Annotated in this window: 224 protein-coding genes, 2 tRNA genes, 5 pseudogenes and 1 riboswitch (2 of these 232 only partly in view); of the genes and pseudogenes, 108 read left to right on the top strand and 123 right to left on the bottom strand. The window is 62.7% G+C overall.

Annotated elements, in window-relative coordinates:
- The 4 genes from WN72_RS13665 to WN72_RS13650 form a co-directional block, all read left to right on the top strand.
- On the top strand, positions 1 to 661 hold the 3' portion of the coding sequence (locus WN72_RS13665; RefSeq protein ID WP_092214441.1) for an ABC transporter permease. The gene continues 377 nt to the left of window position 1, outside the view; 661 of the gene's 1,038 nt are visible here — the last part of the coding sequence; its start codon lies beyond the left edge, outside the window; it ends in the stop codon at positions 659 to 661.
- A 38-nt stretch (positions 662 to 699) separates the two neighbouring features.
- Entirely contained in the window at positions 700 to 1,731 is a 1,032-nt protein-coding gene (locus WN72_RS13660; protein WP_430640364.1) for a substrate-binding domain-containing protein, read from the top strand.
- A gap of 29 nt (positions 1,732 to 1,760) precedes the next feature.
- Entirely contained in the window at positions 1,761 to 2,798 is a 1,038-nt protein-coding gene (locus tag WN72_RS13655; RefSeq protein WP_092214437.1) for a substrate-binding domain-containing protein, read from the top strand.
- A 277-nt stretch (positions 2,799 to 3,075) separates the two neighbouring features.
- On the top strand, positions 3,076 to 4,590 hold the full coding sequence (locus WN72_RS13650; protein WP_092214435.1) for an ABC-F family ATP-binding cassette domain-containing protein: 1,515 nt from the start codon (positions 3,076 to 3,078) through the stop codon (positions 4,588 to 4,590).
- Between the two features lie 61 nt (positions 4,591 to 4,651).
- On the opposite strand, the gene WN72_RS13645 is transcribed toward WN72_RS13650, so the two are convergent.
- Genes WN72_RS13645 through WN72_RS13630 form a run of 4 tightly spaced genes read right to left on the bottom strand, consistent with a single transcriptional unit; the run spans position 4,652 to position 9,590 of the window.
- Positions 4,652 to 7,024 carry a PHP domain-containing protein gene (locus tag WN72_RS13645; RefSeq protein WP_092214433.1) on the bottom strand — a complete coding sequence of 791 codons (2,373 nt, stop codon included), beginning with the start codon at positions 7,022 to 7,024 and terminating at the stop codon, positions 4,652 to 4,654.
- 30 nt (positions 7,025 to 7,054) lie between these two features.
- Positions 7,055 to 7,804: an ABC transporter permease gene (locus WN72_RS13640; protein WP_092214431.1), complete on the bottom strand. Its 750-nt coding sequence runs from the start codon at positions 7,802 to 7,804 to the stop codon at positions 7,055 to 7,057.
- 8 nt (positions 7,805 to 7,812) lie between these two features.
- Positions 7,813 to 8,814 (bottom strand): ABC transporter substrate-binding protein, encoded by a 1,002-nt coding sequence (locus tag WN72_RS13635; RefSeq protein ID WP_092214429.1) that lies wholly within the window; start codon positions 8,812 to 8,814, stop codon positions 7,813 to 7,815.
- Positions 8,811 to 9,590: an ABC transporter ATP-binding protein gene (locus tag WN72_RS13630; RefSeq protein WP_092214427.1), complete on the bottom strand. Its 780-nt coding sequence runs from the start codon at positions 9,588 to 9,590 to the stop codon at positions 8,811 to 8,813. Before WN72_RS13630 ends, WN72_RS13635 begins: the two co-directional genes overlap by 4 nt.
- A 194-nt stretch (positions 9,591 to 9,784) precedes the next feature.
- Here WN72_RS13630 and WN72_RS13625 point away from each other — a divergent pair, with 194 nt between their 5' ends.
- From WN72_RS13625 to WN72_RS13605, 5 genes are all read left to right on the top strand, one after another.
- The gene (locus WN72_RS13625; RefSeq protein WP_092214425.1) at positions 9,785 to 10,519 is read left to right on the top strand and encodes a GntR family transcriptional regulator; all 735 of its coding nucleotides are present in this window, start codon (positions 9,785 to 9,787) and stop codon (positions 10,517 to 10,519) included.
- A 214-nt stretch (positions 10,520 to 10,733) separates the two neighbouring features.
- Entirely contained in the window at positions 10,734 to 11,528 is a 795-nt protein-coding gene (locus WN72_RS13620; RefSeq protein ID WP_092214423.1) for a sulfurtransferase, read from the top strand.
- The gene (locus WN72_RS13615) at positions 11,458 to 12,417 is read left to right on the top strand and encodes an HAD-IIB family hydrolase (RefSeq protein ID WP_244553702.1); all 960 of its coding nucleotides are present in this window, start codon (positions 11,458 to 11,460) and stop codon (positions 12,415 to 12,417) included. Before WN72_RS13620 ends, WN72_RS13615 begins: the two co-directional genes overlap by 71 nt.
- 220 nt (positions 12,418 to 12,637) lie before the next feature.
- Positions 12,638 to 13,579, top strand: a complete 942-nt coding sequence (epsC, locus tag WN72_RS13610; protein WP_208617485.1) for a serine O-acetyltransferase EpsC — start codon at positions 12,638 to 12,640, stop codon at positions 13,577 to 13,579.
- Between the two features lie 9 nt (positions 13,580 to 13,588).
- Positions 13,589 to 13,993 (top strand): DOPA 4,5-dioxygenase family protein, encoded by a 405-nt coding sequence (locus tag WN72_RS13605; protein WP_092214419.1) that lies wholly within the window; start codon positions 13,589 to 13,591, stop codon positions 13,991 to 13,993.
- Positions 13,994 to 14,055: 62 nt separating this feature from the next.
- Here the strand turns inward: WN72_RS13605 and WN72_RS13600 are convergent, their stop codons facing one another.
- Positions 14,056 to 14,916: a MetQ/NlpA family ABC transporter substrate-binding protein gene (locus tag WN72_RS13600; RefSeq protein WP_092214915.1), complete on the bottom strand. Its 861-nt coding sequence runs from the start codon at positions 14,914 to 14,916 to the stop codon at positions 14,056 to 14,058.
- Positions 14,917 to 15,352: 436 nt separating this feature from the next.
- Between WN72_RS13600 and WN72_RS13595 the strand changes: the two genes are divergently transcribed.
- From WN72_RS13595 to WN72_RS13560, 8 genes are all read left to right on the top strand, one after another.
- Positions 15,353 to 17,002, top strand: coding sequence for an ABC transporter substrate-binding protein (locus WN72_RS13595; RefSeq protein ID WP_208617484.1), 1,650 nt, complete (start codon positions 15,353 to 15,355; stop codon positions 17,000 to 17,002).
- 213 nt (positions 17,003 to 17,215) lie between these two features.
- Positions 17,216 to 18,811, top strand: a complete 1,596-nt coding sequence (locus tag WN72_RS13590) for an ABC transporter substrate-binding protein (protein WP_208617483.1) — start codon at positions 17,216 to 17,218, stop codon at positions 18,809 to 18,811.
- The gene (locus WN72_RS13585; protein WP_092214416.1) at positions 18,808 to 19,815 is read left to right on the top strand and encodes an ABC transporter permease; all 1,008 of its coding nucleotides are present in this window, start codon (positions 18,808 to 18,810) and stop codon (positions 19,813 to 19,815) included. The genes WN72_RS13590 and WN72_RS13585 overlap by 4 nt, the downstream gene beginning before the upstream one ends.
- Positions 19,812 to 20,648: an ABC transporter permease gene (locus WN72_RS13580; protein ID WP_092214414.1), complete on the top strand. Its 837-nt coding sequence runs from the start codon at positions 19,812 to 19,814 to the stop codon at positions 20,646 to 20,648. The genes WN72_RS13585 and WN72_RS13580 overlap by 4 nt, the downstream gene beginning before the upstream one ends.
- A complete protein-coding gene (locus tag WN72_RS13575; protein WP_244553701.1) occupies positions 20,645 to 21,688 on the top strand; it encodes an ABC transporter ATP-binding protein in 1,044 nt (347 codons plus the stop codon). The genes WN72_RS13580 and WN72_RS13575 overlap by 4 nt, the downstream gene beginning before the upstream one ends.
- Positions 21,648 to 22,625, top strand: a complete 978-nt coding sequence (locus tag WN72_RS13570) for an ABC transporter ATP-binding protein (RefSeq protein WP_092214412.1) — start codon at positions 21,648 to 21,650, stop codon at positions 22,623 to 22,625. Before WN72_RS13575 ends, WN72_RS13570 begins: the two co-directional genes overlap by 41 nt.
- Positions 22,626 to 22,864: 239 nt before the next feature.
- Positions 22,865 to 23,557 (top strand): nitroreductase family protein, encoded by a 693-nt coding sequence (locus tag WN72_RS13565; protein ID WP_283807127.1) that lies wholly within the window; start codon positions 22,865 to 22,867, stop codon positions 23,555 to 23,557.
- A 139-nt stretch (positions 23,558 to 23,696) separates the two neighbouring features.
- The gene (locus tag WN72_RS13560; protein WP_092214409.1) at positions 23,697 to 25,307 is read left to right on the top strand and encodes an ABC transporter substrate-binding protein; all 1,611 of its coding nucleotides are present in this window, start codon (positions 23,697 to 23,699) and stop codon (positions 25,305 to 25,307) included.
- A gap of 20 nt (positions 25,308 to 25,327) precedes the next feature.
- Here WN72_RS13560 and WN72_RS13555 read toward each other — a convergent pair whose 3' ends face one another.
- Positions 25,328 to 26,212 (bottom strand): alpha/beta fold hydrolase, encoded by an 885-nt coding sequence (locus WN72_RS13555; protein ID WP_092214407.1) that lies wholly within the window; start codon positions 26,210 to 26,212, stop codon positions 25,328 to 25,330.
- A 35-nt stretch (positions 26,213 to 26,247) separates the two neighbouring features.
- The gene (locus WN72_RS13550; RefSeq protein ID WP_167380729.1) at positions 26,248 to 26,385 is read right to left on the bottom strand and encodes a hypothetical protein; all 138 of its coding nucleotides are present in this window, start codon (positions 26,383 to 26,385) and stop codon (positions 26,248 to 26,250) included.
- Between the two features lie 95 nt (positions 26,386 to 26,480).
- On the opposite strand from WN72_RS13550, the gene WN72_RS13545 reads away from it, so the two are divergent.
- On the top strand, positions 26,481 to 27,431 hold the full coding sequence (locus tag WN72_RS13545; RefSeq protein WP_167380728.1) for an aliphatic sulfonate ABC transporter substrate-binding protein: 951 nt from the start codon (positions 26,481 to 26,483) through the stop codon (positions 27,429 to 27,431).
- 58 nt (positions 27,432 to 27,489) lie between these two features.
- On the opposite strand, the gene WN72_RS13540 is transcribed toward WN72_RS13545, so the two are convergent.
- Entirely contained in the window at positions 27,490 to 28,869 is a 1,380-nt protein-coding gene (locus tag WN72_RS13540; protein WP_092214403.1) for an LLM class flavin-dependent oxidoreductase, read from the bottom strand.
- On the opposite strand from WN72_RS13540, the gene WN72_RS13535 reads away from it, so the two are divergent.
- From WN72_RS13535 to WN72_RS13525, 3 genes are all read left to right on the top strand, one after another.
- Positions 28,829 to 29,443: a hypothetical protein gene (locus tag WN72_RS13535; protein ID WP_167380727.1), complete on the top strand. Its 615-nt coding sequence runs from the start codon at positions 28,829 to 28,831 to the stop codon at positions 29,441 to 29,443. The two genes, WN72_RS13540 and WN72_RS13535, sit on opposite strands and share 41 nt — an antisense overlap.
- 320 nt (positions 29,444 to 29,763) lie before the next feature.
- Positions 29,764 to 30,573, top strand: coding sequence for a MetQ/NlpA family ABC transporter substrate-binding protein (locus tag WN72_RS13530; RefSeq protein WP_092214399.1), 810 nt, complete (start codon positions 29,764 to 29,766; stop codon positions 30,571 to 30,573).
- 13 nt (positions 30,574 to 30,586) lie between these two features.
- Positions 30,587 to 31,843 carry an amidohydrolase/deacetylase family metallohydrolase gene (locus WN72_RS13525; protein WP_092214397.1) on the top strand — a complete coding sequence of 419 codons (1,257 nt, stop codon included), beginning with the start codon at positions 30,587 to 30,589 and terminating at the stop codon, positions 31,841 to 31,843.
- 97 nt (positions 31,844 to 31,940) lie between these two features.
- On the opposite strand, the gene WN72_RS13520 is transcribed toward WN72_RS13525, so the two are convergent.
- From WN72_RS13520 to WN72_RS13500, 5 genes are read right to left on the bottom strand one after another with little or no spacing between them, the layout of a single operon-like run.
- A complete protein-coding gene (locus tag WN72_RS13520; RefSeq protein ID WP_208617482.1) occupies positions 31,941 to 33,296 on the bottom strand; it encodes an LLM class flavin-dependent oxidoreductase in 1,356 nt (451 codons plus the stop codon).
- A gap of 19 nt (positions 33,297 to 33,315) precedes the next feature.
- A complete protein-coding gene (locus WN72_RS13515) occupies positions 33,316 to 34,398 on the bottom strand; it encodes an LLM class flavin-dependent oxidoreductase (RefSeq protein WP_167380726.1) in 1,083 nt (360 codons plus the stop codon).
- Between the two features lie 14 nt (positions 34,399 to 34,412).
- Positions 34,413 to 35,183, bottom strand: coding sequence for an ABC transporter ATP-binding protein (locus WN72_RS13510; protein ID WP_092214904.1), 771 nt, complete (start codon positions 35,181 to 35,183; stop codon positions 34,413 to 34,415).
- Between the two features lie 23 nt (positions 35,184 to 35,206).
- The gene (locus WN72_RS13505; protein ID WP_092214394.1) at positions 35,207 to 36,205 is read right to left on the bottom strand and encodes an ABC transporter substrate-binding protein; all 999 of its coding nucleotides are present in this window, start codon (positions 36,203 to 36,205) and stop codon (positions 35,207 to 35,209) included.
- 54 nt (positions 36,206 to 36,259) lie between these two features.
- On the bottom strand, positions 36,260 to 37,099 hold the full coding sequence (locus tag WN72_RS13500; RefSeq protein ID WP_092214392.1) for an ABC transporter permease: 840 nt from the start codon (positions 37,097 to 37,099) through the stop codon (positions 36,260 to 36,262).
- 161 nt (positions 37,100 to 37,260) lie between these two features.
- Here WN72_RS13500 and WN72_RS13495 point away from each other — a divergent pair, with 161 nt between their 5' ends.
- Positions 37,261 to 38,301: an aldo/keto reductase gene (locus WN72_RS13495; RefSeq protein WP_092214902.1), complete on the top strand. Its 1,041-nt coding sequence runs from the start codon at positions 37,261 to 37,263 to the stop codon at positions 38,299 to 38,301.
- Between the two features lie 72 nt (positions 38,302 to 38,373).
- On the opposite strand, the gene WN72_RS13490 is transcribed toward WN72_RS13495, so the two are convergent.
- Positions 38,374 to 39,129 carry a carbon-nitrogen hydrolase family protein gene (locus tag WN72_RS13490; protein WP_092214390.1) on the bottom strand — a complete coding sequence of 252 codons (756 nt, stop codon included), beginning with the start codon at positions 39,127 to 39,129 and terminating at the stop codon, positions 38,374 to 38,376.
- Between the two features lie 759 nt (positions 39,130 to 39,888).
- Between WN72_RS13490 and WN72_RS13485 the strand changes: the two are divergent.
- The 6 genes and pseudogenes from WN72_RS13485 to WN72_RS13460 form a co-directional block, all read left to right on the top strand.
- A pseudogene (locus WN72_RS13485) lies at positions 39,889 to 40,115 on the top strand (alpha/beta fold hydrolase); the annotation flags it as partial.
- A gap of 356 nt (positions 40,116 to 40,471) precedes the next feature.
- Complete coding sequence (locus WN72_RS13480; RefSeq protein ID WP_092214388.1) at positions 40,472 to 40,744, top strand: hypothetical protein; 273 nt, start codon at positions 40,472 to 40,474, stop codon at positions 40,742 to 40,744.
- Between the two features lie 233 nt (positions 40,745 to 40,977).
- Positions 40,978 to 41,907 (top strand): DUF4357 domain-containing protein, encoded by a 930-nt coding sequence (locus WN72_RS13475; protein ID WP_092214386.1) that lies wholly within the window; start codon positions 40,978 to 40,980, stop codon positions 41,905 to 41,907.
- Between the two features lie 10 nt (positions 41,908 to 41,917).
- A complete protein-coding gene (locus WN72_RS13470) occupies positions 41,918 to 42,508 on the top strand; it encodes a hypothetical protein (RefSeq protein WP_143130567.1) in 591 nt (196 codons plus the stop codon).
- Positions 42,505 to 44,178, top strand: a complete 1,674-nt coding sequence (locus tag WN72_RS13465) for an AAA family ATPase (protein ID WP_194483024.1) — start codon at positions 42,505 to 42,507, stop codon at positions 44,176 to 44,178. Before WN72_RS13470 ends, WN72_RS13465 begins: the two co-directional genes overlap by 4 nt.
- Positions 44,179 to 44,192: 14 nt before the next feature.
- Positions 44,193 to 45,179, top strand: a complete 987-nt coding sequence (locus tag WN72_RS13460) for a 3'-5' exonuclease (RefSeq protein ID WP_092214381.1) — start codon at positions 44,193 to 44,195, stop codon at positions 45,177 to 45,179.
- A gap of 230 nt (positions 45,180 to 45,409) precedes the next feature.
- Here the strand turns inward: WN72_RS13460 and WN72_RS13455 are convergent, their stop codons facing one another.
- The 6 genes from WN72_RS13455 to WN72_RS13430 form a co-directional block, all read right to left on the bottom strand.
- Positions 45,410 to 46,120: a hypothetical protein gene (locus WN72_RS13455; RefSeq protein ID WP_092214379.1), complete on the bottom strand. Its 711-nt coding sequence runs from the start codon at positions 46,118 to 46,120 to the stop codon at positions 45,410 to 45,412.
- A gap of 183 nt (positions 46,121 to 46,303) precedes the next feature.
- On the bottom strand, positions 46,304 to 47,932 hold the full coding sequence (gene tnpC, locus WN72_RS13450) for an IS66 family transposase (RefSeq protein WP_194482923.1): 1,629 nt from the start codon (positions 47,930 to 47,932) through the stop codon (positions 46,304 to 46,306).
- Positions 47,933 to 48,002: 70 nt separating this feature from the next.
- Positions 48,003 to 48,350: an IS66 family insertion sequence element accessory protein TnpB gene (tnpB, locus tag WN72_RS13445; RefSeq protein ID WP_080134400.1), complete on the bottom strand. Its 348-nt coding sequence runs from the start codon at positions 48,348 to 48,350 to the stop codon at positions 48,003 to 48,005.
- Positions 48,347 to 48,751, bottom strand: a complete 405-nt coding sequence (tnpA, locus tag WN72_RS13440) for an IS66-like element accessory protein TnpA (RefSeq protein ID WP_080134401.1) — start codon at positions 48,749 to 48,751, stop codon at positions 48,347 to 48,349. Before tnpA ends, tnpB begins: the two co-directional genes overlap by 4 nt.
- 921 nt (positions 48,752 to 49,672) lie before the next feature.
- Positions 49,673 to 55,894: an HTH domain-containing protein gene (locus tag WN72_RS13435; RefSeq protein WP_143130735.1), complete on the bottom strand. Its 6,222-nt coding sequence runs from the start codon at positions 55,892 to 55,894 to the stop codon at positions 49,673 to 49,675.
- Between the two features lie 583 nt (positions 55,895 to 56,477).
- A complete protein-coding gene (locus tag WN72_RS13430; RefSeq protein WP_092218093.1) occupies positions 56,478 to 58,478 on the bottom strand; it encodes a DUF6538 domain-containing protein in 2,001 nt (666 codons plus the stop codon).
- A 594-nt stretch (positions 58,479 to 59,072) separates the two neighbouring features.
- On the opposite strand from WN72_RS13430, the pseudogene WN72_RS13425 reads away from it, so the two are divergent.
- Positions 59,073 to 59,321, top strand: a pseudogene (locus WN72_RS13425) (LpxL/LpxP family acyltransferase); the annotation flags it as partial.
- On the opposite strand, the gene WN72_RS13420 reads toward WN72_RS13425, so the two are convergent.
- From WN72_RS13420 to WN72_RS13400, 6 genes are all read right to left on the bottom strand, one after another.
- Positions 59,301 to 60,917, bottom strand: coding sequence for a B12-binding domain-containing radical SAM protein (locus tag WN72_RS13420; RefSeq protein WP_092218092.1), 1,617 nt, complete (start codon positions 60,915 to 60,917; stop codon positions 59,301 to 59,303). The pseudogene WN72_RS13425 and the gene WN72_RS13420 sit on opposite strands and share 21 nt — an antisense overlap.
- Positions 60,918 to 61,127: 210 nt before the next feature.
- Entirely contained in the window at positions 61,128 to 61,799 is a 672-nt protein-coding gene (locus tag WN72_RS13415) for a Rap1a/Tai family immunity protein (RefSeq protein ID WP_141262951.1), read from the bottom strand.
- A 415-nt stretch (positions 61,800 to 62,214) separates the two neighbouring features.
- The gene (locus WN72_RS13410; protein ID WP_051378027.1) at positions 62,215 to 62,904 is read right to left on the bottom strand and encodes a hypothetical protein; all 690 of its coding nucleotides are present in this window, start codon (positions 62,902 to 62,904) and stop codon (positions 62,215 to 62,217) included.
- An 88-nt stretch (positions 62,905 to 62,992) separates the two neighbouring features.
- Positions 62,993 to 63,190 carry a hypothetical protein gene (locus WN72_RS46910; protein ID WP_084334208.1) on the bottom strand — a complete coding sequence of 66 codons (198 nt, stop codon included), beginning with the start codon at positions 63,188 to 63,190 and terminating at the stop codon, positions 62,993 to 62,995.
- 208 nt (positions 63,191 to 63,398) lie between these two features.
- Positions 63,399 to 63,983: a protein-S-isoprenylcysteine O-methyltransferase gene (locus WN72_RS13405; protein ID WP_027558326.1), complete on the bottom strand. Its 585-nt coding sequence runs from the start codon at positions 63,981 to 63,983 to the stop codon at positions 63,399 to 63,401.
- Between the two features lie 5 nt (positions 63,984 to 63,988).
- A complete protein-coding gene (locus tag WN72_RS13400; protein ID WP_143130734.1) occupies positions 63,989 to 65,221 on the bottom strand; it encodes a hypothetical protein in 1,233 nt (410 codons plus the stop codon).
- 185 nt (positions 65,222 to 65,406) lie between these two features.
- Here WN72_RS13400 and WN72_RS13395 point away from each other — a divergent pair, with 185 nt between their 5' ends.
- Positions 65,407 to 66,129: an SGNH/GDSL hydrolase family protein gene (locus tag WN72_RS13395; RefSeq protein WP_244553877.1), complete on the top strand. Its 723-nt coding sequence runs from the start codon at positions 65,407 to 65,409 to the stop codon at positions 66,127 to 66,129.
- Between the two features lie 174 nt (positions 66,130 to 66,303).
- Entirely contained in the window at positions 66,304 to 66,564 is a 261-nt protein-coding gene (locus WN72_RS13390) for a hypothetical protein (protein ID WP_092218090.1), read from the top strand.
- Between the two features lie 748 nt (positions 66,565 to 67,312).
- Here WN72_RS13390 and WN72_RS13385 read toward each other — a convergent pair.
- Positions 67,313 to 67,387, bottom strand: a tRNA-Gln gene (locus WN72_RS13385).
- 256 nt (positions 67,388 to 67,643) lie between these two features.
- Here WN72_RS13385 and WN72_RS13380 point away from each other — a divergent pair.
- A complete protein-coding gene (locus tag WN72_RS13380) occupies positions 67,644 to 69,419 on the top strand; it encodes an acyl-CoA dehydrogenase family protein (RefSeq protein ID WP_092218089.1) in 1,776 nt (591 codons plus the stop codon).
- Positions 69,420 to 69,641: 222 nt separating this feature from the next.
- Here the strand turns inward: WN72_RS13380 and WN72_RS13375 are convergent, their stop codons facing one another.
- Positions 69,642 to 70,880 carry an MFS transporter gene (locus tag WN72_RS13375; RefSeq protein WP_027558321.1) on the bottom strand — a complete coding sequence of 413 codons (1,239 nt, stop codon included), beginning with the start codon at positions 70,878 to 70,880 and terminating at the stop codon, positions 69,642 to 69,644.
- Positions 70,881 to 71,136: 256 nt separating this feature from the next.
- Here WN72_RS13375 and WN72_RS13370 point away from each other — a divergent pair, with 256 nt between their 5' ends.
- From WN72_RS13370 to WN72_RS13335, 8 genes are all read left to right on the top strand, one after another.
- On the top strand, positions 71,137 to 71,895 hold the full coding sequence (locus tag WN72_RS13370; protein WP_027558320.1) for an enoyl-CoA hydratase-related protein: 759 nt from the start codon (positions 71,137 to 71,139) through the stop codon (positions 71,893 to 71,895).
- 178 nt (positions 71,896 to 72,073) lie between these two features.
- Positions 72,074 to 73,729, top strand: coding sequence for a bifunctional metallophosphatase/5'-nucleotidase (locus WN72_RS13365; RefSeq protein ID WP_092218088.1), 1,656 nt, complete (start codon positions 72,074 to 72,076; stop codon positions 73,727 to 73,729).
- A 127-nt stretch (positions 73,730 to 73,856) separates the two neighbouring features.
- The gene (locus WN72_RS13360; RefSeq protein ID WP_027558318.1) at positions 73,857 to 74,786 is read left to right on the top strand and encodes a histone deacetylase family protein; all 930 of its coding nucleotides are present in this window, start codon (positions 73,857 to 73,859) and stop codon (positions 74,784 to 74,786) included.
- A 74-nt stretch (positions 74,787 to 74,860) separates the two neighbouring features.
- The gene (locus tag WN72_RS13355) at positions 74,861 to 75,112 is read left to right on the top strand and encodes an exodeoxyribonuclease VII small subunit (RefSeq protein WP_027558317.1); all 252 of its coding nucleotides are present in this window, start codon (positions 74,861 to 74,863) and stop codon (positions 75,110 to 75,112) included.
- Between the two features lie 593 nt (positions 75,113 to 75,705).
- Entirely contained in the window at positions 75,706 to 77,634 is a 1,929-nt protein-coding gene (gene dxs / locus WN72_RS13350) for a 1-deoxy-D-xylulose-5-phosphate synthase (RefSeq protein WP_027558316.1), read from the top strand.
- Positions 77,635 to 77,672: 38 nt separating this feature from the next.
- Positions 77,673 to 78,227: a nucleoside 2-deoxyribosyltransferase gene (locus WN72_RS13345; protein WP_092218086.1), complete on the top strand. Its 555-nt coding sequence runs from the start codon at positions 77,673 to 77,675 to the stop codon at positions 78,225 to 78,227.
- Positions 78,228 to 78,254: 27 nt separating this feature from the next.
- Positions 78,255 to 78,989, top strand: a complete 735-nt coding sequence (locus WN72_RS13340) for a TlyA family RNA methyltransferase (RefSeq protein ID WP_092218085.1) — start codon at positions 78,255 to 78,257, stop codon at positions 78,987 to 78,989.
- Entirely contained in the window at positions 78,982 to 80,229 is a 1,248-nt protein-coding gene (locus WN72_RS13335) for a class I SAM-dependent RNA methyltransferase (RefSeq protein ID WP_092218084.1), read from the top strand. The genes WN72_RS13340 and WN72_RS13335 overlap by 8 nt, the downstream gene beginning before the upstream one ends.
- 58 nt (positions 80,230 to 80,287) lie before the next feature.
- Here the strand turns inward: WN72_RS13335 and WN72_RS13330 are convergent, their stop codons facing one another.
- Entirely contained in the window at positions 80,288 to 80,890 is a 603-nt protein-coding gene (locus WN72_RS13330; RefSeq protein WP_027558312.1) for a hypothetical protein, read from the bottom strand.
- A 220-nt stretch (positions 80,891 to 81,110) separates the two neighbouring features.
- Between WN72_RS13330 and WN72_RS13325 the strand changes: the two genes are divergently transcribed.
- Positions 81,111 to 82,169: a class I SAM-dependent methyltransferase gene (locus WN72_RS13325; protein ID WP_027558311.1), complete on the top strand. Its 1,059-nt coding sequence runs from the start codon at positions 81,111 to 81,113 to the stop codon at positions 82,167 to 82,169.
- A 28-nt stretch (positions 82,170 to 82,197) separates the two neighbouring features.
- On the opposite strand, the gene WN72_RS13320 is transcribed toward WN72_RS13325, so the two are convergent.
- Entirely contained in the window at positions 82,198 to 82,581 is a 384-nt protein-coding gene (locus WN72_RS13320; RefSeq protein ID WP_092218082.1) for a bleomycin resistance protein, read from the bottom strand.
- Between the two features lie 134 nt (positions 82,582 to 82,715).
- Between WN72_RS13320 and WN72_RS13315 the strand changes: the two genes are divergently transcribed.
- Entirely contained in the window at positions 82,716 to 83,357 is a 642-nt protein-coding gene (locus WN72_RS13315; RefSeq protein WP_231164296.1) for a carboxymuconolactone decarboxylase family protein, read from the top strand.
- A 240-nt stretch (positions 83,358 to 83,597) separates the two neighbouring features.
- Here WN72_RS13315 and WN72_RS13310 read toward each other — a convergent pair whose 3' ends face one another.
- Positions 83,598 to 84,230 (bottom strand): hypothetical protein, encoded by a 633-nt coding sequence (locus WN72_RS13310; protein ID WP_027558308.1) that lies wholly within the window; start codon positions 84,228 to 84,230, stop codon positions 83,598 to 83,600.
- Positions 84,231 to 84,414: 184 nt separating this feature from the next.
- Positions 84,415 to 85,284, bottom strand: a complete 870-nt coding sequence (locus WN72_RS13305; protein ID WP_092218081.1) for a DUF1194 domain-containing protein — start codon at positions 85,282 to 85,284, stop codon at positions 84,415 to 84,417.
- Positions 85,285 to 85,610: 326 nt separating this feature from the next.
- Positions 85,611 to 85,698: riboswitch (Fluoride riboswitch) on the top strand.
- Positions 85,699 to 85,793: 95 nt separating this feature from the next.
- Between WN72_RS13305 and WN72_RS13300 the strand changes: the two genes are divergently transcribed.
- The 8 genes from WN72_RS13300 (at position 85,794) to WN72_RS13265 (ending at position 91,894) form a co-directional block, all read left to right on the top strand.
- Positions 85,794 to 86,999, top strand: a complete 1,206-nt coding sequence (locus tag WN72_RS13300) for an MFS transporter (protein WP_092218080.1) — start codon at positions 85,794 to 85,796, stop codon at positions 86,997 to 86,999.
- Entirely contained in the window at positions 86,999 to 87,388 is a 390-nt protein-coding gene (gene crcB / locus WN72_RS13295; protein ID WP_092218079.1) for a fluoride efflux transporter CrcB, read from the top strand. Before WN72_RS13300 ends, crcB (WN72_RS13295) begins: the two co-directional genes overlap by 1 nt.
- Positions 87,389 to 87,394: 6 nt before the next feature.
- The gene (gene crcB, locus WN72_RS13290) at positions 87,395 to 87,823 is read left to right on the top strand and encodes a fluoride efflux transporter CrcB (RefSeq protein WP_027558304.1); all 429 of its coding nucleotides are present in this window, start codon (positions 87,395 to 87,397) and stop codon (positions 87,821 to 87,823) included.
- Positions 87,824 to 87,825: 2 nt separating this feature from the next.
- Positions 87,826 to 88,167: a DUF190 domain-containing protein gene (locus WN72_RS13285; RefSeq protein WP_027558303.1), complete on the top strand. Its 342-nt coding sequence runs from the start codon at positions 87,826 to 87,828 to the stop codon at positions 88,165 to 88,167.
- 44 nt (positions 88,168 to 88,211) lie between these two features.
- Positions 88,212 to 88,517 carry an ATP-dependent Clp protease adapter ClpS gene (clpS, locus tag WN72_RS13280; protein ID WP_025034645.1) on the top strand — a complete coding sequence of 102 codons (306 nt, stop codon included), beginning with the start codon at positions 88,212 to 88,214 and terminating at the stop codon, positions 88,515 to 88,517.
- 79 nt (positions 88,518 to 88,596) lie between these two features.
- Positions 88,597 to 89,358, top strand: coding sequence for a hypothetical protein (locus WN72_RS13275; protein WP_092218078.1), 762 nt, complete (start codon positions 88,597 to 88,599; stop codon positions 89,356 to 89,358).
- A gap of 185 nt (positions 89,359 to 89,543) precedes the next feature.
- Complete coding sequence (locus WN72_RS13270) at positions 89,544 to 90,554, top strand: ABC transporter substrate-binding protein (protein WP_167381027.1); 1,011 nt, start codon at positions 89,544 to 89,546, stop codon at positions 90,552 to 90,554.
- A 35-nt stretch (positions 90,555 to 90,589) separates the two neighbouring features.
- Positions 90,590 to 91,894: an FAD-dependent oxidoreductase gene (locus WN72_RS13265; RefSeq protein WP_244553876.1), complete on the top strand. Its 1,305-nt coding sequence runs from the start codon at positions 90,590 to 90,592 to the stop codon at positions 91,892 to 91,894.
- A 189-nt stretch (positions 91,895 to 92,083) separates the two neighbouring features.
- Here WN72_RS13265 and WN72_RS13260 read toward each other — a convergent pair whose 3' ends face one another.
- From WN72_RS13260 to fabI, 5 genes are all read right to left on the bottom strand, one after another.
- Positions 92,084 to 93,265 (bottom strand): radical SAM protein, encoded by a 1,182-nt coding sequence (locus WN72_RS13260; RefSeq protein ID WP_092218075.1) that lies wholly within the window; start codon positions 93,263 to 93,265, stop codon positions 92,084 to 92,086.
- Positions 93,266 to 93,746: 481 nt separating this feature from the next.
- Complete coding sequence (locus WN72_RS13255) at positions 93,747 to 94,937, bottom strand: adenylate/guanylate cyclase domain-containing protein (protein WP_092218074.1); 1,191 nt, start codon at positions 94,935 to 94,937, stop codon at positions 93,747 to 93,749.
- A gap of 76 nt (positions 94,938 to 95,013) precedes the next feature.
- On the bottom strand, positions 95,014 to 96,102 hold the full coding sequence (gene aroC, locus WN72_RS13250) for a chorismate synthase (RefSeq protein ID WP_027558296.1): 1,089 nt from the start codon (positions 96,100 to 96,102) through the stop codon (positions 95,014 to 95,016).
- A 205-nt stretch (positions 96,103 to 96,307) separates the two neighbouring features.
- Entirely contained in the window at positions 96,308 to 96,907 is a 600-nt protein-coding gene (locus WN72_RS13245; protein ID WP_092218073.1) for a histidine phosphatase family protein, read from the bottom strand.
- Between the two features lie 12 nt (positions 96,908 to 96,919).
- Positions 96,920 to 97,735 (bottom strand): enoyl-ACP reductase FabI, encoded by an 816-nt coding sequence (fabI, locus tag WN72_RS13240; protein WP_027558294.1) that lies wholly within the window; start codon positions 97,733 to 97,735, stop codon positions 96,920 to 96,922.
- A 171-nt stretch (positions 97,736 to 97,906) separates the two neighbouring features.
- On the opposite strand from fabI, the gene WN72_RS13235 reads away from it, so the two are divergent.
- Together WN72_RS13235 and WN72_RS13230 are read left to right on the top strand one after the other, a co-directional pair.
- On the top strand, positions 97,907 to 98,395 hold the full coding sequence (locus tag WN72_RS13235) for a sigma-70 family RNA polymerase sigma factor (RefSeq protein ID WP_011085414.1): 489 nt from the start codon (positions 97,907 to 97,909) through the stop codon (positions 98,393 to 98,395).
- A 100-nt stretch (positions 98,396 to 98,495) separates the two neighbouring features.
- Positions 98,496 to 99,269: an anti-sigma factor family protein gene (locus tag WN72_RS13230; RefSeq protein ID WP_027558293.1), complete on the top strand. Its 774-nt coding sequence runs from the start codon at positions 98,496 to 98,498 to the stop codon at positions 99,267 to 99,269.
- Positions 99,270 to 99,649: 380 nt separating this feature from the next.
- Here WN72_RS13230 and WN72_RS13225 read toward each other — a convergent pair whose 3' ends face one another.
- On the bottom strand, positions 99,650 to 100,615 hold the full coding sequence (locus WN72_RS13225; protein ID WP_027558292.1) for a DnaJ C-terminal domain-containing protein: 966 nt from the start codon (positions 100,613 to 100,615) through the stop codon (positions 99,650 to 99,652).
- A 187-nt stretch (positions 100,616 to 100,802) separates the two neighbouring features.
- Positions 100,803 to 101,204 carry an RT0821/Lpp0805 family surface protein gene (locus WN72_RS13220; RefSeq protein WP_027558291.1) on the bottom strand — a complete coding sequence of 134 codons (402 nt, stop codon included), beginning with the start codon at positions 101,202 to 101,204 and terminating at the stop codon, positions 100,803 to 100,805.
- A gap of 113 nt (positions 101,205 to 101,317) precedes the next feature.
- On the opposite strand from WN72_RS13220, the gene pdxH reads away from it, so the two are divergent.
- The 3 genes from pdxH to WN72_RS13205 are packed head-to-tail and all read left to right on the top strand — an operon-like array spanning position 101,318 to position 103,525.
- Positions 101,318 to 101,959 (top strand): pyridoxamine 5'-phosphate oxidase, encoded by a 642-nt coding sequence (gene pdxH, locus WN72_RS13215; RefSeq protein ID WP_027558290.1) that lies wholly within the window; start codon positions 101,318 to 101,320, stop codon positions 101,957 to 101,959.
- A gap of 25 nt (positions 101,960 to 101,984) precedes the next feature.
- Positions 101,985 to 102,737, top strand: a complete 753-nt coding sequence (locus tag WN72_RS13210; RefSeq protein ID WP_027558289.1) for an SDR family NAD(P)-dependent oxidoreductase — start codon at positions 101,985 to 101,987, stop codon at positions 102,735 to 102,737.
- A gap of 17 nt (positions 102,738 to 102,754) precedes the next feature.
- Positions 102,755 to 103,525: a class I SAM-dependent methyltransferase gene (locus WN72_RS13205; RefSeq protein ID WP_027558288.1), complete on the top strand. Its 771-nt coding sequence runs from the start codon at positions 102,755 to 102,757 to the stop codon at positions 103,523 to 103,525.
- A gap of 76 nt (positions 103,526 to 103,601) precedes the next feature.
- On the opposite strand, the gene WN72_RS13200 is transcribed toward WN72_RS13205, so the two are convergent.
- Both WN72_RS13200 and WN72_RS13195 read right to left on the bottom strand, forming a co-directional pair.
- Entirely contained in the window at positions 103,602 to 103,820 is a 219-nt protein-coding gene (locus WN72_RS13200; protein WP_027558287.1) for a hypothetical protein, read from the bottom strand.
- A 266-nt stretch (positions 103,821 to 104,086) separates the two neighbouring features.
- A complete protein-coding gene (locus WN72_RS13195; protein WP_027558286.1) occupies positions 104,087 to 105,064 on the bottom strand; it encodes a magnesium transporter CorA family protein in 978 nt (325 codons plus the stop codon).
- A gap of 340 nt (positions 105,065 to 105,404) precedes the next feature.
- Here WN72_RS13195 and WN72_RS13190 point away from each other — a divergent pair, with 340 nt between their 5' ends.
- Positions 105,405 to 106,091 (top strand): L,D-transpeptidase, encoded by a 687-nt coding sequence (locus WN72_RS13190; RefSeq protein ID WP_027558285.1) that lies wholly within the window; start codon positions 105,405 to 105,407, stop codon positions 106,089 to 106,091.
- A gap of 36 nt (positions 106,092 to 106,127) precedes the next feature.
- Here WN72_RS13190 and WN72_RS13185 read toward each other — a convergent pair whose 3' ends face one another.
- Positions 106,128 to 107,237, bottom strand: a complete 1,110-nt coding sequence (locus WN72_RS13185; protein ID WP_092218072.1) for an extensin family protein — start codon at positions 107,235 to 107,237, stop codon at positions 106,128 to 106,130.
- A gap of 65 nt (positions 107,238 to 107,302) precedes the next feature.
- Here WN72_RS13185 and WN72_RS13180 point away from each other — a divergent pair, with 65 nt between their 5' ends.
- Positions 107,303 to 108,931: a fatty-acid--CoA ligase gene (locus WN72_RS13180; RefSeq protein ID WP_092218071.1), complete on the top strand. Its 1,629-nt coding sequence runs from the start codon at positions 107,303 to 107,305 to the stop codon at positions 108,929 to 108,931.
- Positions 108,932 to 109,249: 318 nt separating this feature from the next.
- Here the strand turns inward: WN72_RS13180 and WN72_RS13175 are convergent, their stop codons facing one another.
- Together WN72_RS13175 and WN72_RS13170 are read right to left on the bottom strand one after the other, a co-directional pair.
- Entirely contained in the window at positions 109,250 to 110,446 is a 1,197-nt protein-coding gene (locus WN72_RS13175) for a TAXI family TRAP transporter solute-binding subunit (protein ID WP_092218070.1), read from the bottom strand.
- A 57-nt stretch (positions 110,447 to 110,503) separates the two neighbouring features.
- Positions 110,504 to 111,643, bottom strand: a complete 1,140-nt coding sequence (locus WN72_RS13170) for a hypothetical protein (RefSeq protein WP_244553875.1) — start codon at positions 111,641 to 111,643, stop codon at positions 110,504 to 110,506.
- A gap of 459 nt (positions 111,644 to 112,102) precedes the next feature.
- Here WN72_RS13170 and WN72_RS13165 point away from each other — a divergent pair, with 459 nt between their 5' ends.
- Positions 112,103 to 112,957 carry a DUF1499 domain-containing protein gene (locus tag WN72_RS13165; RefSeq protein WP_027558280.1) on the top strand — a complete coding sequence of 285 codons (855 nt, stop codon included), beginning with the start codon at positions 112,103 to 112,105 and terminating at the stop codon, positions 112,955 to 112,957.
- A gap of 71 nt (positions 112,958 to 113,028) precedes the next feature.
- Here WN72_RS13165 and WN72_RS13160 read toward each other — a convergent pair whose 3' ends face one another.
- The 4 genes from WN72_RS13160 to WN72_RS13145 all read right to left on the bottom strand — a co-directional run bounded on the left by WN72_RS13160 (position 113,029) and on the right by WN72_RS13145 (position 118,468).
- Complete coding sequence (locus WN72_RS13160) at positions 113,029 to 113,946, bottom strand: MBL fold metallo-hydrolase (protein ID WP_027558279.1); 918 nt, start codon at positions 113,944 to 113,946, stop codon at positions 113,029 to 113,031.
- Between the two features lie 143 nt (positions 113,947 to 114,089).
- Positions 114,090 to 115,304 carry an acyl-CoA dehydrogenase gene (locus WN72_RS13155; RefSeq protein ID WP_027558278.1) on the bottom strand — a complete coding sequence of 405 codons (1,215 nt, stop codon included), beginning with the start codon at positions 115,302 to 115,304 and terminating at the stop codon, positions 114,090 to 114,092.
- Positions 115,305 to 115,491: 187 nt separating this feature from the next.
- Positions 115,492 to 116,568, bottom strand: a complete 1,077-nt coding sequence (gene ribB, locus WN72_RS13150; protein ID WP_027558277.1) for a 3,4-dihydroxy-2-butanone-4-phosphate synthase — start codon at positions 116,566 to 116,568, stop codon at positions 115,492 to 115,494.
- A 169-nt stretch (positions 116,569 to 116,737) separates the two neighbouring features.
- Complete coding sequence (locus WN72_RS13145) at positions 116,738 to 118,468, bottom strand: cation:proton antiporter (RefSeq protein WP_092218069.1); 1,731 nt, start codon at positions 118,466 to 118,468, stop codon at positions 116,738 to 116,740.
- Between the two features lie 67 nt (positions 118,469 to 118,535).
- On the opposite strand from WN72_RS13145, the gene WN72_RS13140 reads away from it, so the two are divergent.
- Positions 118,536 to 119,054 (top strand): DUF3124 domain-containing protein, encoded by a 519-nt coding sequence (locus tag WN72_RS13140; RefSeq protein ID WP_027558275.1) that lies wholly within the window; start codon positions 118,536 to 118,538, stop codon positions 119,052 to 119,054.
- 91 nt (positions 119,055 to 119,145) lie between these two features.
- On the top strand, positions 119,146 to 120,378 hold the full coding sequence (locus WN72_RS13135) for an aminotransferase-like domain-containing protein (protein ID WP_027558274.1): 1,233 nt from the start codon (positions 119,146 to 119,148) through the stop codon (positions 120,376 to 120,378).
- A gap of 8 nt (positions 120,379 to 120,386) precedes the next feature.
- Here WN72_RS13135 and WN72_RS13130 read toward each other — a convergent pair whose 3' ends face one another.
- On the bottom strand, positions 120,387 to 120,659 hold the full coding sequence (locus tag WN72_RS13130; protein ID WP_092218067.1) for a helix-turn-helix domain-containing protein: 273 nt from the start codon (positions 120,657 to 120,659) through the stop codon (positions 120,387 to 120,389).
- 158 nt (positions 120,660 to 120,817) lie between these two features.
- Between WN72_RS13130 and WN72_RS13125 the strand changes: the two genes are divergently transcribed.
- Together WN72_RS13125 and WN72_RS13120 are read left to right on the top strand one after the other, a co-directional pair.
- Positions 120,818 to 121,270: a hypothetical protein gene (locus tag WN72_RS13125; RefSeq protein WP_167381028.1), complete on the top strand. Its 453-nt coding sequence runs from the start codon at positions 120,818 to 120,820 to the stop codon at positions 121,268 to 121,270.
- 131 nt (positions 121,271 to 121,401) lie between these two features.
- Positions 121,402 to 121,626: a hypothetical protein gene (locus tag WN72_RS13120; protein WP_092218098.1), complete on the top strand. Its 225-nt coding sequence runs from the start codon at positions 121,402 to 121,404 to the stop codon at positions 121,624 to 121,626.
- Between the two features lie 67 nt (positions 121,627 to 121,693).
- Here WN72_RS13120 and WN72_RS13115 read toward each other — a convergent pair.
- The 9 genes and pseudogenes from WN72_RS13115 to WN72_RS13075 form a co-directional block, all read right to left on the bottom strand.
- Positions 121,694 to 122,511: pseudogene (locus WN72_RS13115) on the bottom strand (aldo/keto reductase).
- A gap of 254 nt (positions 122,512 to 122,765) precedes the next feature.
- Positions 122,766 to 124,331 carry an alkaline phosphatase D family protein gene (locus WN72_RS13110; protein WP_092218066.1) on the bottom strand — a complete coding sequence of 522 codons (1,566 nt, stop codon included), beginning with the start codon at positions 124,329 to 124,331 and terminating at the stop codon, positions 122,766 to 122,768.
- Between the two features lie 295 nt (positions 124,332 to 124,626).
- Complete coding sequence (locus WN72_RS13105; RefSeq protein WP_027558268.1) at positions 124,627 to 125,040, bottom strand: hypothetical protein; 414 nt, start codon at positions 125,038 to 125,040, stop codon at positions 124,627 to 124,629.
- 109 nt (positions 125,041 to 125,149) lie between these two features.
- A complete protein-coding gene (locus tag WN72_RS13100; RefSeq protein ID WP_092218065.1) occupies positions 125,150 to 126,151 on the bottom strand; it encodes an NAD(P)H-dependent flavin oxidoreductase in 1,002 nt (333 codons plus the stop codon).
- Between the two features lie 63 nt (positions 126,152 to 126,214).
- On the bottom strand, positions 126,215 to 126,952 hold the full coding sequence (locus tag WN72_RS13095) for an SDR family oxidoreductase (protein ID WP_092218064.1): 738 nt from the start codon (positions 126,950 to 126,952) through the stop codon (positions 126,215 to 126,217).
- A 78-nt stretch (positions 126,953 to 127,030) separates the two neighbouring features.
- The gene (locus tag WN72_RS13090; protein ID WP_027558265.1) at positions 127,031 to 128,641 is read right to left on the bottom strand and encodes a DHA2 family efflux MFS transporter permease subunit; all 1,611 of its coding nucleotides are present in this window, start codon (positions 128,639 to 128,641) and stop codon (positions 127,031 to 127,033) included.
- Entirely contained in the window at positions 128,638 to 129,792 is a 1,155-nt protein-coding gene (locus tag WN72_RS13085) for an HlyD family secretion protein (RefSeq protein WP_092218097.1), read from the bottom strand. Before WN72_RS13085 ends, WN72_RS13090 begins: the two co-directional genes overlap by 4 nt.
- A 195-nt stretch (positions 129,793 to 129,987) precedes the next feature.
- Positions 129,988 to 130,146 (bottom strand): hypothetical protein, encoded by a 159-nt coding sequence (locus WN72_RS13080; protein WP_167336523.1) that lies wholly within the window; start codon positions 130,144 to 130,146, stop codon positions 129,988 to 129,990.
- Between the two features lie 21 nt (positions 130,147 to 130,167).
- Complete coding sequence (locus WN72_RS13075; RefSeq protein ID WP_027558263.1) at positions 130,168 to 130,542, bottom strand: PRC-barrel domain-containing protein; 375 nt, start codon at positions 130,540 to 130,542, stop codon at positions 130,168 to 130,170.
- Positions 130,543 to 130,685: 143 nt separating this feature from the next.
- Between WN72_RS13075 and WN72_RS13070 the strand changes: the two genes are divergently transcribed.
- From WN72_RS13070 to WN72_RS13040, 7 genes are all read left to right on the top strand, one after another.
- Positions 130,686 to 132,473, top strand: coding sequence for a thiamine pyrophosphate-requiring protein (locus tag WN72_RS13070; protein ID WP_092218063.1), 1,788 nt, complete (start codon positions 130,686 to 130,688; stop codon positions 132,471 to 132,473).
- 3 nt (positions 132,474 to 132,476) lie between these two features.
- A complete protein-coding gene (locus tag WN72_RS13065; RefSeq protein ID WP_027558261.1) occupies positions 132,477 to 132,704 on the top strand; it encodes a hypothetical protein in 228 nt (75 codons plus the stop codon).
- A gap of 88 nt (positions 132,705 to 132,792) precedes the next feature.
- Positions 132,793 to 133,344, top strand: coding sequence for a DUF4142 domain-containing protein (locus WN72_RS13060; RefSeq protein WP_092218062.1), 552 nt, complete (start codon positions 132,793 to 132,795; stop codon positions 133,342 to 133,344).
- A gap of 202 nt (positions 133,345 to 133,546) precedes the next feature.
- Complete coding sequence (locus WN72_RS13055; protein ID WP_194483023.1) at positions 133,547 to 134,437, top strand: SDR family oxidoreductase; 891 nt, start codon at positions 133,547 to 133,549, stop codon at positions 134,435 to 134,437.
- Positions 134,438 to 134,534: 97 nt separating this feature from the next.
- Positions 134,535 to 135,122, top strand: coding sequence for a phosphatase PAP2 family protein (locus WN72_RS13050; protein ID WP_092218060.1), 588 nt, complete (start codon positions 134,535 to 134,537; stop codon positions 135,120 to 135,122).
- Positions 135,119 to 135,466, top strand: coding sequence for a DUF3147 family protein (locus WN72_RS13045; protein ID WP_027558257.1), 348 nt, complete (start codon positions 135,119 to 135,121; stop codon positions 135,464 to 135,466). Before WN72_RS13050 ends, WN72_RS13045 begins: the two co-directional genes overlap by 4 nt.
- Positions 135,466 to 135,921, top strand: a complete 456-nt coding sequence (locus tag WN72_RS13040) for a DUF3147 family protein (protein ID WP_092218059.1) — start codon at positions 135,466 to 135,468, stop codon at positions 135,919 to 135,921. The genes WN72_RS13045 and WN72_RS13040 overlap by 1 nt, the downstream gene beginning before the upstream one ends.
- On the opposite strand, the gene WN72_RS13035 is transcribed toward WN72_RS13040, so the two are convergent.
- Both WN72_RS13035 and WN72_RS13030 read right to left on the bottom strand, forming a co-directional pair.
- Positions 135,922 to 136,116 (bottom strand): hypothetical protein, encoded by a 195-nt coding sequence (locus WN72_RS13035; RefSeq protein ID WP_027558255.1) that lies wholly within the window; start codon positions 136,114 to 136,116, stop codon positions 135,922 to 135,924.
- Positions 136,100 to 136,258: a hypothetical protein gene (locus WN72_RS13030; protein ID WP_167336524.1), complete on the bottom strand. Its 159-nt coding sequence runs from the start codon at positions 136,256 to 136,258 to the stop codon at positions 136,100 to 136,102. Before WN72_RS13030 ends, WN72_RS13035 begins: the two co-directional genes overlap by 17 nt.
- 172 nt (positions 136,259 to 136,430) lie before the next feature.
- On the opposite strand from WN72_RS13030, the gene WN72_RS13025 reads away from it, so the two are divergent.
- Positions 136,431 to 136,679 (top strand): hypothetical protein, encoded by a 249-nt coding sequence (locus WN72_RS13025; protein ID WP_027558254.1) that lies wholly within the window; start codon positions 136,431 to 136,433, stop codon positions 136,677 to 136,679.
- 195 nt (positions 136,680 to 136,874) lie between these two features.
- Here the strand turns inward: WN72_RS13025 and WN72_RS13020 are convergent, their stop codons facing one another.
- The 3 genes from WN72_RS13020 to WN72_RS46905 all read right to left on the bottom strand — a co-directional run bounded on the left by WN72_RS13020 (position 136,875) and on the right by WN72_RS46905 (position 137,613).
- A complete protein-coding gene (locus WN72_RS13020; protein WP_027558253.1) occupies positions 136,875 to 137,096 on the bottom strand; it encodes a hypothetical protein in 222 nt (73 codons plus the stop codon).
- 69 nt (positions 137,097 to 137,165) lie between these two features.
- Positions 137,166 to 137,297, bottom strand: a complete 132-nt coding sequence (locus WN72_RS47510) for a hypothetical protein (RefSeq protein WP_265440642.1) — start codon at positions 137,295 to 137,297, stop codon at positions 137,166 to 137,168.
- 121 nt (positions 137,298 to 137,418) lie between these two features.
- The gene (locus WN72_RS46905; RefSeq protein ID WP_027558252.1) at positions 137,419 to 137,613 is read right to left on the bottom strand and encodes a hypothetical protein; all 195 of its coding nucleotides are present in this window, start codon (positions 137,611 to 137,613) and stop codon (positions 137,419 to 137,421) included.
- Positions 137,614 to 137,707: 94 nt separating this feature from the next.
- Here WN72_RS46905 and WN72_RS13015 point away from each other — a divergent pair, with 94 nt between their 5' ends.
- A complete protein-coding gene (locus tag WN72_RS13015) occupies positions 137,708 to 138,220 on the top strand; it encodes a DUF4142 domain-containing protein (protein WP_092218058.1) in 513 nt (170 codons plus the stop codon).
- Positions 138,221 to 138,225: 5 nt separating this feature from the next.
- Here the strand turns inward: WN72_RS13015 and WN72_RS13010 are convergent, their stop codons facing one another.
- On the bottom strand, positions 138,226 to 138,522 hold the full coding sequence (locus WN72_RS13010) for a hypothetical protein (protein ID WP_035730072.1): 297 nt from the start codon (positions 138,520 to 138,522) through the stop codon (positions 138,226 to 138,228).
- Between the two features lie 269 nt (positions 138,523 to 138,791).
- Between WN72_RS13010 and WN72_RS13005 the strand changes: the two genes are divergently transcribed.
- Complete coding sequence (locus WN72_RS13005) at positions 138,792 to 145,085, top strand: HAMP domain-containing protein (protein WP_092218057.1); 6,294 nt, start codon at positions 138,792 to 138,794, stop codon at positions 145,083 to 145,085.
- A gap of 13 nt (positions 145,086 to 145,098) precedes the next feature.
- A complete protein-coding gene (locus WN72_RS13000; protein ID WP_092218056.1) occupies positions 145,099 to 146,589 on the top strand; it encodes an HWE histidine kinase domain-containing protein in 1,491 nt (496 codons plus the stop codon).
- Here WN72_RS13000 and WN72_RS12995 read toward each other — a convergent pair.
- Entirely contained in the window at positions 146,586 to 146,807 is a 222-nt protein-coding gene (locus tag WN72_RS12995) for a hypothetical protein (protein ID WP_027558247.1), read from the bottom strand. The two genes, WN72_RS13000 and WN72_RS12995, sit on opposite strands and share 4 nt — an antisense overlap.
- A gap of 141 nt (positions 146,808 to 146,948) precedes the next feature.
- Between WN72_RS12995 and WN72_RS12990 the strand changes: the two genes are divergently transcribed.
- Positions 146,949 to 147,206 (top strand): hypothetical protein, encoded by a 258-nt coding sequence (locus tag WN72_RS12990; RefSeq protein ID WP_092218055.1) that lies wholly within the window; start codon positions 146,949 to 146,951, stop codon positions 147,204 to 147,206.
- Between the two features lie 94 nt (positions 147,207 to 147,300).
- Entirely contained in the window at positions 147,301 to 147,534 is a 234-nt protein-coding gene (locus WN72_RS12985) for a hypothetical protein (protein WP_092218054.1), read from the top strand.
- Between the two features lie 79 nt (positions 147,535 to 147,613).
- Here WN72_RS12985 and WN72_RS12980 read toward each other — a convergent pair whose 3' ends face one another.
- From WN72_RS12980 to WN72_RS12965, 4 genes are all read right to left on the bottom strand, one after another.
- Positions 147,614 to 148,174 carry a type 1 glutamine amidotransferase domain-containing protein gene (locus tag WN72_RS12980; RefSeq protein ID WP_027558244.1) on the bottom strand — a complete coding sequence of 187 codons (561 nt, stop codon included), beginning with the start codon at positions 148,172 to 148,174 and terminating at the stop codon, positions 147,614 to 147,616.
- 232 nt (positions 148,175 to 148,406) lie between these two features.
- A complete protein-coding gene (locus tag WN72_RS12975) occupies positions 148,407 to 148,613 on the bottom strand; it encodes a hypothetical protein (protein ID WP_092218053.1) in 207 nt (68 codons plus the stop codon).
- 60 nt (positions 148,614 to 148,673) lie between these two features.
- The gene (locus WN72_RS12970; protein WP_084334204.1) at positions 148,674 to 148,856 is read right to left on the bottom strand and encodes a hypothetical protein; all 183 of its coding nucleotides are present in this window, start codon (positions 148,854 to 148,856) and stop codon (positions 148,674 to 148,676) included.
- Positions 148,857 to 148,873: 17 nt separating this feature from the next.
- Positions 148,874 to 149,095 (bottom strand): hypothetical protein, encoded by a 222-nt coding sequence (locus WN72_RS12965; RefSeq protein ID WP_027558242.1) that lies wholly within the window; start codon positions 149,093 to 149,095, stop codon positions 148,874 to 148,876.
- 115 nt (positions 149,096 to 149,210) lie between these two features.
- On the opposite strand from WN72_RS12965, the gene WN72_RS12960 reads away from it, so the two are divergent.
- Together WN72_RS12960 and WN72_RS12955 are read left to right on the top strand one after the other, a co-directional pair.
- On the top strand, positions 149,211 to 149,405 hold the full coding sequence (locus tag WN72_RS12960; protein ID WP_092218052.1) for a DUF3072 domain-containing protein: 195 nt from the start codon (positions 149,211 to 149,213) through the stop codon (positions 149,403 to 149,405).
- 74 nt (positions 149,406 to 149,479) lie between these two features.
- Entirely contained in the window at positions 149,480 to 149,776 is a 297-nt protein-coding gene (locus WN72_RS12955) for a DUF6496 domain-containing protein (protein ID WP_027558240.1), read from the top strand.
- A gap of 18 nt (positions 149,777 to 149,794) precedes the next feature.
- Here WN72_RS12955 and WN72_RS12950 read toward each other — a convergent pair whose 3' ends face one another.
- The 3 genes from WN72_RS12950 to WN72_RS12940 all read right to left on the bottom strand — a co-directional run bounded on the left by WN72_RS12950 (position 149,795) and on the right by WN72_RS12940 (position 152,983).
- The gene (locus WN72_RS12950) at positions 149,795 to 150,157 is read right to left on the bottom strand and encodes a hypothetical protein (protein WP_027558239.1); all 363 of its coding nucleotides are present in this window, start codon (positions 150,155 to 150,157) and stop codon (positions 149,795 to 149,797) included.
- 273 nt (positions 150,158 to 150,430) lie between these two features.
- Positions 150,431 to 151,963, bottom strand: a complete 1,533-nt coding sequence (locus WN72_RS12945; protein WP_167381026.1) for a Do family serine endopeptidase — start codon at positions 151,961 to 151,963, stop codon at positions 150,431 to 150,433.
- Positions 151,964 to 152,095: 132 nt separating this feature from the next.
- On the bottom strand, positions 152,096 to 152,983 hold the full coding sequence (locus WN72_RS12940) for a transporter substrate-binding domain-containing protein (protein WP_092218051.1): 888 nt from the start codon (positions 152,981 to 152,983) through the stop codon (positions 152,096 to 152,098).
- Positions 152,984 to 153,094: 111 nt separating this feature from the next.
- On the opposite strand from WN72_RS12940, the gene WN72_RS12935 reads away from it, so the two are divergent.
- Positions 153,095 to 153,784, top strand: a complete 690-nt coding sequence (locus WN72_RS12935) for a GntR family transcriptional regulator (RefSeq protein ID WP_027558236.1) — start codon at positions 153,095 to 153,097, stop codon at positions 153,782 to 153,784.
- 42 nt (positions 153,785 to 153,826) lie between these two features.
- The gene (locus WN72_RS12930) at positions 153,827 to 155,194 is read left to right on the top strand and encodes an NAD(P)/FAD-dependent oxidoreductase (protein WP_092218050.1); all 1,368 of its coding nucleotides are present in this window, start codon (positions 153,827 to 153,829) and stop codon (positions 155,192 to 155,194) included.
- Positions 155,195 to 155,215: 21 nt separating this feature from the next.
- On the opposite strand, the gene WN72_RS12925 is transcribed toward WN72_RS12930, so the two are convergent.
- The 10 genes from WN72_RS12925 to WN72_RS12880 form a co-directional block, all read right to left on the bottom strand.
- The gene (locus WN72_RS12925; RefSeq protein ID WP_027558234.1) at positions 155,216 to 155,428 is read right to left on the bottom strand and encodes a hypothetical protein; all 213 of its coding nucleotides are present in this window, start codon (positions 155,426 to 155,428) and stop codon (positions 155,216 to 155,218) included.
- A 169-nt stretch (positions 155,429 to 155,597) separates the two neighbouring features.
- The gene (locus tag WN72_RS12920; RefSeq protein WP_092218049.1) at positions 155,598 to 157,451 is read right to left on the bottom strand and encodes a putative bifunctional diguanylate cyclase/phosphodiesterase; all 1,854 of its coding nucleotides are present in this window, start codon (positions 157,449 to 157,451) and stop codon (positions 155,598 to 155,600) included.
- Between the two features lie 267 nt (positions 157,452 to 157,718).
- The gene (gene rpe, locus WN72_RS12915) at positions 157,719 to 158,456 is read right to left on the bottom strand and encodes a ribulose-phosphate 3-epimerase (RefSeq protein WP_092218048.1); all 738 of its coding nucleotides are present in this window, start codon (positions 158,454 to 158,456) and stop codon (positions 157,719 to 157,721) included.
- Complete coding sequence (gene cbbX, locus WN72_RS12910; RefSeq protein ID WP_092218047.1) at positions 158,453 to 159,385, bottom strand: CbbX protein; 933 nt, start codon at positions 159,383 to 159,385, stop codon at positions 158,453 to 158,455. Before cbbX ends, rpe begins: the two co-directional genes overlap by 4 nt.
- 105 nt (positions 159,386 to 159,490) lie before the next feature.
- A complete protein-coding gene (locus WN72_RS12905; RefSeq protein ID WP_027558230.1) occupies positions 159,491 to 159,898 on the bottom strand; it encodes a ribulose bisphosphate carboxylase small subunit in 408 nt (135 codons plus the stop codon).
- Between the two features lie 11 nt (positions 159,899 to 159,909).
- Entirely contained in the window at positions 159,910 to 161,370 is a 1,461-nt protein-coding gene (locus WN72_RS12900) for a form I ribulose bisphosphate carboxylase large subunit (RefSeq protein WP_027558229.1), read from the bottom strand.
- A gap of 31 nt (positions 161,371 to 161,401) precedes the next feature.
- The gene (gene fba, locus WN72_RS12895; protein ID WP_027558228.1) at positions 161,402 to 162,487 is read right to left on the bottom strand and encodes a class II fructose-bisphosphate aldolase; all 1,086 of its coding nucleotides are present in this window, start codon (positions 162,485 to 162,487) and stop codon (positions 161,402 to 161,404) included.
- 14 nt (positions 162,488 to 162,501) lie between these two features.
- A complete protein-coding gene (tkt, locus tag WN72_RS12890) occupies positions 162,502 to 164,523 on the bottom strand; it encodes a transketolase (protein ID WP_092218046.1) in 2,022 nt (673 codons plus the stop codon).
- A gap of 16 nt (positions 164,524 to 164,539) precedes the next feature.
- Positions 164,540 to 165,415, bottom strand: coding sequence for a phosphoribulokinase (locus tag WN72_RS12885; protein WP_092218045.1), 876 nt, complete (start codon positions 165,413 to 165,415; stop codon positions 164,540 to 164,542).
- Between the two features lie 11 nt (positions 165,416 to 165,426).
- Positions 165,427 to 166,464, bottom strand: a complete 1,038-nt coding sequence (locus tag WN72_RS12880; RefSeq protein ID WP_092218044.1) for a class 1 fructose-bisphosphatase — start codon at positions 166,462 to 166,464, stop codon at positions 165,427 to 165,429.
- A 119-nt stretch (positions 166,465 to 166,583) separates the two neighbouring features.
- Between WN72_RS12880 and WN72_RS12875 the strand changes: the two genes are divergently transcribed.
- Together WN72_RS12875 and WN72_RS12870 are read left to right on the top strand one after the other, a co-directional pair.
- Positions 166,584 to 167,561 carry a LysR family transcriptional regulator gene (locus WN72_RS12875; RefSeq protein WP_027558224.1) on the top strand — a complete coding sequence of 326 codons (978 nt, stop codon included), beginning with the start codon at positions 166,584 to 166,586 and terminating at the stop codon, positions 167,559 to 167,561.
- A 382-nt stretch (positions 167,562 to 167,943) separates the two neighbouring features.
- Positions 167,944 to 170,337, top strand: a complete 2,394-nt coding sequence (locus WN72_RS12870) for a TonB-dependent siderophore receptor (protein WP_092218043.1) — start codon at positions 167,944 to 167,946, stop codon at positions 170,335 to 170,337.
- A gap of 76 nt (positions 170,338 to 170,413) precedes the next feature.
- Here WN72_RS12870 and WN72_RS12865 read toward each other — a convergent pair whose 3' ends face one another.
- The 4 genes from WN72_RS12865 to WN72_RS12850 form a co-directional block, all read right to left on the bottom strand.
- The gene (locus WN72_RS12865; protein WP_027558222.1) at positions 170,414 to 170,623 is read right to left on the bottom strand and encodes a hypothetical protein; all 210 of its coding nucleotides are present in this window, start codon (positions 170,621 to 170,623) and stop codon (positions 170,414 to 170,416) included.
- A gap of 135 nt (positions 170,624 to 170,758) precedes the next feature.
- On the bottom strand, positions 170,759 to 171,178 hold the full coding sequence (locus WN72_RS12860; protein ID WP_092218042.1) for a DUF4118 domain-containing protein: 420 nt from the start codon (positions 171,176 to 171,178) through the stop codon (positions 170,759 to 170,761).
- 126 nt (positions 171,179 to 171,304) lie between these two features.
- Positions 171,305 to 172,498, bottom strand: coding sequence for an MFS transporter (locus WN72_RS12855; RefSeq protein ID WP_027558220.1), 1,194 nt, complete (start codon positions 172,496 to 172,498; stop codon positions 171,305 to 171,307).
- A 53-nt stretch (positions 172,499 to 172,551) separates the two neighbouring features.
- Positions 172,552 to 173,172, bottom strand: a complete 621-nt coding sequence (locus WN72_RS12850; protein WP_035730079.1) for a TetR/AcrR family transcriptional regulator — start codon at positions 173,170 to 173,172, stop codon at positions 172,552 to 172,554.
- A gap of 1,128 nt (positions 173,173 to 174,300) precedes the next feature.
- On the opposite strand from WN72_RS12850, the gene WN72_RS12845 reads away from it, so the two are divergent.
- From WN72_RS12845 to WN72_RS12835, 3 genes are all read left to right on the top strand, one after another.
- Positions 174,301 to 174,741, top strand: a complete 441-nt coding sequence (locus WN72_RS12845) for a DUF6841 family protein (protein WP_092218041.1) — start codon at positions 174,301 to 174,303, stop codon at positions 174,739 to 174,741.
- A gap of 118 nt (positions 174,742 to 174,859) precedes the next feature.
- The gene (locus WN72_RS12840) at positions 174,860 to 175,084 is read left to right on the top strand and encodes a hypothetical protein (RefSeq protein WP_027558217.1); all 225 of its coding nucleotides are present in this window, start codon (positions 174,860 to 174,862) and stop codon (positions 175,082 to 175,084) included.
- Between the two features lie 205 nt (positions 175,085 to 175,289).
- Positions 175,290 to 175,616, top strand: coding sequence for a hypothetical protein (locus WN72_RS12835; protein ID WP_027558216.1), 327 nt, complete (start codon positions 175,290 to 175,292; stop codon positions 175,614 to 175,616).
- Between the two features lie 815 nt (positions 175,617 to 176,431).
- On the opposite strand, the gene WN72_RS12830 is transcribed toward WN72_RS12835, so the two are convergent.
- Entirely contained in the window at positions 176,432 to 177,349 is a 918-nt protein-coding gene (locus WN72_RS12830; RefSeq protein WP_092218039.1) for a hypothetical protein, read from the bottom strand.
- A 205-nt stretch (positions 177,350 to 177,554) separates the two neighbouring features.
- Positions 177,555 to 177,989 carry a hypothetical protein gene (locus tag WN72_RS12825; RefSeq protein ID WP_143130733.1) on the bottom strand — a complete coding sequence of 145 codons (435 nt, stop codon included), beginning with the start codon at positions 177,987 to 177,989 and terminating at the stop codon, positions 177,555 to 177,557.
- Between the two features lie 450 nt (positions 177,990 to 178,439).
- Between WN72_RS12825 and WN72_RS12820 the strand changes: the two genes are divergently transcribed.
- From WN72_RS12820 to WN72_RS46895, 5 genes and pseudogenes are all read left to right on the top strand, one after another.
- Positions 178,440 to 178,664 carry a hypothetical protein gene (locus WN72_RS12820; protein ID WP_092218036.1) on the top strand — a complete coding sequence of 75 codons (225 nt, stop codon included), beginning with the start codon at positions 178,440 to 178,442 and terminating at the stop codon, positions 178,662 to 178,664.
- Positions 178,665 to 179,209: 545 nt separating this feature from the next.
- Positions 179,210 to 179,389, top strand: a complete 180-nt coding sequence (locus WN72_RS12815) for a hypothetical protein (protein ID WP_092218034.1) — start codon at positions 179,210 to 179,212, stop codon at positions 179,387 to 179,389.
- Between the two features lie 81 nt (positions 179,390 to 179,470).
- Positions 179,471 to 179,680, top strand: coding sequence for a hypothetical protein (locus WN72_RS12810; protein WP_092218033.1), 210 nt, complete (start codon positions 179,471 to 179,473; stop codon positions 179,678 to 179,680).
- Between the two features lie 71 nt (positions 179,681 to 179,751).
- Positions 179,752 to 179,832: pseudogene (locus WN72_RS46900) on the top strand (response regulator); the annotation flags it as partial.
- Positions 179,833 to 179,976: 144 nt separating this feature from the next.
- Positions 179,977 to 180,330, top strand: a pseudogene (locus WN72_RS46895) (hypothetical protein); the annotation flags it as partial.
- Between the two features lie 309 nt (positions 180,331 to 180,639).
- Here WN72_RS46895 and WN72_RS12800 read toward each other — a convergent pair.
- Positions 180,640 to 180,822 carry a hypothetical protein gene (locus WN72_RS12800; protein ID WP_143130883.1) on the bottom strand — a complete coding sequence of 61 codons (183 nt, stop codon included), beginning with the start codon at positions 180,820 to 180,822 and terminating at the stop codon, positions 180,640 to 180,642.
- Between the two features lie 620 nt (positions 180,823 to 181,442).
- Between WN72_RS12800 and WN72_RS12795 the strand changes: the two genes are divergently transcribed.
- Together WN72_RS12795 and WN72_RS12790 are read left to right on the top strand one after the other, a co-directional pair.
- Positions 181,443 to 181,667, top strand: a complete 225-nt coding sequence (locus tag WN72_RS12795) for a hypothetical protein (RefSeq protein ID WP_092220951.1) — start codon at positions 181,443 to 181,445, stop codon at positions 181,665 to 181,667.
- Between the two features lie 142 nt (positions 181,668 to 181,809).
- The gene (locus WN72_RS12790) at positions 181,810 to 182,022 is read left to right on the top strand and encodes a hypothetical protein (protein ID WP_143130884.1); all 213 of its coding nucleotides are present in this window, start codon (positions 181,810 to 181,812) and stop codon (positions 182,020 to 182,022) included.
- 662 nt (positions 182,023 to 182,684) lie between these two features.
- Here WN72_RS12790 and WN72_RS12785 read toward each other — a convergent pair.
- The 5 genes from WN72_RS12785 to WN72_RS12765 form a co-directional block, all read right to left on the bottom strand.
- Positions 182,685 to 182,876, bottom strand: coding sequence for a CsbD family protein (locus tag WN72_RS12785; protein ID WP_092220958.1), 192 nt, complete (start codon positions 182,874 to 182,876; stop codon positions 182,685 to 182,687).
- Between the two features lie 269 nt (positions 182,877 to 183,145).
- On the bottom strand, positions 183,146 to 183,904 hold the full coding sequence (locus WN72_RS12780) for a carbonic anhydrase (RefSeq protein WP_092220962.1): 759 nt from the start codon (positions 183,902 to 183,904) through the stop codon (positions 183,146 to 183,148).
- Positions 183,905 to 184,221: 317 nt separating this feature from the next.
- Positions 184,222 to 184,581, bottom strand: coding sequence for a nuclear transport factor 2 family protein (locus WN72_RS12775; protein ID WP_092220965.1), 360 nt, complete (start codon positions 184,579 to 184,581; stop codon positions 184,222 to 184,224).
- A gap of 873 nt (positions 184,582 to 185,454) precedes the next feature.
- A complete protein-coding gene (locus WN72_RS12770; RefSeq protein ID WP_143130885.1) occupies positions 185,455 to 185,736 on the bottom strand; it encodes a hypothetical protein in 282 nt (93 codons plus the stop codon).
- A 233-nt stretch (positions 185,737 to 185,969) separates the two neighbouring features.
- Positions 185,970 to 186,170 carry a hypothetical protein gene (locus WN72_RS12765; protein ID WP_244554029.1) on the bottom strand — a complete coding sequence of 67 codons (201 nt, stop codon included), beginning with the start codon at positions 186,168 to 186,170 and terminating at the stop codon, positions 185,970 to 185,972.
- Between the two features lie 464 nt (positions 186,171 to 186,634).
- Between WN72_RS12765 and WN72_RS12760 the strand changes: the two genes are divergently transcribed.
- On the top strand, positions 186,635 to 186,850 hold the full coding sequence (locus WN72_RS12760) for a hypothetical protein (protein WP_143130886.1): 216 nt from the start codon (positions 186,635 to 186,637) through the stop codon (positions 186,848 to 186,850).
- 218 nt (positions 186,851 to 187,068) lie between these two features.
- On the opposite strand, the gene WN72_RS12755 is transcribed toward WN72_RS12760, so the two are convergent.
- The 3 genes from WN72_RS12755 to WN72_RS12745 all read right to left on the bottom strand — a co-directional run bounded on the left by WN72_RS12755 (position 187,069) and on the right by WN72_RS12745 (position 190,156).
- Positions 187,069 to 187,257 carry a hypothetical protein gene (locus WN72_RS12755; protein ID WP_194483021.1) on the bottom strand — a complete coding sequence of 63 codons (189 nt, stop codon included), beginning with the start codon at positions 187,255 to 187,257 and terminating at the stop codon, positions 187,069 to 187,071.
- Positions 187,258 to 187,319: 62 nt separating this feature from the next.
- Positions 187,320 to 188,198, bottom strand: a complete 879-nt coding sequence (ligD, locus tag WN72_RS12750; RefSeq protein WP_092217942.1) for a non-homologous end-joining DNA ligase — start codon at positions 188,196 to 188,198, stop codon at positions 187,320 to 187,322.
- A gap of 494 nt (positions 188,199 to 188,692) precedes the next feature.
- Entirely contained in the window at positions 188,693 to 190,156 is a 1,464-nt protein-coding gene (locus WN72_RS12745; protein ID WP_092217941.1) for an adenylate/guanylate cyclase domain-containing protein, read from the bottom strand.
- 288 nt (positions 190,157 to 190,444) lie between these two features.
- Between WN72_RS12745 and WN72_RS12740 the strand changes: the two genes are divergently transcribed.
- The gene (locus WN72_RS12740) at positions 190,445 to 191,410 is read left to right on the top strand and encodes an ABC transporter substrate-binding protein (protein ID WP_092217940.1); all 966 of its coding nucleotides are present in this window, start codon (positions 190,445 to 190,447) and stop codon (positions 191,408 to 191,410) included.
- Positions 191,411 to 192,033: 623 nt separating this feature from the next.
- Here WN72_RS12740 and WN72_RS12735 read toward each other — a convergent pair.
- Positions 192,034 to 192,210: a DUF2934 domain-containing protein gene (locus WN72_RS12735; protein ID WP_092217938.1), complete on the bottom strand. Its 177-nt coding sequence runs from the start codon at positions 192,208 to 192,210 to the stop codon at positions 192,034 to 192,036.
- A 266-nt stretch (positions 192,211 to 192,476) separates the two neighbouring features.
- On the opposite strand from WN72_RS12735, the gene WN72_RS12730 reads away from it, so the two are divergent.
- A complete protein-coding gene (locus WN72_RS12730) occupies positions 192,477 to 193,124 on the top strand; it encodes a hypothetical protein (RefSeq protein ID WP_092217937.1) in 648 nt (215 codons plus the stop codon).
- An 88-nt stretch (positions 193,125 to 193,212) separates the two neighbouring features.
- Here the strand turns inward: WN72_RS12730 and WN72_RS12725 are convergent, their stop codons facing one another.
- The 16 genes from WN72_RS12725 to WN72_RS12655 all read right to left on the bottom strand — a co-directional run bounded on the left by WN72_RS12725 (position 193,213) and on the right by WN72_RS12655 (position 207,683).
- Entirely contained in the window at positions 193,213 to 193,545 is a 333-nt protein-coding gene (locus WN72_RS12725; protein ID WP_092217936.1) for a hypothetical protein, read from the bottom strand.
- Between the two features lie 1,018 nt (positions 193,546 to 194,563).
- Entirely contained in the window at positions 194,564 to 195,292 is a 729-nt protein-coding gene (locus WN72_RS12720; RefSeq protein ID WP_092217935.1) for a hypothetical protein, read from the bottom strand.
- An 86-nt stretch (positions 195,293 to 195,378) separates the two neighbouring features.
- Positions 195,379 to 195,600, bottom strand: coding sequence for an HGGxSTG domain-containing protein (locus WN72_RS47830; RefSeq protein WP_092217934.1), 222 nt, complete (start codon positions 195,598 to 195,600; stop codon positions 195,379 to 195,381).
- Positions 195,542 to 196,141 (bottom strand): hypothetical protein, encoded by a 600-nt coding sequence (locus tag WN72_RS12715; protein WP_244553868.1) that lies wholly within the window; start codon positions 196,139 to 196,141, stop codon positions 195,542 to 195,544. Before WN72_RS12715 ends, WN72_RS47830 begins: the two co-directional genes overlap by 59 nt.
- 103 nt (positions 196,142 to 196,244) lie before the next feature.
- Positions 196,245 to 196,760, bottom strand: coding sequence for a hypothetical protein (locus WN72_RS12710; RefSeq protein WP_092217933.1), 516 nt, complete (start codon positions 196,758 to 196,760; stop codon positions 196,245 to 196,247).
- Between the two features lie 305 nt (positions 196,761 to 197,065).
- Positions 197,066 to 199,201 (bottom strand): hypothetical protein, encoded by a 2,136-nt coding sequence (locus tag WN72_RS12705; RefSeq protein ID WP_143130726.1) that lies wholly within the window; start codon positions 199,199 to 199,201, stop codon positions 197,066 to 197,068.
- The gene (locus WN72_RS12700) at positions 199,201 to 199,689 is read right to left on the bottom strand and encodes a hypothetical protein (RefSeq protein ID WP_143130725.1); all 489 of its coding nucleotides are present in this window, start codon (positions 199,687 to 199,689) and stop codon (positions 199,201 to 199,203) included. The genes WN72_RS12705 and WN72_RS12700 overlap by 1 nt, the downstream gene beginning before the upstream one ends.
- Before the next feature lie 25 nt (positions 199,690 to 199,714).
- Positions 199,715 to 201,904 carry a hypothetical protein gene (locus tag WN72_RS12695; RefSeq protein ID WP_167381015.1) on the bottom strand — a complete coding sequence of 730 codons (2,190 nt, stop codon included), beginning with the start codon at positions 201,902 to 201,904 and terminating at the stop codon, positions 199,715 to 199,717.
- 10 nt (positions 201,905 to 201,914) lie between these two features.
- The gene (locus WN72_RS12690; RefSeq protein ID WP_143130723.1) at positions 201,915 to 203,345 is read right to left on the bottom strand and encodes a tail fiber protein; all 1,431 of its coding nucleotides are present in this window, start codon (positions 203,343 to 203,345) and stop codon (positions 201,915 to 201,917) included.
- A complete protein-coding gene (locus WN72_RS12685) occupies positions 203,342 to 203,575 on the bottom strand; it encodes a hypothetical protein (RefSeq protein ID WP_143130722.1) in 234 nt (77 codons plus the stop codon). The genes WN72_RS12690 and WN72_RS12685 overlap by 4 nt, the downstream gene beginning before the upstream one ends.
- 139 nt (positions 203,576 to 203,714) lie before the next feature.
- The gene (locus tag WN72_RS12680; RefSeq protein ID WP_092217927.1) at positions 203,715 to 203,894 is read right to left on the bottom strand and encodes a hypothetical protein; all 180 of its coding nucleotides are present in this window, start codon (positions 203,892 to 203,894) and stop codon (positions 203,715 to 203,717) included.
- Positions 203,895 to 204,070: 176 nt separating this feature from the next.
- Positions 204,071 to 204,349 (bottom strand): hypothetical protein, encoded by a 279-nt coding sequence (locus WN72_RS12675; protein WP_143130721.1) that lies wholly within the window; start codon positions 204,347 to 204,349, stop codon positions 204,071 to 204,073.
- Positions 204,342 to 205,046, bottom strand: a complete 705-nt coding sequence (locus WN72_RS12670; RefSeq protein ID WP_092217926.1) for a ribonuclease H family protein — start codon at positions 205,044 to 205,046, stop codon at positions 204,342 to 204,344. Before WN72_RS12670 ends, WN72_RS12675 begins: the two co-directional genes overlap by 8 nt.
- Before the next feature lie 973 nt (positions 205,047 to 206,019).
- Positions 206,020 to 206,256 carry a hypothetical protein gene (locus WN72_RS12665; RefSeq protein WP_092217925.1) on the bottom strand — a complete coding sequence of 79 codons (237 nt, stop codon included), beginning with the start codon at positions 206,254 to 206,256 and terminating at the stop codon, positions 206,020 to 206,022.
- Between the two features lie 92 nt (positions 206,257 to 206,348).
- Positions 206,349 to 207,143, bottom strand: coding sequence for a hypothetical protein (locus WN72_RS12660; RefSeq protein WP_092217924.1), 795 nt, complete (start codon positions 207,141 to 207,143; stop codon positions 206,349 to 206,351).
- Positions 207,144 to 207,257: 114 nt separating this feature from the next.
- On the bottom strand, positions 207,258 to 207,683 hold the full coding sequence (locus WN72_RS12655; protein WP_092217949.1) for a hypothetical protein: 426 nt from the start codon (positions 207,681 to 207,683) through the stop codon (positions 207,258 to 207,260).
- 1,245 nt (positions 207,684 to 208,928) lie between these two features.
- Here WN72_RS12655 and WN72_RS46500 point away from each other — a divergent pair.
- The 4 genes from WN72_RS46500 (at position 208,929) to WN72_RS12640 (ending at position 211,667) form a co-directional block, all read left to right on the top strand.
- The gene (locus tag WN72_RS46500) at positions 208,929 to 209,096 is read left to right on the top strand and encodes a hypothetical protein (protein ID WP_167381014.1); all 168 of its coding nucleotides are present in this window, start codon (positions 208,929 to 208,931) and stop codon (positions 209,094 to 209,096) included.
- A 38-nt stretch (positions 209,097 to 209,134) separates the two neighbouring features.
- Positions 209,135 to 209,758, top strand: a complete 624-nt coding sequence (locus WN72_RS12650; protein WP_143130720.1) for a hypothetical protein — start codon at positions 209,135 to 209,137, stop codon at positions 209,756 to 209,758.
- 23 nt (positions 209,759 to 209,781) lie between these two features.
- Positions 209,782 to 210,120, top strand: coding sequence for a hypothetical protein (locus WN72_RS12645; protein WP_143130719.1), 339 nt, complete (start codon positions 209,782 to 209,784; stop codon positions 210,118 to 210,120).
- 296 nt (positions 210,121 to 210,416) lie between these two features.
- Positions 210,417 to 211,667 carry a site-specific integrase gene (locus WN72_RS12640; RefSeq protein ID WP_143130718.1) on the top strand — a complete coding sequence of 417 codons (1,251 nt, stop codon included), beginning with the start codon at positions 210,417 to 210,419 and terminating at the stop codon, positions 211,665 to 211,667.
- Here WN72_RS12640 and WN72_RS12635 read toward each other — a convergent pair whose 3' ends face one another.
- The 4 genes from WN72_RS12635 to WN72_RS12620 form a co-directional block, all read right to left on the bottom strand.
- Positions 211,668 to 212,168: a hypothetical protein gene (locus WN72_RS12635; RefSeq protein ID WP_143130717.1), complete on the bottom strand. Its 501-nt coding sequence runs from the start codon at positions 212,166 to 212,168 to the stop codon at positions 211,668 to 211,670. It lies immediately after the preceding gene.
- 152 nt (positions 212,169 to 212,320) lie between these two features.
- Positions 212,321 to 212,917 carry a hypothetical protein gene (locus WN72_RS12630; RefSeq protein ID WP_092217919.1) on the bottom strand — a complete coding sequence of 199 codons (597 nt, stop codon included), beginning with the start codon at positions 212,915 to 212,917 and terminating at the stop codon, positions 212,321 to 212,323.
- Complete coding sequence (locus tag WN72_RS12625; protein ID WP_092217918.1) at positions 212,914 to 213,783, bottom strand: hypothetical protein; 870 nt, start codon at positions 213,781 to 213,783, stop codon at positions 212,914 to 212,916. Before WN72_RS12625 ends, WN72_RS12630 begins: the two co-directional genes overlap by 4 nt.
- Positions 213,784 to 213,977: 194 nt before the next feature.
- Positions 213,978 to 214,054: transfer RNA gene (locus WN72_RS12620), tRNA-Pro, on the bottom strand.
- A 68-nt stretch (positions 214,055 to 214,122) separates the two neighbouring features.
- On the opposite strand from WN72_RS12620, the gene WN72_RS12615 reads away from it, so the two are divergent.
- From WN72_RS12615 to WN72_RS12590, 6 genes are all read left to right on the top strand, one after another.
- Positions 214,123 to 215,112, top strand: a complete 990-nt coding sequence (locus tag WN72_RS12615; protein WP_143130716.1) for an L-threonylcarbamoyladenylate synthase — start codon at positions 214,123 to 214,125, stop codon at positions 215,110 to 215,112.
- A gap of 23 nt (positions 215,113 to 215,135) precedes the next feature.
- On the top strand, positions 215,136 to 216,563 hold the full coding sequence (locus WN72_RS12610) for an FAD-binding oxidoreductase (protein ID WP_027558214.1): 1,428 nt from the start codon (positions 215,136 to 215,138) through the stop codon (positions 216,561 to 216,563).
- Positions 216,560 to 216,994: a GNAT family acetyltransferase gene (locus WN72_RS12605; protein WP_027558213.1), complete on the top strand. Its 435-nt coding sequence runs from the start codon at positions 216,560 to 216,562 to the stop codon at positions 216,992 to 216,994. The genes WN72_RS12610 and WN72_RS12605 overlap by 4 nt, the downstream gene beginning before the upstream one ends.
- Positions 216,995 to 217,212: 218 nt before the next feature.
- Positions 217,213 to 217,794 (top strand): NUDIX hydrolase, encoded by a 582-nt coding sequence (locus WN72_RS12600; protein ID WP_027558212.1) that lies wholly within the window; start codon positions 217,213 to 217,215, stop codon positions 217,792 to 217,794.
- A gap of 277 nt (positions 217,795 to 218,071) precedes the next feature.
- Positions 218,072 to 219,001, top strand: a complete 930-nt coding sequence (locus WN72_RS12595) for a glycine reductase (protein ID WP_027558211.1) — start codon at positions 218,072 to 218,074, stop codon at positions 218,999 to 219,001.
- 36 nt (positions 219,002 to 219,037) lie between these two features.
- Positions 219,038 to 220,231: a CaiB/BaiF CoA transferase family protein gene (locus tag WN72_RS12590; RefSeq protein ID WP_092217916.1), complete on the top strand. Its 1,194-nt coding sequence runs from the start codon at positions 219,038 to 219,040 to the stop codon at positions 220,229 to 220,231.
- Between the two features lie 112 nt (positions 220,232 to 220,343).
- Here WN72_RS12590 and WN72_RS12585 read toward each other — a convergent pair whose 3' ends face one another.
- Positions 220,344 to 221,102, bottom strand: coding sequence for an SOS response-associated peptidase (locus WN72_RS12585; RefSeq protein WP_092217915.1), 759 nt, complete (start codon positions 221,100 to 221,102; stop codon positions 220,344 to 220,346).
- A 63-nt stretch (positions 221,103 to 221,165) separates the two neighbouring features.
- On the opposite strand from WN72_RS12585, the gene WN72_RS12580 reads away from it, so the two are divergent.
- From WN72_RS12580 to WN72_RS12565, 4 genes are all read left to right on the top strand, one after another.
- Positions 221,166 to 221,666 (top strand): hypothetical protein, encoded by a 501-nt coding sequence (locus tag WN72_RS12580; RefSeq protein WP_028158159.1) that lies wholly within the window; start codon positions 221,166 to 221,168, stop codon positions 221,664 to 221,666.
- A gap of 18 nt (positions 221,667 to 221,684) precedes the next feature.
- The gene (locus WN72_RS12575) at positions 221,685 to 222,119 is read left to right on the top strand and encodes an NUDIX hydrolase (protein ID WP_092217914.1); all 435 of its coding nucleotides are present in this window, start codon (positions 221,685 to 221,687) and stop codon (positions 222,117 to 222,119) included.
- Positions 222,120 to 222,164: 45 nt separating this feature from the next.
- On the top strand, positions 222,165 to 222,542 hold the full coding sequence (locus WN72_RS12570) for a TIGR02301 family protein (RefSeq protein WP_027558206.1): 378 nt from the start codon (positions 222,165 to 222,167) through the stop codon (positions 222,540 to 222,542).
- A gap of 264 nt (positions 222,543 to 222,806) precedes the next feature.
- Positions 222,807 to 223,073 carry a hypothetical protein gene (locus WN72_RS12565; protein WP_027558205.1) on the top strand — a complete coding sequence of 89 codons (267 nt, stop codon included), beginning with the start codon at positions 222,807 to 222,809 and terminating at the stop codon, positions 223,071 to 223,073.
- Between the two features lie 3 nt (positions 223,074 to 223,076).
- Here the strand turns inward: WN72_RS12565 and WN72_RS12560 are convergent, their stop codons facing one another.
- The 4 genes from WN72_RS12560 to WN72_RS12545 all read right to left on the bottom strand — a co-directional run.
- Entirely contained in the window at positions 223,077 to 223,397 is a 321-nt protein-coding gene (locus tag WN72_RS12560; RefSeq protein ID WP_027558204.1) for a cupredoxin domain-containing protein, read from the bottom strand.
- A gap of 11 nt (positions 223,398 to 223,408) precedes the next feature.
- Entirely contained in the window at positions 223,409 to 223,942 is a 534-nt protein-coding gene (locus WN72_RS12555; RefSeq protein ID WP_027558203.1) for a DUF4142 domain-containing protein, read from the bottom strand.
- 91 nt (positions 223,943 to 224,033) lie between these two features.
- On the bottom strand, positions 224,034 to 224,738 hold the full coding sequence (locus WN72_RS12550; protein WP_167381013.1) for an RNA polymerase sigma factor: 705 nt from the start codon (positions 224,736 to 224,738) through the stop codon (positions 224,034 to 224,036).
- 100 nt (positions 224,739 to 224,838) lie between these two features.
- A protein-coding gene (locus tag WN72_RS12545) for a sulfurtransferase (protein ID WP_027558201.1) crosses the window boundary here: on the bottom strand, positions 224,839 to 225,029 show its 3' end. The gene runs 676 nt beyond the window's last position; 191 of the gene's 867 nt are visible here — the last part of the coding sequence; its start codon lies off the right edge, out of view — the gene reads right to left on this strand; the stop codon is at positions 224,839 to 224,841.

Raw genomic sequence — 225,029 nt, 5'->3', positions numbered from 1 at the left:
AACCCTGATCGTCCGCTTCAACGTGCCCGACCTGCTCGCGACACTTGCCGTCAACTTTCTCCTGACCGGGCTTCAACTGATTCCCACCGCGGGCCGCTCCATCGCCACCGGTCTCATCCTGCCCAACGGCACATCGGCCAACGGCGTGTTCGATCCGGCATTCCTGAGCCTCGGGCGCACGCGGCTGTTTGACGTGGTGCCGCTGCCGGTTCTCATCATGCTGACGGTGGCCGTGACCGCCGGCATCTTCACGGAACGAACGAGATTTGGCCGGTTGATCTTTGCCGTGGGCGGCAACGAGCTGGCAGCGCGCCTTGCCGGCGCGCGGACCGGACGATTGAAGGTGCTGGCCTATAGCCTGTCGGCAAGCCTCGCCGCGCTCGGTGGCGTCATCGTCGCAGCGCGCGTCGGCCGCGGCGACGTCTCCTCCGGCGCATCGCTGCTGCTCGATGCCGTCGCAGCCTCCCTGATCGGCTATGCCGTGCTCAACGCCCGGCGCCCGAACGTGCTCGGCACGATCGTCGGTGCGATCTTCGTCGGCATCCTGCTGAACGGCCTCACCATGCTGAACGTACCCTATTACACGCAGGATTTCGTCAAGGGCGTCGTGCTGGTCGGTGCGCTTGCACTCACCTATGGCTCCGCCCGACGCAGACACTGAATCTTCAGCTCCAAACCAAACCGGGAATTATTACGATGATGACACGCATCTTTCGATCCGCTCTCGTACTGGCAGCGAGCCTCGCCATCGCTCCCGCGATCGCGGCAGGCATCAGCGGAGCGCCCGCTCCCTTCGACCAGGGCGGCGTGAAGGTGGCGCTTGTCAGCTACATCTCCAGCGGCGATTTCTTCGAAGCCTATCAATCGGGCGCGCAGGCGCAGGCCAGAAAGATCGGCATTGATCTGCGCGTGTTTCCCGGCAAGCAGGATGCCGCGGAGCAGCGCTCTCAGATCGAGCAGGCGATCAATCTCGGCGTCAAGGCAATCGTGATCGACCACGGTCTGCCGGAATCGCTGAAGGACGTAGCGCAGAAGGCCGTCGACGCCGGCATCAAGGTCGTCGCCTTCGACGTGAACCTCGACAATGCCAAAATTCCGCAAGTGGAGCAGAGCGACCACCAGCTCGCGCGCCTTGCCCTTGAACAGGCACTGAAGGAGAACGGTGAAAGCTTCAATGCCGGCTATGTCTACGTCGCCGGTTTCGCACCGCTCGACCGCCGCCACGAGGTCTGGGAGGAATTCAAGAAGAAATATCCCGGCATCAAGGAAGCGGCCCGCTTCGGCGTCGTCAACGCCACGACGGCGGCCGGTGTCGCCGATCAGGCCAAGGCCGTGCTCCGCGCCCATCCGGAAATCTCGGTCGCATTTGCGCCCTATGACGAATTCGCACGCGGCGTGAAACTGGCTGTCAACGAATTGGGACTTCAGGACAAGGTGAAGATCTACTCCGCCGACGTTTCCACCGCCGACATCCGCGAGATCATCGAACCGAACAGCCCCTGGGTGGCGACGGTGGCGACCAACCCGGCGGTGGTCGGCGCGGTGTCGATCCGCGCGGCAGCCCTGGCGGTCGCCGGCTCTGATCCAGGCCATGCGATCACGGTGTCTCCTGTGCTGCTGACCCAAAAGGCGCTCGCCGAGAGCGGCGCGAAGACCGTCGAGGAACTCTCGGCCAAGATTCGAGCTTTCGGCGCCTCAGAGGCCGCTACCGCCGCCTGGATCTCCCAATAACTCTCGCAGCTTCCCAAAGGATACAAACAATGAGCCGACTAAAATCCATTGCCATCACCGGAGCCGCGGTCCTGGGCTTGGCGACGGCCGGCCACGCCGCCGGATTGTCGGGAGCACCTGCTCCCTTTGACAAGGGCGACGTGAAGATCGCCGTCGTCAATTTCATCGGCGGTGGCGACTGGCTCCAGGCCTTCGAGGCCGGAGCCAAGCGGCAAGCCGATGCGCTGAAGGTCGATCTGCGCATCTCGGAAGCGCGCCAGGATCCTGATGCCCAACGCCGGCTGATCGAGGATGCGATCAACCGGAAGGTCGACGGCATCATCATCAATAATGGCAAGCCCGAGGCACTGAAGGACGAGGCGCAGAAGGCGATCGACGCCGGCATCAAGGTCGTCGCCTATGACGTGAACCTGGACAACCCGAAGATCCCGCAGGTGGAGCAAAGCGATGCCGAAATGGCGCGCCTTGTCCTCGATCAGGCGATCAAGGAGCAAGGTCACGGAATCAAGGGCGGCGTCGTCTATGTCGCGGGCTTCGCTCCGCTCGATCGTCGCTACGCGGTCTGGAAGGACTTTGGCAAGACCCACGGCCTCGAGGAACGCGCCGTCTGGGGCGTCGTCAACGACTCCGTGCCGGCCTCCGTCGCCGACCAGACCAAGGCGGTGTTGCGCGCGCATCCGGAGATCACCGCCATCTTCACGCCCTGGGACGAATTCGCACGCGGCGTGAAGCTCGCGATTGACGAATTGGGCGTCGCCGAAAAGGTAAAGGTCTACGGCGTCGATATCTCGACCTCGGACATCCAAGCGATCATCGAGCCGAAGAGCCCGTGGGTGGCGACGGCGGCGACCAATGCCGCCGTGGTCGGCGAAGTCTCGGTGCGTGCGGTCGCACTGCTGATCGCCGGTCAGGATCCGGGACACTCCGTGCTGGTCAAGCCACAACTCGTCACCCGCGCCGACCTCGTCGAGAAGAACGTCAAGACCATCGAAGAGCTGGCGGACAAAATTCCAGCCTTCCGGGCGAGCGAGGCGGCGACGGCGCCGTGGATTCCGGCGGTCAAATGATCGGAAGATGACGCGGACGGCTGACCGTCCGCGTCATCACATGCATGGGCGCGCTTGGGCCATCGTCTTGCTTGCGCGAGATGGAGTTGATAAGAATCTGTATCTTCAATTTGAAAGAGAGGGGAAGCTGGTGCTCCACCATAGCTTCCAAAATCGAACCCGCGGACCTGTCTCCGCCCCGCGCTTTGTCTCGCGGGGCTGACGGGAGCGCATCGCCGTCTCGTTGTCAGCCTTTCCGGCGCGCCCAGTTGCGCCCTTCTGACATAATGAGATTGCAATGTCCCTCATCGCTATCCAAGACCTTTCCCTGGCCCGTAGTCAGGTCCTTTTCACCGGGGTCAGCTTCACAATCGCCAAGGGAGATCGTCTTGGCCTTGTCGCCGCCAATGGACGCGGCAAGTCTTCGCTGCTGCGCATCATCGCAAATGAGGAAGATGCCACGACGGGAAGCGTGACCCCCGCGCGAGGACTGGTCGTCGCGATCGCGCCGCAGGACCCGCCCGAACGGCTCCTCTCCCTGAGCTTCCATGATGCCGTGCGCGACGCTCTCACGCCCGAGGTCGCCGAGACCGAGAGCTGGCGCGTCGACATCCTGCTTGATGATCTCGCCGTGGACGAGGCGATACGAGACCGTGCCGTTCGTGGCTTGTCCGGCGGCTGGCAGCGGACAATGCTTCTTGCGAGGGCTGCAGTGGTCGAGCCTGATCTGCTGCTGCTCGATGAGCCGACCAATCATCTCGATATCGGTCGGATCGGCGTGCTGGAAAGGGTTCTCGGCGCCGTCCCTCGCGACTGCGCAGTCGTCGTTGCAAGCCACGATCGCGCCTTTCTCGATGACGTGACCAACCGCACCTTGTTTCTGCGCCCGGAGGACAGCGCGGATTTCTCCATGCCTTATTCGCGTGCCTTGCAGGCCTTGGAAGAGCGCGATGCGGCGCGCGACAGGCAGTTCGAGAACGACATGCGTAAGGTCAGAGCGCTGCGGCAGCAGGCGGCGAAGCTCAAGAACATTGGCATCAATTCCGGGTCCGACCTGCTGGTGGTGAAGACCAAGCAGCTGTCCCAGCGCGCGGACAAGCTCGAGGAGCAGGCACGGCCGGGACATCGGGAGCGATCGGCGGGGATGATCCGCCTGACCAACAGCGGTACCCACGCGAAAGCACTGGTAACCATCAAGGACACGGGGATCACGGCACCGGATGGACGCTTGTTGTTTCGTACCGGGCGCTACTGGATCGAGAACGGGGATCGGGTGGCCCTGCTTGGTGCCAACGGCACGGGCAAGACACGGCTCGTCGAGCGGCTGCGGGCGTCCCTTGCCGGGTCGGATCCGGATATAAGGCGGGCGACCAGCCTCAAGCTCGGCTACTCCGACCAGGCGCTGTCGCAACTCGATGCGTTTGCGACGCCTTGGGACGCGGTCAAGCGTTCGAGCAATCTACCAGATCATCAGGCGCGTTCCTTGCTCGCAGGGGCTGGGATCGGCATCGATGCCCAAGCTGCGCCCCTCGCACGTCTTTCGGGAGGGCAGCGAGCGCGGCTTGCGATGCTGATCCTCCGGCTGGCACAGCCAAATTTTTATCTGCTGGACGAGCCGACCAATCATCTCGACATCAATGGACAGGACATGCTCCAAAGCGAGTTGATCGAGCACGGTGCCGCCTGCCTTCTGGTCAGTCATGATCGCACCTTCGTCCGGACGGTGGCGACGCGGATCTGGGTGATCACGAACAAGCGGCTTATCGAGGTTGATGACCCGGACCCGGTCTTCGATAGGCTGATGACCGGCTGAAAACCCGCAAGTTTTTTCTGGCCGTGGTTGCAGAGCTGACCGCTCACCGTGAGGCGGCTCATCAATCAACCGGCGTCAGAAAGATCGGCGAGGTCCAGATCCGCGACTGGTCGCGCTGTCGCGCGGTGATGAACAGCGGATGTTCGACGCCCTTCGTCAGACCAAGCGGCGACAGATCGATCTTGCCGCCGGCATCGCGCGGGAGTGCGCCCTCGGTGATGCGTTCGACGGCTACCTCGAGCTCGACGCCGCTGAGCGTACCCGCGCGGCCGCCTTCGAGAAGTTCGGCGCCAGTGACCTTCAGGCCGAACCGCGGAGCGTGGACATGGGGCGGCGGATGCAGCGCGTCTCCGACTTTCACATAGCCTGTTATGGTGCCATGCACCTCGATCTCGATGCCCGCGAGGCTGGACAGCGTCAGCTCGATGGCATCCGTGTCCCCGTGGGTCGCCGTGGTGAATCCCACAGTCGTCACGTCCTTGCGCCAGGCACGCTGCTCGGGATGGTCGAAGCCGACGCCGCGAACATCCAAAATCGCAGCGCCGGTCACCGTGATCTCGCCGACCCAGTTGGCAGCGCGATAGCGGTCCTTGATGCGCGCGCCGGCAAGGCGCACCCTCACCTTCCGTTCGGAGAGCCCGACGTCCGCGTTCAGGTCGCGAGACCAGATCAAGCGATCCGCATCGAACAGCTGAATCTGTTCCCAGCCCTGATCGCCCAGCAGCCGGTAGATCAGCGGCTCGTTCAATTTGCCGGAGACGACCTCGCCCATCCAGGACGCACCGAACCTGAGACTGGCAAAACCGCGCTCGCCCGTGGTTGCGAAGGTGCGCCGTGCCCGGAGTGCGCGGGCGACGCTCGCCCGATCGAGGCTGTCGGCGAGAACACCGGTCAATCCGCCGCGCGAGCCAAACACGGCCGTGGCTGGCGCACCACCGCCGCAGCGCCCCTGATGTTCGTCACCCGCAGCCGACGCGCCGACACGATAGCCGCGTGACAGGGCGTCGGTATAGAACCAGTGGAACTGCCCCCAAGACGAGCCCACCTCGACGAGACGTTCCAGTTCAGGGTGATGCCAGTCGAGGATGCAGCGTCGCCCGCCCACATGCGGGATCATGAGATGATTTTCCGGATCGTCTGCATAGGCCGCATAGAGCTCGTCGACCGGCCAGACTCCGGGGCGGATGGCCCCGGCAGTCAACTCGTTCCATTCGAATGAGCGTACTGAACGGCCCTCCGCGTCGAAGGGAAAGCGCGGCTTGCCTTCGCCCAGAAACACGACGTTGCGATCGCCCCCGGCGCTGGAATTTCCGCACCATTCCGTCCCGGGATAGCAGACGAACCGACCCGGTTCGTTCAGTCCGGCGATGATCTCGACCGCACGCTCCCAGTCTGTCTGCTTGATGTTGAAGTCGTTGACGGTATAGCCGAGGATATCGAGAGCTGCGACATCGCGGCCATAGGCGAGATTGTAGAACGTATCGTTGGTGCCCACGGTGTCGTGGGAATGCACATGGAGATCGGCGTAGAGTGGACGCTGCGCCTGGGCGAGCGGCTCAACTTGCACAAAGCCGACCGCAGGCGTGGCGATCCCTTCGACTAGGACTTCGAACCGCCACTCGCCTTCGCGCTCCAATCGCACATTACGGACGCGCGCGACGCTCCATCCGTCGCGTGAGAACTCAAGCGGCTGCGATTGCACGCCCCCGGCGGGGTCGGTGAGGTACAACTCGCCGCGCGGCGCCTGGTCACGGCAAACATTGCCCCACACATCCTCCAAGCGGACCACGACATCGAACGGCAACACCGGCGCCACCAGCCGCGGCATCACAAGCGCCGACGCTGACGGCGCCCCGGGCACGATGTCGAGAACGCAATCGCCGGGCACTTCGGCGAATTTCGAACTGCCGAGAGGATCGATGAACATGCGGAAGCGGAAGTTCTTCTCGACAAAGCTCTGCACGCGGGTGCCACCGCCGCCCTGGCGGCGGTCGCCCAACCGGATCACGATGCGGTCGCCGGGATTGAGATAACCGTCGATGACGTCGATGACGATCGCTTTCTGGAACGGGCGCTCGTGCCCCTTCTGGTCGAAGCGCACCTTCAGCCCCTGCACCGTCGACGGGCTTTGCCCCGGCCGCAGCGGTCCGGCGTGATACTCCGCGGAGACGTAGTTGGCGCCAGTCGGATCGGATGTCTGGAACAGGGCCCAGTCGGAATAGAACTTGAAGGCGAGCTTCAGCCAGGCGCCATCGGCCAGGCCAACCGCGCCGACCTCGTAGACCAGTTCGAGCTCGGTCCATTCGCCGGCAACAAGCCTCTTGCGGTTGCAACTCACCCGTCCGAGGAACGGCAGCGCCTTGTTCTGCTCGTACAGGCCGTGCGGAGCGATATAGGTCCCGGCGCGGGCGCGCGGATCAGTTTCTGCGGTCATGCAATACTCTCAATTGAACCGGTAAGAAGGTCAGGGCGCACGCCAGGCCTGGTAGTGACGCTCTAGTCGGCGAAACACGATCGTTTCGGCCAGCCAAGCGATCAGGCCGATCAGCGCGATACCGAGCAGCACCTGGCCGGCATTGCCGACCTGTCCCCCCATGGCGACCATCCAACCGATCCCTTGCGATGCGCCGATCATCTCCGCGGCGACGAGCGCACGCCAGGCTTGACTGAAGCCGATGCGCAGGGCTGCCGTCACGAATGGAAGCGACGCCGGCAGATAGACGTGACACAACAATTGTGCGCGGCTCGCCCCGAGCGTGCGCGCCGCGCGCACCTGGCCACCGACGATGCCGAGCACCCCCTCCTGGATGGTGACGGCCATCGGAAACACGGACGCGATAAAGATGACAACCGCAATCGCAAGATAGCCGAGTCCGAAGAAGATCAGGCAGAGCGGCGCCCATGCGATCGGCGGAATGGCCATGAATAGGCTGACCAGCGGCGAGACGAAGGCTCGAAAACGCTCGGACAGTCCGCCCGCGGTCCCGATTGCCAACGCGACGACAACAGCGGCTCCAAAACCGCCGACCTCGCGCAGGAGACTTGCGCCGATCTGACGGCCGAGATCACCGCTTCGGATCCAGCGCAGCGCCTCGCTCGCCACTTCCCAGGGCTGCGGCAGCACGTAAGGCGGCAGGCGGCTCGCGGCGATACACCAGACCAGCAGCAAGGCCGGCAGCGATGCCCAACTCCACGATGGTTTCGGCAGGCTCATCGACGACGTCAGTTCTGTTCGACCGCGCGTTTCCACGGGCCATCGTCGACGATCTGCTCGACCTTCAGCGGCCGCGCAAGAAAGCCGAGGTCGCGCGAATAGTCCATTAGACGCTGGATAAAGGCGCGGTCCGACGCCGTCAGCTCATCGGCCCAGCCCAGACGCTTGCGAGCCTCGGCCACGACCTCCTCAGGCGGAAGCCTCCTGCCGTTCTGCGCCGTCACCGCTTCCAGCTTGAATTCGCGCGCGATGATCCGATCGGCCTCGGCAGGATGATCGCGAAGAAAGGCGATCGCCCGGCGATGCGCGCGCAACAGCTTCACCAGATCGTCGGAACGATCCTTGAGCGTCTTGATCGGCGCCATCACGACGTACCATGGATAGCCTGGAATGGCTGCGTTGACGTCGAACACAAGGCGGCTACTGCCACGAAGCAGCGCCTGGCTGACGAAAGGCTCCCAGGAGAACACCGCATCCACCGTGCCGGTGTCGAGCGCAGCATTCATGTTGCCGACCGGCAGCTGCGAGAGCGACAGGTCAGTTTCCGGATCGAGAGCCGCAATATCCTTCAGCACGTAACCACGCAGCAGCACGTCCATGCCGCTGCCGCGCGCGACGCCGGCAAGCCTCCGGCCGCGCAGGTCGCTCAGGCCTGCGATCGGCCCGCTTGCCTTGGCGACGATTGCAGCCTGACCGTAATTGACTTTCGCCAGGATGCGACTGTCGAGGCCACGGGAGAACCACTGATAGACCGGCGGCGCGCCGATGTAGCCAACGTCGAGATCGCCGCTCGCCATCGCCTGCTGGATCACCGGACCATCGCCGAACGGCTTCAGCTCGACCTTCAGGCCTTCCTGCGCGAAAAACCCCTTCTGGTCCGCGATCAGCGCCGGCGCGTTGGCCATCGCCGCAACCCATCCGATACGCAGCGGGGTCGGCGGGCTCTGCGCCCATGACGGACTGCCCACCGCGGACATCGCGATCATCGTCCACAACAGATATCTGATCATTGAACTGGCTCCGTTCCAGGAGCAAGGGGCCGTCTCGACCGCGACTCCATGACGCCGGCGATCCGCTGCAAGAGAACGTCGCAGAGCTCCGCAAACCGGGGCAGCGTGCGGCTCCGACGCCGCTCGCGCGGCCGCGGCAGATCGACGACGACTTCGCTGTCGATGCCATCGGGCGGAAAGCCGAGAATGATCACGCGATCAGCGAGAAAGACCGCCTCCTCCACGTCATGGGTGATGAAGAGAATGGTCTGGCCGAGCGTCGACCACAGCCGCAGCAGCTCCTCGTTCATGGCGCCGCGCGTGATCGCATCGAGCGCGGCAAACGGCTCGTCCATCAGCAGAAGCCTCGGCTCGAGCACGAGCGCACGAGCCAAAGCGACGCGCTGCTGCATGCCGCCCGAGAGCCGGTTCGGCAGTTCGTCGGCCACATCGGCGAGGTCGACTAGATCGAGATAATGGAGCGCCTTGCGTTTCTGCTCGTCGCGACCAAGCCGCCCCGCCATGCGAAGACCGAACCGGACATTCTCCTGCACGCTCAGCCACGGAAAGAGGTTCGGCGCCTGAAACACATAACCAAGTTCATCGAGCTCTGGCCGCACCGCGCGGCCATCGATGGTCACGACGCCCGCGTTGGGCGCAAGGAAGCCTGAGAGCAGGTTGAGCAAGGTGCTCTTGCCGCAGCCCGACGGACCAAGCAACGCCACGAACTCGCCGGGCGCCGCCTTCAACGAAACGTTCCGGAAGATGTCCTTACCCGGCCGATATGCGAACTGCATCCCGTCGACGACGAAGGATGCACCGCGGCTCGCTGCCGGAGCGGCGGCGTGCGGCGTTGAAGCCTCATGGGGTCTGGTCTGTAACGCGAGCATGTAATACATTATGATACAAGTTAGCACCGCCGCAACCGGGCATGCCCGCAGACCCCGAAAACAAAAGATCCGCCCCTCTTTTCATCCGGAATAAGAACAGAATGTCCCTCGTGAGAGAAAACGCGACAGCTCTCTACCAACAGATCGCGGACCGGCTGCGCCGGGAGATCGCCGATGGGCGGTTCGAGCCTTCTGGCCGCCTACCCTCCGAAGCCGAGATCGGTACGCGGTTCGACGTCAGCCGGGTCACCGTCCGTCTCGCTCTCGAGGAACTCGACAGGGACGGCCTGATCGACCGGAAGAAGGGCAAGGGCACCTTCGTCGCGGGAAAGCAGGTGCGACACGAACTGAACGTGCTGCGCAGCTTCCATGAGACGCTGCGCCGACAGGGATTGAACGCCACCATGCGCGTCACGGCTCTTCGCGTGGTCGCAACGCCCGCGGGCCTGCGGCCGCTGTTCGGGAGCGCGCGCCGGGAGTGCCTGCTGCTTCAGCGGCTGCACCTGATCGACGGCGAACCGATCGCCGTCGGCCGCAGCTATCTCCGAACGGACAAATCCGACTTGAAGCGCGCAGACGTCGAACGGACACCGACCTACTCGGTCGTCGCGGCCCTTGCCGGCATCCCAGTCATTCAGGCCAAGATGGAGCTGGGCGCGCAGATCTCTGGCAAGGAGCTTGCGAAGGCCCTGAACACGGAAGCAGGCGCGGCGCTATTGACCATGGAACGCACCTCGTATTTCAGAGACGGCACATGTGCAGAGCACTCGACCTTTTTCATCCGGCCGGAGCGCTACAAGTTCGTGTTGAACGGGATCTTCAGTGAGACGGCATGAGACATCGCTGGGCCGGCTCAACGTTCGACGGAGCGCCGGCACGTTCCACCTCTGTGCCGTTTGCTGGCAATTAAATCCCCGATTTCAGCATTTTATGGAATAGCCAGGTAGCGACGATTGTCGGCAAATGGAGCCGAGACGGCGCCGATCCGGCGGTCTTGTCGGGATCGTGCGACGGAGCATGCAACGTTGATGTATCGGCCGAAGGAGTACCATGCCGCACGATCCCATTATCGAAGCGACCGAACTATCGTCTCTTGAGGCATTCCGTCTTCTCGACGTGCGCGAGCCTGCGGCCTTCGCGGCCGGTCATCCCGCGAGAGCGGTCCGGGTGCCGATCGAGGTTTGGGAGGTCGCAGCGAGGTCGGGCGAGACCTCTTTCGAGAATGTCGCTTATTGGGAGCGCGCGATTGCGGCGCTCGGCGTCAACGCTCGCCAGCCCGCCATTGTCTACGATGATGGACGCATGACGGAGGCCGCACGCGTCTGGTTCATCCTGCAATATTTCGGAGCCGACGCACTGATCCTGAACGGCGGATGGCCCGGGATCCGGGAGCGGGAAGACCTGCTGACGCCGGCGATCGAACCGTCGGTTCCGACGACCTTTCGGGCCCGTCCAGGGTCAGGGTCGGTCGGGCTCGTCGATCGACAAGCTCTCAAAGCCCAGCTGGATGACGTCCGGATTTTGGACGCCCGAACCCCAGATGAATTCGCCGGCACGGATCTTCGCCGTAATACGCGCGGCGGCCATCTGCCCGGCGCGCAGCTCCTTTCGCATGCGAGCCTGCTCGACAACAGTCGCCTGAGGCATGCGGACGAACTTCGCGGTCTTCTGGCTGAGGCGGGCTTTCAGCCCGGTGATCATGTGGTCACCCATTGCGATGGCGGCGGCCGCGCCGCCCTCGCTGCCGCGGCCGCAGCGCGGGCCGGATATGACAATGTCCGAGCTTATTATCTCAGCTTCGCCGACTGGGCGAAGGACGAGAGTTGTCCCATCGCTCGGGATTAGACCGGATATCCGCGCTCTCGAGCCCGACCGCAAACCCGGGAGCCGCAGTGACCGACTCCGTGGTGAAACCAAAGAACTTCCTTCTCTCGTTCCGGGTTCCATGCAACTACTTTCCAAAGCAGACCTTTCAGCATTTCGCAGCGTTCGTTTTGTCCTGACCGATATGGACGAGACTCTCACCTTCGGGGGACGCCTTGCGGCCCAAACCTATTCGGCACTCGAGCGGCTGCAACAGGCCGGAGTGCGCGTCATTCCCGTCACCGCCGCTCCCGCGGGCTGGTGCGATCAAATGGCTCGGATGTGGCCCGTCGACGGCGTTATCGGCGAAAACGGAGGATTCTTCTTCCGGCGCCGCGATCGTGGCGAAGGGCTGGCGCGCAGCTTCTGGCATCCGGCGGAGCACCGGAAATCGGTTGCGGATCGGCTCACCGAAATCAGCAGGCAGGTTCGCGCAGCCGTTTCGGGCGCGGCCCTTGCGGAAGACCAGCCGTTTCGCCTGACAAGCGTTGCATTCGTCCAACCCGACAGTTCGACCATGCGCGCGGCCATCGTCACCGCCTTGCGCGACGCCGGCGCCGACGTCGCCGTGAACAATCTCTGGGTGCTCGGTTGGCTTGGAGGTTACGACAAGCTCTCGATGACCAGACGCGTGCTGGCAGAGGTCTACGGCATCGACATCACCCGTGAGCGCGATGACGTCCTCTATATCGGGGATTCCACCAACGATGCACCGATGTTCGACTTCTTCCGCCATACTGTGGGCGTCAGCACAGTGGTGCGCTACCTCAGCGACATTCCGACACCTCCCGCCTGGATCACGGACGGACCAGGTGGTGCCGGCTTCGTCGAGATGGCGAACGCGGTGATTGCATCGCGAGACGGCGTATAGGTCTACCACAGCAAGAGCTGGCACCGCCCGAGCGCAATGCGATCAGGAGGCGTCCGGCCCCAGCACTGGACGCCACTTCTGCACCAATTTAGGGCAGAGCACTGGCGTGCGCATGTCGTCCAGCACGGCATTCTTCTGGGTCGCGACTGTTTCGAATTTTTGCCTCCCGCATGTTCAAAATAGAAAATTGACCCTCAGGATGAACGCGCCATAGCGTGCATTGGATAACGCTCGCCTCTCACGATCCGGTCGCCTACAAGGCGCGGGAGGTCGGCAACTTCGCGATCAACGGGACGATCACTCCGGACCCGCCCTACACGTGAAAAGACACCTCCGGGAGGCGCAATTGCATCATCGCCTGCGTGCTGTTGACAATAACTCAGCCACGATTCACGCGATCTGGCAGTCCCTGCAGAGCGAGGCGGCCGAACTGGCTCGCACCGAGCACGCACTCTCGGTGCTCGTGGACAAGCATGTCTGCGCGCATGTCCGTTTCGAAGACGCTTTGACGGCTTGCATCGTCGGCAGCCTCGCCGATCCACTTTTGCCGCCATCCTTCCTGTCGAGCACAATTGCGCGCATTGTCGAGGAGGACGACGATATCGCTCTGGCCGCCGCGCTCGATCTCGCCGCCATTGTCGAGCGCGATCCCGCTGCCGACGGAGCGTTGAGACCGTTTCTGTTCTATCCGGGATTTCGCGCGCTCCAGATCTATCGCGCAGCGCACCATCTCTGGGCCCGCGGCAAGCGCGACATGGCGCTGCTGTTCCAGAGCATCGCATCAAGACGGTTTTCGATCGATATTCATCCGGCGGCCTCGATCGGAACGGGCATCTTCATCGACCATGGCTTCGGCGTGGTGATCGGGGAAACAGCCGTGCTCGAGAACAACATCTCGATGCTCCACGAGGTCACGATCGGCGGCACCGGCAAACGCGCCGGCCGGCGACACGCGCATATCCGCGAGGGCGTGCTCCTTGCCGCCGGCGCAACCATCCTGGGCGACATCGAAGTGGGTGCCGCCGCGAAGGTGGGGGCCGGAAGCCTGGTGATAAACTCGATCGCGGCGCGGTCCACGGTTATCGGCGTCCCTTCAATTGTAGTGGGATCGACCAGCGGCGATGCTCCAGCGTTCGCGATGGACCAGGGATTGCCGAGTTAGGCGAAGTCTATGACAGTTCAGCCACTCGATACGATCAAGAGCTACCACGCCCATATCTATTTTGATGGCCCCGAGCAGCGCCACGCCGCCGAGACCCTGCGCGAGGAGATTGCCCAGCGCTTCCGAGTCCTGCTCGGGCGCTGGCATGACCGGCTGGTCGGACCGCATACCAGGCCGATGTATCAGGTGGCGTTCGCGGTCGCCGAATTTCCGCGATTTGTGCCCTGGCTCATGATCAACCGGCGCGGCCTCGCCGTACTTATCCATCCCGACACGGGACAACCGCGATACGACCACGTGACCCATGCGATGTGGCTGGGCGAGATACTCGCGCTCAACACCGAACCTCTGCTAGAGCGGGCCGAGCCGGTGTCCGAGATTACCCCGAACACGCAGCCGACCATCGCGCCTTGATGCCCGCGGCCATGAACGAACCCGCCGCCGCATTGCTGAGCGATGCGGCGGCTTTGTCTCGATTAGCGGGTCGCTGCAGCCGAGACCGGCGCCTGCTCGTTCTCCCACGGGAACGAAATGACGTTGCCATAATACTCCTTCAGGATCTGCTTGACCTCGGGGGTCGTCTGGTAGATCCGGATGAACTGCGCGATCCGCGGATCCCCGGCGCGGTCGGGACGGGCGACGAAACGCAGCGCATAGAGATCGTTCGGCTTCTCCAGGACAATCGGGGTGTTGGGGTCGAGACCGCCCAGCTTGGCGAAGGCGGGATAGGTCACGGCCACGTCGACATCGTCCAGCGCGCGGGAGATCTGCGGACCATCGACCTGCACGATTTTCAGTTTCTTGGGGTTCTCCACGATGTCCGCGATGGTGGCGCGATAGCCGACATCAGGCTTGAGCTTGAGCTTGAGCTGACCGGCCTCCTGCAGAAGTGACAAGGCACGGCCCGTATTGATGACGTCGTTGGCGATGGCAATCGTCGCGCCATCCTTCAATTCGCCGAGGCTCTTGATCTTCTTGGAATAGATGCCGTTCGTTGTGGAGTAGCCGAGGCCGACCGGGACGAGCTTGTAGCCTGCCTTCTGAATCGAATCTTCGAGAAACGGGAGATGCTGAAAGTAGTTCAGATCGAGATCGCCATTGGAGACGGCGATGTTGGGCGTGGACCAGTCGCTGAACTCGATGATCTTGACGTCGAGCCCCTGCTCCTTCGCCTTGGCGACGACGATGTCGAGAGCCCCGTTCGTCGGCATTGTCGCGACGCCGACCGAGAGCGAAGCCGCAAGCGCCCCGGTCGCGGCGCATCCAAGAACGGCGCACGCGAGCGTCAACTTGCGAACGAGAGCGCGAGCATTGGGAACGAAGGTCGACGAATTCATGATTGAGCCTGCCGTGTATTTCTTGAAAAGAGAGAGCGGCAATCATGCGGATGAATTCGGCTCTGCACAATGAAACGCTAAACCAAAGTTGGCGGCGCCCGCAAAAAATACGTCGTCAGTAGATGCCAAGTGCGGTGGCATCCTTTCGCAGGCTTTGTCCCGCCAGAAATGGGACGATGTTCTCGCATCGCTGATCGCCGTAAACGAGCTAAGACAACGATGCGCCCTGCACTCGCCTCATCGCAGTGTAGAATTGCGAGTCTCTCATCGCGAGAAAACGAATTCATCGCGCGCAGTTGATTCTGCGAACTTAACGCTCGTCTCATTTGCATTTTGCAGCAGTGTTACTCTTATTGCAGTCGCTCCGTTGACACCGCCTTCGCTGTCCTCCACGCTTTGCGAGACTGAGTGACAATGCGAGTAACCCGTCGGAAGAATGCTGCGGGTGTCAGGAAGATGGAGAATGACGGGATCGCGGCCTTCCGGTATCGGACGCCGGCCATTCATCGGCGGCGCAGTCGCCGCGGCGGCTTTTTCCAAGGGGGCGTTCGGCGCGCCGACTGCGTTTGCTCAGGCGGAGGGGCCGCAACGTGGGGGCACGCTGAAGATCTTGCTTCGCCAGGATCCGCCCGCGGTGATATCGGCGGGTAACGCGTCCGGTCCATCGAAGCTCATCAGCGGCAAGATCATCGAAGGCCTGCTCACTTACGATTTTGCCCTCAATCCGCAGCCGCATCTGGCGACGGCCTGGCAAATCAGCCCGGACAAGCGTGAATTCACCTTCACATTGCGCCAGGGCGTGAAATGGCATGACGGACGGGACTTCACCTCCGAGGACGTCGCCTTCTCGATCCGACTGGCTGCGGAGATTCATCCGACGGGCCGTGGCAACTTCCGGAACCTGACCGAAATTCGTACGCCCGCCCCGCACACCGTGACGGTCGTACTGTCGCAGGCCAGTCCCGCGCTGCTCACGGCCTTCTCGGGGACGGAGACAGCCATCGTTCCCAAACATCTCTATGACGGCACGGACTATTTTAACAACCCGATCAATGCCAGGCCAATCGGCACCGGGCCGTTTCTCTTCAAAGAATGGGTTCACGGCAGTTTTATCCGGCTGGAGCGGAATCCCGCCTATTGGGATCAGCCCAAACCTTATCTCGACGGCATCGTCGTGCGCATCGTGCCGGACATGGCGGCGATCGCGATTGCGCTCGAGACCGGCGAAGCCGATATTGGCTACAATACCCCAATCCCGCTCGCCGACCTGGAACGCTTCAAAACGTTTCCGCAGATCGGCATCGAAACGCGCGGATACGAGGCCGCGGGCGACTGGACCACGCTCATCTTCAATCTCGACAATCAGTATCTGAAGCAGCTCCCGGTCCGCCAGGCCATTGCGCATGCGATCGATCGTGACGCGGTATTGCAGCTGGGATGGCGTGGATATGGCACGATCGCCACCAGCCCGATCACGAAGTCGCTGGGTCGCTATGCCGCACGCGACGTTCCCGTTTATCGCTTCGATCCCGCGGCGGCCGAGCGGCTGCTCGACGAAGCCGGCCTTCCGCGCACCGGCAATGGCGTGCGCTTCGGCCTGACGCTCGATCCACTGCCCTCGACTGAAAGCTTCCGCAACGTGGCCGCCTATATCCGCCAGGCGCTCGGCAAGGTCGGTATTGCCGTGACCGTCCGCGCGCAGGAATTCGGCACCTATGTCAAGCGCGTCTACACCGATCGCGACTTCGACTTTGCCTATGCATGGCTCATCAACGGGACCGACCCCTCACGCCTGCAAACCTACTATTCGTCGAAGAGCTTCAAGCCCGGCGTGCCATTCTCCAATGGAGCGCATTATCAAAACGACGAAGTTGACCGGCTGCTCGACGCCGGCGCGCTGGAAGTCGACGATGCGAAGCGAATCGAAATCTATGCCGAGGTCCAGCGCATCCTCGCCCGTGAGCTCCCGGGCCTCGATCTGGTCGCCCAGCAGGTCTTCACCGTCTACAACAAACGCGTGCACGATCACACCATCAACGCGGACGGCCTGCAGAGCACGCTTGCAAGCGCCTTTATTCGGGCTTGAGGAAAGGGTGTCGCAGCTTTGTCCAAGCTCGCGACCAGAGCGAAAAATGAAATAGCTACTGCCAGTGCTCGCGAAAGCATAGTGCAGCCAGGCTTGCACTTCATTTGAAAGACCGTTTCCTTGACGGTCTCCGATAGCGACACGTAACCTTCTCGCTATCGCGCAGTGCGCAAATCCAAGCGCGGCAGCGTAAGCAATTCGAGAGAGCGTTAGATGATCAGGATGATGAGCGTGTTGACGCTCGCCGCGGTGCTGGCGACGTCGGGTCCGACTTCAGCGGAGGAGAAGGAGACGCCAATCCGTGGCGGCACGCTCAATTCGATCGTCCATCCGGAGCCTCCGATTCTCTCGCCGCTCCTGAACACGGCCACGCCGATCGTGCTGGTCGCAACCAAGATCAACGACGGTCTCGTCGACTACGCACTGGACGGCAGCATCAAGCCCCAGCTCGCAGAAAGCTGGGACTTCTCAAAGGACGGTCTGACGCTGACCTTCAAGCTGCGCAAGGGCGTCACTTGGCACGACGGTCACCCCTTCACTTCGGCGGACGTCAAGTTTTCGATCGAGGAAGGGCTGCTGAAATACTCCTCGGCGGGAAAGCGCATTTTCCAGACCTTGTCGAAGGTGGAGACGCCGGACGAGCAAACGGTCATCCTGACTCTGTCGAAGCCGACGCCGGTGATCTACCGCAACTTCAACGCTCAGGCATTATGGCTGCTGCCCAAGCATCTTTATGAAGGAACGGATATCCGATCCAATCCATGGAATGCCAAGCCGATCGGGACGGGCCCTTTCGTGTTCAAGGAATACGTGCGCGGAAGCCATATCGCGCTGGACCGCAATCCCAACTATTGGGACGCCGGCAAACCCTATCTCGACCGTGTCGTCTTCAAGATCATCCCGGACGCTGCCGGCCGCGCCGCCGCGTTCGAGACCGGTGCCGTGCAATTCGGCCAGCAACATCCGATCACCTTCGCCGATGCCGAACGGTTGAAAAAGGACGGCCGTTTCGTCGTCGATACGCGTGGCTACGAATTTTCGCCGACCTGGTTTTGGCTCGAGCCGAATCACAAGAACCAGTATCTGCAGCATACCAAAGTGCGCCAGGCGATTGCCCATGCGATCGACCGCGGCCTGCTGCTGAAGACGGTGTGGGGCGGCTACGGCAAGGTCGCCGACAGCCCGATCCCCTCGGCGCTCAAGCCGTTCCATCTCGGCGAGGGTTTGCAGCAATACCCGTTCGATCCCAAAAGAGCCGAACAGCTTCTCGACGAGGCGGGCTTTCCGCGCAAGGAAGGCGGTTGGCGCTTCAAGTTGACGCATGATTTCATTCCATACGGCGACGACTACCGCCGTACGGGCGAGTTCGTCCGCCAGTCGCTGCGCCGCGTCGGCATCGACGTCACTCTCGGTAGCCAGGATCTGACGACCTGGCTGAAGAGCGTCTTCACCGATTACAATTTCGACCTGATCAGCTCCTGGGGCAACGCCGGTGCCGATCCGCAAATGGGAATCGAGACGCGTTTCTGGTCGAAGGCCCGCATGCCCGGCACCTCCTGGGTCGTCGTCTCCGGCTACCAGAACGACGAGCTCGACGCAGCGGTCGAAGACGCCCAGACCCAGATCGAACCGCAGAAGCGCGTCGAGGACTACAATACGCTGCAACGCATCGTGCAGCGTGATCTGCCGCTGATCCCGCTGTTCGAGATCGACTGGTTCTCGGTCTACGACAAGCGTCTGCACGGCCTGACCAACACTCCCAACCAGCGCGCCGACAATTTCGCCAACGTCTATTTCGCTCCCGAATGAGCTCTGCTGGCCAATCTCGATCGCTGTTGCGATATGTCGCGCGCCGAGTCTTGCTCGCAATCCCGCTGATTCTGGGAATCATCGCCTTCAACTTCTTCCTGCTGCAACTGGCTCCGGGCGATCTCGCCGATGTGGTCGCCAGTGAACAGGGTGGAGCTGCGGCGGATGCGGGCTATGTCCAGGAGCTGCGCAAGGCCTTTGGCCTCGACCTGCCGATTCTGCTCCAGCTCTGGACCTATCTGAAGAATGTCGCGACCCTCGATTTCGGCTTCTCACACCGCTACGGCATTGCCGTGACAGAGCTGATCACCGCCCGGCTGGGCGGCACGCTGCTGCTTGCCGCGACCAGCCTCGTCATCGCGGTCATTCTTGGAACAGTGCTCGGCCTGCTGGCGGCCCGGCGGCCGGGAGGCGTCATCGACAGCGTCGTTTCGATCCTGGCGACGCTGGCCTACTCCGCCCCGCTGTTCTGGGTCGGGCTGATGCTGATCGTGTTCTTCGGCGTCTATCTGCAATGGCTGCCGACCGGCGGTATGCAGGAGGTGACGAAGGTGCCCCTGCAAGGCTTGGCACTGCTCATCGACCGGCTGCACCATCTCATCCTGCCTGCAACGACGCTCGCGCTGTTCTTCATGGCCATCTATGCAAGGATGACCAGGGCCTCGATGATCGAAGCCATGAGCCAGGACTACATACGAACGGCTCGGGCCAAGGGCCTGCGCGACCGCCGCATCATCTTCCGTCACGGCTTCCGCAATGCGCTACTGCCGCTGGTGACGATGATCGGCCTTCAGGCCGGTACCCTGCTCGGCGGCTCCGTCGTCGTCGAAACAGTCTTCGCCTGGCCGGGCATGGGCAGGCTCGCCTTCGAAGCGGTCAGCAACCGCGACCTCAACCTCCTACTCTCGATCATGCTGCTCAGTTCCTTCGTCGTCGTCGCCGTCAATCTCGTCGTCGACATCCTCTACGCATGGCTCGATCCGCGCATCGAGGTGGGTGCATGAGCTCGACATCCGTCGTCCGTGCCGTCCTGGCCTCGCCGGCAGGCATTGCCGGAAGTCTCGTGATCATCGGTGTCCTCGCTGCCGCGACGTTGGCCCCCTTTCTCTATCCCGGCGATCCCTCGGACATGGTTGCTTCGCCCTTCATCTGGCCGGGCAACGATCCTGAGTTTCCGCTCGGCACCGATCTGATGGGCCGTGACCTGACCGCCGGCCTGTTTCACGGTGCCTCCGTCTCGCTGATGGTCGGAGCCGTCGCTGCCGCGATCGCCCTGGCGATCGGTGTCAGCCTGGGCGCTGTCGCCGGTTACTACGGCGGGTGGATGGATGACCTGATCATGCGGATCACTGAGCTGTTCCAGACCATGCCGGCTTTCCTGCTTGCCATCGTCATGGTCGCGGTTCTCAACCCGTCGATCTACACCATCATCCTGGCCCTCGGGATCACCGCCTGGCCCGGCATCGCGCGGTTGACGCGCGCGGAGGTGCTCGCCCTGCGCAACCGCGATTTCGTCCAGGCGCTGATCGGCATGGGCATGTCGGATTGGCGGATCGTGCTGTTTCACGTCGTCCCCAACGCACTGACCCCGGTCATCGTCGCGGCCTCCATCCTGGTGGCGACCGCGATCCTGTCCGAAGCCGGCCTCTCCTTCCTCGGTCTGGGCGATCCTAACCATGTGAGCTGGGGCACGATGATCGGCGCCGGACGTGATGCCTTGCGCACGGCTTGGTACCAGACCGCGATCCCGGGCCTCGCGATCATGATCACGGTGCTGGCGCTGAACCTTCTCGGCGATGCGCTCAACCATGCGCTCAACCCGAGGCTACGACGGTGACCACGCCTTCCCATCTGCTCGAGGTCGCAAATCTGGACATCACGCTGCGGCGTGGACGGACGCTCCTGCCCGCGGTCGCCGACCTTTCCTTCGCGATTGCGCGCGGCGAGACCCTGGCGATCGTCGGCGAGTCCGGTTGCGGCAAGAGCATCAGCATGCTGTCCCTGCTCGGCCTGCTGCCGAGGCGGGACTGGGAGGTTCGCGGAAGGGCACTTTTCGACGGCGCGGACCTCATCGCACTTCCCGACAAGGAGCTGCGTCGTATCCGCGGCAATCGCATCGGATTCATCTTCCAGGATGCGATGGCAGCGTTCAACCCGGTCCTGCCGATCGGATTGCAGATTGCCGAGGTGCTGACCAGCCATTCCTCCATCTCGTTCGCAGCCGCGGAGAAGCGCGCCGTCGAACTTCTGGCATTGACCCACGTGCCCGATCCGCACCGGCGCGTGCACGACTATCCGCACCAGCTCTCCGGAGGTTTGCGCCAGCGCGCCATGATCGCGATGGCGCTCGCCTGCGATCCGCGGCTGCTGATCGCAGACGAACCCACCACCGCGCTTGATGTCACCATCCAGGCCCAGATCCTCGATCTGCTGCTGGAGATCCAGCGCGAGCGGCAGATGGCGCTCATTCTCATCACCCATGATCTTGGCGTTGTCGCCAACATGGCCGACCGGGTCCTGGTGATGTATGCCGGCCGCAAGGTCGAAGAGCAGCCGGTCGATACGCTCATCACCGCGCCGACGCATCCTTACACGCGAGGCCTGCTTGCAGTCCGCCCCCGCCTCGGCCGCGAGAGCAACCGCCAAAACCGTCTTGCCGCCATTCAGGGGGCGGTGCCGGCGCTCGGCGCCTGGCCGGACGGCTGCGCGTTTGCGCCTCGTTGCCCGTCCGCCGAATCGCGGTGCCGGGTCTCACGCCCGTTACCGATCCATTTCGAATCGCTCACGCTGTCCTGTCACGTCGTTGCCGACGAGAGGCGCGGCGTGCACTCCAAGGATGTCTCCGGTGCTGCAGAAGTCGCCTACGAGAGCAACTGATCTGCTCGCGATCGAGCACCTGTCGGTTGCCTTCGCCACGCCTCGTGGTCGATTGCAGGCGGTCAACGACGTCTCGCTGACGGTTGCGCCCGGTGAAACGCTGGCGCTGGTCGGCGAATCCGGCTGCGGGAAATCGACGCTCGGCCGCGCCATCATGGGCATCGTCCCGCCGAGCAGCGGGGCGGTCAAGCTCGAGGGCGTCGATCTGGTGCCGCTTCGCCGTTCGGCGCGGTTGCCGTACCGGCGTGCCGTGCAGATGATCTTTCAGGATCCGTTCGGGTCGCTGAACCCGCGCCAGCGCGTCGGCGACATCATCGCTGATCCTCTCCGGGTTCATCGGTTCGGTGATCGCAAGGCGATCAGGGCCAGGGTCCTCGAGCTGCTCGACCTCGTCGGATTGCCGGCGGCGGCCGCGGCGCGCTATCCGCACGAATTCTCCGGCGGTCAGCGCCAGCGTATCGGCATCGCCCGCGCCCTGGCGCCCAGGCCCGATCTGATCATCTGCGACGAGCCGGTGTCCGCGCTCGACGTCTCGATCCAGGCGCAGATCCTCAATCTGCTCGCCGATTTGCGCGACGAGCTCGGCGTCTCCTACCTCTTCATCAGTCACGATCTCGCCGTGGTGGAATTTCTCGCGGACCGGGTCGCGGTGATGTATCTGGGACGCATCGTCGAGGTCGCGCCGCGCGGCGACCTGTTCGCGCGGCCCGCACATCCCTACACCCGCGCACTGCTCGACGCCGTGCCCCGCATCGAGACCCGCAAGGCGAGCCCCGAGCCGCGACCGGTGCAGGGCGACGTTCCCAGCCCCTACGCATTGCCGGCCGGCTGCGCCTTCCAGGCACGATGTCCGCTCGCGCGAGAACGTTGCCGAGGGGAAACCCCGGCCCTGGAGACTGTTGCGACAGGACACGCCGTGGCGTGCTTCTTCCCATGAAGCTCCGCTCCTAACGCAATACCGCCAACCAAGGCCGACCCTGTCGAGGCGCGCCTCAGCACGCTTGCAAGAAATTGTTCTGCATGCGGCCAAATGGAAAATGTCGTTCTGAAGAATTCGCCGTAGTCGCAGCGATCCTGCCAAATTGGACTCCTTCGTGAGTCTGATGTGTCCCGCATCGCATGGACCGTGATATTTGCGATCGTCTCCCATGCTCCAAATGTTTCGAGAAAGTTACCGTGACAGTCCAAGCATCGCTGCAAACGAGTCGTGTCGCTGACCACCCCGCCGAGCGCATCTTCATCGATCGTTGGTCCCCCAGAGGATTTTCCCAGGAGCAGATATCGGAAGGCGAGCTGCGCACATTGTTCGAAGCCGCCAGATGGGCCCCCTCTGCCTACAACTCTCAGCCATGGCACTTTCTCTACGCCCTGCGAGGCGATGCGGAATTCGATGCCTTTCTCACTCCCTTGATCGAATTCAATCGCGGATGGGCCCAGCATGCAGCGGCGTTGATCTATCTGCTGTCCCGGAGGGAATTCACGCCGCCGGGCAAGACCGAAGCGCAATTTTCGCGAACCCATTCGTTCGATGCGGGTGCCGCATGGGCCAATTTCGCCAATCAGGCCGCGATCGGCGGCTTGGCGGCTCACGGCATGAGCGGGATCGACGTCGACAAGGCGCGCGCCGTCCTCGGCGTCCCCGAGGGGTTCGATGTCGAAATCGCGATCGCGCTCGGCCGCAAGGGCGACGGGGCGCATCTGGCGCCGGCTCTCCTTCAGCGCGAGCAACCGAGCTCGCGCTCATCCGTCGGCGAGTTCGCCGCGCACGGTCTGTTCCCGAGCGTTTCGCGCCCGCGCGATGACCGGCCTGTCCAAGCTCGGGACCTTTGTCATCGAGCTTCCCCGGGGGCGTCGAGGCGTCGAGGTTGATCTTGCCTGCGATCAACCCCTCTCCGCAGAACTTCATCTCCGGACGCGAGGAAATACAAAATTGACCGGGCGTGCCGCTGCGCAATAGCTTCCTTCTGCATTGCCGAAGTTCAGCGCGCGATGACAGAAGGTTTGCCAGATGGTGACGACGACTAACGATGACGTTCGCGGGCTCATTGATCGCCGGCGCGTTCTGAAGGCCGGCGCCGGCGCGATCGCGCTGCCGTTCGCCGGTTCCCCCGCGCGCGCCGAGGCACGGCGCGGCGGAACGCTGACCGTGATCACGCAAGGAGAGCCGCGCACGCTCGTACCCTTGCTCGACACCAACACGCAGACCCGCAATATCAGCACCAAGGTCACCGAAGGCCTGCTGACTTACGACGCCGACTTCACGCCGCGCCCCCTGCTGGCGACGGCCTGGAACGCGAGCGCGGACGGGCTTGAATACTCCTTCACTCTACGTCCCGGCGTCAAATGGCACGACGGCGTCGATTTCACCTCCGCGGACGTCCAGTTCTCGCTGCAAGCCCTGCAAAAGGTCGGGCCGCGCGGCCGGATCAGCTTCGCCAATCTCGATCGTGTCGAGACGCCGGATGCCCTGACCGCCGTGGTCAAGCTGTCGAAACCGACGCCCTATTTCCTCAAGGCGCTCTCGGCGGCGGAATCCCCGATCATCCCGCGTCACGCCTATCAGGCCGACAATCTCGACGGCAGCCCCAACAACAACGCACCGATCGGGACCGGACCGTTCATTTTCGACGAGTGGAAGCGCGGCAGCCATGTCAGCCTGCGCCGCAATCCAAACTATTGGCGGCCCGACCGCCCTTATCTGGACCGCGTCGTCGTCAAATTCGTTGGCGATCCGGCCGCAGCCTCCACGGCGCTTGAAACCGGAGAGGCCGACACCAGCGCCAGCATCTCGCTCGCCGACGTGAAACGACTGACCGAGAGCGGAAAGCTCATCGTATCGTCACAGCGAGACGCCTATCTCAACAACGCCGCAGTGCTGGAGTTCAGCCTCGACAACCAGTATCTCGGTCAGCGCGCCGTGCGGCATGCAATCGCGCGATCAATCGACCGCGATTTCATCCGTCAGTGGATCTATTATGGCTATGCCAGCGAGATCCGTTCGCCGATTCCCGAGGTGCTGCCGGCCTATTTCGACCCGACCAGCTTCAACCATCCCTTTGATCTCAACGAGGCCAACCGCCTTCTCGATGACGCCGGGTTGAAACGCGGCAGCGGCGGCATCCGGTTTGCGCTGAAGCTGACTTTCATCCCCGGGGCGGCGTTCAAGGCGACTGCCGGCTATCTGCGATCTGCTCTCGGCCGCGCCGGCATCCGGGTCGATATCCTGGACGGCGATTTGGGAACCTTCATCAAGCGGGTCTATAACGACCGGGATTTCGACATCAACCTGAACGGGCTCGGCCTGCTGTTCGACCCGACGGTCGGCGTGCAACGCATCTACTGGTCCGACGGGATCAAGCACCCGCTGCCCTATGTCAACGCCGCCCATTACAACAATCCGGCCGTCGATGAGCTGTTCCGGCAAGCCAGCACCGAGCGCGACGAAGCCCGACGCGCCGATCAATTCCGCCAGATTCAGAAGATCACCAGCGACGACCTGCCGGCGTTGCCGCTGGTGGCGCTGAACACGACCGTCGTCAGCAACGCTCGTGTCCACGACCTCTACAACAGCGTCGACCTGACCGCGGGCGACTTTTCCGACGCCTGGCTCGGTGGGTGATCAGAGCTTCCTGATCTCAATTAGCCAAGCCTCTTGCGTGCGAGAAACGGACGGACCGCATCCAGCACGGCTTCAGACTGTTCTTCCGGCTGAAGATGGCCGCCGGGAATGGCCCAGCCGTCAACGTCGCTGGCCCAGTTCTTCCAGATCTGAAGCGTTGTATTGGTATCGCTCAACCGGCCCTCTTCCCACAGCACGAGCACCGGGCAATCAAGGACCCTTCCGGCAGCGCGGTCAGCGAGATCATGCTCATGGTCTATGGTCGCGCCGGCCCGATAATCCTGCATCATCGCGTGCCGCACCTCGGGTCGACGAAATGCCTCGCGATAGGCAGCACGGGCGTCGTCCGACACGGCGCCCGCATCCCTGGCCATTCTTTGCAGCGTCCAGTCCAGGAAGAAGTCGGGATCGCCGCTCAACAGCCGTTCCGGCAAGTCATAGGGCTGAGCGAACAACAGCCAGTGATAGGCCCCGAGCGCGAAATCCTTGCCGGCGCGCGCCCACATCTCGCTGGTGGGAATGACGGTCAGGGACACATAGGCTCGGACGACTTCGGGGTGATCCAACGCCATACGGTATCCGACGCGCGCACCACGGTCGTGCCCGATGACGGCGAAGCGGTCGAACCCGAACTGCTTCATCACGGCGAGCTGATCGCGCGCCATCGTGCGCTTGGAATAGGCCGATGCGTCGGCCTGCTGCGGCCCGCGACCGTCGCCATAACCTCGCAGGTCCGTCGCGACGACGGCGTAGTCGCGCGCCAGAACGGGAGCGATGTGACGCCAGGCGATGTGGGTCTGCGGATAGCCGTGGAGCAGAAGCAGTGGAGGACCGCTCCCGCCGATGAACGAAACGATCGTCGCATCTTCGGTCTGGACATCGTAGCGCTGGAAACCGTCGAGCATGGCAGCCTGTCCCGTGATCCCCCTATGGACGCCTGTTAGTCGATCTTCACGATGTCCGCCAGGGAAACCGTCGTCGACCGCGCGGCTGCCTCCGTTTCCATTCGCGCGGCACCGGTCGCGGCGGTAGAGGTTTGTTGCCCTGTGCAGCCGGATTTTGGAATGGCATCGGGCATCGGCTTGACGTCTGCTGTGGATCGCATCGTCATGCCTGCGGCGATGATCGAAATGCCGATGGCTCGGCTATCGTCTACAAGGAATGGTCCCGACCATGATCAGCCGCCGCCTCTTCGTTTCCGGATTGACCGCGTCGGGCATTGTGGTCGGCGCACAGCCAGCTCGCAGCGGATCGATCGAAACCCTGACGCTCGGATTCCAGAAGACTGGAATCCCGCTGGTCGCGCGCCTCCTCAAGATCTTCGAACGGCGTTTCGAGAAACGAGGCATCGCGGTCAACTGGGTCGAATTCACTTCGGGGCTGAATCTGCTGCAGGCCATGGATATCGGCAATGTCAGCTTCGGCAATGCCGGAAATGTCGGCTGCATCTTCGTGCAGGCCTCCGGAGGACAGATCGTCTACCTCGCAGGGCAGCCCTCGGGACCGAAGAGCGAGGGCATCTTGGTCAAGGGCAGCTCGCCGATCCGGTCCATTGCCGACCTGAAGGGCAAGAAGGTCGGCTACGCCAAGGGCTCGAGCTCGCACAACCTCATCGCCGCCGCGCTGGAGCAGAACGGGCTGTCGATTGCCGACATCACCTCCGTCAGCCTGGGTGCCGCCGACGCCGCCCTCGCCTTCGAGAATGGCAGCATCGACGCCTGGGTCGTGTGGGATCCCTATTTCGCCCTTGCGCAAGCCCGTTCGGAAACGCGGGTCCTCACTTACAGCGGCGACATCCTCCCCGACAATGCCAGCTTCCTCCTGGCAAATTCCACGTTCGCGAATAGCCATCCCGAACTCGTTCGCGATCTCATCGACGGTTCTGCCGAGGCGGGCGCATGGGCAAAGGCCCATCTCGACGAGGTGAAAGCCGCACTTTCACAGGCGACGGGGATCAATCCAAAAGTCCTCGCGGAGGTCAACGCGCGCGCCAGCTTCGACGTGGTCCCGCTCAGCGACGCGATCCTGTCTCAGCAACAGAAGACGGCCGATCGCCTGACGAGGCTCGGCGTGGTGCCGAAGCAGATATCGGTGCGCGACATCGTCTGGCGGCCGCCGGCTTGACGACGGCCGCAAACCGCTTTCATTGCCCATCCAGGCATCGTAATGGCGGCCCTCTCGCCTATTCCGCAGCGCTCTGACGCGCGCCGGGCTGGAAGGCTCCGGCCGCGTGCCGGGCGGGCAGCCGGTCTCCTTGACCGAACAGCTTATGACGCAAAGAGCCTTCCGAATACGCGGTCTTGTAGAGACCGCGGTTCTGAAGTTCGGGGACCACGATATCGATGAAGTCCTCATAGCTCTCCGGCACAACGATGCGGCTGAGATTGAAACCGTCGACATCCGTCTCATCGATCCAATTCTGAAGCTCATCGGCAATCGCCGGTCCGTCGCCCGTAATCGCGGCATGGCGCCCACCGAGGGCGAGCTCCTTGAGGAGATCGCGCTTCGTAAGGCCCCTTTGCGCGGCCGCGGCCGTCGCCGACTGGATCGCGTTGCCGGGCGCGTAAGGAATGGGTTCGTCGAGCTCGTAGCGGGCGAAATCGATGCCGGTCGAGGCGGAGAAATGTGCCAGTCCCGCCTCCGGGCTGGCGTAGCGCAGATACTCGTCGCGTTTTTCGCCGGCCTCGGCCGCGGTCCGGCCCGGCACCACGGCGATGCCGACAAAGATCTTGATGTCGCCGGGACGGCGTCCCGCGCGTTCGGCCTCAGCCCGGATCGCACGGACTGCATTCCGGGCCGTTGGCTTGTCGCGGGCAGAGATGAAGACGCATTCGGCGTGCTGACCAGCGAAAGTGCGGCCCCGCGGTGAGGTGCCGGCCTGGTAGAGCACCGGCGTACGCTGTATCGACGGCTCTGCAAGATGGTAGCCCTCGACGTCGAAAAACTCGCCGCGATGCGAGATCGGCCTGACCTTGTTGGGATCGGTGAAAACGCGCGCCGCCCGATCCCGGAGGACAGCATCGTCATCCCAGCTTCCCTCCCAGAGCTTGTAGAGGACCTCGAGATATTCGTTGGCATAGTCGTAGCGGCGGTCATGCTCGGGGAGATGTCCGTCGCCCTTGCCGCGATGCGCGCTCTCCAGATAGCCGGTGACGATGTTCCAGCCGATGCGTCCTCGCGTCAGATGATCGAGGGTCGAAAAGCGCCGGGCCAAGGTATAGGGCGCTTCATTGTGCACGTTCACGGTGATGCCGAAGCCCAGATTCGTCGTGACCGCCGCCATGGCCGAGACGAGCAGGATCGGATCGTTCACGGGAAGCTGTACGGCCTCTCGCGCCGTCAGATCGATCCCGCCGCCGTAGACGTCATAGACACCGATGATATCAGCGATGAATATTCCGTCGAAGAGGCCGCGCTCGAGCAGCTTCGCTTGATCCGTCCAGTAGGCCAGCGTGTTGTAGTCGGACGAACGGTCACGCGGATGCGTCCAGGCTCCGTGGTTGATATGGCCGACACAGTTCATGTTGAAGGCATTGAGGAGAATTTGTTTCTTCGCGGCCATCAGGGCGCTCCTTGTGATGATGAATGTCGGCCGTTGGGCCGAGCTGGCAAATGGAGCACCGATCCGCGCCCGCCTGTCGCGCCGCTGGCTTCACTTGCCAGCGGCTTCCGCGCATTGCGCGGAATTATCCAATGGCCTCGGATCTCTTCGGCTGCAACTGCCGTCGGATCGCCTTCTCTGCATCCTGGGGCGAGCGAAACGACCGCCCGTTCAAGCGACTGAGGTCATGGAGTGCCGACTGAAAGCGGTAGCGCTTCCCGTCGCGAACGACGAACCCGACGGATCGGGATTGCAGCTCAATGGCAAAGGCAAGGGACATGATTGCATGCTCGCCAATTCAGATGATTGGCGTCTCCGATCATTGATGCCGATGCCGCGCATTGTCCGGCCGATCCTGCCGCCGCTGTCGCGCCCAGAGCGGCAGGGCTCGCGGCCGATCCGTACTCTGCGAAACATCAATACAATCAATATCCGTCCGACAGCTTGTCGAAGTCAATGCATCCGTGAATATAGCACGCCGCGTGTTCTTCAGTGGCCGTATCGCAGGCGCGATATGCCAAGCCATCACGAATAATCGGAAAATTAATCGTTGCCGCGATGAGCATTTCCGCGTGCTGCCATCGCGCCCTCCCTGAATGTGCCGCAGATCGCCAGCGCTCGCGGGACGACCACGATTCTCATCGACGGTACGACGACATGACCGGCGGATAAATAATCCATCATCCAGTGACGCCACTTGAGCGGCATCCTCTCCCAGGCCGCACATTCACAATTCCATTTCATTGACGCAGTCGACCGCGCCGACCGATCATGCGCGCGGCCCGATCGGCTGCTCCATGGCGCGGCCGGCGGTCGTGTTCTCCCCTAAACCATCTGCTTCGAGACTTGCATCACATGAAATCTCTTCCACGCTTTCTGGTCATCGCTCTGTCAGGTCTTACGCTCCTTGCGCACGCCACGCCTTCCGCTGCCGCCGACAAGGTGCTCAAGGTCGGCGTTTCGGCCGGTCCTTATGGCGATATCCTTCGCGAGGCGGCCCGACTGTCCGAGAAGGAGGGCTTGAAGGCCGAAATCATCGAATTCAGCGACTGGAACCAGCCGAACGCTGCGCTACAGTCGGGCGACATCGACCTGAATAACTTCCAGCACCGGTTCTACCTGGCCAACCAGATCAAAGCGCGCGGCTACAAGCTCGTCCCACTCGATGAATCGATCCTGGTGCCGGCCGGCATCCATTCGAAGAAATACGCCAAGGCATCGGACATACCCGACGGCTCCAAGATCGCGATTCCGAACGACCCCACCAACGCGGCACGTGCGCTGCTGTTGTTCGAGAAGGCTAGTCTCCTTAGGTTGAAGCCGAACGCAGGCTTGTCCGCGAGCACTCTGGACGTGGTCGAGAATCCCAAGAAGCTGCAGATCCTCGAAATCGACGCCGCCCAATTGCCCCGGTCGCTTGACGACGTCGCCGCAGCCTTCGTCTCCTCCAACTACGCCTATCTCGCTGGCCTCGACCTCAACAAGGCTCTTGTCGCGGAAACGACCGATGCCCAGGCCAAGCCGTATTTCACGCTGGTCTTCGCCGCGCGCGAGGATCGCAAGGACGATGCGCAAATCCAGCAATTCATCGGGATCTACAGGTCGCAGCCGGTAAAGGACTTCATCGGCAAGAAGTTCAACGGCTCGATCCTGGCGGCGTGGTAAGCGGAGAAGCGACATGCGTCATCCAACACGCCGCGATTTCCTCACCGGCGCCGCGACCGTCCTCGGCGCGGCAGCAACCGGAGCCGGCACCTCCTTCGGCGATACGCCGCAGACCTTCGACCTCGTCATCCGCGGCGGTGAAGTCATTGACCCCAGTCAGGCGCTACGTGGCGTCCGCGACATCGGCATTCGCCTGGGCCGGATCGCCGCGATCGAACAGACGATCGATCCGGCTCTCGCGAAGCGCTCGATCGACGCCAAGGGCAAGATAGTCACGCCCGGTCTGGTCGATCTCCATGCGCATATCTACCCATACGGCTCGGCAATCGGCATTCCGCCGGATGAGCTTGTGCCGTTCTCCGGGACGACCACTTACGTGAGTGCCGGCGACGCAGGGGCGAACAATTTCTCCGCATTCAAGCGCGCCGTCGCCGCACAATCACGCAGCCGCGTATTCGCTTTCGTCAATATCTCGACCATCGGCCTCGCGGGCTTCCCGGTCGGCGAAACCGTCAACATCAAATACGCCGACGTCGACGCGACCGCGCTGGCCATCGCCGAGAACCAGGACATCGTCCTTGGCGCCAAGGTCCGGGAAACCCTGGCGCTGGTGGGAGACAATGGAATCGAGCCGCTCAAGCGCGCCATCCAGGCGGTCGAGCGTTCTGGAACGAATGGGCGGGTGATGTGCCATATCGGCGATGCGCCCGGAGATCTCCAGGTCCTCGTCAACGCGTTGCGCCCCGGCGACATTCTCACCCATCCGTACAGCAGTCTCGGCAACAACACGGTGCAGAACGGCAAGGTGCTGCCGGCGCTGCTGGAGGCCAAGAAGCGCGGCATCCTGATCGACGTCGGCCACGGCGCGGGCAGTTTCAACTTCGATATCGCGGAAGCCGCAATCCAGCAGGGGCTGACATTCGACACCATCTCCAGCGACGTCCACGTCGTAGCCGCCAATACGCCGAGCCAGCCCTATCTGCCCTGGGTGTTGAGCAAGTTTCTAGCGTTGGGCTTCTCGCTCGAAGACGTCATCGCGGCTGCCACCATCAGGCCGGCCACCATCATCGGCAAAATCCCGAAGCTCGGCACCTTGCAGGTGGGAGCGCCCGGAGATGTGTCCATCCTCGAGCTGATCGAGGGTCCGGTCCAGCTGCTCGACACGTCGAACAACCCCCGCACCGGAAAGGCCTATCTCAAGGCGGTGCAGACCGTGCGAGACGGCGTCCCGTTCGGGCGGCCCTACCAGTTGCCGTTCTCCGTGAACTGATCTCGATCGCGACCGCACCAGAGGACGCTCATCGCCGGCCCTGCCAGGGCCGGCGACGAGGTCCGACGGATTGGCGCAAAAGACGGCCAATCCAGGTTCAATTGCGCGATGCGTTCGAATTGATTGGAGCCGGCTTTGCCAAGCCCAGATGATCCCGAAAGGTCGAACCGGAATATTCGGTTCGGTAAAGACCGCGCCGCTGCAACTCGGGCACCACAAGGCTGGTAAAGGCCTCGACGGATTCAGGGACGTAAGGGGGGAAGATATTGAAACCGTCGGCGGCCCGTTCATCGAACCAGAGCTGGATGTGGTCGGCCACCTCGACCGGATCGCCGACGACAGTGGCGCCGATGCTGATGTGGCCGATGATGAGGTCACGATAGGTCAGGCGCCTGGCGCCCCTCACGTCGCGCCGGGTGAGGCGCGTGACATGCGCAAACAGCCGCTGGCCCTCTTCGTTGGCTTCGGCCAGCACCACGGGGTCGACGGGCGCATCCCGGTCCTGACCGGCGATGTCGACCCCGATCACGGTCGACACTGCCGTGAGGTTGCGACGTTTCCCCATTCTGCCGAGAGAGCCGTAGCGGCTCGCCTCGCCGCCGTCGCCCTCCGGGTCGAGCGCGATGAACGAGTTGAGATGGTCGTATATCTCAACAGCCTTTGCGGTCGTTTCGGCAACGACCGGGGTCAGCCCGGGCAGGATGGCGATGTCGGCATCCGTCCGACCATATTTGCCGGCCCTGGATTTGACGTCCGCATAATAGGCCTTCGCGCTTTCGATCGTGGCTTGTCCAGCGAAGATGACATCAGCATCGCGCGCGCCGAGCTCGCGCGAGCGATCGGAGGTGCCGGCATGCAGGATGACCGGGTGGCCCTGAGGCGGGCGCCTGATGTTGAGCGGTCCGGCGACATCGAAATACCGCCCCTTATGATTCAGCGGAGTATTCGCGTCGCTATCCCAAAGTCCCCGGACCACGGTGACAAATTCGTCCGCCCAGTCGTAGCGCTTCTCGGTATCCCAGTGATCCTCGCGCGAAAAATTGCCGGCCGCGATTGCGTCCGCGCCCGTCACCAGATTCCAGGACGCGCGGCCCTGGCTCAGGTGATCGAGCGAGGCGAACATCCGAGCGAGATTGTAAGGATCGTAGTAAGTCGGGTTAGCCGTGACGACGATACCAATATGGCTGGTTGCCGACGCCAGGCTCGCACCGGACACGAAGGGCTCAAGGCGAGACATCTGCGAAGGATTGGTGGTCTGCAAGCCTGGATCGCTCGCCAGCCGGTCGCCCAGAAAGAGAAAATCGAACTTGGCCGCTTCCACCAGTTGGGTCACCCGCTGCAGGAACTCGATGTCGAAGGCGGCTCCCGCATGGGAGGAAGGATACCGCCAGCCACTCGGGTGCGTACCGCCGGCCCAGAACATCAGGCCGAAATGGAGTTCTCGCTTGGACATAATGGCGCTCGCAGGATGGTCAGGCTGCCGGCCGTCGGGCCGGCTGTTCAAAGATATTGCGCGGCCGGCTCAGACCGAGCCGCTCGCGCAAGGTGGCGGCCCCTGTGCCAGCTACCAGTCGCTGCCGGCGCACAAGCTCCGGCACCACCTCCCGGGAGAAGACATCGAGCCCGCTGCGCAGCACGCGAGGTGCCAGCACCACACCGTCCAAAGCCACCGCATTTGCCAATGCCTCGATCTGATCGACGATCTCCGTCGGAGACCCGGTGACATAATTGGCGACAGGCGCTTTCGATGCGCCCGCCCCCGGCTCCCGCCCGACGAACGGAACGATTTCGGCAAACAGCCGCACCTCTCGCTGTTCGCGGCGCGCAGCCCTTGCGGCGCCAAGCACGATGTCACGCAAGGTCACGATACTCCCCGCTGTCTCTGCTCCGAGGATGGCGACGTCAGCATGTCGGCCCGCGAAGTCCGCCGACGGCTTGTCCACGACGCGATGAGCAAGGATGACCTGGCCTTGCGGAGGACGCGCGACGTTCAGCGGCCCCTTGACGCTGAAAGCCGGACCCACATGCTCGATCGGATGGATCCTGGTCCCGTCAACGAACACGCCGCTTTGCTTGTCCCGAATGAAGGCATCATCCTCCCAGCTGTCCCAGAGCCTGCGCGCGATGCCGAGGATTTCATCGGCCCGCCCGTAATGGGCCTCCGGTGCAGCAGCGCCCTGCCCGTAATTGGCGCCGGCAGGATCGACCGCGCCGGTTGACACGAGCCAGCCCGCACGCCCATGCGTGACGTGGTCGAGCGAAGCGGCGAGCCGCGTGACATTGTACGGCTCGACATAGCTCGTATTGGCCGCGGCGATCAAACCGATGTGGCGCGTCCTGGTCGCCAGGAAAGACGCGGTCGTGAATGCCTCGCTACGAGCGGGCTCCGTACGGCCGACGCTGTCGTCGACCAGCAGGAATGTGAAGCCCCCACTTTCCAGGCCCTGCGCCAAAGCTGTCAGGTGAAGAGGATTCAAGGGATCGAAGCTTTCGTCGTGCGTCTGGTGTCCGGCTTCAGGCGCGTAGAGAAAGCCGAGGTGGAGCGGTCTGGCCATCATGGTCTCCGATATCAGGCCACGGTTGCTGTCTGCGCCGGCTCCAGCGCCCGGAGCGCGTCATAGATCCGGGCTTCGCGTTGCAGGAGCTCGATCTCCCCACGCTGGCGCGGGCGCGGCAGATCGAGGGTAACGATCTCCGCAATCCGTCCGGGCCGCGGTGACAGCAGCACGATACGATCGGCAAGAAACACGGCTTCGCCGACGTCATGCGTCACGAAAACGATCGTCTTCCGGCGTTGCTGCCAGATGCGGATCAGGTCCTCCTGAAGCTTGTTGCGGGTGACGTAGTCCACCGCACCAAAAGGCTCATCCATCAGCAGAACATCGGGATCACCGACGAGCGCGCGTGCGATGCCGGCACGCTGCTTCATGCCGCCGGAGATCTGATGCGGAAACTTGTCGCCGAAGCCGTCGAGACCCACGAGGGACAGATGCTCGTCGACCAATCGCCGGCTCTGCTCCTTTTCCAATCCGCGCAATTCGAGACCCAGTCCGACATTGGCCGCAACCGTGCGCCAAGGGTAGAGCGAAGCATCCTGGAACACCACGCCGAGCTCCCCGCCCGGACCCGCAATCGGCTTGTCACGAAAACGTGCCGAGCCGGCACTTGGCTGCTGGAGACCGGCGAGGATTTCCAGGAGCGTGCTCTTGCCGCAACCGCTGGCGCCGAGAAGGACAATGAACTCACCCTCTTCGACCGAGAAGCTGATGTTGCTGAGCGCATGGACCGGGGGCGCGCCCGGATAGACCTTATCGAGAGACCTGATCGTGAAGGCAGGCATGTCTTTGCGCTCCTGCTTGCCTCTCACTGCGCCTTGCGCGCGGGATAGACGAACGGCTTCACGTAGTCCTGAGGAATGAAACGGGTATCGATGTATTGTGCGGCGTCGTAGAATTCTTTCTGGTTGCCGACGTCGATCTCCAGGTGCTGCGTGTCGTGAATCGCCTTTGGATCGACTGCCGGATTGGCGTCCCAGACATCGTCCTCCTGATAGATTGCGCGCTTCACGGCCTCCGGATTGATTTTCAATCGGGCCTGCAGCCAGGGGAGATATTCGTCGTAATGCGCCTTGGCATAAGTATAGGACTTGAAATAAGCCCGTAGCCCTCGTCGAAGCAGATCGGGATCCTTGGCGAGCACGGCATCGCCGGCGATCAGAACGCCGGTATGATAGGTCGGAAGATAGTCCCAGGCGCGCGCGAGCGTGGACGACACACCCTCGATTTCGCCGAGGGCCGCGAAAGGCTGATGAATGATGGTCGCGTCGACCTGCTTGGTTTCGAGCGCGCCATACGCTTTTTCGGTCGCGCCCGCGGCAAAAAGCGTCACGTCTCGAGCGGGATCAAGACCTTCGGCTTTCAGGAGATAACGGGCCACCGACGCGAGATTGCCGCTCGTGTCCGGTCCCACGCCGATCGTCTTGCCTTTCAGATCGGCGAAGGAATTGATGCCCTTCCTGGCGATCAGGAAGTAAGGCCCCTTCGAGCGGAAGGCTGCGGAGACGATCTTGATGGGCGCGCCCAGGGCTGCCGCACGCAGATAGACGCTGGTTGGACCGAAGGCAAAGGTCACATCGCCTCGCGACGTCGCGGTGACGGGGTCCTGCGTGCCGACGAATTCCACGTTCAGCCCCTCCTCGGCGAAAAATCCCTTCTCGACGCCGAAGACGATGGGCTGCTGCGTATAGCTCGTCGTATCCTGTAGCTTCAGGGTCTTCTTCTCTTGCGCGCTGGCCGACACGCTGAGGCCAAAGGTGAGCGCAGCTACGCCAAGAAGACGAGCCGGAAGGCTTGTTAGGAGCATGATCGTTCCTTCGAGTGCATGGGGAGCGGGAAAACGTGTGACCAGCACGGTTGGTCAGACGTATTTCCACCTGAGCAGAACACGCCTCTCGAGCAGGTCGACCAGATAGATGATCAACAATGCGATCGAGGTGACGAGAATGACGAGAGCGAAGACACCGGCCGTGTCGTAAATGCCCGAGAGCTTGTTGAGAAGATTTCCGACCCCCGCCTTGGAAGCGACGATCTCGGCAAAAAGTGTCGCGAGCAGACAGGTCGCCGCCTCGATGCGTACGGCCGCCATGATCGATGGCGTGGCCGACGGCAGCACGACCTTCCAGATGATCTGGCGGCGGCTCGCCCCGAGCGTCCGCGCGACCTTGATATGATTGTCCTGGACCTGCCTGATGCCGGCGATCGTATTGAAGACGAACAGGAAGTAGCAAAACAGAAAGATGATGAACACCTTGTGCTCGAAGCCCAGACCCAAATAGAGCGTGAGCAGAGGAATGATGGTGACCTTGGGAATAGCCATCAACCAGACCAGGAAGGGGTTCAGAAACTGATGCACCTTCGGAAACAGCCCCATTGCAATCCCCGTCGCGATGCCGAGGACCGCGCTAAGTCCCACGCCAACTCCAGCTTCCGCGAGCGTGATCGACAGGTGAAAGAGTAGATTTTCCCTGGTGAAGAGCTGAGGAAAGGCAGCGACGATCTGCGTCGGTGATGCCAGGTAGATTCGCTTTACTGCGCCGCTATCGACCGCGATCTGCACACCGAGCAGGATCACTGCGACGACCAGAATCTGAACGATGGGAATCCAGGGAAGCTTGGCGATCAGAGAGGCCGACCTCGTGCGACTGTGCTTCCGGTCAGCCTGAACATCAACAACAGTTTGAATCGACTCGACTGACATAGCCATGCCTTGATACGGAACGAGCGAACATCACGCGCGCGAATGTGTCCCTGCAGCGAAAGCAAACTAGACCAATTCGGCAGACAAAATATTCCATAGTTTGAACCCGCGCGTGATGACGCATCTCGGAACAGGCCCTGCGACAGTGAAGGAATATGCAGATGAAATACGGGACGCTCGCAAGCACCGGAATTCAGGTGTCGCGAATCGCCTTCGGGTGTTCAAGCTACGGATCGAAGGACTGGATGCCGTGGGCGCTGAGCGAGGAGGAAGCGCAGGACCATTACCGCTGTGCCTTCGAAGCCGGCTTCAATTTTTTCGACACCGCCGACTCGTATTCGTCCGGCCTCAGCGAAGAGATCCTTGGCCGGGCTGTGAAGCGCTTTGCTGGAGGGCGGGACCAGGTCGTCATCGCCACCAAGGTCTTTTTTGCAACGGGGGGCGGCACCAATCAGAAAGGACTGTCGCGCAAGCACATCCGGCATGCGATCGACGACAGCCTGCGCCGGCTTGGCACCGACTATGTCGATCTCTACCAGATCCATCGTCTCGATCCCCTGACGCCTTACGAGGAGATTCTCGAGGGGCTTGATGCCGTGGTCCGTGCCGGAAAGGCGCTCCACATCGGCTCATCGAGCATGCACGCCTTCCAATTCGCCAAGCTGCAGGCGCTTGCTCAGGCCAACGGCCTGGCAAAATTCGTCACCATGCAGAACAAGTACAATCTTCTCTATCGCGAAGAGGAGCGAGAGATGATTCCCCTCTGCCTTGATCAGGGCGTTGGAATCATTCCTTACAGCCCCCTTGCAAGGGGACTGCTCGCCGGCAGCCGACGCGGCGATACCGAGCGGTCACGCGTCGTGAAGGACTTCTCGCGGCCGGAAGATGACGCAGTGATCGACGGCGTGTTCACCGTGGCGAAGGCTCGCGGGTGTAAGCCCGCCCAGGTCGCACTCGCCTGGTTGCTGCACAACCCCGCCGTGACGGCCCCCATCCTGGGCGCGACCAAATCTCACCACGTCGATGATGCCGTGGCGGCGCTCGATATCCGATTCACCGACCAAGAGCTCGACACGCTCGAAGCGGCTTATCGGCCGCAGCAAGTTCAACATGACCGAAATGAGCAGCTTCAATCAGGCCAGACCGCGGCCGCTGACCTCAAACATCTGTTTCGCAGGTCCGCCGGCCGACAGGGAGGATAAGGCGACCTCTGAGGGCTTCAATCAAAGCGAGATATGCGAGGGCTTTCCACCGTCGCCCCCCTCCTCCGACCCTCAATCTCTCACGTTGCGTGGATAGGTCTGTTTGGCCCCATCGGCCACCGACAGATCGATATCGAGGAAGATGATCGGACTATTCTCGCTGGTGCGCGCCAGGATGTCGCCATCAGGTGCGACGATCCAGCTTCCACCAGCGAGGTCGCCACCGCGGCGGTTGGCCGTGACGACGAATGCGCCGGCTGCAATGGCCGCCATCCGCGTCGCGACCTCCCAACGGGAATGCCCGCCGGTTGCCCGCGGCGCCGCGATCACCTGCACACCGGCCTGTCCAAGACGCCGTGCTGCCCCGCTCACCATGATCTCGGTGCACACCAGCTCGGCATAACAGAGCTCGTCATCTTGAATTGAATCAACGCGCTGAGGGCCGCGATCGAACCAAGTTGCCTCCCATCCCCCTTCCTGCTCCGGAAGCCATCCCTTAGGCCGACCGCGTCGCAATCCCATCTCCGGCTTCCAGAGAAAGGTCTCATTCCAGCGCCGTCCGTCGGCCTCGACTGCGCGCGTGCCCAGAATACGCCTTGCGCCAAGGCGCCTTAATTCATCTGCAATGCCTGCGTGGGCGGTAACGGCCTCTCGCCAGGCGATGTCATCGAACGTTGGGCTTGCCCAGAAGCTGCCGACGCCGGCAAGTTCGGGAAGCACGAGAAGATCGACCGGCTCGGCGAAAAGCGCATCTTGAAGGCAGTGCCAGGCAGCCTTTGCCGCATCGGCTCGATCGGGAAACTCGCACGTCGCAATTCGGAAGCCCATCGTTCTCTCCACATTGGACCGATCTTGTGTCAGACAGGGCGACTTTGACCAGTGGCTCGAATGCCGAACTTTCTGAAGATTGTGCCACGCGGCCAGCCAGTCCCGCCTATCTCCGTCCGATGTGCCACGACAAAGGCCCGCTTCGCGGTTGGGCCGAGATAGCCAGCCGTGGCTGCAGCCAGGGATTCCGTCAACCGGCGCAACGCCGCAGCAGCTCCCGATTGCAGCCTCCTCTCCGCAGCCAGACCACAGCCAAGTACGCGTGCGCTTGCAGGTAATCGGCGCGGCGGTAGCGCAGACTTGAGCCAGACCGACGCACAAGTCTCCAACATAAACGACGTCACCGAGCAAGTGGAAGAATTTCTCTCAAGGCAACGTCAACGGTTCTTTCCAGATCGGCGAGCTTGGCGATCCGTCCAGTCACGCGCAACCCCTGCCCGAAGCGCTAGAGAAAAAGAGCTGCATCAGCCGGACCAAGGTCAGAGGCAACTTCGCCGCTGGACTGACCGTGCTTGATCGCAACGGAAAGTAGATCCGTGATCCGTCTCATGCCCGCTCGAATTTCGGCAGTTAGGTCTTTGTCCGACGGGCGAAGCTCAATCGTTGTATTGGTCACCGGGCGGCGTCGAGGCCCGGACGCGGCGGACGTCTGCGGAATCGCCGGCACAATCAGACGATGGCCGGAAGAACCAAGAGAGCAACGGCAGACGACCAGATCACGGAAGCCACGAGCTGCTCGTAGCTTGTCGCCTTCAAGACTCCTTCTCCCAGACCGACTCTACCCGTGATCTCAAGAAGCTCAGCAACCCGTGCTAGTAATGTACGGTGACGATGACCAGATCGTTCCGTACCCGGATTCCTTGCCGTTGTCGGCAAAGCTGCTGAGGAACGGCGCGCTGAAAACGTACCAGGGCTTTCCGCGCGGCGCGCCAACGACCGACGCGGCCACGATCAACGCCGACCTCTTAGCCTTCTTCCGGAGCTAGGCTGAGGGCGACGTCCGAGAGAACGGAGGCGCCGACGCCATCATGAACCACGATCGAACCACATCTGTGGACGCCTCTAGCCTCTCTGCAGGTCGCCTACGTCGGCATCATCATCTTGCAACGACGTTTACCTCGGAAGGCCCCCTCGACAGCTCACAGGAATAAGGTCGTCTTAACCATAACTGTGGCGGGAGCGTTCGCGAAAGTTGCATCCTGAACGGCGCCACCCCATATCTGTAGTACCCTTCGCAATTGGTCGCGAGGGAGGCCTTCGCAATACGTACGAAGGCGGCCGCCGCCGGTGTTGGAAGCACCAAACGACGGCCTGACCACAACCGACTTCTGAGGAGTCAGCTATGGCTAAGAGCCAGTATAGCGCCGATTCGGCGTCCCCGCCCCAGTTCCCCTCGCCGTCTCACGACAACAAGGTGGGCACCTTCAAGATCGCCTACTTTCCGGCCCCGTACCTCAAGGACACCTTGTCCATGCCCACGCCCTTCGTGCTGGCGGGCATCTCCTACGTCGGCGAGAACGTCGATCTCCGGCGCCGGATTCCGGAGCATAACTCCATCCGTCGGAAGGCCGGCCACAGCGGCACCTACACCACTACTCCCTCTTCCATCGACTAGACCGGATCTCGAAGCCGACGTAGGCGGCGCGTCCTTGCGCGGCCCAGCGGACGGTCTGAGGTAACGGTCTCGCGCGAAAGCGAGCACGCATGCTGCGTGCTCGGCGCTCGCGCCGACCGAAGCCATGGCGGCGATGCTCACCGCCCGCAGCGCGGGCGAAGGCAACGCATCCGAGATCAAGTCCCTGCAACGTCGGCGTCGCGATCTCTCACCAAACAGGAGAGAGACCACCCATGACCGTGCTTTCCGACAACCCGACGCCGCTGGCTCGGACCATTACGATCTACCGCCCGGCGGGCGGCACCGAGGGCTACCGTGAGGTTCACGACAAGACCTCGTCCATCACCGTGTCGTGCTTCCCCTGGAAGACGGCGCGCGAGGTGCGGATGCAGCCGGTGCCTGCCTGCTACATCCTCGCCGATCACGGCTCCGTCTACATTGGCGAGACCAGTGACGTCCATAGCAGGCTGGCTGCCCATATCCGCGACAGCGACAAGAACTTCGCGCGTGAGGCCTATGTCGTCACGGGCGTCGGCAGCGAGGGGAAGCGACGGTTCAATTCGACCGCGGCCGTCTACTTCCAGTATCACCTGACCCATCTCGCCTTGCAGGCAAATCTGGTCGACGTGATTAAGGGCACCAACCCGCAGCTTCCGGAGGCTGATGAGCATGAGAGCGCCTCGCTCGACGTGTTCCTCCAGCAGAGCCAGTCGCTGCTCTTCGATGCGGGTTGCCGTGCGTTCAAGTCCAACTTCGCGAGCCAGCGCCGCTCTGGCTCCGCAACCGTCGACACGGCGGGCCCGGCCGGCACCATGGAGATCGACGTCATCGGTGTCGCTCCCATCAGCGGGCAGCTCGAACTCTCCTACACCGGCCTGTGGGCGCGTGGATATGAAAGCCAGCGGGGCTTTGTGGTCCTGGCCGGCTCGGAGGTCCGTACCGACATCAATCCGACCGCCTGGGATTGGATCGACGAGGACCGCAGCAAGCTGCGGGCCGCCGGAGCGCTGATGGCCATTCCGGGTCTTGCGGACCGGGAACGCCTCTGCGTGGCCGTGCAGTTCGACTCTGCGTCGTCGGCGGCCAAGGTCGTCACCGGCTCGCGCGATGCCTACCGGTGGGTCACGCCCCGCCTCTCGCAGCCGATGCTGAGCGTGGCGTAGGAGCAGTCAGATGGCAGACGTCACAGAGCAGCCGGAGTGCCAGCTCCGGCTCGAAACGGCCCCCAAGAACAGCAACATCGTGAACACCGGCCATGGCGAGCTTGTCCCAGCCAGCAATCCGGCTAGGTCAAGGAGTTCGGTCCGCTGGCCCTTCGTGGCCGACAACTACCCGCCGCTGGCGTGGTGGCGACGGTTGCCGCCGCAAGCGTTCGGCGACACCGAGCGCCTGCTGTTGGTCAGCACCATCAGGGGGATCGCCGTGCTCCGTGGTGGCGACGATCTCGTGGCCGCAATGCGCGGCGACGCCACCGCGGCGATCGACGCCGCCTTGGGGTTGATGCCGGTCGAGGAGATCACGACGCCCGTCGACATCACGATGACGGCGCTCATGTCCATCGCGCTGGAGGGCAACGCCGCGCCGGCGTTGGTGTTGGCGCAAATCATCGGCCTCACCGACGTCGGGCACCAGCATACGAGCGACCTCGCAGCCGCCTGGCTCGCCTTCGGCGAGCGGCACTCCGACGAGCCGGACAAGTTCGGTGAAGCAGGGGTCATCTTGCTGTCTGCGTTCGAACAGTACCTGAACAAGGGCGACGCATGAGCAAGAAGCCCAAATCGATCAAGACCACCGACGCCGCGGCGCCCTCCAAGACGGAGCCGAACGAGAGCGCTTCCATCGATGGTGTCGTGGACGACGTCATCGATCTGCCGATCGTCGACGACGGCATCATCCTGACCGGGGCCGCGGCCGACGCTACCGACCTCGACGAGAGGCTTAAGGACCTGCCCCGCATCTTGCGGGTTGCGCTCCTCATCAACCATGGGAACCGGGACGTGCATGATCGTCTCGTCGCCGACGTCGAGGCGCTGCATCCTGGCTTGCCCCTGACCGCAGTGTTCGCGACCACTGACGATCCAGCCACTGCGCTGGCCTTGGCCAAGGAGCTCGACCGGTATGCCGTCGCCGACGACGCTCCCGAACTTAGGCATATCGCCGACTGCGTCCGTTTGCTTAGCCTTCCGATGCAAAAGGATCTGGCCAGCTCTGGTGACTACCGGCGCGTCACGCAGACGTTGATGAACGCCCTCGGCCGGTTGCCGGACGACATCGATGTGAAGCTTGCCGCCGAAATCGAGAGCTTCTGCATCGGCTGGGCCATGATCCCTGCTCTGCGGCATCGTCTGGGTCGCTACCAGCGATCCGGTCTGGTTGCCGCAAACCATGCAAGCACCCTTGGCGATCACACCGCGCCCCACCGGGTTGCAGCCGCCGAGGAGGCCATGCGGGCCAGGCTGGAAGCGCGAGCTGCCAACCAAAGGGACGAAGATGCAGACGCCGACGATCAGTCAGCACCACAAGCGCCTGCCCCTCTCTCGTCGGCGTCTGGACAGCATCACCGCTTGATCGTGCAGCTGAACAAGACGGAGATGAAGAACGCCAGGCTCAAGGAGTTGCTCCCTCAGTTCGAGGGCATCGTCAACAAAGCCCTGCCCTTGGTCGCGCCGCCGCCTCTCGAAGAGGTCCGCAAGATTCTGCTGTTCGAGTTTCCTCACGCTCGGAACGTGATCGACAGCGTGCTCTCTGATCTCATTGGCCGACCGACCGTCCTTGTACGCCCAACCATAATCTGGGGGCAGCCCGGCGGAGGCAAGTCCCTGATCGCACGCCGTCTCGCTGAGTGTCTGTCGGTATCGTGCTGGCGCACGGACTCTTCCCGATCTGACGCGGCGTTCGGGGGGACCGACCGCCGCTGGAGTTCTGCCGAGCCTTGCCATCCTCTCCTCGCCATCGCTCGCGCCGGCCACGCCAATCCGATGGTGCTGCTGGATGAGCTGGAGAAGGCCGGCGGCACGGGCGGAGGCAATCGTATCGACGGCATCGGTCGGCTCTGGGATTGCTTGCTCGGGATGCTCGAGACTGAGACAAGCTTCCGCTACCCTGATCCATTCTTCCAAAAAAATGTCGACCTATCCCAAATCAGTTACTTGGCCACCGCCAATAGCGTGGCGGCTCTGCCCCGCCCTTTGCTCGACCGCTTCCGCGTCCTCGAGTTGGCCCTCCCATCTCGCGACCATCTCGATGCCTTGTTGCCGGCCGTCCTCGTTGACCTCGCCCGCGACCGCGGTCTCAACGCCAGCTGGATCGCCCCCCTCGACGGCGACGAGTACGCGGCCATTGCATCCGCCTGGGTCGGCGGCTCAGTCCGCAATCTGCGCCGGCTCGTCGAGGTCATCTTGCGCGATCGCGACGCCAGTGCGATCCGCAACTGATTGAGGACAGCGCCATGTACAAGCGATCAAGCACACCGTTCGGCCTGCCTTGGAAGCAACCGACGAATCCTCTAGTCAAGGTCACTCCCGCAGTGCCGGGCTCGCAGGAGGTTGCTCTGCCCACGGATGCCAATACAACCGAGACGATGGCGCGCGCACTCGAGGCCACCGGCAACTACAAGATCCTGCGCCGCCTGGTTCCACGGACTCCTGCGCCTCGGTCCGCGACCGACCGAATCGGATTGATCATCGACCTCGAAACGACGGGCCTCGACACCACGCGCAATGAGGTCATCGAGATTGCCGCCATCAAGTTCGGCTATGCCGACGACCGGATCACCTCCATCATCGACACCTTCCAGGCATTCCAACAGCCGTCAGCACCGATCGAGCCCGCCATCACCGCCCTGACCGGCATCACGGACGAGATGGTCGGAGGCCACCAAATCGATGGCGCAGCGCTCGAGCAATTCGTGGCGGACGCGCACATCGTGATTGCTCACAATGCCGCCTTCGACCGCAAAGTCGCCGAACGGCACTGGCCGCTCTTTGCGAACTGTCACTGGGCCTGCTCGGCGACCGGGATCGACTGGAAGGCTCATGGCCTCAGCGGCGCCCGCCTCGCCTACCTGCTTGCGGAATGTGGCCTGTTTCACGATGCGCATCGTGCACTGGATGACTGCCACGCAGTCCTTGAGATTTTGGCACTTGATCTTCCCGGCACCGAGCAGTCCGGGATGACTGCCCTGCTCGATCGCGCCCGGCGCCCGCAGCACCGCATCTGGGCTGACGGCGCACCGTTCGCGCTGAAAGACACTCTCAAGCAGCGTGGCTATCGATGGAATGACGGTACCGACGGCCGTCCCAAGTCCTGGTATGTGGACGTCGACGACACCGGCGTCGAACTCGATTTCCTTCGGAAGCAAATTTTTCAGAAGGACGACATGGGCATCGTGTGCCGGGCAATCACGTCGCTCGACCGGTTTTCAATCCGGATCTAGCAAGATTAATCTATTTCACGTCATTGGCCACCATGACGTGCCTCCACGAACGGCAACGCCAAGACTAGTCCAATGACTAGTCGTAGGACTAGTCATTGGACTAGTCGTAAGCCTAGTCGCATACCGTAGGGCGACTAGTCTCAGGACTAGTCTCTCGAACCCGAAAGTTCTGCATGCTGCCAGAGGGTGGTGTCGGTCGAATTGACCGGGCGCGACGACCATATTTTCGGCTAGTGCAGACCTCCCAGTGCCCAGCCCAGAAACCGGGCACGGAGACCCCCACGCTGGCGAACCTCGATGAACCTAAGAATTTCAGGAGAGCTGGTAGCGGCGACAGCTGCTTCCAGCAAGCCCCTGGCAGAGCCACCCTTGATCTCAGCGGAATACTTGACGAGGCAGTCCAGGACAGAGACGAGCTGTGGGTTGACATCCACCGAGCCCGCGATGTCGCCAAGCAGCGTGGGAAGCGCGGCATGGAGCGCGGTGGCCTTGTGCAGGTCGCCACGCTCGATCAGCGCGATGACGGACAGAGCATCTGCCTCCGAGGCAGAGAGCAGCTTGACCAGTTCAAGCATCGTTGGGCTCGAAACGACGGACAGAACGATCGAGCGAATATTCGCCGTGTCGTCCTTGTCGTCGCGGATCGCCTTGGCTACCGCATAGACGCTGTTCTTGGCATCCTCATCTTCGGGCACCTCGACAACATATTGCCCGATGTTCTTTGCCTTCTGCGCCGCCCGGTACGTCCGCTTGGCTTTGGTGGCCGGAGACGCTTCGGCATTTGCTGGTTTGGTCGGGACATAGGCATAGGTCCCCTTAAGGCCTAATTCCTCGACCTTTTTCTTGAATTCGGAGGGACTGCAGTCTTCCGGTCCCTGGCCATGATGGGGCGTCCCATGACCACTTCCTGTATCGGTGTCACCGTCGGCACGAACTGTCATCTTCAGGACCAGTCGCGCGACTGGTCTCCCTATGCTTGCCAGCGGACGCCAATCGTATCGCGCGGACACAGGTCCGCGCGTCGATTGGCGCCACGAAGGCGTCGTTTCAGAGGATTTTGATCGGTGCGCGAGGCAATCCCGAGAAGAAGGGTAAGCATCCGGTGAGGACCGCGTAGCGGTCACTCAGGCTGCTTGGTTGACTTGCTTATTTCGGTCGCGCCAATTCCAGGGCAAAAGTTCGTCGAGCCGTTGTACGGGATGTGCAGCGATGCGTGCCAGGACGTCGGCGAGCCAAGCTTGTGGATCCACGTCGTTCATTTTGGCTGTGACGATCAGGCTGTACATCATCGCGGCACGGTCGCCGCCGCGGTCGGAGCCACAGAACAGCCAAGACTTCCGCCCCAGGGCGATGCCGCGCAGGGCTCGCTCGGCGGCGTTGTTCGACAGGCAGATGCGGCCATCGTCGAGGAAGCGGGTAAACGCATCCCAGCGCTTGAGCATGTAGTCCATCGCCTTGGCAACGTCGTTGCGCCGGGAGAGCTTGGCGCGTTGTTCACGCATCCAGACTTTCAGATCGGCCATCAGCGGCGCGCTCAGCTCCTGGCGGACGGCCCGGCGCCGTTCGGGCGTCTCGCCGTTGATGCCTCGCTCGATCTCGAACAAGGCGTCGATCCGACGGACTGCTTCCAGTGCCAGAGGCGAGATCACCGCTGGCTTTTTGCCTTGTACCTTGCGGCGCGCATTCTCCGCCAGATCAGCCATCACGAAGAACGGTCGTCGGGCATGGACCCAACACGCCGCTTCCAGGATCGGACCTACGTTGCGGCTCGGGTCGTAAAGCTTGCCATAGCCGCCATAGGCATCGGCCTGGAAGATGCCGTTGTAGCCGGCCAGATGGGCCTGGGGATGCTCGCCCGCGCGATCGCGCGAGTAATAAAACACTGCTCCCGGCGGGGCCTGCCCGCCAAAAGGCTTGTCGTCGCGTACATAGACCCAGATGCGGCCGGTGTCGGTCTTGCCTTTGGCCAGGACCGGCACCGTCGTGTCATCCCCGTGCAATCGCTCGGCACTCAGCACATGGGCCTCGAGGCGCCGGAACAAGGGCGTCAGCGCAACAGTGCAGCCACCAACCTGGTCGGCGAGGGTCGACAGGCTGATCGGCACGCCTTCCTTGCCATAGCGTTCGGCCTGACGGTTCAGCGGCTGGTGCTGGCCGAACTTCTCGAACAGCACCATCGCCAGTAAGCTGGGGCCGGCCCAACCACGGTCGATGACGTGGAACGGCGCCGGGGACTGGCTGATCTTCTCGCAATCACGGCAGCTGAACTTCTCCCGGACGTGCTGGATCACCTTCCAGGACTTCGGGATCACCTCCAGCGTCTCGGTGATGTCCTCCCCGAGCTTGGACAACCTCGCTCCGCCGCAGCAGGCGCACGCCACAGGTCCCGGCACGAGCACCCGCTCGCGAGGCAGATGGTCCGGGAACGGCTGGCGCGACGGCCTCTTGCGCGTGAACGAGGCCACCTTCGTCGTCTTGGCCGCGGCCATTTCGGCAGCGAGTTCGTCCTCAGTCGCTGAGGCCTCGAGCTCCTCCAGCGTCAGTTCGAGCTGATCCAGCAGCCTTGCGGTACGCTCCGAGCGAGGGCCATAACGATCACGGTTCAGCTTTTCGATCTGCAGCTTCAGGTGAGCGATCAGAGCATGGTCGTCGGACTGCTGGGCGCGAACGCTGGCGAGTTCGGCGCGCGTCGCCAGCAACGCCGCTTGCAGCGCCTCAATGTCTTCCGGCAGCTTCTGGGGACCGTCACCCATGCACCGATGGAATCACAAAAGCGACGATTTGGCGTGCGCTTTTTGCAATCTCACGGGACTATTGCGCAACCTATCCTGCGCTCTGCGGCCGCCAGCTGTGTTGGGGATTGCGCCAGTCGATCGCCTCCAGCAAATAGCCCATCTGAGCTGCGGTCAGCGATACCACGCCATCCACCGTCGCCGGCCAGATGAAGCGGCCACGGTCCAGTCGCTTGGCGTAGAGCGACAGCCCGATCCCGTCGTGCCAAAGGGCTTTGATCAGGGTGCCAGCACGACCACGGAACACAAAGACGTCGCCGGCAAAAGGATCCCGCCCCAGCCCCTCCTGCACCAGCAATGCCAGACCCTGCATGCCTTTGCGCATGTCAGTGTGACCGGTTGCGATCCAGATCCTCGCCCCTGCCGCGATCGGGATCATCGCCGCTCCAGCAGATCCAATACGCGAGACAACGCGGTCATATCAACGCCGGCGTCCACGATCACCCGACAGGCCTTGCCGACGACAATCTCCATGCGTCCGCTCGCTGGCCCCGCTAAAGTTACTGGCGGCGCCGGCGGTTGGTCCGGCATCACCATCGCTGGCACAAACGCTGGCTGAGGTTGTTCAGTATTGCTCGTCCGCGTCCCAAACGATCGTCGCCAAGTCAACAGGAGCGAGCGCGAGATGCCGTATCGTCGTGCTGTCGACGAGACCGCGCGCGGGGCCTGCAAACTCTCCAGAACGATCTTGAGTTTCTCATCATCGGTCCAGCGACGGCGACGGCCAGTCTCGACAACCTCGAACCGTTCAATCTGAGCACTGAACTTATTGCTGTCCATAAGGGCTGTTACACAGCACTGGTATTAACCCGACAAGGCGGCCCTCACCGGAGGGAGACGAAGAAGGCTAAGTCATCGATGGAGAAGCCTTCACCGCCTTCGCCACAGAGTGGTCTCGGGTACGGAGGTCCGGCAGCCTCTCCACAGGCTGCACTGCCGCCCTCAGGAGCGGCGGACAGGTCAAAAATAAGCTGTGGCGATCGAGACACAAGCTTCACGAGGAAACATCGTTAAATCCCGTTAACCCGCACTAAGCAGCCCGGGGCTTGCCGCACTACTCGATCGTGCACGCCGCCCTCAGCATCGCACCTGGGCTGATGGTCCGCCGTCCGGCAGAAAAAAGCAGCAACGTGGATGGCGACCGCACAGATGATCGACCGAAAGCTACATATGCAGACGCCGATGCTACGACGCCGATAGGCTAACTCCGAAAGAAAATTTGCTGGAAGACCCGGACATCGCATGGCGCACGATAACACCGCTCGATCGGATTGTTCATGTGGCAATTCTGGCATCTCAATACCTGCGCGATGCGATAGAGCAAACCAGCCAAAATCGCCCGCCGCGCCATTAGGGCGAAACCTGGTTCCGTTGATTGAAGCGAAGAACGAGGTGGTAGAGTGGACGTCCGTCACCAATCTGTGCGGCTGATAAGGCCTGCGATCAAACCTTATCGGTCCGCCAACTGGCCCAATCTTTCCCATTTCCGTGTCTGTCGCCAACTAACCCTGCTCGCGACCACACATTCCATTCTGCAGCCCGGCTCCGTTTGTGCGCTTGCCTGCTTCGCCGCTTCGCCTGCCGCTGCCTCTCAGGACACTGGAACTGCGCGCACAATCGGCGGAGGTGTCCGGGACCATTCGCCAGCGTGAGAGGACCGGACTGGATGAAGCAGCACTGCGCTCTTGAGCGCCGATTGCTTCACGCTGCGAACGAACTACCTGCGAGCAGCATCATCGCCCGACCCAAGACCGCTACCATCTTGGGATCGCGCTCGCACAGAGCCTCCATGACGGTTCGGACATCGAGGGCCTCGCTCTCTGATGTGGCATAAGCGAATCTCGCCGCCACTTTGCCGATCTCGTGATAATAGGCTGTGAGATCTTCGTGGGCGGCGCACGCCCTCATGGCGCACAACATCAGTGGAAGTATCTGCTTGGACTTAGACTCGTTTGTCACCAAGCGCAGGCATCGCGTGATGACCGCGTCCGCGAGGGTCGCACTTCTCGTCGTGGTGGCGACGTAAGCGCAGCACGTGAGGATCAATCGAGCGGACTTAGGCGAGGCGAGCTCTTCGTTCGACCCCTCTAACAGCCGCATCATCTCATCAATATGGCTGGCATCGATCCCGCCCGCGTACGCGATAATCAAAAGACCCGGGGCTTGCTTGAACGAATCGCGCTTCTTGAGTTGTTCTTGAACGGCTTGGATGTCGGCGTCTCTGCGTTGGATCGAAGAAGGCTGCCGAAATCCGTCGAGCGGACCAGGGAAAATCGCTGACAATTTTGGATCGAGTTGGTTGAGCGCGCTTTCGATAAGGCCTGTCCAAGAGGCAGGCGCCTTTCGTTTGCCGAACCGGCCAAACGCTCTAAGGCATCGGCCAACAATCGTGGCCCTGATCGAGTCTGCTCCAATCCAGTCCGAATCCCAGCGAGGCTCTTCTCGTAGATCGGGGACGGCATGCCATGTGTAGGCACCACTAAATGCCTCTACGGCCCACTCCAAGAACTTCGTTGTATCTTTGATATTAGACAGGGCATTCGTGAGCACACCGGCGTGAGCAAGCGCAGCCATGCGAAACCAGTAGAGAGGTGCGTTAAGCTCGTTTGCTAGAGATCTCAACCGCGTGCTGGTTATGACAGCGCAGGCCGAGAACATCTCACATCGCTGGTGAAGCCAAGTGGGGTCTTTGAAGAGCCTGTCCAAGAAGCGTCGCCCCATGGCCAATGCGGCCTTGTCGCCGGCGCGATATCTCTCCACGCAGATTTCAAAACCGAACAGCAGAGAAAATGGGTCAAATGCGCCAAGCAGCACCTCAGTCTGGGCCAGGGATATGCGGGGCATCTCGCTCAAAGGCATTATGTCGTCCGAGAGACTTCCAAAGGCGAGCCGGCGCAGCCCGGTATCTCCTTTGCCCAACATGAAGCTACGGAATGATGCATGCTGGTTTCGTGCATGCTCGGACAGAGTGCCACCGCTGGGGATCGGTCCGACTAGGCGCTCAAAGTAAAGCCGGTCACGTGGGACCATATTGTCGCCGTTTAAGTTCTGTGGCTTCGCGAGTGATGCAGCGAAGGCCTCAGGCGTCTCCCTGGTGGCTGCCGTCAACTTAACGAACTCGTCCTCTTTGAGTGGACCAGTTCTTAGGGCTTTCTGCCAGATCTTCTCCTCATCGCGCAGCAAAGGATGGTTCTTAAGCATGTTCGCCAAAGTGGCAGATCGCTTCCGCGGAGACGTACTGAGAACGCTCCCCTCGGAAAACCTCATATTGAGGCCGTCAAGGACTATTACCAGTACGCCGGCACGGTCGACGGATGTCTTGACTGTCGTGCGTGATCCGTCTGCGAGGTTCAATTGCGCGGAACGTTTCCCAGCCAATGCATTCCTTATGCATTTGATAAAGCTCGTCAGCTCCACTTCTTTGATGCCGTTTAACGTCAATGCGGTCCTCAGTGGAATGCCCACCGCAGCTGCAAATCCGTCAACTTCGAGGAGGTCTTGCTTAGTCTCTGGATGAGCAGCCAAAACCAGTCTTCTGACCACCGCCCGCCTGACATCGATCGGGTAGGCGTCCTTCATTTCAACAAGATCTCTTAGGAACTTAGCGATGAATTCGATCGATGAGCGATACAGGGCGGGCTGCGCTGAACGGCAGTGCTTCAGCAATCGCTGCTCTACCCAAACACCGTAGCGCTGTTCCATCTCGACTCTTGAGAACGGGCTCGTTACGAGCATCGCCAAGTGGCTTATTGCCATCTGAGTTGCTGCGTTCCATGTTCGCTCGTCCGCAGGCTGGCGTACCCATGCGAGAGGATTTGGAAGGAGAGCCAAAAGCCAGTCCGCACGGGCAACCGTCCCTACAGGAAGTCGGCGGTCACTCCAGATTTGACGAAGAACTTGGAAGATCACTTGGCGGGAGTGATTGAACCACGGGACTTCCGTGTCGACAAATGCCTGATTTTCATAAGCGATCGTAAGGCTGCGGCGTATGGCGGTAAGCTCAGGCGTCTCCACGAGATGCTCGGTCTCGATCTCCGCCCTGTTTAGCTCGCGCTTCAGCTCCTCGGGGTCGAATGGTACGGGGTGATAACCGGCGGCCCGCAGCCGATGATGGTGTTCGTAGATCTGCGGCTCCGACAGCTGTCCTCGGCTGTTGAGTGCGCGGATCAAGTCAAGGGTTGTGACGCACGGCACGGCCCGCGTTCCGTCGGACCAGCGCCCCTCATGAATCAGATAGCGGTCATCGCAGACGACGGCGTCGATCTCCGACAGGTCTGACATAATGTCGACTGAAGGGAGTTTCTCTCCAAAATTCTGTTCCTCGTCACGGGTTGCTGCCCTGGGCACCTGCCGCCGAGCTGTGAAGCCCAGACCTGAGCGCGATTCGATGGATGTGTTGAGGGCCGCGCGGATACGCTCCACGGTAGATAGAAGGTCCGCAGAGGTTTCGGAGCCGTGGATCACTGCATCGCAGTGACTTTCAACCTCCTCGCGAACGAACACATTCTTGATCTCCTGGGTGAGCGCGTCGAGTAGGCCGACGTGGTGAAGGTATACGACCGAGAGCTGGTCTAGGTACAAAACGGATCGCTTAGTCACTCGCTTTGACTTAAATGGCCAGCCCTGGTCGACGTGTGCCAGATAGACCTTCGCCCCTTCCGCGACAGAGTGCGTTACTTTCCCTTTGAGAAAGCGCAAGACCTCCAGAGTATCGGTGATGCAATCGGAAAAGGCGCTCATATCGACCTTTTCTTCGAGGAGCGACCGAAGCTTGAAGACCAGTGCGCTGCGCACGACAATGGCCTTGTTCTCCCGCGCGGTGTTTAGCAATTGATGCAGGTCTGGATCGATTTCGAGGGACGCGCTCTCTGCGACGCTTATCTGCTTTGATTTGAGAACCTTGAGCCGGTTCTTCGCAATTAGGTCCTTGATATACCGAGCTTTGGCGACCTCAGACGGCTGACGGAAGCGAATGAACTGCCTGTCGATGAAAAGAGAGCTTAGGGTAGATGGCGCAATGCGGACCTGATCGAATGCGCCGATCACCTTTCCGAGCAAGCCCAAATAGTCGAGTGTGTAGAGCGCCGTGATGTCGAGCGCGACAGTGCGTAGGCCGGCGAGGTCGTTGGGGCCTCTTGCGCCGGAGAAAGCGAGTATGGGAAATTGCTGTTTTGGATTTGTTGTCCGTTGATTTCGCTTTGCGACGCCAGCATACAGCTCGATGGGCTGGCGGTTGACGGCGCGCGCTGCCACATTGAGCGGAATCTGCGCTTGAGCTAGGAGGTCGTTGGCGTTCTCAACTCTCTCGTTCCATCCGGGCGTTCGGTTGACAATCTCCTGAAGCTTAACGTGTTGAATTGGGCCGGTTGGTCCTGAAAGCTCAACGGCCTTTTGAAACCATTCGTGCGCGCGCGATTCTTGGTATTCCTCGCCCCGGTCGACGGACAGTTGATATGCGGCAAGGTAAGGTTCGGGTTTATCCGGCGCGGCAGCTATCGCTGCATCCCTAAACTGATCCACGTAGGGGCTGCCACATTCAAAAGCCAAGCGCGCGAGCCTTACGAGCGAAGCGGGATCAAGCTGCTCGATGCGGGATACCTCGCGCGCGACGATCGACTGGATATGCCCCCAATCCCCGGTCTCCATAGCCGTGTTGACATCCAGCTCTCGATCGTTCGACTCATGACGCTTGCCGACGAGCTCGCGAGCGATAGTGCGCGCTTCTAGTACCCGACCGAGATAAAAAAGTGCCCATCCTTTGACCGAAGAGAATTCATCCTTTATCGCGTGAAGCTCCGGATATTGATCGGATAGCTCGATGATCTCTTTGTATTGCCGCTCAGCGTAAAAGGCTTTCTGAGCGAGTTCATAGTCTTCCTCCCGCTTATCCTCTTTGACAAGGAGGGGCGCATATTTAGTGAGTTCTGCGAAATTCTTGTCCCGGTACAGGCTAAGCACTAGCAGTCGAAGGTGCGTAAGCTCTTTGTCGGTCTCATACAGGTTGCGAATGCGTTCGGTCTCGTTGCCTTCTTCAACGGAGGCAATCAGCGTTTCTATGGTGGTTGCCGCTTGCTCGTTAAGAACTGTCTTGCGATGCTCTTTAACTCGTGTCTTGGCATCTTCGAACCGGCCGATGCGAGTTAGCGCTTCAGCTTCAATGTGAGCGAGGATCTCAAGGGAGAGATCTTGACGTGAGAATACTTCAGCATGATGCTTGTCGAAGTATTCGGCCAGTTTTTTGACGTCTTGGCTGAACCAAGCCAGCAGAAACAAGGTGTACTGGTCATCGGCGGTGGCTTGACCAAGCTCGTGCTTTGCAGTCAGGGAACGCTGGAGTGCATCGCGATTAAAGGGGATTTTATAGGCTAGGGCCAATCGTACCCTGCGCAGCGTCTTGTCAGGGTCTTTGATCTCTTCCTCAATCTGCCGCTTTGCATCCTGGGCGGTGGACAGATCTTCGAGGCGCAGCCACAAGAGTTGCTCGTCGAGGTAGGGGCTGTAGAGCGTTAAATTTAGCGATTTTATGCTTGATCGCGCAGCTTCAAGCTCTGCGCGTGCCTTAGCGATGTTCGTTTGCGTTTGAGGGATGCTCGCAAACTGTAGCATCCGCGGGTTGATAGGTAGGCCTTGGAACAGCACACCTCGCTGGTCGCTAGGAAGTACGGCGGCGAGCAACAGATTTGCTCGAATAGTTCTGAGCGCCGGAAAGTCCTCTAGCCAGTCGGTTGATAGGGCTTCGGCCTCGGCAAGCGCCGTTTGATGATCGCCCACCTCAGCGCGGCGCAAGAGCAGATTGATTGAGCCTGCGGCTCCAACATCGCGAATGCTGTAACCTTCTTGATGCATCCATGTGAGCGCTTCTGCCGCGCCTTGGCGGCGAGCGATCACATTGAAGCGTGCGGCGCGTGCCTCAGGTCGGTTGAGTTTACTCAACCGCTTTAGGGCTTCGTCACTATTGCCTTCGGCGTCCGGCAACAAGGCGTCATAAAGCGATGTGTCGCCTACGCTGAGCTTTATTGCCTCGGCATGGAAACGCTTCGCGTTGTCGATGGTCTCAGGTGCTAGATTTGCCCTTGCTGCACGCTCTAGTGCTTCTGCGCGGAGGGCAATCGGGGCCGCTACGAGATTCCCAGCCGTAACGCGGGCCGCTATCTCGCCAAACTCCTGCGGGATCTTGGCTTCACCAAACCCGCGTCTCTTATTTACGCGTTCTAGCTCGGCCTTAAGTTGACTCTCCGCGAAATCCGGCGGTAGGGCGTAAGCTTGAACAGATGTTTGCCGCTGAATTTGGTCTGCAATACCTTGAACCTGAGCGGCGGTCGGTTGGTCCCTTTGAGTCTGGGCTACGTTACTGAGTTGTGTTTGGAATGATTGGAGCGAGGGGCTCCATCCGGGATCGAATGCCTGTCGAGCGTTGGGATATTCGTCAATCAGCTCTTCGAGTGTTCCCCAGCCCCAGACCTCAATGCGGATGTTCCTGTTCTTCTTGGCCTGATCAAGCGTTAGTTTCTGAGCCAGCTGATCGAGCGCCGTGTCGTTCTTGGCCGTTGTAATGATGATGTATTCTTTTAGCTTCGGCGAATACTTGAGAGCCTTCCTAACCTCCGCGCGGACTTCATCTGCAGTCAGAGTGCTGGTCGGCGCTTTTTTCTTGCACTGAATGCCAACGATCTTGCTGACCTTCTCATCGCGGTAGCCAATCAGGTCCACACCAAATTGTTCCTGGCCTTCGCGCCCGAGGCGCTTCACCGAGGGGTCCTTTAAGATTTCACGGAATAAGACAACCGCTTTGCGCTCAAAGTCTGCGTGATTCTTTGGGATAGGAATGTGGGTCGGCGTAGTTCCTGCCATGATTTGCCAGACTTCCTTGACCGCATCCTCAATCGAATTTTTTCGTGAATCGGCGCGGAAGGCCGGGCTCAAACCACGGCAGGCCTGCGGCCCGCGGATCTTCCTACCACTTCGGCTTACGCCCACCGCTCATCCGGCGTTGTGGTCTGGACTGTTCCCTCACCTTGCGTTGTCCGCTGTACGTACTGCGCGTCTAGTATCTTCAACTTGTCCCTAGCGGGGGCCTTGCTCGAGATAGCCAGCTAAAATTTTCCCGACTTTCAGGTGTCCCCAAGGCGTTCGATGGCTCAAATCCCCTGCTATACAACTGACAATATCGGCAAACGGACTTTACCCTCAAGGTCGCCGAAATGCGATTGCACAACAATTCGACTAAGGGCGAGCGATAAGGAGGAGCACCTTAGCGCAACAGGCGAGCCGCTACCCGCTCGCAAGAGTAGCCCCTTCGGACTCTAAGAGCGGACCTTCGCCCGTGGAGCGGATTGAAAACTGGTTGCGGGGATGGATTCGATCCCCTACTCCCCTGACAAGCTATCGCGATCTCGCATTGCTCAGGTGCTGGGACTGGTAAGCTTTTGTTAGAAGGCTCATCAGCGCGCGACGATGACTGCTGCCCTTGCCAGCGGGGGGGGGCGGCGTTCAAAGCACGCTCTCATCAGACGCTTCCGCCAATCGTCTCAGACCTGCGTTTTGCACGGGACGGCTGCGAGAACGGCGCTACCTCCTTGTTCTCGACCCACGGGATGAGAGTGATAGCATGCGGTTTGAGATGGCCGGTGATTACTTCGAGCTTCAAGATGAATTCGAACAACGTGTCGAGTTCATGCGGTTCGCAGTAGCGCTCGCTGGTTTCGCTGTCGCCGCCGTGCCCGAGGAGATCCGCCCGGTCCTCCTTCGAGAGCAGCTTCTTTTTCAACTGCGCGCCGAAGAGGTGACGCACGGCGTGGGCGCCCAGCCCTTCTTCGGTGATCTTGGCCGCCGTGAGGATCGGCTTGAACAGCTTGTAGAAGCGATTGCCCAGCGGTGACCGGGTGCTGGGAGAGTAGAGGTCGGGGAAGAGCAGCTTGTAGCCGAGCGCCTTGATCTTGCCGACGTAGTCGAGGAAGCCCAACCTGATCAGCTCCGGATGGAGCGGGATATTGCGCTTGGACTGTGCGTTCTTGATGCGCCGCTGCTCATTGGCCGCAATGTGAATGTACGGCCTGCAGCCGTCGCGATCGAAAATGATGTCGTCCACCATCGCGCCGCAAAGCTCCTCCCGCCTCGCGCCCATGTAGTAGATGAGGATCGGGACAAAATAGAGTGCGCAGTGGATGATCCGTGCGGCGCCCTCCTCGCCCCACTTCCCGAGATCGTCCCAACCGGCGGAATTGATGAACGGCGGGGTCTGAAAAATCGCCTTGGCGCTGTCGATGGGCAACTTCGCCCTCTCGTCGCGGGCACGCTTGTTCTTGCCGCGGCTCTTTGCGCGCAACTTCGTCAGGTTGATCGCCTCCAGGCTCTTTGAACCCCGAGCAATCGCGTAATCGAAGATCTGGCCAATGAAGGTCCAATGCCGATTGAGGGTGTCGCCCCCAATACCCCGCTTGCTCCGTTCGACCGACCGCCCCTTCTCGCGGAGTTCTTCGATCGTGAGCCTCTCGTCCCGTACCGATTTGCCGTAGTGTTTGTAGATTTCGAGACGGAGGAAATCGGCGAACTTGCCGACCTCGGTCTGGCTCACGAGATTGAGATCGTGAATGTGCTGATCCTGAACCATGAACTTGATGAACAGGTTCGAGATGCTCTTGGCCTGCCGCTGCGTCTTCTCGTCCCAATGACCGTCGGCAGCGTTCTGCTGGATGACGCCATCCGCAAATCGCGAAAAGTCGGCCATGGGGACGAATTGCAGGATCGTAGCAACGCCATCTGTCTTCGGTGGATCGTTTGGACGATCCACCGCAGGAACGGCTGCCGCGACAATCGGCTTCGGTGGATCGTTCATCGCAAGCAGCAGGCGATCCACCAGTCCCTCGTCTTCGACTCGCGCCCCTCCGTACCGGCGCCCGGACTCTGCCAGCGCAAGCCTCATTCCGCGGAAGTACGTCCCCTGCGCCACGTCCATGTTCATGGCGGTCGGCACGGCCTGCACGCCTTCGATCATTTGCCGAAGGACGTGGTACTTGGTCGGCACCATGTCGTTGGCCCGAAGCATGGTCAGATGGCGCTTCACAGCCTCGATGTCCGCCTCCGAGAGACTATCGGCGATCATCCGGTCGCGATCCTCAGGACGCACGGCAGCGCCATGTCCTTGGGCATCCAGCAGCGTGTAGGTCCACAAGGCCCGCCGGTCGTCCGACCGCGCCTGGTCGACGTCAAAGCCGGGCGCGTTCTTGGCAGCGAACGCCACCCGATCGAGCTTGGCTACCTGCTTCTCGACGACGGCATGAAGCATTGTCTCAATTTGAGACCGCGACAGCCGATCGGCACCATCAGCAAGCATGGCAACATCATCCAAGAACAGGTTGACCTGGGTAGCCAGGCGACAAGCCGCTGCGCGGTTCGTCGTTTTTAGGCTCATGGAAAGATGCGGGCGGCCGAGCACGCTGGCAAGCGCCCGAGGGGTACGGCGGCGCCAATAGTAGACGGCTTGGCGGCGAAAGATGTGGAAAGCCATTGCGAGCGACACCCTGTGCAGCAGTGATGTGTCGCAGAGCTGTGCAGCAGCTCCCCAGCCAGGCCGGTTTCGTCAGCAATTTCAGGGAAAACGGAGCGTCTGGCTGGGGCGGGAGGGATCGAACCTCCGAATGGCGGAATCAAAATCCGATTGATTATTCAACGATTCCAAATCGCGTTTGGAAAAAACGGTCGAAAGGACCTGTAACAAATCCAATAGCTTAGATGCCGTTTCCAAATGAAAACACGCCCGCTGAGCTGCGGCTTGAACGGTCGATGTGAGCGGCACGAGCCTCCCAGTCTAGAGCCCAAGCAGGTTCAAATCCTGGCGCAGCCACCGACACCGCCGTCCGGTTCGGGTCGCGATCTGACTGAGGGCCCTCCCCGCGTCCCGAACGCAGTGAGTTGAGGGCCTCGCTTTCCGGGGATCTCGGGCTCGGTCCTCCCTGGAGCATTCCATCGGACCGCACGGCCACTTCGGAGTAAGGCGAGCGGCAACCCGCGCAGCCCGCGGGGTTGCTGATGGAGGCCATCACCGCGCGAGACAGCAATCGCGGTGAAACGACCCAAGCATATCGTTCCTCAGCTCCCGTGCAGGACCAGGGCCAATCCGATGCTTGCCCGGCTGCTGCGGCAGATTGAGTGCCCGATTCATGGCGTGCGCATTGTCGGTCTGCCCGGACAGCGCTTTCGTGGCCAACTGTCTGAAGAAGTGAAGCCGGTCCGCGATGCCGGAGGACAAATCGACATTCAGGGAACGATGCAGGCGGTCGCATCGGTCATCGAGGGCTGGATCCGCGAATATCCCGATCAGTGGCTGTGGCTACACCGTCGCTGGAGGTAGCACTTGACTGACTGCGGTAGCCCTTGGTGGAGGTACATCCTCCAACTCGGCAATGCGGCGGTCAATCTCGCCGATCACGCGTTCCGAGAACGGCCCGAGGTGCATGTACAACGCCATCAGCATCACGATGTAACGCAGCGCGCCCGGATTGGTCTTGGCGACTTCGACAAAGGTCTTCCAGAACGGCTCGCGAACTTTCGGCAGAGCCCGCATGATCTTGTGTAGGCTGTCGATGCCGCCAAGCCTCTTGCGCACATCGCCATCCGGCAGATCGCGGCGCCGGTCGGATCGGTCGAGCATGGCTGCGAGGCGGGACAGCCGTCCCGCATATGCCGCTGGACTGTAGACGTGCCCGAGCACTGCTTTGTAATCGGAAAGGATGTCACGAAGTGGACGCTTGGTATCGAAATTGCACCCGAGCGTGCACTGATCGCCCGCCTGCTCGACGTTCATAAGGTCATGGCCCTGGTGCAAGCGGCCTTCCATGGCCAACCGCCGTGTGAGCTGCGTGCCGGGCAGCGCATAAAGAAGCCCAACGATGGAGACTGGAATGCTCGCCTCCTCGATGAGGTCGGCCATCGCCTGTCCTATCGAGGCCTTTTCATTGTCGAACCCGACGATGAAACCAGCGGTGACGAACATGCCGTAGCCGTAAATCTTGTGAATGCACTCGGCGATGTTGCGCCTGGTGTTCTGCTTCTTCTTCATCTGCACCAGCGTCTCGGGATCCGGGCTCTCGATGCCGACGAAGATCGCGAAGAAGTTCGCATCCTTCATTGCCTGCAACAGCTCGCTGTCGTCCGCGATGTTGATCGAGGCTTCGGTTGAGAACTCGAATGGATAGTCGTGGTCTTCCAGCCAGGCTTTGAGCCGCGGCATCAAGGTGCGGAGGTTCTTCTTGTTGCCGATGAAATTATCGTCGACGAAATCGACATGCCCGCGATAACCGTGATCGTAGAGCGCCTGCAACTCTGCGAGAATCTGATCGTTGGTCTTGGTACGCGGCACGCGACCATACAGCTCGATAATATCGCAGAACTCGCAGGTGAACGGGCAGCCACGCGAATACTGCAAGCCGATGTATAGATAGTGATCGAAGTTGAGAAGATCGTAGCGAGGCATCGGACTCAGCGTGACATCTATCTTGAATTTCTCGGCGATGAACACGCCCTTGCGTTGGCCGCTTTCCCAGGCGGCGATGAACTGCTCGATGACATGCTCGGCCTCGCCGATCACCTGAAAATCCGCGTCCGCGTAAAGATGCGGGCTGGAGGAGACGTCCGGCCCACCGACACATACTGGCTTGCCGCGCAGGTGGGCGAGATCGATCAGGTAGATGGCGTCCGGCTGCTGGTTGAGCATACCGCCGATCATCACAAGATCGGCCCAATCGAGGTCCGCATCTGTCAACGCTTCAGTATTGCGGTTGACGAGCCGGATGTCCCAATGCTTCGGCAACATAGCGGCGACGGTGATCAGGCCGAGTGGCGCCGTGGGATACTTCGCGCCGACGAGTTCGCAGGCCTCCGCATAGTTCCAAAACGAATTCGGAACGAACTTCGGATAGATCATCAGGACGCGGCATGCGATTGTCATGCTGTTCCAGCCCGGGCGTTGATGGCACAATGCCCCGCTGTTTATCGGGGCTCAAGGCTTCGCTCGTCGATAAGGCGTTGAGTACTAGTTGTGGAGGTGGGCACTACGGTTCAGTTCGCGCACCTCGGCGGTAGTGCATTGCGAATCAATCAGGCCGGACGCGAACATCGCGGACCGTAAGGCTAGCATCAGTATCCGCAGATACGCGTTCTATTTGGATTTTTTTGGGGCACGCTTTTTCGGTCCAGTTCCGGCATCGTCCCCACGGCAGGGCCAAGCATCCCTGAATGCTTCAATAGCGACGGTGATCCCCGGTTCATTCACTCGATCCGGATTGCTATCAAGATACTGCAGAAAAACCTTCGCACTTTGCAAAGGGCTGCCTTGCGCGGGGGGGCATGCACGGACGTCAGCGGGCAGATTTGGTGAAAAGAGCATCGCGGTTTCGATCATCCCCTCACATACGCCTGCGGACCGAGCTTCGTCCTGATTGCGAGGCGAATTCTTGACAAGCAGCTCGCAAGACTTTTGCGCGTCGGTTCCCTTATCGACAACCGTGGCATTGGCCTTCCCGATGATCGCTAGGATAAGGCCGGCAACAATCATATGGACCCGCATCCACGTCCCCCGAATACCGGCGCGATAGCTTGCAGGCATTGAGTATGCCGCAATAGAGTGGCCGCCCGCGCCGTTCCGGCGGCTCAGACGGCTTAGCTCAAAAAAAGCGCCTGATCCATCGCGCTCGAATACGAGCGACGTGAACTCAGCTCTTCCATTTCCACAAAGCTGAAAGAGCGCTTGTCGACTTGATAACGCGCAGCTTTCCGCGCCGTGACCGCCGCAAAGGCCGGCTACACCGCGATCATGATCGCGGATCGACATAGGCGGCGACAAGCGTGCTGATGGTAGAGATCTCGATTCAGCGCGATGTTCGCGACGCGCACTGGTCGATTGATGTTGATGCTCTGCCTCGACGCAGAACCATCGCCTAAGCAGTAGTCTTCGTCTGCGACGACAAGTTCTGCGAACCCTCCTCGACTACGCCAAGGAAGACTTCGACCTCGGAACGGTTTCCAACGAGAGCTTAGCAATGTCAAAGCGGAGGTGGACCTGCCTCGCAGCGCAGCGCGACGGGCGTTCCCATGATCTCCTCGGCCTATTCATCAACCAAGCGAGGCAGCCCAAGAATGTCGGTCGTACCGAACCGCATCCTCAAAGAACAAGCTCGCTTGAATGTCTTGAAGACCTCACACCCATCCTGGCGCGCGGAAAACTGGATGAACTCAATCCGAGGATTCTAGCCTCGACCGGGTTCAAGCTGCACCGTCTTTCGCCCCCCGTTCAGCTCTCTGAGTTTGTTGACGTATTCCTCAGGCTTTAGCAGATGAAACGGAGCGTTGAGGCCCATGAACGTCGCTATGCGGCCGATAAAGGCGGTGCAGTTTGCCGTCGCTGCATTCCAGAGCGGCGAAGTCTCCTGCTGGCGCTTGATATAAGCAAAGACCTTCTTGGCGTCCGCCTCAGACAAATAGACGCGATAGCTGGCCGTTAGATATTGCTCGTCAAGATCACCGTAGGTCGCACCCGTCTCAGAAGGGACAAACACGATGTGTCCCAGGATATAGGGCACCTCGTCGCCGGCCGGAGCCAGACCAGCGACCTCGACCTGCTTTTCGCCTGTCTTTCCGTACCAGACGAAGGCATGACCGTACGTTGCCGCCGTGCGGGCACGAAAATCAACGTAATAGGGACCCGTGGCAGCAGCTCTTCGAGCTGGCTTTACATCGGATATCGCCGGCGTAGCAGCAGCCATGGTCGCTGCATGCTTCGTCGCCGAACTGGGGAGAGCGTCCCGTTGCTGCTGGTCGGTACGCGCCACGAGTGGTTGCGCGCTACTGATCCCGGCCCCCAAGCCCACAAAGGCCGCGAGCATGGCGGCCTTTGCAAGAAGCGCTAGACCCGGATGTTTCCGAATCACTCCTGCCATCTTCGAATCCTCTTGGATCCAAGATCCGATGCCATAGGTAGTCTACTACCCCAAATGAACGCCGCTGGCGTCCGAATGGATAGTCAGATCAACCCTTGGTCACCAACGGAGCCGGGGCAGCGACCGGGTATTTGCCCACGGGGCTCTTACCCACGGGATACTTGCCGATCGGAGCTTTGCCAACCGGCGCCGCGGCGGCAACCGGCTGAGGCCGTGGCAGGTCCGCAGCAGCTGCGGTTCCCACGAAGGCCAACGAAGCGATTCCAAGTACAACGAATTTCAGCATCGGTTCTCACCATTTGTTCGGAAGCGAGTGGAATTCACCTGACACGCATAGAAATAACCTGACACTCGCCACAGCACTAACGAATAGACCGGGGAACGCGCGGTTCCGACAGCTTTTTCTACCGTATGTTGCGGAAATGGCACGCAAATTGAGGTGTGTCCGGTTCCAATTCACTCTCGTGGGCACAACAGACCCGCCGGAACCTACCTCAGAGTATCCACGGGAAGACCCGACCGGTCCGCGCCATATACTCGCGATAGCTGTCGCCAAACGTCTGCAACATCATTCGCTCTTCCCTTGCGACGCGGCCAAAGAACAAGATCCCGAAGCCGGCAATGCCTGCAAAACCGGCGATCCAATTCGGCAGCAGCAATGCCTGGGCGATAGCCCACAGCCAAAATGCCGAATACATCGGGTGTCGAACTCTCCGGTAAATCCCTTCCGTCACAAGTTCGTGGTTCTCCCGCACGTCGAGACTTATCGACCAATTCCGGCCGAGTGCACGATGTGTCAGGTGAAACACGCCTAAAGCCGCGATCGCAACGAAAGACCCCAGCCAAGCCAACCAGGGATAAAAGCTGTGATCTGCGAAACGAGGCATTCCTGTCGCTACGTAGACAAGCGGCACAAGTCCAAGTCCCGAAAGAGATATGAGCAGGAGCGCAGTTTCCAGGGGGCCGCGAGCGCTCCACACAACCCTCGCACGGCGGGAACGCCGCGCGTACTTATAGCGGATGAGGTACCAGCCGATCGCCAACGCAACGAAGATGACTTTTGAAATGGTGGGCGTCATTTAAATCAGGCTGCCGCGCCCGGACTCCCCAGCAGTTCGCTTTCCGACGCCGGCGCGCCCGCAACAAGGCCTCCGTCGTCAGCGATCATCGACACAGCGCCATCCGGGGCGAGCGTCTGGGATTTGGCTGAAATAGGTCCGCATGTGAGCATGAAGTAGTCGTACGATGTTCGCCTGTCATTACCACTGACGAACTGGCAGTGCACGCGGAAGAAATTGAAGCGGATGCGTTGATACACGTCGTCGTTAAGCATTCGACTAATCTTCACGACCCTGACGGTCGCCTCGTTTTCTGTCGACAAGCCCATTTCGGCCATCGGCCGGCATTTGTAAAAATTCAACACGTCGGTGAGGGCCTGATAGTCGCCCCAGAAGATCGCGCGGGAATTGGCGACGCGCTCCACCGTCCTGCGAAAGCGTACTGCCTTCGGGTGCAGCCCGATCTTGAGTATGGATGATCCAACGCTCAAGAATGTGACGGGACTCTTTTTCCGACCGAGCGCAGGGTCCAGCTTCAAGGCGCGATCAAGTAGATCAACCGCTAGTACGGCGCCAAGGCTGTGCCCTACGACCAAAATTTCGTCTGCGGCGGAGTTGCTCGCCGCAACCACGAGCTCGGCGGCCAACCTGTCCAGCCTTTGCTCTATTTCCGAATTACCGAATCGAATGTACTCGCAAGAGAAAATCCAATCGTCGAACAAGGCGCCCAGGTGGAGCCAGTGCCACGGGCCCGCCAAAACGGCTACGATTCCGCAGAGGCCGCCACCGGCAGCGATAGGAATGGATCCGGTGACCTTGAATGCAACCACGCCAATCAAGAAGGCGGCCGCGATGAGCAATCCGAACGTGACAAATGGATAGAGAAAGAACAGTGCGTAGCGCCAGTTGGTCAGCAAGTACCGCCAAAGAGTGCCGGCCAAAACGAAATCCAGAAACGCAAGAATCCCGACGGAAATGCGTGAGCCAATGCTTCGGCGCCCGAAGGTCTCAATTACGTCGTGCCATCGGACCACACGGTAATCGGTTTCGACGAGCCAATCGGGGCCAGTTGTCGTCACATTCCATCGTATCTGGTCGGCGGTATCATGCGAACCGTCAACGGCCGCTTTCACCGACCAGGTACGTTGGAACCTGGATATTTCGCGCACAAAGCGTCGTTGCGCGCTGGCATGCGACGTGATTGGATCATAACCGCCGATATGGAATACCAACCGTTTCGCTACAGGCTTGCCGGACATTGTCTTATTCCCGGACTCATGCGTGCTGCTCGCTCCCCACGCGCCAATCGACCTGCAATCAAAACCAGACGTTTGAAGCCAAGGGTTGTCAAGAGAGAATCGACCAGTTATTGGGGAACATGGGTCGATTTGTTCTGCCATGCGTAAGCCGAACCGCTCGAACAATAGCGTCGATCGGTGCTGCCGTGATTATCGGTTTGTCCAGCACAGCGCCCTCTCAAGCGCAGGACGAGGCATCATCTGGCGAGAGATGCCTTGCTGCAAATTTGGATGTTTCGCTTGGCGCACAATTGCCCCGCACGGCGGCGCGTTTGAGATCTGGTGAGCCGCTAAAGATTGTCGCGATCGGATCATCGTCGACGGTGGGGCTCTGGGTACTTCGGTCTGCGGCCACATATCCGCAGGTGATGCGCCGAGAACTCTCGAGGCTTAGATCCAACGCAACGATCGAGGTCATCAACAGCGGTCGAGTCGGCGATACGATTCCGAACAACATCGCGCGGTTCGAGCGTGACGTTTTCGCGCACGCTCCTGATCTCGTTATCTGGCAATTAGGTACTAATGACGTCGCCTGGGGTGGCCGGCCGGACCAAGGGCTCAAAAGAAGCGTTCTTGAAGGGGTAAGGGCACTTAAGGCGGGGTCTGCCGATGTCGTGTTGATGGATCTGCAATATGCGCCACAGGTGCTCGCTTCCGCTAGCTACTCAACGATGGAGGGCATCATCGCCGATGTCGCGAAGCAGGAACGGGTCGGGCTGTTCTCTCGTTTTGCGCTGATGCGAAACTCGATCAACGCCGGAGTTGCGCAGAGCGCGCTCGTAACGTGGGACGGATTGCACAACACCGCCGATGGTTATGATTGCATTGGACGAGCCCTTGCCCGAGCCATCTCAACGAGTGCGCGTTGAGAGGCCCTAGCTTCGAAGGCCGTGGGTTCACATGAGTTTGGGCACCGGCCGTGACAGCGATGCCGAGCGTGCAGATGCCCATTAACGCGAACAAAGACCAATTGTCTTCGACAATCACCGCATCTCGCGCAGCGGTGATAGCAACTCGCGCCGACGCTGTCAGGAGGTGCGCTCATGCACCATTATGCCAGCCAACTTGTTGACCTGTTACTGGTGCTTATTGCCGCGTGGATGGTGCCGGCCACCATCTTTATTATCTACGCCTATTTCGCTCGCCTTAAGAATCCGGTCAGCGAATCGGTCTTTGGACGTGTGGTCATCGTTTCCTTGTTCATCATAACCACGTCGATTTGGCTCCCGATAATTGTGGCCGCCATAGTCCTATCACTGATCGGTCATTTGTGGTTCCGCTTCAGGGGACAACTACGCAAATAGCTAGATATTGAAAAAGATGGAGTCGAACTAGAGCGGCCCACCAGAAAGCTAAAAAAGGGAAGCGAAGTAATGTCCGCGTTTCTCCTAGCTCTGACGATAGCTACCATCAATTTTATCACAGTCGCCACGGCTGCAGAATGGCGACCGCAGTTTCTCTCCGCGTGCCGAAACGGTTGCGGGCAGCAAGGCGGCTTTTCGACGGACGCTTGCTTGCAGATTTGCATCTGCATGGCTTCAGAATTGGAAACGAAGTTTAGTACCGAGACTCTAGGCTCCATTGATCCCCCGAGTGCTGAGCAACTACACCAAACTAACGAAATCAGAATGCTTTGCGTCCGGCGAGTACTAGGACGTTAGAGCTGTTGCTATTGGCTCGAAGTCGTTTGTGGGCTTCAACTCTGACTTGGCCTCTAGGGCAGTCCGTCCGAGTGTCGTGGACTTACATATGCCGCGCGATGCTGATGTGATGTCATTCGGGGGCGCCAACCTACCTTTGAGGCGGTAGCTAAAGCGCAAGCCGCACGGATGGAGTTGACAGTCGGCGCAGCGCGCAAGGCCACACACAAAATGCGCGCAAGAGGCAAAAAATCGCGTTGGCAAGGCGCTCGCAATTAATACCGCATCTCGAGCCTCGGCGAAGGAAGAAACGAAAGCGGCACAGAATTTCCAAATGACGGGACAAACGAATTTCCAAATGCCCTCAAAAAGCACACGAGGACAAAGTCTTTTCGAATTCATGTAGTTAGGGTGGCTGGGGCGGGAGGGATCGAACCTCCGAATGGCGGAATCAAAATCCGCTGCCTTACCGCTTGGCTACGCCCCAACTGGCGACCGGGACGGGCGGAAGCACGGGCTACCGCAGATTCCCTTCGGTCGCAGCCGGTCTATAGGGAGCGGCGCGGCATTTCAACCGCCTGGAGGGGCAAAATACCGGGGGTCCGGGGGCGGCCGCGCCACACTCTATTATGGGGCATGATTAGGGATCTGGCGGCGGCCTGCTCCGCCCCCGCCTCCCGCCCATTGAGACCCCAGCCGTTTCATGGGAATACGGCGCCAAATGATGTCCACGGGAGTGAGCCATGACCTACCGCGCGCCGATTTCTGACATGCTGCTGTCGCTCAACCATGGCGCCGGCCTGAAGGCCGCCGTGGAAGCCGGCCATTACGGCGATTTCGACGCCGACATCGCCGCGGCCGTGCTGGAGGAAGCCGGCAAGTTCGCGACCGACGTGCTGGCGCCGCTGAACAAGGTCGGCGACGAGCACGGCATCAAGCTTAGTGACGGCAAGGTCACGACCGCGCCGGGCTGGCCGGACGCCTACAAGCGCTGGACCGATGGCGGCTGGAACGCTGTCTCGGGTCCGGAAGGTTTCGGCGGCCAGGGCCTGCCGCTCGCGATCAACGCCGCCTGCACCGAGATCTGGAGCGCCTCCAACGTCGCCTTCGGCCTCTGCCCGCTGCTGACGGCCTCCGCGATCGAGGCGCTGGAGGCGCATGGCAGCGACGAGCTGAAGACAATCTATCTCGAAAAGCTCGTCACCGGCGAATGGACCGGCACGATGCAGCTCACCGAGCCGCAGGCCGGCTCAGACGTCGGCGCGCTGCGCACCCGCGCGGAGAAGCAGGCCGACGGCACCTATCGCATCAAGGGGACGAAGATCTTCATCACCTATGGCGAGCACGACATGACCGACAACATCGTGCATTTCGTGCTGGCGCGCCTGCCCGACGCGCCCGCCGGCACCAAGGGGATCTCGCTGTTCCTGGTGCCGAAGTTCATGGTCAACGAAGACGGCTCGCTCGGCGCACGCAACGACATCTTCGCCAGCGGCGTCGAGCACAAGCTCGGCATGCATGCTTCGCCGACCTGCACCATGACGATGGGCGACCATGGCGGCGCGATCGGCTTTCTGATTGGCGAAGAGAACCAGGGCATGCGCTGCATGTTCACGATGATGAATCAGGCTCGCCTCGGCGTCGGCCTCGAGGGCGTCGGCGTTGCCGACCGCGCCTATCAGCAGGCCCTCGCCTATGCCCAGGAGCGCAAGCAGGGCCGCGCCGTCGGCAAGAAAGGCGACGGCTCGGACCCGATCTTCGTGCATCCCGACGTCAAGCGCATGCTGATGCGGATGCGGGCGCAGACCGCGGCCGCGCGCACCATCTGCTATGCGACCGCCGTCGCGCTCGACGTCTCCATTCGCGCCAGGGATCCCAAGGTCCGTGCCGAAGCTGCCGCGCGCGCGGCGCTGCTGACGCCGATGGCAAAGGGCTATTCCACCGACATCGGCAACGAGGTCGCCTATCTCGGCGTGCAGGTGCATGGCGGCATGGGCTTCATCGAGGAGACTGGCGCGGCGCAGCACTATCGCGATGCACGCATCACCGCGATCTATGAGGGCACCAACGGCATCCAGGCGATCGATCTCGTCACGCGAAAACTCGCGGCCAATGGCGGCGCAGCGGTGTGGGCGCTGCTCGACGAGCTTGCGGCGACCGTCAAGCAGGTGGAGGCCTCCAACGATCCCGCTTTCGGCACCACGGGCGTAAAATTGCGCGAGGCGCTGGAGGCCTTGACGCGCACCAGCAAATGGCTGCTGGAGCGCGTGACCTCCGCCCCGAACGAGGCGCTCGCCGGCGCAACGCCGTATCTCCAGCAGTTCGGCTCCACGCTCGGCGGCTGCATGCTCGCCTCCGAAGCGCTTGCCGCGAAGGCCGACGGCCTTGGCGATGTGCCGCGCTACGTCTCGCTCGCGCGCTTCTTCGCCGAGAACATCGCGGTGCAGGCCGGCGCGCTCGAGCGCACCGTGACGGAGAGCGCGGACTCGGTCGCAGCGGCGGATGCGGTGTTGTTGTAGGCGAAGTTCCGCTCTGACAGCGATGTAGCGGGAGGCATCTCCTCCTCCCCGCTGTCATTCCCCGCGAAGGCGGGGAATCCAGTACGCCGCGGCCTCTCGAAAAACGACTTGGGTCTCGGAATACTGGATCGCCCCGATCAAGTCGGGCGATGACATCGAATGTGCGGCACGCGTGTGCCACGAGCATGCAGCGGCCCCGGATTGCGCTTCGCTCCATCCGGGCTACGAAGCCACGACCTTCACGCGTCTTCCCGGCCGCCACAGCACGACACCCGCGGCCACCAGGTCCAGCATGACGCACATCGCGAACGCCGTGGTGTAATCGCCGGTAAAACTGCGCACGAGGCCGACGATGCCGGGGCCGAAGGCGCTGACGATGCCGCTGATCGAAGTGCCCAATCCCATCGCGGCGGCGAAGGCGGTAGAGCCGATCTCGCGCTGGATGATCAGCGGCGGGAACGTGATCATGTTGCCGATCGAGAAGCCGTAGACGGCGCAGCACACCAGCAGCACCGTCGGGCTGGTGGTCTGCAGGAGCACGAACAGCGCGGCGGCCTGGCTCGTCATCGACGCCGCGCAGGCAAGCCTGGGATCGAGCCGGTCGACGAACAGGCCGAGCGACAGGCGGCCGACCACCGCCATCGCCGCCATGACGGTGACCGCAAGGCCTGCGGCGTGACGGCCGATCAGCGGCTCGAGGAACGTCACCTGGTGGATGATGAATCCCATCTGTGCGAGAAGCGCGATCGCGATCGGCAGCACCATGGTCCAGAACGCCGCGTTGGCGAGCAGCGTCCTGCGCGAATGCGCCGGCACGGCCACACCACCGGCGTCCGCGTTTGCGCCGGAGCTCGGCGACATCCCTGAGGGCCAGCCGATGAAGCTCACGACCACCGGCAGCACCAGCCCCACCATCACGATCGTTGCTGTCAGCATCGCCGGACGGAAGCCGATGCTGCCCGTCAGCGACAGCAGCAGCGGCACGAGGATGATGCCGCCGCAAGTTGCGCCGTTGAACGCGAGGCTGAGCGCGAGCCCGCGGCGGCGCTCGAACCAGGCGTTCAGCACCGTCGCGATCACCACGGTGCCCATCCCGGTCCAGCCGACCGCCATCAGCGCATAGGCGAGATAGAGCTGCCACGGCGTCTGCATCAGCGCCAGCAGCGCGGTCGAAGCGCCGAGCGCCGACAGGCCGCAAAGGATCAGCGCACGCAACCCGATGCGGGCGAGCAGATCGTCGGTGAAGATGACGAGGACGGAGGTCAGCAGGAACGAGAAGGTGCTGGCGGCGGAGACCAGCGTGCCGGGCCAGCCATGGGCGCGCTGCAGCTCGGCAAGATAGACGCCCTGGCCGTAGAGGCCGAAGCCGAACATGAAGAAAGCCATCAGGAAGCAGGCCAGCACCACGCGCCAGCCGCGATAACGCAGCGAGGATTCGTCAGCCTTCGTTGCGGCAATCATCGGTCGAGCGCTCGGCCAAGATGAACGGCATGCGCAACCCTGCCCCACAACCAACGGTTTTTCAAATGAAACATTGTAGCCAATTGTTGCAATGCGCAACGGCTCATGCGACACGATGAGATGAGCGCCATGCGCAGAGACTTCACAGGGTCGTTCCCGAAAAGGTCGAGCTGCCGCATTGGCACGCCTGCAAGATCATGTAGGCTGAGCGTTGCGAGACTCGCCAGCAGCGTCGCGGCGGGTGCAGGGGGTTGTTATGGCGAATGGCAATATCGTCGTCACCGAAGAGCGCGGAACCCGCGTGATCACCCTGCGCCGCCCCGGCAAGAAGAACGCGATCACGCAGGACATGTACCGGGAGATGAGCCACGCGATCGATACCGCGCAGAACAATCCCGACATCCGCTGCATGATCATCACCGGCGGCTCCGGCGTGTTCACCGCCGGCGACGACATCGACGACTTCCTGAAGGCCGACGCCGCGCGACCGGAGACGCTGTCGAACGGCGCAAAATTTCTCTATTCGCTCGCGCTGAACGTCAAGCCGATCATCGCGGCGGTCGACGGCGCCTCGATCGGCATGGGCACGGTGATGCTGTTCCATTGCGATTACGTGCTGGCCTCCACTGCCGCGACCTTCTCGGCGCCCTACATCAATCTAGGCCTCGTGCCGGTCGGCGCGGCCAGCCTGTTGATGCCGCACACGATGGGCTATCAGCGCGCCTTTGCCATGCTGGTCATGGGCCGGACCTTCACCGCCGAGCAGGCCGAAGCCGCAGGCTTCGTCAACACCGTGGTCTCGCCGGGACATACCGAGGTCGAGGCCCGCAAGGTGGCGCGCGAGATCTGCAAGCTGCCGGCCGAGGCGGTCGCGACCTCGCGCCGATTGCTGCGCGCCGCGCCGGAAGAGCTCACCCGCCGCATCGACCAGGAAGCCCATCTGTTCGGCGAGCGGCTGAAGTCGGACGAAGCCGTCGCCGCGTTCAACGCGTTCGCGAACAGGAAGAAGCGGTGAGGCCCGTCATTCCGGGGCGCGCGTAGCGCGAGCCCGGAATCCATTCGGACGGCAGCGTCGGTGGATCAATGGATTCTCAGGTGCGCAATTGCGCACCGTAGCTCGCGACTTCGTCGCGCCCCGGAATGACAGCGAGAACTTTCGTGAAATATTCGCGCTGAACGACTAGTCTGGTTCCATGCGATACCGATCCATCCTTGCCGCACTCGCGCTCATCTCCGCCCTGCCCGCCTCTGCGCAAACCGCCGCGCCGGTCGAGCTGCGCGTTCTCGCGATCAACGATTTTCACGGCAATCTGCGGCCGCCGCCGGGCGGCATCCGCATTGGCGATCCCGAGGACAAGAGCAAGAAGGTGATGGTCGCCGCCGGCGGGGCCGAGTACATGGCGACGCTGGTCAAGCAGCTGCGCGAGGGACACAAGAACACGATCTTCGTCGCCGCCGGCGATCTGATCGGGGCGAGCCCGTTCCTGTCGGCGATGTTTCACGACGAGCCTTCGGTGGAAGCGCTCTCGATGATGGGGCTGGCGATCACATCGGTCGGCAATCACGAGTTCGACGAGGGCAAGACGGAGCTCTTGCGGATGCAGAACGGCGGCTGCCATCCGCTCGACGGCTGCCAGGGGCCGCATCCGTTCACCGGCGCCAAATTCCACTATCTCGCCGCCTCCACCGTCGAGACCGCGACCGGCAAGAGCGTGCTGCCGCCTTACGAGATCCGCGAGTTCGACGGCATCCCCGTCGCCTTCATCGGCCTCACCTTGAAGGAGACCGCGGGCATCGTCTCGCCGTCAGGCATTGCCGGGCTCGAATTCCGCGACGAGGCCGAGACGGTGAACGCGCTGGTGCCTCAACTGAAGGCGCGCGGTGTCGAGGCGATCGTGGTGCTGATCCATCAGGGCGGCGAGCCCTCGGGCGACTACAATGAATGCCCTGCGATCACGGGCCCGATCGTCGACATCGTCAAGAAATTCGACCGCGCCGTCGACGTCGTCGTCAGCGGCCACACCCACCGCGCCTATGTCTGCGACATCGACGGCCGGCTCGTCACCAGCGGCGATAAATACGGCACGCTGGTCACCGCGATCGACCTCAAGCTAGATCCCGCAACGCGCGACATCGTCGGCGCGAGAGCCGACAACGTCATCGTCGCCAATGCCTCACTGGCGAAAGACCCCGAGCAGACCGCGCTGATCGAGGCCTATGACAAGCTCGCAGCTCCCATCGCCAATCGCCCGGCCGGCTCGGTGACGCAGACGCTGTCGCGCGTGCCGAACGAAGCCGGCGAGAGCGCGCTCGGCGACGTCATCGCAGACGCGCAGCTTGCCGCAACGAAAGACGCCAAGGACGGCAGCGCCGTCATCGCGCTCACCAATCCCGGCGGCATCCGCACCGACATCGTGCCGAAAGAGAACGGCGCGATCACCTTCGGCGACGTGTTCTCCAGCCAGCCGTTCCGCAACCGTCTCGTCACCATGACGCTGACGGGGAGCCAGCTCAAGGACATGCTGGAGCAGCAATGGCTCGATCCGAAGCGGCCGCGGATCCTGCAAGTGTCGAACGGATTCAGCTACACCTGGGATGCGTCAAGACCGTTCGGCGAGCGCGTCAGCCTCGAGACGATGACGCTCAACGGCAGGCCGATCGAAGCCGGCAGCGGCTACCGCGTCACCCTCAACGATTACCTCGCCGTCGGCGGCGATGGCTTTACCGTCGCCAAGCAGGGCACCTCGCCGCAATATGGCGGCTATGACGCGGACGCGCTGTTCGCCTTCTTCCGGGCGCACGGGCCGATCGGTCCGCTACCGCCGACCCGCATCCTGCGGGTGAATTGATCCGGATCAAGCGGACTGGCCCACAGTTTGCCATTCCGCAGGGAACACCTAGATTGGGATTTGCATTGCGTTTTGGCGCCGGATGCGTCAACGACGTCGAGAGCCCGTATTCTGTGAGGCCGACCTGATGAGCACGCTTCTCCTCTCCCACAAGGCCTGCCTCGACCACGTCACGCCGCCGGGACATCCTGAACGGCCCGACCGCCTGCGGGCGGTGGAGGAAGCGCTGTCGCATGAGCGCTTCCAGTTCCTGGTGCGCGACCAGGCGCCGGAGGGCGATCTCGATCTCGTCACGCTCTGCCACAACGAGCATTACGTCACCGAGCTGCGCCACATCGCGCCGACCAGCGGCCAGGTCTATATCGACGGCGACACCTCGATGTCCCCCGGCACGTGGGAAGCGGTGATGCGCGGCGTCGGCGGCGCGGTGGCGGCGACTGAAGCTGTCATGAATGGCGAGCACCGCAACGCCTTCGTCGCGGTGCGCCCGCCCGGCCACCACGCCGAGATCGGCAAGCCGATGGGCTTCTGCTTCTTCGACAATGTCGCGATCGCCGCGCGCCATGCGCAGCGCAAATACGGCATCAAGCGCGCCGCCATCGTCGATTTCGACGTGCATCACGGCAACGGCACGCAGGACATCTTCTGGTCGGACCCGACCGTGATGTACTGCTCGACGCACCAGATGCCGCTGTTTCCGGGCACCGGCGCCAAGGGCGAGCGCGGCGATCACGACACCATCGTCAATGCACCGCTCGCGTCCGAGGACGGCGGGCCCGAATTCCGTTCCGCGTTCGAGAGCCTGATCCTGCCGCGGCTGGAAAAATTCAGCCCCGAGCTGCTGATCATCTCCGCCGGCTTCGATGCGCATTACCGCGATCCCCTGGCGTCGCTGAATCTGCGCGCCGAGGACTACACCTGGGTCACGCGTAAGCTGATGGACCTTGCCGACAAGTCCGCCGGCGGGCGCGTTGTCTCCGTGCTCGAAGGCGGCTATGACCTGCAAGGATTGAAAGAATCTGTTACGGCGCATGTCGGCGCCCTGATGGGCGCCTGACGACGCCCGCCACATTAAGCCCGCAAAACCCGCCTCCACTCCAGGGAAAGCGAATAGGGCGATCGGAAACGGATATGGCCGAAAATACCCAAGTCGACGTCTCCAGGCTCACCTTCGAGCGCGCGATCGAGGAACTCGAAACGATCGTGAAGCGGCTCGAGGACGGCAAGGTGCCGCTCGAGGAATCCGTGACGATCTACGAACGTGGCGAAGCCCTGAAGCGCCGCTGCGAGGACCTGCTGCGCCAGGCCGAGGCCCGCGTCGACAAGATCACCACCGATGCCAGCGGTCAGGCCACCGGCACCGCGCCGCTCGACGTGCAGTAAGGCCGACACGCCCAATTCCATTCTGACCGGCGCCGCCTGCATGGAAGGCTTCATGCGGAAGTTCCGTCCGTATTTTCCGTGGGGGTGGTTCCGCGGACGTTCCGGCTGCGGAACCGGCCAATGCCTTGGCCGGCCGGAACCAGGCCGCGAGCGGGCAAAAAGCACATATTTTCACCGAAAAGCACTGCGAACGAAGCAGGCGGGTAGGAACCGCCGGTCCCTGCCCAAGGTTAACCAATCTGGCCCGCCGGTTGCAGCTGCATGGCCGTAATCGGCGGGGCGGGTTGGCTTTGGCCCAAGCTTTGGTGTAAAGCTGCGCGGAGTGTGGCTTTTTGCGAGCCTTGCGTGGGCACTGATTACCGACGACAAGCGCTTCAAACTGCTGGTGAATTGGCTGGGACGGACGAAGCCGATCTAAGTGACAGGGATCACAGAGACTGAACCGGAGCGCACCTAAGCTCACCTAAGCTTGAAGACGGGGCCGTGCCCCAGGCAGGTGGCTCCGACGGTTTTAGGATTCGCGCTGCGCCGATATTGTGCAAACCCATCGCGCACCGGAACGACCTTCCGGCGCTGACAAATTGGAAATCGCCGTGAACGCATACAGTAAGACGCCGCTTCTCGACACCATCCGGACCCCGGACGACCTGCGCAAGCTCAAGATCGAGCAGGTTCGGCAGGTCGCAGACGAGCTGCGACAGGAGACCATCGATGCCGTCTCGGTGACCGGCGGTCACTTTGGCGCGGGCCTCGGCGTGGTCGAGCTCACCACCGCGATCCATTACGTCTTCGACACGCCGCGCGACCGGCTGATCTGGGACGTCGGCCATCAGGCCTATCCGCACAAGATCCTCACCGGCCGCCGCGACCGCATCCGCACGCTGCGCACCGGCGGCGGCCTCTCCGGCTTCACCAAGCGCAGCGAGAGCGATTACGATCCGTTCGGCGCCGCGCATTCCTCGACCTCGATCTCGGCCGGTCTCGGCATGGCGGTCGCGCGTGACCTCTCCGGCGGCAAGAACAACGTTATTGCAGTGATCGGTGACGGTGCGATGTCGGCGGGCATGGCCTATGAGGCCATGAACAACGCCGGCGCCATGAACTCGCGCCTGATCGTCATCCTCAACGACAACGACATGTCGATCGCGCCGCCGGTCGGCGCCATGAGCGCCTATCTGTCACGCCTCTACTCCGGCAAGACCTATCGCACGCTGCGCGATGCGGCCAAGCAGATCAACAAGCGCCTGCCCAAGATCATCGCCAACCGCGCCAACCGCGTCGAGGAATATTCGCGCGGCTTCATGATGGACGGCGGTACGCTGTTCGAGGAGCTCGGCTTCTATTACGTCGGCCCTATCGACGGCCATAACCTCGACCATCTGCTGCCCGTGCTGAAGAACGTGCGCGACATGGAGACCGGCCCGATCCTGGTCCACGTCGTCACGCAGAAGGGCAAGGGCTACGGCCCGGCGGAAGCCTCCGCCGACAAGTACCACGCCGTCGTCAAGTTCGACGTCGCGACCGGCACGCAAGCAAAGGCCAAGCCGAACGCGCCGGCCTACCAGAACGTGTTCGGCCAGAGCCTCGTCAAGGAAGCCCAGAAAGACGACAAGATCGTCGCCATCACCGCGGCAATGCCGTCCGGCACCGGCGTCGACATCTTCAACAAGGCGTTCCCGGACCGCACTTTCGACGTCGGCATCGCCGAGCAGCATGCTGTGACCTTCGCCGCCGGTCTTGCGACCGAAGGCTACAAGCCGTTCTGCGCGATCTACTCGACCTTCCTGCAGCGCGGCTACGATCAGATCGTGCATGACGTCGCGATCCAGAACCTGCCCGTGCGCTTCGCCATCGACCGCGCCGGCCTCGTCGGCGCTGACGGTGCGACCCATGCCGGCTCGTTCGACAACGCCTATCTCGGCTGTCTGCCCAACATGGTGATCATGGCGGCGGCGGACGAAGCCGAGCTCGTGCACATGGTGGCGACCCAGGTCGCGATCGACGACCGTCCGAGCTCGCTGCGCTATCCGCGCGGCGAAGGCCGCGGCATCGAGATGCCCGACGTCGGCGTTCCCCTCGAGATCGGCAAGGGCCGCATGATCCGCCAGGGCAGCAAGATCGCCCTGCTCTCCTTCGGCACCCGTCTCGCCGAATGCGAGAAGGCGGCCGACGAGCTCGCCGCCCTTGGCCTCTCCACCTCGATTGCGGACGCGCGCTTCATGAAGCCGCTCGACACCGATCTGGTGCTCAAGCTCGCCCGCGACCACGAGATCCTGATCACGATCGAGGAAGGCTCGGTCGGCGGCTTTGGCTCGCATGTCGCGCAGTTCCTGACCGACCAGGGTGTGCTCGACGGCGGCATGGTCAAGTTCCGCACGATGGTGCTGCCTGACGTGTTCCAGGACCACGACACGCCGGCGGCGATGTACGCCCGCGCCGGTCTCGACGCCAAGGGCATCGTCGCCAAGGTGTTCGAGGCGCTCGGCAAGGACGTGAAGACCGAGACGGTCAAGCTCGCCTAACGGCGAGCTTCGACCATCGGCGAAGAAGCGCGACTCTCATGAAAATCTATCTGGCAGGACCCGACGTGTTCCTGCCGGATGCGGTTGAGATCGGCCGGCAGAAAGCCGCGATCTGCGCCGCGCACGGGCTCACCGGCCTCTATCCCCTCGACAACGCGATCGACCTCGCCTCGCCCACCGCCTCCCGGCAGATCTTCTGCGCCAACGAGGCGATGATGGACGAGGCCGATGCCATCATCGCCAACCTCACGCCGTTCCGCGGCGCCGGCGCCGATCCGGGCACTGTCTACGAGCTCGGCTACATGGCCGGCCGCCGCAAATTCTGTCTGGCCTATTCCAACGATCCCGCCACCTATGCCGACCGTCTCGGCCGCTTCGCTGACGTCACCTCCGCGGACGGGCGGCTGGTCGATGCGCAGGGGCTGACGGTCGAGGACTTTGGCCTCGTCGACAACCTCATGATGATCCATGCGCTGGAGCTGCACGGCTGCCCCTTGGTGATGCCAGCGCAGATGCCGATCGACGTCTGGCACGATCTGGCTGCGTTCGAGACTTGCGCCCGGATGGCGGCCGCGCGAATGATCGCTACATAAGCGACAAGCCCAGTCCTGGAGAGTCGATTGTCCCCTGCCCGCAAGCGTTCGGATGTTCTGCTGGTCGAGCGCGGCCTGTTTGAGAGCCGGGCGCGGGCGCGCGCGGCCATCGAGGCCGGGCTCGTCACGGCCGACGACAAGCAGGTTTCAAAACCGTCGGAGACGATCGCCGAGGACGCCGTGATCCAAGCCGAGCCTGCGCACCCCTACGTCTCGCGCGGCGGCGTCAAGCTCGCCGGCGCGCTGGAGCGCTACCCGATCGACATCGAGGACCATGTCTGCCTCGACGTCGGCGCCTCCACCGGCGGCTTCACCGAGGTGCTGCTGGCAAACGGCGCGAGCCTCGTCTTTGCCGTCGATGTCGGCACCAGCCAGCTGCATCCCTCGCTGCGCGGCCATCCCAAGATCGTGTCGATGGAGGAAACCGATATTCGCAGCTATGACGGCAAGCGGCTGCCGGCGCGGCCCGATGTCGTCGTCATCGACGTCAGCTTCATCTCGCTGAAAACCGTGCTGCCCGTGGCTCTGTCGCTGGCGGCAGCGCCGATGAGCCTGCTCGCGCTGATCAAGCCGCAATTCGAGGCTGACAGGAAGCACAACAAGAAGGGCATCATCCGCGACACCGCCGTGCATCAGGAGATCTGCGACGACATCGCGGCGTTTGCGGCTTCGCTCGGCTGCACCGACATCGAAATATTCCCCTCCCCGATCGCGGGCGGCGACGGCAATATCGAATTCTTCCTGGGCGCGCGCCGTGGTTGAGCGCCTGAGGATCGATCACGTCGGCCATCGCGGCGATGGCGTCTGCCTCGACGCGGGCGAAGCGATCTATGTGCCCTACACGCTTGGCGGCGAGACCGTCGAGGTCGACCACGTCGCGGGCAACCATCCCGATCGCCGCAAGCTGCTGGCAGTGGACGTCGCCAGCCCCGAGCGGATCGAACCGTTCTGTCCGCATTTCGGCATCTGCGGCGGCTGCGCCATCCAGCACTGGGCCGCAGAGCCCTATCACGCCTGGAAGCGCGGCATCGTGGCCGAGACGCTGGCACAGGCGGGCATCGTCTGCGAGGTGGCGCCACTGGTCGATGCCCATGGCGCCGGCCGCCGGCGCGTCACGCTTCATGGAAGATTTGGCACACATGACGTGCTCAAGGTCGGTTTCTCGGCGGCGAGCTCGCACGACGTCATCCCGATCCATCGCTGCCCGATCCTCGATCCCGGCCTCGAAGGTGCACTCGACGCCGCCTGGGCGCTGGCCGAGCCGCTGACGTCGAAAATGCCGGTGACGAAACCGCTCGACATCCAGATCACCGCGACCGTCAACGGCCTCGATGTCGACGTGCGCGGCTCCGGTCCGCTGCCGACACCGATCGTCACCATGCTGTCGCGCGTCGCCGAGCAGCATCGCCTGGCGCGGCTGACGCGGCATGGCGAGCTGGTGCTGCAACGACTGGCACCGATCGTGAAGATGGGCCGCACTGAGGTGACGCTGCCGCCGGGCTCCTTCTTGCAAGCCACCGTCGCGGGCGAAGAGACGCTGGCCGCGCTCGTAGCCGAGCGCGTCGGCAAAGCCAAGGAGGTGCTCGACCTCTTCTGCGGCGTCGGCCCGTTTGCGTTGAGGCTCGCTGAGAAGGCGCGCGTCACCGCCTATGACAACGACGCCGGCGCGATCGCCGCACTCGCGAAAGCCGCGCGCACGCCCGGCCTGAAGCCGATCAGGTGCGAGCCGCGCGACCTGTTCCGCCGCCCGCTGGTGCCGCAAGAGCTGCGCGACTTCGACGCCGTGGTGTTCGATCCCCCGCGTCAGGGCGCGCAGGCGCAGGCCTTGAAGCTCGCCGCGAGCAAGGTGCCTGTGGTGATCGCCGTGTCCTGCAACACCGCGACCTTCGCACGCGATGCGCGGCTCTTGATCGATGGTGGTTACAAGATCGAGAACGTGGTGCCGGTGGACCAATTCCGCCACACGCCGCATGTGGAGCTTGTCGCGAGGTTCACGCGGTAGTCTTTTTGTTTGAGCATGACATTTCGGGAAACCGCTGCACACTTTCCCGGGTCATGCTCTAGCGCCGCAGCCCGCTCAACGCCGGCGACTCGCCAGGCAACATGTTCGATCGGATATCGCTGTCCATGCGGCTCGAATCCTGCTGGACGACACCGGCGCCGAACGACAGGCTGAGGTTGGAGGTCGGCTTGAACTCGACGCCCGCGAACGCGCTGTAGCCGGGCGACGCACCGGAGGTGAGCGGCGCCAGCGAGCTGCCGATGCCGTCGCCGTATTTCAGCGAGTTGAAACCGGCAAAGAACGTGACCGGCATGCCGCCCGCGGTCTTGGTGTTGTAGCCAAACTGCGTGCTGTCGTAGGACAGCGCGCTGAAATTGCCGGCCGGGACGGACTGGCTGAGGCCGCTCAAGCCCAGATTGCCGCGCGCGCTTCCGACAAAGAAACCGGGACGAAAATCATAGCCCCCGTTGGCATCGCCCGCATTGAAGCTCGGAAAATTGCCGTAAGCGTCGGCGCTCTGCACGGCGCTGCCGCCGAAACCGAAGGGCCCGCCCGGAATCCAATATTGTAGCGGGGCGGCCTGCGCATGGGCCGGCGCATCGCCGAGGCAGAGCACCGCGAAGAGAGTTGCAAGAGCGCAGGAACGAGCGAAGCTGGGCATTCAGGTGACCGTCAGAAACCTCGCAGATTATATGCCCAGGATCGTGCAAATGCCAGCGACGCAATACCCGCGGTTACGCGGTCCAGTTCCGGCCATCACCTTTTCCTGACGCCGTGAACCTCGCCTCTGACGGGCGGACCCATTTACAGGGCATGCAGCGCGCTCCCGACAGTGGATGTGCGCGGACCCTTGAAATGTCCGCCATCGCATGGAGGCTATCATGGACGTCGATACCGACAGGTTGAATGCCTTTATGGGCAAGATGATCACCGAGGTCGGGGCGGCGATGAACGCATCGCTGGTCCTGCTGGGCGACAAGCTCGGCCTTTACCGCGCCCTCGCCGCCAAAGGACCGATGAACTCCGCCGAACTGGCGAGCGCCACCGGAACGACGGAGCGTTATGTCCGCGAATGGCTCTCGAGCCAGGCGGCGTCCGGCTACGTCGAATATGACTCCGCATCCGGAAAATTCTCGATGCTGCCGGAGCAGGCTATGGCGCTTGCCGACCCGGACAGCCCGGTATTCCTCGGCGCCGTCGGCAACGTCATTGCCGCGGCGTTTCTCGACGAGCCGAAGATCACGGATGCGTTCAAGTCCGGCAAGGGCGTCGGCTGGAACCGGCGCAGCGAGTGCCTGTTCTGCGGCACCGCCCGCTTCTTCCGCACCGGCTACATGCATCATCTGGTGCAGGAATGGCTGCCTGCGCTGGATGGCGTCGTGGACAAGCTGAAGCGCGGTGCCAAGGTCGCCGATGTCGGCTGCGGTCACGGCGTCTCGACGCGGCTGATGGCGGAAGCCTTCCCCAATTCGCGCTTCTACGGCTTCGACTATCACGAAGGCTCGATCGAAGCGGCGCGAAAGGCTGCAGCCGAAGCAAAGCTCGGCGATCGCGTCAGCTTCGCGGTGCACTCGGCCAAGACCTATCCGGCCGAGGGCTACGATCTCGTCTGCTTCTTCGACTGCCTGCACGACATGGGCGATCCCGTCGGCGCCATCAGCCACGTGCGGCAGACCATGGCCAAGGACGGCACCTGCATGCTGGTCGAACCGTTCGCGGGCGACCGCCTCGAAGACAATCTCAACCCGGTCGGGCGCGTCTACTACGCAGCGTCCACCATGATCTGCACACCGGCCTCGCTCGATCAGGAGGTGGGGCTGGCGCTCGGCGCCCAAGCCGGCGAGGCAAGGCTGCGCAAGGTCGCGAGCGAAGGCGGCCTGTCGCGCTTCCGCCGCGCCGCCGAGACGCCGTTCAACCTGATCCTGGAGGCACGGATCTGAACGCGCGCGAGCGCCGCGGCCGACGGTGTCAGGCCGCGTCGCCGACGCCCATCCCGAACGTGATCTGGTTGCCGTCGGCATCGACGACGTCGAAATCGCGCATGCCGTAGTCGCGATCCTCCGGCCGGTTGAGCAGTCTGGCCCCGCGCCCCGAGACTTCGGCATAGATCCGATCGACGTCGCGAACGAAAACGCAGAGACCGCCATGTCCGGGCAGCCGTTTCGTTGCGGCCGCCGCGAGCAGATGCAGGCCGACCTCGTCCCGGCAGAGGCAGGCATAGGACGGGGGTTGGCCATATTCGAAGGTGACCTCGAAGCCGAGCACGTCGCGGTAATAGGCAAGGCTGGCAGCGATGTCTGAGACGGCGAAGACGGTGGCTGAGCCCGCCATCATCCGGTGTTCGTCGGTCATCGATCCCTCTCCATCGCAAGCAATCTCCTGCGCGCAGTGTAGCATGCGCGCCCAAGGCCTTGCACGGGCCAGGCTGCAACGTAAGCTGGCGATCGAACAAGGCGGCATGAGTCCGCCGGCATGGGAGGATGACGATGAAATATTCCGGCCTGGCGTTGGTTGCGCTGCTCGCCATGACGATCTCCGGCGCGGGCCGCGCAGCCGAGCCGACCCGCTTCACGCCGCTGAAAGCGGACGAGCTCACGCCGCCGCAGAAGGAATGGGCCGATGCGATCGCGGTGCCGCCGCGCAACGCCAAGTTCACCAACCCGCCCTACCGCGCCTATATCCGCAACCCCGAGCTGGCGCCAAAGCTTTCGGCGATGTCGGACTACCTGCGCTGGAATTCGTCGCTGCCGGCGCGCCTCAGCGAATTCGCCATCCTGATCACGGCACGGCAATGGACCGCCCAGTACGAATGGTTTGCGCATTATCCGCTGGCGATGAAAGCCGGCCTCGATCCGCAGGTCGCCAAGGACCTCGCCAACGGCATGCGGCCGCAGACGATGAAGGACGACGAGGCCGCGCTCTATGATCTCGCGATGGCGCTCTACCGCGACAAGAAGGTGTCCGACGCGGTCTATCGCGCCGCCCAGCAGAAGTTCGGCGAGCGCGGCATCATGGATATCATCGGCCTGATCGGCTATTACGACCTGGTCTCGATGACGCTGATCACGATGCAGGCGGAAGCGCCGAACGACAGCGTCCCGCCGCTGCCGCCGCTGGCTGCGAAGTAGTTGCGCCGCGCAGGCCCCGACGACTCTATCACCGTCACCCTGAGGTGGCCGCTTCTTTCAGCGGCCCTCGAAGGGCGACGGCCCGGCTGGTAGCCGCGCGGAAGGATCGGGGCCGTGCATCCTTCGAGGCTCCCGGCGCGATGCGTTGCATCGCGCCACTCGCACCTCAGGATGACGGATTGGATAGAGTCGTCGTTGCGGAGGAACCAACGCAATCCGCAGGCTAACAGCCGTAATCGGCTAGGCCGTCTTGTCCACCGAGGACGAGCCGTCAGCCGGCGGATATTTCGTCACCGGGACCATGAAGGACTTGGTGCCGACTTGGTAGATGATCTTGCCGTTCTTGCCGTCGTCGGTCGCGATCTGCGACTGGCCGAACATGATGACGTTCTTGTAGAGGTAGCCGGTGCCTTGGCGGGTGATGCCGTCGGTGGTGACGCTGACCGTGGCTTCCTGGCCGTTGATGGCGAGGACGCGAAAGCTTGCGCTCTTGCCATTGTCGGCCGAATAGCCGCCCCAGCTTCCCATGAGATTGTTGTCGGAACCGGGAGGCGCCTGCTTCGCGAGAGTGGCGGTCGCCTGGCCGCCGCCGGCGGAGAACACCAGCGCGAGATTCTTGCCATCCTTGGTGCCGACAGTGACGTTGCCGTAGGTGATGGTCGCCCCATTGACCTCGCCGAAACCGCGCTCTGTATGCCCATTATGGGTATACTCGATCTGGGCTCGGGCTCCCCGGATGTTCACGACCTTGAAGCCGACTTCCTGATTGTTGCCCGCCCAATTGCCTTTCCAGTCACCGACCAGGTTGCTCTGGTGATACATCCGCTCGTTGGCGGGCGAGATCTGGTTGGTGCTAGACGAGATGACGGCCATTGGATTGCTCGGCGGACGATCCTGACAAAGACGCTTTCGTTCGCATGTCGGCGCACAGTATCAGGACATGATCCTGAAACAGCTGGAAACAATCGGATTAGGACCACGCACTGGTTAACGAGCCGTTAAGTTCAACCGGGGCGCGAGTGAGGCAAACGGTCCCGTTCGAAAGGTCGCGCGCGTCTCAGCGGCCCCAGCGGTCAGACCAGATCTTCTCGCCGATCATGCAATTGACCCGCGGCTCCCTGTCCTTGTCGGCAACGGGAATCACGGGGCGCTCCGGCGTGCGGCCCGCAACCTCCATCAGGAGTTTCGTGCGGATCGCTTCCTTGAACTTCTCGCGATCCTTGATCGAGATCACGAAGGAGCCTGGACCGCCGATGACGCAGTCCTCGTAGTAGTAATCGAGATTGTCGATATCCATCGTCGAGTAGGACGGCTCCTTGACCATGATCGGCAGGCCGTTGATGACGATGCCCTTCTCGAGCGCGGCATCGCGCGCCACGGTCACGGGGCCGCCATTGTTGTTAGGACCGTCGCCCGAGATGTCGATCACGCGACGCAGGCCGCGATAGGGATCCTCCTCGAACAGCGGCATCGCGAAATTGATCGCGCCGGAGATCGAGGTGCGCGAGGCGCGCCGGATCGGCGTCTTCATGATCTCGGCCGCGACCGCATCCGCGGTCTCCGGTCCGTCGACCAGCCGCCAGGGGATGATGACCTTCTGGTCGCTGGAGGCGGCCCATTCGAAATAGGTCACCGCGATCCGGCCGTTCGGACCGAGCTTCAGTGCCTGGAGGAATTCCTTCGACTGGATCGCCTGCGCATAACCTTCGCGCTGCACCGCAAGCTCGTCCATGTCCATGGAGTAGGAGACGTCGACCGCCAGGATCAGCTCGACGTCGACCGTCTGTGCATCCTTGTCGGCTGCCAGCCGTTGCGGCTGATGTCTGGACGGCTCAAATTTGGGTCCCGGTGCCGCGATTCCCGCGACCTCCCCTCCGGCGAACATGCCGGCCACCAGCACAGCCCCGATCGAGAACAGCAAGCGCATCGCAGTCTCCCGTCGTATGACGCGATGGTGACATGCATTCGTCTTACCGCAAAGCGCGAAGATCGCTTGCGCTTCACATTCGAGTTAGGATTTTCGCGCTTTGCGCAAAGCCGCCGCCGTGTTGCCGCGCTTGCGTCATCGGAACGCGTGCCTAGTCAAAGCACAGTCATTCCGGGGCTCGCGAAGCGAGAACTCCGGCGCGCCCCTTGCGCGCCTGAGAATCTCGAGATTCCGGGTTCGATGCTGCGCATCGCCCCGGAATGACGGTGTTAGTGGAGCTACTCCCCCCGCCCACTTGTCCGGCGCGATTTCCATGCTAGGCTGGACGCACAGATGGGGATGGAGTCCCCCGACAACCGCCCGGCGGCTCAGACTGTACCTGGACCGTAATGGGCTGATGACTCCTGCTTGAGGTGGGGCAATCATTGAGCCTCCGCCTTTGGCGGGAGCATGGACAAACCCGCCGATGGCGGGTTTTTTGTTGCCTGAAGCCGGACGAAGGAGAAGGCGTGACGACGACACCGAATGCTGCGCGCAGCGCGTTGCCCAGGGGGATCTGGGTGCTCGGCTTCGTCTCGATGCTGATGGACGTCTCCTCCGAGATGATCCACGCGCTGCTGCCGGTCTATCTCGTCACCGTGCTCGGCGCCTCCACGCTCACCGTCGGCTTCATCGAGGGCGTCGCGGAGGCGACCGCCTCGATCACCAAGATCTTTTCGGGCGCGCTGTCCGACTGGCTCGGCCGCCGCAAGCTGCTCGCGGCCCTCGGCTATGGGCTGGCCGCGATGACGAAGCCGCTATTTCCCCTCGCTCCCAGCGTCGGATGGCTGGTCGCGGCGCGCTTCATCGACCGGGTCGGCAAGGGCATTCGCGGCGCGCCGCGCGATGCGCTGATCGCCGACATCGCGCCTGCGGGCCTGCGCGGCGCAAGCTTCGGCCTGCGGCAGTCGCTCGACACCATCGGCGCCTTCGTCGGGCCGCTCGCGGCGATCGGCCTGATGTGGTGGACGGCGGATAATTTTACCCTCGTGTTCTGGATGGCCGTGCTGCCGGCCTTCCTGTCCTTCGCCCTGATCTCGCTCGCGGTCCACGAGCCGGAGCCGGACCCGAGCCGGCAGCCCGCGACGAATCCGCTGAACCTCGCGGCAATGCGGCAGCTCGGACCGGTGTACTGGCGCGTCGTGGCGGTCGGCGTCGTCTTCACACTGGCGCGCTTCAGCGAGGCCTTCCTGATCCTGCGCGCGCAGAACATCGGGCTCAATGCGATGTGGGTGCCGGCGGTGCTGGTGTTGATGAACATCACCTACGCGCTGTCGGCCTATCCGGCCGGTGTGCTCTCCGACCGGATCAACCGGACCGGCCTGCTCGCGCTCGGTCTCGTCTTCCTCGCCGGCGCCGATCTCGCGCTCGCGCTGCTGCCGAGCCTTGCGGGCCTCGCGCTCGGCGTCGTGCTGTGGGGGCTGCATATGGGGCTGACGCAAGGCCTGCTCTCGGCCCAGGTCGCCGATGCCGCGCCGCCGAGCCTGCGCGGCACTGCCTTCGGCTATTTCAACCTGTTCACGGGGCTTGCCCTGCTGGCCGCAAGCGTCATCGCCGGCGCGCTGTGGGATGCCTATGGTCCGGCGGGCACGTTCCTCGCCGGGCTCGGCTTCGCGCTGGTGGCGCTCGTGGGGCTGCTCACTGTGGGCAACGGCCTCGTCGCGGAGGACAAGTGATGCTGAGCGGAGTGATCGCGATCGTGATCGGCAGCGTGCTCGGCGGCTGCGCGCGCTATTTCGTCTCCGGCGCGATCGCCCGGCGGCTGGGCGAGACGTTTCCGTGGGGCACCATGACCATCAACGTCACCGGCGCCTTCCTGATCGGCATTTTTGGCGCGCTGGCAACCCATCCCGGCTCGGTGTTCGCATCGCCCAATCCCTGGCTGTTCGCGGTGACCGGCTTCCTCGGCTGCTACACCACGGTGTCCTCGTTCAGCCTGCAAACGCTGACGCTCGCCCGCAATGGCGAGCCGCTGCACGCGCTCGGCAATATCGTGTTCTCGGTCGGGCTGTGCCTCGCCGCCGTCAGTTGCGGCTTCCTCCTTGCAGACAGTCTTGGAGGCTAGACGCCGATGAAATCCCCCTCCTCCGCCGAGCGCTGGCGCACTGCAATGCTCTATGCCTGGGTAGCCGCCGGCAGCATCATTGGCGGGCTGACGCGCTACCTGGTCGGGCTCGCGCTCGATACCGGGCCCGGCTTCCCCACCGCGACGCTGTTCATCAATGCCACGGGCTCGCTGATCATCGGCTTCTACGCGGCGCTGACCGGCCCTGATGGCCGCGTGCTGGCGCGGCCCGAGCACCGGCAATTCGTCATGACCGGGTTCTGCGGCGGCTACACCACCTTCTCCACCTTCAGCCTGGAAACCTTCCGCCTGTTCCATGGCGGCATGAAGTATACGGCACTGGCCTATATCGCTGCGTCGGTCGTCTGCTGGCTGGTGTCGGTTTGGCTCGGCCACATGATGGCGAGCCGCTATAATCGCTTGAAAAGGAGCTGACCATGCAGATTCCCAATCAGGCTGTTTCGCTCCGGATTTTCATTGGCGAAAGCGACCATTATGACGGCAAGCCGCTTTATGAAGCGATCGTGACCACGGCGCGCGAGCGACACCTCGCCGGTGCCACCGTGCTGCGCGGCCCGATGGGGTTCGGCAAGTCGAGCCGGCTGCACACCTCGAAGATCCTGCGGCTGTCGGAGGACCTGCCGCTCCTGATCGAGATCGTCGACAGTGAGGACAACATCAATGCATTCCTGCCCATCCTGGATGGCATGATGTCGAGCGGCCTGATCACCTTGGAGAAGGTGCAGGTCCTGCAATATGGTGCGAAGGCCGCGAGCTGATCGCTCCGGCTGGAACCCGAGCCCGGCCTGTCCGGGGAGGCGGAATGAACGACACCGTTACCAAGCCGAAAACCAGAACCAAGACCAAGGTCGAGCGGCCGAAGCTGCACAAGGTCATCCTGATCAACGACGACTACACGCCGCGCGAATTCGTCACCATGGTGCTGAAGGCCGAATTCCGCATGACAGAGGATCAGGCCTACAAGGTGATGATCACTGCCCACAAGCTCGGCGCCTGCGTGGTCGCCGTGTTCACCAAGGACGTCGCCGAGACCAAGGCGACGCGTGCCACCGACGCCGGCCGCGCCAAGGGCTATCCGCTGCTGTTCACCACGGAGCCGGAGGAATAAGGCGCCGCCTGGCCCCGTTCACCTCAATTTTATCGATCCGTGTGACCGCGGGTTTAATCTCCTGTGTCACGACGATGCGATGTCAGTCGCACTTCGCAAACAGCTCGAGCTCAAGCCGGCACGCCACGAGACCTCATTCGGCCCGTTCAAGCTGCTACATGCACTTCCATGGCTGATCCTCGCGGCGGCGATGCGCGTGATCGCGTTCGGCGGCGGCGCCGTAGCGCTGCCCGCGATCATCGTTGCCGACATCTCGGTGCTGCTCGCCTTCTTCGCGACAGCGCAACAATCGATCGAGGCGGCCGGCGGCCAGTCCTCGCTCGGCGAATTGACCTTCGGGGAGCAGCTCAGGCTCTCTTTCTCGATTCTGTGGCGGATCGCGCTCGTGATGATCGTCGCGGCGCTCGGCAGCGCAGCAGCCGGCTATGGGGCCGCCCTTCATCTGATGGCAGGCCTCGATGGCATGGCGTTCGACCAGTTCACGCATCCCGGACGCTTCTGGAGCGCCTGGATCGCCGCACTCGTGCTGCTCATGATCGTCCGCGCCGAGCGCGACGACGGCAAGATCGCAATATTTCCCGCGATCGGTGAATTCGCGCGGCGCGGGCTGTGGCTCGGCGCTGCGGTGATCGTGCTCGGCCTTGTCAACGTCGCGCTTGCCTACGGACAGGAAGCGGTGCGGAGCGCGATCTGGAATTTCTGGCAGACCTCGTCGGCGACCCAGTTCACCAAGAACCTGATCTATTTCTGCTTCATCTTCAGCTTCGCCATGCTGCGGCTGTGGATCACCTTGACGATCCTGACGCTTGGGCTGAAGCAATCATACGTTCGCGCTGATTAGCGCCGCCGCGCATCCACACGCTCACGCCATCACCACCGGCGTCTCCTCGCCGAGACGCGCTGCGCTTTCGAAAATCCGACTTTGCAATCCGGCCAGAGATCGCCGACAATGCCGCAAAACCGGCGCAGGCCGGTCAATAAGCAGGGCGGGAAACGACGGAAGTGGGCATATCAAGAAGAAGCTTCGTGACAAGAGGCCGACTGGTTCTGACACTGGCGGCGATCACCTTCCTCGCTAGCAGCATGGCGCAAGCGGCCGAACGGGTCCGCATCGGGCTGTTGAAGCTCTCCTCGGCCGCCCCGCTGTTCCTCGCCAAGGAGCGCGGCTATTTCGAGCAAGAAGGGATCGAGGCCGATCTGAAGTTCTTCGACGCCGCCGTGCCGATCGCGGTGGCCAGCGTCTCCGGCGATATCGATATCGGTTTCACCGGCTTCACGGCCGCTTTCTACAACCTCGCGGGCAAGGGCGGACTGAAGGTGATTGCCGGCACGGCGCGCGAGGCACCCGGCTTCCAGAATACGGCTTACGTCGCCTCCAAGCGCGCGTACGATTCGGGCCTGAAGGCGCTGAAGGACTTCCCCGGCCATTCCGTCGGCATCACGCAAGTCGGCTCGACTTTCCATTATTCGCTCGGCCAGATCGCCGACAAGCTGAAATTCGACGTGACCTCCGTCCGCGTCGTTCCGCTCCAATCGTTGCCGAATGTCGCCGCTGCCATCAAGGGCGGCCAGCTCGACGCGGCGCTTACCGCCACGACCACGATCAGCCCGGTGGTCGCCTCCGGCGACGCGATCATTCTCGGCTTCGTCGGCGACGAGACGCCCTGGATGCTCGGCTGCGTCGTGGCTTCGACGGCGACGATCGAGAAGAACCGCAAGCTGGTCGAGAAGGTGCTGGCCGCCTATCGCCGCGGCGCCGACGACTATGCGCGCGTGCTGTTGAAACGCGATGCGGACGGCAAGTTCGTCCGCAGCGAGGAAGGTGACGCGATGCTTGCGATCATCTCCAAATACACAGAGCAGAAGGTCGAGCAGCTCCGAATCGGGCTCTCGGTCGTCGATCCCGCGCTCGACAGCGCCGACATCGCCCGTCAGATCGCCTGGTTCAAGCGCCAGAAGATGATCGAACCCGATATCGACGCCGAGAAGATCATCGACAAATCCTTCGTCCCGGACCGGCCGACGGCGCCGAAATGACTGATGGCAACGACAACAAGAACACGGAGCGCCCCATGAGTACCAGCGAAGTCACCGCGGGCACCAAAATCGTCCGGCGTGCCGCAAACCAGAAGCCGTCGCGGGTCGTCGCAGACATCTGCGTGGTTGGTTCGGGTGCAGCCGGCATGTCTGCGGCGATCGAGGGCGCGCGCGCCGGACGCAAGGTGGTGCTGGTCGACAGCCTGCCCGCGCTCGGCGGCCAGGCGGTCAACTCCATCATCGGCACCTTCTGCGGCCTGTTCTCGAACGGCAGCGACGGCTACCAGTTCACCCACGGTATCGCCGACGATCTCCTGGGCGACCTCGGTGCGCAGGAGAACGCACTGTTCTACCGCCGCGGGCCGCACACCACCGTCGTCTATTACGACGAGGTCGCGCTCGGACGCTGGGTCGAGAAGGCGATGCTTGCGGCCGGCGTCACGGTGATCGTCGGCGCCGTCATGCGCAACGTCCGCGTCGCCGGCCGGCGCGTGACCGGGATCGATCTCTCCACCCGCTACGGCGACGTCGAGGTCGAGGCAAACGGCTTCGTCGACGCCTCCGGCGACGCCGCGCTGGTGTGGCAGGCGGGTTTTGCCTGCCGCGAGCCGGACGACGGCCCGATCTACGGCACGCAAATGCTGATCGTGGAGAATATCGACGAGAGCAAGGTGCCGAGCCGAGAGGAATTGCCGGCGCGCATGCGAGAGAAGGCCGGCGATTACGGCCTGTTGCGGCGCGAGGGCCTGTCCTTCGTCATTCCCGGGCGCGGCGTTGCCGCCATGAACATGACCCATGTCGAGACGCCGCTGGAGCCGCTGGAGGCGAGCCGCAAGGGCATCGAAGGCAAGGACCAGGCCGACCGCGCCTTCGCTTTCCTCAGGAACGAATTCCCCGCCTGCTTCGGCAAGGCGCGCATCCGCGCCTATGGCTTTCCCGGGATCCGCCAGACGCGCTGGATCGTCGGCCGCCAGCAATTGTCGGTCGATGACGTCCGCGCCGGCACCAAATTCGAAGACGCGATCGGCCGTACGGCGTGGCCGATCGAACTGCACGACCACGGCTCCGGCCATCACTGGCACGTCTTCGACAAGGACCACGTCCACTATGTGCCGTTCGGCAGCCTGGCGCCGCAGGAGGCCGACAACATCGTCGCGGCCGGACGCTGCATCGATGCCGACAAGGCCGCACTCTCCAGCGTTCGGGTGATGGGTCCCTGCATGGCGATGGGCGCCGCCGCGGCGCACGCGCTCGACCTCGCCGGCAGCGGCAGCGTGCATCAGATCGACATCGATGCATTGAAATGGCGCGTGCGCGACAATCTGGAGCGGACGGACTGAGGCGCGCAGCAGCCAAGAGTGGTGACTGTGGCTTTCTGCTCAGCCGACCGGCGCGATCGTCGGTCTGAACGCCCTCAGCAACGTCCCACTAAAGCGCGATGGGATTTGGATGAATCGTCATCGCGCTTTAGGTTGTTGTTTACGCATGATCTTTCCGGATAACCGCTTCGCACTTTTCCGGATCATGCTTTAGGCGCCTGCCAGCGTGTCGCGCACGTTGACACGCACGCCGTCCGGCTTGCTGACATAGAGATGGCTCTCCAATACGGATTGCATGTTCTCAAACATCGAATAGAGATCGTCGCAATAGACGGACGGATTGTCGTAGCCGTTTTTCTTGGAGAAACGATGCGGAAGATAGCCCCCCCCACAGGCGTCCATGAACTTGCATTGGCGACACTTCGCACAAAGATTGATTGAGGCATCGCGGGCGGCTTTCCAGCGCGGCTCATTCCTGACCTCATCGATCGCGTGATCGAAGATGTTGAAGCCGGTGCTGGTGAAGCCGTCGCCTGCGATCCGCAGCACATCGTGGGCCTCCACGGTGCCGTCGGTCATCACGGTGCAAAGCTCGACGGGCTTATGGCCCACGCCCTCGGTCGGTGAATTGTTGCCAAGCAGGGCGGTGATCATGTCCGAGATGATGCGGATATCGGTCGTCCGCGTCGAGCGATTTGCCTCCAGCCACAGGTCGAACAGCCCCTTGTAGAAAGCGGCAATGGATGGCGGACTCTCATCCACCGTCGCATCGGGAATCATGATGTCGTAGTTGGAGATTCCGCAGGCGGCGAAAAAATCGGCGTATTGCTGCGGCGCGTAAGCGGGATTGCAGACGGCCAGGGCAATGACGCCGATGTTGCGCGACACCAGCATGCGAACGGCACGTTCCACGGCGGCATGGGTGCCCGTCCCCTGAAACGTCCTGCGATGAAGGTCGTGAATATGTGCCGGTCCGTCCACGCTGATCGCAACCGAAATGTTGCGGGCCTCGAAGCAGGCCAGCCATTCATCATCGATCAACACACCATTGGTCGTGACCGCGATCGGTATGCCGCATCCGGTCCGCGATGAAATCGCCTCGCAGGCCTCGGCAAAGCCGTGGAAATTCTCGACGCCCCACAGCAACGGCTCGCCGCCGTGCAGAATGACGGGGAAATCGGCGAGCGAGAATCTGACAACGTGCTCCTCGATGCGCTGCAGCAGACGATGCTGCACGTCAGGGCTCATCAGCTTCGGCTTGGTGTAAACGGACGCGTCGCGAAACCAGTAACAATAGGAGCAGTCGATGTTACATCTCGTTGCGACCTTGACCAGCAATTGCGTGATCGGCTGATCCTGGAAAGCGATACAATCTGAACCGTCAGCCGACATGCCGACACCGAAACGAGCTGGAAGAAGTTTGTCTAGTACCCTCGAACGAATCCGCCTCGGCGGAACGCCCCGACACCCGGAGCGGTTGCCCCCCTGCGGAAGGCGCCTGCGTTGGCGCCCTTAGCAAAAGCGCCTCGCCTGAAAGCAGCCTGGGTCGCCACGGGGTCGTCGGAGACGACGCCCTGCTCCGCACGCTGTCCTCGCAAATCGTTCAGCAATGCGTCGATACCCTGATGGTCGCTCTGAATGGTTGCGCCAGGCCCATGCAATTGGATGAGGCTCGCAAAAACCTTCAGCGTCGTAATCGGCATAATTATGCTCCCCTTTTCGCGACGCAATGCAGGGATCGAACGAAAGGCCGGACTATCGAGCCGGCTGAGCAATGACGAACACTATACCTTTTCCATTGTTGCGGCAATGTGTCGGGACCGGCCGGTCTGCTCGACCTCGGGGAGCAGACATCGCTCCTGGAAAGACGCCCTTAGGCCATCACCACCGGCGTCTCCTCGCCGAGCCCGTAGACGCGCTGCGCTTTCGAAAACCCCGCGATCGGAAAATCGCCGAGCGCGCGCCAGTCGTGGCGGCAGACATTGGCAAAGCCTTCCGAGGCGACGACGGTGCGGCCGAGCCGGCCGGCGATCTTCTCCAGCCGCGCGGCGAGATTGACGGCGGGGCCGATGCAGGTGAAGTCGAGGCGGTTGCCGCCGCCAATGTTGCCGTAGAGGATGTTGCCGACGTGGAGCGCGACGCCGAAGCGGAAACGCTCGACGACGTCGCCGACCGGAAAGGCGAGCGCCTCGACGCTGGCGCGGGATTCGCGCGCAGCCTCGAGCACGCGAGAGCAGACATGCGGGGCATCGCCGACATATTCGTCGATCGGGAACACCGCGAGCAGGCCGTCGCCCATGAATTTCAGCACCTCGCCGCCGTGGCCGCGGATCGCGGTGACCTGGCAGTCGAAATACTGGTTGAGGATCTCGACCACGGTCTCGGCCGGTAGCCGGTCCGACAGCGCGGTGAAGCCGCGCAGATCGGAGAGCCAGATTGCGGCCTGCATGGTGTCGTTGTGGCCGCGGCGGATCTGGCCGCCGAGGATGCGCGCGCCGGCGCGATTACCGACATAGGTGTCGAGCAGCATCTCGGCGGTGCGGCGCAGGCTGATGATCTCGGCGACGCGCGCGAGCGGCGTCACGATGGAGCGGATTGCCGCGACGTGGTCGTCGCTGAAGCCACCGGGATGCCGCGTCACCCAGCTCGTCGCATGCACCGAGCCGTCGAGAAACGGCATCGGCACCGCGATATAGTCGGTCGCCCCTTCGGCCCGCATGTCGTCGAGAAACGGAAACCGCTCGTTGTCGGGATCGCCGATGCGTCCCCGCACCTCCAGCCCCTGCTCGAAAACGATCCGGAGCGGGCTTTTGGCGAATTCGGGCGTCTCCAGGATCTCGAAATCGACGGTGCCGATCTCGACCTCCTCGCCCTGCCGCCAGATGAAGTTGCGGCCGAAGATCTCCGGATGCAGCGTGCGGATGAAGATGCCGAACCGCCACAGCGGCAGGCCGGCCTCGACCAGATGCTCGCAGACCTCGGCGATCATCTCGGCCGGGGTCCCCGACGACCGCGCGCCGTCGATCAGCCAGTTGGTGATGCGCTGGAGCTCGGAGCTTTGCATGACCGCATTAGCGGATGAAGTTGTGTGGACGTCAAGCTACGCGGTGGGCTGGTACCGCGAGATGAGGACCTTTGCGCTAGCGTCCGACCTGCCCGCGATCGCGCAAGAAGTGGTCGGCCAGCACGCAAGCCATCATGGCCTCGCCGACGGGGACGGCGCGGATGCCGACGCAGGGGTCGTGGCGGCCCTTCGTAAAAATCTCGGTGTCGGCGCCCTTGCGATCGACGGTGAGACGCGGCTGAAGGATCGACGAGGTCGGCTTCACCGCGAAACGCACCACGATCGGCTGTCCAGTCGAGATGCCGCCCAGAACGCCGCCGGCATGGTTGGAGAGGAAGCGCGTGCCGTCATTGCCGGTGCGCATCTCGTCGGCGTTCTCTTCGCCGGTGAGCTCGGCGGCGCCAAAGCCGGCGCCGATCTCGACGCCCTTCACCGCGTTGATGGTCATCATTGCACCCGCGAGATCGGAATCGAGTTTTGCGTAGATCGGCGCGCCGAGGCCTGCGGGTACGCCCTCGGCGACGATCTCCAGCACCGCGCCGATCGAGGAGCCGCTCTTGCGGATGCCGTCGAGATAGGTCTCGAAGAAGGCGGCCTTGTCCTTGTCGGGACAGAAGAATGGATTCTTCGCGATCTCGTCCCAGTCCCACTTCTCGCGGTCGATCTTGTGCGGGCCGATCTGCACCAGCGCGCCGCGCACCTTCACGTCGGGCAGCACCTTTCGCGCGATGGCGCCGGCGGCAACGCGCATCGCGGTCTCGCGTGCCGAGGAACGGCCGCCGCCGCGATAATCGCGCAGGCCGTATTTCGCCTCATAGGTGAAGTCGGCATGACCGGGGCGAAACTTGTCCTTGATCTCGGAATAGTCCTTCGAGCGCTGGTCGGTGTTCTCGATCAGCAGCCCGATCGGGGTGCCCGTCGTGACCTGCACGCCGGTCTCCGGATGCGCCATCACGCCGGACAGGATTTTGACCTGGTCCGGCTCCTGGCGCTGGGTGGTGAAGCGCGACTGGCCGGGCCGGCGGCGGTCGAGATCCTTTTGAATATCGGCCTCAGTGAGCGGGATCATCGGCGGGCAGCCGTCGACCACGCAGCCGATCGCCACCCCGTGGCTCTCGCCAAAGGTGGTGACGCGGAACATGTGGCCGAAGGTGTTGAAGGACATGCCGAACTGCCGCCTAGCGTTGACTTGCAACGCCTATGGTGAATGTCAACGTGACGTAACGCGATCTGAATGGGGGGTCAAATGGTCCCCACAGGCGTCTTGGCCGGGCTTGTCCCGGCCATCCACGTTCTTGGGGGCCGGAAGCGCAAAAGTCCGTGGATGCCCGGGACAAGCCCGGGCATGACGGCGGAGGACGGGAGCGCTCTTAACTAAACTTCTCCAGCCGCCCGTCGCGGAACACGTAGACGGCGCCCTGCTCGATATAGAGCTCGGCGGCGCTCGTGGGAGTCTCCAGCCCCAAGGCCACCATCAGGGCCCGGCAGGTGCCGCCATGGGCAACCGCGACGGTGTCGTCGAGGATGGACTCGTACCAGTCGAGCATGCGCAGCTGCACCGCGGCATAGGTCTCGCCGCCGCTCGGGGCCACCGTCCATTTGTCGGCGAGGCGCCTTGCATAGACCTCCGGGTCGGCCGCCTCGCTCTCGGCGAGCGTCAGCCCTTCCCAGCTGCCATAGCCGATCTCGCGCAGGCGATCGTCGAGCGAATAGTCGGCAGGCGGCAGTTTGAGCTTGGCGCGCGCAAGTTCCATAGTCTGGCGGGCCCGGCCGAGCGGGCTCGACACGTAGGGCAGCGCCGCGCGGTCCTTGCCGTCACGCTCGAGCAGATTCGCCAGCACGCCGGCGGCGTGCACGGCCTGGCCGCGGCCGCGCGCATTGAGCGGGACGTCCTTGGTGCCCTGGAGCCGGCCGAGCGCATTCCACTCGGTCTCGCCGTGGCGAAGGAAATAGATCGTGGGCACGGGCATTGCAGCTAAAGATCAGTCCTTGCCACCGAGCGAAATATCCGGCGCGTCCGGGCGCTTCATGCCGAGCACGTGATAGCCGGAATCGACGTGATGCACCTCGCCGGTGACGCCGCGCGAGAGATCGGAGAGGAAATACAGCGCGCTGCCGCCGACGTCCTCGGTCGACACGTTGCGCCGCATCGGCGCGTTGTACTCATTCCATTTCAGGATATAGCGGAAGTCGCCGATGCCGGACGCGGCGAGCGTCTTGATCGGACCTGCCGAGATCGCGTTGACGCGGATATTCTTCTCGCCGAGATCGGCGGCGAGATAGCGCACGCTGGCTTCCAGCGCCGCCTTGGCCACGCCCATCACGTTGTAGTGCGGCATCCACTTCTCGGCGCCGTAATAGGAGAGCGTGATCAGCGAGCCGCCGTCCGTCATCAGCTTCTCGGCGCGCTGCGCCACGGCCGTGAACGAATAGCAGGAGATCAGCATCGACTTCGAGAAATTCTCCTGCGTGGTGTCGACATAGCGGCCGTCGAGCTGCTCGCCATAGGCGATCGCATGCACCAGGAAGTCGATCTTGCCCCACTTCTCCTTCAGCACCGCGAAGACGGCGTCGATGGTCGCAGCGTCGGTGACATCGCAATGGCCGAGCACGAGGCCGCCGATCTCGGCGGCGAGCGGCTCGACACGCTTCTTCAGCGCATCGCCCTGATAGGTGAAGGCGAGCTCGGCGCCGGCGGCGTGGCATGCCTTGGCAATGCCCCAGGCGATCGAGCGGTTGTTGGCGACGCCGAGGATCACTCCGCGCTTGCCTTGCATCAGACCTGAATTCTGCGCCATTTCTTCACGTCCCATCGAGCGGGTTGAGGTCTGGAGGTACACCAGCCCTCCCCTGCGGTACAGCCCTAATACGCGGCGTTAACGCTGTTTCGAGCGCCGGAATAGCCGTTCCATTCGGGTGTTATGATGATCGAGGCGCTCGCGCCTGATGTGAGGGACGACAAGACGGTAATGAGTGCGTTTCGCCAGAGTGTGGAAGCCATGATCCCGGCGTTGCGCCGCTACGCCCGCGCGCTGACGCGCGATGCGGATGCGGCCGACGATCTGGTGCAGGACACCTTGGTGCGGGCGCTGCGTTCGGAGCGCCTGTTTCTCGGAGGCGATGTCAGGAGCTGGCTCTACACGATCCTGACCAACCTCAACAAGAACCGGCGGCGCTCGCTGGCAAGGCGTCCGCAATTCATGCAACTGACGGAGAACAACCCGGATGCCAGCGGGACCGAAGCCGAAGGGCGCGACATCGAGAAGGCGCTGGCGACGCTGGTCGAGGAGCAACGCTCGGTGCTGCTCCTGGTGATGCTGGAGGGCATGAGCTACCGCGAAGTCGCCGACATCCAGGGCGTGCCGATCGGCACCGTGATGTCGCGCCTCGCACGAGCGAGAGCCCACGTCAAAGCCTCGCTGGAGGGCGAGCGCCCGGCGCTCAGGCGGGTGAAATGATGGCAGGGTTGATGCATCGCGTTTTGTCCCGCCTGTCGATGAGGCGAGCCAAGTTGAGTCACCAAGAACATTTTGGGCCGCAGAGCCAGAGACGATCGATATGAACGACCGCAATATCCCAGTGACCGAGGACGAACTGCACGCCTATGTCGACGGCGAATTGCCGGCCGAGCGCCGCGCCGATGTCGAGGCCTGGCTCGCCGCCTACCCAGAAGACGCCGAGCGCGTGCAGTCCTGGCGCGCCATGGCCGAGATGCTGCACGCCCGCTACGACGCCGTCGCCCTGGAGCCGGTGCCGGCGCGGCTGGAGCTCGAGCGCCTGGAGCGCCGGCCGCGGCAATGGCTGTATGGCGCCGCAGCGGCCGTGCTGGTGGCTTTCGTCGCCGGCGGCTCCGCCGGCTGGCTCGCGCACGGCGCCGCCAACGCCCCCTCGACCTTCCAGAGCTTCACGGCGGACGCGCTCGACGCCCACCGCCTCTATGTCGTCGAGGTCCGCCACCCGGTCGAGGTCGGCGGCAACGAGCGCGACCACCTTCAGGCCTGGCTGACCAGGCGCTGCGGCTGGACGGTGTTCGCGCCGAACCTGGAGGCGAGCGGGCTGAAGCTCGTCGGCGGCCGACTCCTGCCGGGGCCGAACGGGCCGGCCTCGTTCCTGATGTATGAGGGCGCCTCGGGCGAACGCTACACGATCTACAGCGCCAAGACCGAAAATGGTGCAACGCAGATGCGCTACGCCAAGACGGACAAGGACGGGGCACTGTTCTGGGCCGAGCGCGGCGTCGGCTACGTCGTCAGCGGCGTCGGCGCCGACCGCGACCGGCTGAACAAGGTGGCGCAAGCCGTTTACGACCAGGCAGAGAAAAGCGGCGGCTAAACAACCGCGCGAAACGCGGTGCCCAGATTCCGACATTGAAAATTTCGAATCAAGACATGCGTGCGTCTCATTATCGCACCGGGTGATCACGCGATTATGAGCGGCGTTCGATCCGCCGATCGACGCGGGCGGCCTCGATTGGGGTTTTTGGTACCGCGCTGGTCCCCCTCTCGAGGCCGCACCTTTTTATCGGCTGCCCCGCCGGACAGCCGACACGTCTCAGACGTCACCGTCGAAGCGCGGCCCGCGCTTCGGGCGTATGTTGAGCATCATCCTGTGGGGAAGAGAATGCTCCGATCGTCGACACGGTCTCGGATAGCGCCCTAATTCATGGGCATGATTTTTTCGGAAAACCGCTACGCACTTTTCCGAATCATGCCCTAGCCGAGCCCGCTACGCGGATTGTACGGATGTTGGTCGCGCCACTTCTCCATCAATGCCTCAAGCTCGGCGTCGTTCCCATCCGGTAGCATAATCCTGATGGTGACGAAGAGATCCCCGGTTCCGCCGGCCTTCGGCAGGCCTTTGCCCTTGAGGCGGAAGGTCCGGCCGCTGGAGGTGTTTTTCGGGACCGACAGCTCCACGGCATTGCCGAGGGTGGGCACGCGGACCTTGCCGCCGAGCACCGCCTCATACAGCGTGACCGGCAGATCGATTCGCAGGTCCGCGCCCTCGACCTTGAAGTAAGGATGCGGCGCGATGTTGATGGTGAGCAGGAGGTCGCCGGGCGGGTGGCCCTGTGCGGTCTCGCCCTGGCCGCGCAGCCGGATCTGCTGGCCCTCGGTGACGCCAGCCGGAATCTTGACGTTGAGCTCCTTGCCATTCGGCAGCCGGACCCGCTTCTCACCGCCCTTGACCGCTTCTTCCAGCGAGACGCTCATGGCGACATTGACGTCGAGATCGAGCCCGATCCCGCCGGTGTCGAACTCGAACTGGGCGCCGCCGCCGGCCCCGGGCCGCGCGCCACGCGTCCCGCCGCCGAACATGCTGTTGAGGATGTCCTCGAACGCACCCCCGCCCGGACCGCCACCCGCACCACCGCTCCGGAACGTGTAGCTCTCGAACCCGCCGGGACCTGCGCGGCCACGCGGACCTCCGCCGCCCGGAAAGCCCTGGAAGCGCGGCTTGCCGTCGGCGTCGATCTCGCCACGGTCGAACTGCTTGCGCTTGTCCTCATCGCCGAGGATCTCGTTGGCCGAGTTGATCTCGGCAAAGCGCTCAGCGGCCTTGGGATCGCCTTTGTTGCTGTCGGGATGGTGCTTCTTGGCAAGCTTGCGATAGGCGCTCTTGATCGCGGCAGCGTTGGCGCTCCGCGGCACCCCCAAGACCTCATAGGGGTCGCGCATCCGTCACGTCTCCTTCAAGAATTCGAAATTGTTCAAAGGGCTCCCCACCCCAGCTGTCATCCATGTGGGGGCGGAGTGGCATTTTTGCAACTAGTCGGGTGAAGCGGACCGCTTCGATTCGAGCACGATCTTATCGGAAAACCGGTTCACACTCTTTGAGAACCGCCCTTCCGGGTCAGGATCCTGCTCAGCTCCGCCATGGCTTTAGCGTATGAATCTCCCAACGGCCATGGCTGCTTTGGCAGCCGGCGCCCTGGAGCCAGCTTTCGGTGCTGCCGTTGACGTAGCTCGCCAGGAAATCGCGGCACTTGCGGCCGTCCTCGGCGGCATAAGACTGCGCGATCGGCGTCACCGAGCCGCGCGCCCCGGTCTCCGGATTCTCCCAGTGCTGGCTCGAATCCTTGTCGCCCTTGCTGAGGACGTCGGAGGCGGCGTTGCGCGCGAAAGCGAGATCGGTCTCGGTCGGCGGGGCATCCTTCCGCGCGATCGAACCGGTGAGGTCGCTATCGTCGGCCTTGGCATAGGCGGTCTTGTCATTGCGGGAAAAGCTGCAGCCGCCCGCGCCAAGCCCGATCAGGATGATCGTCACGACAAGGCCCGATCGATGGATCGCCGATAGGCCAACGCGTCCCCATGCCCTATATAGGGTGGGAGCGGACAACAGCGCGTTTTGGGCCGCGGGACGCAACTCGGACTCCGGACATGACCGACACGACCTCGATGAAACACCAGACACCCTTAACATCCGGTGATTTCACCGCCGCCGACGAGCCCTTTGCGCTGTTCGAGGCCTGGCTCAACGAGGCGATCAAAAGCGAGCCGAACGATCCGAACGCGATGGCGCTCGCGACCGTCGATCCCGACGGGCTGCCTGACGTGCGCATGGTGCTGATGAAGGGCTTCGATGCCGAGGGTTTCGTCTTCTACAGCCACATCGCCAGCCAGAAGGGCCGCGAACTCGCCGCAAACCCTAAGGCCGCTTTACTTTTTCACTGGAAGTCGCTGCGCCGTCAGGTCCGCATCCGCGGCAACGTGACGCCGGTGACCGACGCCGAAGCCGACGCCTATTTCGCGACGCGGCCGAAGCAGGCGCAGATCGGCGCCTGGGCCAGCAAGCAGTCCGAGGCGCTGGAGAGCCGCTTCGCCTTCGAACAGGCGATCGCAAAAGTCGCGGCCAGATACGTCATCGGCGAAGTGCCGCGGCCGCCGGGCTGGAGCGGCTGGCGCATCACGCCTGTTCGCATCGAGTTCTGGCACGACCGCCCATTCCGCCTGCACGACCGCATCGAATTTCGCCGTGACGCGGCCGGCCAGCCATGGTCCAAGACGCGGATGTATCCCTGAGCTTAGGCCGACCTGAAAGATGTCCATGCCGCACTCGTCCAACGCGCCGCGCCGCACACTGCTCTTGACCGGAGCAAGCCGCGGCATCGGCCACGCCACCGTGATCCGCTTCTCCTCGGCGGGCTGGCGCGTCATCACCTGCTCGCGGCATCCCTTCCCTGAGGACTGTCCGTGGGACGCAGGGCCGGAGGATCACATCCAGGTCGACCTCGGCAACCCTGAAGACACCGCGCGCGCCATCAACGAGATCCGCAATCGTCTCGAGGGCGGCACGCTGCATGCGCTGGTCAACAACGCCGCGATCTCGCCGAAGGGCCCCGGTGGCGCACGGCTCGGCTCGGTCGACACCGATCTCGACACCTGGACCCACGTCTTCCACGTCAACTTCTTCGCACCGATCATGATGGCGCGCGGATTGATCGCGGAGTTGAAGGCGGCCAAGGGCTCGGTGGTGAACGTCACCTCGATCGCGGGCTCGCGCGTGCATCCCTTCGCAGGCGCCGCCTACGCCACCTCAAAGGCTGCGCTCGCCGCGCTGACGCGCGAGATGGCCTCCGACTTCGGCCGCGTCGGCGTGCGCGTCAACGCCATCGCGCCGGGCGAGATCGACACCTCGATCCTGTCGCCGGGCACCGAGAAGATCGTCGACCAGCAGATCCCGATGCACCGGCTCGGAACGCCCGACGAGGTCGCCAAGATCATCTATGTGCTGTGTACGGACACCTCGTCTTACGTCAACGGCGCCGAGATCCACATCAACGGCGGCCAGCACGTTTAGGCCAAGACGGCGGAAGCATGGGCCGGTTCGCGAGCACAGCGTCACTCTACGAACATTTGCGGCCGCCATATCCGCGGGAATTTTTCCGCACCGTTGCACACAAGCTCGGCCTCACCAAACAGAGCAGCCTGATCGATCTCGGCACCGGGCCCGGTTTGCTCGCGCTCGGCTTCGGCCCTCATGTCGGCCGTGTCGTCGGTGTCGACCCGGAGCCCGCAATGCTCGATGCGGCGCGGCGCGCGGCTGCGGGCGCAGGGCGGCAGCTCACGCTGATCGAAGGCAAGGCAGAGACGCTTGCTGACGACATCGGCAGCTTCGATGTCGTGACGATCGGCCGCGCGCTGCACTGGATGGATCGCGACGCCACGCTTGCGCGGCTCGACCATCTGGTCGCGCACGATGGTGCGATTGCGATCTGCGCCTCGTTTTCGGTCACCGACGGCCGCAACCCATGGCTCGACGGCTACAACGAGATCCGCCGCCGCTGGTCACCCGCCAAGCTGTGGGAGGAAGCCGGCAAGGGCACGCGGACCCATCGCGATCTGCCGGCATTCTTTCGCGGCAGTGCGTTTCGGCCTGCCGAGCTCGTCGCGGTCGAGACCAGCCATAACGTGAGCGTGGAGGACCTGACACGCCGCACCCTCACCTACTCGTCGTCCTCACCGGACGCGTTGGGCGAGAATGTCGAGCCGATGCTGCGCGAAATCGGAGAACTTCTTGCATCCTTCAGCCGCGACGGCGTGATCGCCGAGAGCCTCGTCTCGACGGCGGAGATCGTGAAGCGTTAGGTGAGTTGCCGAACGATGGAAGCAGGCGATCCAGACAACGCCGCCGCAAGACCTGGATCGCCCTTCCTTCCACTCCTCAATCGAGTCGAATCCGACGCGACCTCTCGCGCGGCCGCGGAGCAGCCGTGCTGAACGCAGTCGAGCAGTCGTCGTCGTTCTCGCCGTCGAGCAGCGGAGCACCACAGTGCCGGCACATGCGCGCCGACATCGACGACGCCTTGCCGCTCGCCACCACCTGACGATAGTTCGCCAGGTCGATGACGTTGCGGGGCGACGTTATGTGTTTTTCAACCATGGCTGTTCCTCGCGGCTACACACTGCTTATCGCAGACAAGTTTCGCGCAAACGTTCAGCCCACCGCTCAAATTTTACCGGAGGAATTGGGGCGGCGCGCACACATCACGGCGCGGCCGCAATCCCGCTCTATTCTGCGACACGATACTCCGTCTCTCGGCGAACGGCGTAAGATATCGGTAGGTATCTTTGCCTGACGACGCTGGATCACTGCGAAAGTCAGGCTGACGTTTCGAGCATCCACTCAGCGCAGGCGCGTTCTGCGCTTTACAGCCACTTCTTGAACTTGAAGAGCCAGTACGGGACGATCGCGGCGATCAGCATCATCACCAGCGCCATCGGATAGCCGTGGACCCATTCGAGTTCCGGCATCACCTTGAAGTTCATGCCGTAGATCGAGGCGATCAGCGTCGGCGGCATCAGGACAACAGCCATGACCGAAAACAGCTTGATGATGTTGTTCTGCTCGAGATTGACGACGCCGAGCATGGCATCGAGCACGAAGGTGATCTTGCTGGAGAGATAAGAGGCGTGGTCGGTGAGTGACGCCACGTCGCGTTGCATGGTCTTGAGCTGCTCGCGCATGTCCTTGGACCATTTCACGCCCTCAACCACCGCCGAGAGGAAGGTGACGACGCGACCGATCGAGACCAGGCTCTCGCGAACCTTCGAGGTCAGATCGCCCTTGCGGCCGATCGAGATCAGGATCTGGGAATATTGCTTGGCGTGGCCGTGGCGCTCGCTCTCGGGCTCGAAGATGTCGTGCGAGACCTGGTCGATCTCGGCACCGCAGCGCTCCAAAATGTCGGCGCAGCGGTCGATCACGGCGTCCAGCAGCTCCATCAGCACCATCTCGCCGGTGATGGAAGGCGTGCAGGAGCGGGCGAGCTTGGCCTCGACCAGGGCGAACGGCTTGGGCAGGTCATAACGCACCGTCACCAGGCGGTGGTCGCCGAGGATGAAGGTCACCGCCGTGGTCCGGGGCATGTCGGTATCGGAGTGGCACATCAGCGTCGCCGTCATGTAGCGCGCGCTGTTCTCGATATAGAGGCGGCTGGAGATCTCGATCTCCTGCATGTCCTCGCGGGTCGGGATGGCGATGCCCAGCAGCCGCTCCACCGCCTTGTCCTCGGCCGCGGTCGGGCTGACCAGGTCGACCCACACCGCATGTTCCGGCACGGCCGCCAGATCCTCGACCACGGCTCTTTTGAGGGTGCCCTCGGAGGGAACGAAAACAGAAAACATGCACCAACTCCAGCAGGGGCCTGCGACAGAATGACAAGCCCTTAGCGCGATTCTGACAAGTTCATGATGACAAGCACATTAATGGAGCGTTTGCATTTGTGGCGGCGCCGTGGCCCAACCGTGGCACGGAATCGACAGATTCGGCATTCCCCGCCCCAAAACCAGCCCAAGACCGCAAAAATTGCGGCAAAAAAGCCACAGCTTGGGTCTCGCAGCGCGGGATAAGGTCCGAAACGCTGGAATTGTGGCAGATTTCAACGATAATAGGCTCAACGGAGTCGTGGTCTTGAGCTTGGCTCAAGCCCCACGAAAGCTTGTTGTTGTCGATTGGAACCAAATCATGTCGTCGCTGAAAGTTACGCTGGGTATTTTGGCCGCGGGCCTGATGCTGTCGGGCTGCATGCAGGCCACACATTTTGAGGCGACCGATACCAAGGCCTTCAAGCCGAAGGATAAGGAACTTCTCGCCAAGGTCCGGTACGAGAACACCCCGGTCGCCGAGCCGTTCCGCCGCGCCATCGTCGATTACCATCGCAAGGAATCGCCGGGCTCGATCGTGGTCGATTCCGACAACCATTACCTCTACTGGGTGATGGATGGCGGCAAGGCGATCCGCTACGGCATCACCGTCGGCGAAGAGGCCATGGCCTGGTCGGGCATCGCCAAGGTCGGCAGCATGACCGAGTGGCCGGCCTGGCATCCGACCCCGGGTGAGATTTCGCGCCTTGGCGTTCCGACCTATGTCGCGCCGGGTCCGGACAATCCGATGGGCTCCCGCGCGATGTATCTCTACTCGGGCGGCAAGGACACGCTGTTCCGCATCCACGGCACCAACCAGCCGGAATATATCGGCGCCTCGATCTCGTCGGGCTGCATCCGCCTGACCAACGAGGACGCGATCGACCTCTACAACCGCGTCAAGGTCGGCACCATCGTCGTGGTGCTCGAGCCGAAGCACGGCGACTCGCCATACAACTCGCGCCTCGCGCTCGGCGGAAGCCAGACTGGCCAGGCGGGCAGCTACTGATCGCTTCCGACCTTTAGACATCCAAAAGCGCCGGTTTCACCGGCGCTTTTTTGTTGCCCGCTTGTGCGGCTGGGTTTTGTCGCCGTCGGCCGCCGGCTTGTCCGCAGGCGCGGGAGATTTCTCCGCAGCCTCGTCATCAGCCCCACCCTTATCCTCCGGCTTCGCCGCGACCTCGCGCGGCGGTGCTTCCTCGGGCCGTTCCGCCGGCAGCAGCGGGGCGACCTGCGGCAGGGGATCCCAGACGTTCCACTGACAGATCCGGTAGTCGTTGCGCCGCTGCGCCAGATCGAGATGGATGTGGTCCTCGTGGTACCAGTCCGAGCCCGGGCCGAGCACGGTGGAGAACCGCGAACAGACCGAATGCAGCACGCGCTCGCGCACGTCGCGCGACATAGTGCGGTCGGTGAGGCCGATCGACTGGCCGTTGGCGAGCTTGATGGCGCGGACGTCGAGCGCGTTGGCCTTGCCGTGCTCGGACAGCATTGCGCCGACCACGCGATTACGGCCGCGGCACTCAAAACTGTCGAAATTGTCGAGATCGCTGATGGTCGAGCCGAGGCTCGCGGCCAGCGGCACCATGTCCTTACGCACCCAATCGGCGAGCGCGGAGGCCATGGTGCAGCGGAGGATCGCCGCGGGCTTGACCGAAACCTTGCGCTTGTCCGGCAGCACGATGGCTTCCAGCCGCACCAGATCCTCGCCGCCGCAGGCGCCGGGACCACGGATGTCGGGGATGGAGGGCGCGATCGCGATCTCCTCGGTCAGCGCCAGCCTGCAAGCCGAGAGCTGCTTTGCGGGCGGCGCGGCCTCGGCGGGCTTGTTGGCGCCGGGCTTGTCGGGAGAAGCCTTGTCCGGCGAAGGCTTGCCGTCGGACTCCGGCGCGGCCTCGTCCGTCGCCTTGGGGGCTTCGTCAGGGCGAGGTTTTGGTAGCGGTATCTTCGCAGGTATCCTGGCGGAATGAACCGCCGCGCGCGGCCGTGGTGTACCAAGACCAAAGATATCGAGCGGCGCAGCATATTTGCGCGCCTCTGCCCGCTCAGTCAGTACGAGCGACAATCCGGCTACAGCGGTAACCATTGCCGCGCGGGCGGACATATAGCCGCGACAAGACCATTTGCGGCGAAAGTCCGGCAGGCTAAAACTCATGACAATTCTTTGGCCCAACGCTGAGAGCTATAATCCGCCCAGCGACTTCTCGGAGGAACGACGGAATGCTTGGTTTGATGCAAGATTGGCCCCTGCTCTGCCACCGGATCATCGAACACGCCGCCAGGATTCATGGCAAGCAGGAGGTGGTCACCCGCTCGGTCGAGGGACCGATCCATCGCACCAACTATGCCGAAATCCACAAGCGCGCGCTGAAGGTCTCGCAGATGCTGGAGCGAGACGGCATCAAGCTCGGCGACCGCGTCGCAACCATCGCCTGGAACACCTGGCGCCATCTCGAAGTCTGGTACGGCATCATGGGGATCGGCGCCATCTGCCATACCGTCAATCCCCGTCTTTTCCCCGAGCAGATCGCCTGGATCATCAACCATGCGCAGGACCGCATCGTGATGACCGACATCACCTTCGTTCCGGTCCTGGAGAAGATCGCCGACAAGCTGCCAAGCGTGGAGCGCTATATCGTGCTCACCGACAAGGCGCATATGCCGCAGACCACGCTGAAGAATGTGATGGCATACGAGGACTGGATCGCGCAGGCCGACGGCAAATTCAAATGGAAGGACTTTGACGAGAACACGGCAGCGGCGATGTGCTACACGTCGGGCACCACGGGTGACCCGAAGGGCGTGCTGTACTCGCACCGCTCCAACGTGCTGCACGCGCTGATGGCCAACAATGTCGACGCGCTCGGCACCAGCGCCTCCGAGACGATGCTGCCGGTGGTGCCGCTGTTCCACGCCAACAGCTGGGGCATCGCCTTCTCCGCGCCCTCGCAGGGCACCAAGCTGGTGATGCCCGGCGCCAAGCTCGACGGCGCCTCGGTCTACGAGCTGCTCTCGACCGAGAAGGTGACGCACACCGCCGGTGTGCCCACGGTGTGGCTGATGCTGCTGCAGCACATGGCCGCCAATAACCTCAAGCTGCCGGAGCTGAAGATGGTGATCTGCGGCGGCTCGGCGATGCCGCGCTCGATGATCAAGGCCTTCCTCGACATGGGCGCGAACGTCCGCCACGCCTGGGGCATGACCGAGATGAGCCCGATCGGCAGCGTCGCGGCGCTGAAGCCTCCGTTCCAGAGCGCGACCGGCGATGCCAAGCTCGACGTGCTCCAGATGCAGGGCTATGCGCCCTTCGCCGTGCAGATGAAGATCACCGACGATGCCGGCAAGGAGCTGCCCTGGGACGGCAAGACCTTTGGCCGCCTCAAGGTCTCCGGGCCCGCAGTCGCCAAGGCCTATTACCGGGTCGATGCCAACATCCTCGACGAGGAAGGCTTCTTCGACACCGGCGACGTCTCGACCATCGACGAGGACGGTTACATGCGGATCACCGACCGCTCCAAGGACGTGATCAAGTCCGGCGGCGAATGGATCTCCTCGATTGACCTCGAAAACCTCGCCGTCGGCCATCCAGCCGTGGCGGAGGCCGCGGTGATCGGCGTGTTCCATCCGAAATGGGACGAGCGGCCGCTCCTGATCGTGCAGCTCAAGCAGGGCCAGCAGGCTACGCGCGAGGACATCCTGAAATACATGGACGACAAGATCGCCAAGTGGTGGATGCCCGATGACGTCGCCTTCGTCGACGGCATCCCGCATACCGCCACGGGCAAGATCCTGAAGACGGCGCTGCGCGACCAGTTCAAGGATTACCGCTTCCCGAACGCGACGGCGTGAGCGGACCGGAATAGCTTGCCCCGAGACCCGCTTGCCCCAGGACCTGGTCGGTCCTGCGGTTGCGAATTCGCTTCACCTCCCCCGCTTGCGGGGGAGCTCAGTTTCATCACGAACGCAAATCGATCCGATCTCGTGAGAGCCTCTGGCCCTCCGGCAAGTATCAAGGTCAGGCAGGCAGAGTGATCATGATCTGATGCGACCTTCGGCGGATCACGCTCTAAAGCGCAATGAGATTAGGATTGATCGTCATCGCGCTTTAGGTTGTTGTTTGAGCATGATCTGTTCGGAAAACCGCTGCGCACTTTTCCGGATCATGCTCTAACGCTTTGCCTCCGCCTGGCCGGTGCTCTTCTGCCATTTCAGGAATTGTTGATAGAGCGCTTCGTCCTGTTCCGGCGTTCGCGCGCCCTGCTGGCCGGTTTCGCGGGTCTGTGCGGCAAGGAACTGGTCGAATCTCGCGCGTGTGTCGGAGGCTGGACCGGAATGCTGGTCGAGCCACTCCTGCGCCGGCGGGAAGCGATTCCATCCCTTCAGTGGCGCGCTCAACACCACCTCCTTCCACTTCGGATGGAAGGGCGACCGCTGCAGGTCTTTCAGCCGGTCGAAGAAGACCTGCACGAAATGCTCCACCTTACCGTATCGCTCGGTCTTTGCGGGCCAGTTGTAAGCCGCAAGGATGGCGGGCACAGCGATCGTGTCAACGCGGCCGCCAGGTGGGATCAGTGAAGGATAGTCCTCCGCCTTGAGGACAGATGGAAGATAGTCGCTCTGCAAGGGCCCGCTATATGGGATCGGTACGAAATGCAGGTCGTCTCCCTTCACCTGGCTCACGGCCTTGGAGGGACTTCCCTGCACCGCGATCACCGCGTCGAGTTCGCCGTTCTTCAGTTTTTCATAGGCGATGCGCTGCTCGATATAGGCGTAGACCGGCTTGACGCCGAGCCTCTCGAAGATCGTGATTGCGGTGACGAAAGTGCCTCCGTTCGGCAAGTCGACGGCAACACGCCGACCGTTCAGATCGGCAAGGCTGCGGATCGACGACCGCGCGACGACGTGCATCTCCTCATTGTAGAGCTTCGTGATATAGACGAACTGGTTGCGGATGTTGCCGGTGTAGCCCTTCCTTTCCAGGTAATCGAGCGTGTCGGCGCGCACGATGCCGAGATCGACCCCCTTGAGGAAAAGGATGTCCGCGATGCTCTGGACCGAGCCCCTCCCAATGATCGGCAGCACCCGCATCCGGTCGCCGTCATCCAGCGCGGAGGCAAGGTCGGCGCCGAACTGGACATAGGTTCCGCCGATTGTGCCTGACATCAGCGTCACGGTGTTGGCGTTGAGCCTCTCGTGCGTGCTCTTGCTGGTGCTGGAATAGCTGAAAATCGCCTTCAGGCCCTCGCTCACTGCGGCCGGGTCGACCTCGCCTCCCCTGTCCTGGGAAAAGGCCGGCGTCGCCAGCAGCACCGCGACCCCGGCCGCGCAGCCGAAAGCCAGGTCGGTCAAACGTCGGATGATCATCTCGTGAAACTCCGAATGGTCGAGATTGACAGGCGCGCGCGACGCACGCTGCCGGGATCAGCGGGTGGGCGTGAGCGTATCAAGCTGTCGCTGCGCCTCGGGGTCACCCCATTCTTTTGCCCGTTGGTACCAGTTGCGGGCCTGCGCGAGGTCCGCGAGCGGGCCACTGGCGCCCAACTGCTTGAGCACGTTCGGATCGTAGGTCCTGGCCACCAGCAGCGCGGCGCGCGCGTCTCCTCCTTCGGCCGCACGCAGAAGCAGCAGCCTCGCCGCCGAGACGTCGCCGCTGGTGAGCAAATCCTGTCCACGTTTGACGAGGCCAGAAATTTCCTTCGGATCCAGGCTACGCACGGCGTCCGTCTGCGGCGTCGGGGAGGCCACCAAGGAGCGCGTGGGCGGTACGGCCGTGACGGCTGTCGACGGCTGCGGAGCGACGCTGGCGGCGGGTTTCCAGGAAAGTCGGCTCGAGCCAACCACGAGCACGGCGCCGTTGCTGTCACGCAATTCTGCCATCGCGACCATCTGGCCGACGAAACCGTCTGGCGAAATGACCGACACGGCGGAAACTTCCGAAGCCGGCACGCGCCACTCGTTGGCGACGCGCTTGCCAGACGTCAACCGTGCGTCGGCTGGCAGTCCATTGATGGCAACGATAGCGCCGGAAGGGGGAGCACCCACGCGCATCCCGAGCGGCAAGGGGGCGTTGGCAAGCCCGCTGCTGTCCTCCACCGCAAGGGTCGCGACTTGCTTGCGTTGCGGTGCCGGACCGATCGCGGCTTTCACCGATTGCCAAAGCGACGAGATCGATGTGGCGTCGTTCGATTGAACTCCAGGCCTTTGCGATGCCGGAATGACTATGACGAGAATGAGCGCGATGCCTCCCGCAACTGCTGCCGCGATCGCGAACCTGACCACTACGCTGAGCAGCGCGCTCCTCCCCGAGTTACGAAGGGCGGCCGGCACCTCCATGGGCTCCATCGCCTCGTGCATGGCTTGGGCGACGGCTTTGGAGAACACGTCCGAATGGTCACGACGTCGCCGGTTGCCGGGCGATTGCAGGGGCGGGCCATCGGCAGTCGGCTCCGTGAATCGTCTTGGCGCCGCCGTCGGCTGCACCGTCCGCTCGCGCAAGTTACGCGGCGCGTAGTACGTCGGATCTTGCGGATCGATATCGCTTTCGTGCGGTCCACCACTCATACTGAACACTCGCCCTGATGGGGCGGCCCACCAGCCGCGCTGGTCGGCACCGGCTACGCTGTTCGCGATCCTTGCAGCTCATGAGGCGCAACCGCGCACATCCGGTCAGCCTTTGCGGCACGACCGGGAGCTGAGGTCACTCTTGCAACGTTTCCGGCTGACGCCCGCCGTTGTTCCTAGCCGTTGTTCTTTTTTTGACCTTTCGCCGGGACGGTCCCTCGCCTCGGCGGTTCCGACAACCTGCAGTAGAGCCTTGGGGCGAAATTACGACCAAGTCAATCTACAACTAAAGATCATTTAGATTGAATGGTTAATCAACTAAGTTGCATAATCCCGTCTGTTCTCTGTGCCGTATCGTCCGCAAACCTTGAAATTGCCGGGCCGCCGTGGTCTCAAGCAGCCAGTTTTCAATCGGCCCCCTGGCGGCGGGCCAAGCCCCCAACCCGGCAGTTCTCATCGATGGCCCGCAGGTTTTCCGCTCCCTATCAGACGGAGCCCGTGTCCAGCCTCGCGAGCTGGGCGCGCAATCTGGCCGTGTTCGCGGTGGTGGCGGTGCTGGTGTCGATCCTCATCGTCCGCTTCGGCTTTCTGGAGCCGAAGCCGGCGCTCGCCACTTTCTTCGGGGGCCTTGCGATCGCCGGGCTCTCCATCCTGTTCGGGCTCGCCGGCTTTGCCGCGATCTGGCAGAACGGCTCGCGCGGCATGGCGCGCATCCTGCTCGCGTTCCTGATCGACGGGATGATCCTCGCCTACCCCGCCTATCTCGGCCTGCAATACCGCAAGCTGCCGGCGATCCACGACATCACCACCGACCCGATCGATCCGCCGCGCTTCGAGGCGCTGGCCCCGCTGCGCGCCGGCGAGGGTGCCAACACCGCGGTCTATGCCGGTCTCTACTCGGCCGAACAGCAGCGCCAGTTCTATCCCGATATCGAGCCGATCGAGCTCGAGATCCCCGTCGACCGCGCCTATGCGATCGCGCGCCAGCTCGTCATCAAGCGCAAATGGCTCGTCATCGACGAACGCGAGCCGAGGCCGCCGCGCCGCATCGGCCGCATCGAGGCGGTGGCGCGCACGCCGATCATGGGCTTGCGCGAAGACATCTCCATCAGGGTCGTGCCCGATGGCGACGATTCCCGCGTCGACATCCGCTCCGCCTCGCGCAATTTCGACAGCGATCTGGGCAGCAACGCCGCGCGCGTGACCAAGTTCATCGAGGATCTCAACACCGCTGCGGATGCCGATGCGCTGAAGCCGGTGAAAAAGACACCGGTGGCGCCGCCGAAGGCGCCGGCGAAGACGGTGAAGAAATGAGATTGGCGAATGGGGAGTAGCGAATAGCGAGTGCAGAGCACCTATTCGCTATTCCCAATTCGCCATTCGCCTTAGGCCATCCGATACGAACCCGTGATCACGGGATCGCCGTCCGTCGCCACCACGCCGCGGGCGACGAGATCCTCCAGATGCGCCAGCACGGAATAGCCAGCGGCCGTCGTCAGGCGCGGGTCGATGCCGATATAGATCGCGCGCACCATGGTCGGGATGTCGGTCTCGCCCTTGGCGAGGCGGTGCAGGATCGAGGCCTCGCGCGCCTTGCGGTGACGGATCAGGAAGCGCACGAAGCGCTGGCCGTCCGGAATCTCAGGGCCGTGCCCGGAGAAATAGAGATCCTCATCGCGTGCGGCGAGACGATCGAGCGATTCCATGTAGTCGATCATCGAGCCGTCGGGCGGCGCCACGATCGAGGTGGACCAGCCCATCACATGGTCGCCGACGAAGTTGAACTTCCGCTCGGGCCAGGCGAACGCGAGATGATTGGCGGTGTGGCCGGGCGTTGCCACCGCCTCGAGCCGCCAGCCATCGCCCTCGACGACGTCGCCATGGGCGATCCTGATATCGGGCGCGAAGTCGCGGTCGGCGCCCGATTCCGGGTTGTGCTTCTCGCTCTCGAAGCGCGGACGCGAGGCGCGGTGCGGGCCTTCGGCATAGACCGGCGCACCGGTCGCCTGCTTGATCCGCGCGGTGTTCGGCGAATGGTCGCGGTGGGTGTGGGTGACGAAGATATGGCTTACCGTCTCGCCGCGCACGGCATCGAGCAGCGCGGCCGCATGCGCGGCGTCATCAGGACCGGGATCGATGATCGCGACGTTGCCCTTGCCGACGATGTAGCTGACCGTGCCGGTGAAGGTGAACGGGCTCGGATTGTTACAGAGCACGCGCCGCACGCCGGGGCGGACTTCCTCGACGACGCCAGGCTTCAGTGGAAAGTTGCGGTTGAACGGGACGTCGTCGTTGTCGGACATGGCTTGCTCATACCTTGCTGACTTCGTCATGCCCGGCCTCGTGCCGGGCATCCACGTTCTTCGCGCGGGCTAAGACGTGGATGGCCGGGACAAGCCCGGCCATGACGGAGGTGGAGAGTTCTCTTGCCTCGTACCGTAAGCGCTCAGAAAAACGCCTGAATGCCCGTGATGGCGCGGCCCAGGATCAGGGCGTGGACGTCGTGGGTGCCCTCGTAGGTGTTGACCGTCTCGAGGTTATGGACGTGGCGCATGACGTGGTACTCGGCCGAGATGCCGTTGCCGCCGTGCATGTCGCGGGCGACCCGGGCGATGTCGAGGGCCTTGCCGCAATTGTTGCGCTTCATGATCGAGATCATCTCGGGCGCGAACTTGCCCTCGTCCATCAGGCGGCCGACGCGAAGCGAGCCCTGCAGGCCGAGCGCGATCTCGGTCTCCATGTCGGCGAGCTTCTTCTGCACGAGCTGGGTCGCGGCAAGCGGCTTGCCGAACTGCTTGCGGTCGAGCGTGTACTGGCGGGCACGATGCATGCAATCCTCGGCGGCGCCCATCGCGCCCCAGGAAATGCCGTAGCGGGCGCGGTTGAGGCAGCCGAACGGGCCCTTGAGGCCGGAGACGTTGGGCAGCAGCGCGTCCTCGGGAACCACGACGCCGTCCATCACGACCTCGCCGGTGATGGAAGCGCGAAGTGAGAGCTTGCCGCCGATCTTGGGCGCGGAGAGACCCTTCATGCCCTTCTCCAGCACGAAGCCGCGGATCTGGTTGTCGTGCTCGGCCGACTTGGCCCAGACCACGAACACGTCGGCGATCGGCGCGTTGGAGATCCACATCTTGCTGCCGGTCAGGCGATAGCCGTCCGAGACCTTCTCGGCGCGGGTCTTCATGCCGGCCGGGTCGGAGCCGGCGTCGGGCTCGGTCAGGCCGAAGCAGCCGACCCACTCGCCGCTGGCGAGCTTCGGCAGGTACTTCTTGCGCTGGTTCTCATCGCCATAGGCGTAGATCGGATACATCACCAGCGAGGACTGCACCGAGTTCATCGAGCGATAGCCGGAATCGACCCGCTCGATCTCGCGCGCGACGAGGCCGTAGGCGACGTAGCTCGCATTGGCGCAGCCATATTCCTCCGGCAACGTGATGCCGATCAGGCCGAGCTCGCCCATCTCGTTGAAGATCTCGCGATCGGTCTTCTCTTCGAGATAGGCCTTGGAAACGCGGGGCAGCAGCTTGTCCTGGGCGTAGGCGCGGGCGGTGTCGCGCACCATGCGCTCGTCTTCGGTGAGTTGCTCGTCGAGCAGGAACGGATCGTCCCACTGGAAGGAAGCCGCAGCCGGCTTGTCCTTGGTCTGAGGGCGCACGCTCATGAAACGTCCTTTCGCGTCTGGTTCCGTCAAATAATTGCCCGACAAATTAAAGCGCCGCGGCAACAAGTGCAATTGCATCCTGGTTTCGGTCATTCCGGGCCGTTACGAAGCGTCGAACCCGGCATCTCTTTGCCTTCGAGATTCCGGGTCTGGCGCTTTCAGCGCCATCCCGGAACGACACTGCGTGTCAGCTCTCGAGCTGCTCGTTGGCGACGATCTCGATGCCAAAGCCCGACAGGCCCTTGTAGTCGTGCACCGAGGAGGTGAGATGGCGGATCGAGGTGACGCCGAGATCGCGCAGGATCTGCGCGCCGACGCCGACCTCGCGCCACTGGCGGTTGCGGTCGGCTTCGGTCGCCGACTCGTCCGGCAGCGGCGACACGGGGACACCGGCCGCCCCGTCGCGCAAGTACACCAGCACGCCGCGGCCGGATTTCTTGAAATGCTCGAGCACGACCGCCATGCGCTTGTGGCCGGTGAAGGTGTCCTTGACGATGTTCGGCTTGTGGAAGCGCGTCAGCACGTTCTTGCCGTCGCCGACGCCGTTGTAGACGAAGGCGACGTGGGCGATGGAGTCGAACGGCGAGCGGTAGGCATAGCCCTGCAAGGGGCCGATCGGACTTTCGGTGACGAAGGTCGAGACCCGCTCGATCAGCTTCTCGCGCGCCTGACGGTAGGCGATCATGTCGGCGATGGTGACGTGCTTGAGCTTGTGCCTGGCGGCGAACTGCGAGACCTGCTCGCCCTTCATCACGCTGCCGTCGTCGTTCATCAGCTCGCTGATGACGCCGACCGGCGGCAGGCCGGAGAGCTTGCAGAGGTCGACGGCGGCCTCGGTATGGCCGGAGCGCAGCAGCACGCCGCCATCCTTGGCGATCAGCGGGAAAATGTGGCCCGGACGGGCGAAATCGTTGGCGCCGACATTGGGATTGGACAGCGCGCGGCAGCACGAGGCGCGCTCCTCGGCCGAGATGCCGGTGCCGCCGTCGGGCTTGTAGTCGATCGAGACCGTGAAGGCGGTGGTATGCGCGGAATCGTTGTGGGCGACCATCGGATCGAGCCGCAGGCGGCGGGCGTCCTCGGTGGTCACGGGCGCGCAGACGATGCCGGAGGTGTGGCGGATGATGAACGCCATCTTCTCGGCGGTGCAGAGCGAAGCGGCGACAATCAGATCGCCCTCGCCCTCGCGGTCTTCGTCGTCGGTGACGACCACGAGCTCGCCCCGGGCAAAGGCCTGCAAGACTTCCTGAACGCTATCGGGCATGTCCCAATCTCTATCGGTTATGAGCGGGAGGCTTAGCCGGACTTCGGCCGGGGCGCTAGTGTCCTGGACGCAACCGCATATTCCGGCTCGCGGGCCTGCCCGCGGCTTTCAGGCTTGCACCGCAGATACCATCGATATAGGCGCGGATGCCCCAGGGGGAAGACCGCCGTCAGGGCAGCACTTCGCGCCGCTCGCCGAGCCGCAGGTCGAGCTCGGCGCGCTTGTCGGCCAGAAGCCCCGCCTGGGCGGCCTCGATCACGGTAAATAGCTCATGAGCGTCGCTGAGCCGGGTCACCGTGACGTAGCTGGCTCCGGCCTCATAGAGTTCACCCACATCCGACAGGAGATCGGCCGTAGCGACGATCATGGCGGTCGGGTTCAGCGTGCGGACGTGGCGGACCAGCTTCTCGTTGCTGGCGCCCTTCAGGAGCGCATCCGGCACGCTGAGGATGATCATCTCGGACTTGCCGACGCCGGCATGGAGCAGCGTGTCGGCGCTGCTGATGTCGCCATAGATCACGTGCAGGCCGCGCGACAGCAGCGTCTGGTACACATTGGGGTTGAAATCAACCACCGTGATCTGCTCGAGCAGCACCGGCGCCTGTCGTTCGATCTCGGCCAGCAGCGCGCTCGCCGCACGGAAAAAGCCGAGGATGACGATGCGGCGGGCCTCGCCGTGGCCGCCCTCGTGGCCCTCCTCGCCGCGCGCCTGGCCGTCGTCGAGGTCCTTCAGGCCGATCCGCTTCAACGGGCCGATCGCCCAGCGGGTGATCTCGTCGCTGCGGCTCATCGCGAAGGTCGAGAGCACCGCCAGCACCACGAAGGCAAAGGAGGCGGCGTTCGCCGTTTCGGCCGCAATGTGGTGGTCGGCAACGCCGGTCTGGATCACCACCAGCGAGAACTCGGAGATCTGCGCGAGGTTGAGGGCCGGCAGCAGGCTGGCGCGCAGGCCCTGCTTCATCAGATAGAGCGGGGTGAAGGTGGTGACGAGCCGGCTCACCACCGTGAACGCCGCGATCATCAGCGCCAGCCCGATCACGGAAAGGCCGGGCACGGGAATCGTCATGCCGAGCGCGACGAAGAACAGCGTGATGAAGAAGTCGCGGAGCGTCGTGACCTTGGCGGTGACGTCGAGCGCATAGGGAAAGGTCGAGAGCGAGACGCCGGCGATCAGCGCGCCCATCTCGCGCGACAGCGACAGCCGCTCGGCGGTCTCGGCGACGAGAAAGCACCAGGCCAGCGCCCCGAGCAGGATCAGCTCAGGCCGGCGGGCGATCTGGTGGAACAGCCGTGGCAGCACGTAGCGGCTGACCAGGAGCGCGGCGGCGACCAGCACCGCGACGCGGCCGATCGAGAGCAGGATGACGCTGATCTGCAGATTGGCAAGGCTCGGCTGCACGGCCAGGAACAGGATGGCGAAGATGTCCTGGAGCACCAGCACGCCGAGCGTGATGCGGCCTGGCAGCGTATCGAGCTCGCGCTTCTCGTAGAGCACCTTGACGATGATGACCGTGCTCGACAGCGCGCAGGCGACGCAGAGATAGAGCGCATCGAAATGGCCGCCGCCGAGCGACAGGCCGATGCCGACGAAGAACAGCACCCCGAGCAGGCAGCCGCCCAGCAGCTGGCCCCCCGCCGCGAACAGGATCACCTTGCCCGCCCGCACGATCTTCTTCAGGTCGATCTCGAGGCCGATCATGAACAGCATGAAGATCAGGCCGAGCTCGGAGATGACGCTGATCGATTCCTGCGACTGGACCCAGCCGGCGCCGAATGGACCTATGCAGAAGCCGGCGATAAGGTAGGCCAGGATCAGCGGTTGCCGGGAGAAATGGGCCAAAAGGCCCAGCATCCAGGCAAACAGGATACAAAGAGTGATGTCGCGAATAAGCTCATGCATGCCAAATCGGTCCGTTTTGCCGCACCCTAGTGACCGAGTGCAGCGCGGCAAGCGAGCAATTCGTCACATGCGGATCGTGCTCTGGCTGATAGCCCTACTAGGTTCGTTCGCGCCTGCAATCGCTCAGCCCAAGGTCAATATCGAGCAGACCTTTGCCGATTCGCTCACCGCGCTGCCGAAGGAGGAACTGGCCGTCTCCGGCGGGTTCTACGTGCCCGCCTATTCCAGCGTTGCGATGAGCCAGGGCAAGCTGCGTGTCGACTTCTCGGTGACCTTGAGCGTTCACAACGCCTCCGAGACGCAAGCACTGGTAGTCAAACGCATCGCCTATTTCGACACCGCAGGCAAGCAGGTCGAGACCTATCTGAAGACACCGGTAGCCTTGAAGCCGCTGGCCACCGTCTCGATTTTCATTGCGACCGACGACGTGCGCGGCGGGACCGGGGCCAATTTCCTGGTCGACTGGGCCGCAACGGGCGAGATCGCCGAGCCGGTGGTCGAAGCCTTGATGGTTGGCGGCGTCGCCAATGCGCATTACGCTTTCATCAGCCAGGGACGTCCGACCAGGACGGCCGGAAAGAAGTAAGGCCGCCCTCCCAGGCGGCCGGCAAAGAAGAAACAAGGCTGGCCGGCGCAACGCCGGCTGCTCAACAAGAACAGAAACGAGGAACGCTCCCATGACGTCCAGCTTCGATTTCGCGCCCCTGTTTCCCGCAGGGCTGCCGGCCCCTTCTGCGCGCTGGACGGGCCTTGCCAAATACAGTTTTGTCGGCGGCAATAACGATTCCGAGCAGCTGCCACTCGAGGGCCTGATCGAGGCGACCAACTCGGCCCTGCAACGCGAGGGCCGCTCGCTCGCCACCTATGGGTTGGCGCATGGTCCGCAAGGCTATTTGCCCCTGCGCGAGTTCCTCGTGACGAAACTCAAGCGCGATGCCGGCATCAACTGCGCGGTCGACGATCTCCTGATCGTGTCCGGCTCGCTCCAGGCCCTCGACCTCGTCAACAACACGCTGCTGGCGCGCGGCGACACCGTGATCTTCGAGCAGGAGAGCTACCAGGGCTCGTTGACTCGCCTGGCGCGGCTCGGTGTCAACGTGGTCGGCATCCCGCTCGACAAGGACGGCATGCGCATGGACGTGCTGGCCTCGACGCTGGCCGATCTGAAAAGCCGCGGTATCCGTCCCAAATACATCTACACCATTCCCACCGTGCAGAACCCGACCGGCACCATCATGCCCGAGAGCCGCCGCGCTGAGCTGGTACGGCTCGCGACCGAGTACGGCGTGCCGATCTTCGAGGACGATTGCTATGCCGACCTCGTCTGGTCGGGACAGCGGCCGCCGGCGATCTACGCGATGAGCCCGCACGGCGGCGTGATCCATATCGGCTCGTTCTCGAAGTCGATCGCGCCGGCGCTGCGCGTCGGCTTCATCGTCGCGCCCTGGGATGTGATGTCGCGGATGCTGGCGCTGAAGACGGATGCCGGCTCCGGCGCGCTGGAGCAGATGGTGCTCGCGGCCTATTGCAAGCCGCATTTTGCGAGCCACGTGCCGGCGCTGACGAAGGCGCTTCGCACCAAGCTCGATACGCTGATGGAGGCGCTGAACGAGCAGTTCGGCACCGCGGCCGAGTTCGAGGAGCCCAAGGGCGGCATCTTCCTCTGGGTCAAGCTGCCCGACCAGGTCGATACGCTCAAGCTCTATCAGGCCGCGCTTGCCGCCGGCGTCTCGATCAATCCGGGGCCGGAATGGTCGACCAACAAGAGCCATTCCAGCTCGCGGTTGCGGCTGTGCTTTGCAAGCCCTTCGCATCAGCAGATCCGCGAGGGCGTGGCCGTGCTGGCCGAGGTCTGCCGCAAGGAATTCGGCGTGCCTGCCCGCAGCGCCAATGTGGAGAAGCGGGCCTGAAGTTCGGCTTAGGCCACCTGGGGCTGGCTGCCGTGGATCGCGGCGGCCAGTCGCAGCAGCAGCACGATCGAGACGTTGCCCTTGCCGGCCTCGATCTGGGCAATGTAGCGCTCGGAAATCCCGGAGCGGCGGGCGAGCTCCCGGCGCGACAGCTCGCAGCGCGTGCGCGAGGTTCTCAAGCGTTCGCCGAGCTCGGCCAGAAACGCGGCCTCGGAATAAGGCGGCACGGCACAGCTCCCCGGCAGCACCTCGCCCGCGAAATCCATGACTTGATTCAGCATCGCTCTCACCACGCATCGCCTTCGGGAGCGTCATCCTACGCCTGATGCGACCGGCCTCATTGACGCGGATCAAATTCGCGCGCGAATGGCAGCCAGCGTGGACGATCGCGCCCGGGATGCTAGAATTTGGAATTGTTCGAGGCGGGGTTTTTCAAGATATGACGCGTTGTGTGAGCCGCTGGACCACGGCAGCGGTGCTATGGATTGCGTTCGCGTCCACGGCCGGCGCCGAGACGCTGGCAGGAACGGTCGAGCAATGGGGCCTGCTCGGCTCATGGGCGGTCGATTGCGCAGCAAGGCCCGACCGAGAGAAAGGCGCGCGGCTCACTTACGAAATCCGGAAAGACGGCCGGGTGATGTACCGGCGCAATTTCGGCGAAGCCAAGGACGAGAACGAGGTCGTGTCCGCGACGGTCAACGCCGAGGGCCTGCTCAATGTGATGGTGTACTTCCCCTCGATGCAGCAGACGCGCGAGTTCGGCCTGCTGCTGTTGGAGGACGGCGGCTTGCGCGCGATCTCCAATCGCAGCGAGCGCGGGGTGTACACGATCAGAGACGGCAAATACGTCGGCACGGGCGAGCCGACGCCAGCACAGCAGCGCTGCGATTAACCATTGCGTCAGAGCACGATCTTTTCGAATCATGCTCTGTCTGAACATCCATTCAGAAATCTCTTCCCGTTCCTCCGGAACGTTCATGCGAATGCACGGTTTAGATTTGCACTCGATTGGAGGAGGACATCATGAAGAAGCTTGGTTATGTGGTTGCGGCCCTCGGTGCGCTCGTGATCGCGGCGCCGACGCTGGCCGGCGCCGAGACGGTGGTGGTCAAGCGCGGTCATCATCACGGCCTGTACGGCGCCCGCGCCGAATACGGCATGCATCGCGACCACGGCTGGCATCGCGGCTGGCACCATCGCGACAGGGTCGTCGTGATCAAGCACGGCCATCGTCACCACTGGGACTAATGCGCAACGCAACGTGGAAATGGCCCCTCCCCGGGGCCATTTCTTTGTGCTCGCGAGATATCTTCGTTCAATCCCACGCCGGCGCAAAACCCGGATTGACGCAGCGCCCGTCCTTGGGCAGCGCGGCGATATTCTTGCGGTCGGCATCGTCGAGCGTGATCTTGAGCGCGTCGAGATTGGCCTGCTGGCTCTCGCGTCGCGAGGCTTTCGGGATCGCCGCAACGCCGTTCTGATCGAGCAGCCATTTCAGCGCGACCTGGGCTGCGGTCGCATTGTGCTTGGCGCCGATCTCGGCCAGCACCGGATCCGAGGCGATGCGCCCCTGCGCCAGCGGGCAATAGGCGACCAGCGGGATCGATTTGGCGTTGAGATAGGCCAGCACCTTCGATTGATCGAGCATGGCGTGGTATTCGATCTGGTTGCAGGCGATCGGCGCCCTGATGTCCTCGACCGCGATCTTGAGCAGCGCCGTGGTGAAATTGGCTACACCGATCGCCCGCGTGCGCCCTTCCTCCTTCAGCTTCATCAGGGTCTCAAACACCGCGCCCCAGTTCGCTGACTTGACGGCCAGTGCACGAGGTAGAGGTCGACGTGATCGAGCCTGAGCTTGTTCAGGCTGGCGTCGAAAGCCCGGCGGATGGCGTCGGGGCTGAGATTCTCGTGCCAGACCTTGGTGGTGACATGCAGCTCGGCACGCGGCAGCTGGGCGGCGGCAAGCGCGGTGCCGATGGCTTCCTCGTTGGCGTACATCTCGGCGGTGTCGATGTGGCGATAGCCGATCGACAGTGCGCTCTCGACCGCGGCACGGCAGGCATCACCCTGCATGCGGAAGGTGCCGAGGCCGAGCTTGGGCATGCTGATGCCCTGTGTCTTCAGATGATCCATGGGTAAACTCCTGACGTCTTTCGTGCCGCCAGACACGCGGTGGGACCGCGGGGGACAGACTCTTCGGTGATGGAAAAGAGGTGGCGGGAGCGAGCAGTGTAGCGCGTGTGGCGCAAGGCTGCCAATCAAGATCGGGTTAGTTTTCCCTCGCCGTCATGCCCGGGCTTGTCCCGGGCATCCACGTTCTTCGCGCCAGGCAAGACGTGGATGGCCGGGTCAAGCCCGGCCATGACGACGGAGAGACTGCACGCCCCTCACGAATGCTGCGCCACCACGGCAGGGCGCGCCTGCGGCTGCGGCTCGATGTCGACCGACCAGAGGTCGCGGTTGTCGACGTCCTTCAATGTCACGGTCATCACGCCACTGGCGCCGTCGATGTCGACGCGGCCGAAGAACTGCAGGCCGAAGCACGGCGCGAGGTTGTCGCCCTGCGCCTCGCTGCATCCGTACTGGTACATCGCGACCGGGCCAAAGGTGTTGTCGAGCTCGCCCGGGCTCCAGGTGCCGGCATGCAGCGGGCCGGAGACGAACTCCCAGAACGGCTCGAAATCTTGGAACTGCGCCTTGTTCGGATCGTAGTAGTGCGCGGCGGTGTAGTGCATGTCGGCGGTGAGCCAGACGATGTTGCGCACGTCGGCGCGCTTGATCGCACTGAGCAGATCAGCGATCTCGTGCTCGCGCCGGTCGGGTGCGCCGTCGCCAAGCGCGACGGCATCGAGACTGACGAGGCCGATGGGTAGGTCGGCCGCGATCACCTTCCAGGTCGCGCGCGAGGCGGCGAGCTCCCGCTTCAGCCAGGCGAGCTGCTTGGCACCGAGAATCCAGCCGCGATGATCGTCGCCCTTGTTCCAGGTCTCGTCGCGATAGCTGCGCATGTCGATCATGAAGACGTCGAGCAGCGGGCCGTAGCCGATCTTGCGGTAGACCCGGCCCATGCGCGCGCCGATGTCGCGGATCGGCATGAAGTCGAAGAAGGCGCGGCGAGCGCGTGCGGCGAGGCGCGGGGTGCCGTCGTCCTCGAAGCCGGCTTCATCGTAGCTGCCGATGGGCGACCAGTCGTTCGTGACCTCGTGGTCGTCCCACTGCGCGAACATCGGCACCTGCGCATGGAAGGCGCGAAAGTGCTCGTCGAGATGGTTGTATTTGTAATTGCCGCGAAACTGCGCCAGCGTGTGGGCGACCTCGGCTTTGTCCTCCGTCACCACATTGCGCCAGGTCTCGCCGTTCGGCAGCTTCTGCTCGGAGGGAATCGCGCAATCGGCGTAGATGTGATCGCCGGAATGGATGAAGAAGTCCGGACGGTTGTCGAGCATAGTGCGATAGCTGCGATAGCCGCCGCGCGAGACGTCGATGCCCCAGCCCTGCCCCGCGACGTCGCCGGACCACACGAACGAGATCGACTGGCCGGCCGCCGGCGCGGTGCGGAAATGGCCGATACGGCTTTCGCCGGCGATGCCGGTCGCGATGTCGTCGAAGCGCACGCGATAGAAGATGTCCTGCCCCACCGGCAGATCGTCGAGCTGCAGCTTTGCGGTGAAGTCGGCGTCGGGCAGCGCATCGCGCGAGACGGATGCAATGATGGTCTTGAAGCTCTCGACGGTGGAGCACTCCAGCTGCATGCGCGCGGGCCGATCCGCGCGCGCCCAGATCACGGCGGAGCCATCGCAGACATCACCGGACTGGATGCCGCCCGCGATCTGCGGACGATCAGCGGCGCGACTGATCGAAGGCTTCGCAAGCGAGGCGATGGCGAGGCTTGAGGCGGAGCAGACCAGGAATTGCCGCCGGGTCCATGCGCGCGAGGCGCGGAGCGATGCCATTCAGGAGACCTTCGTCGAATCGCGACGGAAGGTGCCTGCGCTCCTTGACTCCGAGCTTACGGTTTCTTGACTCTGCGCCTACGGTTTTGCGACGTGGAGATGACGCATTGAGCGGGAGCCGCAGCGGCGGTCCACTCCCTCGCCCCGTTCTTAGGGGAGAGGGTTGGGGTGAGGGGCTCCATCCACACGTGCGATCGTCGCGGGACCTGTACCCCCTCACCCGGAATCCGCGCTACGCGCGAATTCCAACCTCTCCCCGCAAGCGGGGCGAGGTAAAGACACAGCGACAGCGCGCCTAGCGCTTCCAGTTGCAGATGCCGCCGGAGCGGCACGGCCAGGTCTGGATGCGGGTGTCCATCGCCTGCGCGTCGAGCGGATTGCCACGGCGATGTGCTAGCTTGGTGCGCGCTGCACCGCGCGGCTCGGCGCTCCTGGCACGCGCGACCTTCGGCTCGGGCACATGTACGCGCTCGGCGGCGACCTTCTTCGGCACATCCATCGGCTCGACACGGGCCTGCGCCTCGTTGCCGCCCTTGGCCTGGAGCGCCACCGGCGCGAACTGCGTCTCTGGCCCGAGCCGCTTCGGCGACAGCACCGCCTTGGAGAGATCGAGACCGAGATATTCGTCGGGCTTGTAGTCGTCAGCGCGTGCGAGTCCGCCCCATGCGAGCACGAGGGCAACTGCAAAACAAACGCTTTTCAGGACCACGGACGCCTCCTGAAATTGAATTATTAAAGGGGTAATTTACCCCTATTTAGGAGGCACCGCGTGCAATTCCAGCGGCCGATTGCCGCCGTGGTTAAGAAGTTTGCCGGTGTCAGGCGACTTTTCTTGCCGTTCCCGTACCCTCCAGGAACCCCAGCAGGCGGCTGCGGATGATGGTTTCCGCCTCGCTCATGATGCGATCGACGAGTTCCTTGCAGGTGGGGATGTCGTGGATGAGGCCCGCGACCATGCCGCAGCTCCAGGCGCCCGCGTCCATCTGGCCGTCCAGCATGATTTTTGGATAGACGCCCGCGACCTGGTCGTGGATGTCGTCGATGGAGAGCTTGGCGCCCTTCTCGCGCTCGATCTCGAGCAGGCGATCGACATTGGCGTTCTTGAGCACGCGCTCGGTGTTGCGCAGCGCGCGCATGATCAGGCGCGTGTCGAGCTCGGTGGCGGCGACCAGCGCATTCTTCACGTTCTGATGCACTGGCGCTTCCTTGGTGGCGATGAAGCGCGTGCCCATGTTCATGCCGGCCGCGCCGAGCGAGAGCGCCGCGACGAGGCTGCGCCCATCGGCCATGCCGCCCGAGGCGACGAACGGGATCTTCAATTCCTCCGCCGCACGCGGCAGCAGGATCATGTTCGGAATGTCGTCCTCGCCGGGATGGCCGCCGCACTCGAAACCGTCGACGCTGACGGCGTCGCAGCCGATCTTCTCGGCCTTCAGCGAGTGCCGCACCGAGGTGCATTTGTGGATCACCTTGATGCCGGCGGCCTTCAGTGCGGGCATGTATTGTTCCGGACTGCGGCCCGCGGTCTCCACCGCCTTGATGCCGCCTTCGACGATGGCCGCGATATATTCCGGATAAGGCGGCGCCGAGAACGTCGGCAGGAAGGTGAGGTTTACGCCGAACGGCTTGTCGGTCATGTCACGGCAGCGCGCGATCTCCTTCGCGAGCAGCTCCGGCGTCTTCTGTGTGAGACCGGTGATGATGCCAAGCCCGCCGGCATTGGAGACGGCGGCAGCCAGCTCGGCAAAGCCGACGAAATGCATGCCGCCCTGGATGATCGGGTGCTCGATGCCGAACAGTTCGGTAATCGCGGTCTTCACGTAGGTCCTCCTCCCGGAATTTGCTCAGGTTGATTTCAGTCTAGCCGGACTTTTGCGCCGCGGTCACCATTTCTCTCCGAACGGGCGGATCTCCATCTCGAAGGTCCAGGCACTCTTCGGCTGCTGGTAGAGCTGCCAATAGGAGTCGGCCACAGCCGACGGCGGCATCAAGAGGTCGGGATTGTCGAGCGCATTCGGGCCGAGCGCTTCGAGCCGGCGCTGCCGCACCCATTCGGTGTCGACGCCGGAATCGATGATGAGATGGGCGACGTGGATGTTCTTCGGCCCGAGCTCGCGCGCCATCGCCTGCGCCACGGCGCGGAGACCGAACTTCGCGCTGGCGAAGGCGGCAAAGCCGCTGCCGCCGCGCAAGCTCGCAGTCGCGCCGGTGAAGAAGATGTTGCCGCCGCCGCGCGGCAGCATCAGCCGCGCCGCTTCACGGCCGGCGAGGAAGCCGGAATAGCAGGCCATCTCCCAGACTTTGCGGAAAACGCGTTCGGTGGTGTCGAGGATCGGAAAGTTGACGTTGGCACCGACGTTGAAGATGCAGACTTCGAGCGGCGCATGCTTGTCGGCATCGTCGAGAAAGGAGATGACTTCCTCCTCCTTGCGCGCATCGAGCGAGCGCGCGTGGATCTCGCCGCCGGCAACTTCGATATCCTTCACCAGCGGCGCGAGCTTGTCGCCGTTGCGCCGGCCGGCGAAAATCGAAAAGCCCTCTGCGGCAAATTTCTTGGCGATCTCCGAACCGATGAAATCGCCGGCGCCGATCACGGCCGCTGTCGCGTTTCGCTTGGGCAAGGTCGCCTCCTCCGGGCAAGACACGTGATTGGGCCGGAGGCTATAATCCCAGCATAGAGCCGTCAAATACCCACGAGCTCAATGTCGCGCCGGCGCATGCAGATCGATCGGCCGCAGCACAGCCGCGGTGGGGATCATCAGCACCGCGACGATCGCAAGCGTCCAGAACACGTCGATATAGGCGAGGAAATCGACCTGCTGCTGCAAGGTGCGGCCGACCCAGGCCACCGCCTGTGACGCCGCATCGCTCGCATTCGAGCCCTGCGCCTGGAAGTAGCGCGTCATGGCGTCGATGGTCTGCTGATAGCCGAGGTCGGACGGTGCAGCGTGCTCGATCAGGCGGCTCTGATGAAATTGCTGGCGCTGCGCCAGAATGGTCTGCGCCAGCGCAACGCCCATGGATCCTCCGATGTTGCGGGCGACGTTGATCAAGGCAGAAGCCTGGTTGGTCTTGTCCGGCGGCACGCCGTCATAGGAGGCGGTCGTCACCGGCAGGAACAGGAAAGGAAGACCTATCGCGAGGAAGATGCGCGACAATGCCGCATAGCCGTAGGTGATGTCGCCGCTGAGCCCGGTGAGATGCCACATCGAGAACGCGACGACCGCAGCGCCGAACATGATGAGATATTTCGGCTGCACGGTGCTGATGAGGCGACCGACCACCGGCATCAGCACCAGCGTCGCGACGCCGCCGGGCGACAGCGCAAGTCCGGCCAGCATGGCCGTGTAGTTCAATTCGGTCTGGAGCAGTTGCGGCAGAAGCTGCGTGGTCGAGATCAGCACCGCACCGGTGCCGAGCATGACCAGGAAGCAGGCGCCGAACTGGCGCCGGCCGAGCAGTCGGAGGTCGACAATGGGATCCTCGCGCGTCAGCTCCCACGGGATCAGCGCGAGCAGCGACACCGCCGCCAGCACCGCGAAGACGATGATCATGTTCGAGCCGAACCAGTCGTTGCGCTGGCCTTCATCGAGAACGTATTCGAGCGAGCCCAGCCCGATTGCGACGAGTGCGAAACCGACATAATCGACCCGCAAGCCCTTGCTCAGCAGCTTCTGCCTCTCTTCCTCCGCGCCCGAGGGCTCCTTGACCAGCGTGCCGACCAGGAATAGCGAGAGCAGGCCCATCGGCACGTTGATCAGGAACACCCAGTGCCAGCTGTAGGTGTCGGTGATCCAGCCACCGAGCGTCGGGCCGATCACCGGCGCGACCACGACGGCGACGCCGTAGATCGCAAAGGCCTGGCCGCGCTTGTGCGGCGGGAAGGAGTCGGCGAGGATCGCCTGCTCGCTGGTCGCCATGCCGCCGCCACCGAGGCCCTGGAGAATCCGGAACAGCACCAGCGCCTCCAGATTCCAGGCAAAGCCGCACAGCAGCGATGCCACCGTGAACGTCGCCACGCACATCATGTAGAAGCGCTTGCGGCCGATCACGGTCGACAGCCAGCCCGAGATCGACAGCACGATGGCATTCGCAACGAGATAGCTGGTGATGACGTAGGTGCTCTCGTCGAGGCCCACCGCGAGCCCGCCGGCGATGTGGCGCAGCGCGACATTGGCAATGGTGGTGTCGAGCACCTCCATGAAGGTCGCGATCGAGACCACGAAGGCGATCAGATAGGGATTGTGTCCGCCGGCCGCCGAGCGCTCCGGCGACCAGCCTCCGGCGCCCTCTTGCGTGGCGTCGGTCATCGCACCCTGGTCCAGGGCACGACCGACATGCCGGGACCGACAGGCAGATCGGCCGGCCAGTTGTCGACCACGATCTTCACCGGCACGCGCTGCACCACCTTGACGTAATTGCCGGTGGCGTTCTCCGCCGGCAGCAGACTGAACGCGGTGCCGGAGCCCGGCTGCACGGAATCGACATGGCCGGTCAGCTTGCGCCCGGGATAGGCGTCGATGCGGATCTCGACCGGCTGGCCCGGACGCATGTCGTTGAGCTGCGTCTCCTTGTAGTTGGCGACGATCCAGACCTCGTCCGGCACGAACATCATCAGGCTCTGGCCTGCCGTGACGAAGGTGCCCTTGGCGCCCGACAGCTTCACCACGCGACCGGACTGCGCCGCGACGACGCTGGTGTATTGCAGATTCAGCTTGGCCTGATCGAGCTGCGCCTGCGATTGCTCCAGTTGTGCCTTGGCGCCTTCGAGCTGGGCCTGCAGCGTCTTGATGCCGACCTGTGCGGTCGTGACCGCGGTCTTGGCGCGCTCGGTGTTGGCCTGCTGCGCCTGAAGGTCGGAGCGCGTCTGCTGCTGGCGCTGCACGGTGCCGGCGCCCTTCTCGACCAGATCTTCCGCGCGCCTGAACTCCTCTTGCGCGAACTGGAGCTGGGCCTGCGCCTGATCGAGCTGGGCCTGAGCCTGCTTGATCTGCTCCTCCTGGGAGACGATCTGCGCCTCGACATTGGCGATGTTGGCCTTGGAGACTTCAACCTGAGCAGTAGCCTGATCGACCGCGATCCGGTAGTCGCGCTCGTCGATCTTCGCCAGCAGATCGCCGGCCTTGACATGCTGGTTGTCGGTGACCGGCACGTCGGTCACGTAGCCGCCGACCTTCGATGCCACGGAAAAGCTGCGCGCCGCGACGAAGGCGTCGTCGGTGGATTCGTAGTGGCGGACCTCGAGCCAATAGAGCACGCCGCCGACGAGGGCTGCGATCAGCACGACGGTCCCGACACTTGCCAGCAGCCAATGCTCACGCAGCCGGTCGCGCAGCGATGGCGTCTGCGCCGACTTCTGGCCGTCGGCGTCGCGGGTCTGATCAGGAGGGGTTTTCGGAGCCTCCTTCGCCCTCTGCGGCTGCTCCGCGGACGGATCGCGCTGCCGTGTCTGAGCATCCACGGTGAACACCTTTCTTGCGGACTAAACCGGCGGGAGAGCAGAGACGAGCAGCTCGCGCACTGCGAGCCTAACCGCAGCGCTGAGGCATGGTTCCGGCTTTAAAGAAGCTCACCGCCATTCGTGATTGCATGTCAAAAAACAAGCGCGGCACTCTCGGTACCGCGCTTGCCTGAAGTGTCGGTATGGCGAACTTGCTCAGTGCGTCTTGGTCTCATGCCACTTCTCGAGATCGGGCTTCACCTTGCCCGACCCCTGCTCCTTCTCCGGAGTGCCCTTCCAGGGCGTGTCCGTTTGACTGTGCGAGCCCCAGTCATTCTGCTGCCGGGGATCGTCGTTGGGTCGTTCCTTGCTCATCGCAGGCTCCTTCGCTGGATGCTATGCGAAGGGAACGCCGTAATAGGAGTTGATGCCGCGAACCGCGGCGTCGTCACCCCAGTTCCAGTCGCTCCGATCGCCGTATTTCGGCGCGCCTTCCAGCTCCTTGGTGGTGATGCCGGTGACATAGCCGCCGAGCTCCGTGTCGTATTTGAGCGACTGCCAGGGCAAGGGATAGTGATCATTGCCGAGCCCCAGGAAGCCGCCGAAGCCGAGCACGGCGTAGGACACCTTGCCGCTGACCTTGTCGATCATCACACGCTCGATCGAGCCGATCCGGTTGCGATCCGCGCCATAGACCGATGTTCCCTCGACCTTGTCGCTGCCGATCAACCGGCCCATCTCGCCGCGGTCCAGTTCGCCTTGATTCAACATATCAATTCTCCACTCAGCCAATGTGTGAACCAACCGCACAGGCGAGCGATCGTTCCGGCACGCAACCTGCCCAACATTCAGGAACATCGCCGGAAACGCGCGGTTCTCTAACGTCACACCGAGAGAAACCGGAAGCCGCCTCGATGTCCCAGACCGTCTCCGACTTCATCGTCCAGCGCCTGCATCAATGGGGCGTGCGGCACTTGTTCGGTTATCCCGGCGACGGCATCAACGGCGTGTTCGGCGCGCTGAACCGGGCGGACGGCAAGATCGGCTTCGTGCAGGCGCGGCACGAAGAGATGGCCGCGTTCATGGCAACCGCTTATGCGAAGTTCTCGGGCGAGCTCGGCGTCTGCATCGCGACCTCGGGCCCGGGCGCCTCGCATCTCATCACCGGCCTCTATGATGCGCTGCTCGATCACCAGCCGGTGCTGGCGATCGTCGGCCAGCAGGCACGCGATGCGCTGGGCGGGAACTACCAGCAGGAACTCGACCTCGTCTCGATGTTCAAGGACGTTGCCGGCGCCTATGTCATGCAGGCGTCCTCGCCCGCGCAGGTGCGGCACCTGATCGATCGCGCGGTGCGGACTGCATTGGCCCGGCGTGCTCCCACCGCGATCATCCTGCCCAACGATCTCCAGGAAGAGCCCTACGAAAGCCCGCCCCGTGCGCACGGCACGCTGCATTCCAGCGTCGGCTACAATGCGCCCAGCATCTTGCCGCGCGACGCCGATCTCGACCGCGCCGCGGAGGTGCTCAACGCCGGCAAGAAGGTCGCGATGCTCGTCGGCGCCGGCGCGCTCCACGCGACCGACGAGGTCATCGCGGTCGCCGACCGCTTGTCGGCTGGCTGCGCCAAGGCGCTGCTCGGCAAGGCGGCGCTGCCGGACGATCTGCCTTGGGTGACCGGCGCGATCGGGCTGCTCGGCACCGAGCCCAGCTACAACATGATGATGGGCTGCGACACGCTGCTGATGGTCGGCTCCGCCTTTCCCTATGCCGAATTCCTGCCCAAGGAAGGCGTCGCGCGCGGCGTGCAGATCGACATCGACGCCAGCATGATGTCGATCCGCTTTCCCATGGAAGTCGGCCTCGTCGGCGATGCCGCAGAGACCTTGCGCGCGCTGCTGCCGCGGCTCGCGCCGAAGGCCGATGGAGCCTGGCGCAAGGGGATCGAAGAGGACCTCGCAAAATGGTGGAAGACGCTGGACGACCGCGCGCATCAGCCAGCCGCGCCGGTCAATCCGCAACTGGTCGCCTGGGAATTGTCCCCTCGCCTGCCCGACCGCGCCATCATCACCAGCGATTCCGGATCCTGCGCCAACTGGTTCGCGCGCGATCTGAAGATACGCCGCGGCATGATCGCTTCGCTCTCGGGCGGCCTCGCCTCGATGGGCGCCGCGGTGCCTTATGCGCTTGCCGCGAAATACGCCCATCCGGATCGGCCGGTGATTGCGCTGGTCGGCGACGGCGCGATGCAGATGAACAACATGGCCGAGCTGATCACGGCCGCGAAATACTGGCGCTCCTGGCGCGACCCGCGCTTCATCGTCTGCGTCTTCAACAACGAGGACCTCAACCAGGTCACCTGGGAGCAGCGCATCATCAACGGCGATCCCAAATTCGAGGCCTCGCAGCGCATTCCCGACGTGTCCTATTCCCGCTTCGCCGAGATCATCGGCCTCACCGGCATCTTCGTGGACAGTCCGCAGCTGCTCGGCTCGGCCTGGGATCAGGCGCTGGCGAGCGAGAGGCCCGTCGTGCTGGAGGTGAAGACCGATCCCGAGGTGCCGCCGCTGCCGCCGCACATCACGCTCCAGCAGGCCAAGAACTTCTCGCTCGCGCTGATGAAGGGCGATCCGAACGAGAGCAGCGTCATCAAGGGCGCGGCACGGCAGGTGCTCGAAACCATCCTGCCCGGAAAGGAGTGAACCATGAGCGATTTCCGCGATATCCAGCATGGCGTCAACGACCCCGTCGATGGCGTCGACGTGAAGCAGCACTTCAACGACAACAAGACGCCCCACGAGCGCGCACAACACCATGCCGACGTGCGTGCAGAGCCTTCGGCCTCGCCAAGCGAACCGTTTCTGCCCGAGCGGCTGCGGCGCAAGCCGACCGATCCGATCAATCCGCGCACCGGCCGCAACCCCACCGATTAGCCGTTAGGAACCTCGGCCCCAGCGGTGTGTTGGTCGGCGCAACGTCGCGCGGCGAGAGGCTGTGCGCCCACATCGGAGAGATCGGACCATGAAACGCACCATCGTCGCCATCGCCTGCGTGCTGCTTGCAGGCCCCGCGCTCGCCCAGTCGCTGGGCGAGAAGACCGGGGTCAATTCGGCACTCGGCGTCGCGCCCGCCACAGCCGACTTCGTCAAGGAGGTGGCGATCAGCGACATGTTCGAGATCGAATCGAGCAAGCTCGCCGAGCAGAAGGGCAATGCGCAGGAGAAGGCCTTCGCCCAGCAGATGGTGACGGACCACACCAAGACCAGCGGCGAGCTGAAGGGCCTGGTCAGCGGCGGCAAGGTGCAGGCGACGCTGCCGACGGCGCTCGACAGCTCGCACCAGAGCAAGCTCGACAAGCTCAAGGGCGCGACGGGCAAGGATTTCAGCTCGGACTACAATTCCTACCAGGTCAGCGCCCACGAGGACGCCGTGTCGCTGTTCGAACGCTATGCCAAGGGCGGCGACAATTCCGCGCTGAAGGACTGGGCCGGCAAGACCCTGCCGGCACTCAAGCACCATCTCGACATGGCCAAGGAGCTCGGCAAGGCCCCGAGCGTCGGTCAGTCGGAGTAACCATCTTCTGATGGACGCCGGCCCTTGCGGTCCTCCCCGTTAGCAACGATGCCGGTCTCGGCGGATTGATCTCAAAATCGCGGAGACCATCGTGGCACAGCAAGACAAGACCTCACTCACCCGCCGGCACGTCGTTCACGCCGCGAGCACAACGCTCGCGGCGGCTTCGCTGGCGTCTTTGTCAGTGAAAGGAGAGACATCCATGGCCGAGCAGAAGCTGATCGACCCCGTCAGCCGCTATCCGAAGCCACCGTTCAAGAAGCAGTCGCAGCCCTGGCCGGGTCTTGCCGGCAAGATGGAGCCGCGCCCCGATCATGGCGAGACCAGCTACAAGGGCTCCGGCCGCCTTGCCGGCCGCAGGGCGCTGATCACCGGCGGCGACTCCGGCATGGGCCGCGCCGCCGCGATCGCCTATGCGCGCGAAGGCGCCGACGTCGCCATCAACTATTTCCCGACCGAGGAGGCGGATGCGCAGGACGTGATCGCGCTGATCAAGAAGGAAGGCCGCAGCGGCGTTGCCATCCCCGGCGATCTCCGCGACGAGGCTTTCTGCAAGACGCTGGTCGAGCAGGCCGTACAGCAGCTGGGCGGGCTCGATATCGTGGTTTGTAACGCCGCACGCCAACAGAGCCGCGAGTCGATCCTCGATGTATCGTCCGAGGATTTCGACGCGACCATGAAGACGAATATCTACGCGCCATTCTGGATCATCAAGGCGGCGCTGCCGCATCTGGGGCCCGGGTCCTGCATCATCGGCACGACCTCCGAGCAGGCTTACGATCCGTCTCCGGAGCTCTACGATTACGCGCAGACCAAGGCGGCGACGATGAACTACGTGAAGTCGCTGGCCAAGCAGCTCGGCCCGAAAGGCATCCGCGTCAACGGCGTCGCGCCGGGCCCGATCTGGACGCCCCTGCAGGTCTCCGGCGGCGCATCGATGGAGAAGCTCGAGAAGTTCGGCGGCATGACTCCGCTCGGGCGCCCCGGCCAGCCTGCCGAGCTCGCGTCCATTTACGTGCAACTGGCCGCGGCGGATGCAAGCTACGCGACCGGTCAGGTGTATGGATCCGCCGGCGGATCAGGTCAGCCATAGCCTCGGCGCCGCGGGCCGATGACAGGTAAAAGCCAGGAACGATCGCCGCCTTCCTGGTTTACATAACTGTCACAAAGGAACCACCGCCTGCGGACCGATGGCGCTCGTAACTGTCAAACCTACCCGGATCGATACAGCGATCGCGAACGAGATCGCGGACCACACCAACCCAGGGCTTGAGCACGCTGCCGAGACGTTGACGTGGGGCGCCGACGAGCACGTGCTGCTCGCACTCGCCGCGGCAGGATGGCTCTACACAAGGCTGCGGCAACCGCAGGAGCGCCGCCTTGCCGATCACGTGCTGATGGTGTCGATGGCGACAGCCGTGCTGCCGCACGTCCTGAAGTCAGTGTTCAATCAGACGAGACCGGACCGGCTGACAGTGCGCGGCCATCGGCGCGGCATTCCCTTTTCCGGACGATCCCGGGACGCATTTCCCTCAGGTCACGCCGTGCATATGGGGGCACTCGCCTCCGCCGCCGGCCTGTTGTCGCCGGCGCGGCGCCGGGTGGCGCGCGCGCTCGCCGTGGCGCTGTCGTCGACGCGGGTGGCGCTGCTTGCGCATTGGACCAGCGACGTGGTGGTAGGCTTCACGCTCGGCGTCCTCGTCGAGCGGCTGCTCAGGCCGTTCACACTCGGAAAGTCAGGGCAGCCGCGGCCTTCAGCTTTCCGGGTGCGGCCATGACGGAATATCTTGTGCGTTTCATCGCCGGCGGCCTGATCGTCTCCGTGTTCGCGATCTGCGGCGACATGCTGCGGCCGAAAAGCTTTGCCGGGCTGCTCGGCGCCGCGCCCTCGGTCGCGCTGGCGACGCTTGGCATCGCCGTGGTCCAGCATGGCCCGCAATATGCTGCGGCCGAGAGCTGGACGATGATCTACGGCGCGATTGCCCTCGCCTGCTACAGCCTCGCGGTCTGCCATTTAGTGATGAGGCTTCGTCTCGCCGCGCTGCCGGCCACCATTGCCGCCTTCGCGGTATGGCTCGTGGTCGCCTTCGGCCTGCTCGCGGGCTTCGGAGGTGCGGCGTGATGCTCGTCAAGCTGTCGTCCGCCTCGCTCAAGCAGACGCGCTGGTACGAATACGGCATTCGCTTCCTGTTCGGAGGCCTGGCCACGGTTTTCGCTGGCCTCGTCAGCGCGCGCTTCGGCGTCGCCGTTGGCGGGCTGTTCCTCGCGCTCCCCGCCGTCCTCTGCGCCAGTGCGACGCTCATCGAGAGCCATGAGCGCCGCGCCAAGGAGAAGACCGGCCTCAGTGGGCGGCGACGCGGGCAGCAGGCCGCAGCGCTGGACGCTGCGGGGGCCGCTCTTGGAAGCATTGGTCTTGTGGCGTTCGCTTCTATCTTTTACGCCCTGGTTCCGGCGAGTGCGGTCGGCGCATTCGCCGCCGCCTTTCTGGTGTGGGCTGCCGTCGCGGTGGCGGCGTGGTCGCTGAGGCGGACGCTTCGCATCACCTCCGGCCGCAGACAGTCCGAACGCCGGGCGTGATCAGCGAGGAGCCGTAGCCTCTTCTCGTAGCATCAGGAAACCGTACATCTCGGCGGCGGTCTGAAGCTGATCGAGGCGCGCGAGAACCGAGTCGCGCAGGTGTCCGTCCGGCAAGCCGGACAGCTCATGCTCGAGCCGCAGCCTGTGCGCATCGAGGCGTTGCTCGAATGTGTGCGGCTCAGATCGTCTTCGCATCGTCCGTCCTCGGCGGTTGCAGGCCGGGACTGTTGGCCCAGCGCTCGACCTGTTCGATGACCTTCTGGTGGCTCGGACGCACCGGCTTGGGGGCTTCGGGCTCCTCGGAAAGCTTGCGGGGTAACCTGACGTCCTGTGTCATGGCTTCTCTCCCTTTCAAAGAGAATGCGCCATCGCACGAGTCGTTTCAACATAACTTATTGATTTTACTGCTGTTTCTTACTAATTTGATGATTTTTCCGACTCTTATGGAACTCCAGACAAGTTCGTTCATTGAATAAACTACTCAACTTACACATTTTGCGTGATCGACCATGAACGACCTTCGCGCCGAGCGCCTTCAGGTCATGCTCTCGCCGGAAGAGTTGGCCGCCGTTGACGATTTCCGGTTCAAACACCGTATGCCCACGCGTGCAGCAGCGGTCCGCGAACTACTCAAGTTCGGACTGGCCGCCCTCGGCGTTGACGCCGTGGCTGGCGTGAAATCGAGCAGCTTCGGCGTGTTCGGCCGCGGCCCTGAGGGCCACACTCAGGGCGAGCCTGACACCGGCAAGGACGACTAATCCAACGTCCTACTCGCAAGCAAAACGGCCCCAGCACGGGAGTGCCGGGGCCGTCCTTGGAGATTGCTTCCGGCGCACCGGGGGCATGACAGCCGGAAGCAACCCGTCGACTCTTCGCGCGGGGATTCGTTCCTCGCGCTATTTTTGCAGCATGATCTTTCCGGAAAACCGCTTCACAGTTTTCCGGATCGTGCTCTAGCCGCTCGGTGCGGAGCCGGAATCATCCGGCGTCATGCCCGAGCCCGGCGTCTTGCTGTTGTCGTTAAGCTTGGGATCGCGCGTCGCTTCACGCGACGGCGAGCCCTTTGGATTCGTTTTTTGGGGATCCGTCTTGTGCACGGTCTGTGCGCGCTGCTTGTCGCTGGGCTGGTCTTCAGCGCGCTTATCCCTAACGATGCCGTGGTCGGAATGCGCCATGATGTCCTCTCGCTTCTCCGATGTCTCGAAGCGCTTACGCACCGCGGCGCCGAATGTTCCGGCGTGGCACTAACTGTGTGCGGCGTGGACCGCGACCGATGCCTTCTCCAGATGCACCTGCCGAACGGTCGTCACCGTCGCGAACGCGACCGAGACGCCGAAGGCGAGAATGAGTGAAAGCAGAGCCAGACGTGGAGCCATCGCAAAACCTCCTTCCGGAATCGGAAAAATCAACGCGATCGACTGTTGCTCAATGATCCCAAATTGGTCACTTGCATTCCGTGAGCGGTCTCACACGCAGATCCACGAAGCGGAGAGTTACTTACGCACTTCGCGTTTGAGGGGTCCGGATCGTAACGGGCGGGATTTCGCCATCAAGCCAATCCTGCTCGTTGGCGAGCGCCGTCCAGGCGTCCGCCATGCGTGAGTAACGCTTGTGGGCAGGTTGTCCCTCCGCTCGCTCGGCGAGCTGAAGACAGTTGTCCGCGTTATCCCTGAAGATGTCAGACTGTTTCATCACAAGCATCTGGGGATGGAACTCCCGCGTCGCAACCGGCCTTACTCCATCGTAAGGTTAGGGAACTTCGCACGCCGCCAGTCATTGGAGCTGCATGAGGATTCTTGTCGCGATTGTCCTGACCTTCATCAGCACCGCGGCGCCCGCCGACAATACGGGTGAGCGAACGGCCGGCGACCGCACGCCGACCGCGACCGACGTCATCAGCGGCCTCTACAGCTTCAGCCGCTTCCAGCAGGGCCTTCTGGAGAGCACCGATCTGAAGGGCAATGCGGAGGTCAAGAACCTCGCCGCCTTGCGCGCCGAAGAGGCGGCCAAGCGCGACAAGGCGCTGAAGCAAATCCAGGAGGCGATCGGCACCGAGCCGCGCGCCGGCAAGACGACGTCGGTGAGCGCAGGCCTCGTCGAACCCGAAAATTCGGACGGGCCGACTTACGTCAGAAGCTTCTATGCCGCGCAGATTCCCGAGTATGAATCCGTCATCAGCCTGCTCGAGCACTATCTGAAGGCACCCGATAATGCGCAACTCGCGGCCTTCGCGCGCGAGCAGCTCCCGGCGCTGCGCTCGCAGGTTAGAGATGCCGAGCGCACCATGGCGGATAAATAGCCGCTTTACTTGTCATTCGGATGATGTTGCTGGCTCTCCGGCCGCACGGTGCGGTCGCTGTCCGGCATCCTGTCCCGGCCCGCATCGCCATTGTCATCCTTGCCGCCCGAGGTCGAGGTGCCGCTGCCGCTCGGGTTCGACCTGGTCGAGCTCCTCCCGGTGGTTGACGAGCCGGCATGCGGGGTAGCGGAGCTGGCGGCGGGATCGCCGGTCACGGCCCCGCGGCCGCTCGGCGTACCCTGGGCGAACGCCGATCCCGCGGCGAACAATAAGACGATGATCGCGGCAATTCCTGCTCTCATATGCACACTCCCTCTCTTTCGGGCTAACCGCAGGGGCGGCGCTCCGTTCCGAGCATCGCCGGCGTGGAGGGTCACCACGCCTATGGCAATTTTTTCCGAAGCCGCATGGAACCAATCCGATTGATCACCGTTAAATCGGCCGGGCTGAGCAAAGCAGGTTCCATTTGCACGCGTCGCAACCTTGACGCTTGATTTCGAATTTGGCTGACGCTCTATTTTGACCAACCGCGTTGTGCCAGGATTCGGCCGATGCCTGCGGGGGAATCAGTATGAGCGACCTCGATCCCGGAACTGCATCACGCTCCGGTCGTCGCGTCCCAAAACCTAAAACCAACGGTATGTCAGAGCCGGATTCCCGGGCGGAACTGCTACTCGTCTTACAGGCCATGCGCAGCGGCGATTTCTCCGCGCGGATGAGCGGCGACTATCTCGGTATCGACGGCAAGATCGCCGACACTTTTAACGAAATCATCGCCGCCAATCAGCGCATGGCGCAGCAGCTCGAGCTGGTCGGCCAGGTCGTCGGCCGCGAAGGCAAGACCCGCCAGCGCGTGAAATTCGGCCTCGCCTCGGGCTCCTGGGCCGACATGGAAGGCTCGGTCAACACACTGATCGACGATTTGCTCTGGCCGACGCGCGAGGTGACCCGCGCCGTCGCCGCCGTCGCCCAAGGCGACCTGCTCCAGACCGTCAAGCTCGATGTCGACGGCCGGCCACTGCGCGGCGAATTCCTGCAGTCGGCGACCATCGTCAACACCATGATCAAGCAGCTCGGCGTATTCACCTCCGAGGTGACGCGCGTGGCGCGCGAGGTCGGCACCGAAGGCAAGCTCGGCGGCCAGGCCCAGGTGCCTGAGGTGACCGGCGTCTGGAAGGACCTGACCGAGAGCGTCAACTCGATGGCGAACAACCTGACCAACCAGGTTCGCAACATCGCCGAGGTGACGATCGCGGTGGCCAACGGCGACTTGTCGAAGAAGATCACGGTCGACGTCCGCGGCGAGATCCTTCAGCTCAAGGAAGCCATCAACACGATGGTGGACCAGCTGCGCTCCTTCGCCTCCGAAGTCACCCGCGTGGCGCGCGAGGTCGGCACCGACGGCAAGCTCGGCGGCCAGGCGATCGTGCCCGGCGTTGCCGGAACCTGGAAGGATTTGACCGATTCCGTGAACGCGATGTGCGGCAACCTCACCGCACAGGTGCGCAACATCGCCAACGTCACCACGGCCGTGGCTCGCGGCGACCTCTCGCGCAAGATCACGGTGGACGTGCGCGGCGAGATCCTGGAGCTGAAGGACACCATCAACACCATGGTGGACCAGCTCAACTCCTTTGCCTCGGAAGTGACGCGCGTCGCGCGCGAGGTCGGCACCGAAGGCAAGCTTGGCGGCCAGGCCCAGGTGCCTGGTGTGGCCGGCACCTGGAAGGATCTCACCGACAACGTCAACTTCATGGCGTCGAACCTCACCGCGCAGGTCCGCAACATCGCCGACGTCGCCACCGCCATCGCGGGCGGCGACCTGTCGAAGAAGATCACCGTGAACGTCTCGGGCGAAATCCTTCAGCTGAAGGAAACGCTCAACACCATGGTCGACCAGCTCAACGCCTTCGCCGGCGAAGTCACGCGCGTCGCCCGCGAAGTCGGCACCGAAGGACGACTGGGCGGCCAGGCCAACGTGCTCGGTGTCGCCGGCACCTGGAAGGACCTGACGGAAAGCGTCAACTCGATGGCGTCGAACCTGACTGCCCAGGTCCGCAACATCGCCGAGGTGACGACCGCGGTCGCCGGCGGCGACCTGTCGAAGAAGATCACGGTGGACGTTCGCGGCGAAATTCTCGAGCTGAAAGACACCATCAACACCATGGTGGACCAGCTCAACGCCTTCGCCGGCGAAGTCACGCGCGTGGCGCGCGAGGTCGGCACCGAAGGCAAGCTCGGTGGCCAAGCCCAAGTGCGTGGCGTCGCCGGTACGTGGAAGGACCTCACCGACTCCGTCAACTCAATGGCTTCGAACCTGACCGGCCAGGTCCGCAACATCGCCGAGGTCGCGACCGCGGTCGCCAAGGGCGATTTGTCGAAGAAGATCACCGTGAACGTGTCGGGCGAGATCCTTCAGCTGAAGGAAACGCTCAACACCATGGTCGACCAGCTCAACGCCTTCGCCGGCGAAGTCACGCGCGTCGCGCGCGAGGTCGGCACCGAAGGCAAGCTTGGCGGTCAGGCCCAGGTGACGGGCGTCGCCGGCACCTGGAAGGACCTCACCGACAACGTGAACTCGATGGCGGGCAACCTCACCGCCCAGGTCCGCAACATCGCCGAGGTCGCCACCGCGATCGCAGGCGGCGACCTGTCGCGCAAGATCACCGTGGACGTCCGCGGCGAGATCCTTCAGCTCAAGGACACGCTGAACACGATGGTCGACCAGCTCAACCGCTTCGCGGGCGAGGTGACGCGCGTGGCGCGCGAGGTCGGCACCGAAGGCCGTCTCGGCGGCCAGGCCAACGTGCCCGGCGTCGCCGGCACCTGGAAGGACCTCACCGACAGCGTGAACTCGATGGCGGGCAACCTCACCGCCCAGGTCCGCAACATCGCCGAAGTCACCACCGCCGTGGCGCGCGGCGACTTGTCCCGCAAGATCACCGTGGACGTGAAGGGCGAAATCCTCGAGCTCAAGAACACCATCAACACGATGGTGGACCAGCTCAACGGCTTCGCTGGCGAAGTCACGCGCGTCGCCCGCGAGGTCGGCACCGAAGGCAAGCTCGGCGGTCAGGCCGAGGTGCCCGGCGTCGCCGGCACCTGGAAGGACCTCACCGACAACGTCAACTTCATGGCCTCGAACCTGACGGCCCAGGTCCGCAACATCGCCGAGGTCGCGACTGCGATCGCCGGCGGCGACCTGTCGAAGAAGATCACGGTCGACGTGCGCGGCGAGATCCTGCTGCTCAAGGACACCTTGAACACCATGGTCGAGCAGCTACGCTCCTTCGCCGCCGAAGTGACGCGCGTGGCGCGCGAGGTCGGCACCGAAGGCCGGCTCGGCGGTCAGGCCGTCGTGCCCGGCGTCGGCGGCACCTGGAAGGACCTCACCGACAACGTCAACCTGCTCGCCGCGAACCTCACGACGCAAGTCCGCAACATCGCCGAAGTCACCACCGCCGTGGCGCGCGGCGACTTGTCCCGCAAGATCACCGTGGACGTGAAGGGCGAAATCCTCGAGCTGAAAAACACCATCAACACCATGGTGGACCAGCTCAACGCCTTCGCTGGCGAAGTGACGCGCGTGGCGCGCGAGGTCGGCACCGAAGGCGAGCTCGGCGGCCAAGCGCAGGTGCCCGGTGTCGCCGGCACCTGGAAGGATCTCACCGACACCGTGAACTTCATGGCGGCCAACCTGACCGAGCAGGTCCGCGGCATCGTCAAGGTGGTGACGGCGGTCGCTAATGGTGATTTGAAGCAAAATCTCACCGTGAAATCGAAGGGCGAGGTCGCTGCCCTCGCCGATACCATCAACAACATGACCGAGACGCTCGCGACCTTCGCCGACCAGGTGACGTCGGTGGCGCGCGAGGTCGGCGTCGAGGGCCGTCTCGGCGGTCAGGCCGACGTGCCCGGCGCCGCCGGCACCTGGAAGGACCTCACGGGTAACGTCAACCTTTTGGCGGCCAACCTCACCTCGCAGGTGCGCGCCATCGCGGAAGTGGCGACCGCCGTGACCAAGGGCGACCTGACGCGATCGATCCAGGTCGACGCCCGCGGCGAAGTGGCCGAGCTGAAAGACAACATCAACACGATGATCACAAACCTCCGTCTGACGACGGACGTGAACACCGAGCAGGACTGGCTGAAGACCAATCTCGCCAAATTCACCAACATGCTGCAGGGCCAGCGCGACCTCGCCACCGTCGGCCGACTGCTGCTCACCGAGCTGTCACCGCTTGTGAATGCCCATACCGGCGTGATCTATCAGGTCGAGAACGAGGACAATCCGCAGCTCTTGCTGCTCGCCTCCTATGCCAGCGACGGCGTCTATCCTTATCAGCGCGTGCTCCAGTTCGGCGAAGGCCTGATCGGCCAGTGCGCTCTCGACAAGCGGCCGCGGGTGGTGGCCGACATTCCGTCCGACGTCGTGCCGATCAACTCGGCATTGTTCCGCGTCGCGCCCAAGAACCTCGTCGTGCTGCCGGTGCTGTTCGAGGGCCAGGTCAAGGCCGTGATCGAGCTCGCCTCGCTGGTCTCGTTCACGACCTCGCAGATGACGTTCCTGGAGCAGCTCACTGACTCCATCGGCATCGTGCTCAACTCGATCGAAGCGACGATGCAGACCGAAGGCCTGCTCAAGCAGTCGCAGCAGCTGGCCGGCGAGCTCCAGACCCAGCAGCGCGAATTGCAGCAGACCAACGACCAGCTCGAGCAGAAGGCGCAGCAGCTCGCCGAGCGCAACGTCGAGGTCGAGCGGAAGAACCAGGAGATCGAGCAGGCCCGCCGTGCGCTGGAGGAAAAGGCGACCGAGCTCGCGCTGACCTCGAAGTACAAGTCCGAATTCCTTGCCAACATGAGCCACGAGCTGCGCACGCCGCTGAACTCGATCCTGATCCTGGGGCAGCAGCTCACCGACAATCCGGACGGCAACCTCACCCTCAAGCAGGTCGAATTCGCCCGCACCATCCATGGCGCCGGCACCGACCTGCTCAACCTCATCAGCGACATTCTCGATCTCTCCAAGATCGAGTCCGGCACGGTGACGGTCGACGCCGAGGAGATCCTGACCGCGAACCTGCTCGAGACCGTCGGCCGGCCGTTCCGGCACGAGGCGGAGAACCGCAACCTGTCGTTCAAGATCGACCTCGATCCGAACCTTGCGCGCAGCATCGTCACCGACTCCAAGCGGCTGCAGCAGGTCCTGAAGAACCTGCTCTCCAACGCCTTCAAGTTCACCGCCGAAGGCGAGGTGTGCCTGACGGTCGCCGGCGCCGTCGGCGGCTGGGGCACGGATCACCCGGTGCTGAACTCCGCGCCGGCCGTGATCGCATTCGAAGTCTCCGACACCGGCATCGGCATTCCCCTGGAGAAGCAGAAGCTGATCTTCGAAGCGTTCCAGCAGGCCGACGCCGGCACCAGCCGCAAATACGGCGGCACCGGCCTTGGTCTTGCCATCAGCCGCGAGCTCGCAAGCCTGCTCGGCGGAGAAATCCATCTGCGCAGCGCGCCGGGCAAGGGCTCGACCTTCACGCTCTATCTGCCGCTGAAATATTCCGGCCCGACGCTGGCGCCGCGCGCGCCCGCGCCGCAGGCCTATAGCCAACCACCCGCGCTGCAGCCGACCGCGCCGGAGCAGCAGCGCGTCATCGAGCAATTGCCCGACGACCGTCTCAACCTCGAACCCGGCGACACCATCCTGCTCATCGTCGAGGATGATCCGCATTACGCGCGCGTACTGGTGGATCTCGCCCGCGACAAGGGCTTCAAGGTCCTGGTCGCCGCGCGCGGCGCCGAAGCGCTGGAGCTTGCCAAGCAGTACCAGCCGCGGGCCGTCTCGCTCGACGTGTTCCTGCCCGACATGCTCGGCTGGACGGTGCTGAGCCAGCTCAAGCACAATCCGCTGACCCGCCACATCCCCGTGCAGATCATTACGCTCGACGAGGACCGCCAGCACGCACTGGCCCGCGGCGCCTTCTCCTTCGTCAACAAGCCGACGACGACGGAAGGCGTGGCAGCTGCGCTGACGCAGATCAAGGAATATGCGCAGCCGCGGCGCAAGCGGCTGCTGATCGTCGAGGACAACGAGGCCGAGCAGCTCTCGATCCGCGAGCTCCTGCACCATGACGACATCGAGATCGTGGCAACCGACACCGGCGCGGGCGCGCTCTCAACGCTGCGCGAGGCGCCCTGCGACTGCGTCGTGCTCGACCTCAGGCTGCCTGACATGAGCGGCTTCGAGGTGCTCGACCAGATCCGCAAGGACGATGCGCTGTCGAACATTCCCGTCGTGGTCTTCACCGGCCGCGAGCTCTCGGCGGAGGAAGACGCGGAACTCCACACCATGGCGCGCAGCATCGTGGTCAAGGGCGTGGAATCGCCGGAGCGCCTGCTCGACGAGACCGCTTTGTTCCTGCACCGCGTGATCACGGAACTGCCGGTCGAGAAGCAGCGCATGCTGGAGAAGCTGAACAGTTCCGACGAGGATCTGATCGGCAAGACCGCCCTGTTGGTCGACGACGACGCCCGCAACATCTTCGCGCTGTCGAGCGTGCTGGAACGGCGCGGCATGAAGGTGCTGACGGCGACGACCGGCAGCGAGGCGGTCACACTGGTCGAATCCAACCCGGAAATCGCCATCGTGCTGATGGACATCATGATGCCGCAGATGGATGGCTATCAGACCATCGGCGTCATTCGCGAAAATCCGGCCTTCGCCCGACTTCCGATCATCGCGCTGACCGCCAAGGCGATGAAGGGCGACCGTGAGAAATGCCTGGAAGCCGGCGCGTCCGATTACCTCGCCAAACCCGTCAACACCGATCAATTGCTGCTTGCGATCCGCATGTGGCTGCACCGTTGAGCTGGATCCGCGAATGGACCACGAAAAGGTCAATATCCTCCTCGTCGACGACCAGCCGGCCAAGCTGCTCGCCTACGAGGTGATCCTGAAGGATCTCGGCGAGAACCTCGTGATCGCTTCGTCCGGCCGCGAGGCGCTGGAGGTGCTGCTCAAGACCGAGATCGCGGTGATCCTGGTCGACGTCTGCATGCCCGAGCTCGACGGTTTCGAGCTCGCCGCGATGATCCGCGAGCATCCGCGCTTCCAGAAGACCGCGATGATCTTCATCTCGGCGATCCAGGTCAGCGACATCGACCGGCTGCGCGGCTACGAGATGGGCGCGGTCGACTACGTCCCCGTGCCTGTTGTGCCCGAGGTGCTGCGCGCCAAGGTCAAGGTGTTTGCCGAGCTCTATCGCAAGACGCGGGAGCTCGAGCGGCTGAACCAGGACCTCGAGGATCGCGTCCGCGCCCGCACGGCGGAACTGGAGAACTCCACCGCGAAGCTGCGCGAGAGCGAAGAGCGGCGCAGCATGGCGATCGCCGCCGGCAAGATGGGATCATGGGACTGGGACTGGATCAACGGCGACTGGATGTGGGACGAGGGCCAGTTCCGCATCTTCGGCGTGACGCCGGAGACCTTCAACGTCACATCGGCGAACATCCAGGCGCTGCTGCACCCGGATGACATCGATCGGTTCGGCGATGCGGTTGCGGCATTCAACACCGGCGCGCGTGCCTATGAAGGGGAATTTCGCGTCAACCGTCCCGACGGCGAGGTGCGCTGGTGCGTCGGCACGGCGGCCGCAACGCTGGACCACGCCGGCCGTGTCGTGCGGGTGAGCGGCGTCACGGTTGATATCACCGAGCGCAAGCGGGCCGAGGAACGGCAGAATCTGCTGGCGCGGGAGGTCGATCATCGCGCCAAGAACGCGCTGGCGCTGGCGCAATCGATCGTGCGCCTGACCCGGGCCGACGAGGTCAAGGCCTATGTCAACGCCGTCGAGGGCCGCATCAACGCGCTGGCGCGCGTGCATACGATCCTGTCGCTGTCGAGCTGGCAGGGCGCCGAGCTCTCCAGGCTGATCGACGAAGAGCTTGCGCCCTATTCGCTCGGCGGCCAGATCAAGCTCGCCGGTCCCGAAGTTCAGTTGCTGCCGGCCACCGCCCAGACGCTGGCGCTGGCGCTGCACGAGCTTTTCACCAATTCGGCAAAGTATGGCGCGCTCTCGACGCGGTCCGGGCGGCTCATGATCGGCTGGCAGGTCGAGGACGACCTTCTCAAGCTGACCTGGGAGGAATCCGGCGGCCCGCTTGTCAGGACGCCGAAATCGCGCGGGTTCGGCACGCGCAGCCTGCTTGCCAGCGTCGAGTCCCAGCTCGGCGGACAGGCGCAATTCGATTGGCGAGCGGAGGGCCTGTTGTGCCGCCTGGACGTGCCGCTGACACGCAAGTCTGCGGCGACGACGGCACCCGGCAAGTTCGAGGCGGCCGGCTCCGTCGAATTGCAGCGCGCATCCGGTTAGCCCGACGCCGCGCTGGTCCTGCGCTGTGCCGTCTGCGGTTCGCGAGCGATGCGCCCCTCAAGCCAGGCTTCCGTTCGGGCCAGATCGCGCAGCGCCTTCGCATAGCGGCGGGCCGCGCTTCGCTCCGCGCCGCGCGGCAACTGGCGTGCCTTGCGCAAGATGTCCGCGGCCGCGTTGCGATAGGCCAGCGAGCGGTAAAGAAAAACTACCTTACCCATATCGAATGTTCCTGTGTTGCTGGCCCATATCCTCGCAAGCCCGGCATGAACGTCGGATGAAGCGCGCGACGGAATTCCTTGATCCGGATGGAACCAAAGAACGTCTCGCGCGTTTGCCTGCTGGATTCGGGACGCAGTTCCATGCGCGCGAAAAAGTCATCGGATCTGATTTCTCCCACTGGCATCATCAAGCTGATGACGCATGCGATGATGGGCGCAGCCCTCGGCCTCGCCTTCAGCCTCGCGCTCATCCTGTCCAATCCAGCGGTCGCCAATCTCTTGAATGACGGCGGTCGCCAGGCCGTCATCGTCTTCACCCTCACACTCGTGACGACCTTCGCGATCGGCGCGACACTCACCGGCGTCGTGTTCATCCTCGCAGAGGACAAGCAATCTTGAAGCTTGCGTGAAGCGAGCGAAATCTTTGTTGGGAACTCCTGCGACGGACGGCGGTTGGCAGCCTGCGTCATTTTAACTCAGGGAGTTCCCCCGCATGAAGACGACCAAGCTCGCTCTCGCCATGATGCTGGCAACCGGCCTTGCAGCCGCCCCGTTCGCCGCGCAGGCCAAGTCGCACAAGGCCAAGCATGGATCCTCGATGTCATCGTCGCAGACCACCGGCGCCAACACCAAGCCCTCCAAAGGCCCCGACGCCTCCGGCCAAGGCGGTTCTGGCCCGGGCTCCGATCAGGGCGGCACGATGACCAAGGGCGGCATGAGCAAGTAAGCTCAAATAGCTTCGGCCGCATCTCAAACAAAAGCCCCGCGGCAACGCGGGGCTTTTCGTCGAAACAGTGCAGCAAAGGTCAGGCAGCGCTGCGCTGGACGTGACGACCTTCCTTCACCTCTTCGATGATCTTGGCGCTGAAGGCGTCGAGGTCGCCGGGGTTGCGCGAGGTGATGACGCCCTGATCGACGACGACTTGTGAGTCTTCCCATGTCGCGCCGGCGTTGATGACGTCGGTCTTGATCGACTTGTATGACGTCATCTTGCGACCCTTGGCGATGCCGGTCTCGATCAGGAGCCAAGGCGCGTGGCAAACGGCAGCGACAATCTTCTTGGCGTTGAATATCTCCTTGATGAAGGACAGCGCCTTCGGCTCGACGCGCAAGAGATCCGGATTGATCTGGCCGCCGGGCAGCACGACCGCGTCGTAGTCGTTGCTGGAAACCTGGTCGAGCGTCTTGTCGACCTTCACCGGACGTCCCCAATCTTTCTTGTCCCAGCCCTTGATCTCGCCCGCCGCGAGCGAGACGACGTGGACCGTCGCGCCAGCCTGCTTCAGGCGATCGCGCGGCACTTCCAGTTCCGATTGCTCGAAACCGTTGGTGGCGAGAATGGCAATCGTCTTGCCCTTGAGATCCATGGAACGCTCCATCGCTATGAGAGGAGCCCGGTCAATCGGTCGAACCGGCTTCCGTTCCGAGCAACCGGCGGCATCTCACGGGGATGTGCGGCTTGCCGCAGCGGCCTGATGGCGGTCAAGTCATGACCACACCGGGCGCTAAAGCGCGATGAGATTTGGATGAATCGTCATCGCGCTTTAGGTTGTTGTTTACGCATGATCTTTCCGGAAAACCGCTTCGCACTTTTCCGGATCATGCTTTAGCGCCACATCGTCGGTGCGCGGACCAGAGCATCTCGCGCAGCCTGTTTAGATCCTCGATCGAGCGGCGATCTGTTTGCGCGGCCTCACGCAGCCGCGTGGCGACACGCTCGCGCGTCGCCAGTTCGGAGAGAGGAAGCCCGGCGCAGACGTCGTCCAGCACGGCCTGTATCAAAGCGGCCATTTCGGCATCGTGCATCGGCGAGCTCCAGCGTGTCGCGTAGCGCGCTCGCTTTAGCTGCGTCGGATGTCAGGGATGTTAAACGCGCCCCACAGCATTGGCTTTCACGAGCTGGTCGAGCTGCGCGCGCTTGCGCGCAATCAGGAGCTGGGCCGCAGCATCATCCAATCCCTCGCGCTGCAATTGCCGGATCGCGGAGCCGAGCTCGAGGATTTCGGCGCGCAGTCTTAGAATCCGGTACGTGTCCGGGTCTTCCTCCACCGCGCGCCTCCGAACTCTCAGCGGCGCGCGATGGCGCGCACCGGATTGACGGCTGTCTTCACGGGACGGAGGCGCACCCGGTCGCGGACATCAGGCAGGACGTCGCCACCGCCGGCGGCCTTCCATTCGCCGATCAGCAGATTGATCCTCCGGCGCAGATCCATCTGCGCCAGAGCCTTTTCGGTGCAGTCGCGATCGCGATTGACGAGGTCGCGGACGGACGCCTCGATATCGGCCATCTCCAGCCTCAAGGCGCTGATTTTACGTCGAATTTCATTAATTCTGTTGTCCATGGCTTGTTAGAACAAAATAAGAACATATAGTCAAGTCACGAATTCAGGATGGAGCAGCGACATGCAGGTTCAGGGTAAATACGACGCAAAGGCTTTTCTCATGGAGCAGATGACCCGCGCGCAGGGGCTGAGGCTGAAGCGGCTCAGCGAGGAGGCCTACCAGCCGGCGCAATACGATCGGGATCTGTCCTCCGCTGAAGCTGCGCGCCGCATCCGCGCGCTGGAGGCGGAGATCGAGCTCGCGAATTCTTTCTAGGCAGCCGGAACGTTCCGCGCTTTGGGAACCATGCTTGTGTCCAATGGTTTTTCCCCGGCCAAGGGAGAGAATGCATGGCACGCAAGGCAAAGAAACGCCGTTACTCGCGTAGCGCCGGCAGCGATGTCGAGAGCGAGATGCGGCGCTACAAGAAGGGCACTGCGAAGAGCGGACGCGGCGGTCGTGGCGGGCGCGTGAAGAGCCGCAAGCAGGCGATCGCGATCGGACTGTCGAAGGCGCGCAAGAAGGGCAAGAAAGTCCCGAAGAAGGCATCGAAGCGCAAGACGTCCAAGAAAAAGACGTCCAGGAAGACGTCTAAGAAGTCATCCAGGAAATCATCCAAGAGGTCGTCGAAGCGCAAATCCTCCTAGCGCTCGCGCCAATCCGTGTCAGATCATGCTGCCGGGCATGAAGCAGCGGATCGAAATCCCGAACGCGGTCTTCACCGGCCACACCATGGTGCGGCCGGCCCGGTTCGGCTCGGTGATGACGGCTTCATCCGGCACCTCGACCCACTGCCCGTCGAGACGCACGCGATAATGCCCGTTGTGCGACTCCCAGTCGGGATCGGCAACGGCAAAACCATCCGCATCCGAACAGCACGGGCCAAGATGGCTGCGCAGGCTGTCGAACCATGGCTTGAGGGGGGAGTCGGCGTAACGGCCGTCATCACGCCCGAGGGCGTTTCCGCTCCACAGCACCAATGGCGCCACAAGCAACGCACGCCTCAGCGAGAGCTTCAATCGATCCATGTTCGGCACCGATCAAATGCGAACCACCGACCGGTTCCAAAAGCGGCTGGCAGTTCGAAGGTCCACGCTTGCAACTGGCTCGGCGGCTCCGTTGCCGCCAAGCAAATATACGACTCGGAACAGTGATCAGCGAACACGGCTTTTTCGGACGAACCGGGTCATCGTCCCTGCCGTTAACGAGAATGTTATCAGATATCCCGCGGTAATTCTGAAGGCGAACAGAAAAGGCGGCCCGAAGGGCCGCCTTTGGATTTGGTCCGGTCGACGTTCGCCTTACGCGAGGGGCACCGCGACGAAGCGGGTCGCCTCCGCGCTCTTGACCTGCAACAGCACGCTGCGCTTGCCGGAGGACTTCGCCTGCGCCAGCTCCGAGCGGACGTCGCCGACATTGGCAACGGCCTTGCCGCCGACATTGAGGATGACGTCGCCGGTCTGGATGCCGCGCTGCGCCGCAGGCCCTTGCGGATCGACCTCGGTGACGACGACGCCCTTCTGGCCGGCGCCCTGCACCTCGCCGGCCGGAGCCAGGCTCAGCCCGAGGCGCGGCGTGCCGGCGTCCGGCTGCACCTTGTCCTCGCCGGTCTTGCCTTGGGCCTGCCGCTCGTTCGGCAGCTCGCCGAGCGCGAGCGTCACCGTCTTGGCTGCGCCCTTATGGAAGACGTCGAGCTTCACCGAGGTGCCGGGCGCCAGCGTGGCGATGGTGCGGGCGAGATCGCGGGAGTCCTTGATCGCGGTGCCGTTGACGGCGGTGATGACGTCGCCGGCCTCGATGCCGGCCTTCGCCGCCGGGCTGCCGTCCTGCGGATTGTCGACGATCGCGCCGCGCGCTTCCTTGAGGCCGAGGCTGTCGGCAATGTCCGACGTCACCGGCTGCACCTGCACGCCGAGCCAGCCGCGCGTCACCGCACCCTTGTCCTTGAGCTGCGCGACGACGAGCTTCGCGGTCGAGGCCGGAATGTCGAAGCCGATGCCGACCGAGCCGCCGGAGGGCGAGAAGATCGCGGTGTTCACGCCGATCACGTTGCCGCTCATGTCGAAGGCCGGACCGCCGGAGTTGCCCTTGTTGATGGGCGCGTCGATCTGGATGAAGTCGTCATAGGGGCCGTTGCCGATGTCGCGGCCGCTGGCCGAGACGATGCCGGCCGTGACGGTGCCGCCGAGGCCGAAGGGATTGCCGACCGCGACCACCCAGTCGCCGATGCGCGGCTTCTGGTCGGAGAACTTGACGAACGGGAAGTCCTTCTTGCCGTCGACCTTGATCAGCGCGAGATCGGTCTTCGGATCCGTGCCGACCACCTTCGCGGTGTAGACCGTGCCGTCATCCATCGTCACCTGCACGGATTCGGCATGGTCGACGACGTGGTTGTTGGTCACGGCATAGCCGTCGGCGGAGATGAAGAAGCCGGAGCCTTCGCCGGTGATGACCTGGTGGCGCTGGCGCGGCATGCCGTTCATGCCGGGGCCGCGGAAACCGAACTGCCGCGAGAACTGGTCGAACGGCGAATCCTCGTCCGAATCCATCCGGTTCTGCTGCATCATCGCGCTCTTGTCGTTGTCCTGGTCGATCTTGACCCGCACCGAGATGACGGCGGGTTTGACCTTGGCAACGAGATCACCGAAGCCCTGCGGCGTCGCGGCGCCTTCCGCGGCCTGGGCCGGCGCGACGAAGGAGTTGACGCCGAATTGCGAGGAAACGGGAGAGGCAGCGAGCACGGCCACGCCGAGCGCGGCCACGGTGCCGAGCAGCGCGAGGCGGCGCGGCTTCAGGATTTTGCGGGGGGTGTCGGAATTGACGCGATCGTTCATGTCGAAATGTCCATGTTGGGTAAGTCGCCTTGAACCCAACATGGACATCGTCACCTTACGACGTCCCGTCCGTCCGATTAAATCTTGGCAAAGAACGGCGCAGCAGAAGAGCTGCACCATGCCGTCGAGCGATCACACGCCCTTGTCGTTCGGATTGGTGACCGCATCCTTGAGCGGCGTCGGCATCGGGAAGTTCAGGTTCACATTCTTGGGCGGAATGGGTTTTGTGAACCATTTCGCGTAGAGTTCCGCAAACTCGCCGCCCTTCATCATGGCGACCAGCGTCTTGTCGATCAATGCCTTGAACTCTGGATCGCCCTTGCGGATGATCAGCCCGTAAGGCTCGGTGCGCAGGCTGTCGTCGATGATCCGCCAATTGTCCGGCGTCTGGCTGCTGGCGATGAGTCCCGCGAGCAGGATATCGTCCATGACGAAGGCGTCGCTGCGGCCGGTCGTGAGCGCCAGGAACGACGCGGCATGGTCCGGCGACAGCACCTGCTTGAAGCCGAAATTCTTCTCCTGGCTGCGTGCCAGCAGCAGGGTGATCGAGGTCGAGCCGGTGGTGAGCGCGACCGGCTTGTCCTTGAGATCCTCGAACGTCTTGATCGGCGCATCCTTCCGGACCACGGCGCGAATGCTCGAGACGAAGATGGTGTTGCTGAAGGCCACCACCTTCTGGCGCTCCAGCGTGTTGGTGGCGGGACCGCAGACGATGTCGATGGTTCCATTCTCGATCAGCGGGATCTGCGTGCTGAGCTGGATCGGCTGCAGCCTGGTCTGAAGCGCCGGCAGCTTGAGCTCGTCCTTCACCGCATCGACGATCCGCGCGCAGAGATCCATCGCAAAGCCGACCGGCTTCTGGTTCTGGTCGAGATAGGAGAACGGGACCGAGACGTCGCGATGGCCGAGCCGGATCTCGCCGACCTCCTTGATCTTCGCCAGCGTCCCAACCGGCGTCTGAGCCTGCGCGGGCGCCGTCAGCGCGGTCAAAAACATCAGCGAATACCACAGGCCCTTCATCACGCCACTCCTAGTTTGGATACAATCTCTCAATATTTTATACGACATATTGCATAATCCGCAAACAGATTTTATACAATCTGGGTCAAGCTAACCGCGACGGGGTGCCGGATGAAATCGGGAGCAGTGGCAAAGCAGCGCAGTGGCGGCGGTCACGGCTCCACGCCTGATGCCGTGCGCGAGGCGCTGCGCCGCGCGATCAGCGCAGGCGAGCTCGCGCCCGGCATCCAGCTTCGTCAGGACGAGCTCGCGGAGAAGTTCGGGACCAGCCGCATTCCCGTCAGGGAAGCGCTGCGCCAGCTTGAAGCGGAAGGCTTCGTGACGTTCCTGCCCAACCGGGGCGCGGTCGTCTCCGATCTCTCCATCGACGAGGTCGTCGAGCTGCTCGAAATCCGCATCGCACTCGAATGCCACGCATTGCGGCTCGCCATTCCGGCGATGGGCGATATCGATCTCGACGACACCAGAAAGATCCTGCGCTCCTACGACGCGGAGCCCGATCCGGAGCAATGGGGCGCGTTCAACTGGCGCTTCCACAAGGCGCTCTACGCCCCCTGCAATCGCCCTCGCCTGCTCGCGATGATCGAGGCCAATTACGGCCATGTGAGCCGCTTCACCCGCACCCTCGTGTCGCGTGCGACCGGCAAGGAACGGCCCCAGCGCGAGCATTACCAGCTGCTCGAATATTGCCGCGACGGCGAGGTCGAGAAGGCCGTGCGCCTGCTGCGCGAGCACATCGTTCAGACGCAGAAGACGCTGCGATCGGCGCAGCGTCTCGCATCACGGGACGAGACCGACTGATCCCGGGGGATCATCTGTCCCGCGAGCCAACGGAGAGTACGCTTGAAGACGAACGACGTCGAAATCCTGGTCATTGGCGCCGGCATGGCGGGCCTTGCCACCGCTTACTACCTCGCCGTCGAGCACAAGCGCTCGCGCCTCCTGATCGTCGATGAAGGCCAGCCGATGGCGCTGACGTCGGCGCAGTCAGGCGAGAACTATCGCAACTGGTGGCCGCATCCGACCATGGCCGCGTTTACCGACCACAGCACGGACCTGATGGAGGACATCGCGCGCCGCACGGATAATCGCATCCACATGACGCGGCGCGGCTACCTCCTCGTGACCCGCGACGACAGTCCGGACGAGCTGCTCCGTCAGTTGCATGCCGGCTACGGCGCCGCGGCCTCGAAACTGATCCGCCAGCATGAGGGCACCAGTCAGACCTATTCGCCGCCGCTCTCGGCGGACTGGCAGACCGCACCCGACGGCGTCGACGTGCTGCGCGGCTGCGACCTGATCCAGCGCTATTATCCCGCCTTCGACAAGGAGGTCGCGACCGCGCTTCACATCCGCCGGGCCGGCGACATCAGCGGCCAGCAGCTCGGCCAGTACATGCTGGAGACGATGCGACCGTTGGGCGTCCAATTTCAGCAGGCGCGCGTGGTGGGCATCGCCAAGGCCGACCGGTTTCAGGTCGACGTCGTCGCCGACGGCGAGCGCCAGACCCTCAAGGCCGATATCATCGTCAATGCGGCAGGCCCGTTTGCGGCGCACATTTCCGCGATGCACGGCGAAAAGCTGCCGATGCACAACGTGCTTCAGCAGAAGATCGCCTTCGTCGACCGCCATCGCGCGGTCGATCGCAAGATGCCCTTTGCAATCGACCTCGACGGCCAGACGCTGGACTGGTCGCCGGAGGAACGTGAGGCGCTGGCGGCCGACCCGGACCTCGCCCGGTTGCTGGAGCCGATGCCGGGCAGCATTCACTGCCGCCCCGACGGCGGCGACCACGGCCAATGGATCAAGCTTGGCTGGGCCTTCAACTCGGAGCCATCAGAGCCCACGCGCGAGCCGGAGCTCAATCCTTACTTCCCGGAGATTGTGCTTCGCGCCGCAAGCAGGCTCCAGCCCGCGCTCGGCCAATATCTCGGCGCCCTGCCCCGCGACCGCGTGCATTACGGCGGCTTCTATCCGATGACGAAAGAAAACTGGCCGCTAATCGGCGCGGCCAAGACTGCAGGTGTATTCCTCACGGCCGCATTGTCGGGCTATGGAACGATGTCAGCCTGCGCCGCCGGCGATCTCTGCGCGCGCGCCGTGGTCGGCGCGCCGACGCCCGCCTTTGCCGGCGTCCTCTCGCTCGCGCGCTACGAGAACAAGGCGCTCATGGACGAACTCGAGAGTGCCGAGAGCCGCGGTCTACTCTGACCGCTCGCCGGCCGGCTGCCTTCACGCCGCGACGTGAGTCTCCCACGCTGCGGCCGCGGCGGCATCCTCGTCGCGTTGTGCATTGCAGGCGTCGAAATGCGCCTTCAGCTCGGTCTCGGCGAGATGTTCGAAATGCTCGGCCTGGCCGAGGAGTTCCCAGGTCTGGAGCGGACGGTAGGCCGCCTGCTGACGACAGAGGGACGCCAGTGCCCGGTAGCGACGTACGTTCTCCATGAGACCCTCCCTCGCATTCACTGGGCTTATTGCCTTGATTTGCGTCAGGCCGATGGCGGCCGTGCAACAGATTTGCTGCGCGCACGGCCGGCCCCATCAAAGTTAACTTTTCAGAAACCCGCAAGCGAAGATTGGTTCCTGGCGCAGAACCGGGGGAACTCGCAAGGCCTCAGGCGTAGCGGCGGCGCTCGACGGTGATGCCGATCAGATCGAGATACCGTTCGATCGGTTCGGGCCGGCCGATGAGGTAGCCCTGCATCTCGTCGCAAGCTTCCCCCGCCAGGAAGGCACGCTGTGCTTCCGTCTCCACCCCTTCGGCGACGACAGGAATGTTCAGGGCGCGCGCAAGGCTGAGGACCGCGCGGACGATCTCGGCCGATTGCGGACTCGCCTCGAGATTGGAGATGAAGCTGCGGTCGATCTTGATCTTGTCGAACGGAAACGACTGGAGATAGGACAACGAGGAATAGCCGGTGCCGAAATCGTCCATGGCGATGCGGATGCCGAGCGCCTTCAAACGCCGCAGCAGATTCAGCGCGCGGGTGAAATCGCCGATCAGCACACCCTCGGTGATCTCGACCTCGAGCCGCGTTGGCGCGAGCCCCGTCTCCAGCAGGATCTGGTGGATAGAGCGTTCGAGGTCGCCAGCCTGAAACTGGACCGGCGACAGATTGACTGCGACCGGCAGCGGCCGCGGCCACGACACCGCCTCGCGGCACGCTTCGCGCAGGACCCATTCGCCGATCTGGATGATCAGCCCGTTCTCCTCGGCGAGCGGAATGAACTGGTCTGGCGCCACGAAGCCGCGCGTCGGGTGGTTCCAGCGCAGCAGCGCCTCGAAGCCGACGACCTCGCCGTCCATCCGGGCCTGCGGCTGGAAGTGGACGAGGAGCTGGTTCTGCTCCAGCGCCTGGCGCAGATCGTGCTGCAACAGCCTGCGGTCGCGCAGCTCCTGGTCCATCTCGGATTCGAAGAAGCGGACCCGGGCCCTGCCCTCGCGCTTGGCGCGATAGAGCGCGGAATCGGCGTTGGCGAGCAGCGTCGCCGCATCCACGCCGTCATCGGGGTAGACCGCGATGCCGACGCTGAGCCCGACATGGGAGAGATAATCGTCGACCTCGAGCTCGGTGCCGATCGCCTCGACCAGACGTTCGGCGAGCGCCAGCACCGCGTCCCGGCACGCATCGTCCGGCAGCAGGATCATGAACTCGTCGCCGCCGACGCGGGCGATGAAGGCGCCGTCGGCCTCCGCCGCAAGACGGTCCGCCGCCGCCCGCATCAGCATGTCGCCAACGGGGTGGCCGAACACGTCGTTGACTTCCTTGAAGCGGTCGAGATCGAGGCTCAGCACCGCAAAGCTGGTCGAAGCGTCCTGCGCCCGTTCCAGCCGCTCCGCCAGCGCAACGTTGAATGCGCTGCGGTTGGGCAGATCGGTCAGCACGTCGTGATGTGCGAGATGGCTGATGCGTTGCTGCGTGTTGACCCGCTCGGTGACGTCCTCGATCACGCCGACCAGATATTGCGGCTCACCCGCGCCGTCCGTGATCAGCATCTTGCGCGAATTCACGACGCGGTCGTGGCCCTTGACGCCGACTTCGAGCAGGTGCTCCTCCAGGAACATCGGCATGCCGCTGGCGACCACCCGCCGGTCCTGCTCGTTGACCATGCGGGCGACGTCGGCCGGGAAGATCTCCTCGGGAGTCCTGCCCAGCATCTGCTCGCGCGGCACGCCGTAATAATTCTCGCCGGCGCGGTTGAGCAGGATGTAGCGCGAATCCTTTGCGCACTTCGCGAACACGGCGATCGGGATGTTCTCGACGATGGTGTCGAGGAATTCCTGGGTCCGCAGCAGATCCTGCTCGACCTCGTCATGGGTGTGCCCGCGCACATCCGTCATTCTCTGGCGGCCGCGATCACTGGCCTCGTAAGCCGCGCTGACGAGCTCGCCCAGCTTGACGAGATCGACCTGTCCGGCAGCATCGGTGGCGCAGCGGAGCTGCTCGGCGAACAAGCGGTGCATCATGCCATCGCTCCGCGCCGCGTGCAGGCCTCATGCCCGCAAATATCTGCGTTCCGCATCCCCGCGCTCTCATAGCGTTCCTAAACCGCAGATTGAGGCGCTTAACATTGCGCGGGCGTTAATCGAACTCGCGCCCCGGCCGCGTTGGTTACCCCGGCCTGAAAAGAACCGATCAGTTTGTGCGGCATCCTCCGTAGAACCCCGGAGAAAAGTGGCATGCCTTCGCACAAAGGGGACCACAGCAACATCGCCGCGCGTCCCGTCCGTAGTCTACCGAATGAGCGCGCCCTCTCCGGCGCGCATCGGCTGCGCGGAAATATCCTGCAACTTCGGAACCCCACCGGCTTCCGCAGCGGCGCGAATGGCCGAAATGTTGGCGGCATAATCGGCGCGGCTCTTGCCGCGGAACACCGCCGAACCCGCGACCAGCGTATCGGCGCCCGCGGCGGCGACGGCAGCAGCATTGTCGCGCGTGACGCCGCCATCGACCTCGAGCCGGATCGGCCGGTCGCCGATCATGCTGCGAATACGCCTGATCTTCCCGATCTGGGATTCGAGAAAGGATTGGCCGCCGAAACCAGGATTGACCGTCATCACCAGCACAAGGTCGAGACGATCCAGCACATATTCGATCGCACTCTCTGGCGTCGCCGGGCACAGGCTGACGCCCGCCTTCTTGCCGAGCGCGCGGATTGCCTGGAGCGAGCGGTCGAGATGCGGACCTGCCTCGGCATGGACGGTGATGACGTCAGCACCGGCCTTGGCGAACGCCTCAAGGTACGGATCAACAGGCGCGATCATCAGATGAACGTCGAAGATCTTCGACGTCACCGGCCGGATCGCCTTGATGACGTCGGCGCCAAAGCTGATGTTCGGCACGAAATGTCCGTCCATCACATCGCAATGGATCCAATCGGCACCGGCTGCGTCAATCGCCGCGATCTCCTCGCCGAGGCGGGCGAAATCCGCCGCAAGGATCGAGGGGGCGATGATGATCTCCCTGCTCATGGCTTCGCACTCCGCGCATCTGCTCCACCAGTGAACACGCGGCTTGCAAGAACATCCATGGGATCGATGGTTTCGAGATCGGCGACATCAAGCATGCGATCGAGATCGGACACCAGGCGATCGGCCTGCCGCAAGCGAATGCGGTCCACCGCATTGCGGATCGATCGCGCATTGGAGAAGAACGGCTGGGTCCGGCGCAGCGCAATGTATTTCTCGAATGCTTCCCGTGCGGCCGCCGAGAAGCGATAGCCGCGCTCCTTCAGCATCAGCTCGGCGATAACGAGCAGCTCGGATTCGGCATAATCAGGGAATTCGATGTGGTGAGCGATGCGCGAACGGAAGCCGGGATTGGAGGCGAAAAAGCTCGTCATCCGCTCGCCATAGCCGGCGAGGATCACGACGAGATCCTCGCGCTGGTTCTCCATCACCTGGAGCAGGATCTCGATCGCCTCCTGGCCGTAGTCGCGCTCGTTGTCGGGCCGGTGCAGGTAATAGGCCTCGTCGATGAAGAGCACGCCGCCCATCGCTTTCTTCAGGATCTCCTTGGTCTTCGGCGCGGTGTGGCCGATATATTGGCCGACGAGATCGTCGCGCGTCACCGAGATCACCTGCCCGCGCCGCACGAAGCCGAGCCCGTGCAGAATCTTCGCCATACGCAGCGCCACCGTGGTCTTGCCGGTGCCGGGATTGCCGGTGAACGACATGTGCAGCGTCGGCGGCGCGGCGGCGAGGCCCGCGCGCTGCCGGATGCGCTCGATCAGCAGCAGCGAGGCGATCTGGCGCACACGGTTCTTCACCGGCTTGAGCCCGATCAACTCCTGCTCGAGCTGTTGCAGCGTGTCGGTGATCCCGGCGGCTTCCGCTTCCTTGCGAAGATCGAAACTCGTCTCACCGGGCTCGGTCGTCGTGGCGTGGGGGACATCCAGCATAGCTACCCTCGAAGAAAAGAGCTTCGCCGCGGGGGGGGGGATGCGGCGAAGCAGTGGTCCGCCAAGGAAACGGAACAGGGAGTGCTCCGCGCGGAACGAGAATGGTTATTGAGAAGCGTGCGCGGCGAGCTTTCGCACGGTGGTGTAGCGGATGGCGCGTCCGCCCACCTCCTGCCGCACCAGCTCGAACTCCGCCTCTTTCGGCGGCCGATTGACGATGAACGAGATCCGCACCGACTCCCAACCGTGGCTCGAGTCGAAACCGCTGATGCGGATGTAGCGGTCGCCATACACCCGGCGGCATTCGGCGAGCTCCATCATCACGCCGGCTGCGTCCTGGAGATCGAACATCGGCAGGCCCCACATCTCCCAATAGGTGCTGCGGGGGTGCGGATCGTCGGTGAACTCGATGTTCACCGCCCAGCCGTTCGTGAGGCAATACTGCACCTGCTTGTAGATCTGGTCGTCGGTGAGATCAGGCAGGAACGAGAAGCAGCCCTGGGTCAGTTTCATGTCAAATCTCCTCAGACGGTTTCCAGCGCCGTCGGCACGAAGTCCGGCGTGTCGGTGGATTGATAATTGAAGGTGACGTCCTTCCAGACCTCGAGCGCGGACTTCAGCGGCGTGCAGGTCTGCGCCGCCTTCGCCAGGATCTCCGGGCCTTCATGGACGTAGTCGCGCCCCTCGTTACGGGCGAGGATCATCGCCTCCAGCGCCACGCGGTTGGCAATCGCGCCGGCGGCGATGCCCATGGGATGGCCGATGGTGCCGCCGCCGAATTGCAGCACGACGTCCTCGCCGAGGAGATCGAGCAGCTGATGCATCTGCCCGGCATGGATGCCGCCTGAGGCCACCGGCATCATCTTGTTGAGGCTCGCCCACGACTGGTCGAAGAACAGGCCATGCTCGAGCTTCATCGGGTTGAAGTCCTCGCGGCAGACGTCGTAATAGCCGCGCGTGGTGTTGGGATCGCCTTCGAGCTTGCCGACCACGGTGCCGGCATGGATGTGATCGACGCCGGCGAGTCGCATCCATTTGGCGATGACGCGGAACGACACACCATGGCTCTTCTGCCGCGTATAGGTCGAGTGACCGGCGCGATGCAGATGCAGGATCATGTCGTTGCGGCGTGCCCATTTCGCCATGGACTGGATCGCGGTGTAGCCGATCACGAGGTCGATCATGACGATCACCGAACCGAGCTCCTTGGCGAATTCCGCGCGCTCGTACATGTCCTCCATGGTCGCCGCGGTGACGTTGAGATAGGTGCCCTTCACCTCGCCCGTGGCCGCCTGCGCCCGGTTCACCGCCTCCATGCAATAGAGGAAGCGATCGCGCCAGTGCATGAACGGCTGCGAGTTGATGTTCTCGTCGTCCTTGGTGAAGTCGAGCCCGCCCTTCAGCGCCTCGTAGACGACGCGGCCGTAGTTGCGCCCCGAAAGCCCGAGCTTCGGCTTCACCGTCGCGCCCAGCAGCGGCCGGCCGAACTTGTCGAGCCGCTCGCGCTCGACCACGACGCCGGTCGCCGGTCCCTGGAACGTCTTCACATAGGCGACCGGGAAGCGAATGTCCTCCAGACGGAGCGCCTTGAGTGGCTTGAAGCCGAACACGTTGCCGATGATCGAGGCCGACAGATTGGCTATCGAGCCGGGCTCGAACAGGTCGAGGTCATAGGCAATGTAGGCGAAATAGGAGCCCGGAGTGCCCGGCACCGGATCGACGCGGTAGCACTTCGCGCGGTATTTCTCCGCAGCGGTCAGGCGATCCGTCCACACCACCGTCCAGGTCGCTGTTGAGGATTCGCCGGCGACAGCGGCGGATGCCTCGATCGGGTCGACGCCCTCTTGCGGCGTCACGCGGAACAGCGCGATGACGTCGGTCTCCCTCGGCATATAGTCGGGCTCCCAATAGCCCATGCGCTTGTATTCCATCACGCCCGAGCGATATCTTTCCTTGCCCCGGACGGTTCCTGCGTGTGCGTTCATGGCTCTCTCCTGCTCTTCTCTCTCTGAATGATTAGGCTGCGACCGGCTCGCGGGCGCCGATGCGCGGATCGAGCTCGCCGGCGCGGTAGCGCCGCGCCATCTCGCTCAAGGGAATGACCTTGATCCTGCTGGCATGGCCAGCGGTGCCGAACTGCTCGAAGCGATCGCGGCAGAGCTCGCGCATCGCATCCATCGCCGGCTTGAGGAACTTGCGCGGATCGAACTCGGAGCGCGCCTGCGTCGCGACCTTGCGAAACACGGCGGTCATGGCCAGACGACAGTCGGTGTCGATATTGACCTTGCGCACGCCGCTCTTGATGCCGCGGACGATCTCCTCCACCGGCACGCCCCAGGTCTGCGGCATCTCGCCGCCGAACTGGTTGAACATGTCCTGGAGCGGCTGCGGCACCGAGGAGGAGCCGTGCATGACGAGATGCGTGTTCGGCAGCCGGCGATGAATCTCCTCGACCACCCGCATCGCCAGGATGTCGCCATCCGGCTTGCGACTGAACTTGTAGGCGCCGTGCGAGGTGCCCATCGCGATCGCGAGCGCATCAACCTTGGTGGCGCGGACAAAGTCGACGGCCTGGTCGGGATCCGTCAACAACTGGTCGTGGCTGACCTTGCCCTCGACACCGTGGCCGTCCTCCTGCTCGCCGCCACCATGCTCGAGCGAGCCAAGCACGCCGAGCTCGCCTTCGACCGAGGCGCCCGTCCAATGGGCGAGATCGACGACGCGGCGCGTGATCGCGACGTTGTAGTCGTAATCCGCCGCGGTCTTGGCATCGGCCTTGAGCGAGCCGTCCATCATGACAGAGGTGAAGCCATGGGCGATCGCGGAGGCGCAGGTCGCTTCGTCATTGCCGTGGTCCTGGTGCATGCACAGCGGGATGTCCGGATAGGTCCGCTCCAGCGCGTCGATCATGTGCGACAGCATGAGATCGCCTGCATAGCTGCGCGCACCGCGCGAGGCCTGGATGATCACGGGCGCGTCGACCTCGGCCGCCGCCTGCATGATCGCGATGCCCTGCTCCATGTTGTTGATGTTGAACGCCGGCACGGCGTAGCCGTGATTGGCGGCATGATCGAGCAGTTGGCGAAGGGTGATACGGGCCACGACAGATCCTCCTGTTATTGCTTGCGAGCGCGGGCGATCGCCCGGCGGGCGGCTTCGGCAACGCTTTGCGGCGTGATGCCGAATTCGCGGTACAGCACCGGAGCCGGCGCCGAGGCGCCGAAGCCGCGCATGCCGACGAACTCGCCGTCACTGCCGATCCAGCGATGCCAATCGCCGGCGACTGCTGCCTCGACGCCGACGCGCGGTGCGGTGCCGAGCACGGCAGCGCGGTAATCGTCCGGCTGCTCCTCGAACAACGCGAAGCACGGCGCGGAGACCACGGCCGCACGCACGTGCTCGGTTGCGAGCAGTCGGGCCGCTTCCAACGCAATCGACACTTCCGAGCCGGTCGCCATCAGCGTGACGTCGCGCCCGCCATCGGGCGAGACGATGAGATAGGCGCCACGGGCGACCCGATTCCTGCCGCGGACATCGCTACGGAAGGTCGGCAACGCCTGCCGCGACAGGCAGAGCACGGAGGGACGATCCTCCTCTTCAAGTGCGCAGTCCCAGGCTTCCAGCGTCTCGACCGCGTCGGCCGGACGGAACACCAGAAGGTTCGGAATCACCCGCAGCGCGGCGAGATGCTCGACCGGCTGATGCGTCGGTCCGTCCTCGCCGAGGCCGATGGAATCGTGCGTCATGACATGGATGACGCGCAGCCGCATCAGGGCCGCAAGGCGGATCGCGGGCCGGCTGTAATCGGAGAAGGCGAGGAAGGTGCCGCCATAGGGAATGAACCCACCATGCAGCGCGAGGCCGTTCATCGCAGCCGCCATGCCGTGCTCGCGGATGCCGTAATGGATGTAATCGCCGGCGAATGCGCCGCTCTTGACGGGGACTTGGGCCTTGGCGTGCGTCAGGTTCGAATGCGTCAGGTCGGCAGAGCCTCCGATCAGCCCGGGAATCGTTCCAGCGATGGCATCAAGCACCTGTTGCGAGGCCTGCCGCGTCGCGAGCTTCGGCCGCTCGCCGGCAAAGCGCTCGCGCAATTTCGCCGAGGCCTGGGCATAGGCGTTCGGCAGGGCAACGGCTTTGCCCTCGACGAACAGATCGCGCTGCTCGGGCGTTGCGCCTTCATAACGATCGAGCCAGGCAAGACGCTCGACCTGCCCGCGCTGCCCGATCATCCGCCACGCCTTCGCGACGGGAATCGGCACGACGAAGGGCTGATAGTCCCAACCGAGGGTTCGGCGCGCTGCCGCGGTCTGTTCGGTGCCGAGCGGCGCGCCATGCGCCTTCTCGGTGCCCTGTCTATCAGGCGCGCCATAGCCGATGATGGTGCGGCAGGCGATCAGCGACGGGTTTGCGGTTTCGCGCTCTTCCGCGATCGCTTGCGCAACGGCTTCGGGATCGTGTCCGTCGACGCGGCGCACCGACCAGCCGGAGGCGGCGAAGCGTGCGAGTTGATCGTCCGAGGTCGCAAGCGACGTCGGCCCATCGATGGAGATGCCGTTGTCGTCGAACAGCACGATCAGGCGGCCGAGCTTGAGATGACCGGCCAGCGAGATCGCCTCCTGGCTGATGCCCTCCATCAGACAGCCGTCGCCGGCGATGACATAGGTGAAGTGATCGACGAGGCCGTCGCCATGCCGCGCATTGGCCATGCGTTCGGCAAGCGCCATGCCGACGGCTGTCGCAATGCCCTGCCCCAGCGGACCCGTGGTGGTCTCGACACCTGGCGTGTGGCCATATTCGGGATGGCCCGGCGTCTTCGAGCCCCATTGCCGGAAGGCCTTGATGTCGTCGAGGCTGACCGCGCCGCCGGTGAGATGCAGCAGCGCATAGAGCAGCATCGAACCATGGCCCGCCGACAGCACGAAACGGTCGCGGTCCGGCCAGTTGGGATGGGCCGAGTCGAACTTGAGGAATCGAGAGAACAGCACGGTCGCGACATCGGCCATGCCCATGGGCAGGCCGGGATGGCCGGACTGCGAGGTCTCGATGGCGTCGACCGCAAGGAAGCGGACGGCGTTGGCGAGATCGTTGTGCGTGACCGCGGTGAGGTCGGCTTCGGCGTGGACGGAGATGTTCATCGGTTTCTCTCCTCGTTCACTTCAAGCTGCGCTTGCGCTCGATCAGCTGCATGATCAGCGGCGTCAGGATCAGCTGCATCGCAAGATCGAGCTTCGCGCCCGGACACACGATCGAGTTCGCGCGGGACATCCAGCTGTGCGGCAGCATCGAGAGCAGATAAGGGAAGTCGATGCCGCGCGGATTCTTGAAGCGGATCACGACCATCGATTCGTCCGGCGTCGGGATCCAGCGCGCGATGAACGGATTGGAGGTGTCCACCGTCGGCACACGCTGGAAGTTGATGTCGGTCTCGGTGAATTGCGGGCAGATGTAGTGGATGTAGTCGGGCATCCGCCGCAGGATCGTGTCGGTGACGGCCTCGGTCGAATAGCCGCGCGCGCTGCGATCGCGGTGCAGCTTCTGGATCCATTCGAGATTGATGACGGGCACGACGCCGATCTTGAGGTCGGCATAACGTGCGACATTGACTTTGTCGGTGACGACAGCGCCGTGCAGGCCCTCGTAGAACAAGAGGTCTGAATTCTCCGGCAGCCGTTCCCATTCGGTGAAGGTGCCGGGTGCAGCGCCGTGCAGCGCGGATTCTTCTGCGTCGTGCACGTAATGCCGCGTCGTCGCCGTTCCGGTCTCGCCATAGTCGCGGAACGCGCGCTCCAGCTCCTCGAACAGATTGGTCTCGGGGCTGAAATGGCTGAAATGCTTGTTGCCGCGCTCGGCCTCGGTGGCCATCTTCGTGCGCATCTCGGCGCGGTCGTAGCGATGGAAGGCATCACCCTCGATGTAGACGGCCTTGACCTTCTCGCGGAAGAAGATCTGCTCGAAGGTCTTCTTGACCGAGGTGGTGCCGGCGCCGGAGGAGCCGGTGATGGAGATGATCGGATGCTTCCTGGACATGGGACGCCCTCCTACAGCCGGAAGAAGCCGCGTCGCGCGAACAGCGGCGCGGCGACGCTGGCAACCAAAAGCGGGTCGCAATGCAGTTCCTCAACGCGCCGCACCTCGTTGCTCGAGCCCATGATCAGCGGCACGCGCTGATGCAAGCTTTGCGCCGACAGATCGAGGATGCGCTCGCGCCCGGTCGAGGCCGAGCCGCCGGCCTGCTCGATGATCATGGCCATCGGATGCGCCTCATAAGTGAGGCGCAGGCGGCCGTCGCCATAGCCGGGACGCGCGTCTGACGGATACAGGAACACGCCTCCGCGGGTGAGGATGCGATAAGCCTCCGCCACCAGCGAGCCGATCCAGCGCATGTTGAAGTTATGGTTGGCGGGGCCTTCGACGCCGGCGAGGCATTCGTCGACGAAGGCGCGCACCGGCGGATCCCAGTGCCGGCGGTTGGAGGCGTTGATCGCGAACTCCTCGCAGGCCTCGGAGATCTGCACGGCGCTGCGGGCGAGCCGGAAGCAATTGGCCTTGCGGTCGAGCGTGAAGATGTCGACGCCGTCGCCGAGCGTCAGCACCAGCGAGGTCTGTGGACCGTAGGTGACGAACCCGGCGGCGAGTTGCGCTGACCCGCGCTGATGGAAGGCGAGCGAGACGTCGTCGGGCGCGGGCAGGATCGAGAAGATCGTGCCGACAGTCATGTTCAGGTCGATGTTGGAGGAGCCGTCGAGCGGGTCGATCGCGACGCAGATCTTTGCCTCGCGGTCACCGATCTGCGGCTCGCGCATCTCCTCCGACGCCAGCGCCGCGATCGGGAGCTTGCCAAGGCGGCGGCGCAGGATCGCATCGGCCTGCACGTCGAGGTCGCGCTGGACATCTCCGTCGCTGTTGCGGCCGGTGGTCAGGCCGGAGGCGTCGGCGAGATCGCCGGTCGCGATGAGGTCGGCGATCTCGATCGCCGCAGCTGCGATGGCATCGACTGCGGCCGCCACGGCAAGCGCATGCGGCGCCGTCTCGGAATACCGTTGAAGGTGGTCGTCCAGCCTGAGTTGCCCGGTCATCTGCGTCCATCCCCTTGCTGGCGCCGCATCCGGTTCCCTCCCCGCTGGAGGTCGGTGCGGTCAGTCCCAGCACGAGGAGATTGACAGGGGCGGTCTAATAAGGAAAATTTCTATTCATAATGAGCGCCAAAGAATTTTCTTATAATGGCCCCGGCCATGCGGCGGCCCAGCTCCGGCATCTGACGATCCGGCAGCTGCGCTCGCTCGCGGCGCTCTCGGCCAAGGGCAGCGTCACGGCGGCCTCCGGCCATCTGGGGCTGACGCAGCCGGCCGTGACCCAGCAGCTGCGGCAGCTCCAGGACCTTGCCGGCTTGCCGCTGGTGCAGCGGACCGGCGACGGCATGCTACTGACGGAGGCCGGCCGGGAAGTGCTGGCGCTCGCCGAACGCGTCGAGGCCGCGATCATGGACTGCCAGGGCGCACTCGACCTGCTCGCCGGGCGCACCGGCGGCACCGTGCATCTCGGCGCGGTCTCGACCGCGAAATATTTCGTGCCGCATGCGATCGCTGCGTTCTCGAAGCGGCATCCGAAGATCGAGATCAAGCTCACCATCGGCAATCGCGAGGAGATTCGCGAAGCCATGCACGGCTACGACCTCGATTTCGCGGTGATGGGTCGGCCACCGGCCGATGTCAGCGTCGACGTGCGTCAGCTTGGACGCAATCCGCACATCATCGTCGCGCGCAAGGGGCACTGGCTGGAGAAGGATTCGGGCCTCAGCCTGACCGACCTCGTGCACGAGACCTTCCTCACCCGCGAGCCGGGCTCCGGCACGCGCACGCTGATGGAGGGCATGTTCCAGAAGTCGGATCTCGAGCCGATCATCGGCATGGAGATGAGCAGCAACGAGACGATCAAGCAGGCGGTGATCGCCGGGCTCGGCATCGCCTTCATCTCGGCCCACACGGTCGCGCACGAGCTCGCCGAGGGCCGCCTCATCGTGCTCGACGTCGCGGGCTTGCCGATCGTGCGGCAATGGTACGTGATCCGCCGCAGCGACAAGGTGCTGCTGCCGCCTGCGCAGGCGATGTTCGATTTTCTCGGCTCGGAAGGCTCGAACTATCTGCCCGACGTGCCCGAGTTCGGCGGACGATAACTCGCAGGCGCTCAGCTCATGAGCTTCATGGCGACGGTCGCCGCCAGCACCACGATGATCTGGAGCAGACGCTCCGTCGTGAAGATGCGGTTGAAGGTGGTCATCGCTTGCCCCCGGGCCGAGTTGAAGATGATCTCGGTCGGCCGTTGCTAGCATAGGCGGGCACCGAGAAAACTCCGTAGTCGCCACGGGTTCTGCCCCATCCGGCCGATCGCCGGAATTCGAATTGTTTCGAACGATTCAAATCTCATGTCCAGGAATTGCTCGACGCCCTCAGTGTTCATGCACGCAGTGACTTCGCGTGCACGGATGCGTCTTGCCCCGCGTCCAGCCGCATCCTTGGGGAATCCGGGCGAGTTTTGCAGAGTTGAGGGAGGGCGCGATGAGTCATATCGCAGCCAACGCAGAGGTGTTGCCGTCCGCAGGCCGGATTTTCGATAACAAGGCGCCAGGCATCGCGGGCGCTATTCTCACCGCCCTGATGATTTCGGCCGCATTTCTCGTGAGCCCGCAAGCCTTCGCACAATCCGCGCCGGCACAAGGCGCGACGCTCCCGCCCGTCACCGTCACCGCACCGGAAACGCGAGGTCGCTCGAACCCGTCCCCCGCCGCGCGCCGGTCGAGCGGCCCACGGACCCGCCGGCCCCAGACCGCGCGGAGGCCGGAGACGACTGACCAGCCGAAGCCGTTCACGCCATCGCAGGACGCGCGCACCGGCACGGTCGGCTATTTCGCCAACAGCACCTCGGTTGCCACCAAGAGCAACACGCCGATCGTCAACATTCCGCAATCGCTCTCCGTCATCACCCACGAGCAGATCCGCGACCAGAACTACCAGGGCCTGACCGACGTCACCCGCTACGTCCCGAGCGTCGCTGTGCACCAGGGCGAAGGCAATCGCGACGAGCTCGTCATCCGCGGCGTCGATTCCAGCGCGAACTTCTTCGTCAACGGTTTCCGCGATGACGTCCAGTACTTCCGCGACTTGTACAACGCCCAGAGCATCGAGGTGCTGAAGGGCCCGAGCGCGCTGACCTTCGGCCGCGGCGCCGGCGGCGGCGTGCTCAACCGCACCCTCAAGGAGGCCGACGGCAGGCGCATCTACGAGGCGAGTGCGCAGACGGGATCATGGGGCGACCGCCGCGTCACGCTCGATGCAGGGCAGGCCATCAACGACAACGTGGCCGCGCGGCTGAACATGTTCTACGAGGGCAGCGATGCGTTCCGCGACTTCAACCATCTCGAGCGCTACGGCATCAACCCGACCGTCACGCTGAAGCCTGACGACTTCACCAGGGTCAAGCTGTCCTACGAATATTACCACGACGGCCGCACCGCCGATCGCGGCAATCCCTCGCAGAGCCTTCCCGGCGGGGTCACCCGCTTCAACCCGACGACGCCGTTTGCACCGAACGGGAATCTCCAGACCTTCTTCGGCAGCCCCAGCCTCAACACGGCGCAGGCGACGGTGCAGACCGGCATGGCGATCATCGAGCACGATTTCCAGAACGGGCTCTCGATGCGCAACGGCACCATCGCGGCCGACTACCAAAAATTCTACCAGAACGTCTATCCGGCCAACGGGCCGCTCGCCGGCGCCGTCAATGCGGCCGACACCGCGTTCAACCTCGGTGCCTATCAGCACACCACCAACCGCGACAATGTCTTCAACCAGACCGACTTCACCTACAAGGGCTGGACCGGCCCGATCGCGCACACCTTTGGCTTCGGCACCGAGTTCGGCCGCCAGACCGGCGTCGACATCCGCAACACCGGCATCTTCCCGAACGGCACCAACACCATCGTGCAGAACCCGTTCGCACCGACCTATTTCGGCCCGGTGACCTTCATCCATCATTTCACCGGCGTGAATGGCGACGGCGTCACGACGCCGGATTCCAACAGCAAATATGCGTTGAACGTCGAATCCGGCTACTTGCGCGACACCATCGAATTCTCGCGCGCGCTCCAGCTCATCCTGGGCACACGGTTCGACCGCTTCGAGATGTCGGCGCTGGACATGAACACCAACATCAACCGCAACCGCACCGACAATCTGGTGTCGCCGCAGGCGGCCGTGATCCTCAAGCCGATGCAGACCATGTCGGTCTACACCGCCTACAGCATCTCCTATTTGCCCGCCTCCGGCGACCAGTTCTCCTCGCTCAACGACGGCACGCTGATCCTCCAGCCGCAGAAGTTCGAGAACACCGAGGTCGGAATGAAGTGGAACATCAATCCGAAGCTGTTGTTCTCCACCGCGATCTACAATCTCAACCGCACCAACCAGCCGATCGCGGACGGCAACAATCCCGGCTTCTTCCTGCCCTCCGGCAGCACGCTGACGCGCGGCTTCGAGGCGAGCCTCGTCGGCTATGTCACCGAGCAGTGGCAGTCCTCGCTCGGCTATGCCTATACGGATGCGAAGATCACGAGCGCAACGTCGGCGACCGTGGTGCCCGGCAACCGCGTCCAGCTCGTCCCGTACAATCAGTTCGCCTGGTGGAACAAATATCAGTTCACGCCGATGTGGGCGGCCGCGCTCGGCATCATCTATTTCGGCGACTCGTTTGCGTCGTCCGACGATACGGTCCGCCTGCCGAGCTTCGTGCGCTTCGATGCCGGCGTCTACGCCACGATCGATGCCAACTGGCGCGCGCAGCTCACGGTCGAGAACATCTTCAACCGCGGCTATTGGGCGTCCGCCGACGGCAACAACAACATCTCGCCCGGTCAGGGCCGCACGGTGCGCGTTCAGGCGAGCTACAGGTTCTGACCGGTCATGGCGCGAGCGTCTGCGATCCCTCGCATCGGTTCGCGCCTTTCGACCTCCGTGCTGCGATGGTTAACGATCAGGCCGCGAGCGGGGCGGCGTAATCCACGCGCGTGGCAAAGTAGGTTTCCAGCTCCGACAGCGCCCGCGCTTCCCAGTCCCTCGCCTGCTCCAGCAGCGACCAGCTCTGGCCCGGGCGGAATGCGGCGGTCTGGCGATAGAGCGATGCGATGCCGCGATAGCGACGCACGTTCTCCAAAATGGCGTGACCGTTTATTTGGCCGTTCATCGAAAACTCCCTCGTCATTCCCGGGGCAGAAATTGCGGCCAAATCTTTTTCGAAAAGTTAGCGCCGCGCAGCAAGCTCGCGGATGGTTGCCGGACTGTTGCGCACGCGCAACGCGCGCGATCCGGCACCGCCGATTTATTGCGAATTCGTTGCCGCGCTTTCGCCCGACGGCTTCAGCCCGCCGCGGCTGATGATCGCCATCGTCTCGCGGCAGAGATCGGCAAGGCCGATCAGGAGCACGGCGAGCAGGCAGAAGAAGTTGATGGAATCCGCATTCGCGCTGGTCAGCGGCATGAACTCGAAGAAGGGCGGTATGAACGCCCACCACACCAGCGGCACGGTGAGCAGCGCCGCGAACGCCGCCGCCGGCGCGCCTGCGACGATGCCGAGCACGAACAGGCTGGGCAGGAATGCCGCGAAATAGAGCTTTGCGCCGAGCGCGACGCAGATGCCTTGAATCGCAGCCGACGCTGTGACGACGCCGAATCCGAGCAGGAATGCCTGCCACGACCATGGCCGTACTCGCGGTACGCCAAACAGTCCCGCACGCCTCATCAGCCTCCCCCTGCCGCCCGTTAACCAAGGCCGCTTGCGACCAAAGTACTACAGCGCTGCGGAAATCGCGAGATGGAAATTCGGGCGCCGGCCGAGGCTTGGTAAACGCATCGCACCATCGCAGCCCTACTCGGTGGCGGCGTAGAGCAGGCCCGCGACCGGCAGGGCAAGGCCAATGGCCGATGCCAGCGTCCAGCCGCCCTGCGCAAAGGCCCAGGCGCCGACCGCCGAGCCGGCAGCGCCGGCGGCGAAGAACGTCGCCATGTAAAGGCCGTTGAGGCGGCTGCGGTGCTCGTGCCCGAGCACGAAGATGGCGCGAAAGCCGAGCACGACGTTGCCCTGCACGCCGATGTCGATCGCGATCGCGGCCACGACGAGACAAGCGAGGTTCAGCATCGAGCCGGGCGCGCCGAGATAGGTCACCAGAAAACCGGCGGCGGCGAGCAGCATGGCGACCCGCGTCGCGATGCGGCTATGGCCGCGATCGGCGAGCCGTCCCGCGATGGGAGCTGCGAACACACCGGCGACACCGGCGAGCGCGAACAGCGCGATGCCGCGCTGGGTGAAGCCGAATTCACTGGCGAGCTGGAGCGGCGCCACCGTCCAGAACAGCGTGAAGCAGCCGAACAGGCTCGCCTGGTACAGGGCGCGGCGCCGGAGCAGCGGCGTAGTCAGGGCCAGATGCGGCATGGAGAGCAGCAGCGTTCCGTAATGCATGCGCGCGACCGGCTTGCGCTTCGGCAGCGTCATCCACAGCACCGCCGCGAGCACGATCATCAGTGCGGCCGAGCAGAAGAACACCGCGTGCCATGAGGCGGCCGCCGTGACGAAGCTCGACACCGGCCGCGCCAGCATGATGCCGAGCATCAGGCCGGTCGAGACGTTGCCGACGACGCGGCCGCGGATGGCTTCGGGCGCAAGATGCGCGGCATAGGGAATGATGATCTGCACCGCGACCGAGCCGAGCCCGACGAATAAAGCGGCGATCAGGAATGGCAGCGCGTGGGTGGCGAACGCGGCGGCGAGCAGCGCGGCCGCGCCGAGCGTGATGACCGAGCAGATCAGCGCGCGATTCTCGACGAGGTCGCCGAGCGGCACGATGAAGAGCAGCCCGACGCCGTAGCCGATCTGCGTCATGGTGACGATCAGCCCGGCCGCTTCGTGCGACAGGCCGAGCGCGGCGCTGATCGGGGCGATCAGCGGCTGGGCGTAGTAGATGTTGGCGGCGACCATGCCACAGGCCGCGGCCAGCACGAAGGTTAGTCGCTGCGACACCGCATCCGGCCTGGGCGCAGTCTCGATCGTGGCATTCATCGTCATTTCACGTGGTCTCCAAATAATCGGGAACGTTCATTCCCTAATATGACACAAATTCAGGCGAGCAGCTTCATCGCGATGCCGACGATGCGGGTGCCGTCGAGCGGCAGGCGCGCCTTGCCGACGACGCGCATGCCTTGCGTGATGCAGATCATCAGCCGCGCGGTGTCATCGGGCTCGACATGGCCGGGAATCGAGCCGTCGGCCTGGCCCTCGCGGATCAGGCCGGCGATGAAGCTTTCATTGGTCTCGAGCTGGGCGCGGACGCGGGCGGCGACGGCGGAATCGACCGCCGACAGTTCGACCGCACTGCCGACCACAAGGCAGCCGCGCCGCCCCTCGATGCCTTGCGAATGCGCGACATAGGACAGCAGCACGTTGCGCAGCCGCTCGCGGCCGTTGTCGCCCTCGGCCGCCGCGCTGCGGGTCTGCTCCTGGCGCAGCGCCGTGTAGCGCTCGAAGGCGGCGAGGAACACCGCATGCTTGTCGCGAAACGCCTTGTAGACGCTGCCGGTGGCGAGCCGCATCGCCGCTGTGAGGTCGCCGATCGAGGTGGCATGATAGCCGCGCTCCCGAAACACGCGCACGGCGCGGTCGAGCGCGGTATCCATGTCGAACTCCCGGGGCCGTCCGGGCGGACGGGCTGCGGGCTGGGATCGGCGGGCTGTCTTTTGCATTGCGGCATAATAGGGAATGATTGTTCCCGAATAAAGACACGTGGTTGTGATGGGGGATTGGCCTGTACGTCGTTGCCAGATCCGTCATTCTGAGGTGCGAGGCATGGGACGCGACGCGTCCCATGGGGAGCCTCGAAGGATGAGCGGCCGAGATGCAGCCGGGCCGTCGCCCTTCGAGGCTTGCTCCACGGCGCATTGCGCCGCGGAGCGCGCACCTCGGGGTGGCGGGATGGACAAAGAGTTCGCTGCTATGAGGCGGCATCGCAATTTTCGGAACGGCTCTTGTAGGATGGGTAGAGCGGAGCGAAACCCATCGACTCCCGTGAACGCCGAAGCATGATGGGTTTCGCTGCGCTCTACCCATCCTACGGACTACGGCGCTGCAGACACACCTTCGCATCCTCGCGGCTGATGTCACCCGAGCTTTGCTTGGTCATTCCACCCTCAAAGCCAAGAGGGCGCAGGGAAGGCCGGGTGCCAGCTAGCACCCGCGGTCCGCTGCGCGAATAGGTAGCGCAAGGAGACCGCACAGCAGCATACAGGTGAAGCCCAACACACGGCCTTCCCTGCGCGATGGTTGGACGGCTTATGCCGTGCTCTCCCGGGAGCCGAGTTCTTGCTGGCCTCCCTCGCCCTCACAGAAGTCGCCGGCAGCGCGCCGGTTGACGCGACTGCCGCATCCGCCAAGGCTTGACCGTAGCAACGACGGCCAGGACCACACGGTTTTGCCGTACGCACGGCCCGCTATTCGCCGCAGTTTTCCCAGCCCTGTCGACAAAGCCGGAAACTTACAGGCGAGACGAACCTGACAGCGCCGTTCGTCCACGCGAAGCCTCGGGCTCACGGAGAGCAATCCGCCCTGCCCTTGGCCACTGCGCCCGACGCTGCCGCGTCCACCGCAAACCCCGCTCGCGAACATGACGACCTCACGATCGCCCCTCAAGGATGAGCCGGGATGGGCGACACATACGACAAATCCGAATTTCGGTAAAGTGGAATATTTTTGCGAAATCGGATTGACAGCCTGCCGACACAGCCGCTTCCGCCCGGCGGAAAGTGCCGACGACAAAGTGTAATCTTGTGCGCCTACGCTGCTGCCCGATCGATGCACCGAGCGGAGCAGACGCGATGTCGAACGAGCTGGCCGAGAGCGTGACGGCGTTTTTCCAGACCTATTGCGCAGCGTTCGAGGCGCTGGATGTGGAGGCGATCGCCGACTGCGTCGCCTATCCCAGCCATATCGTCTCGGACGGCGAAGACGTCACACTGATCGCGATGTCGAACAGACAGGAGTGCCTCGCGGCGATGACCCGCGTCGTCGAGCTGCATCGCCAGCTCGGTGCGCCCTCCGGCCGCGTCGAGGACCTGTCGATCCTGGAATTGTCGCCGCGGCTCGTGCAGGCCTCGCTGCGCATGGATGTGCTCGATGGCACGTCCAACCTTCTCTACGATTTCCGGGCCACCTACAGTCTGGTGAAATTTGCCGGCGCATGGCGCATCGTTGCGATCGCGCACAACCAGATCCCGCGACTGCTGCGATGCATCGCGCGCCAGCCGGGCGCGGCCTGATCGGGAACTTTCGTTGCCAATCTGCAACGGTTCCCCACGATCTGAAGCCGGACAAAACAAACACCCATTCCGGCCACGAACCGCTCTCACAACGCCGTGAGACGACAGGGGAATGACGATGCGTGCACAACGCGTTTGGAAAGTGAACGGGGCTGCCAGCATCGGGCAGCTCCAGTCGAGACTGGACGATCTCAACAAGCGTCTCAGCCAGCTCGAAGGCCAGAATCCGGAGAATTGGAAGCTCGAAGAGCTGAGATCGAGCGCGCTCAGGCTGTCGCGCGAGATCGACGACATCCGCTGCGCGGAAGCGACGGCGGCGCTGAGCGAGCTTTTGCGGAAGTAACCGGCGCCCGGGTGATTCGCTCGCCGCTTAGGGAACCAACGCGTCCCGCCGCAATTTCCATGCTGAGCATGGAGCAAGATCATGACCAGGCACCTGACGCGAGCCGATCTCGCCCGCGGCGTGGCCGGCGCGGTATCCACGCTGGTCCTGTGCGCGACGGCAGCCTTCACCATCGCACGCCACTTCGCGCTGTGAGGGATTTGGCATGACATCCGATCCCGAGGAGTCGGTGAGGCTGCAAGGCTTTGGCGAGATGACATTGCGCACCGCGATCGCGACGCTGATGGCGCTCGCACCGCGCGAGCGAACCGACGCCGCCATCTTCCGCATCCGCGACGGCTCGCGTTTGGCTTCGAGCGAGATCACCGAGCTCGCATCCGACTGGGGCATGACGCCGATGGCCGAGGTCAGATCGCCACGACTGGCGCCGGATCAGCACTGGACAGACATCGTTCGCGGCATGGTGCGCGAGGCCCCGCTGCCGTCGTTGATGGTGGCGTTTTTGGTGGGCGTGCTGGTGGCGCGGCGGTAGGCCTTACCGCGGCCGCGCCTGCAGGAGAGCGGCACCTATGTGAAGCGGCACAATCAATACGCTTGTCTCGTGCAACTTTTCAACGTGAGGTCGAGATGCTACGGTGCGCGAGCGGCCCTGGCCGCCGTCAGAAATAGCAATGGGGGAAGTGCTATGAATGCCTCGTCACTCCTGCTTGCTGCGCTCATCCTCGCTTCGACCAATCCAGCAAACGCCGCCCCGCGCACGCACCTCGCCACGCCGGCGTCCGACACCACGACCACCGGATCCACCTGCAGCGGCGGTTCGTGGCCCAGTTTTGGCGGGGCGTGCCGAAACTTCGGCAACTGGGCGAACTACAACGAATGCCTGGCGTGGGGTGCAAAGGCCGGCTGGAGGGGCACTGAGCTCTGGTGGTATTGCAGCAGCGTCGGGCTCAAGCAGTAGGAAGAGGCTACCGGTCGCGAACGGCGGTACGCCTCTGACCTAGCTCGCAAGTCCGAACCGTCGGTGCTCGCTAGTGACAAGCCATGCCGCGCGCTCAAGCGCCCCTGCCCGGCCAAATCGGCCGTGGACCCGCCCCGAAAATCGTTGCAGAAAGGCACCCTGAGGCGCCGGCGGGCCGGTCCGCCAAGCCTCTGGAAAACGTCAACTTTTGGAAGAATGGTCGGAGTGGCAGGATTCGAACCTGCGACCCCTGCGTCCCGAACGCAGTGAGTATTCTCTAAGTTGTTGATTTTTCTCGATGTGGCGCTCTGTACCGTCACGTTTTGTTCACGCCGTTTTTGCCTATTTCATTGCGAAATCATTGCGGCGTTTCCCATTCATTCCCTGGGTCAGAGCAGCCTCGTCCCAGCCTCCCCATCCCATTCGAGCTCGCACAGCACCTCCGCTTCTACAGAGATGTCGCTGTAGAAGTGCTTTGCGTGCTCCGCGAGCATTCGCCGAGCGGCGTCTTCTGCCTCCGCCCTAGAGTTATGCCGCTCTTGGAAGGAAGCCGCCGCTTCTGCGGTCCGGTGAGACGCGTCCCACTTCAGCAGTTGCACGATCGCGTACCAAACGCCGCGACCCGTTCGCCGCCGGACAAGTATTTCGCGGCAACGATCGGCCGCTTCGGCAACACCTAGCCACATTGCCGCGTCGGCCTCGACCTTCGCGTTCTCGCGCGCTTTGAAAGCGACGCCCTTCAGTGCTGGTTCAGTGAGCCATCTGAGTTTGTTGTCGATGGTCATGAGATTTTTGCCGATCTCTCGGAGGGCGTCCTCGGCCTCCCACGTCAATTTAGGGGGCCTGGGAGCCGCTCCTTTGGCCCGCTCGACCTTGGGCTGCCCGGCGCGCTTACGCCGCCAAATGTCGTCCGCAATGGCCTCCAGATCCTCTTTGGAAAGCGTCCACCGGTTCTCGCGCTCCCACTTCTCGCGATTGAGCTTAGGGGTGAGATCAACAATCTTTGTCTGCGGCTTCTTCAGAGCCTCTTCGAGCGCCACTGCCGTCTCTAGCGCCGCGAAGCCCGAGGCCACGAGGTCCTTGTGCACCTGACCTTTCTCATCGAACGTTAGAAAGCTGCCTTGCACTCTCTCGATGCGAACCGGCTTCTTGCCCTCGCTCTCTAAGATCACGTCGGCAACCTTCTGCTTGGTGCCGGCGTACTGCGGCATCGCGTCTTTGCCGCGGATCAAACCCATCATCACTCGTTGCGAGATGCTCTGAAGGCCGTGTTCGGCAAACAGGTAAAAACGGATCGAAAGCCCCATGGATCGTCCTCAATGGTCCCGCATGTTTCCGTACCTCAATGCAACGAGCAATACCCAAGGGCGTGGAAATCTCCGACGGCACGGTGCAGGCTGCCGACTACTATGATCAATACAAAGAACGAGAGGCAGATAAGGAGAAGGCGAAGCAGCTTTGGGAGGCCTCAAGGTAGCGACCGCTTCGGCCGAGGAGGTCAGTGGAAGTTGCCTATGCGGCTCTGTAACCAATCAGGTGCGCGACCTGAGCTAAGAGGTGGTCGACCATCAAACAGGCACTTTCGGCCTTAAAAACGTCGGCAGTGGCGGCGCGCTCAGGATACCTAAACCAATATTCTTTGTGGTAACGGCTGAGGTGTTCTACGTCCTTCGCAGTGCCGGGCCAAAGGCGCTCACGAAGACCATCCGTCTTCGCTAGCAAATCTGCGAGGTCATGGGACCGCTGCAGCGCGCGTTGATGTTGTCCCTGAAATTGCAGCAAAGCTTTCAAACCATTCTCGATGCTGAAGCCGATGAGAAGGTAAAAGGGAATTCCTATTCTGGAAATGTCTGCGCCTAGTTCGGATGAATGAATGCGCTTGGCGCCGTCTAGCAAGGCAACCGCATACGTTAGCTTGTCGATGTGAATTTCGGTGTCTTCCGTCATAATCCCCTCATTTTGCCCCGCCAACAAGCGTGCAGCCCGAACGCGCGCTACTGCAAACCGCGCTTGTGGAGGCTAATGATGACGATCCGGATGATGCAGTCGGAGATCGTTTCGCCATTGCGTTGCAAATTCTCCAGCCAATGTAGCGTCTTCGCGTCAACCGGGACCCGCCAGTTACCGTTGGGTAGCAGCTGTCTCGCGTCTTCCGGTATTGGTTCTACCGAACTCTCGATTAGGGCGCGGCACTCGTCGGTAATTTCGATGTTCGGCATAAGCTTGACAGGGCCGTCTTTAGAAGGTGACGGCAACCCATCGCCTCTGCCGGCCCGATGGACCAGTTAAATTCCAGCAATGCACGCGGCTCCGAATAGTATTTCGGTTAGCGCGCGGCGCGCCGTGACCTAAGGCAGGATCTCCGCTAGGCTATCGCCGGACGCATGGAGTGCAGCGATGGCGGATGAACGACATGATTACCCGGGCCGAATCGCCGAGATCGAACTCAATGACTCAGCGGCCGTCTGCGTTGAGCAAATCGACGACGAAATTACCGTTTCCATCGCGAGCGTTGTCGGGGTTCATTTCCAAGTAACCGCTGACCAAGCCCTTGAGCTGTCGCGGGCCTTGGCCGTTGCCGCAGACAATGCGGTGAAATCGCGCGTGTCGGTCGAGACGTAGTGGGCTGAGTAGCCGCTGAAGTGGCGACCTTACCGTCCTCCTGCAATCACACGGAAACGAGGAGCCGCCAGTTTGTCAGGCGGGACGCGAGCTGGCGTGAACGTTGTATCGGTCCGCTGAGCGCGTTTGCAGTTCGGGCAGAGAAAGAGGTGGGCGATTAACGGATCCGGAGTGTCTCGCACCAACTCCGAGCGAAACCATCTCATGGTGATCCGGCAATTCGGACAGTCCGGGGCTTCGAGCTGCCCCAGCGCATTCTTCAGCCGATCCATCGCCGCCCCCTCTATCGGGAAATAGTAGCAGGGCCTTTTGGATCGCAACGTGTCAAATGATACACAAGCGCAAACTAGGGGATGGAAAAAAGTAGCTACCATGGCGCCGAATCAGCAACGTCCGCATCACCGGGCGGTGGAGTGTCAGGAGGTGCCCCCGAGCGCCGACCATCAGACGGTATGGTGGTCATGTCGTAGTTAGGACACCTATGTTGGCAAATCAGGCTCTGGCGTACTTAACTTGGTTTATCGCCAGCGACCGGGCGCAGATGCATGCTTACCCTGGGCTGGCGGATAGCCTTCCTGCTGGCCCTGTGCTTTCGGCCTCAACTTTGCCTGCGATGGGTTGGGGCCGTTTTTTCCGACGACGCCGTGCGCCTGGTCATCGTGGGCTGGAAGATCGGCCGGCTGCCGATCGCTCGCATTGGCGGGCACGGTCTGCTCGTCGGCTGACGCGGCGATCTGCATTGACGCACGTCTGGCCGAATTCCATAATTGCGAGAACTTCCCGACAATGGAGCCGGAGCAAGTTGGATGATGCTGTCCGACCGCGTAAAGTCGAATATGGAGTTTGTGCTGGAGGAGACCTGCCGCGAGCTTCCACACGGCGGCGATCATGAAAGCCGACGCTTGATCGCCGAACAACTCTTGCAGGCGGCGGAAGCAGGCCAAGGGAGTTTAGGCGAGCTTCGTGCTGTTGCACTCCAAGCATTCGTAAACGCGACCAAGATCACACGGCAATAAGCATAGAGGGGCGTAGGGGAGCAAAGCCGTTGGCTTCGATATTGTTAGTGGAAGATGAAGCCCTCATCCGCATGATGGTTGCTGACATGTTGGCCGACCTTGGCCACACCGTCGCAGCCGAAGCCAACGATGTGGCATCGGCGATGAAGCACGCCAGCGACTCGGCCTTTGACATGGCCCTGCTCGACGTGTCGCTGGGGAGCTGCAGCGTCGAACCGGTGGCCCAGGTCCTTGCCAAACGTAACGTCCCGTTCGCATTCGCCAGCGGCTACGGCTCCGACGGCGTCCCGGAACGCGCGCGCGACGCCCGCAAGGACGCGGACATCCTCGCCTGCCAGGCCTGGAATGCCCGCATGCTCGGTTTTCGCGGCCCTGCCCAGCCCTCCCCGGCGCTCGGTGACGCGCTCAACGCCGGCTACCGCTATCTGGAGGTGAAGTGCCTCGGATGCGACACCCACCAGACGGTACCGCTTGATATTGTCCGCCGTCCGAAGACGACGCCCGTCCACGAGTTGGAGCGCTACATGCGCTGCCGGCAGTGCTCTGAGCGTCAAGGACGGCCCTTCAAACGCAGTCACCTCGTCGCCTTGCGGACCACAAGAATCTCAGCCACTAACCCGCCGTCTATCTGGTGGCCTGGGGAGCGTTAAAGTGAAAATGACCGGAGACGTGCTTTCGCCAACCCGGGAATCCCGGCCCGCAAGCTGATCGAGCTCGCGATGAGCATTGCGCCGGTCCAGGATGACCGCATCCACATCGAAAAGATCAATGCGCCGTGTCTGTACACGCTAAAGGCCACCGGGCCCGAGTTCGGGACCGCCATTCGCCATCGAAAAGGGTTGGCTCGAATTGCACGAGAGCGGAACCTATGTGCGGCTGTGCGCGAAGCCTGACGACCAAGTCATCTTCTGAGCCTCGCAGGCGTCCGATGTAGCGTGATCGCCAGTCCGATCGTTCACCTAGTGCTCCGTGAGAAAAATCACTGATCGGTCCTCGAATTCACTGACCGGGAGATTGCCTGCGGCGGCTGTTAGTGCCGCAACAGATATCGTTCTCGCAGGTACGGCGCGGTGAATAGGGACCATGGCGGCAGTCACGGCGGCAGCAATAACGACAGCAAAGGCGGCAATTTGCTTGGTCATGGAAACTCTCCATCCCAGCCCCTCGGACGTAGGTCTCGCGGACACCCTGCAGTGGTTCAAGAATGGCCGATCTTTTTTAACGTCAGCGGATCTGACTGGGACAAGGTAACGCGGGCAGAACGGCGATAGGAACGACGCACAACGGGTCGCATTTTTGCTCAACTGGCTCGCCGCTAAGCCAGCAAGCGCGGCCCCGGACCGACAGACCTGTCCCCTCCGGTCATGGCGGCCGGGGCCGCTTCAATCACATCGCGCTGTTCCTCATCGCGCCCAGCAGGAACAACACACGGGCGGAAAAATTTGGTTGCTCGTTAGCCCTTCACGCGGGCTGGCATGAAGGGTTGGCGGCGGCTCCGGGTCCTTGCCGGATCAACCGGAGCCGTCCTCAAAGCCGGTCGCCTCGAATTTAATCTCCAATCCGGTCCATTTCGTACAGACTAAGAGAAATCTCGGGCTGAGATTACTGCCAGCGCATGCGTTAGGTTAGCGTGCGCGAGCGGCCCCGGCTCGTCCCCTACCAGCCCCGGAGATGGGCTTGGGGCCGTTCCGACCTATGCTCTACACGTGCGTGCCCACGAATCGAGAGAAGAGCCGGGGCAGCATTGAACGGGAGGTCCGACATGACTTGCGCGCGCTGCGACGGCACGCACTGGGTTTGCGAAAACCACCCCGAGCGCCCGTGGGAAGGACCGAAGGCCTGCGGCTGCGGCGGCGCGGGCAAGCTCTGCCCGGTCTGCAACAGGGTCGGCCCGGACGAGATGCCATTGCTGCCAAACGGGTTCGAGACCAGCTTCACGACCACCGACATCATGCGCCCATTTCTTCGCAAGCCAAAGAAACAATAGCCGCCCCTCGACCTTGACGCCCCTCCGGCCGACCCGTTTCGATTAATAATCTCAACCACTAGCCGTCATTTGTCGGGCGGCGGGGAGTGCCGACTTGGAGATTGACCGATGAATGTACCTTTGCCGATCCGAAGCGTCCGGCTTGAGCGAGATCAATGGAAAGGCCGCTTTAATCGTCCCAGGTGAACTTCTGGCAGTCGGTGCACTTAAAAATGCGCACCGGCTTGCCGTTGCGAGTATCGAGGAAGCTTTCCACCTTGTTCAACCGATCGTTGCAATAGGAGCAGGTATCGAATTGCTCTTGGCGAGCCTGGAGAGGAGGGGAACTGATGCGCAGCATGATGATGCTCGTTAGCAAGAATGCCAACCACGTTAATCCGCCAGGGAGGTTCCGAAAATAAACTAGGACACTTTGGACCAGGACACTTGCCTACCGCTCGTTCAATTTTCGCGAGGGGTCTGCCTTTGTACTTTCTGCGCCATAGCCATCCACTCTTCTGCCAGCTTTAGCCATGCCTTCCGGTCGGCAGCGCGAGCGGCCTTCTCTGCCTCTTCAAGGCAAGTCTTCGCTTCGCGGAGATATCTGGCACAGGCCTCTTCCATGAGCGGAAAAATGCGTAAACCGGCCAAAAGTGCCCCCAACCAAATAAATACGGCTCCGGTTTGGGCAAAACCGGAGCCGCTATTCCAGTCTTCTGACCACGGGGTCGGTAGGCGAGGGCCAGAAGCAAACGGTAAACCCTAGACCTTGCGATTGGTTCCTCCTCCCCCTTAAGCGACCCACCATCTTCGCGGCCTCACTGCCTTGTGTGGCGCTTCAATCGGGCGATGCGTCGCTCGCGGTGCCAGATTTGAGAAATCGGGTCGCCTTCTCTCTGGCCTCTTCATCGTTGGCGCATTCTATTTCGTACGCGTCGGTGATGCGCGCGTTATCATCCAGGATGTAAACGAATGGAACGATTACACCACCGGCTCCGCTAAACGCCGCCCCGAGGTTCAGATTCTGTCCTCTTCTACTTATTTCTTGAGGGCGTCAGCGGCGTCCCGCGCTGCGTCCTTCACATCTCCTGCAGCCTGGTGGGCCGATCCCTTGGCCTTATCCATCTTGCCTTCGGCTTCGAGGTCCTTGTCACCGGTAAGCTTGCCAGCACCCTCTTTGATTGCGCCTTTTGCCTTGTCGGCGGCGCCCTTCACATGTTCGCGGTCCATGATCGCTTTCCTTTGCCGTTTTTAAGACGGCACAACGAAAGCGTAGCAAAGAGGTTCCTGGAGAACGTGCGCCGTGGTGCTCTGATGCCAACTTCTGACCCGTCTGCGGCATGCCGACGCGGTCTGACGATGTCCGTTCAAAACGGTAGACCGGAAAGTAACACGCGCCTCATGTCGCAGCGTCACATAGGAAAATCCTGACGAACGATGCCGGAACCATCGCTCTGAAAGACCCACCGTCCGCAGATTGGGATCATCTGTATCAAAGCTCAGACGAGCACCGAAACTTTTCCGCTCGCGATGTCATAGCGGGCGGGCACGACCATCAGCTTCCCCTCCTTGATTGCCCTGGCGATGACGGGGGAGGCATCGCTGAGCAGCGTCGCCTGCATCCTGGCGTTGGCGTCAATGGCAGCATCAAGGTTGCCGCCCGCAGCGTCCACTGCCGGCCGGATGGGGGCGTAAAGGACGCTGATCTGACCAGGCACAGCCTTGCCTTCAATGGTTGCTTTGACCGCGCCGCAATTGCCGTGCCCCAGCACCACGAGAACCTTGGTGCCCAAAACGGCCACACCATATTCGAGGCTCGCTGTGATCTCGGGCGAGGTTACGTTCCCGGCTACGCGGACGACGAAGAGTTGGCCGATGCTCTGGTCGAAGACAAACTCCACCGGCACCCGAGAATCTGCGCACGATAGAACCGCGGCGAAGGGCTCCTGCTTCTCGACCGTTTTGGCCTTGAGGATCGAAAGGTCTTCATCGAGCGACTGGAACTGTCCGCTGACGTAACGCTGGTTGCCGTCCAACAACGCCTTGAGCGCGGCTTCGGGCGTCAATGTGCTCTGGCCCAATGCTGGCTGAGCGCCTATGACCGTTGCACCTGCCAGCACAGCCGTGCTGGCGATGGCGTTGCGCAAGAAGCCGCGACGCGCCAGATCGGCATCCTTCTCGTGGCCCGAGGAGTCCGTCGAGCCGCAACCGCAGCGGCAGGCCTTAAACGACTCGGGCGAAATTTCCGTAGGTTTCATCTGTGTCTCCTTTTTACTGGCTAAGGAATTGGTTGCACACAGAACGATTGGACGCGACTGCCAAGGCGGGAAATTTCAACCTCTAAGCGCACCGTATCATGTTAGTCTCGCATAATCCAAGGTGGGGACATCGGCATGGTTGCTACGCAGACGTGATTTGCAGTGGTGCCGTGAAGCAAGGTGGTCCCGGCAATCCAGCCCGGAGCGCATGTCTGCCAATGGCCCTGCGCCGAACAATGCTCCAACCGTTGCAATGTCGGCTGTTCGCAGTAGATCCGACCTCGGCCATGGTGTATGCCCACCGCCCCTCTTGCCCCTTAGCAGACTCCGGCTTGGCAGGAACTGGGCGAGGCCTGACGCGTCGGCCTGCAGCTCAGTGTCCTGATTTTCCCGGCATCATTAAAGTCCAAGACGGCCTCCACTACGTTTTCCCCGCTGACGTACGAGATGATTGCGCCACCGTGCGAGGGCTGAAGATTGTCCAGCTCGGCCGCTGGGTGTTCCTGCAGATGGATAGCCCAGTAGCCACGCAGGTTTTCTCTGCCGGTAACAATCAATTCGTAGCAATCGCAGTAGACCGCGGCATCCTCGGCGTACATTTCGAGTAGCGTTTCGAGATCGCCGGCGCGGTAGGCATCGAGCCAGTCGATGGCGGCGGCCATCGGGTCAAAAGACATACAAGCACCTCCTGCGCCAGAAACAGAAATTGGCCGGGGTACCCAGCTCAGTCTCTTCGCGAATCGACGCGAAGTTTTCGGTCTTCACTCGGCCAAGCCCATATGCCGCTTGCCATAGGGCGGGTGCTTATCCGCTGGCCGTGATGCCCCGTGTCGAACGCCTCGACAGCTCTCACGCACTAAGCGTGCAACGCGGCGAGGACCATCCCAAACCTCAACAGCAGCATGAGCGTCTAAGAACTTTTTGGCTTGAGCTTGGGCATCGTCGTCAGTTGAGCAATTGATCTCGTAAACCGCGCGAGCAATACCCGACAAATCAACCGCGTACGCAATGTATCGCATTGCAGTACTCCAGATTGAATATCTGCGGACACGATTCATTTCCGGGCTTATGGTTCCGTGCGGCGATCGGCGCGGAAGTGCGGCTTGCGGCGGTGTCTCAGAATGATGTTCTGAAGCTCGGCAGCCTACATTCGTTGCCTTGCGGACCACCAAGATATCCGCGCCACCACCCCTCTATCTGATGGCCGCGAAGTGCTGAAAGGAATTACAGAGGGCGTCCTACTCCGACCCTGAAGCCGCCGTGCGCAAGCTCCTCGAGCTCACCACGTCAAAGTGACCCCGCGCTATCCTATGCCGACCAGCGATCCTGTTCTTCTTGGTAAGCGTGTTCGTTGAGCCGCTCCGCGACTTGTTCAGCCAGCTCCTTCGACTCCGTGGAGGCGATCGGCCGGCCGTCGCGCGTTTTGAGCTTGTCTTCGTCAGTCTGAATGGGGAAATCGTCCGCCCTTAGCGGTTTACCTTTGATCCTCGCGATGCATATGCCGTTTCGAGCAAAAGCCCGCCGGCGAAACCTGCGCCGGCGGGCTGCTCTTACTTCTTGGTGTCATGGCCCTTCGACTTCGTGTCGTTCATCGTCGCCGAGGGGTTCGCAGACGTTGGGCTGCTCGAGGCGCCCTGGCCGGTGGTAGCCGCCGGAGAATCGCCGCCACCTCCGCCGGAGCCGGAGCCGGAGCCCCCGCCCGCCCCAGCTCCCGCTCCCGCTCCGCCGCCAGCGCCCCCACCCGCGCCGCCTCCTCCTGCGCCTTGAGCGGACGCTGCCGCGATCGAGCCGAACACCATAGCCGCAGCCAAGGCAATCTTTGCAATCTTCATTGTTGCAGTCTCCTGTTGAAGTTCGCTTGAAACTCGTTCTCCGGGTCAACGTTCCTCGCTCGTTGAAGCTGGTCACATTCCAGCCCACCGCGATGTTGAAAGTGGCAAGCCCCAACATGACGAGCAGCGCTGTAATAGGTTCAATGGCAACCGTGCAAGGCCTCTGGTCACTTCGAATCCGAGTTGAGACAAGGAGAGCGGACAAGGATTGATGCCCCGTCCTCGAGGATAGGCTAAGATTGCGGGTTTCTGAGCAGGTCAATGTAGCGCGCATGCAACGTCACGAAGCGCTTGGCTCCGTCGAGGACCACCTTGACCTGAGTCGCGGTCGCCCCTGGGCCAAGGATAACGCCCCTCCGGCCACTCAGGCGCGGCCCCGCCGCAGCCGCAACAACGATCCTACGCCCGGCGATCAGCTCTTCTTTGATGACCATGAGGTCTGCTGATTTAGGCAGGTTACGGTTTGTGCTTCGCGGCACGGCCCTGTTCCTTACCGCAATCTATCAAGTTGGACACGCGATAGACGGTGCACGCCTGGATCGCGACCGCAAAGGGGGCGACAGGAGCCATCCCCAACATAAGGCCGGTACGCCCCGGTTGCGCCATCGCCTGGTTGCGGTGTGATCGCATGTTGAATGTGGGGTCTTGACGAACCTGGTGCGACCCAGCCGTCCTCGGCATAATCCATGATATTGATAGCGGACTCGTGATCTGATCGCATCTGGGAAGGAGGCGAATCACATGCGCAGGCAACCTTTGAGACAACGTTTGTTGATTGGCGTCCCAACTGCGAAATTGCCGCATCGTAACGGCCCTGAGATCCGTTATCCGCGACTCTCGCGATGGTCGTCGGGTCTCTGTCTACGAGTGCTCAAACCGTGGCCGACTGGCTGGAAGGATGACGCGACAGGGATTTCCGGCGAGCTCGGTGGTGCGCAAAGGAGATAAACATCTGGTGTGGCCCCTACGCCTGTCGCGGGCTGTATCTGCTCACCGTCGGCAAAAGCAATTCAGTTATCAAGCCGCCGAGCTGCGCGCAAAAGAGCTCCGGACGACGGCTTTCTTCCTGATCGTCGCCTACTTCGCCATTCTTGCTCATGCTGTGTTCAGTTGAGACAAGGCGCTGGCGCCCTCCCCCCGTTGTTCGAGCTTAGCGAAAAACGTGGCTTTCGGCGGCCACCGGCGCCGGCCACGCTTGCAGGGCCGAATTGTCTACATGGTCGGATCGGCGATCACACGGTGACGGCCGAAAAGGCCCTCGCCAAGGGAGCAGCGAGGGCAGGATTTTTCAGACGGAGGAGCCAAGCTAAACCGCTTCTCTCTTGGGCGTTCCTAGTGACCCTGACGAAGTTGTCGCTCAATGTCGATTGCTTGATCTGCATTACGTGCTCGCTTGAGCAAGGCGTTACGTTCGTCGCCCGGAGGCTTTCCGTCCGCGCGCTCACGCATATCCTGGGCAAATTGCTCAAGCCGCGCCTCGAGAGACTCTGTCTGCTTGAATCGCCTGCGCTTCAATCCCATCGCACGCTCCTTCTGACGAATTGCTTGTACGTCAGCGTGCAGATGATCGCAGAAACATAAGTTTATTTCCGGCTTAGACCTTTGAATGAGCTGGCGCGGAGCAGTCCTTCGGAAGTTATGTCGCGATACTCGATTTCGGCAACAAACTTCGGCTCGACCCAAGTGGCGTTGGGCTTTTTGAGTTGCTTACTCAATCTACTCTTCGGGCTGACGACAGTATCGAGTGCATCCCTGATCTTGCGTGAGGTGGTTCGGCTCCACCCCGTCCCGACCTTGCCCATATAGCGCAGCTCGTTCCCTTCCTGTCTGCCAAGGTAGAGAGCTGCGACCCCTGAGGGGTCTTTGATGAATCCCACCACGGGGAATTTCCCCTTCTGAACGGCCTTGATCTTCTGCCACGTTTCAACCCGCTCCGATCGGTAAGGAGCATCCACTCGTTTGGAGATGATGCCCTCATACTTAAGCCTGCTGGCTGCCTCGAACAGCGCCTGCCCGTCACCTTCATGGTGTTCGCTGTAGAGAATGGGATCCTTAATCTCGTTGCTCTCGATTAGCTCCTTGAGCAGCTCCTTACGCGCAAGCTGGGAAAGCCTCCGGAGGTCTTGGCCATCAAGCCAAAGGAGATCGAAGGCGAAGTAAACTAAGCGATCCTGATCCCCTCTCGCGAGGTCGGCCTGCAGCTCGGAGAAGTTGGGTCGCCCCTCATGGACGACGACGACCTCACCGTCAACGATCGCACGACCTTGAATGTCGAAGGCGCCGGCGATGACGGAGAATTTGTGGACCCAGTTGTGGCCGTTGCGCGTGTAGGCGCGGCGGTCGTCGCCATCGATGTGGAGTTGGATGCGATAGCCGTCGTACTTAACTTCGTGAATCCACCGGGCCCCCGAAGGTGCCTTCATCTTCAGGGTCGCCAGCTGGGGCACAATAAACCCCGGCATCGGAGGCGCCCCCGGCTCTCTTGCCGGTGCCTTGGTACGCTTTGCCACTAACGCAACTCACAAAAAGCCCGCCGTGGGGGCCAGCGGCGGGCAGTCTACCTACCTTTATCAGAATCTCTAACCGCCCAGCCAAGCTGGCGTTCCTAACGCTGTTCTCCGATACAACCGCATTTGCGTTTCCCGGTTGTATTTTCAAGGTCAACGAGAGCGCGAGCCGAACGGCGAGAGAACGTGGTGTGATAGAGTGCCCCATTATTTAGATGTTCACGCAAGGGGACTAGGACGATCTCAATTGCAGCACCAGTCTGTTCCACCTTTGCAAGCAGACATCGCGGCGACGGAGACCGAGATCCGCTAAGGGGCAAATCCGGACGTTCACACTAAAGTGCGGACGCGCGTGCAGGGGTGGTTGATGAAGTGAGTAGGTGTCCACGAAATGTCTGAAGCACAGTTCGATCGAAACGATTGGTTGAGCGAATTTTGCGAGCCCGATGCTACCATCGGCCGGTGACGCGATAGACTTGTGCTTTGCCCTCGACGCCGCGCAGCGGCGCCTCGAACTCCTCGACATCCCGGCCCGTCAACAGCCCACGAACACCAGGGGCTGTGTAGAGTGCTTCCGTCAGACAGACTTCGCCGGCATCCGCGAACGATTGCACCCGCGCGGCAATGTTCACCGTCTGGCCGAAGTAGTCGAGATTCTCGTTGAGAGTCACGGCAATGGACGGCCCGCAGTGTGCGCCCATCTTGAGGATGATCGCTGGCTGGCCGTGCTCTCGGTTGAACCGGCCGATTTCCTGCAATATGTGGAGCGCCGCCGCCACGGCGTCGACCGGCCGGGAGAACGCTGCCATTACGGCGTCACCAATGGTTTTTACGATTGCACCGGCATGCTTATGAGCAACTGCGTCGAGCAGCGAGAAATGTTCCCGTACCAGCGCATAGGCATTAAGATCCCCGAGACGCTCGTAGAGCGCCGTCGAGCCTTTCAAATCGGTGAACAGGAGGGTCACTTGTCGAATGCCGATGCCTTCCTCCTCGTCCACGCGCTCGGAGCGGAAGAGCTTGCGGAAGGTCTGCCGCGTCAACAGCATGCCGCCGGACACGTAAGGATCGAACTCAAGCGTCGGCTTCTCCGGCATGGTCACGATCTCTGGCGGCCAGTTGATCAGGAGTAGCGAGCCGCGCTTGGGGCCGATGTTGCTGATCTCAATTACTCCACGCCCCGACGGCACGGCCGAAAGAGCGGACGTGAAACGCTGACCATCATAGGTGACGTGAACGATCGTCGGCGTGTTGGGCGCCGGCCCGGCAGCAGCTGACTCCACGACCGGCAGCATGAAGCCAGCCTGGGTCTGGACGTTAACGCCCGAGAGGGCACCGGGCCCGATCTCGGCATGCAGCGTCGTCGTCACGCCGGGTGGCAGATATGTCATGCCGCGCACGAGGGTGCGCAGAACATCAACAAACCGGGTTTGTCCGCCTGGTAGCCGCCCGGTGTCGGCAAATTTCAGCTTCCAGTGCAGGTCTTCAATCGAGAGGTTGTCAACGTCATGCAACGCGAGGCGCCGGACTTGCGGCGAGACGGAGAAAGAAGCCTCGATAAAGTCGTCAAGGTCCGTCTGACCGTCGATGTCGCACAGGCCGCAGACGAAATGGCTTCGGAGCGCACGGAGCTTGCCGAAGCTTTCCAGCACCAGGCCCGAATGGGGACATAGAATGTCCCAATGCAAGTCGACCAGCCCGGCGCGAGCGGCGTGGAGGAACAGATCGATCGACTCCGGCTCGGCTACACCGCGATCACGAGCAAAGGCCAGGGGATTGGCACGGTAGACACTGACCTCGTCGCCGCTGCGGATCAGCGTTTCGAACTTGGAGATGACGCGCGGGCTCCAGGCACGGGCCTGCTCGATCTGGGTCATCTTGGCTTCAAGAAGCCGTTCGTCAATGGATGTCATCGCCAGCTCCTGACGGTAACAGTCTATGTGCTTCGCCGGCCATTCAGGCGGTCAGCCACCGGGCTACTAATTATAACACACAATGGCAGCACTTCCTGCTGACCAATCCGGCCATGTCGCATATGGGTCAATAGCAGTAAAGCTCAACCCGAGCAGATGCATCCCGCTTGGCCATCAACAGCTGACTTCGCCTTTTCGAGTACAGTCCCTGACGCCCATCTGCTTTCTCGATTGCGGCCTGCGAAGGTGCTATGAACGCCGCCCAGTGTTGCGAAATGAGCTCGTTCCATGCGCCGACTAATAACGCGCCGGGCTTGGCTGACTAGCGGCCTCGCATTTCTCTCGGCGACCATCGAGACCGCTGCAGAACCGCGCCGCTGGCGCGTGGGATACCTCGATTCCGGGAGAGCCACCGTTGGCGCGAGTACTTTGAGAGGCGCGCTTCGCAAGCTCGGGTATGACGAAGGCAGGAACCTGATTGTCGACGTTAGGGAGGCGAACGGAAAGTACGGGCTCCTACCGGCTTTAGCGGAGGAGCTCGTCGAGCTGAAGCCAGATGTGATTGTTGCGAACGCAACGCCGGCTATTGCAGCCGCACAGAAGGCCACGTCAACAATCCCGATCGTGATGTCGCCAGCGACAGATCCTATCGGGTCTGGTTTCGTGCTTAGCTTCACGCACCCAGGCAAAAATATAACTGGTGTTGCCAATATGTTCGGCGACACCACCACAAAGATCCTGGACATTATTCGGCTAGTCTTCCCGAATGCGAAAAAGATTGGTGTTTTGACTTCAAACAACCCGACTCATCCGCCTTTAGCCCAGCTTGCAGTGCAAGCAGCACAAACGCTTGGCATTTCAGCGTCACTTTTCGCGGCGAAAGATCCCGAGGACTTGGAGTCCGCGTTCGCTCAAATGAATTTGGCTCATTGTGACGTCGTTTACGTTCTAGCGGATCCTCCGCGGCCGAGCTTGCCTACGATAGCGCTGCAAAAGAGCTTGCCGACTGTTTTTCAAGTGAACAGTTACGTGACCAATTATGAGGGGCTGATAAGCTACGGCCCGGACAACATAGCTTTCTTCACGAAGGCCGCCAGCTACGTCGATCGGATTCTAAAAGGCAGCAAGCCGGCTGAGATGCCTGTTGAACAGCCCACAGCATTCCAGTTGGTGGTAAACCTGCGTACCGCCAGAGCACTGCACGTGACCATTCCGGAGCAAGTTCTGCTCATGGCGGATCAGGTAATCGATTAGTCGATATGGCACCTGGAAGAAGCGCATGCGTACCGGCATCTACATCGGCCCGGAAAGCGGCACGAACCACGGTCAGGCCGAGAAGAAGTAACTAGGGGATATCAGTCTGGCTCCGAGGCGCGATGCTGTACGGCTTGTTGAGAAAGAACTCACGGTTGCCCAGCGCGGCCTCGGCGTACTGATCGACCGCGACCTGGATGGCGAGGACGTGGTCGTGACACCAGCCCTCACGGGTACCGAGCCTTCGGACAAGCTCCAGCGCCTTGATGTATTCGGGCGGATTTTCCCAGTCCGAAAAATACTACGGGTGAACCCTCACCATTTCCGTCCCCCAAGTACCCACGGTTTGATCTCGCGCGGTCAGCTTTCTTCTCATCCCGTTGGGCACAAAGTTCATCCGACTTCGCTTGCATCCGCGCAAGGAGGGCTTCGGCCGATGCCGTCCCTATCCCGGCCCGCTTGAGCTGGAGGATTTCCTCGCGCGCGCTCAATCTGAAGTCCGAGGGGGCAACGCATTTCTTCGGACTGTCACCCGAAAAGGGGTACGATCCGCGATCAGCGATCCTCTGTGGGAGAAGATCGCAAATCCTATCATTTTCAATTGATTAGATGGCGATTCGGGCTCAGACTGGCAGATTGTCAGTCAACCCCGGGGGCACCTCGCCCAATTCCCTTCGCTCGGCAAGAAGCTGCTTCTCAGCCTCGTACCAAAATGTGTCCATCTGTCCCGCCGGCTCCCCGGCCTCTGTCCAGAGATGATACGCTCGAACGCGGATTTCTTCTTCGCTTAGACCAGCCATGACTTACTCCTTTCAGAAGCAAGCGTCGGCGAAGCGCACTGGTTCCTTTTAGCTCGCAACAAGCCGAGTCTCAAACAGATCCGTATTGCCGCGGGCGCTCGGGTGGTTTCACATCGACGGCTCCCCACCAACTCGCCAAATCTTCTGCTGTTCGTCGTTGATCGCCTTCAGTGGCCCGCTGAAGCTCGCTAGACTGCTCTCCTCAGCGGGCCCGGTGCCCCAACCGCTTGCTTTGCCATGGCACAGCCTTGACGGGAGAAGTCGTAATGCGGATGCCGAAGTACGAAAAGCTGCGCAACGCTCGGCTTTACGGAGCGATGCACCAGCCCAAAGCGAGTCGAATCTCGGCCGTATTGAACAGCCCCCTATTCCTCTGGGTTCTCACCGCACTATTTGTCACGGCGGCCGGAAGTTACTTCAGTCAGGTACAGAAGTGCATGTCCGATGCTGACGCTGCGGCAGATAAATTCGACTTGCTCGAGAATGAGAGATGGAAGCGGGAATATTACTTCAAGCACGCTCTGGCCACGATGAAGACCTTTGCCGAGGTCAGGGAAGCGAAGGATCGGTACATGCCGAGCTCGTCCGACTTCAAGAGCAAAACTGCGTGGGACCTTCAGGTAGAGCAGTTCCACATCCTTCGAAGGGCGGTCCCCGGCGACGATCGGCCGTTTAGGAAACAAGGATTTTTTAGCGAGAAGCTGGTCGAGGATCTCGCGTCCGATCCCCACTCTTCCGTTATGCCTATACTATCTGAGGACGATTACAAAATGCCCGACACGATCTTTAAGCTGTCGAGCAACTGTTCACCGAGGGCAGTGTTTAGACAGATCCTAACCGGTGAACAATACGTTCTCCGGGGCGCAATGCAGCCCGTACCGGTTAAGTTGCCTGACGTGAGGAAGATTCCATAGGAACATTCTGAACGTCCAACCAACTGGGCCGCGAAGGGCCTTAAATGTTCGTCGGTGCGCCGGAGAGCATTGAATGCTTTGATTTGATTTAGCTGTGGCCCCGGTGAGCCTCTGCGATCCTGGATAGGCTGATGCGCTCACCCGCGAGAATGCGCTGATCCAGACTATGGCGAACCTCGGCCGGCAGCGCGGGGCCAGAAAGGGCCACGAGAGCCCGCCATGACAGTCGGCGCACAATTCCCTCCTGCTCGCCGTAGCAGCGAACAACTCGCATCATTTCCGAGGCGACGGTGCCTTCATGCAAAACCCCGATATTGCGGACTGATGCGCGCTGCTTTCTGTGTCCCACGATGCGGCAGAAGATGTAGAAAGCAGATAATTTGACGCGATCCAGAGGGTGATTTTCATATGCAATCAGCATAGCATCCCGCGCATTGCAACCCCGGGGAGTGGGGACAATGAATGAAAGGTTGGAAGCGTTCAGGAAGCGCTTGAACGAGCCAAAGAAAAGGCGGTCCGATAAAAATTGGCAACAGTGGATTGGTTCACCCACTGCTTGGGCCGGTCTGATCCTGTCATCGGTTACGGCCTTCTACACGTTCCTCTACCACAGCGACGAACTTAGTGTCGTCATAGACAGTCCTTTTATTAAGCCCGACGGCGAAAACTTCAAAGTTCGGCCACCTCCCGGTCTGACCTTCATCAATTCAGGAAGCCGCCCCGTGGTAGTTACGAGTATGAAAATGCTTTTAATCCAACGGCACTATGCTTCCGATCCAGAATGCGACGATTGGGAGGTAAGAACCGAGATCCCATTTGCTTTCGAGCAAACGGTCGTGAAGCCCTACGACGCATTGTCTAAAACACTGAAATTTGAGAATGAAGAGGCGACGATTGCGGCCAAAGGAGGCAACGCAAACAGGAAGGGAGGCCGAGCCTCAATGCTTGTCTGTATCAGGTTCGAGTTGGCAGCAACAGACGCAGTGCGGTGGCAAAAGACTGTTACTGCAGGTCATCAGATAGAAAGGGACCGACAGCCTAATGCGGAATTGCAACGAGCACGATTTGACACACGGCCTAAAATTCTAATGAAGCGCAATCGGTTTTGGACTGAGGTCGATAGAGATCCAAAACCGGGTACCCGTGCTAACGAGCCCCGTTCTGTTTTAGCTTCCGCCTGGTCACGGATACTCCGATACCTTCCCGTTCCTTACGATGAGGATCGTAACTGGTCCCTGGACCCACCAATATAGTGAGACCGTACCGAACCGCTGACATGCCGTGATTAGGCTTCTTGGGGTCTTCAATGCCCCGGGTCTCGCCGTCCCTCATGAACTTCCACGAATAGTTCTCAACCTCGAACTCAATGTTTGTGGAGCTTGCCGTGTAGCTGATTGGCAGGCTTTGCAGCGTTTTAAGCCCGTTCTATTCCTGGTACTTCATCGCTTCATCTGCGCTTCAGCAATGCGGCGCAGACTGATGCGCTCACCAATAGTGATGCGCCCCTCCAGACCTATGCGGGCGTCGTCCGGCAGTGTCGAAGCCGAAAGAGCCAGCAATCCCGCCCAGGACATGCGGGAGGAAATTTCGTCTCGATCGCCATAGAGACGGCAGACTCGCATAGCCTCCGCTGCTCGACCTGCGTCAATATCGAACTGGGTCCGCACGAGCTCACCGAATTTTCGGTTATTCGGGGTACGCTCCCTAAGTGCCAGGAGCTTTCGCCCGAGCTCGATCTTGGCTCGGTTCTCAGCGACACGAGTCACCGACCGCGGCAGCTTCTTAGCAGGACTTGGCCGTTCCGCCTTCGGCGGCGCGGCGAAGATGTTTGCCAGTTCTCTGAAGAGCCCAGCGGCCACGCCATAGCGCTGCGGAAGCACCCCGCGGCTCGCTCTGGCTTGGGCGCGGATCTGGCCCAGATCGATGGAATCGAAAGCCTCGAGCCACGCTAAGCCCTTCTGGGGCCATTCAGGATGGGCCAGCATCACATCGCTTAGTCCCCTCAAGACGAAGTCGTTGATGTGGAGAGAGTTGCCTTCAGTCTCCAAGAGTGTTCGGAGGAGCAGCACGAGGTGTCCCTCGCCATGGTCTTCATAGAGGGTATGGAGCACCGACTCTGCCTTGGTCTGCCCCGGTCTCAACCTCTGGTTCGTCGGGATGACTTCCAAGCCGAGTTCAGCGCAGATCTCCCGCACGCGGGGATAGCGAGCCCGACACCGTCCGCTCCGAGGAGTCTGGTTAGAACCCGCCCGCATCAGTTGGCACCGTTCCGGATCACATCGCGGGCGACTCTTATCAGTGCGGATATTTCTCGCCTTCTCGCGATAGCCTCGGCCGAATAGTGCCCGTGCTTGAAGTTGTGCTGGTTGCCTTTTGGAGCTCCGGGTGATGGTCCCCCATGCATCCTGCAACGACCGTTAGGCATCGCGAGGGATTGGCAGGGCTTCCCGCTCCGGGTCTTCGCTCCGCAATGCATGGGGTTGATCCTCCAATTTCCTGAGCCCCCCAGCCCCCTGGGTCTCCACAACTCCAACCACAGCTTGGCCGCCCGCGTGAACGTGCACGTGCTCGACGGTCACCTTTTGCTGGCCCTTGCCCCGGTGGCGGTTGAGACCCTCCAAGAGGGCGGCGAAAGTGCGGGAGAGCTTATTTGCCTGCGTCAGTGCCTCTGAGCGGCCAACAAAAGGCTGATCGGGGAGCATTGCTCGTCGGTGGCATTCCATCGCCGCGTTGTGAGCCCCGATCATCTGAGCAATCAGCATGCCTTCGAACTCGTCCCGCGGCTTCATGCAAAGAAGGCCGGTAAGAATCCCATCCCTTCGGGCCTGATTGTCGCTCTCGTGCTGGGTCTCCCACAGAGTACCGATCGCCTGATTTACGACCAATTCATTCCAATTGTCGGACTTTGAGCCCCCAATGGGTTTGAGTGCGCCCCGAAGGGATTTCTCTATGTCCAGAGTCACCGTTAGTGGAAGGGCCTGGAGGCGGTCCTGGGCTTGCGGCTTGTCGGCCTTCACCGGGAGGGCTGGGATAACGGCCTCAGCCCCTCGCCGACTGCGCTGACTAGCGGGTTTTCTTGCCCGAGATCCTTTGCGCTTCGGCTTATTCATCCATCAACGCCTACATGCCGAGCCGATCGGCGATGGCTAGGATCAACGCCCGGTTCTGCTGGTCCGGCGTGTAATTGGCCCACTGCGACACGGCGCTATTGATCTTCCGAGCCCTGGCCTCGAGTGAGTCCGCCACCCTGGACATGTCAGCCGTGGCTTCGTCGTTCGCCTCGATGGTTGCCGCGGAGGCCTCCACCTTCTTCGGCATTTCGATGGGCTCAATAAGGGCCATGTCGAAGCCAAGGATCTGGTGCTCCCGCGTGTTTCCAGCGATGCTCTTCCGTCCTTCCTCGATCTTCTGCCAAGCCGCAATTGCCCGCCGATGGGCGGCATTGAGATGACCTATCGCCTCGTTGAGGGGCTGAGCAGCCTGGGCCCTTGCCACATCGGCCGCACGCTGAGCATCCAGCTTTCTGAGCCTCAGCAGGTCATTGTGGCTATAACCGCCGATATCAATGTTTCCATAGTGCCCGCGGAGGCGGGAAACTAGCGCTTCGTATTCCGTCCGTTCAGGATTTTGATACATCTCGTCTCTCTTCGATCCATGCTCGCGGTTTGCGCGAGCTTCCATGCCTCTATGTGTCGGATATTTCCGTTGATTTTCAGAGGACGGGGAATTGACCTGCAGCAATCTGCGCTACATCTTCACTTCAAGACCACCCGCCACTGAAGGCTTCAGCACTCGCATGCCTCGAGAACCGATCCTCACCAGAACCGGATACGTGGTCCTTCCGGCAATTGCTCTCTCGTTTACCGTCATCGTTTCTGCCCGTGTGCTGGGTTACGAAAATAGCGTTCTCGGTACGCTGGGCGTGTTGATCGTTACCCACGTCATCTCTGGGATCGCGAACGCGATCCTCGAGTATCGCCGTCGTCAAGAAGCTTATTATGCAGAGCTGGACCGGATACGGCGCTGGCAAGAGTCGCAGCCCGACCCATTCGGTCCAGACGCTTCTGAAGATCAGACAACCTTAGATGATCGGATAAAAGCTCTCCTGTCAGGGCGTTGAAATTGTGATCCCCCATCTTGCGGGTGAGCAGTGGGGCAATCTGGCTGTATGCGTCTGAGTAGCGCTGCGCCCTTGCTCCCTCCAGGATAGTCTGAGGCTTCATCCAATCAGGGATGAACGAGGCCGGCCTGGTGATGTCCAAGTTGGACACATAGCCCATCTCGCTGGGCGCCGGCAGCATCGCGCCGACACGTTCGCGCTTAGGTGTCGTTTGGCTGCCGCCGATGACGTTCTCGACCTTCCCCTTGCCAAGAACTTCTGCTTCAAGGTCGGTCACCAGTCGATCGGCGCGTTTCTGGCCGAATAGCAGCTCCAGCTTTTGTCGACCAGCCCGACTGAGCAGCATATTGCGCGCAGTGGTGTCGCCACGCACGCTGTTCTCGATAACTTGCTGGATAGCGTCCCGAGCTCCCTGAAGCCGCGCCGCACGCTCCGGCGTCGAGAGATTAATCAGCTCGTGTGCGAGCTCGTCATATCGGGTGTTGCGCGCAAAGGTTTTCTGACCTTCCTCGATTTGGTGGAGCAGCTCAGAATGTTCTGCGTAAGTCTCTCTCGCCTGCCGCCAAACCTTGCCGGCAGGCGTCTTGTCGATTTCCGAGATAAGCTCACTCTTCAGGTTCAGCAGCTCTCGGGCCAGCTCTTTGTCCGGTTTAGCCTTGTCAAGAGACTGCGAGATTCGGCGATCGAGGCCGCGCTTCACGTAATCCCAGGTTTCCGCGGTCGGGAATTCCTTCTGCGGGCCGCCGGTAAAAAACTTCCGATTGATCGGGTTTCCGGAGATGCCCGAAAGCTCCTCGGCCAAGTCAAATGCGCCTGCCTTCTCCAGCCGCGGAATCAGCGCCTTGATCTCCTTGGTCGGCTGCACGGCCATGGTGCGGAATTGATTGTATAGCGGGTCGGCTCCTGTGGCGCGCGCCTGTTCGATCGCCCTAGTCATATCGGCGACAGGAACGTGAGGGACCGTATTCTGATCCAATGACTGCATGATGCGGGAGCCCTGCCCCGCCGCTCGTTGCCTGAACGCTTCCCGCACAATTTGCTTATGGGGCCCGGGGATATCTGCGAGACCGCCAGCGAGGTCGGTAGCCGCCTGGTTAACGTCCGCAAGCATGCCGGAGGGACCAAACCTCCGCTTGGCCTCCGCGATCGAGGCTGGCGTCTCGCCCTCAAGAGCGTTTACGAGCATGTTGCGACCAACGGAATTGACTCCTGCGAGCTCACCCGTTCGCCGCGGAAGCCAATGCATGAGCTGATTTGCACCCGAGGAAATCGCCTCGCCGAACATGGGCCCCAATGCGCCACCTGCAGCGGCGATAGGCACGGGCCCCAGGAAGCCCTGGTCGAGTGGATTATTGCCCTTCAAAAGCTGGCTGGTCGTCTCAAGAGCCCCCATACCGGCTGCGCCCTGGTACACACGAGCACCCAGAGAATTGCCGCGAAGGCCCATCATGCGGGCGCCAAGACTCGTCTGAGACGCTGGACCAAGCAATAAGCCAGTCCCCGCGATATCAGCGGCGGTAGAGGCGATCGGCCGCTCTTCCGCATAGTGTCGGTTCGCCTCATCCTGCATGGCAAGATTTGCGTGATATCGGTCAATCCAGTTTGGCTGACTTCCTGGGCGCGTCTCGCCCGTTACAAGGTCATTCAGGTTGCGCGGTTTGACGAATAGAGGCTGGATCGTCGCGCCGGCTGCAGCAGTGGCCTTGTCGAATAGCGGGCCGACGACGGGGATGCTCGACACCATCCGGTTGTTGAAGCCGGACATATCGGCCACATCGCCACGTGGACGAGGCCGCTCAACAACCCGCTCCCTCGGCCGCTCAGATGCTCGTTCTTCAGCCTTGCGCTCGTATCGGCTGAAGATGTCGTCATCTGTTGGCGCAGATGCCGGGACGGGCATGGTAGCGCCTCGAGAATAGCGTTCGAAGATATCGTCACTGGTCATCTGCCCAGCCATCAACGCCCCCCTTGCCGCCGCTGTTCACGCAGCTTGCGCTCGCGGAGCTCTTCCTTCCGATTCCACTCCTCATCCGAATCGCGATCAGAAGGACGATCGTCGCGGCTGCCCAGAGGCTCAATGGCAGCCGGGATCCTCGGCTGCCGGTGCTCCGCAGATTTGCGTGAGGCGATCTTGTCGATGGCGATCGCCCGTTTGATCGGAGGCATTTCCATAAGTTGGTCGGCGAGCTCGAGATCCTTGCTCAACTCGAGCAGGGCTCTGACCGGATTCTCTGTTTCAAGTGCGACTTGCAGGATCTCTTGGGGAATGTTGCCGCCATCGTCGAGCAGCGAGAGGTTTCGCTTCGCTTGATCCCACCTGCTGCCAAACTCCGTGAGGCCCGCAGTATCAACGGCGGCGAACTTCGCGTTAAGCTCTCCTAACTCGACCTCGCGCCTCGCTTGCGCTCGGACGGCCGCTTCACTCGAACTCACCATACCGATCACTCAGCCCAGCTTCCATGACGTACCATCAGCACCCGCCACCCACATTATCGATGATCGTAGTGGGCGTCGTACTCGTCCCGCAATATGCGACCAGCTTGCAAGTACCGGCGTTCGTCCCAGCGACTGTCCCGATTTTGCAGTACCCGGCACCAGGCGCAGTCCCGCTAGCGCTTGCCTTCACGGTAGCAAATTCGCTGGTCGTGCCGGTCGGCTGGCTTGCGCCGTTGGCATTACCGAGGATTGACATTCCGTTGGTGCCCAAGAAGAACCCGCAGCGGGTCGTAGTATCCGATCCAACCGCCGTGCCTGATGTTCCGCTGTTCGCGCACAGTGCGAACGCCTCTGCGAATCCAGGAAGGTTTCCAAGCCACCACGCTGAACCGGTAGTGTCGTAGTTCCACACATTCCCCGAGCCAGACCACACGATATTGGAGCCGAAGAACGGCGAGCCTGAGCCGCCACCCGCACCAAAGGTCATACGCGGGGTACCGGAGCTGAAGCGATAGGCAAAGAGGTCGCCGCCGGCTTTTTCCGCGCTAATCGTGGCGAGAAGGTTTGCGGTATTCTGCAAGCTCGTATAGGTCGCAGCACCGATGCTGGGTGTGGTCAGGGTCGGTGATGTCGCGAATACGAACGAGCCAGAGCCAGTCGCCGCGTTGACGTGAGACGATGTCACCTTGCAATAAGCGGGCACGACACCTGCTCCGCCGGAGCAAAGGACGCTGCCTGTCGCAGCGTCTGCCAGCTTGGACAGGGCCGTGGCGCCGCTAGCAACGATGAGATCCCCGGTCGTATACGACGTCAGCCCTGTTCCTCCCTTGCCCCCAGGCAGAGGCTGTCCGGAGGACGGCACATAATCAACCACTCCGCTGCCGCTGGTGGTCCACAGATTCTCTGGATTGTCGCCGATCGATTTGACCTTCACCGTGCCGCTTGCGGTGCAGTTGCCGGCGCTGCTGAGATTCGAGATGGACGCGATGATCGCACCGCCATCCGACGTGCAGGGCTGATTCCACTGATTATAGGCCCACGTCTGAGCGCCCCCAACCGCATGGTCAACAACCGAGAACGACCCCGCCTCGCTTTCATTCGAAATTAGATCAGGACCGTTGATAACAGTACTTTCAATCCGGAACAGGGTTGCGTCGGAGCCGATCGCACTTCCCGAATTCACGCCAGTGATCGTCAGATTATCGTTCATGTTGATCATGCGGACGCCGACGTTGACGCACTGCATATTCGCGTAGCCGATCAGCGAATTTTGCGCAGCATTTAGGCTGTTGATCCTGATGCCTTCTGCCGCCGTATCCGAGCAGTTACCGAAGATCTGGAAATGCCGGATCGCAAAGAAATCGTTTTCACTGCAGCCGCTCTGGGAGGGCATGGCGCTGCAGGAACCACCGCTGACCGCTGAAGTGTCGGCCGAACCAACCACAATTCCGACGTGAGTGCCGGTGATCTCAAACTGCTCCAAAATGTTCCGCGTCGTGATTGGATTGTTGTTCGAGTCCATCATGATGCCGACGCAATTCAATGTGTTGTTTGCGTCGAGACCGATATTCCGAAACTGACTGAATGACGTATTGAACATATAGATCATCGTGCAGCCGGTGCCGCCGATCCACTTCAGTACGACGCCGGTATTGATCGGCGCGTTGCCGCCATTACCGCCGCCGACGCCGACCAACGCCGTGCCGTTATTGCCGAACTGCAAGGTCTGATTCAGGACGTACACATTCCCAGAAACAAACTCGATCCGGTGGTTTGATCCAAGCTGAATCGTACTTCCAGCGCTACAGGCATTAGGCCCAGCAGCAGAATCGACGACGATTGTTCCAGGCGCGTTACCAATATCATTAACCGCCGCCACCAGATTAGCGCACCAATCAGCCTGCCCGTACTGGCTCGCAAAGCGGATCGTGTTGAGGTCCTGGACCGTCAGGGCCCCCGAGCCGCAGCCTTTCAACAGACCGGTGGTTCCGTCAAAACACGGCACGGAATTCGCAGTCACCGGGGCGGTCGGCATGATCGAGTTGACGATGTCCTGAGTCACTGTCCTCAAGTTTTGAGGCGTGATCTGGCCGGCGGTTTGGTCGGGGAAGTTCGCGCCGATTTCCGTATTGAGCTGCGCCTTCGTCTTTTGGGCGTGCACTGGGACCAGCATCGCGCACAGGATCGCAGCTGCTGCAAGCAAACGTCGTGAAATCATGAGCATGATGTCCTGATTAAGGCGTCAGCCGGATTGCGTAGTTGACGATCTTCGATGGCGGAACGCGAGAGAATGCCGAACTGATGCCACCCTGCGCCGTACCGGAGAAAGTCGACGTGGCTTGCGAAGCTGAAAGCGTTCCAGATCCACCGAACACGCCACTCGGCGAGCTGTTGGAAATGATGCTACCGCCATTGTTCGGAAGGAAGGATGACCCTGCAGGGACAACAGTGATGGCGCCGTTCGTGATTGAGCCCGCAGGTGTGTACGGCGGAAGATTTGCCGTTACGAGAGTGGACGATTGTGCGCCGCCCGGATTGCCCAGCGCGGTCGGCGACGTGCCATAGTAGGTGCTCGTCAAAGTGCCGGGGTCCGCCCCGCCCATGTTGGTGCGAGCAACCATGATGCGCCCGCGATAGTCCGGCAGATTGAACGTCGTCGACCCGTCGCCATTGCCATAAGCGAAATACGTGATTGTCCCGGTTCTGGTCGAGGTCGCGTTTGCGGACATCGTGCAGGAGGTGCCGGAGCATCCAGTGATGGTGGTCCCTGCTGGGATGCCCAACGCCTCGACAGGCATTCCAGACCCAAGCTGCGTAATATCAGCAACGCCAGTGATGGTCGGGCTGCCACTGCTAATCGATCCTGATTGCGCAAGGGTAAGCGACGAGAACAGTGCAGAGAACGCGGTGCGGCTGACGGCCTGACCATAGGCGAACGCGTAGTTCGTTGGTGCCGTAAATCCTGCGGTGGTGATGACTGTGCCGACAGGCACGCCGGATGTGTTTGGCCAGTTGACTGGAGAAAGAATGTGGAACGTGCCGGCAGTCGCGTCATAGATCAGCGAGACCGCGTTAGTGGCGACGAGCTCGCCGCCGGTCAGGGCCTGCGGGCCGGTCGAGGAGTCTCGGACGATCTGGACCGCGCCGAAACCGGAGGGGTTGAAGGTCGCCGGGCCCGTGTTCGTGTTGGTCGAGATGTAATTGATAACCTGGCCGTCAGTGCCAGAGAACGAAGGAGCGTTGACGGTAATCGCGTTCGGAGTGCCGACGCTCGCGCCCGCAAAGATGGTCGCCGATGAGTCCGTGCTTGCGGTGATTTGGTCCCAGATTTGAGCGCCAGCGGGAGAACACGGCGTTGCCGCATTGGGACCGGTGGCCTTGACGATCTGGCGATAGGTGCCGGTGCCGTAGATGATTGCCCTGCCAGCCGCATCCAGCTGAACCGGATTGGTATTAGCGATCGTCTGGGACGAGTCGGTGTAGGTCGCTTTCGGGCTGAGCGTACCCGGGACGTAGAAATAGACGCACCCGGCGGACAGCGGCGACCCATCGTTGTTGAAAAAGGTCTGCTCGCCCGGCGGCAGCAACGTTCCTCCACGAGCTGGATTTGCGATAGCCAGGGCGATAATTGCGGCGGCTCCGATATGAGCTGTCGACGCTTTCATTGCAGAGCCTCACATTTGTTTGCACGAACGAGTTCATCGTACTGAGCGACACGGGCACGATCTTTCCGGAGCTCAACGAAATAACTGAGGGCTCTGCGCTGCCAATATTCTGCGGAGCCGTACCACTCGATCGGCTCTTGGCTCACATGCGCAAACAGGAAACCTCCTGACACGCCCGCCAGGAAGAGCACGGCACTGCCGACAACAGTTTTAAGAGATGCGCTGAACATGATCATCGCCCCCAGGCTGTGCTGAATGCCGAGGCGAAGGCAGTTTGTCGCCCATCCTCACATAAGAGCGCCGCAGCGCTGACGATAAGGCCAATGATGAGACAGCGGAGCGCCAGTGCGCAAACTAGGCGGACGGTCATCAGGCCGCACCTCGCTCGATCTCGATGCCATCGGCCCCTAAGCGCTCGACGGTGGCCGTTCGCACATAGTCGGCATACGTCTGCACGCGCTTATCGGCAGCCCGTTTGATGGCATCGGCCAGCGGCTCGGTCAGGCGCAGATTCATCCTCGCGCCAAAGCGCGTCTTGCCTTCCTGCATGCTCCACCCTTTGGAGAACTCAGTTTCTAGTCGGGATCTCGATTGCCATGCGGTCGAGTGATTTGCGGGGAGGCTGATTGCCTCCCCCATGGCGTCCGCTTCGTCGCCTCGCGGTCTCCGGCGGCAGACATTTGCGCCTGCCAGGCAGCTCCTTCCGGGAGCACGGAACCATTCAACTAGTGGTCAAAGCCCTGGGCGTTGCTTCCAGGCTCCACGCGCGGCGCATCTTGCGCGCCATGAGTTGAACTTACATCAGGTGCACAAACGATGTCATTTACCGTTTCGGTAAATTCGTAGACCCACCTTTCACGAATCTGGCGCACCGCGGCTTTGATCGCTTTTGCGTATAGCGGATTGGTGCCCCATTCCTCGAGTTTTCGAATGATGAACTCGATTGCCCGCCGTGCAGCGTCCGCACGTTCGAGCTCGATCAGTCGGCCGTGGGTATCATTCATGGCGGCCACCGGTGCGACCGAGCACGGCAAGCTTGTCGGCCAACCCATTCATCGGGTCGCCGTTGTGGCCTCTTACCCACTTCCATGCGATCGAGCGGCCCGCGGCCAGCGCATCCAACTTTCGCCATCGGTCAGCATTCGGAATGTCGACGCCGCTTCGTTTGAAGTCGCACTGCCTCCAGCCGTGCCGCCACTTCGTCATGCCGTCGACCAAATAGGTCGATTCAGCTATCACCGTTGTCCGGCATCCATCGGGGATGGCTTCAAGAGCCATAATCGCCGCGGCCAGCTCGGCCGCGTTGTTTGTGCCGCGCCCGCCGCCGCCGAAGAATTCAACCCGCACTTCATCGCTGAGGATGACGACGCCCATCCCCATCGTGCCGGGGTTTTTCGGCGCGCATCCGCCATCACACCAGATCATAGCCTTGGTCACGCCAGTCAGTGCAGCCCGCGCCTTCTCAACGTCGGAGGTGCGGAGGGCATACTTCCGACAAAGCGCACCAGGGGCCACCGTATGCGGCTTGGGGGCGGTTTTAACGGCGGGCCGTGTGACCAGCTCCGGCTTTGCTGGCTTGGCTGGGGGAGGCCTAACGCCATGCCTGATGGTGTTAGTCGCCTCGCGTGCAAATGGATCGCGATCGAGGCGAGCGTACCACGGTTCGTAGACGGGGCGCCGCTTGCTCCAGTTCAGACTCATGCCCGGGCCTCCGACTGCACTTCCCTTCCTTCCTCGAAATAATGCGCTGAACTATCCACTTGCTCGGGCCGGCGAGGCCGTAGGCCGGGCCCGATAGGGCCAGCGCGAAGCGCGTCTCGCAAGCTACGCGCGCTCGGCGGCACCGATTCGTGCGCATTACTATTAGAAGAGAAAACATCGCACGAATTGGTGCCAGCCTCTCGTGCTCGGCGCCGGAACCAGGTCCGACGGGATATTCCCTCGGCCTCCCAAGGGCGCGTTCGGTTCAAGCTTTCAGCATGCGGTTTGGCGCCATTGGCCTTTCGGCGCGCGCTCTCCCGTTGCTTGTGCTTTGTCTTCTGAATAGCCGACCGCCGACGCTTATTCAGACCGACCGCCCCAATCGTGCGGATCTCGAGCCTTTCACGCTCCATGGGGCTCAGTTTGATGCGCCACGCCAATTCGTCGGCCGACTGCCAACACGCGGTGGCAGCCGCGGCGGCGATGGCATCAACCTCACTCGTTGCCCATGGCGCTCGAGCGCGAACGTAGCCCGTCAATTTGCTCTGGAGGTCTCCGCCCTTGGCGAAGCGATACGCTTCGGCAATAACGCGCAACGCTTCCCGTCCGTCGGCATTGCAGGGGATGAACTTGCCGAACCGATATCGGAAAATCTTCTCCAATTCCCAAGCTCGGAGATTGGCAGCGGGAGGCCGCTTTCCAAAGCCCCTCGCCCTCGCATCCACTTTGTGACGCCAGGCAACTATGCGATGTTGCGCGTCCTTGGGCAGAGCCCTCACGATGCGGGACGTCATTGAGCGCCCCGTTGCAACACAGCGACGTTCGACGGCAGCAGTTCGCGGTTGAATTTCCGCAAAAACGTGATACTCAACATTTGCTACTTTCTCTTTGGCCCGGCGGCGTTGCGAGCGCTTAGCCGGGCTTTTCGTTTTCTGGAATTAGGCGACGAGGTGGCGCACTTAGATCCGACTGGCTAAGCAGCTTGTGGGATCTCGGCGGTGTTACGGATTTCCGGACCAAACTTGGCTAACGCCCATTCGTCCAGACCTTGCCTCGAATAGAGGGGAAATCGTCCGGCCTTCCTGAATGGAGGGCCTTCTGAACTGACACAGGCCAATTTCGCCAATGTCTTTGGCGAGCACGGAATGCCAAATTTTGCCGTGATGTATTCGGCGGCTTCAGTCCGTCGGAGCGGGCGCTCGTCGATCATTCTCTCTCCTCGTGGTTCGCTAATCAACGCGAGGAATATCGCTGCAAACACACGCAAAGTGGATGGATTAGAATGGAGAACTATGGAGCGAGTTAGCGCTCCCTTTTTCTGTATGCGCGAGCGAGCCGCCTAGCCTTGCTCTCTCGTGCTCCGCCGCCATAAGCCCGGTCGGCCACCGAATCTGCGGCGGCCTGCACAGAGGCCACCTTAAGGCCGACGATCAGCCTCTCCATTTCCTCCAGCAAATCCTCATCCATTGCAGCAAAAGAGCCCTGCCCCTTCCGACTGCGCAACGCGTGGTCTTTGGAGACCGTTGCTTGTTCGAGAATATCTGCCGATTGAGTTGGGCGCCCCGTAAGCCAGGCCAGAAATGCCTCTTTGTCGCCAACCCGAACATCGAACCATCTGGCGAGATGCATGCGGTCGAACTTCGCATCATCCTGCGGCGGGACGCTGGAGGCATCCAATTCGAGCACGTTGCTGCCTCGCCCAATTCTATAGTCTGCGTCGAAATAGGCTAATGCGATTGCCTCCACCCTTTCAGAGCGTTCACCAAGCATCCCTATAAGAGTGAAGGTGCCGTCCGCCGCAGCCCGGCATAATGCCCTGCACGCCTGCAGGCGGCGCGCGGCAGCCTCCACAGCGGCTTGGGGCGGTTCACCGGTGCCGAAGGCCATTATGTCAATCGCTTCTAAGAGCCAGATCGTCCGCCGTTCGCTAGCTTGCCTGATCGCATCCATGAGGGTCTCTGGCTTCGCCCAAGGCGCGGCGGCAAAAGCCTGCCAACGCTCAAGCTCTTCGCGGGCCGCAAGCGTTCTCGGGTCTTCGGGCGCCGACTCGAATGCGGCAGCAAAGTCGTCCGGACCGAGCTTACTTCGATCGGGCATCGCACCCCCGCAGGCGCATCCGCAATGTGGCCGGCGCGGCGGGCTGGTGCGGTACCAGCCGTTCGGGAGCTACCCTAGCCGCGCCGATTCTTTAGATGGTCTTCTAGATCCGGATCATAGTCGAGAGCGGCTCTTTCCCAAAAGCCGGCGCGCTTCCCCAAGTTGATCGCTCGCCGCAGAAATCTGCGGGCCATAAAATTCCTCGTCGAGGCGCTCCAGAAGCGCTTCGTACCGCGCAAGGCGAGCGACAGTAGCTCGTAGTTCTTCCAAATCATCGATGCTCTCTGTCTTTCGCTTCGGCTCGACAAGCGCCCTGAGCTGCGTGATTTCGTCCGCGCGAACCGTGATGCGACTATCGCGGCGCCAAACGTCTTGAATACGATTATCCGTCCAGCCATCGAGTTTGCGGCTCAATCTACGGAAAACGGACTTCAGTGACTCGTCTGCCTTCCGCTCGCCTGCGACCTTGCGAAGAAGGTCCGCCGCCTCGTCGAGTGAACTCGCCTTCATCTCCGCTCTCTTATTGGAAAAATCCAACATGGTCTGTGCTCCTATGTTCAGGAGGACGGGCACAGAATTGGCCTTCTCAGATTTGTTGCGGACCGTTCAGTTTGGCGACGGCTCGGACCCGCGAATTACGACTTGCCTTCGGCGCACTCGCGCCACTTCTGATCGGAGGAGGAAATTACTGATGATGGTGAGGCACCGCGCGAATCCGGCTCCCCGCACTGAGCGGGAAGTCCATCGAGCTGCGGCGATAATTCGATTTCGGGAATGGGACGCCCAGATGAACGCGCGGCATGGTCCGCTGTACTATCGAGCGATGCAGTTTCCGGTTCACTGAACGACGGGATCAAGTGTCGTACGGCTCGCTGGACAGCCAGCCACTTTTTGATCGTTGGGCTAGTGCCATGCCGCCAGCGCGCCCAATTGGAAGGAGTAATTCCGGCGGTTCGACAGATGGCACGGATCGCCACATTGTGGGTGCGAGCGGCCCTCTCAATAGCCGCTAAGCTGGTCTGAACATCAATCATAAGCTCTTTTTAGGGCAGTACCCGCCGGAGGTCAAGCCCTAAAAAGGGTCTATCCGCAAGCATTCTCTGCTAATAAAACGGCCTCATGAGCCCGCTTCATGATCTCGGTTTCGACCGCCTGGATGAGATCCGCCTTCCCCAAGACCTGGATGCGGATAGCGTTCGGCGTTGGATCCAGCGGGTTTGTCGCACGCTGGAAATTACACCCACAGCGTTCGCGAAGAGCGCTCAAGCTTCGCCGTCCAACATCAATAGGTTCCTGGCCAGCCAAGACACCAGTGCCAACCTCGGAGCTCGCACCATAGCCAAGCTATTCTCGGCTGCGACATCACTCAACCTGGAGCGGACTCGATCTCCCGATCCGGCGTCTACAGGTCACGTGGATCCGGACGCCTTCTGGCTTTCAAGCGTTCAAGTAGCCGGCACCATCATCGCGGACGATCGAGGCTCAACAATCAGGCCACTTAGCGCTCCATTTCCGCTTACCGTCCCTGTTCTTGGGCGTTACCGCCGCCTCAAAGTGGCGCACTTGATTGATTATGATCATCCCGGGCAAGCATTCCCCAGAGGCTCGGTGGTAATTGGATGTGAGTTCGATGGGCCAGCGATCGCCTCCGGGGACCGCCTCTTAATATCTCGGCCGGATCGCGCAGCGAATCGAACGGAGGTCAGCCTCCGCGAATGTCTCCTTAGCCCGAACGGGGACGCCTGGCTCGCTTCACTGGACCGAAGCAACGATCGGACTCCCGACATGTACCTGGGCAGAGTTGGCGATGGCTCGGACATCGTTCTGCCGCCGCAGCTTGGTTGGACAATCGATTATCAAATAGCCGCCACCCTTCGGCCTGAAAGAGCGGGGGCCAAGCCCGTCAGTTTCGATCATGGTGCAAAAAAGGGCTTGCTGACTGGTGCAAAATAGGGCTTACTGCTCCTGTCCGCTACAGGAGGTGACCTTCCATGACTCCCACCAACCAGATCTCCCCGCCCAGTCCCGTCCTCAATTTCGCCTACCCCATCTCAATTTCACTTTCTCAGTTACTAGAGGCCTTTTGGTCTGCGGAACGCGAGGTTCGAGCCGCGTCCGATGCTATCGCCAAATTCCCAACCGGAGCTGAGCGGACACCGCAGGTTCGCGGCGGCGTAACTAAGGCCATGACCATCCTCACTAACGGTGAAGAGCCTTCCCGCATTCCGTCTCGTGACTGGTTCTACAATTCGATCGAGGAGATCGATCAAGACCACACTAGGGCGCTGAAGAACGCGGCTACGGACGACGAGCGTGATGGGATCAACGCGCGGTTCGCCGGCTACCGCGAGGAGTATGCGCGCCAGAAGAGCGAGATCGTCCGATCAACCCCCAAGGGCAAGCGAGCAGCCGAACGCAGAGAACAGAAGGCGCTTCGCGCCCTCGAGCGAGCTGAAATCTCGATCATAAACTACGAGCCGCGCGACCTTGATGAAGCTGCTCAACTGCTCGAGTTTGCCTGTCGCGGTGAGAGCGAGCACTGCTTTACTGCAGATGGCTGGGAGCTGCAGGCAATCATGAGGAACGTGGCGACAACCATTCGCACATATGCCTGACGGCTGGTTCTTACATGCGGCAAATGACACTGGTCGACCTTTTAGCATTGGCCGACAGCAATAGCGGCCTCATGGATGGCACCATGGGGCCGCTTCGGTCCGTCATCGCGAGCCACGACGTGGTGGTTGGCATCTGGCCGGACCGAGCGCAGCCGGAGGGCTGGGGCACAAGGGTTCTTAAAGGGCTTCCCGTGGTCCAGGAAGCGGCCAAGAGCATTGCAGACTATCAATGCAGGCTCACGGCAATCAGGTGTGAGAGCGCATCCCAAGCCCGCGGGCTGGCGCTCATCTTCGGCGATCAGAACGATCATAGTGCAGGAGTAGCAGTCGATGCCAGACGATCCGGTCCGAGCGACGCTTGATTGCCCACACCGCGCCTTGGCAGACATTGAAAACGTAAATCCCACCGAAGGCTGGTTCGGAGGCTACTGGTGAAGCCAGACAAGCTTATCCGGGTCAAAACAAGGCCGGATCCGGCGCAATGGGACGACGATGAGGTACTTACCCTGGCCGAGGCGACAGCTCTGTTTTTCCCACAGGGGCCGTTGACCCTGTCCTCTCTCCGGAACGCCGTAGCCTCAGGGGCACTTGAAATTGCGCGTGTAGCGGGGAAGGATTTGACCACGCCGCGCGCCATACGAAAGCTGGTTAGACCCACATGCCGGGCCGTAAAGCCAAGCCTCCCCGTCTCTGGTTCAGAGAAGACGATGGCGTCTGGGTCATCCTCGATCGAGGAAGACAGATCCGCACAGGTTGCGGCCGCGACGATACTGATGGCGCAGCGAAGGCGCTCGAAGCTCATCTCGGCACAAAGCACACCTCAACAGTCGGTGCGACCGACCCTCGCCTTCTCGCGATAGCCGACGTCATAACCTTCTATGAAAGGCTGAAGCGGCCTAAGGATGATGATCCGCGTGCGCTCGAGCAACATGATCTTCTCCTAATTCGTTTGCTCGATCTCAACACCTTCTTCGGTCAGCGCCGCGTCGGGGACATCAAGGCACAGCTCTGCCGCGACTTCGTCGATTGGTCGACCGGCACGCCGAACGACAACAACACGCGTGAAGGCATCACACCAAGAGCCGCGACCGTCTCAGATCAGACCGCGCGCCGCCGGCTCGAGGATCTGAGAGCCGCAATCAATGCCTATCATGCTGAGCATGTCCTCAATTTCGTGCCGAAGATCGTCCTTCCAGACAAGACCGAGGGGCGGCAGCGCTGGCTGACGCGCAACGAAGCAGCACGTCTGCTTGGCGCGGCGCTCGGCTATATGTGGGATGCTGAGAGAAAGTCCTGGAAGCGTGAGAATGGGCGCCTGCTGCGTCGGCCCCGCTGGATCATCAACCGGCGCCAGCCGGCTGCGCGCTTCATCCTGGTGGGGCTTTATTCCGCAAGGCGCGAAGAGACGATCCGTCGTACGCAATGGCTGGCGACCACGACTCACCCTTGGATGAACCTCGATGCAATGATCTACCAGGGCCGCGGCACCGAGGAGCGCAAGACGAAGAAGCGCCGTCCGCCAGCCAAGATCGCCAACCGCCTGCGCCCGCACCTGGTGCGCTGGCGAAAGATCGACGCACGTCGCTCTGCGGAGTTACGCGCTGCCGGCGTCATGAAGCCCAGCGAAGAGATCCGCTTCATTGTGAACCGCATGCATGACGGCCAGCCGCTCGCCGGCAAGATCCGGTCGGCTTGGGAAGGCATCCTTGAGGATGCTGCTCTGGGCGAAGATGTCGTTCGCCACTCGCTACGCCACACTGCCGCGACGTGGCTCATGCAGCAGGGCACCGACCGCTGGCAGGCTGCCGGCTGGCTAGGCATGACGCTGGAGCAGCTGGAGAACGGGTATGGACATCATCACCCGGACTTCCAGGAAGAGGCCGCGGAGGCGTTCGGGGGCCGCCGATGATCACGCCGCTCTGACAAATTCTCCGGCCGCAGAGCGCTCATTGAGGCGAGCGATTAGTCCATCGCGAAAGTTTGTGACTTCGATCCGCTCAGCTGCAACTAATCGGTGAAGAGCAAGATTGCAGTCATTCTCGAACTGCCGTGCAGTGACCGGCGCCTTGTACATCCGCCTTGCCAGGACGATACCGTGCGTCGGAACAGGCGCGAGGTCCTGGTGAAAAATACGGGGTACCGTTTGGTCGTAGACACAGAATGCGCGCACGTGGGCGCCATTGTAGCTGATCGTTTCCCGCCGTACCGAGACGCACGGAAATCTGAAAATTGCCAAGACCTTCTTGGTGCGCTGTCCGGGCTTGGTTGAGAGAATGTCGATCGCCAGAGCCTCGACTTCTGCGTCGTTGGCGCGTTCTCGCACGATGCTGAGCCCGTCTTCATACGCTTTGGAAAACGCGGCTCGTGCGAGTCTGCCGTTCTCGTCAACGTCTACGGGATCAACAAACATCCTGTAGAGTATTTCTCCGTCCTCGATGACGCCCGGAGAACCTTCACCGACACAGTGGTGTTCACACTCGCAATCTGGGCAACTGAGCTCCAGGTCTCTCGCAAGCTTGCGCGCTGCGCTCCGCAGCCATTTTCGACACTCGGCGCAACGCATTAGGCAATGGCGGGCAGATTCATCACATCGGTCAAGAACGCATTTACATCGCGCGAGCCGACTGGACCGCTGGCAAACCTCGACGCGTCGTCACCGTCCTTGAAATAGAGCTCGACTTCGCCGTCAGGAAGGAAAGCAATTGAGCAAAAGACCCCCTCCTCCTCGAACTCAAGAATAGCGCTGCCGTCCCTGCCAAGCGTTGTCAGAGGCGCGGGGTGCCATGCCTCTAATTCATTCATGTAGGCAATAGCATAGTCGAACGCGCCCTGGTGCGCCGCCGCCGCGCCGCTGCCATCCCAGTCCTGCTGATATTCGCGAAATTCGCGGAGGCGGGCAATGCCGCGGTCGAATTCAGTTGCCCGCTGGTAGCCCCGCCGCTCATCAACGATGTCTACATTTTGCAAAAGAGCTGAACGGACCGAAGTCGGAGATTGGGATGCCTCAGTTGCCGCAGGCGACGCCGCGAGCAGAAAAATCACAGAGCCTGCGACCATGTAGGGGGACAGCCGTTTCGACTTGCTCGCCGTAATGCCGGACGAACTGCTCGGCGACTGGGCATCGATCGAGAACGGAACAACCGTCGAAATCGCGGTCATGAATGAAGTCCTACCCTAGCAGCAATGTCTGCGCTCACGATCTCTTTAAACAGCCCTATAGAGCGGTCGTGCATCGAACCAAACATCGATAGTTGAGAAGTAGCCAATTCTGCTTCATTTTCAAGTGCTTCAGAGGAGGTCTCGGCCAAATTGTTCTGCACGGCCGTAGTGATCGAAATGGCCCGAAATGGCTTATTCATTTGATCGGCTGCAAGCATTTCGTTGGCGTCGATGTTGATTTGAATAAGTCGTTCCTTACAGCCATCTGCGGCCTCAAAGAACCCCGTGTGTGAATGCCACAACCTTTCGTTGTCAAAAACGTGAGGCACAATAAGCGTCGATTCTGAATTGAGCAATGCCCGAGCAACGGGCTTTCCCGCCCCTGCAAAGCGAAAGTTGTCTTTGTATTCGAGCCGCAAATTCGCCACGCCTACTGAGAAGAGCGCGCTGCGCAGTGGAGCCCTCACTAGTTGCTCGAGCCTCGTTGCGAATGCTTCCCACGCTGTATAGCTCATAGCTTGGTAGATCACTCCGAAGCGACCAATCTGCAAGCTTTCGAGGGGGCGCTTCTGGATGCCGGCGCCGGGTATCGTCACTGCCGCGGAGCGCTGGAAGATCATTGCTTCAACTGTAGGTGCACCGGCGGACGTTTGCGGGACTTGATTTGGACCTACCATGAACTGGAGAGAGTTCACGACCTGCTTTTCGTTCAGGCCGGCCGCCCTACAGACGGCCTCTGCCTCCCGGACAGCCTTCTTCCAGGCCACCTCAGTTAGCGGCTCGAGGAAGTTCACCGATGCCGCCACGACCTCGATCGAATGCGTGTCGTTGAAGGGTTTCCAGTCGAGATCGGGCAGCGAGGTCATGAGGTATCCAAGGCGGGAACATCGCCACCGTGTCAGCTTCGAACAGCCGTGTAAACGAACCATTGAGCCGCACGCCAACAATCGTCACGATGCGAGCGCTGAAGAGACCAGAAGCGGCAAGGGGGCAATACACCCAATTCATTGCGCATTTCATTGCGCTGAGGAGCCCCAGACCCTATAAGTCATTGAAATAATGGTCGGAGTGGCAGGATTCGAACCTGCGACCCCTGCGTCCCGAACGCAGTGCTCTACCGGGCTGAGCCACACTCCGACAAGAAGGCGGCTTATAGCGTCGGGTTTGACGCACTGCAAGCGGCCGAGCCGAGGAATTTTGTCCCTGTGAAAACGGGCCTTGAGACACTGATTTTGCCGGCTGGTGAGGCCGGCGCGGAAGCCGCCGCCCGGACCTTGGCCGCCGGCGGGCTGGTCGCGTTTCCGACCGAGACGGTCTACGGCCTCGGCGCGGACGCCGCCAATGCCACCGCGGTGGCCCATATCTACAGCGCCAAGGGGCGGCCGGCCTTCAATCCGCTGATCGCGCACGTGCCGGACATCGCGGCTGCGCGCCGGATCGGCCGGTTCGACGCCCGCGCGCTGAAGCTGGCGGAGGCGTTCTGGCCGGGGCCGCTGACGCTGGTGGTGCCGAAGACCGACGATTGCCCGGTGGCGGATCTCGCCACGGCTGGCCTCGACACCGTCGCGATCCGCATTCCCGCCCACCCCGTGGCCGAGGCGATCCTGCGCGCCTTCGGCGGGGCGGTGGTGGCGCCGTCGGCAAATATCTCCGGACACGTGTCGCCGACGCTGGCGGCGCACGTCGAGAGTGACCTTGCCGGACGGATCGACCTGATCGTCGACGGCGGGCCGGTCGCCGTCGGCGTCGAATCGACCATTGTCGGCTGCTTCGACGCACCGATGCTGCTGCGGCCCGGCGGGCTGTCGCGCGAGCGGATCGAGGCGGTGCTGGGCGCGCCGCTGGCGCGGCCGCCGGCGGAAGCCGAGAGCGACGACAGCCAGCCGCTGGCGCCGGGCATGCTGGCCTCGCACTACGCGCCGCGCGCGACTGTGCGACTCCGCGCGCAGGACGTTGCGCCTGATGAAGCGCTGCTGGCGTTCGGGCCTGCACGTCTGCCGGGCGTAGAGGCGGCCGCCGCTGTCATGAATCTGTCGCCCACCGGTGATCTCGATGAAGCCGCCGCCAATCTGTTCGGTTATCTTCGCAGCCTGGATGCAAAGGCACCGCGGGCGATTGCCGTAATGGCGATCCCCGAGGAAGGCTTGGGCGAAGCGATCAATGACCGGCTGCGGCGCGCGGCAGTTGCGCGCTAGAACGCGGAATGAAAGAAGACGACATGAACATCAATCAATCCGCCACCCCTCCGCTTGCGCCCGAGCTGATCGAGCAATTCCGCAAGATCGTCGGCGACAAGCACGCGATCACCGATGCGGCCGACATCGAGGCTTACGTCACCGAGGAGCGCAACCTCTTCCACGGCCGCACACCGCTGGTGCTGCGTCCGGGCTCGACCGCCGAGGTCTCCGAAATCTGCAAGCTCGCCTCCGCGCACAAAATCGCGCTGGTGCCGCAGGGCGGCAATACCGGGCTCGTCGGCGGCCAGACGCCGCATAATGGCGAGGTCGTGGTGTCGCTGCGGCGGCTCGACAAGATCCGCGAGATCGACACCGCCTCCAACACCATGACCTGCGAAGCCGGCGTGGTGCTCCAGATCGCGCAGCAGAAGGCGTCCGACGTGGACCGGCTGTTTCCGCTATCGCTCGGCGCCGAAGGCAGCTGCACCATCGGCGGCAATCTCTCCACCAATGCCGGCGGCACCGCCGCGCTCGCCTATGGCGTCGCGCGCGAGATGGCGCTGGGGCTGGAAGTGGTGCTCGCCGACGGGCGCGTGCTCAACGTGCTGTCCAAGCTGAAGAAGGACAACACCGGCTACAATCTGCACAACCTCTTCATCGGCGCCGAAGGCACGCTTGGCATCATCACCGCGGCGACGCTCAAGCTGTTTCCCAAGCCGCGGGCGGTCGAGACGGCCTATGTCGGGCTGAAGTCGCCGGCGGCGGCGCTAAAACTGCTGACGATCGCGCAGAGCGAGGCCGCGAACGCGCTGACGAGTTTTGAGCTGCTCTCGGAGATGGCGGTCGACTTCTCGGTGCGCCATGGCATCGACGTGCGCGATCCGCTTGCGGAAAAGCATCCGTGGTATGTGCTGATGGAATTGTCCTCGCCGAGCGACGACGCCCGCACGCCGCTGGAGACGATCCTCGGCCGCGCCATGGAGGAGGAGATCGTCGACGACGCGGTGATCGCGGCCAGCCTCGCCCAGCGCAACAACTTCTGGAAGCTGCGCGAGGAAATGTCCGCGGCGCAGAAGCCGGAGGGCGGCTCGATCAAGCACGACATCTCCGTGCCGGTTGCCGCCGTGCCTGCCTTCATCGCCGAGGCCGACGCCGCCGTCGTCAAGCTGATCCCCGGCGCACGGCCGGTGCCGTTCGGCCATCTCGGCGACGGCAACCTGCATTACAATGTCAGCCAGCCGATCGGCGCCAACACCGCGGACTTCCTGGCGCGCTGGCACGAGATGAATGCGGTCGTCTTCGAGATCGTGCTGCGCATGGGCGGCTCGATCTCGGCCGAGCACGGCATCGGCGTGCTCAAGCGCGACGAGCTGCCCGAGGTGAAGGACAAGACCGCGATCGAGCTGATGCGGTCGATCAAGGCGATGCTCGATCCGCACGGCATCATGAATCCGGGGAAGGTGCTGTGAGTGCTCTTGCGATCGATGCGATTGGGGATGCCGATGTCGAGAACGTTGTGGCGCTGTGGCAGCGCTGCGGCCTGACGCGGCCGTGGAATGATCCGCATGCCGACCTCGCGCTGGCGCGGCGGCGCGACAATTCCACCGTGCTGATCGGCCGCGACAATGGTGCGATCGTGGCGACCGTCATGGTTGGCCATGACGGCCATCGCGGCTGGGTCTATTACGTCGCGGTCGACCCCGACTGCCAGAAGCGCGGCCATGGCCGGGTGATCATGGCGGCGGCCGAGGACTGGCTGCGGCAGGCCGGGATTTCGAAGCTTCAGCTGCTGGTCCGGCGCGAGAATGCGCAGGCGACTGCGTTCTATGGCTCGCTCGGCTTCGAGCTGTCCACCTCCGTGATGTTCCAGAAGTGGCTCGACGGCCGCGCTAGTCCGTAAGGCTCGAGCGAGATGTGGCCGCGAACGCAACTACGCCCCCTCGCCCCGTTCTTACGGGGGCGCGACGAGCTGCGCTCGCGCTGGGAGGGTTGGGGTGAGGGGCTTCTCTCCACACGTGAGATCGCCGACGGGCCTGTACCCCCTCACCCGCATCCCATCTCCGATGGGACGCGACCTCTCCCCGCAAGCGGGGCGAGGTGAAGAAAAGAGAGATAGCCATGACCATTTCCGACCGCGTCCGCATCAAGGACGTCCGCGTGCTCTCCGACGGCTGGACCAAGCTGAAGACCACGACGTTCGAGTATCGGCGCGCCAATGGCGAATGGCAGACGCAGCACCGCGAGACCTATGAGCGCGACAACGCCGCCGCGGTGCTGCCGTATAATCGCGCGCGGCGCACCGTGATCCTGGTGAAACAATTCCGCCTGCCGGCCTTCATCCGCGGTTACGACGACCTCCTGATCGAAGCCGCCGCCGGCGTCCTCGACGATGCCTCGCCGGAAGTGCGCATCCGCGCCGAGGCCGAGGAGGAAACCGGCTATCGCCTGCATCACGTCGAGAAAGTGTTCGAGGCGTTCATGAGCCCGGGCGCGGTGACGGAGAAACTGCATTTCTTCATCGCCGAGTACGAGCACGAGATGCGCGTCAGCGACGGCGGCGGCCTCGCGCACGAGGGCGAGGACATCGAGGTGCTGGAGCTTTCCATCGACGAGGCGCTGGCGATGATCGCGGATGGCCGCATCATCGACGGCAAGGCGATCATGCTGCTGCAATACGCGGCGCTGCATGTGTTCAGGTGAGAGCTCTCTTCACCTCGCCCCGCTTGCGGGGAGAGGTCGGATTGCATCGAAGATGCAATCCGGGTGAGGGGGAGCCTCCGCGAGTCCAGCCCTCACCGTCCTCGCGGAGGCTCCCCCTCACCCCAACCCTCTCCCCGCAAGCGGGGCGAGGGAGCGCACCTGCCGCGCGGTGAGCCATCGCGGTAAGCAATTCAGACCTGCGCCGCCGCTCCCCCCGTTGAGCAACCCGAAAACTATCTCTAGTCTGGCGCCAACCAAGAACCAGGAGACGCGCCCCATGTCCGCTCCGCGCGACGACGAATTCGGCTTTGCGCCCGACTATGATTCCCCCGTCCCCTATATGCAGCGCACGCGGGATTATTACACCGCGATCGGCTACACCACGCCGTATCGCTGGGCGCATTACACCGAGGCGCCGTTCCAGCCGCTGAAGAAGCCGCTGGCGCAATCGCGGGTGACCATCATCACCACCGCTGCGCCGTACGATCCTGACAAGGGCGACCAGGGGCCGGGCGCGGCGTATAATGGCAGCGCGAAATTTTACCAGGTCTATGACGGCGACACTTCGAAGGCGCACGACCTTCGCATCTCCCACATCGGTTACGATCGCAAGCACACATCGGCGACCGACAGCGGCACCTGGTTTCCGCTGCCGCAGCTGTTGAAGGCGAGCGCCGCGGGACGCATCGGCGAGGTCGCGCCGCGCTTCTTCGGCGCGCCGACCAATCGCAGCCATCGTGTCACGATCGACACCGACGCGCCGGAGATTCTGGCGCGCTGCCTGGTCGACAAGGTCGATGTCGCGGTGCTGGTGCCGAACTGCCCGGTCTGTCACCAGACAACGGCGCTGGTGGCGCGACATCTCGAAGCCAACGGCATCCCGACCGTGATCATGGGCTGCGCCAAGGACATCATCGAGCACGCCGCCGTGCCGCGGTTTTTGTTCTCCGACTTCCCGCTCGGCAATTCCGCCGGCAAGCCGCATGACGTCACTTCGCAGGCGCAGACGCTGGAGCTGGCCTTGAGGTTGCTGGAGAGCGCGAGCGGGCCGCAGACCACGATGCAGTCGCCGCTGCGCTGGAGCGAGGACGCCTCCTGGAAGCTCGACTACAACAACGTCGCGCAGCTGTCGCCGGAAGAGCTCGCCCGCCGCCGCGCCGAATTCGACAAGCAGAAGGAGATCGCGCGCGGCAACCGTGCCGCCTGACGTCCTCCAACAACGATAAGCAAAAGGGAGAGCGACGTGACGCGACCGTTCGAGGGCGTGAAGATCCTGGACTTCACGCAAGTGCTGGCCGGCCCCTATGCGAGCTACCAGCTCGCGCTGCTGGGCGCCAACGTCATCAAGGTCGAGCGGCGCGAGGGCGAGGACATGCGCCGCACGCCGCTGTCCCGCGAATGGGCCGAGCGCGGCCTGGCCCCGGCGTTCCAGGCCATCAACGGCAACAAGCGCAGCCTGACGCTCGATCTGCAAAAGCCCGATGCGATCGCAATCGTGAAGAAACTCGCCGCGACCGTCGACGTCGTCATGGAGAATTTCCGTCCGGGCGTGATGGACAAGCTCGGCATCGGCTACGAGGCGCTCTCCGCGATCAATCCGAAGCTGATCTATTGCGCGGTCTCAGGCTTCGGCCAGACCGGGCCGGACCGTTTGCGGCCCGGCTATGACGGCAAGATGCAGGCGCTGTCGGGCATCATGGCAATCACCGGCCATCCCGAGACGGGGCCGACGCGCGCGGGCTTTGCGGTCTGCGACGTGCTCTCCGGGGCGACGGCCGCGTTCGGCGTGTCGAGCGCGCTCTACCAGCGCGACCGCACCGGCAAGGGGCAGCTGATCGACGTCTCCATGCTGGAGGCGACGATGGCGTTCCTCTCGGGGCAGATCGCGGACTGGTCGGTCGCCGGCCATCGCCAGCAGCTGTCGGGCAATCAGGCGGTGAGCCGCCGGACCACGGCGAACCTGTTCAGATGCGGCGACGGCCACATCCTGCTCGCGGTCAACAACGAGAAGCAGTATCGCGCGCTGATGTCCGCGCTCGGCCGCGAGGACACGCTGTCCGATCCGCGCTTTGCCGACTGGTTTTCGCGCAACGAGAACGAGCCGGCGCTGCGTGCCATCATCGAGGAGGCGCTCGCGAAACGGCCGGCGCGCGAATGGGAGACGATTCTGGAAGATGCCGGCGCGCCCTGCGCCAGCATCTGGAAGGTCGAGGAGGTCATCGACCATCCGCAGATCAAGGCACGCGGCGCCATCCAGGAGCTGGACACGCCCTACGGCCGCCTGCGCTTTGCCGGCAGCGGATTCAAGCTCGCGCATGGCGGCGGCAGGCTGGACCGGATGGCGCCGGAGCTCGGGTCTGATACGGATGCAGTGCTGGGCGAGCTGGGCTTCGATGCAGCGGAGATCGCGGCGCTGAGGGCAAGGGAGATCGTCTAGAACTCCGCTGCCGTAGGGTGGGCAAAGGCGCAACGCGCCGTGCCCACGATCTGTCTTTTACGACATGCAATGGTGGGCACGCTTCGCTTTGCCCACCCTACGGCAGCGGTGGTCAGAACAACGACCCTTGCCCGTCATCTGACGACGCCGCCGCAACCTTCCGCGCCACCTTCTTCGGCTTCGGCGCCTCTGCCTCCATCTCCTCGGCACTGATCGGCAAGAGCAACTGTTCGTCGTCATTGGCGACGCGGTTGACGCGGGTGGAGACCGGATGCCAGGCGAATTCGCCGATGCGCGGGGCGGTCATCAGCGGCAACACATGATCGACCTCGTCGCCGCGGATCTCGAGCCAGCGCTCGAAATCGCGCGGGCTGATGGTGACGGGCACACGGTCATGCAGGGCGGCGAGATCCTCGCCGGCCGCGGCGGTGACGATCGCGACCGTGTCGAGCTCCTCGCCGTTCGGCCCGACCCAGGTCTCGAACACCGCCGCAAAGCCGAGCGGCTCGCCGTCGGCGCGGTGGATGAAGAAGGGCTGCTTGCGGCCCTCGATGGTTTTCCACTCGTAATAGCCGTCGGCCGGGATCAGGCCGCGCCGGCGGCGAATCGCCTTCTTGAACGCGGGCTTTTCCAGCACCGTCTCGGAGCGGGCGTTGATCAGCAACGTGAATCCCTTGGGATCCTTCACCCAGCTCGGCAGCAGGCCCCAGCGCATCAGGCGGAAATGCCGCGCGCCGTTCTCGACCAAAACGACCGGAATCGGTTGTGTCGGGGCGACATTGTACCGTGGCGGGAAATTCGGCTGCTCGACATAGCCGAACAGTTGCCGCAAAGCCGCGGGGGCCGAAGTTATGACGAAGCGTCCACACATCCTTGGGCGTCTATATAGGGTCCGTTCAGGTCCTTTTAACCCCGAACGTTAACACTGCCGCCGATGAGCTCAATGGCCTCCCAACCCGCGCGGACGCATGTACAGACGGGCCCCGAGGCCGCCGCCTGGGCCGAACGGCTGCGCGTGGCCAACATCAACCCGCGGACCGGGCTTGCCACCGACTATCTCAACCATTTCAATGAAGCCGTGATGCTGCTGGAAATGGTCCCCGACATGCCCGAATGCGCGGAAGATTTTCTGACCTGGTCGCCGCTGTCCTATGCCGAGCATTTCACGGCATCGAACTTCAAGGCGCGGGATCTCGCCATCGAGGCCTATGAGAAGGCCGATCCGAATGTGCGCGCCCAGTTCGACCACATCACCGATACCATGACCTCGATCCTGACCGCGGTCGGTTCGGCCATGCGGGAGGTCGAGAAGGACACGACCCGCGTCCGCCTCGCCGAGCAGGCCACACTCTGGGTCAAGCCGCTGATCGCGGCCTGCGGCGGCATCATCAATGGCGGCGCGGAAGCCGACGTCGACACCATCATGGCCAACTGAGCCAGGTCCTTTAGGAAAATGTCGGCAGTCGCCCAGCCCACCCATCCCCAGATCGCGGTCAGTGCCGCGATCTTTCGCGACAGCAAGGTGCTGCTGACCCGCCGCGCCCGCTCGCCCGCCAAAGGCTTCTATTCGCTGCCCGGCGGCCGGGTCGAGTTCGGCGAATCGCTGCACCAGGCGCTCAAGCGCGAGGTCGACGAGGAGACCGGGCTGGAGATCGAGATCATCGGCCTTGCCGGCTGGCGCGAGGTGCTGCCCGCCGCGCCCGGCGCCGGGCATTATTTGATCATGTCCTTTGCCGCCCGCTGGGTGGCCAGGGAACCCGCGCTGAACGACGAGCTCGATGATTACCGCTGGATCGCCCCGGACGCCCTGGCGAGCCTGGGCGACCTCAAGCTAACCGGGGGGCTGGAGGAGGTCATCCAGTCCGCAGCGCGCCTGATCGGCCCCTGACCACCCGCCTTGCGTCATCAGCCCCGAGGGGGCATACACGCGCCGATGTCCACGCGATTTCTGGCCATTTTTGCCCTGATTCTCGCCTGCGCCTCGGTGCCCGCGAGGGCCCAGGACGTGGCGGCGCCATTTGACGCCGATTTGCAGCGGCTGGCGGAGATCCTGGGCGGCCTGCATTATCTGCGCGGCATCTGCGGGTCCAACGAGGGGAACAAATGGCGCAGCGAGATGCAGGCGCTGATCGATGCCGAGACCCCCTCGGGCGAGCGCCGCACCCGCATGATCGCCGGCTTCAACCGCGGCTATAACGGCTTCCAGCAGACCTACCGGAGCTGCACGCCGGCGGCCACGGTCGCGATCCGCCGCTATATCGAGGAAGGCTCGAAGATCTCGCGCGATCTCACGGCGCGCTACGCGAACTAGTCTTGCTGTCATTCCGGGGCGCGCGCAGCGCGAGCTATGGTGCGCAATTGCGCACCTGAGAATCCATCGCACCCCAACTCTGACGCCAAATGGATTCCGGGCTCGCGACTTCGTCGCGCCCCGGAATGACGGAGTGCCCTGTCATCGATTTTGTTCACAGCCGTTAACCGTTCTTAAAGATGTGCCCTAGCGGTCGTTAACGCCCGTGCTACACCTCTCGCACAGCGCATCGCCGTGGATCGCGCCCAGCCCTGACCGAGTTTCATGAGCCAGTCGATTTCCTACGCCCCCGCCCGCGCGCCGCTGCCCGATCACGAGCAGAAGCAGGCTGCCTTGAGCTATCTCAACGAGGCCTGGGCCGAGGCGCGCCACGACGGCGTCGACGGCGATTGCCTCGCGCAGGCAAGCCTGTTCGCCGCCTTCGCCGAGCTGGTCGGCACTTACGGCGAGGACGCGGTGGCGAAATTCGTCGAGGGCCTTCCCGGCCGCGTGCGCAACGGCGAATTCTCGGTCGGCGTCTCCAGGCAGTAAACGCTACGGCTCGATTTTGAGCGTCGCTTTCATGTTGGGATGATAGCGGCAGTAATACTCGACCGTTCCCGCTTTCTTCAGGACGAACGACGCCGACTTCTTCGGCGGCAGCATCACGTCGAAATCGCCGCTCCTGGCGGTGGCGGTGTGGGCGAAGACGTCCTTGTTGATCCAGTTGATGGTGTCGCCGACCTTCGCCGACACCTCAGCCGGCGAGACCACGAGATTCTCCATCGTGATCTCGATCGTCGCGGCGCGCGCCGGGACCACCATCGCCATGAAGATGGCCGCAAGCGCGATCGATGCGAGGCGTCCCGGCTTCATCTCGCACGCTCCTATTTCAGCTCGGCCGCGACGTGCTCGGCGTGCTGCTGATGGCCCTCAAAGATCTTCAGGCCGGTCTGCAACAGGCTTTTCAGCTCGGCATTGCTCGCCGACGGAATCAGCTGGGTCTCCAGCGCGCCGTTGACCGTCTTGTGGTAGGCGACCTCATTGGCGACATAGGCCTTGTCGAAGGCTGCGCCGCTCAGCTTGTCGAGCTCGGCCATCTTGTCGCTCGCCTGCTTCGACAGCGCCTTGCTGGTGTCGTTGTCCTCGGGGGTGACGTTGAGCTTCTTGACCAGCGCCAGCGCCTGCTTGTTGACCGCCTCATGGTCGCGCAGCATGTCGTCGGCAAACGCCTTGACGTCCTTGTTCTTGGCCTTCTTCTGCGCCTGCTTGGCCGCGTTGATGTCGATCACGCCGGCGGTATAGGCGATGTGCGCGATCTGCGGATCGGTGAGCTTGTCGGCAGCGCGTGCGCCTTGCAGCAGCACCGGGCTGGACAACAGAATGGCCGCGGCGACGGCCGCGCTCCAACGGATGAACATGGTTTGACACTCCTGTGCTGCCGGACGGTTTGCCGGCGCGTTGCTTCACAGGAATTGGATGGACATTGTGCGCAAACGTTCCCGAAAAATTTCAGCCGCCGATGCCGAGCCGCTTCAGCACGGCCTCCGTCAGCCGTTCGCAGCGCCAGCCGGCAAACGGGAATGCGTCCATCATCACCGGGCCGATCTCCTTCTCGACGTTCTCGCGCAGCATGGCGCGGGCGCGGTGCAGCCGCGTCTTCACGGTCTCGGGCTTCACACCAAGCAGATCGGCGGTCTCCTCGATGTTCATGCCCTCCATGACCCGCGCGACGAACACCATGCGGAAGACATCCGGCAACTCGTCGATGGCGCGTTCGACGACGCGCTGGATTTCACGTTGGGCCATGGTCCTTTCCGGATCGCCTGCGGGAGAAACGGGAAATTTGATGATCTGCGCCTCGAGCGCCGCTTCCGGCACCGCGCCGAGCTCGACATGCGGCCTGGCGCTGCGCGCCCGGCCAAGCGCCTCGTTGATGGCGATGCGCGACAGCCACGTCGACAGTCCGGACTCGCCGCGGAAGCCGTCGAGATGGGTGAAGGCGCGGACATAGGTTTCCTGCACCACGTCCTCGGCCTCGCTGTCGCTGCGCAGGATGCCGCGCGCGAGACGGTAGAGCCTGCGGTTGTTGGCCTGCATGATCTCGCGCAGCGCGGCCTCGTCCCGGCCGCGCGCGCGCTCGATCAGCTCGGCCTCCAATGTCCTGATTTCCGGGGTTTTTGCGCCGGCGGACAGGCCGGCTGCGGTCCGTTGCATGGCGGTCACCTGCTTGTTTCGCGTCGTTCCGGACATTGGATGCAGGCCAAGGGAAAAGGTTCCCAATTTTCTTACCCTCCCCGGGAGGGGAGGGTAAGAGCTAATCCGTCTCGATCGGCAGCGTGGGGTCCCTCGCCCATTCACCCATCGAGGCATCGTACAGCGTCAGCTTGTCGTAGCCGAGCTGCGTCAGCATCAGCAGGTCGATCGTCGCCGAGATGCCGCCGCCGCAATACACGATCACATTCTTGTCGCGCGTGACGCCCTGGGCCGCGAATTTCGCTTCGGCAT

The organism is Bradyrhizobium arachidis (assembly GCF_015291705.1).
GTDB classification, from domain to species: domain Bacteria; phylum Pseudomonadota; class Alphaproteobacteria; order Rhizobiales; family Xanthobacteraceae; genus Bradyrhizobium; species Bradyrhizobium arachidis.
Note: the sequence above shows the minus strand (reverse complement) of the source record. Positions and strands in the feature narration are given on the sequence as shown.

Bases quoted from the DNA above. Each gene is read 5' to 3' on its own strand.
- WN72_RS13660 (WP_430640364.1), top strand. From the start codon at position 700: ATGACACGCATCTTTCGATCCGCTCTCGTACTGGCAGCGAGCCTCGCC.
- WN72_RS13655 (WP_092214437.1), top strand. From the start codon at position 1,761: ATGAGCCGACTAAAATCCATTGCCATCACCGGAGCCGCGGTCCTGGGC.
- WN72_RS13650 (WP_092214435.1), top strand. From the start codon at position 3,076: ATGTCCCTCATCGCTATCCAAGACCTTTCCCTGGCCCGTAGTCAGGTC.
- WN72_RS13645 (WP_092214433.1), bottom strand. From the start codon at position 7,024: ATGACCGCAGAAACTGATCCGCGCGCCCGCGCCGGGACCTATATCGCT.
- WN72_RS13640 (WP_092214431.1), bottom strand. From the start codon at position 7,804: ATGAGCCTGCCGAAACCATCGTGGAGTTGGGCATCGCTGCCGGCCTTG.
- WN72_RS13635 (WP_092214429.1), bottom strand. From the start codon at position 8,814: ATGATCAGATATCTGTTGTGGACGATGATCGCGATGTCCGCGGTGGGC.
- WN72_RS13630 (WP_092214427.1), bottom strand. From the start codon at position 9,590: ATGCAGTTCGCATATCGGCCGGGTAAGGACATCTTCCGGAACGTTTCG.
- WN72_RS13625 (WP_092214425.1), top strand. From the start codon at position 9,785: ATGTCCCTCGTGAGAGAAAACGCGACAGCTCTCTACCAACAGATCGCG.
- WN72_RS13620 (WP_092214423.1), top strand. From the start codon at position 10,734: ATGCCGCACGATCCCATTATCGAAGCGACCGAACTATCGTCTCTTGAG.
- WN72_RS13615 (WP_244553702.1), top strand. From the start codon at position 11,458: ATGTCCGAGCTTATTATCTCAGCTTCGCCGACTGGGCGAAGGACGAGA.
- WN72_RS13605 (WP_092214419.1), top strand. From the start codon at position 13,589: ATGACAGTTCAGCCACTCGATACGATCAAGAGCTACCACGCCCATATC.
- WN72_RS13600 (WP_092214915.1), bottom strand. From the start codon at position 14,916: ATGAATTCGTCGACCTTCGTTCCCAATGCTCGCGCTCTCGTTCGCAAG.
- WN72_RS13595 (WP_208617484.1), top strand. From the start codon at position 15,353: ATGCTGCGGGTGTCAGGAAGATGGAGAATGACGGGATCGCGGCCTTCC.
- WN72_RS13590 (WP_208617483.1), top strand. From the start codon at position 17,216: ATGATCAGGATGATGAGCGTGTTGACGCTCGCCGCGGTGCTGGCGACG.
- WN72_RS13585 (WP_092214416.1), top strand. From the start codon at position 18,808: ATGAGCTCTGCTGGCCAATCTCGATCGCTGTTGCGATATGTCGCGCGC.
- WN72_RS13580 (WP_092214414.1), top strand. From the start codon at position 19,812: ATGAGCTCGACATCCGTCGTCCGTGCCGTCCTGGCCTCGCCGGCAGGC.
- WN72_RS13570 (WP_092214412.1), top strand. From the start codon at position 21,648: ATGTCTCCGGTGCTGCAGAAGTCGCCTACGAGAGCAACTGATCTGCTC.
- WN72_RS13560 (WP_092214409.1), top strand. From the start codon at position 23,697: ATGGTGACGACGACTAACGATGACGTTCGCGGGCTCATTGATCGCCGG.
- WN72_RS13555 (WP_092214407.1), bottom strand. From the start codon at position 26,212: ATGCTCGACGGTTTCCAGCGCTACGATGTCCAGACCGAAGATGCGACG.
- WN72_RS13550 (WP_167380729.1), bottom strand. From the start codon at position 26,385: ATGCCCGATGCCATTCCAAAATCCGGCTGCACAGGGCAACAAACCTCT.
- WN72_RS13545 (WP_167380728.1), top strand. From the start codon at position 26,481: ATGATCAGCCGCCGCCTCTTCGTTTCCGGATTGACCGCGTCGGGCATT.
- WN72_RS13535 (WP_167380727.1), top strand. From the start codon at position 28,829: ATGTTGAAGGCATTGAGGAGAATTTGTTTCTTCGCGGCCATCAGGGCG.
- WN72_RS13540 (WP_092214403.1), bottom strand. From the start codon at position 28,869: ATGGCCGCGAAGAAACAAATTCTCCTCAATGCCTTCAACATGAACTGT.
- WN72_RS13530 (WP_092214399.1), top strand. From the start codon at position 29,764: ATGAAATCTCTTCCACGCTTTCTGGTCATCGCTCTGTCAGGTCTTACG.
- WN72_RS13525 (WP_092214397.1), top strand. From the start codon at position 30,587: ATGCGTCATCCAACACGCCGCGATTTCCTCACCGGCGCCGCGACCGTC.
- WN72_RS13520 (WP_208617482.1), bottom strand. From the start codon at position 33,296: ATGTCCAAGCGAGAACTCCATTTCGGCCTGATGTTCTGGGCCGGCGGT.
- WN72_RS13515 (WP_167380726.1), bottom strand. From the start codon at position 34,398: ATGGCCAGACCGCTCCACCTCGGCTTTCTCTACGCGCCTGAAGCCGGA.
- WN72_RS13510 (WP_092214904.1), bottom strand. From the start codon at position 35,183: ATGCCTGCCTTCACGATCAGGTCTCTCGATAAGGTCTATCCGGGCGCG.
- WN72_RS13505 (WP_092214394.1), bottom strand. From the start codon at position 36,205: ATGCTCCTAACAAGCCTTCCGGCTCGTCTTCTTGGCGTAGCTGCGCTC.
- WN72_RS13500 (WP_092214392.1), bottom strand. From the start codon at position 37,099: ATGTCAGTCGAGTCGATTCAAACTGTTGTTGATGTTCAGGCTGACCGG.
- WN72_RS13495 (WP_092214902.1), top strand. From the start codon at position 37,261: ATGAAATACGGGACGCTCGCAAGCACCGGAATTCAGGTGTCGCGAATC.
- WN72_RS13490 (WP_092214390.1), bottom strand. From the start codon at position 39,129: ATGGGCTTCCGAATTGCGACGTGCGAGTTTCCCGATCGAGCCGATGCG.
- WN72_RS13480 (WP_092214388.1), top strand. From the start codon at position 40,472: ATGGCTAAGAGCCAGTATAGCGCCGATTCGGCGTCCCCGCCCCAGTTC.
- WN72_RS13475 (WP_092214386.1), top strand. From the start codon at position 40,978: ATGACCGTGCTTTCCGACAACCCGACGCCGCTGGCTCGGACCATTACG.
- WN72_RS13470 (WP_143130567.1), top strand. From the start codon at position 41,918: ATGGCAGACGTCACAGAGCAGCCGGAGTGCCAGCTCCGGCTCGAAACG.
- WN72_RS13465 (WP_194483024.1), top strand. From the start codon at position 42,505: ATGAGCAAGAAGCCCAAATCGATCAAGACCACCGACGCCGCGGCGCCC.
- WN72_RS13460 (WP_092214381.1), top strand. From the start codon at position 44,193: ATGTACAAGCGATCAAGCACACCGTTCGGCCTGCCTTGGAAGCAACCG.
- WN72_RS13455 (WP_092214379.1), bottom strand. From the start codon at position 46,120: ATGACAGTTCGTGCCGACGGTGACACCGATACAGGAAGTGGTCATGGG.
- tnpC (WP_194482923.1), bottom strand. From the start codon at position 47,932: ATGGGTGACGGTCCCCAGAAGCTGCCGGAAGACATTGAGGCGCTGCAA.
- tnpB (WP_080134400.1), bottom strand. From the start codon at position 48,350: ATGATCCCGATCGCGGCAGGGGCGAGGATCTGGATCGCAACCGGTCAC.
- tnpA (WP_080134401.1), bottom strand. From the start codon at position 48,751: ATGGACAGCAATAAGTTCAGTGCTCAGATTGAACGGTTCGAGGTTGTC.
- WN72_RS13430 (WP_092218093.1), bottom strand. From the start codon at position 58,478: ATGGCTTTCCACATCTTTCGCCGCCAAGCCGTCTACTATTGGCGCCGC.
- WN72_RS13420 (WP_092218092.1), bottom strand. From the start codon at position 60,917: ATGACAATCGCATGCCGCGTCCTGATGATCTATCCGAAGTTCGTTCCG.
- WN72_RS13415 (WP_141262951.1), bottom strand. From the start codon at position 61,799: ATGTCGATCCGCGATCATGATCGCGGTGTAGCCGGCCTTTGCGGCGGT.
- WN72_RS13410 (WP_051378027.1), bottom strand. From the start codon at position 62,904: ATGGCAGGAGTGATTCGGAAACATCCGGGTCTAGCGCTTCTTGCAAAG.
- WN72_RS46910 (WP_084334208.1), bottom strand. From the start codon at position 63,190: ATGCTGAAATTCGTTGTACTTGGAATCGCTTCGTTGGCCTTCGTGGGA.
- WN72_RS13405 (WP_027558326.1), bottom strand. From the start codon at position 63,983: ATGACGCCCACCATTTCAAAAGTCATCTTCGTTGCGTTGGCGATCGGC.
- WN72_RS13400 (WP_143130734.1), bottom strand. From the start codon at position 65,221: ATGTCCGGCAAGCCTGTAGCGAAACGGTTGGTATTCCATATCGGCGGT.
- WN72_RS13390 (WP_092218090.1), top strand. From the start codon at position 66,304: ATGCACCATTATGCCAGCCAACTTGTTGACCTGTTACTGGTGCTTATT.
- WN72_RS13380 (WP_092218089.1), top strand. From the start codon at position 67,644: ATGACCTACCGCGCGCCGATTTCTGACATGCTGCTGTCGCTCAACCAT.
- WN72_RS13375 (WP_027558321.1), bottom strand. From the start codon at position 70,880: ATGATTGCCGCAACGAAGGCTGACGAATCCTCGCTGCGTTATCGCGGC.
- WN72_RS13370 (WP_027558320.1), top strand. From the start codon at position 71,137: ATGGCGAATGGCAATATCGTCGTCACCGAAGAGCGCGGAACCCGCGTG.
- WN72_RS13365 (WP_092218088.1), top strand. From the start codon at position 72,074: ATGCGATACCGATCCATCCTTGCCGCACTCGCGCTCATCTCCGCCCTG.
- WN72_RS13360 (WP_027558318.1), top strand. From the start codon at position 73,857: ATGAGCACGCTTCTCCTCTCCCACAAGGCCTGCCTCGACCACGTCACG.
- WN72_RS13355 (WP_027558317.1), top strand. From the start codon at position 74,861: ATGGCCGAAAATACCCAAGTCGACGTCTCCAGGCTCACCTTCGAGCGC.
- WN72_RS13345 (WP_092218086.1), top strand. From the start codon at position 77,673: ATGAAAATCTATCTGGCAGGACCCGACGTGTTCCTGCCGGATGCGGTT.
- WN72_RS13330 (WP_027558312.1), bottom strand. From the start codon at position 80,890: ATGCCCAGCTTCGCTCGTTCCTGCGCTCTTGCAACTCTCTTCGCGGTG.
- WN72_RS13325 (WP_027558311.1), top strand. From the start codon at position 81,111: ATGGACGTCGATACCGACAGGTTGAATGCCTTTATGGGCAAGATGATC.
- WN72_RS13320 (WP_092218082.1), bottom strand. From the start codon at position 82,581: ATGACCGACGAACACCGGATGATGGCGGGCTCAGCCACCGTCTTCGCC.
- WN72_RS13315 (WP_231164296.1), top strand. From the start codon at position 82,716: ATGAAATATTCCGGCCTGGCGTTGGTTGCGCTGCTCGCCATGACGATC.
- WN72_RS13310 (WP_027558308.1), bottom strand. From the start codon at position 84,230: ATGGCCGTCATCTCGTCTAGCACCAACCAGATCTCGCCCGCCAACGAG.
- WN72_RS13305 (WP_092218081.1), bottom strand. From the start codon at position 85,284: ATGCGCTTGCTGTTCTCGATCGGGGCTGTGCTGGTGGCCGGCATGTTC.
- crcB (WP_092218079.1), top strand. From the start codon at position 86,999: ATGCTGAGCGGAGTGATCGCGATCGTGATCGGCAGCGTGCTCGGCGGC.
- crcB (WP_027558304.1), top strand. From the start codon at position 87,395: ATGAAATCCCCCTCCTCCGCCGAGCGCTGGCGCACTGCAATGCTCTAT.
- WN72_RS13285 (WP_027558303.1), top strand. From the start codon at position 87,826: ATGCAGATTCCCAATCAGGCTGTTTCGCTCCGGATTTTCATTGGCGAA.
- clpS (WP_025034645.1), top strand. From the start codon at position 88,212: ATGAACGACACCGTTACCAAGCCGAAAACCAGAACCAAGACCAAGGTC.
- WN72_RS13275 (WP_092218078.1), top strand. From the start codon at position 88,597: ATGTCAGTCGCACTTCGCAAACAGCTCGAGCTCAAGCCGGCACGCCAC.
- WN72_RS13265 (WP_244553876.1), top strand. From the start codon at position 90,590: ATGAGTACCAGCGAAGTCACCGCGGGCACCAAAATCGTCCGGCGTGCC.
- WN72_RS13260 (WP_092218075.1), bottom strand. From the start codon at position 93,265: ATGTCGGCTGACGGTTCAGATTGTATCGCTTTCCAGGATCAGCCGATC.
- WN72_RS13255 (WP_092218074.1), bottom strand. From the start codon at position 94,937: ATGCAAAGCTCCGAGCTCCAGCGCATCACCAACTGGCTGATCGACGGC.
- aroC (WP_027558296.1), bottom strand. From the start codon at position 96,102: ATGTCCTTCAACACCTTCGGCCACATGTTCCGCGTCACCACCTTTGGC.
- WN72_RS13245 (WP_092218073.1), bottom strand. From the start codon at position 96,907: ATGCCCGTGCCCACGATCTATTTCCTTCGCCACGGCGAGACCGAGTGG.
- fabI (WP_027558294.1), bottom strand. From the start codon at position 97,735: ATGGCGCAGAATTCAGGTCTGATGCAAGGCAAGCGCGGAGTGATCCTC.
- WN72_RS13235 (WP_011085414.1), top strand. From the start codon at position 97,907: ATGAGTGCGTTTCGCCAGAGTGTGGAAGCCATGATCCCGGCGTTGCGC.
- WN72_RS13230 (WP_027558293.1), top strand. From the start codon at position 98,496: ATGAACGACCGCAATATCCCAGTGACCGAGGACGAACTGCACGCCTAT.
- WN72_RS13225 (WP_027558292.1), bottom strand. From the start codon at position 100,615: ATGCGCGACCCCTATGAGGTCTTGGGGGTGCCGCGGAGCGCCAACGCT.
- pdxH (WP_027558290.1), top strand. From the start codon at position 101,318: ATGACCGACACGACCTCGATGAAACACCAGACACCCTTAACATCCGGT.
- WN72_RS13210 (WP_027558289.1), top strand. From the start codon at position 101,985: ATGCCGCACTCGTCCAACGCGCCGCGCCGCACACTGCTCTTGACCGGA.
- WN72_RS13205 (WP_027558288.1), top strand. From the start codon at position 102,755: ATGGGCCGGTTCGCGAGCACAGCGTCACTCTACGAACATTTGCGGCCG.
- WN72_RS13200 (WP_027558287.1), bottom strand. From the start codon at position 103,820: ATGGTTGAAAAACACATAACGTCGCCCCGCAACGTCATCGACCTGGCG.
- WN72_RS13195 (WP_027558286.1), bottom strand. From the start codon at position 105,064: ATGTTTTCTGTTTTCGTTCCCTCCGAGGGCACCCTCAAAAGAGCCGTG.
- WN72_RS13190 (WP_027558285.1), top strand. From the start codon at position 105,405: ATGTCGTCGCTGAAAGTTACGCTGGGTATTTTGGCCGCGGGCCTGATG.
- WN72_RS13185 (WP_092218072.1), bottom strand. From the start codon at position 107,237: ATGAGTTTTAGCCTGCCGGACTTTCGCCGCAAATGGTCTTGTCGCGGC.
- WN72_RS13180 (WP_092218071.1), top strand. From the start codon at position 107,303: ATGCTTGGTTTGATGCAAGATTGGCCCCTGCTCTGCCACCGGATCATC.
- WN72_RS13175 (WP_092218070.1), bottom strand. From the start codon at position 110,446: ATGATCATCCGACGTTTGACCGACCTGGCTTTCGGCTGCGCGGCCGGG.
- WN72_RS13170 (WP_244553875.1), bottom strand. From the start codon at position 111,643: ATGAGTGGTGGACCGCACGAAAGCGATATCGATCCGCAAGATCCGACG.
- WN72_RS13165 (WP_027558280.1), top strand. From the start codon at position 112,103: ATGGCCCGCAGGTTTTCCGCTCCCTATCAGACGGAGCCCGTGTCCAGC.
- WN72_RS13160 (WP_027558279.1), bottom strand. From the start codon at position 113,946: ATGTCCGACAACGACGACGTCCCGTTCAACCGCAACTTTCCACTGAAG.
- WN72_RS13155 (WP_027558278.1), bottom strand. From the start codon at position 115,304: ATGAGCGTGCGCCCTCAGACCAAGGACAAGCCGGCTGCGGCTTCCTTC.
- ribB (WP_027558277.1), bottom strand. From the start codon at position 116,568: ATGCCCGATAGCGTTCAGGAAGTCTTGCAGGCCTTTGCCCGGGGCGAG.
- WN72_RS13145 (WP_092218069.1), bottom strand. From the start codon at position 118,468: ATGCATGAGCTTATTCGCGACATCACTCTTTGTATCCTGTTTGCCTGG.
- WN72_RS13140 (WP_027558275.1), top strand. From the start codon at position 118,536: ATGCGGATCGTGCTCTGGCTGATAGCCCTACTAGGTTCGTTCGCGCCT.
- WN72_RS13135 (WP_027558274.1), top strand. From the start codon at position 119,146: ATGACGTCCAGCTTCGATTTCGCGCCCCTGTTTCCCGCAGGGCTGCCG.
- WN72_RS13130 (WP_092218067.1), bottom strand. From the start codon at position 120,659: ATGCTGAATCAAGTCATGGATTTCGCGGGCGAGGTGCTGCCGGGGAGC.
- WN72_RS13125 (WP_167381028.1), top strand. From the start codon at position 120,818: ATGACGCGTTGTGTGAGCCGCTGGACCACGGCAGCGGTGCTATGGATT.
- WN72_RS13120 (WP_092218098.1), top strand. From the start codon at position 121,402: ATGAAGAAGCTTGGTTATGTGGTTGCGGCCCTCGGTGCGCTCGTGATC.
- WN72_RS13110 (WP_092218066.1), bottom strand. From the start codon at position 124,331: ATGGCATCGCTCCGCGCCTCGCGCGCATGGACCCGGCGGCAATTCCTG.
- WN72_RS13090 (WP_027558265.1), bottom strand. From the start codon at position 128,641: ATGACCGACGCCACGCAAGAGGGCGCCGGAGGCTGGTCGCCGGAGCGC.
- WN72_RS13080 (WP_167336523.1), bottom strand. From the start codon at position 130,146: ATGAGCAAGGAACGACCCAACGACGATCCCCGGCAGCAGAATGACTGG.
- WN72_RS13075 (WP_027558263.1), bottom strand. From the start codon at position 130,542: ATGTTGAATCAAGGCGAACTGGACCGCGGCGAGATGGGCCGGTTGATC.
- WN72_RS13070 (WP_092218063.1), top strand. From the start codon at position 130,686: ATGTCCCAGACCGTCTCCGACTTCATCGTCCAGCGCCTGCATCAATGG.
- WN72_RS13065 (WP_027558261.1), top strand. From the start codon at position 132,477: ATGAGCGATTTCCGCGATATCCAGCATGGCGTCAACGACCCCGTCGAT.
- WN72_RS13060 (WP_092218062.1), top strand. From the start codon at position 132,793: ATGAAACGCACCATCGTCGCCATCGCCTGCGTGCTGCTTGCAGGCCCC.
- WN72_RS13055 (WP_194483023.1), top strand. From the start codon at position 133,547: ATGGCCGAGCAGAAGCTGATCGACCCCGTCAGCCGCTATCCGAAGCCA.
- WN72_RS13050 (WP_092218060.1), top strand. From the start codon at position 134,535: ATGGCGCTCGTAACTGTCAAACCTACCCGGATCGATACAGCGATCGCG.
- WN72_RS13045 (WP_027558257.1), top strand. From the start codon at position 135,119: ATGACGGAATATCTTGTGCGTTTCATCGCCGGCGGCCTGATCGTCTCC.
- WN72_RS13040 (WP_092218059.1), top strand. From the start codon at position 135,466: ATGCTCGTCAAGCTGTCGTCCGCCTCGCTCAAGCAGACGCGCTGGTAC.
- WN72_RS13035 (WP_027558255.1), bottom strand. From the start codon at position 136,116: ATGCGAAGACGATCTGAGCCGCACACATTCGAGCAACGCCTCGATGCG.
- WN72_RS13030 (WP_167336524.1), bottom strand. From the start codon at position 136,258: ATGACACAGGACGTCAGGTTACCCCGCAAGCTTTCCGAGGAGCCCGAA.
- WN72_RS13025 (WP_027558254.1), top strand. From the start codon at position 136,431: ATGAACGACCTTCGCGCCGAGCGCCTTCAGGTCATGCTCTCGCCGGAA.
- WN72_RS13020 (WP_027558253.1), bottom strand. From the start codon at position 137,096: ATGGCGCATTCCGACCACGGCATCGTTAGGGATAAGCGCGCTGAAGAC.
- WN72_RS47510 (WP_265440642.1), bottom strand. From the start codon at position 137,297: ATGGCTCCACGTCTGGCTCTGCTTTCACTCATTCTCGCCTTCGGCGTC.
- WN72_RS46905 (WP_027558252.1), bottom strand. From the start codon at position 137,613: ATGAAACAGTCTGACATCTTCAGGGATAACGCGGACAACTGTCTTCAG.
- WN72_RS13015 (WP_092218058.1), top strand. From the start codon at position 137,708: ATGAGGATTCTTGTCGCGATTGTCCTGACCTTCATCAGCACCGCGGCG.
- WN72_RS13010 (WP_035730072.1), bottom strand. From the start codon at position 138,522: ATGAGAGCAGGAATTGCCGCGATCATCGTCTTATTGTTCGCCGCGGGA.
- WN72_RS13005 (WP_092218057.1), top strand. From the start codon at position 138,792: ATGAGCGACCTCGATCCCGGAACTGCATCACGCTCCGGTCGTCGCGTC.
- WN72_RS13000 (WP_092218056.1), top strand. From the start codon at position 145,099: ATGGACCACGAAAAGGTCAATATCCTCCTCGTCGACGACCAGCCGGCC.
- WN72_RS12995 (WP_027558247.1), bottom strand. From the start codon at position 146,807: ATGGGTAAGGTAGTTTTTCTTTACCGCTCGCTGGCCTATCGCAACGCG.
- WN72_RS12990 (WP_092218055.1), top strand. From the start codon at position 146,949: ATGCGCGCGAAAAAGTCATCGGATCTGATTTCTCCCACTGGCATCATC.
- WN72_RS12985 (WP_092218054.1), top strand. From the start codon at position 147,301: ATGAAGACGACCAAGCTCGCTCTCGCCATGATGCTGGCAACCGGCCTT.
- WN72_RS12980 (WP_027558244.1), bottom strand. From the start codon at position 148,174: ATGGATCTCAAGGGCAAGACGATTGCCATTCTCGCCACCAACGGTTTC.
- WN72_RS12975 (WP_092218053.1), bottom strand. From the start codon at position 148,613: ATGCACGATGCCGAAATGGCCGCTTTGATACAGGCCGTGCTGGACGAC.
- WN72_RS12965 (WP_027558242.1), bottom strand. From the start codon at position 149,095: ATGGCCGATATCGAGGCGTCCGTCCGCGACCTCGTCAATCGCGATCGC.
- WN72_RS12960 (WP_092218052.1), top strand. From the start codon at position 149,211: ATGCAGGTTCAGGGTAAATACGACGCAAAGGCTTTTCTCATGGAGCAG.
- WN72_RS12955 (WP_027558240.1), top strand. From the start codon at position 149,480: ATGGCACGCAAGGCAAAGAAACGCCGTTACTCGCGTAGCGCCGGCAGC.
- WN72_RS12950 (WP_027558239.1), bottom strand. From the start codon at position 150,157: ATGGATCGATTGAAGCTCTCGCTGAGGCGTGCGTTGCTTGTGGCGCCA.
- WN72_RS12945 (WP_167381026.1), bottom strand. From the start codon at position 151,963: ATGAACGATCGCGTCAATTCCGACACCCCCCGCAAAATCCTGAAGCCG.
- WN72_RS12940 (WP_092218051.1), bottom strand. From the start codon at position 152,983: ATGAAGGGCCTGTGGTATTCGCTGATGTTTTTGACCGCGCTGACGGCG.
- WN72_RS12935 (WP_027558236.1), top strand. From the start codon at position 153,095: ATGAAATCGGGAGCAGTGGCAAAGCAGCGCAGTGGCGGCGGTCACGGC.
- WN72_RS12925 (WP_027558234.1), bottom strand. From the start codon at position 155,428: ATGGAGAACGTACGTCGCTACCGGGCACTGGCGTCCCTCTGTCGTCAG.
- WN72_RS12920 (WP_092218049.1), bottom strand. From the start codon at position 157,451: ATGATGCACCGCTTGTTCGCCGAGCAGCTCCGCTGCGCCACCGATGCT.
- rpe (WP_092218048.1), bottom strand. From the start codon at position 158,456: ATGAGCAGGGAGATCATCATCGCCCCCTCGATCCTTGCGGCGGATTTC.
- cbbX (WP_092218047.1), bottom strand. From the start codon at position 159,385: ATGCTGGATGTCCCCCACGCCACGACGACCGAGCCCGGTGAGACGAGT.
- WN72_RS12905 (WP_027558230.1), bottom strand. From the start codon at position 159,898: ATGAAACTGACCCAGGGCTGCTTCTCGTTCCTGCCTGATCTCACCGAC.
- WN72_RS12900 (WP_027558229.1), bottom strand. From the start codon at position 161,370: ATGAACGCACACGCAGGAACCGTCCGGGGCAAGGAAAGATATCGCTCG.
- tkt (WP_092218046.1), bottom strand. From the start codon at position 164,523: ATGAACATCTCCGTCCACGCCGAAGCCGACCTCACCGCGGTCACGCAC.
- WN72_RS12885 (WP_092218045.1), bottom strand. From the start codon at position 165,415: ATGTCCAGGAAGCATCCGATCATCTCCATCACCGGCTCCTCCGGCGCC.
- WN72_RS12880 (WP_092218044.1), bottom strand. From the start codon at position 166,464: ATGACCGGGCAACTCAGGCTGGACGACCACCTTCAACGGTATTCCGAG.
- WN72_RS12875 (WP_027558224.1), top strand. From the start codon at position 166,584: ATGAGCGCCAAAGAATTTTCTTATAATGGCCCCGGCCATGCGGCGGCC.
- WN72_RS12870 (WP_092218043.1), top strand. From the start codon at position 167,944: ATGAGTCATATCGCAGCCAACGCAGAGGTGTTGCCGTCCGCAGGCCGG.
- WN72_RS12865 (WP_027558222.1), bottom strand. From the start codon at position 170,623: ATGAACGGCCAAATAAACGGTCACGCCATTTTGGAGAACGTGCGTCGC.
- WN72_RS12860 (WP_092218042.1), bottom strand. From the start codon at position 171,178: ATGAGGCGTGCGGGACTGTTTGGCGTACCGCGAGTACGGCCATGGTCG.
- WN72_RS12855 (WP_027558220.1), bottom strand. From the start codon at position 172,498: ATGACGATGAATGCCACGATCGAGACTGCGCCCAGGCCGGATGCGGTG.
- WN72_RS12850 (WP_035730079.1), bottom strand. From the start codon at position 173,172: ATGCAAAAGACAGCCCGCCGATCCCAGCCCGCAGCCCGTCCGCCCGGA.
- WN72_RS12845 (WP_092218041.1), top strand. From the start codon at position 174,301: ATGTCGAACGAGCTGGCCGAGAGCGTGACGGCGTTTTTCCAGACCTAT.
- WN72_RS12840 (WP_027558217.1), top strand. From the start codon at position 174,860: ATGCGTGCACAACGCGTTTGGAAAGTGAACGGGGCTGCCAGCATCGGG.
- WN72_RS12835 (WP_027558216.1), top strand. From the start codon at position 175,290: ATGACATCCGATCCCGAGGAGTCGGTGAGGCTGCAAGGCTTTGGCGAG.
- WN72_RS12830 (WP_092218039.1), bottom strand. From the start codon at position 177,349: ATGGGGCTTTCGATCCGTTTTTACCTGTTTGCCGAACACGGCCTTCAG.
- WN72_RS12825 (WP_143130733.1), bottom strand. From the start codon at position 177,989: ATGACGGAAGACACCGAAATTCACATCGACAAGCTAACGTATGCGGTT.
- WN72_RS12820 (WP_092218036.1), top strand. From the start codon at position 178,440: ATGGCGGATGAACGACATGATTACCCGGGCCGAATCGCCGAGATCGAA.
- WN72_RS12815 (WP_092218034.1), top strand. From the start codon at position 179,210: ATGCTTACCCTGGGCTGGCGGATAGCCTTCCTGCTGGCCCTGTGCTTT.
- WN72_RS12810 (WP_092218033.1), top strand. From the start codon at position 179,471: ATGATGCTGTCCGACCGCGTAAAGTCGAATATGGAGTTTGTGCTGGAG.
- WN72_RS12800 (WP_143130883.1), bottom strand. From the start codon at position 180,822: ATGACCAAGCAAATTGCCGCCTTTGCTGTCGTTATTGCTGCCGCCGTG.
- WN72_RS12795 (WP_092220951.1), top strand. From the start codon at position 181,443: ATGACTTGCGCGCGCTGCGACGGCACGCACTGGGTTTGCGAAAACCAC.
- WN72_RS12785 (WP_092220958.1), bottom strand. From the start codon at position 182,876: ATGGACCGCGAACATGTGAAGGGCGCCGCCGACAAGGCAAAAGGCGCA.
- WN72_RS12780 (WP_092220962.1), bottom strand. From the start codon at position 183,904: ATGAAACCTACGGAAATTTCGCCCGAGTCGTTTAAGGCCTGCCGCTGC.
- WN72_RS12775 (WP_092220965.1), bottom strand. From the start codon at position 184,581: ATGTCTTTTGACCCGATGGCCGCCGCCATCGACTGGCTCGATGCCTAC.
- WN72_RS12770 (WP_143130885.1), bottom strand. From the start codon at position 185,736: ATGAAGATTGCAAAGATTGCCTTGGCTGCGGCTATGGTGTTCGGCTCG.
- WN72_RS12765 (WP_244554029.1), bottom strand. From the start codon at position 186,170: ATGGTCATCAAAGAAGAGCTGATCGCCGGGCGTAGGATCGTTGTTGCG.
- WN72_RS12760 (WP_143130886.1), top strand. From the start codon at position 186,635: ATGACGCGACAGGGATTTCCGGCGAGCTCGGTGGTGCGCAAAGGAGAT.
- WN72_RS12755 (WP_194483021.1), bottom strand. From the start codon at position 187,257: ATGGGATTGAAGCGCAGGCGATTCAAGCAGACAGAGTCTCTCGAGGCG.
- ligD (WP_092217942.1), bottom strand. From the start codon at position 188,198: ATGCCGGGGTTTATTGTGCCCCAGCTGGCGACCCTGAAGATGAAGGCA.
- WN72_RS12745 (WP_092217941.1), bottom strand. From the start codon at position 190,156: ATGACATCCATTGACGAACGGCTTCTTGAAGCCAAGATGACCCAGATC.
- WN72_RS12740 (WP_092217940.1), top strand. From the start codon at position 190,445: ATGCGCCGACTAATAACGCGCCGGGCTTGGCTGACTAGCGGCCTCGCA.
- WN72_RS12735 (WP_092217938.1), bottom strand. From the start codon at position 192,210: ATGGCTGGTCTAAGCGAAGAAGAAATCCGCGTTCGAGCGTATCATCTC.
- WN72_RS12730 (WP_092217937.1), top strand. From the start codon at position 192,477: ATGCGGATGCCGAAGTACGAAAAGCTGCGCAACGCTCGGCTTTACGGA.
- WN72_RS12725 (WP_092217936.1), bottom strand. From the start codon at position 193,545: ATGCTGATTGCATATGAAAATCACCCTCTGGATCGCGTCAAATTATCT.
- WN72_RS47830 (WP_092217934.1), bottom strand. From the start codon at position 195,600: ATGCATTGCGGAGCGAAGACCCGGAGCGGGAAGCCCTGCCAATCCCTC.
- WN72_RS12710 (WP_092217933.1), bottom strand. From the start codon at position 196,760: ATGTATCAAAATCCTGAACGGACGGAATACGAAGCGCTAGTTTCCCGC.
- WN72_RS12705 (WP_143130726.1), bottom strand. From the start codon at position 199,201: ATGGCTGGGCAGATGACCAGTGACGATATCTTCGAACGCTATTCTCGA.
- WN72_RS12695 (WP_167381015.1), bottom strand. From the start codon at position 201,904: ATGCTCATGATTTCACGACGTTTGCTTGCAGCAGCTGCGATCCTGTGC.
- WN72_RS12690 (WP_143130723.1), bottom strand. From the start codon at position 203,345: ATGAAAGCGTCGACAGCTCATATCGGAGCCGCCGCAATTATCGCCCTG.
- WN72_RS12685 (WP_143130722.1), bottom strand. From the start codon at position 203,575: ATGTTCAGCGCATCTCTTAAAACTGTTGTCGGCAGTGCCGTGCTCTTC.
- WN72_RS12680 (WP_092217927.1), bottom strand. From the start codon at position 203,894: ATGCAGGAAGGCAAGACGCGCTTTGGCGCGAGGATGAATCTGCGCCTG.
- WN72_RS12675 (WP_143130721.1), bottom strand. From the start codon at position 204,349: ATGAATGATACCCACGGCCGACTGATCGAGCTCGAACGTGCGGACGCT.
- WN72_RS12670 (WP_092217926.1), bottom strand. From the start codon at position 205,046: ATGAGTCTGAACTGGAGCAAGCGGCGCCCCGTCTACGAACCGTGGTAC.
- WN72_RS12665 (WP_092217925.1), bottom strand. From the start codon at position 206,256: ATGATCGACGAGCGCCCGCTCCGACGGACTGAAGCCGCCGAATACATC.
- WN72_RS12660 (WP_092217924.1), bottom strand. From the start codon at position 207,143: ATGCCCGATCGAAGTAAGCTCGGTCCGGACGACTTTGCTGCCGCATTC.
- WN72_RS12655 (WP_092217949.1), bottom strand. From the start codon at position 207,683: ATGTTGGATTTTTCCAATAAGAGAGCGGAGATGAAGGCGAGTTCACTC.
- WN72_RS46500 (WP_167381014.1), top strand. From the start codon at position 208,929: ATGTACCTGGGCAGAGTTGGCGATGGCTCGGACATCGTTCTGCCGCCG.
- WN72_RS12650 (WP_143130720.1), top strand. From the start codon at position 209,135: ATGACTCCCACCAACCAGATCTCCCCGCCCAGTCCCGTCCTCAATTTC.
- WN72_RS12645 (WP_143130719.1), top strand. From the start codon at position 209,782: ATGACACTGGTCGACCTTTTAGCATTGGCCGACAGCAATAGCGGCCTC.
- WN72_RS12640 (WP_143130718.1), top strand. From the start codon at position 210,417: ATGCCGGGCCGTAAAGCCAAGCCTCCCCGTCTCTGGTTCAGAGAAGAC.
- WN72_RS12635 (WP_143130717.1), bottom strand. From the start codon at position 212,168: ATGTTTGTTGATCCCGTAGACGTTGACGAGAACGGCAGACTCGCACGA.
- WN72_RS12630 (WP_092217919.1), bottom strand. From the start codon at position 212,917: ATGACCGCGATTTCGACGGTTGTTCCGTTCTCGATCGATGCCCAGTCG.
- WN72_RS12625 (WP_092217918.1), bottom strand. From the start codon at position 213,783: ATGACCTCGCTGCCCGATCTCGACTGGAAACCCTTCAACGACACGCAT.
- WN72_RS12610 (WP_027558214.1), top strand. From the start codon at position 215,136: ATGAACATCAATCAATCCGCCACCCCTCCGCTTGCGCCCGAGCTGATC.
- WN72_RS12600 (WP_027558212.1), top strand. From the start codon at position 217,213: ATGACCATTTCCGACCGCGTCCGCATCAAGGACGTCCGCGTGCTCTCC.
- WN72_RS12595 (WP_027558211.1), top strand. From the start codon at position 218,072: ATGTCCGCTCCGCGCGACGACGAATTCGGCTTTGCGCCCGACTATGAT.
- WN72_RS12585 (WP_092217915.1), bottom strand. From the start codon at position 221,102: ATGTGTGGACGCTTCGTCATAACTTCGGCCCCCGCGGCTTTGCGGCAA.
- WN72_RS12580 (WP_028158159.1), top strand. From the start codon at position 221,166: ATGAGCTCAATGGCCTCCCAACCCGCGCGGACGCATGTACAGACGGGC.
- WN72_RS12575 (WP_092217914.1), top strand. From the start codon at position 221,685: ATGTCGGCAGTCGCCCAGCCCACCCATCCCCAGATCGCGGTCAGTGCC.
- WN72_RS12570 (WP_027558206.1), top strand. From the start codon at position 222,165: ATGTCCACGCGATTTCTGGCCATTTTTGCCCTGATTCTCGCCTGCGCC.
- WN72_RS12565 (WP_027558205.1), top strand. From the start codon at position 222,807: ATGAGCCAGTCGATTTCCTACGCCCCCGCCCGCGCGCCGCTGCCCGAT.
- WN72_RS12560 (WP_027558204.1), bottom strand. From the start codon at position 223,397: ATGAAGCCGGGACGCCTCGCATCGATCGCGCTTGCGGCCATCTTCATG.
- WN72_RS12555 (WP_027558203.1), bottom strand. From the start codon at position 223,942: ATGTTCATCCGTTGGAGCGCGGCCGTCGCCGCGGCCATTCTGTTGTCC.
- WN72_RS12550 (WP_167381013.1), bottom strand. From the start codon at position 224,738: ATGCAACGGACCGCAGCCGGCCTGTCCGCCGGCGCAAAAACCCCGGAA.